Origin of the sequence: Parapontixanthobacter aurantiacus, from assembly GCF_009827635.1 — a bacterium.
Lineage (GTDB): Bacteria > Pseudomonadota > Alphaproteobacteria > Sphingomonadales > Sphingomonadaceae > Parapontixanthobacter > Parapontixanthobacter aurantiacus.
This window is the reverse complement of record NZ_WTYW01000002.1, coordinates 283,905-469,897: the sequence shown is the minus strand read 5'-3', so window position 1 is coordinate 469,897 and position 185,993 is coordinate 283,905. Positions and strand designations below refer to the sequence as shown.

Genomic DNA, 185,993 nt, shown 5'->3' with positions numbered 1-185,993 from the left:
GACGGATTCGTCGAGATCGGCGAAGGCGCGGTATCCTACGGTGCGATCATCCTGCCTCTGACCGGTATTGGGGAAGTAGGAGCCGACGGCATCCTTGATTACTCACAAACCTTCGATCTGAGCCAGATGGGTATCTTCGCCGACGGGTTCGAGGCTGCCGATCTGTTCCCCCTCGTATTTCGTGAAATTGTGCTTCATGGCGGACCTGTCCCCCTTGGCGCTGGCGCGGGAACAGGCGGCATCATCAATGGAATGCAAGGCTCCTACGTTGTCGGCCTTCCGGTTGCTGCAGGAACGATTTCCGCGCCTGTTCCCGAGCCGGCAACCTGGGCGTTGATGCTTCTCGGCTTTTTCGGGATCGGCGGAATGATGCGGCGAAGTGCTGCCGTTCGGTCGACGCGGGTGACTTTCGCTTAAAGACACAACGTTACTAAAGGACAGGCGCTACCGGCGATAACCGGCAGCGCCTTTCTCTTGTCATCCATCTACGTCGCTGGTCCGCCTTGACTTGGCTCCGCGTCCTGCCACAACCTTCGGGAAAGGGGCCGAAATGTCAGAACGTCGCGAGTTGCTTCTCAAGGCCATAAGTGAGACAGCCGAAGGCGATCGTTCTTCCCTTAAAACCGTCTACGAGATGACGTCCGGCAAAGTATTTGCCACGATTGTGCGGATTGTCCGGGATCGCGAGCGCTCCGAAGATATCCTGCAAGAAGTGTTCGTCAAAGTCTGGAGCCGGGCGGGCCGGTTCGATCCTGCAAAGGGCAGTCCGATAACCTGGCTCTGCACGATCGCGCGCAATACGGCCTTGAACGACATTCGACGCAGCGATCACGTGGTCAGAACGCCCGACGGAGCCTTGCCTGAAATCACGGACGATGAGGCACGGCCTGCAGACGAATGGCTCTGCGCGATGGAAGACAGCGAAGCGCTGGCACGATGTCTTGAAGAATTGCAGGACGATCATCGCAGATCGATCAAACTGGCTTTCTTCGATGGCCTCACGCATAGCCAACTTGCAGATCGCGTGAATGTCCCGTTGGGAACGATGAAAAGCTGGATTAGGCGCGGGCTCGCCGGGCTGAGGAGTTGCCTCGGTGGCTGACGACGCGCTTCCCTTGGACGATGAATCCTTCATGCTCGCTGGCGAACTCGCCTTGGGCGTGCTCGAAGGCGACGAATATGCGATCGCGCAACGGCGCCTTCTCGAAGAACGCGATTTTGCGAGCGCCGTGGAATGGTGGCAGCTTCACCTTGCTTCGATGGCCGAGGCGTCGGGAGAGTTGCAGCCGTCCGACGATGTCTGGCGCGGGATCGAGGCACGCATTTCATCGGAGACAAAGGGCGTCGCCGGCATTCCTCGAACGACTGACCAACGATCTTACTCGAGACTGAGTCTGGCGACCTTTGCCACCGGGCTCGGTCTAGCCGCTGCAGCGCTCGCCTTGTTCATAGCGACTCCGCGCACGGTCGAAGTCGTGCCGACGGACATCACGACTTCACCATCGCCTCAACTTGTCGCGCAGTTGCAAGACCAGGAAACGGGTCGCAGGCTCGCCAGTATAGTCGATGTTCCTAACCAGCGTCTCGCATTGAACATTACCGGTCTGGAGGCCGAACCGGGTCAGACGCCGGAATTATGGGTCATTCCAGAAGGGGGCGCACCATATTCATTGGGAGCAATCCCCGGAAGCGGTCAATTCGAGCGCCAGTTGTCGAACGAGGAAGAGGACCTGTTGAGAGCCGGTGTGACCTTGGCCGTTACCTTCGAGGATGACACCGGCGTGCGGCATGAGGCACCAACCCTTCCGATCCTGCTTTCAGGACCGCTCGATCCGGTCTGAAACTTGTGAAATCGCCATAACAGGCAAATCCGAAAAAGAATTTCTGCCGAGGTGCATCCGAAATGCGCCCCCCTGTGTAGCTGCGCCCGCTCCTTCACTTGAGGGAGTGCCAAGCTTCTGTCGCGGTTGCTCTGTGCAGCCGCCATCGCGTGACACTCACGGCGGAAACTTGGCTTTCTGGTCCGAAAAAGAAGGAAAGCTACATGAACTTCGCAAGCAACAGAAAGCTCATCTCTGTCCTGTTCGCAGGCAGCGCATTCGTAGGTCTCGCGACCGCAGCGCACGCTGACGGAACGCCCGAGTGCAACGATGCGGCAGCAGAAGCCACCGAATGCGGGACCGATGCAACGACCGGAACCGCCGAAGGAGCCACCGCCGTTGGTAATGGCGCTAGTGCGACGGGCACGGATGCCGTGGCAATTGGCGGAGACGACGCGGGCACCGATCCTGCAACGGCCTCTGCCCCTTCGACAGTAGCCGTTGGCGGCGAAAGCGATGCCACAACGCCGGGCGCCACCGCGATCGGCTGGCAGGCTCAAGCTACAGGTGCGATGGGCACAGCCGTTGGACATCAGACGACCGCATCCGGCGATCAGAGCTTCGCCAGCGGCGAAGACGCCGTCGCTTCGGGATCGAATGCGATTGCGATCGGCAACAAGGCGGTCGCCAATGGGGGCGATGCTATCGCGATCGGCGGCGTGCGCGATTTCATCGACGCTAACGGAAATGGCATCGCAGACGTCAATGAAGACGATGATGACACCAATGACATTACAGTAACGACTGCGACAGGTCCCTCGACGACCGTGGTGGGTGGACAGGCTTTCGCCAGTGGGCCGGGCGCGACGGCCTATGGATGGCGCTCGGCTGCTGACGGAGAACGCGCGACGGCGATCGGGCATCTTGCGACGGCTCAAGGTATCAGGTCCTTGGCGGTTGGCGAGAATGCCGATGCGCAAACCGATATGGCGACAGCGATCGGAAACGAGTCGACTGCAAACGGGATCGATGCCTTAGCGATCGGCGATGCTGCAATGGCCATGGGTAACTCGACCACGGCAGTCGGTGGCGAAAGCGTTGCCTCGACGCCGGGAGCAACTGCCCTTGGCTGGCAAGCACGAGCTACCGGAGCAATGGGAACAGCCGTGGGCCATCAGTCGACGGCCAGCGGCGATCAGAGCTTCGCTGGAGGTGAGGATTCTGTCGCGTCCGGCGACAACGCTATTGCCATCGGTAACACGGCCCAGGCGACCGGTGGAGACTCCATCGCGATCGGCGGTAACCGGGATGGCGACAGCGGCGCTTCGACAATCGCGAGCGGACCTTCCACGACGGTCGTCGGTGGTCAGGCATCGGCCATGGGGCCTGGAGCGACCGCGTATGGCTGGCGTTCCAATGCGACAGCTGAACGCGCCACTGCGATCGGTCATCTCGCAACCGCCTCTGGCGTGCGCTCAGTATCACTCGGCGAAGCTGCCACCGCGACAGGTAATGGATCGATCGCGATGGGTAACGAAGCTGTCGCATCGGGAACGAACTCTGTTGCCATCGGCAACGGCGCTGTAGCCGAGAACGATGGACAGGTAGTTGTTGCAGGCCTCGGCACGAGTGTCGCATCGCAAACCGGTCCGCTGGCTTTCGTAACAGCCGACGCGAACGGAACCCTGGGTATGAGCGCAACCGCCGGAACGAGCAACCTTGCCAGCTTCGATGATGTGGCAGCGAACACGGCTGCGATTGGTGCGAACTCCGCGCTCATTGCCGATAATTCGATGGCGATCCTCGATCTGCAGGACCGGCAATCGATGATGTTCGATCTCGCGCAGGAGAATTCCACGCAGATCCGGCGTGCAAACGAGGGTGTCGCTTTGGCGCTCGCGATGGAATCACCGATTATCATGCCGGGCAAGACCATCGGCGTTGCTGGCGGGTTCGGCTATTACAATGATCGCGTCGCAGGCTCGGCGTCGGTCGGATATCGGATCAGCGACAGCACCGTCTTGACCGGCGGCGTGGGCCTCGGGTTCGATTCCGGCGAAGTTGGCGCTCGCGCCGGCTTCCAGGCTTCCTGGTAAGCAGGCCAGTTCGTCTGCAGCAAGATTCCTGCGGACCAGGAAGGGGGCGGAGCGCTTTGGCGCTTCGCCCTTTGCCCTTTGCCCTTTGCCCTTTCGTGGACCGGTGCCTCATAAACCTTAATGGGGCAGGCGATTATATAATTCTGCGTTTTTAGGGTTGGTTCGATTGACCTGCGCAAAAGTCCTGCACTGATATTCAGTAGGAGAATAAACCGTCGATCGCGCCGAAAAAGGCGAACGGCGTGCCACTGTCGGATAGTTACTATTCATCCCATCCCTTTCGGCACAAGATAAAGGCCTGTAGCTGGCGAGGTGATCCGATGAAGATCGTGACGACCGACGAAACAAAGGCATACCAACGCTATTTTCTTCTCGCACCGCCAATTCTGGCGAATGTTCCGGTCGCGCTGTTGGCCAGCTATTTCGCGATATACGCGACCGACGTATTGCTGGTTGCCCCTGCCGCCGTCGGCACGATCCTGCTTGTTGCCCGACTTTTCGACGGAATTACCGATCCAATAATCGGGGTATGGAGCGATCGGCGATCTGCTCCCCGCCGGGTACCCGTGATGATGGCCGGAGTTCTCATCAGTCCTTCGTTGGCGTTTCTGTGGCTGCCGCCGCAAAGCCTTTCCGGAACCCTGCTTTTTGTCTGGATCACCGCCTTTTATTTGCTGTTCGAGCTAGGTCAGACCCTGCGCGCAGTGCCGCTAAGCGCCCTAGGTCTTGAGGTCGCGCGCGATCCACGACAGCGCGTGTTCGTACAGGTCATATTCCGGATTTTCGGTTTCGCGAACTATCTGGTGTCGCTCTGGCTTATGCAATATCTCACGGAACACGAAGCCCCGCGCGCCGCGATTACTCCCTTCATAATCGCATTTACCGCAGCGTATTTGGTCGTTTTCATGACAGCATTAATCTACGTGAAGGAGTTGCCGCAGCCGCAACGAACCGAAGAACGACCGATACTGCGGATGATGAAGGAAGTTCTCGGCAACCGATACCATCGACAATTCCTAGGTATCCAAACAGCCGAGGTCGTGGCCTTCGCGTGCATCGGCTTTGCGGTCCCTTATGTGACACGCTACGTCCTCGACCGCCCGGACATGACCATGTTCGTATTTCTCACGAACGCCGTGACGGCATTGATCGCGTCGTTTGGCTGGTGGCGAATCGTCCCGCGTCTTGGTGTGCGAATATCCTGGTTGATAGGACAGTATTTCTGGGCGGCGGTTCTGGCCGGTTGGATCTTGGTACCAACTCTCGGCATCTGGTTCTTCATGTTCCTCGCCTTTCTTTCAGGCATTGGGGGCGCGGCGGGGAACTGTGTCAGCTACGCCATGCTGGGAGACATCGCCGATTACGATGCACGGGAAAGCGGTCGGCAGAGGCAGGGCATTTACGTGACCATCTACGGCCTGGTCTCGAAACTTGCGCTCGCAATGACTGCCTTCGTGCTCGGTTGGATTCTTCAGCTTTCGGGATACCAACCCAATACAGAGCAGGGTCAGGGATTTTTACTCGGCATTACGCTAATCGTTTCGATCATCCCTCTCCTCGGCATCGGTTGGAGCATAAGTCTTCTACACCGCTATCGTCTTTACGAGGACGAAAGCATCGAAGACGGACGCGCGACCCCTCCAAACCTGGCGCATGATACTGCTTGACGCGACTTGGCGCACGATATTGAGCACACCGCGTAGCGGTGCCATAAATCGCGTGGATGTTTCATGCGCTGTTGCCTGACCCTGCCCTCGCGCAAGATGTACCGATGTATATCGTCAGTGAGGACGCCTACCCGGCAGGTCGGTTTTTGCGTCCAAACGTGTTGTGCTTCTGCCTTGATCCCGACGCGGTCAAGATAGAAGGCAGGCCGGTTCCGGGACTGATCCTTGGCAATTCCTTTAACACGCTTCCGCAGCGTTACGAAAAGCGCTCGGGAACGATCGTGATCGTTCAGATGCTCAGCGGCGCGTGGTTCAGGCTTTTCGACATCGATCCTGCCCGCTTCACCACGATCACAGCCTTGGACGATGACTACTGCAAGGGACTCGAAACGCTGTTTCGACAGCTAAGTTCGGCCCGGCGGGATTTCGTCCGTATTTCCCGCCTGCTCGATAGTTTTCTGTTGGAACGATTGGCTCTTTCTCACCCGCGCGGCCTTGCGGAGAGGTTCCGCGCAGAAGTGATCGAGGATCTCGATCAGACGATAGCTGACATAGCATCGAAGATCGGAGTTACCGAGCGGACGCTTCAAAGGGCGGTGCGGAAGGTTTTCGGGGTCAGTCCAGCGCGGCTGCGCCGAATTATCAGGCTGTATCGATCGGTCGATCAGGGGCGTGGGCTCGAAATCGAATGGCTTCATGTTCCTGCCGACCTCCAGTTTGCGGATCAATCGCACTGGATCAAGGAGTTCAGGAAACTTCAGGGAATGACGCCCGGCGAATATCGGCAGCAACCGTTAGGAAGCTGGCGATATTACAAGCGCGGCATAGCGGATCCGAACGATCCGGCAAGTTTCGGGGCGGAGCCCTCGCAGGAATGGGAAGAACATTTTGCCTCAGGCGCCCCGGCGCTAGATCTTCGGTTTCAACCTTCTTCAAGCAATATTCGCCGTTGAGCTTGATGGCAGCACGCCGGTTTTCCCAACTATCAATGCCGGACCCTATCAGGTCTTGCCCGCCCGACGAGCGGCCTCGCAGCCTATCGGAAAGGCGGTTTATGCGACGCACTAGGCGAACGACTCACGCAATACGGCTCGAGGACGAACCTGCCAAAGTGTTACCGCCGGGCGTTAAGCCAGGCCCGGCGGTATGTAGGTCATCTGCGCGGTATGCTTGGCGTAACCGAGATTGCTGCAATCCCTATCGGCCCGTCTTTGCTTCGTGCCTTCAGAATGGCCGCGTCTCTTAACGGAATGACGCTTGCGAGAGTTTCCTTCTTGCAATGGACGTTCCACCTCCATTCGTAGAAGCCACCCCTCGGAACCCCGCCGCAGACCCTTCGAACGGCTTTCTTGATCCGCGCGTCGAGGGACTTAACTCCAGTGTCCGATCGCAGATCGAGATCCACGAAATAGACGTCTTCGCTGGCTGCCTCTTGTGCTGAAACCGATGCGGATGATGTGCCGATGACGGTTGCAAGGCAGATGGCGAGAAATTGCCGCTTATGCATTTGAGTGTCCTTTCCGGCTGTCTTGTCGATTGCGCGAAGATGACAGGTGGCAACGACCGGCACATCGGACAGATGACCGATGCGAGTTCATTTTTTCGTGGTATTTAGAAAGCTACATTGCCGGGATGTTCTGCCATGCAGCAAAGAGAACGGGATGACTTGATTAGGAGCATCTACGATGCAGCCCTAAACCCTGATGAGTGGCCTGCGATGTTGACCCGCGTTGCGCGCGTCATGCGTTGCGAGCAGTGCAACTTCGTCATGGTTGACCCATCTTGCGGCGACACGCGGGTGATCACCCCGATGTGGCGCGAAGATGATCGCGCTTCCTTCTTTTCGCACTGGCAGAAGGAATTCACTATTGCTCACAAGCTCCGGTCCTACTCTGTCGGGCAAGTGATCGGTTACGACGAACTGTTCGACGTCTCGTGGCTCCAAAAGACCGCGTTTTATAATGAGTGGTGGCTTCCTCAAGGCGTCGGAGGTGGCTCGTTGGCTGCCAACGTGGTTGCAGATAGCGGAGCAACTGCCTCGATAACCGTACACGCCCCCACTACCAAATTGGGGTTTGAACGCGCCGAGAAGGAACGGTTCTCCGAAATAGTCGGGCATCTAGCCCGTTCCGTGACGATCCTGCGTCGTCTGAAGATGGCGCAATTGGTGACCTGCAAGACCGAAGGAGGATTGGCGTCGGGCTTCCTCGTGGTCGACAGGAACGGCTTGGTCCTGCATTCGGACGCAGAGACACTGTCTTGGCTCGAAGCCTTGGATCTCGTTCAAAAACAGACAAGAACGGTCAAGATTGCTCAGGGTAAGGTCAAAGCTTTGCTGCTTCAGGCCATCGAAAAGGCGCACGGTGCTTCGCTCGATCTTCTCGACCGGAACGGCGCGCGTTTCAGGCTGATGGTCATCCCTTGTTCGCCGGGAGAGCATCTCAACCCAGTCATTATCGACCGGCCCGCAGCTCTGATTTGGCTGATATCGACTGAACAACTGAAGAAGGAGCGAATGAAGCGGTTAAGCGACGCTTTCTCCCTGACCCCCGCCGAAGTGAAAATTGCTATCGAAGCATGCGCAGGGGGTGGCAGGGCAGAAATTGCCGAAAGATGCGGACTTTCGCCCAGCACAATCAGGTCACATCTTGAATCGATTTACTCGAAGACTGGCGTCCACAGGCAATCGGAACTGGTACACCTCGTGGAAACGATCTGAACGAGTAACGCCGCAAAATAGTGGATGCCCCGCGAGGATTCGAACCTCGATTGACGGAGTCAGAGTCCGTAGTCTTGCCATTAGACGACGGGGCATCACGCCCCCTCGATCATGCCGCTACGAATGGGCCGATCGACGGAACGGGGAAGCGCGCACTTAATTTGCGCCGGTTCCTGCGTCAAGGTCGCGCATACCTTCTCTTAGCACAACCAGATGCGCCGGCTGTCGCCCGGATGCCTCCCTACCGCCGCCCATCTTGTCTCTTGCGGCAAGTTTGGCTATCCTCGGCCTCAGGTCCCCGCGCTCACTCGCGCGGGAGGATAGAAAGACGATTGTATCATGGCGGATTATTCTCCGCCGGACGAACATAAAGGGACTCGCGCAAGAAGGGGCAACAAGTCCGGCAAGGTAGCCGATTTTCGCTACAAGAAACCCTCGCGAGCACCGACCGAGCGCAGCAGGCCCCCTGTCGGGCCGCTTCACGGCGTTGGCCCGTCCGCGAATGGCCGATCCGATCCTGCCCGGACGGGAACGACACGTCCGCAAGCACGATCCCGCCAGGCATATGCCGCTCTCGACCTCGGCACCAACAACTGCCGCCTCCTGATCGCCAAGCCGGAAGGCGAGAACTTCACCGTCATCGACGCATTCAGCCGTGTCGTCCGCCTCGGCGAAGGCCTTGCCCATACCGGGCGGCTGTCCGACAAGGCGATGGATCGCGCGCTGGCGGCTCTCAAGGTGTGCGCGGACAAGCTGCGCCGCCGCAACGTCTATCTTGCGCGTTCGGTCGCGACGGAGGCCTGCCGCCGGGCGGAGAACGGCGCGGACTTCATCGATCGCGTCCAGCGCGAGACGGGAATTCTGCTCGACATCATTTCCGCTCAGGAGGAAGCACGGCTCGCCGTGCTGGGCTGTCATATCCTGCTGGAACAAGGGCCGGGCCCGGCGGTCATTTTCGACATCGGTGGCGGCTCGACCGAGCTCGTGCTGATCGAGCCCGGCGGACCGGTGCCGCGCATCCTCGACTGGCAGAGCGTGCCGTTCGGCGTCGTCTCGCTGACCGATACGGTCGGTTCGGAAGAGGGCGAGCGGGACGACCGGCTCGCGCGCTATGCCAGGATGCGCAGCCTCGTCTTCGAAAGTTTCGCTCCCTTCGCCGAGCGCATTGCGAGCTATATCGAAAGCCATGACAGTATCCGCCTGCTCGGCACCAGCGGCACGGTCACGACGCTCGCCAGCCTGCATCTCGAACTGCCGCATTACGATCGCAACGCGGTCGACGGCCTGATCCTGAAATCCGAAGCGATGCGCGACGTCAATCTGCGCCTGTCGGGCATGTCGATGGCGGAGCGGGCCGCCCTGCCCTGCATCGGGGAAGACCGCGCTGCGATGGTCGTCGCCGGCTGCGCAATTCTCGATTCCATTCTCGACATTTGGCCTGCGGAGCGTCTGGGCGTGGCGGATCGCGGTATTCGCGAAGGCATCCTGCGCAGCCTGATGGCCGCCGACGTAAAGGGGCAGAATTCAGGCGCACGGCAGAACCCTGCCAGCGGCGCTTGAGAGTGCGCGAACCTAGAGCATGACCCGTTCCCGGAAAGATCCCGATCGCCGCGTTCGCAGCAAGAAAAAGCGCAGCGAATCCTCACGTCAATGGCTCGAGCGGCAGTTGAGCGATCCTTACGTCAAGCGTGCGAAGGACGACGGCTATCGCAGCCGCGCGGCATACAAGCTGATCGAGCTCGACGAGCGGTTCGACATTCTGAAGCACGCCAAGCGCGTGGTCGATCTCGGCATCGCACCGGGCGGCTGGGCGCAGGTGGTCCGGCAGAGGCGACCCAAGGCCGGGATCGTCGGCATCGACCTTCTGGAAACGGAGCCGCTCGACGGCGTCACCATCCTGCAGATGGATTTCATGGACGATGCTGCACCCGAAGCCTTGATTGAAGCGCTCGACGGGTCACCCGACCTCGTCATGTCCGACATGGCGGCTAATACTGTGGGCCACAAGCAGACCGATCACCTGCGCACGATGGGTCTCGTCGAAGCGGCTGCCTGGTTCGCCATCGAAGTGCTCGAAGATGGGGGCACGTTCTTGGCAAAGGTTCTCGCGGGCGGCACAGATGCCGAATTGCTGGCGTTGCTGAAGAAGCATTTCTCCAGCGTCAAACATGCTAAACCCCCGGCAAGCCGTAAGGGCTCGTCGGAGTGGTACGTCGTTGCGCAGGGGTTCAAGGGGCGGAACTGAAACCGCCCCTCTAAACCAAGCAACAAATCAATTTTCCGCTGCGGAGCCCTGGCTCGGGACGGGCTGTTCGTCCCCCATCGCGCCCGCCGCCTCGATGTCGCCGACAGGCTCGCCCTCGGTCACACCCGGACCTTCGCCAGCGCCATCGGTTTCGCCTTCCACGGCGCCTTCCTCGACGATCTCGACGGGTTCGGGGAGCGGCGGGCCGCCGCCATTCTCAACCAGGTAAAGCATGAGGTTGGCACGGTCTTCCGGATTGCCGAGACCGGCGAAGCTCATCTTCGTTCCAGGCGCATAGGCCTTAGGATTCTCAAGCCATGCGTTCATTTCGTCATAGGTCCAGCTGCCGCCCTTTTCCTGAAGCGCGGAGCTATAGGCGAAACCGGGAGCATGACCGCCGATGGCGGCGCCCATCACGCCGTAGAGATTGGGGCCGATACCGTTCGGTCCACCCTGATTGATCGTGTGGCACGCCTGGCACTTCGCAAAGACCTTGGCACCCGCAGCCGCGTCGCCTTCGGCGAGGAAATTCGCGATCGGGATGACCGGACCGTCCCCGCCTTCTGCGGCGACTTCGACCGAATAGGCCATCGTCTCTGGCCGCTCCGGGTCGTCTGCGTGAAAATACATGCCGGACACGATCGACAGGCCGAGGGCGACGATGCCCGCGAACAGGAGCCAGCCGAAAATGGTATTCATGCGATCGGTCATATTGATTCGAACTTTCCGCGAGGAGATCGGTTTCTGTGTCAGGTTCGTCGACCGGAACCGGTCGCGCTTGCGCGCCGCTCTAATGTTTGCTCGTCCGTTTCGCAAGAGCCGCCAGCGATGTCGAACTTGCGAAGATTGCAAGCAAGCATCCCGGTCGGGGCAATTTGCGCTTTGCTTTGGCGGGTGTCAGCGATAACGCCCCGGCGCATGGACAGCTTTCCCGGCCCGGCCCGCAAACTCGTCGAACAGATGCGCCAGAGCGCGGAAAGCGCGCCTGATCGGGCGATCGCCTTTCAGGGTTCGCCGGGTGCCAACTCTCATGCAGCGGCGACACAGTTCGCCCCCGAAGCGCTGCCGCTGCCCTGCTTCAGTTTTTCCGATGCGCTCGATGCGGTGAAGAACGGAAGAGCAGGCTGTGCGATCATCCCGATCGAAAACTCCCAGAACGGCCGCGTCGCCGACATCCATTTCCTGTTGCCGGAAAGCGGACTGTCGATCGTCGCCGAGCATTTTATGCCGATCCGGCACGCTCTGATGGGATTGTCCGAAGGGCCGTTCGAAGTCGCCTACAGCCACCCGCAGGCGCTCGGCCAGTCGCGACGGTTCCTGCGCGAGCGCGGCATCGTGCCTTTGAGCCATGCGGATACGGCGGGGGCGGCGGCGTTCGTCGCGGAATCGAACAATCCGACGCTCTGCGCCATCGCTCCGGCAGTGGCTGCCGACCTCTACGGCCTGAAGATCGTCGAGGAGAATGTGGAGGACGCGGCGGACAACACCACACGCTTCGTCGTGCTGGCGAAGGACGCGCGCGATCCGAGCGAATTGTCGAACACGCAGGCGATGACGACATTTATCTTCGAGGTGAAGAACATCCCCGCCGCCCTCTACAAGGCTATGGGCGGGTTCGCCACCAACGGCGTCAACATGACGAAACTCGAAAGCTATCAGAAGGGCGCGAGTTTCGAAGCGACGATGTTCTACGCCGATATCGTCGGCGCACCGGGCGAACCGGCCGTCGACCGTGCGCTTGAGGAACTGGCTTTCCATTCCAAGGAATTGCGCCTGCTCGGCTCTTACGAACAGGCGATGCGGCGCGGCATGGGCGAAGGCTAGTCGTCCGAACCTTCGAAGATTGCGACTTCGCGCATGCCTGTGCTGGTCGCGCGCCCGCGATACATCCCCGGCGTGTTGAAGCTGAAAAGCGCCTCGCCTTCCGGCGTCACGAGAATGACGCCCCCGTCGCCGCCCAGCTCCTTCACTTCCGCTAGTACAGCGTCAGGTACAAGCTGCTTCATGGCGCGTATTTCTTCCTCCGCCGCCAGCGGTCGTGCTTTATCGAATTTAAGGTAATTAGACGCTTCCAGCATCCTTAAGCGCGAACAGATTTCATGCGCCACTCCGACACGGATGAAATACTCGCCCGCTCCCGTCGCGGACACGGCGCAGGCACGATTGTCGGCATAGGTCCCCGCGCCGATGATCGGCGCATCGCCGATGCGGCCCCACCTCTTGCCGGTCAGCCCGCCTGTCGAGGTGGCAGCGGCCAGATTGCCCTGCTGGTCGAGCGCGACCGCGCCGACCGTGCCGTATTTGTGATCGACGTCCAGCGCGGACAGTTCTCGCTCCTTCAGTCGCTTGAGCGCTTCGAGCCTTTTCTCCGTGCGGAAGTAGGACGGATCGACCGCTTCGATGCCGCGTTCGTTCGCGAAGGTCTCAGCCCCTTCGCCACTCAGGAAGACGTGCCGCCCATCCATCATCACCGCCCTCGCAAGCAGGATGGGGTTCTTGATCGAGGTGACGCCGGTGACGGCTCCAGCCTCCCGGGTCCGGCCGTCCATGATCGCGGCGTCGAGTTCGTTCGCCTCGTCCCAGGTAAAGACCGCGCCCCGCCCGGCATTGAATTTCGGATCGTCTTCCAGCCGGGTCACGACCGCTTCGACAGCATCCAGCGCCGAACCGCCATCGGCCAGGATCGAAGAGCCCGCGTCGAGCGCCGCCGCCAGCGCGGCCTCGTATTCCGCCTCCTGATCGCTCGTCATGTTCTCGCGCAGGATCGTGCCCGCCCCGCCGTGAATGGCGAGCGACCAGCGGCCCTCTCCGCTATCCGGTTGGGCGAGCCCAGCAGTGGCAAAGACCATGGCGAGAAGGCCGGCGACAGCTTTCGAAAAGTGATGAAGCAACACGAATTCCCCTCTGGCGCGCATGATCTCAGGCGGCCAATTTTGCATTGGAACGTATCCTTATGATAAACATAGGGTTCATATAAGCAAAAACGGGGCACGAAACATCATGAGAATAGGAAACTATCGTTTCGACGAAAATCTCTTCGTCGAAATTCTCGAGAAAGTGGCGCTGGCCGCGATCGTTCTACTCATTACCTGGGCGCTGGCGCGCGCGGCGAAATGGGCCTTCGCCAAGCTCGTCGACAACGTCTCTTTCTTTCGCCACCACACTGGCGACGGATCGACACTCGGCGCATCGCTCGGGAAAATCGTCTCCCTTCTCATCTGGCTGTTCGGCCTCATCATCCTCTTGCAGGTTCTCGGCCTCGGCGAAGTCGCCGGTCCGATCGACAATCTCCTCGACAACGTCGTTCGCTACATCCCGAATCTCGTCGGTGCGGGCCTCATCTTCTTCATCGGCCTGATGGTCGCGAAGATCGTGCGCGAACTGACCGTGACTGCCCTTCAGACCGTCGATTTCGATAAGTGGGTCAATCGCGGCGGCGTCTCGGAAGCGACCGGAAACCACGCACTTTCGCGGACGATCGGCACGATCCTCTATGCCATCATCGTCATCTTCGTCGCCATCGCAGCGCTCGAAGTGCTCAACATCCAGTCGATCAGCGAACCTGCCAGCGACATGCTGCAGATCATCTTCGCCGCGATCCCGAATATCATCGCTGCCGCAATCCTGCTGGGCATTGGATATCTCATCAGCCGCTTCGTCGTGCAGATTCTGAAGGAAGTCCTGCCCGGCCTCGGCGTCGATCGCGCCCTGTCGGATAGCGGTATCGTCGGCACGAACACGAAAGCGTCTTCGGTCATCGCCCGGGTCGCGCAGATCGGCATCGTGCTGTTCTTCGCCATCGCGGCGACGCGCATCCTCAATTTCCCCGAACTCACCGCCATCCTCAATGAGGTGCTGGAACTCGGCGGACAGGTCGTCTTCGGAGCAGTCGTGATTGGTATCGGTTTCTTCATCGCCGGTCTTCTCGCCAATCTCATCGGCGGTGCAGGCGAGCAGACGACAGCCGGAACGATCGTCAAATGGGCGACCATCCTGCTCTTCACCTTCATGGGCCTGTTGTTCATGGGCGTCGGCGAAGCCATCGTGCAGACCGCCTTCAGCGCCATCGTGATCGGCGGTGCCGTCGCGGCGGCCCTAGCCTTCGGCCTCGGCGGGCGCGAATGGGCTGGGCGAAAGCTCGAGGAAATGGATAGCGCTGCCAAGAACGGCGCACTGCGCAAGTCCACGACCCCGACGTCCTCGACGACTTCCGCAACCACGACCCGACCGGGTGCGCCGGAAAGCGACAAGCCGCTGCCTCCGGGCGCCTGAGGCTTCAAAACCAGTCGCAAGAACGATAGGGGCGCGGGATGACAATCCTGCGCCCCGCTTCGTTGGAGGATGCCGCGCCGCTTGCCGCACTCGGTCGCGACAGTTTCGTCGCGGCATTCGGCCATGTCTACGATCCCGCGGATCTCGAGGCGTTCCTGAAGGCGGTCTATTCCGTCGAGGCCGTCGGCGAAGAGATTGCCGGGACAAGCTGCACCCATCGCCTCGCATGGGGTGAGGACGGCAGGCTCCTCGGCTATGTGAAACTCATTCAGCCGAGCCCTTACACCGAATATTCCGACGCCATCCGCCCCATCGCTCTCGGCCAGCTCTACACGGACCCGGCGCGCACCGGCGAAGGCATCGGGGCCGCGCTCATGGAGTGGGCGCTGGCCGCCGCTCGCGCTGACGGCCATGATGCCGTCCAATTGTCCGTCTGGAGCGAAAATCCGGGTGCGCAGCGCTTCTATCGCCGCTACGGTTTCGAAAAGATCGCGGATATCGACTTCTATGTCGGCTCGCACCGCGACGACGAATATCTCTACGAATTGCGACTGGAAGAGGACAAAGGCACATGAGCGAATTCGGATTTTCGAGCACCGCGGACGACGTTCTCGAAGGACGTGACCTTTCCGGCAAGCGGGTCTTCGTGACCGGCGGCTATTCCGGTCTGGGCAAGGAAACCGCCCGCGCCATGGCATCGAAAGGCGCAGAGGTCGTGATAGCAGGACGCGACGAGGAGAAGCTCGCGGAGGTCAGGGCAGAACTCGAACGGGAAACGGGCGGCAGGATCGAAACCATTCTCTGCGACCTCGCCTCACTGCAATCGGTGAGGGACTGCGCCGCCGAAGCACGCGAACGGTTCGACCTGATCGACCTTCTCATCAACAATGCCGGGGTCATGGCCTGCCCGAAGGATCGCACCGCCGACGGGTTTGAACGGCAATTCGGCACCAATCACGTCGGCCACTTCCTGCTTACCAATCTCCTCGTCCCGCTGCTGGAGAAAGGCGACAGGCCGCGCATCGTGAACCTGTCGAGCCGCGGCCATCATATCGATGAGGTTCACTTCGACGATCCGCATTTCGAGGACCGGGACTACGACCCCTGGCTGTCCTACGGCCAGTCGAAGACTGCCAATGTCCTGTTCACGGTCGGCCTCGAAGAGCGCCTCAAGGATCGCGGCATCCATGCCTACGCCGTCCATCCGGGCGGCATTCACACCAATCTCGGGCGTCACATGACCGAAGAGGACATGGCGCGGCTATCGAAGCGTATCGCCGCCTCCGCTGCGGAAGACGGCAAGAAGCCCGAAGGGTTCAAGACCATCCCGCAGGGCGCAGCCACGACCTGCTACGCCGCAACCGCCAGCGAGCTCGAAGGACGCGGCGGGCTCTATCTCGAAAACTCGCATGTTGCCGAAGTCGACGACGAAAGCCGCACCGAAGGCGTGCGGTCCTATGCCGTGGACCGCGACAAGGCCAATCGGCTTTGGGCAATGTCGGAAGAGATGACCGGAGAGCGTTTCAGCTACTGATCCGGGCTAGTCAAAGCCATTTCAGCTTTTTGAAGACCAGCAGCAGGATCACGAGAATTCCGGTGCAGAGCGCCGCAACCTCCCAGAAGGCGGAGGGATCGTCGACCCCCGGCATCCCGCCGACATTGATGCCGAGCAGGCCGGTCAGGAACGACAGCGGCAGGAAGATGCCGGCGACGATGGTCAGCATGTAAGTCGCGTGTTCGCTCGATGCGAGACTACGTGCGCGCAAGTCGTCCTGTAATACGACGGCGCTTTCCTTACTGATGTCGATGTCGTCGAGATAGCGGCGGAGGCGATCGATCGTTTCCGCGATCTCGCGGCGGTCGTGCTCCTCGAACCAGGCGGGTGCGTCGCGGCTGATCCGTTCCAAGGCCTCGTGCTGCGGAGACATATGGCGTTGAAGGCCGAGGCAGTTGCGCCTGATGGCGGAGATGCGGCTGACCATCGCTTCGGGATCATCCTCCGGGTCTTCTGCCTCGAGCTCGTCGATGACCTCGTTCATGTCGACGATCGACTGGTTCATGCGGGCCACCATGTATTCCGCGAGCAGCGTAATCGTCGCTCCGGCATCGGGCGGACCCTGTCCGCGATCGACCAGCGCGAGGATGTCGCGCGGCGTCTGCAGCGGGTGGCGACGCAGCGTGACGAGACGCCTTCCGTCGCACCATAATTGCATGGAGATCATGTCCTCGGGCTCTGCCCCGGGATTGAAGTTGATGCCCCGCAATGTGGCGACCAGCGTGCTGCCTTCGCGAAATGCACGTGGCCGGGTCGCGTCGGATACGAGGAGTTCGGCGGTCGGCTCGGGAACGCCGAGCTGTTCCTCCAGCCATTCCTGAACCCCCGGCTTGTTCCGGCACAGATGCACCCACATCACCTCGTGCGGGGCCTGCGGCTGCCAGGTCCGTGCCTCCTCCCAGCCGATCGGTCGTCCGCCGCCCTGCCCGTCTAGGATCCGTCCGAACAGGAGCGGCCCGTCGGGCGCATCGCGTTCCGCATCCTTGATATCCTGGCTTGCCATGGCGATGTTCCCTACCGACCCGAAGACTGCTATTGCCGACGCTATGCCCCGAACCTTCGCCAAATCGCAACATTGCATCCGCACTGGGAAGGCAATCCGGGCAACGGCCAAGCAGAGAGTTTTTGAATGCCAGGACAGTGTTCCATGTGTTCCATCGGTTCAGGAATGACCATTTGAGTATGAACGACATCCGTCCCTGGCGCACGATCGAGCGCCGCCAATCCCGTCAGATCATGGTCGGCAGCGTGCCTGTCGGCGGAGATGCGCCGATCACGGTGCAGACGATGACGAACACGCCCACCTCCGACGCGGCGGCGACGATCGACCAAATCCGCCGCTGCGAGGAAGCAGGCGCCGACATCATCCGCGTCTCCTGCCCCGACACGGACAGCACCGCGGCGTTCAAGCAGATCGCGCGTGCCGCTCAAGTCCCGCTCGTCGCGGACATCCATTTCCACTACAAGCGCGCGCTGGAAGCGGCTGACGCGGGTGCCGCTTGCCTGCGGATTAATCCCGGAAATATCGGCTCCAACGAGCGCGTTGCCGAAGTCGTCCGCGCCGCCAAGGCCAATGGCTGCGCGATCCGCATCGGCGTCAATGCCGGCAGTCTCGAAAAGGACCTGCTGGAGAAATATGGCGAGCCTTGTCCCGAAGCGCTGATCGAAAGCGCGCTCGACCACATCAAGCTGCTGCAGGATCACGACTTTCACGAATACAAGGTGGCGGTCAAAGCCTCCGACGTGTTCCTTGCCGTCGCCGCCTACCACGGGCTGGCGGAAGCAGTCGATTGCCCACTTCACCTCGGCATCACCGAGGCGGGCGGCCTGATCGGCGGAACGGTCAAGTCCTCGATCGGTCTCGGCTCGCTATTGTGGGCGGGGATAGGCGATACTATCCGCGTCAGCCTGTCGGCCGAACCCGAGCAGGAAGTCCGCGTTGGCTTCGAGATATTGAAGGCGCTGGGCCTTCGGACGCGCGGCGTGCGTGTCGTTTCATGCCCTTCTTGCGCGCGGCAGGGCTTCGACGTGATCCGCACCGTCCAGACGCTCGAGGAACGCCTGCAGCACATCAAGACGCCGCTGTCGCTTTCGGTATTGGGCTGCGTCGTCAACGGTCCGGGAGAGGCGCGGGAAACCGACATCGGTCTGACCGGCGGCGGCAACGGCAAGCACATGGTCTATCTTTCCGGGATGAAGGACCATCACATCGAGGATGGCGACATGCTCGACCACATCGTGAAGCTGGTCGAGGAGAAGGCCGCCGCGATCGAGGCCGAAAAGGACGATGCGGGCGAAACTGCCGCGGTCGCAGCGGAATAGCTCGGGCGCGGCGGAGCAGTATCCTTGATCGACGCGGAACATCTTGCCCGGCTGCCGGCGCGCGACGAGAACGGCCTGCTCCACGCCTTCATCGAATGTCCGAAGGGCAATACGCACAAGATCGACCTCGACAAGAATCTCGGGATCTTTCGCTGGGCTATCGAACTACCCGAAGGGCTCGCCTTTCCGGCCAATTTCGGCTTCATTCCGGCGACGCTCGCCGCGGACGGGGATGCGCTGGACGTGATGGTGCTGACCGGCGGGCCGCTGCCGTCGGGTACGGTGGTGGGAATACGTCCCGTCGCGATCCTGCGCATGGAGCAGGAAGAGGGCGGTACAATGGTTCGCAACGACCGTCTGGTCGGCGTACCGCCGCTCAGCCAGACATTCGGCCATATCGAACGCCTCGACGATCTGCGCGAGACCATGATGTGGGAACTTGGCGTGTTCTTCCGAACATATAACGAGCTCATCGACCGGAAGATTTCGATACTGGAACCCGGCGACGAACGGGAAGCTGCGGCGCTCGCGGAAAAAGCGATCGCAGCCAGGGACGATAAGAACGGCTGAGGTCCGGGTGCTCCACGTCGTCCACCACGTCGACTACATGGCGCCGCCGCCGACACGCGGAACGTTCAAGTTCGACAAATATCAGCTCGTGATGATCGTGCTGCGCGAAAGCGGGTATCCGCTGACCGAACACGCGCCCGATCCGATGCCGCGCGAATGGCTCGAGGCGGTGCATGATCCAGAATACGTGGCTCAGGTTTTCGCCGCCGACGTGCCGCGCGAGAAGGAACGGCGCATCGGTTTTCCCGTGACACAGCGGATTGCGAGCCGGGTGCGGCATACGAATGGCGGCACCTATCTCGCCGCGCTTCTCGCCAAGCAGCATGGTTACGCGGCGAACAGCGCGGCGGGCAGTCATCATGCGCTGCACGATACCGGAGCCGGATATTGCGTGTTCAACGATCTCGCGGTCGCCTCCAATCGCCTGATCGCGGAAGGCCATGCGCGCCGCATCCTGATCGTCGATTGCGACGTGCATCAGGGGGACGGGACTGCGAGCCTTACCGCGGGGCGGGAGGATATTTTCACCCTCTCGCTGCACGCGGAGAAGAACTTTCCGGTGCGAAAGGCTCGCTCCAGCGTCGATGTCGCACTGCCCGACGGGACCGGCGATGCGGAATATGTGGCAACGCTGAAGCTGCATCTTCGCCACGTGCTCGACGAGTTCGAGCCCGATCTCGTCCTTTATCAGGCGGGTGTCGATCCGCATAAGCGCGACAGGTTGGGTCGGCTTTCTCTCTCGGACGAAGGCCTTGCGGCGCGCGACCGCTTCGTCGTCGGAGAAGTGCGGCGGCGGGGATTGCCGATCGCCAGCGCCCTTGGCGGAGGCTACGGATCGGACCAGCGCGAAGTCGCGACGCGGCACGCCCGTTCGATGCTCGCGATGGCGCGAGAAAACGCAGGCTGTGCGGAGGAGAACTTTACGAGCATTTAAGGAGCATCGGCTAGAACCTGTCGGGTCATGAAGGCCCAGTCGCTCTCCTTCGCCGCAATCGTCATCGGCTCCGTGTGGTTCTGCACGCCGCAAGCGGTGGACGGACCGCGCAGCAGGTCTGCCGAAAAGGTCGCCCTCGCCAGTGAGACGGGGGAAAGCGCTGCATCCGATCGCGTGACATGGGGCGCCGGGCTGACGATCCTGGAGCGGCAGGCGGACGGGCACTTCTACGCGAATGTGGTGGTGTCGGGCGTCGAGACGCAGATGCTGGTGGATACCGGGGCAAGTTTCATCGCTCTGACCGCCGCAGATGCCGAGGCGATCGGCTTGGACTGGAACGAAAGCGACATGACCGTCGTCGCGCACGGGGCGAGCGGCCCGGTTCGCGGGGTTCCCGTATCGCTCGACGAGGTGGAACTGAACGGCCTTCATGTGCGCGACGTGCGCGGCGCGATCATTCCCGAAGGCCTCGGCATCTCGCTGCTCGGACAGACCTTCCTGTCCCAGATCGACCGCGTCAGCATCGAGGACGGGCAGATGGTCCTCGGCGAGTAGGGGCGAACTGGTAGCGGTTCACCTTGGCGTTAACAGACGCTATGTAAGAGGGCGTCATGGCTTCGAGACGCAAATTTCTTGCCGCAGGGCTGCTCGCCGCGGGCGTCGCTTCCGCCTCGCCCCCGCGTGTGTTTGCCGCGGCGAGGGCGGCGAGCGGGCGGGACGAGAAACTGCACGCGATAGCCAGGCGGCAACTCGAGCGCCTCGGCGACGAAATCTGGCTGAAGGACATGGTCGCCATCGTCGATTTCGGCCTGCACAGCCGGGAAAAGCGTATACATTTCATAGATATGGAAGCCGGCAACGTCCGTTCGTTCCACGTCACGCACGGCCAGGGCAGCGATCCCGACAATACCGGCTGGCTGGAGGGATGGTCCAATGTTCCCAATAGCTTAGCGAGCAGCAGGGGCGCTTATCGCACCCGCAACTGGTATGTCGGCAAATACGGCAAGTCGATGCGCCTCGACGGTCTCGATCCGAGCAACGACAACGCATTGTCCCGCGCCATCGTCATGCACCAGGCTGACTATGCGAGCAGCCAAGTGGTTGACAAATATGGAAAACTCGGACGATCCAACGGCTGCTTCGCGATGGCTCCGGGCGAGTTCGACTATGCGCTCGAGCGACTTCATAACGGTCGCCTGTTGTTCGCCGAAAGCCTTGGAATCGACGCGAAGGGCGAGATTGTTGAAACCCCGCCGCAATACGATCTGATGCCCCTTCAACCCGAAAATCCCGATACGTTTCAACGGACTAACCCCGGCGTTTACTGATCGCAGGACCTCGCGACAGGGCGATGCACAATGGCACCAAGAAGGGGTCTAAGCGCACCTAAAGCGCGTGACGCGCCCCTCCCCGTCGTCTAGCAATTCCATCTGCGCTATGAACCGCGACCATCACCTTTTGCCCGTTCTGATGGCGCTTGCGGGGGTCGCATTCCTCTCGCTCATGGACGCTTTCATGAAAGGCGCCGCCCTCGCCATCGGGGCCTATAGCGCGAGCCTGCTGCGGGTGGTTCTGGCTGCTCTCATCGCGGCGCCCGTCTGGCTTGTGCGTGGCGGACGCAGGCCGACCCGGCGAGCGATGCGCTGGCATCTCGCCCGCGGCTTCGTATCCGGCTATATGGCACTCACCTTCTTCTATGCGCTGACGAAGCTCCCCATTGCAGAGGCCATCGCGATTTCGTTCGTCGCGCCGATCCTCGCGCTGTATCTGGCTGCCCTGTTCTTGAAGGAGCGTATCGGGCGAGGCGCGATCGTGGCTGCCCTGCTCGGCTTTGCCGGAACACTCGTCATCGTCGGCGGCAAGATCGGTCGCGGGCGGATGGACGAGGATATCGCGCTGGGCCTTGCCGCGCTGCTTTTCTCTGCCCTGCTCTACGCCCTAAACTTCGTCATAATCAGGCAGCAGAGCCAAGCCGCCCGGCCATTGGAAATCGCCGTCTTCCATAGCGCGATCCAGGTTCTCGCTCTCGTCGTCCTCGCGCCCTTCCTGCTCGAATTTCCCGCCGCGCCGATCTGGTTCGATCTGGGCATTGCCGCGGTCCTGACGATTGCCGGGGCTCTTGCCATCGCTTTCGCCTATGCCCGCGCCGAGGCGCAAAAGCTCATCCCGCTCGAATATACCGGCTTCCTGTGGGCGGCGCTGTTCGGCTGGCTGATGTTTTCCGAACCCGTCACCTGGACGACACTGGCCGGGGCGGCGCTGATCGTCGTGGGATGCTGGATCGCCGCGCGCCGTCCGGCGGAGTTCGCCCATATCTGACGGCGGCGGGCGCTTCGTGCTCGCGATCGGCCCGCCCGCTCGGAACGCCGCCGAAATCCGCGCGTTCGAACCATAGACAAGGCCTGCCGCCCCCTTGACCGGAGCGGTGTTTTTGCGCAGGGCGCAGGCTTGACAAAGGACATGCAAAAGCCGGGCAATCTGCGGCCCGTCGGCACTGCGCATGGCCTCCGGCATTTTGAGAAGGACCGTTTCCCGCAATGACCCAAGTTGGACAAGATACTCTCGGCACCCGTGACACGCTGACCGTCAACGGGAAGGAATACGCTTATTATTCCTTCAAGAAAGCGGCCGAGAAACTGGGCGACGTGTCGCGCCTGCCGTTTTCGTTGAAAGTCCTGCTGGAGAACATGCTGCGCTTCGAGGATGGCGGCTTCACCGTGGGCCGGGAACACGCGCAAGCCATCGTCGACTGGCAGAACAATCCGACGACCGGCAATGAGATCCAGTATCGCCCCGCCCGCGTCCTGTTGCAGGATTTCACGGGCGTTCCCTGCGTCGTCGATCTTGCCGCCATGCGCGACGGGATCGCAGCACTCGGCGGCGACACCGCGAAGATCAATCCGCAGGTTCCCGTCAACCTCGTCATCGACCACTCCGTCATGGTCGACGAGTTCGGCCACCCCAAGGCGATGGAAGCGAACATGGACCTCGAGTACCGCCGCAATGCCGAGCGGTACGACTTCTTGAAATGGGGCAGCAAGAGCTTCGAGAATTTCAGCGCCGTCCCGCCGGGAACGGGTATCTGTCACCAGGTCAATCTCGAACACATCGCCAAGGGCGTTTGGGCAAGCGAAGGCCCGGACGGGCAGCTTGTAGCCTATCCCGATACCTGTGTCGGCACGGACAGCCACACGACGATGATCAACGGCCTCGGCGTCCTTGGCTGGGGCGTTGGCGGCATCGAGGCGGAGGCCGCCATGCTCGGCCAGCCCATTTCCATGCTCATCCCGCAGGTCTGCGGCTTCAAGCTGACCGGCAAGCTCGCGGAGGGCGTAACCGCGACCGACCTCGTCCTGACCTGCGTGCAGATGCTGCGCGAAGTGGGTGTCGTCGGCAACTTCGTCGAATTCTACGGACCTGGCGTTTCGCATCTCAGCCTCGCCGACCGCGCTACGATCGCCAACATGGCGCCGGAATATGGCGCGACCTGCGGCTTCTTCGGGATCGATGACAAGACCATCGACTACATGCGCATGACGGGGCGCGAAGAAGATACGATTGCGCTCGTCGAAGCCTATTCGAAAGAACAGGGCATGTGGTTCACGGGCGAGAACGAGCCGGTCTTCTCGAAGACGCTCGAACTCGACATGAGCTCTGTCGTGCCATCGCTCGCCGGTCCCAAGCGGCCGCAGGACAAGGTCGCGCTGCCGATGGTGGACGAGTTGTTCAACAACGACCTGAAATCGGTTTACAAGAAAGACGCACCGCACCGCGTCGCGGTGGAGGGCACGGATCACGACATCGGGGACGGCGACGTCGTCATCGCCGCGATTACGAGCTGCACCAATACGTCCAACCCGGACGTGCTGATCGCCGCCGGCCTTGTTGCCAAGAAAGCGCGCGAAAAGGGTCTGAAGCCCAAGCCCTGGGTCAAGACCTCGCTCGCACCGGGCAGCCAGGTGGTGACCGATTATCTCATCAAGGCGGGACTGCAGGACGATCTCGACGCGATCGGTTTTGACCTTGTCGGCTATGGCTGCACGACCTGCATCGGCAATTCCGGCCCGCTCGCGCCGCCGATCAGCAATGCGATCAATTCGAACGACCTCGTCGCGGCATCCGTCCTGTCGGGCAACCGCAATTTCGAAGGCCGCGTCTCGCCCGACGTGCGCGCCAACTTCCTCGCATCGCCGCCGCTCGTCGTCGCCTATGCGTTGAAGGGAACGGTGACCGAGGACATCACGGAAACTCCGCTGGGACAGGATCAGGACGGCAACGACGTGATGCTCGCGGATCTGTGGCCGAGCAGCCAGGAAATCGCCGACTTGCGTGCCAGCAGCATCGATCGCTCGATGTTCGAGGCGCGTTATGCCGATGTCTACAAGGGTGACGAGCACTGGCAGGCGATCACGGTCGAGGCGTCCGACACCTATCGCTGGAAGCCGGGCTCGACCTACGTCGCCAACCCGCCCTATTTCGAGGGGATGGGCATGACGCCCGATCCGGTGACCGACATCACCGATGCGAAGCCGCTCGCCATTCTGGGCGATTCGGTGACGACCGATCACATCTCGCCAGCAGGCTCGATCAAGGAAGATTCGCCCGCCGGTCGCTATCTGATGGAGAACCAGGTCGCGAAAGCCGACTTCAATTCCTACGGCTCGCGGCGCGGCAACCACGAAGTCATGATGCGCGGCACTTTCGCCAATATCCGCATCAAGAACGAGATGGTTCCGGGTGTCGAGGGTGGCTACACGACCTATGGCGGCGAGCAGATGGCGATCTACGACGCTGCTATGAAGCACAAGGAAGATGGTACGCCGCTCGTCGTGATCGGCGGCAAGGAATACGGCACCGGCTCGTCACGCGACTGGGCGGCGAAGGGAACCATCCTGCTCGGCGTTCGTGCGACCATCGTGGAAAGCTACGAGCGTATCCATCGCTCGAACCTCATCGGGATGGGCGTTCTGCCCTTGCAGTTCAAGGACGGCGAAAGCCGCGACACCTTCGGCCTCAAGGGCGACGACACCTTCACCATTCGCGGACTGGCCGACCTGACGCCGGGGCAGGACGTGACGGTCGAGGTGACGCGCGCCAACGGCGAGACGCTGAGCTTCACTGCCAAGTGCCGCATCGATACCGCCAACGAGATGGAATATTACAAGCATGGCGGCATCCTGCATTACGTTCTCAGGAACCTTGCAGCCTGATGCGGATCGCGGGCGCTCTTTCCCTTCTGTTGCTGGCCGGGGCCTGTGGTTCCGGCACGCCAGAGGAAGAGCGCCCGACGCAGGAAATGATGGCGGCGGCGAAGCCCGACGTCCACCAGATCGGGGCGCTGGAACTTGCCCGTATGATGGACAATGGCGATGTCGCTGTGATCGACGTGCGTACGGCGGAAGAATTTGCCGAGGGGCATATCAAGGGTGCACTCAATATGCCGCTCGACAGCTTCGATCCCGACGAAGTCATGGCGCTGGAAGCAGACGATGTCGTGCTCTACTGCCGCTCGGACCGGCGCTCCAACATGGCCGCCGCGCAGCTTAGCGATGCGACGGGCGAACCGGTGACCCACCTCGATGGCGGCATCGTCGCCTGGCAGGAAGCGGGCCAGAGCGTCGCGCTCGGGGCATCCTGAGCTTTCAGTCGATAGTGCGCTGCTAAAAAGCGGCGCGCCGCATTACGAGAACTTCGGCACCAAACGAAAAATGCCGCCGGACTTTTGGGTCCAGCGGCACTTTTTCCGTCCACGCGGTAGAGCGCAGGATCAGCTGTAGCGGACGCGCACTTCCTGACGCTGGCGTGGTCGACGCATTGCAGCACCGACGAAGCCGAAGCCAAGCAGCAGCAGCGCCCAAGTGCCGGGTTCCGGAACGGCCGGAACTTCGCGACCGATCGCCGAACCCGTGCCGACGCCATTGAGGCTCTGATAGCGAACGTAGAAGTCGCCAAGCGTCAGCGAATCGAGGCTCTCGTCGAACCCGAGAGTAAAGGTGCCGGTGGCCGCGCTGCCCAACAGTGCTCCGCCCTGTCCCGAACAGCCATTGCCGTTATTGTTGGACAGACACGCATCGACGCCGATCCCGCCAACCGGATAGGTTCCGACGAGGTTGAGGTTGTCGTAAGCACCCATGGCCGAGCCGGAGGTGGCTTGCGGATCCATGTCGAACGCGAAACCAGATACTCGCGAGTCCGGGCCGCCGGACGTCGAGGTGTTGGTCACCGTATATTCGAAGGTGAAAGTGTCCGATCCGACGCCGCTCAGCAGCGTGATGATCAGATTGGCCGAAAGCCCCGGGATCACCGCTTCGGGATCGCCGCCGAAGCCGTCGAAATCGATTTCGAAGCTGTCGCCGTCATCGTCGAAGATGTACTCCGCGGCCGAAGCCGGAGCCGCCATCATGCTTGCCGAAGCAAGCAGACCTGCAATCAGTAATTTACGCATTTTCATTCTCCAAGAAATGACCGATCTGAAAGTGCGACTCGACTATGATTTATCGTCACCTCGATAGCAGGTTAATAAAGAGTAAAAAATGTCGGAGTTCGTGTGTCTCATATCGAGACAGCGGCGCTTGGCTGGCAACCTTTTGAAGCGAAAGGACTCTTCGGGTTGATCTTATTATTTGTTGAAAAGACCACCCTGCGCGTCAGGTGATTTTTTTGGAGCGTCGAGCCCCAGATGACGCCACCCATCCTCGTTCAGCACCCGACCGCGCGCTGTCCGTGCCACCAGTCCGAGCTGGATGAGATAGGGCTCGATCACTTCCTCGACCGTGTCGCGCGGCTCCGACAAGCCAGCCGCCAGCGTCTCGACCCCGACCGGCCCGCCCCTGTAGGTCGTGGCGATCATGGTGAGATAGCGGCGATCCATCGCATCGAGGCCGAGCCTGTCCACTTCGAGCCGGGTGAGGGCATCGTCCGCGACGCTCCGGCTCACCTGCTTGGCGCCGGCCACGCTGGCGAAGTCCCGCACGCGCCGAAGCAGGCGACCCGCAACGCGGGGCGTTCCGCGCGACCGGCGGGCAATCTCGCGCGCACCGCCCTCGTCGATACTCATGTCGAGCAGGCGCGCGCCCCGCATCACGACCTGAAGTAGTTCGTCCTCGGTATAGAAGTTGAGCCGCACCGGAATTCCGAACCGGTCGCGCAGCGGCGTCGTCAGCAGGCCCTGCCGCGTGGTCGCGCCGACGAGCGTGAAGGGCGGCAGGTCGATCCGCACGCTGCGCGCGGACGGCCCCTCTCCGATGATGAGATCCAGCGCGCGGTCCTCCATCGCGGGATAAAGCACTTCCTCCACCACCGGATTGAGGCGGTGGATCTCGTCGATGAAGAGGACGTCGTTCGCCTCGAGATTGGTGAGCAGTGCGGCAAGGTCGCCGGCCTTGGCGATGACCGGCCCGCTGGTGGCGCGAAAACCGACGCCGAGTTCCTTCGCGACGATCTGCGCCAGCGTGGTCTTGCCGAGGCCAGGCGGACCGAAGAACAAGACGTGGTCCATCGCCTCGCCTCTCCCCCTGGCGGCTTCGATGAAGACGCGCAGGTTCTCGCGCGCAGCCTGCTGACCGACGAATTCGGCCAGCGATTTCGGGCGCAGCGCCGCATCCGGATCTTCGGGCTGCCGGTCGGGAGAATGAAGGGGAACGGGATCGGTCATTAATTGCAAGCGCGCCTAGAACGGGTTCAACGTATAGCCGCGTTGTTGCAGCAGCGCGTGAGCCGTCATCGCCGACAGCGCCATCTCGACGCCCGGGATCAGGTCTTCCTGAGCGATGCCCTGCCCGACGGCGCTTTGCCCGCAAACGATGAAGCGGACGCCTGCATCGAGCATTTCGCGCACCATCGCGGCGGAGGCATTGTCCTCGCCATCGAGCAAATCCTTCACCGCGCTGCCATGCACGACGACGGCGAGCCGCATGTTCTCGGGATCGACCCCGTGCGCGGCATGCATATTCATGAATCGCGCCGCGCTTTCGAAGCCGCTATTGCGCTGTCCGTCCGGCGCTTTGCGCGCCACGTCGAAGCTGTGCGCGAACTCCGTATCGGCAGGAACGTCGCCGATACCCTCGACGCTCAGATGCGGGCCGAAATCCTCGAATACCGGGCCATAACGCACGCCCGTATCCTGCGCGCTCAAAGGCGCGGCAATCAGCGCCGCCCCGCCAATCATTATCATCAATTTCATGCCTTACGCTCCTTGAAAAATCGCGACCAGATCCAGACCCCCACAAGCCATATCGCCGAAAATGCAAGTTGATAGAACGGCACGAAGACGAAGATGAGCAGATTGAAGGCATCGGGCTGAGTCAGGAATGTTAGCATGATGTAGAAGCCCGCCCCGGCCAAAGCCGAAAGCACGAGTCCGAGGAGCTTTAGCGGGAGGTTTGGCGTGCCCAAACAGAAAGGAACGAGCGGCGCGAGCGCCCATAATAGAAAAAGACCTCCAACGGTGAAGAAACCTGTTTGGTTCGGTTCGCCCATCCAGAAAAGGCAAATTAGCACCAGAGCCGCGTAGCCCGCGACAATCCACCAAAGCAGTTTCGGCTCCAGCTTCACCCGGCTGCCTTCTTGAGCGCGACGCGGATAAGATCGCTTTCGCTTGCTTCCTCGCCCAGTTCGCCCTGCGCCCGTGCGACCGCCTGCGCGGCGATTGCGGGCTTGAAACCCAAATTCTGCAAGGCCGACACCGCAGCAGAACTCGCGCCGCCTGTTGCCGTCCCAACACTCTGCGATGCGCCGATCTCGCCAGCGGGCAGCGCGCCCGCCTTGTCCTTCAATTCGTTGACGATGCGTCCGGCGAGTTTCGGCCCGACCCCCTGCGCCCGCGCGACGCTGGCCGCATCGCCCGCCGCACAGGCATCGCGCAATTCATTAGCCGACAGAGCGGACAGGATCGCGAGCGCGACCTTGCTGCCCACGCCCTGCACCTGCGTCAGCAGTCGGAACCAGTCGCGCTCCGACGCGGCAGCGAAGCCGAGCAGGCGCATGTCGTTCTCGCTCACCTGCAGGTCGGTGTAGAGCGTGCAGGCCTCCCCCTTTTCGCCCAGTGCCGCGAGCGTCTTGGTCGAACAATGGACGAGATAGCCCACGCCCGACACGTCGATGACGGCCCAGTCCGGCCCGGCATCGTCGAGCACACCTTTCAATTTTGCGATCATTCGAACGTCCCGGCCATGCTTTGTTCTTGCCGCTAAAGAACCTCTTGGTCCAGTCGTTATGGACAGCGAACCACAGTTGCGCAAAAGTGCGCCGCATGAGCATCAATACGTTCGGGCGGGTGTTCCGCTTCACGACATGGGGCGAAAGCCACGGTCCGGCGCTGGGGGCGGTGGTGGACGGATGCCCTCCGGGGCTCGAACTCGACGAAAGCGATATTCAGCCTTTTCTCGATGCGCGGCGTCCCGGGCAGTCGAAATACACGACGCAGCGGCAGGAGGCCGACGCCGTTCGCATCATGTCCGGCGTGTTCGCTGACGGTGGCGGGAAACAGCGTACGACCGGCACACCGATCGCGCTCATGATCGAGAATACCGATCAGCGGTCGAAAGATTATTCGGAGATTGCGCAGACCTATCGCCCGGGCCATGCCGACTATGCCTATGACGCGAAATACGGCTTTCGCGATTACCGCGGCGGCGGACGTTCGAGTGCGCGGGAAACCGCCGCAAGAGTGGCGGCGGGCGCCATCGCGCGGCTCATCATTCCAGAGGTGACGCTTGCTGCCTATGTCTGCGAACTGGGCGGTGATGCGATCGACCGCGAGGCGATGGATCTCTCCACGATCGGCGACAATCCGTTCTTCTGTCCGGACCCCGCCGCCGCCAGCCGGTGGGAGGGTCTCGTGGACAAGGCGCGCAAGGACGGCTCATCGCTGGGCGCGGTCGTGGAGTGCGTCGCAAGCGGCGTTCCCGCAGGCTGGGGCGCGCCGGTCTATGCGAAGCTCGACGCGGAACTTGCCGCCGCGATGATGGGCATCAACGCGGTGAAAGGCGTCGAGATCGGAGACGGCTTCGCCGCAGCGCGCCTGTCGGGCGAAGAGAATGCCGATCCCATGCAACCCGGTACGCAGGATGCAGGTCCGGCTTTCGCGGCCAACCATGCAGGCGGTATCGCGGGCGGTATTTCCACCGGACAGCCGATCGTCTGCCGGGTCGCCTTCAAGCCAACCAGTTCGATCCTCACGCCGGTCGACAGCATCACGCGCGACGGTGCGGCGACCAAGGTGCGCACGAAGGGGCGGCACGATCCATGCGTCGGCATCCGCGGAACGCCGGTCGTCGAAGCCATGATGGCGCTGGTCCTGGCGGATCACAAACTGCTGCACCGGGCGCAATGCGGCTAGGCATTGCCGATCGGGAACAGGTGGGCGTCGTCACTCCTTGATCCATCATCGAGGCCGCTCATATATTTGAGCGAGCCGGCGAGTCTTGCAAAAAGCACGAGCGATGGAACCTCCCAAAGACGCGATCTATTACGAGCAACTCGCGAAAATTGCGCGAAAGAAGGCGAGCCTCAGCGACGATCGCGCCGTTTCGATCCGCTTGCGCGAGGCGGCCATTCGCCATGAACGGCAGGCGCGAAAACTGCGCCGCGAGGAAAGCAAGGCTTACTGAGGCACTAGTCCGTGTCGGGCTATTGGACGTAAAGATCGGTCACTTGCGCGAAATGCATGAAACTGCCGAGTTCGTTGCGCTTTCCGAAAGTTCCAAATTCCTGATTGAAAATATCGATGTAAGCAATCGCAACAATCGGCTTTTGTGCAATGCAACAGCCCTTATCTGGGTCGGTGAGTTCAAACCCAATCTATTCAGGAGCATTCCATGGGAATCATCGGCAAGACCATCCAGCCGTTCAAGGCAACCGCATTTCAGGCAGGCAAGGACTTCTTCGAAGTTACCGACGAAGATGTGAAGGGCAAGTGGGCGGTATTCTTCTTCTATCCCGCCGACTTCACGTTCGTCTGCCCGACCGAACTGGAAGACCTCGGCGAACATTACGATCACCTTCAGAAGCTCGGCGTAGCAGTTTATGGCGTCTCCACCGACACGCATTTCAGCCACAAGGCATGGCACGACACGTCGGAGCGGATCGGCAAGCTGAAGTTCCCGTTCCTCGGCGACCAGCTGCACACGCTGTCGAAGAATTTCGACGTGCTGCGCGAAGACATGGGTCTCGCCGATCGTGCGACCTTCGTGGTCGACCCGGACGGCGTCATCCAGATCATGGAGCAGACCTGCGAAGGCGTCGGTCGCAATGCGAACGAACTGGTCCGCAAGATCCGCGCCGCTCAATATGTTCGCGAGAACCCCGGTCAGGTATGTCCGGCGGCCTGGGAAGAAGGCAGCGAAACGCTTGCCCCCTCGCTCGATCTCGTCGGCAAGATCTAAGCGAAACTGATCGCATCGGTCGGCGCCTTTGAGGTGCCGGCCGATCCCCGAACGCGCTTCCTTAACAGGAGCCTTCGGGTCGCGAGAGGTCCGGGGGCAACCCTCCCCCTCCCCCCAAGCCCCCGGGCCTTTTCGCTTTTTTTCTAGTTACTCTCCCCCGCCCCCTCCCGCAAAGGACCGCCATGCTCGATGCAACCATGACAGCCCAGCTGTCCCAATATCTCGAAAACCTGCGCGAACCGGTCGATCTGATCGCCTCGCTGGATGACAGCGACAAGTCGCGCCAGACGCGCGAGTTGCTGGAAGAGATTTCCGCCCTGCACGACATGGTTTCCGCGCGGTTCGACGGCGACGACGCTCGCCGTCCGAGCTTCGCCATTCGTCGCGCGAACGATCCGCTGCGCGAAGTGCGCTTCGCCGGTCTGCCCATGGGGCACGAATTTACCTCTCTGGTGCTTGCCTTGCTTTGGGCAGGCGGTCACCCGCCGAAGGTTGATGCCGACCAGCTTGAGCAGGTCCGCAGCCTCGATGGGGACTTCCATTTCGAGATGTACTTCTCGCTGTCCTGCCACAACTGCCCCGACGTCGTACAGGCGCTGACCCTCATGGCGCTCGAAAACCCGCGCGTATCCGCGACTTTGATCGAGGGCGGAACCTTCCAGCAGGAAGTCGAAGACCGCGACGTCATGGCCGTTCCTGCTACCTTCCTCGACGGCAAGCCATTCTACAACGGCAAGATGGAACTCGCCGAAATCCTCTCGCGCCTCGATAGCGGTGCCGATGCCAAGGCGGCCGAGAAACTGTCGGCGAAGGAGCCTTTCGAAGTGCTCGTCGTAGGTGGGGGCCCGGCCGGTGTCGCCGCATCCGTCTATACCGCGCGCAAGGGCTTTCGCACTGGCATCGCTGCAGAGCGGTTCGGCGGACAGCTGAACGACACGCTCGGCATCGAGAACCTGCCGGGAACCGTCTATACCGAGGGACCGAAACTCACTTCCACACTCGGCGAACAGGTCAGGGAAAACGAAGTCGATCTGATGAACCTCGCCAAGGGATCGAAGTTGCTTCCTGCCAAGGAAGCAGGCGGCCTTCACCGGATCGAACTGGAAAACGGAGCGACCCTGTCGGCCCGTTCGCTTATCTTGTCTACCGGTGCGCGCTGGCGTCCGCTCGGCGTTCCGGGCGAGGACGAATATCGCAACAAGGGCGTCGCCTATTGTCCGCATTGTGACGGTCCGCTGTTCAAAGGCAAGCGCATCGCGGTCGTGGGCGGCGGTAATTCCGGCGTCGAAGCCGCAATCGACCTCGCCAATATCGTCGGGCACGTGACGCTCATCGAATTCGAGGACAAGCTGCGCGCGGACGAGGTTCTTCAAGCCAAGCTGCAATCGCTCGGCAATGTCGAGATTCTGAAGTCGGCCCAGACCACTGCCGTCACCGGCGACGGCTCGCGCGTGACCGGTTTGGATTACGAGGACCGGAAGAGCGGCGAACAGCGTCACCTCGATCTCGAAGGCGTGTTCGTACAGATTGGGCTCGTGCCCAATACGGAATGGCTGAAGGATAGCGGTCTCGAATTGTCGCAATATGGCGAGATCATCATCGACGATCATGCAGCGACCAATCTGCCTGGCATTTTCGCGGCAGGCGATGCGACGACTGTCCCGTACAAGCAGATCGTGACGGCGATGGGCGAGGGTTCGAAGGCGGCGCTATCGGCTTTCGATTACCTCATTCGGACGGAAGCGGCTGAGGACATTGCTCAGGCCGCCTGATTGCCTTTTCTCAAACGCTGATCGAACGCCGTCGAACCGAGATGACCCGGTTCGGCGGCGTTTTTCGTATGCCCGCCGCGTTCCGCCGTGCAATCGCCACAGCCTATCAATCCAACGCAATTAATCGATTGGACGAATTAGTCGCCTTGGTTCACCTTGTCTTCCATCAAAGGACCGTTCCCGAGTCCCCCCGAACAGGAGAACACGATAATGGATGCGAAAACTGGCGATATCAGCGGTTGCCCCTTCAGCCCCGATGGGGGCGTTCGCGCTCTGCTGGGCCGGACCAACAAGGACTGGTGGCCCGATGCTCTCGATTTGCACATTCTCACGCAAGGCGGAACCACGCCCGATCCGATGGGTGAGGACTACGATTACTGCGAGGCCTTCAACCTCCTCGATTACAACGCGTTGAAGGAAGACTTGAAGGCGCTCATGACCGACAGCCAGGAATGGTGGCCGGCGGATTACGGCCATTACGGCCCCTTCTTCATTCGCATGGCCTGGCATGCTGCAGGAACCTATCGCACGGGCGACGGACGCGGCGGTGCGTCCAGCGGCCAGCAGCGGTTCGCCCCGCTCAACTCCTGGCCGGATAACGGCAATCTCGACAAGGCGCGCCGCCTTCTCTGGCCAATCAAGCAGAAATACGGCAAGCATATCAGCTGGGCCGACCTGTTCGTCCTGACCGGCAACGTCGCCATCGAATCGATGGGCGGACCGGTCTTCGGCTTCGGCGGCGGTCGCAAGGACGTCTTCGAACCTGAAACGGATGTCTATTGGGGTTCGGAAGAACTCTGGGTCGATCAGGGTGTCGATACCCGCATCATCCCCGACGAAGGCAAGGCGCTCGAAAACCCCCTCGCCGCAATTCAGATGGGCCTCATCTACGTCAATCCGGAAGGACCGGGCGGCAACCCGCACGATGCGGAAGGCATGGCCCGCGATATGCGCGAGACATTCGCTCGCATGGCCATGAACGACGAGGAGACCGTCGCACTGACCGCCGGCGGTCATGCGTTCGGCAAATGCCACGGTGCGGCTCCGGTCGACACGCTGTCGGGCGCGCCGGAAAGCGAAGCCATGCAGCACATGGGCTTCGGCTGGGCAACCGATGCCGATCAGATCGACAAGGGTCACATCACCACCTCGGGCATTGAGGGTCCGTGGACGCCCAACCCGACGCAGTGGGGCAACGACTATTTCCGCCTACTGTTCAAATACGAATACGAACTGACGGAAAGCCCTGCCGGTGCGAAGCAGTGGACGCCGATCGATCCGGAAGAAGCCGACATGGCACCAGATGCGCGTGATCCGTCGAAGAAGGTGCCGACGATCATGACGACGGCTGACATGGCGCTGAAGCGCGACCCGGAATATCGCAAGATTTCGGAGCGTTTCCGCGACGATCAGGCAGCGCTGGACGATGCCTTCGCACGCGCATGGTTCAAGCTGACCCATCGCGACATGGGACCCAAGGTTCGTTATCTCGGACCTGAAGTGCCGAGCGAGGACCTGATCTGGCAGGATCCGATCCCCGCCGGAAAGGAAGCATCGGACAGCACGGTTTCCGACTTCAAGGCCAAGGTCCTCGATAGCGGCCTGTCGGTTTCGCAGCTGGTCAAGGCGGCATGGGCTTCGGCATCGACCTATCGCAAGTCCGATCACCGCGGCGGCGCGAACGGCGCGCATATCCGCTTCGACGAACTGAAGAACTGGGCGGTCAACGACAGCGAGGAATTGTCGCAGGTGCTCGACAAGCTGGACAGCTTGCGCGACGATCTGTCGATGGCCGATGCGATCGTGCTTGCCGGTGCGGCGGCGGTGGAGAAAGCGGCGAAGGACGGGGGCTTCGACATCGAAGTTCCGGTTTCGACTGGCCGCGGCGACGCGAAGCGCGAGGATTTCGACGCGGAAAGCTGGGAACCGCTCGAGCCGTTTGCCGATGGTTTCCGCAACTTCCTGAAGACCAAGGCATCTGTGAAGACCGAAGACCTGCTGGTCGATCGCTCGCACCTGCTCGGTCTGTCGATCCCGGAAATGACGGTTCTCGTCGGCGGGATGCGTGTTCTCGGCGCGAATAGCGGCAATTCCAAGCACGGCATCTTCACCGATCGTCCGGGTGTCCTGTCCAACGACTTCTTCACCAACCTGCTCGACATGAACACCTTCTGGGAAGTGGTCGACGAAAGCGGGGACGAGGAATTCGTCGGTCGCAATCGCAAGGACAAGTCGGAACGTTGGACGGCGACCCGCACGGATCTGGTCTTCGGCTCCAACTCGCAGCTTCGCTCGGTGGCGGAAATTTATGGCGAGAACGGCAACGAGGAAAAGTTCGTGAAGGACTTCGTCGCCGCCTGGACCAAGGTCATGGAAGCCGACAGGTTCGATCTGAAATACGCGAAATATCATTCCTGATCCGGGTTTAGCTTCGGGCGCAGGGAAGGCCCTCGGCAGCAATGCCGGGGGCCTTTCTCATGGCATGTGCCTGAATGGATCGGGTCTGTCTGTTGCCGCGCGGAGTTCGAAATGCCTCAAAATGACGAAAGCTAATGCCACCAGCGGAACTTCTGCGGGCCTCCCCGCAAGATAATTACGACAACAAGAGCATTGCCATCAGATTTGGGATTTTCGGCTGCCTCGCCTCGGTGTATTGGAGCGGCGAACATACCGGACGGGTAGGTCCCGTAGCGGGGTTCGCTGGAGCTACCCGCCTTGATCACGGACCGCATCAAATCGCTCGACGCGATACTTGCCACTGCCGAAAACAAATCGCTGAAACGGACCCTGAGCGGCTTTCAACTGATGCTGTTCGGGATCGGCTGCATCATTGGAACCGGCATTTTCGTCCTGACGGCGGCGGGCGCGCAAAAAGCGGGCCCGGGCCTCATGCTTGCCTTTGCGATCGCCGGAGTCATCTGCATCTTCGCCGCGCTCTGCTATGCCGAGATCGCCGCGACCATTCCTGTTTCCGGCTCGGCCTACACCTATACCTATGCGACGATGGGTGAATTTCTCGCCTGGACGGTCGGCTGGGCACTCGTCCTCGAATATGCGATCGCCGCCAGTGCCGTGTCGGTGGGCTGGTCCGGCTATTTCGTCGGTTCGATCCTGAACGAGACACTCGGCATCTACCTTCCCCCGTGGCTGTCCGCCGGCCCGCTGGCCCTCGGCGGAGCGGCGGGTGGTTTCATCAACCTTCCCGCGCTGGTCATCGCGTTGCTCGTCACTTTCCTGCTTGTTATCGGAACGAGCGAGAGCGCCAAGGTCAACGCAGTTCTCGTTGTCATCAAGGTGAGCGCGCTCTCGATCTTCATCGTGTTGACCTTGCCCGAGGCCGATGTCGCCAACTTCAACCCGTTTCTGCCTGCCGGGGTGTTCGGCGGCTGGGGCAGCGGCGTTGGCGCAATGGGTGCGGCGGCAACGATCTTCTTCGCTTATGTCGGGTTCGACGCGGTTTCGACCGCAGCGGAGGAAACCAAGAACCCTCAGCGCAACGTACCGTTCGGGCTGGTCGGCTCGCTGCTCTTCTGCACGGTGTTCTACATCCTCGTCGCAGCAGGCGCGATCGGCACGATCGGCGGGCAGCCGATCATGGGCCCGGGCGGCATACCCTTCCCGGCGGGCTCGGAGCAACTGGCCGAGCAATGCGCGATGCCGCAATATGCGGCGGCCCTGGTCTGTTCGGACGAGGCACTGGCCCATGTCCTGCGGCAGATCGGCTGGTCGGGAGTCGGCAATTTCCTCGGCTTCGCAGCCTTCGTCGCGCTCCCCTCCGTCATCCTCGTGCTGCTTTTCGCGCAGACCCGCATCTTCTTCGTGATGAGCCGCGACGGATTGCTGCCTGAAGTCTTGAGCCGCGTTCACCCGCGCTGGCAGACCCCCTATGTCGTAACCATCTTTACCGGCGTCGTCGTCGCGCTCGGCGCAGCGTTCTTCCCGGTCGGCCGGCTTGCTGACATTGCCAATGCGGGGACATTGTACGCCTTCGCCATGGTCGCGATCGCCGTGATGGTCCTGCGCCGTCGCCGACCCGATGTCGAACGCCACTTCCGGGTCCGAGGACTATGGGTGATCGGCCCGCTCGCCATCGCAGGCTGCATCTTTCTTTTCCTGAACCTGCCGAGCGACGCGATGATCGTCCTGCCCGTCTGGACCGTGATCGGCTTCCTCATTTACTTCGGCTATGGTCGCAGCCGGAGCCATCTGGGCCAGGGTATCACGGAAGTCGTCGACGATATCGAGGGCGACGAGACCCTGATTCCGATCGATCCTCCCAAGGACTGAACCGGACGGCGCTAGGCCGCTAGCGCTCTCGCTTCAACACGAGGTATAGCGCGCCCTCGCCACCATGTCGGCGGTGCGCCTTGCGTATGGCAGCGATGGAACTTCCGTGTCGTCCGGCAGCAAGCCAGTCGAGCACCTTGGCCCTTATTGCTCCGCGAGAGACGCCGCGGTCGGCGGCCTCGACCGGACGATGCTTTCCGGCAATGAGAAGGATGACCCGAGCGTTCATTGCGCGCGCCTGCGCGATCCCATCGTCGAGGCGGTGATAGGCTGCATCGAGGCCATGGCCGTGCAGATCGAGCGTGAAGTCCGGTTCCAACCCGCCCGCCTTGATGCGCCTCTCCCAATGCGAGTCCAAACCCGGCGCACCGGATGTTGAAGAGTGCGATGATGAGGGTGTCGGTTTGCCTTCCGGTCTCTGGCGTGGCCGAGGGCGCTTCGCGGTAGGCTGCGGCTTGGGCGCATTCTCGCTTCGCTGCTGCGCGCCGCTTTGACCAGCTTTCGGTTCGGCCTTCCGTCCGGGCAGCGGCGTGACCGTTGCGGCCAGCCGGTTCCAGCTTTCCGCCTCCTGCGGCGTCAATCCGCGCGGAGCCTTGCCCGATTGGCTCATTGCTTCTGCAGGGCAGCCAGGCTTCCCTTGGGTAACAGGATCAGCGCACGACCGCGAGCGCTCATCCCGCCAGCAATCACTCGCGCATCCTCGCCCGCGCCCCAGAAGGTATCGAAGCGATTGGCTCCCTTGATCGCGCCCCCGGTATCCTGCGCGATCCACAACCCGTTAGCGATGGGCCGGTCGAGTTCGAGCCACACCGGCGCGCCATAGGGCACGAAGCGCGGATCGACCGCGACGCTGCTTTCCCGGCGCACCGGCACTCCGATGGAGCCGAGCGGTCCGTCACCGGTCAGTTCGCGGAAGAACACCCAGCTCTTGTTGAGTCGCATCAGTTCGCGCCCTTCCTCTGGGTAGTCGCGGAGATATTGCTGGATGCCCTGCAGGCTTCCCGGATATTGTCCGGGACCGTCGCCGATGAGGCCGCGTTCGCGCATGATCGCGCCGATCGCGACATATTCGCGTCCGTTCTGCCCGGCATAGCCAATCCGCATAACGTCACCGTCTGGCAGGATCAGGCGACCCGAACCCTGTATCTGGAGAAAGAAGACTTCGATGGGGTCGGCTGCCCATGCAATTTCGAGACCGCGTCCGGAAAGCGCGCCGCTCTCAATTTCCGCGCGGTCGTAATAGGCGACGAAGCGGCCGTCTTCGTCATATCGGCCGAGCGGTTCGCGTCCCGTTCGCTCGCTTTGCGGAAGATCGTCGTACCACGCACGCTTCAGGTCCGAGGGCTGCGCATAGATGGGCACCTCGTAACCCGGGCGGCGTGTTCGGCTACCGCGAATTTCCGGCTCGAAATAGCCCGTGGCGAAGGCCGTCCCGCCCGATACGCGCACCGTTTCGAAATATTGTGCGAAGAAGCGTGGTGCGTCGTTCGTCGGCCAGCTACGCGCCGCATTGCAGGCTGGCTGCCATGCAGCCGCGCTTGTCAGACCGCTCGCGTCCGTGCGGCGGGAGAATGTCGGACAGCTCTCGTTGAAAGAGCGCAAGGCAGCAGCCGCATCGGCCTGCGTCATGCCAAGGTCCTCGACGGGAGGACCATATTCCAGCCGCGCCTCTCGTGCTGTTGCAACGGGCGCGGGTGCGGGCGCGGGAGTGAGTACCGGTGCCGGGGCGGGCGTTGGCGCAGGTGCTGCAACGGGCGGTGTCGGTTGCGGAGCGGGCGCGCCGGTCTCGGGCACGAGCCGGACGCAGCCAGCCAGCATGAACGATGTCGCCAGCACGGCGATCGTCGGTTTGGTGAATTTCATCGGATCAATTGCGACTCTTGAAGTTCTGCAAGCCGCTATAATCGCAGGTCCTGGTCTTCCCAAGCGCAAATAAGCGCCGCGAAGCGGATCGGCTCAGTCCTCGTCCGTCTCGTCCAGCTTCCAGTTGGGATCGGACGAATCGATGCGCCGCATGAACGTCCACAGATCGCGGCTTTCGATGGCATCGTCGAGCGAACCCGCGATCACATTACCTTCCTTGTCGCGCGTGAGAGCAGCGATATCGGCTACGAACAACACGGTTACGCGAGCGGTCCGTCCATCCAGTTCCGCGCTTTTGATCGTCGCTTCCTCGATCCGGATCAGCTTGTTCGACAGCGTCTCGCCGGCTTCGCTGCGCGCGTCGATGGCGGAAGCAAACCCTTCGTAAACATCCTCGTCGCACAATTCCTTCAGGGTCGCCTTGTCACCTTCCCAGAACGCCTCGAGGATCATGCCGTATGCGCTCTTCGCGCCCTCGACGAAGCCGATAATGTCGAAGGATTGGTCGGCGGCAGCGATTTCGCGTACGCCGCGTTCGACCGCCGGGGGTGCGCCGCGAACCTGCGGCGGAATGCTTGTAGCGGTCACCGCAGGACGCATCTGCGCCGGGGTCTGTTCCGGCGTGTCCTTGCGCTCCTCGAACCGGCGCGGCACGATCTCTTCCTCGTGATCAGCACGCCGTCCGAGCACCGAATAAAGGCGCATTCCGAGAAAAGCGGCGATCATGGCAAGAATGACGATTTCGAAAATCACGTGATAGCACCCGTGGGTTGTTCATTGAGGCGGCATCGCAGCCGCCAGTTATATGCCCTTCGTGCCTTAAATAGGACTGAATTACAATTCGGCAATGTCCCCGCTTGTTCCGATGCTGGTCTAGTTCTCGCCTGCGGATGTATCGCTATGAAACGGGAAGTTGAGCTATGTTACGGCTGGCCGCAGCGAGGAAAAGGCGGATTGCGATGCCCCCTCGCCAATGCTAGGCGCGCAGCCAATCACAACATTTGCGAAAATTCGCGACAGGAAAGCAGGATTCGATGGCCGACGAAAACGACGTATTGACCGACCTCAATCAGGGCGAGGCCGCTCCAAATGGCGCCGATCGGCAGCCGAGTGCCGGCATCATCTCGCAATACGTCAAGGACCTTTCGGTCGAGAATCCCAACGCGCCGTCATGCTATCAGTGGCAGGACAATCCGCAGGTCGACGTTCAGTTCAACATTGCCGCCAACCAGGTGAACGAGGAAGTTCACGAGGTCGAACTGAAGGTCAACGTGACCGCCAAGGGCGAGAAGGGCCAGTTCTATCTGGTCGAGCTGGCCTATGCCGGGCTCATCGGACTGCGCAACATTCCGGAAGAACAGGCGCACGCGTTCCTGTTTGCCGAGGCCCCGCGCCTTCTGTTTCCGTTCCTGCGCCGCATCGTCGCCGAAGCCGTGCAGGACGCGGGCTTCCCCGCGTTGCAGCTTGATCCCGTCGACTTCAACGGTCTGTATGTTCAGCAGCTTCAGGCCAAGCGCCAGCAGGAAGCAGCCGCCGGCGGCGGCGACACACCGCCGACCGGACAAGCCTGACCCCTTTTCCGACAAGGCCCGGCATCATGTTCGCGATGCGTCCTGACGCCAGGAGGCGTCGCTTGTGAGCCTGCTCAAGAATGTCGGCACGATTGGCGGGCTGACGATGGTCAGCCGCGTCGCCGGCATGGCGCGCGAGATGATATTCAGTCGCGTGCTTGGCGCCAATGCGGTGACCGACGCGTGGTTTCAGGCGTTCATCATTCCCAATGTCTTTCGCCGGCTGTTCGCGGAGGGAGCGTTCTCCGCTGCCTTCGTGCCCATGTTCTCCAAGCGGCTGCATGGCGAAGGCGGGCTCGACGATGCGCGAAGCTTCTCGAACGATGTGCTGAGCGTGTTCCTGCCGGTCCTCATCGTTTTGTGCGCGATCATGATGATTTTCATGCCGTGGGTCATCTTCGCTCTGGGCGATGAAGGAAGTGACCCGGCGACCTTCGCGATGGAAGTCGATTTCGCCCGGATCATGTTTCCCTATATCGTGCTGGTCAGTCTCGTCACGCTGTTCACCGGGATGCTCAATTCGGTCAGCCGGTTCGCGCCTGGGGCAAGCTTTCCCATCATCCTCAATTTCGTGCTGATCGCAGCCCTTCTCTTCGGAGAATACGCCATGAGCGAAATGGGCTGGTCAGTCATGCAGGTAGGCTACAGTCAGGCCTGGGCGGTGACGATCGGCGGCGTGGTTCAGCTCGCATGGGTCTATTACTGGACGCGCGTCGAGGGTTTCCGCCCAAAGCTGCTCTGGCCGCGCATCACGCCCGAAGTGAAGCGCCTGTCGATCATTGCCCTTCCGGCAGCGATCGGCGGTGGAGCCTACCAGATCAATACGCTCGTGCAGCTTTATTTTCTCAACCAGCTCGACAGCGGATCGATCAGCTACATGAACTATGCCGACCGGCTGAACCAGCTGCCCCTCGGCATTATCGGGATTGCCCTGTCGACCGCGATCCTGCCCACCTTGTCGCGTTTCGTCGGCGCGAAGAACAAGGAAGGTACGGACCGCGTCCAGTCCGACGCCATCGAACTGTCCATGCTGCTGACGATTCCGGCGGCCGTAGCGCTTGCAGTATGCGCGGTTCCCTTCGTCACCATGCTGTTCCAGGGCGGGCGTTTCAGCGTCGAACAGGCGGCACTAACCGGCAACGTCCTTGCCGCCCTTGTGCTCGGCCTGCCGGCCTATGTTCTGGTAAAAGTGCTCGTTCCCAATTTCTATGCCCGCTCGGATACCCGCACCCCGGTCTATGCGGCCTTCATCTCGCTCGTCGTATTCGTCGTCATGAACTTCATCCTGATCGACAGGTTCGGCGTCGTCGGCGTGGCGTTCGCCAGCGTCGTCGGGGCCTGGATCAACGTCGCGTACCTCTATGTCGTTCTCGTCAAACGCGGCTACTACGCCATTCCGCTGGTCCTCGTAGGAAGGATCGCGCGGCAACTCGTGGCCGCCGCCGCCATGGGCGTCGCCTTGTGGTTCGCCCGCGATTTGCTAACGGGCTATTTCTCTGCCGGCCTGTTCGCCCGGCTCTTTGCGTTGATCGTCCTCGTGATCTGCGCAGCCGTCGTCTATTTCGGCGTTGCCTTCGCGGTCGGAGCCATCGACAAGGAGCGCATAGCCGCGCTAACCAGAAAGAAAGCTGCCTAAGTCGTCATGACCACCGAAATGAGAGTCGTCTCGGGTATCCAGCCTACCGGCAAGCCGCATCTCGGCAATTATCTCGGCGCTATCCGCAACTACGTTAAGATGCAGGACGAGGCTGCGGCGCAGGGCGGGCAATGCCTTTATTTCCTCGCCGATCTGCATGCCATCTCGATGCCGCACGATCCTGTCGAACTGCGCGCTTCGACATTGGAGATGGCTGCCTCGTTGCTTGCGTGCGGGGTCGATCCCGAGCGCGCGATACTGTTCAACCAGACGCAGGTGCCCGCCCACGCAGAACTGCAATGGCTGCTCAACGGCACGGCCCGAATGGGCTGGCTGAACCGGATGACGCAGTGGAAGGACAAGGCCGGAAAGAACCGCGAAGGGGCGAGTGTCGCCCTCTTCGCATATCCCGTTCTGCAGGCTGCCGATGTGCTCCTTTATCAGGCGACGCACGTTCCGGTAGGCGACGATCAGAAGCAGCATCTGGAACTGGCGCGCGATATCGCGCAGAAGTTCAACTCGGATTTCGCAAGCGAAGAAGCACCGGTCTTTACCCTGCCAGAACCCTTCATCCCGCCGCAGGCTGCCCGCCTCATGAGCTTGCGGGACGGCACGGCCAAGATGAGCAAGTCGGACGTTTCCGACATGAGCCGCATCAATCTCTCCGACAACGCGGACACGGTCATGAAAAAGGTCAGAAAGGCCAAGACCGACCCCGAACCGCTGCCTTCGGAATTAAGTGGGCTCGACGACCGGCCGGAGGCGCGGAACCTCGTCGCGATATATGCTGCCGTCGCGGAGATGACCGGAGAAGCGGTCCTCCAAGAATATGCCGGACAAGGTTTCGGCACGTTCAAGCCCGCATTGGGCGAGTTGCTGGTCGAGAAGCTGCGTCCGATTTCGGAGCGGTTCAATCGCCTGATGCAGGACGAGACCGCCATCGAAGCCGTTCTGGCCGAAGGTGCGGCGAAGGCGCGCTCCTTGGCTCGGCCCACGCTGGACCGCGCATACGAGGCTCTCGGCTTGCTGCGCTAACCCCCTCTTTCGGCAACGAAATCCCGTGTCGGGCGTTCGATCTCGCGTCAGGCACATTCAAACCGCGTTCATCGCCTGCCGTATATAACACACGGGTTAACTGGCAGTCTTCGCGTCCCGGCAACAGGGGACAAGCGATCCGGGTGCCAAAAGAGGACTTGAGAACATGAACACCCTATCGAACAATCGGGGGCGCATCTTAAAACTGGCAAGCGCGCCCATACTCCTTGCGAGCATCGCGGCCTGTGCGACACCGTTCAAGGCCGACGTCTCCCGCTTCCAGGCGCAATTGCCGGCCCCGCAGGGCGAGACCTTCGCCGTAATCGCAGACGATCCGGAACTGGCCGGAGGTCTGGAATTCGCGCGATATGCCGACTTTGTGGAAGCGGAGATGGAACGTCTCGGCTATACGCAAGCTTCGCCGGAAAACGCGTCGCTGCTGGTGCGCTTCGACTATGGCGTCGATAACGGGCGCGAGCAGATCCGCAGCACCGGCTTTAACAGCCCGTTCTACGATCCCTGGTACGGTTACGGTCGGTACAGCCGCTTCTATCGCAGCCGGTTCTACGGACCGTCGGCCTACGCCTTCGGGTTCTATGATCCGTTCTTCGATACCGGTCCCGAGATCCGCAGCGTGACGGTCTATTCGAGCGGTATCGATCTCAAGATCGACCGTGCTTCGGATGGCGAACGGCTGTTCGAGGGCAAGGCGCAGGCGCTGTCGCGTTCCAACCGCTTGCAGGCGCTGGTGCCGAACCTCGTCGAGGCGATGTTCACCGATTTCCCCGGCAATTCGGGCGAAACCGTCCGCATCTCGGTTCGCGACGATGCACCCAACAAGGTGCGCCCGATTGACTGAGCAATCTCGTCAAAATGCAAAATATAGAGGCGGGGCGGCGATGCTCCGCCTCTTTTGCATTCAAGGGCTTATCGCAAAAAAAGGCAGCAAGCTGCCAATCCTTGCCGCCGCGTAAACCTCGAATTTACCGAATAGCTTAGCATTCGGTGCGCAAACTCGGTGCGTTACACAATGGCACCGAGGACCGGCTTATGTGCACCGAACCGCTGCTCAAGGACATCGCGCGATGACCGGGGGCACCATGATGCACAGCGCATCGTCGGCTGTGGTGGAAACCACCGAGCCGGGCCAGCACCCTTCCCAGGAACTGGTCCGGACCGCCCCCTCCGCCAAGCCACCGTTCGACAAATCGGCAGCGGCGAGCCTGCTCGCCCTGTCGGTCGCCGCCTGCGGCGGTTCCTCCGACAGCACTTCGGGATCGGGCGGTTCCGATACGCTCGCGGTCAGGAAGCCGCAATCGGACGGCGAAGCGGCCCGCTTCCTCATGCGCGCTTCTTTTGCCGTAGGCAGCGGCGCCATCGAAGCGCTGAAGGACGAAGGTTACGAGCGCTGGCTCGACACGCAGATGCGCGCCGCCAACGATACGAGCGCCCGCCAGTATTTCGCGGCGCACGGCTTCGACAAGGTGGATGCGGATAAGCATTACAACAGCCCGCGAACGGGTGACTGGATGATCTGGTCGCAGCTGCTCGTGGGCGGCAATTCGGTCCGCAAGCGGATCGCCCTCGCCTTGTCCGAATTCTTCGTGGTTTCGTTGAGTTCCGTCGAGATGACATGGCGCTCGCCCGCGATCGGCGAGTATTGGGATATCCTCAATCGTCACGCCTTCGGCAGCTTCCGCGACCTCATCGAGGACATCACGCTCAACCCTGCGATGGGCGTCTTCCTCAACACCAGAGGCAATCGGAAGGCCGATCCCCGCACGGGCCGGGTGCCGGACGAGAATTACGGCCGCGAAATCATGCAGCTTTTCTCCATCGGCCTCTACGAGCTCAATCAGGACGGCAGCCGCAAGCTGGCGAACGGCGCACCGATCGAGACTTACGGCAATGACGATGTCACCGGCATCGCAAAGGTCTTCACCGGGTTCGATTTCGATTACCATGGGATCGGCTACACCACGGAAGTAGGCGGAACGCGGCAGATACCGGACGCCGATTATACGCGACGGGCGATGACCGCCGATCCTTCGCGCTGGCAGCGGCCCCGCAGCGACGGGTTTCACGCCGACCAGGAAAAGCAGTTTCTAGGCCTGACCATTCCCGCGGGTACCGGGCCACAGGACAGTCTCAGGATGGCGCTCGACCACCTCGTTTCCCATCCCAATGTCGCGCCCTTCTTCGCAAGCCAGATGATTCAGCGGCTCGTGACCAGCAACCCCTCGCCCGCCTATGTCGAGCGGGTTGCGGATGTCTTCACGGACAATGGCAAGGGCGTTCGCGGCGATCTCGCCGCGGTATCCAAGGCGATCCTGCTGGACGAGGAAGCGCTCGACCCGGCCAATGCGACGAATGCGAGCTTCGGCAGGTTGCGCGAGCCGATGCTGCGCTTCGTTCAACTCGCCCGTACTTTCGGCGCGCGATCGAACAGCCGCGAATGGCGGATCGGCGACCTGTCGGATGCGGGTCGCCTGCTTGGCCAGTCGCCGCTGCGCTCGCCATCGGTCTTCAACTTCTTCCGGCCCGGCTATTTTCCGACCAATACCCAGCTCGCCCAGCAAGGCTTGCTCGCCCCGGAATTCCAGCTCGTCAACGAAACCTCCGTTGCGGGCTACGTCAACTTTCTCGAGCGGGTCGTCGAGGGAGAGCGTTATCCGATCGAGGACATCACCCTCGACTACTCGGCGGAAGCGCAGATCGCGCACGACGCTGCGGCGCTTGTCGCCCGCCTCGACCTCCTGCTGACCGGCAACCAGCTCTCGCAGGAGACGCGCGCGACGATCGCCGGAGCCGTCGACAGCGTGACGATCGCGACAGCCAGCGAAGGCGACGACCGCCTGCGCCGCGTACGGATCGCGGTTCTGCTGACCTTCGCTTCTTCCGACTATCTCATCCAGAAATAGGACGCGCCACAATGTTCATCGGTAATGCTCACGAACTCAGCCGCCGCGCCTTCCTTCGCCGGTCGGGCCAGCTTGCCGCAATGGGTGCGGCATCGACCTATGCAATGGGGCTTGCAGGTATCGGGGAAGCCGCCGCCTTCACGACGGACAATGATTACAAGGCGCTGGTTTGCGTGTTCCTGTATGGTGGCAACGATCACGGCAACACGCTCATCCCCTACGATACGGCGAACTATGCACGCTATGCCGCCATCAGGGGCGGGGTTGCCCTGCCGCGAGAGAGCCTTGCGGCGACCGCTCTCGCAACGCCCGACGGCCAGACACTGACGGACGACATCGCATACGCGCTCGCGCCGACCATGCCCCGCCTGAAGGCGCGGTTCGACGAAGAAGCTCTGGCACCGCTGCTCAATGTCGGTCCGCTGGTCGCACCGCTTACCCGTGCCGAGTTCGACAGCAACAGCGCGCCGCGACCGGCGAAGCTGTTCTCGCATAACGACCAGCAATCGACGTGGCAGAGTTCCGAACCGGAAGGCTCGCCCAGCGGCTGGGGCGGCAGGATGGGCGACCTTGCCCTCTCGTCCAACGACAATGCCATGTTCACGGCCATCAACGCGACCGGCAACGCTGTTTTCCTGAGTGGGCAGCGCGCCGTCCCCTATCAGGTATCCTCGCGCGGAGCGACCTTGTTCGAGCCGCTACGCAGGGGCAATCTCTACCGCTCGACGACTGCGGCCAGCGCTCTCGATACGATCCTGCGCGCGGGTGGCAGCAGCTACATGGCGAACGACTATGCGCATATGAATGCGCGGTCGATCGAATACGGCCAGTTCGTGAACGACGCTCTCGCCAAGGCTTCTTTCGCAACCGATTTCGGTTCGGGCAACAGGCTGGCGGAGCAGCTTCAAACCGTTGCGTCGCTGATTGCCGCGCGGCAGTCGCTCGGCGTCAAGCGACAGGTCTTCATGGTCTCCATGGGCGGTTTCGACAGCCATGACGGATTGATCGGAAAGCACGAAGCGCTGCTTGGGCAACTCGATTTCGCGCTGGACGCTTTCTATCGCGCGACGTTGGAACTGGACGTAGCACCAAGCGTGACGACCTTCACCGCATCCGATTTCGGGCGCACGCTGGCCTCGAACGGCGACGGGTCGGATCACGGCTGGGGCAGTTTTCACTTCGTCCTGGGCGGCGCGGTCCGTGGAGGACGCTTCTATGGCCGCGCGCCGCACGTCTCGGTCGATGCGGACGATCAGGTCGGGCGCGGACGGCTTTTGCCCACGACGTCCGTTGACGAGTATTCGGCGACCTTCGCCCGATGGTTCGGCGTTTCTTCCTCAGAATTGCCTTCCGTCGTGCCGAATATCGGGCGCTTCGCGACGAGCGATCTCGGCTTCATGGGATAGGCTGCCACGGCGAAGCCGCTGGCAATTGCCGGAGATGCAACCTCAAACGAGGCGGGCGTGCCCTCCGGTCGAGCCGAAACCTCGCGCGCCGCGCTCCGTCTCGCTCAATTCCGCTACCTCGTGCCATTCCGCCTGCACGACAGGCGCCAGGACGAGCTGCGCGATCCGGTCGCCGCGCTCGATGCGGAAGGGTTCGTCGCCCAGATTGACGAGGATGATCTTCAATTCGCCGCGATAATCGGAATCGATCGTGCCCGGAGTGTTGGGAACGGTGATGCCGTGCTTCAGCGCCAGGCCGGAGCGGGGCCGCACCTGTATCTCGTAGCCTTCGGGGATTGCCAGCGCGAAGCCGGTCGCGACTGCGTGCCGCCCTCCGGGGCGCAAACTTAATCCCTCTGCCGAAACCACGTCCATGCCTGCTGCACCGTCTGTCGCATAGGCCGGCATGGCAAGCCCGCCTCCATGCGGCAGGCGCTTGATCTCGACCGGAACGCCGCCCTTAATCATCGTCGTCGAGGGCCGCCGCGAGTGCTTCCGCCGCACGCCCGACGAGTTCGCGGGCGACGTCCTCCTTGGGCATCCGGTCGAAACTTTCGACTTCACCCGAGGTGACGATGTGGATCTGGTTGTCGTTGCCGCCCATTACGTCGCCCGACACGTCGTTCGCCACGATCCAGTCCGCGCCCTTGCGCTTGCGCTTCGCGGTGGCGTTCTCGACGACCTTCTCCGTCTCGGCGGCGAAGCCTATGAGGAGCTTGGGCCGCTGGCGCGATGCCGCGACCTGCGTCAGGATGTCGGGGTTCTCGGTAAGGATGAGGGCGGGCGGCGCGCTGCCCCGCTTCTTCATCTTCTGGTCGGAGCGGTCCTTCGTTCGCCAGTCGGCAACTGCGGCAACCATGAACGCAATGTCGGCCGGGAGCATCTGCTTGACCTTCGCGGCCATTTCCTCGGCAGATTCGACGTCGATCCGATCGACGCCGAGCGGGGTCGGCAGGGACACCGGACCCGAAATCAGCGTAACGCGGGCACCGGCGGCCGCGGCCATCGCCGCGATGGCGAAGCCCTGCCGTCCGGACGATCGGTTGGCGAGGTAGCGGACCGGGTCGATCGGCTCCCATGTCGGCCCAGCCGTGACGAGCACGTGGCGCCCGAACAGCGGGCGATGTTCCGGATCCTCGTCGAAGATCGGTTGTCCGGCCAGCGGATCGGCGGCGAGTTCGCCCGTCGGATCGAGTGCGACCTTGGCGCTCATCGTGTCGCGACCGCCACCGCTGAAGGCCATCGGCTGCGGTGCTGCCTGTCCGGTCCCCGTGATGACCGTATGATTGATCGCTTCGGGATCGGTCGGCGGGGCAGAGGACGCCGCCCCCTTCTTGGCAAGGATAGGTCCGCCCAGATCGGGTTCGGAAGCGACTTCGACGCTCTCGTCAGCCTCACCTGCGTCGCCATCCTCGTCGCCCGCCTCTTCGGCGAACTCGATTGCTTCGTCATCGGCGGGCGGCAGGGCAAAGTCGCGTTCGAACTCTGCCGGGTCGCGCTTGGGCGTGCTGCGCGGGATGATCGCCGACAGAAGCGAGCCGAGCCCGCCTCGCGGCTTGGGTTCCTCGTATTCTTCTTCGGGTTCGAGCGCTTCCGCTGCGAGGTCGTCGATGGTCGTAGCTGCCTCTTCGGCAATATCCTCGTCCTCATCGAACTCCGCTTCGTCGAACTCGTCTTCCTCGACGTCCTCTTCGACGATTGGCGCGGCACGCTGCGCGGCTTTGCGTGCGGGCGCAGGCTCGGGCAGACCCGGATCGACGCCGAGCTTCTCGGCAATCGCAGCCCAGATCGCTTCGGGATCGGGCAGCCGGCCCGGTCCGAACTCGCCGCACGCCATCGTACCCTCATCGGGGTCAAGGACGCTGACGCCGGCCTGCCTCAGCCATTCGACGTTACGCTGCGTCGCCTCGTGTTCCCACATCCGCACGTTCATGGCGGGCACGGCCAGGACGGGCTTGTCGGTCGCAAGGATCATGGTCGTCGCCAGATCGTCGGCGATCCCCGCGCTCATCTTCGCAAGCAGGTTCGCCGTCGCCGGGCACACGACCACCAGATCGGCTTCGCGGCTGAGCTGGATGTGACCCATCTCGGATTCGTTTTTAAGGTCCCAGAGCGAAGTGAAGACCTGGTTCTCGCTCAATGCGGCTAGCGCCATGGGCGTCACGAATTGCTGCCCGCCATCGGTCACGACGCAGGTAACGTCGCCACCGCCCTTGCGGATAAGGCGCACCAGTTCGCAGGACTTGTAGGCTGCGATCCCGCCGCCCACGACGAGAAGCACACGCGGCTCGCGCGTCTTCATGCTGCCGCCCTTGAGCGGCTTGGCATCGGCGAAATCGCTGAGCGACGAATGTGAACCCATAGTGCCATCAAGCGCCGATCTAGCGCCCCCCGATCGCTTATGCCAGCGCCCGGACCGCATTTACCCTGCATTTTCAGGATGAAATCAGCCCAAGGAGAAGGCGAAAAGATAGAAATGCGCTATGCTTCATTATCCTTGTTGGCGGGATAATGATCATGGTTAACAGCGCCTTAGCTATTGCGCGCCGCCATGCTTTGATTGCTGTAACGGCCTAAATATCAGGCGAAGATTCCCGCGATCCCGGCTGCCCAGCCGGCCAAGGCGCCCGCCAGGGCGACTGCGACGTAGCCCCAGGGGGCGTGCCTCTCGCGCGCCCTGCGATCCCACATCAGTTCGATTTCGGGAAGCGGCGGCGGTTCGGGCGCCCCGCCCTTTGGCGGAAACTTCTCTTCCAGACGGCGGACGAGACCCGGCAGTCGCAGAAGCGTCTCGGTATCCTCGCGTATCCGGTCGGCAAGCGCAGCTTCCGGCCCGAGTTCGCCCCTGATCCATTCCCGAACGAACGGGGCGGAAACGTCCCACATGTTTATGTCGGGATCGAGCTGGGTCGCTATCCCCTCGACCATCACCATGGTCTTTTGCAGCAGAAGCAAATGCGGCTGGGTCTGCATATCGAAGTCGCGCGTGATCGCAAACAAGCCGTCCAGCATCTGACCGACGCTCAGTTCCGAAACCGGCTTGCCGCGCATCGGTTCTCCGACTGCCCGCAAAGCCGTCGCGAATTCCTCGACCGAGTGATGAGCGGGGACGTATTGCGCCTCGAAATGTATTTCCGCAACGCGCCGATAATCGCCCGTCGTCAGGCCATAGAGGATCTCAGCCAGCCAGGCCCGCGCGCGCCGGTCTATCCGGCCCATGATACCGAAATCGATCGCGACAATCGTCCCGTCATCCTTCACGAATAAATTGCCTTGGTGCATGTCTGCGTGGAAGAAACCCGCGCTGATCGCCTGCGTCAGAAAGGCGAGCACCAACCGCCGCGCCAGGGCGGGCAGATCGTGGCCCTTCTCCCGCAAACCCTCAAGATTGCTGATCTTGACGCCATCGACCCATGCGACGGTCAGGACGCGGCCATTGGTGCGGTCCCAGTCAATCTCGGGAATGTCGTAGCCTTCGATCGCGACCATTGCCTCGGCAAGTTCGCTGGCGCTCGCCGCCTCGCGTCGCAGATCGAGTTCGCGGTTCGTCCAGCGCTTGAAGTTCGCGATGGTCAGCCGCGGGCGAAGGCGCTGTGCCTCGCCGCTCATCGCCTCCAGATGAGCCGCTGCCCATTCGTAGGTCGCGACATCCTTGACGAAGCGCTCCTTTATACCGGGCCGCAGCACCTTGACCGCGACTTCGCGCCCGTCGGTCGTCACCCCGCGATGCACCTGCGCGATAGAAGCGGCACCTACGGGAACAGGGTCGAGTTCGGCGAACAATGTGTCTAGCGGACGGTCGAAACTCGTTTCGATCGCTTGCCTTATGCCGTCAAAGGGCACGGGCGGCAGATTGTCCTGCAGGCTGAGGAGATTGTGCGCCGCCTCGTCGCCGACGAGGTCCGGGCGGGTCGCGAGCGACTGACCCAGCTTGATGGCCGCGGGCCCAATCGCGCGAAAGGCGCTGGCATAGTCGGGGTTCTTCGGCTGGAAGGTTCCGATCCGGGCAATGCGCGCAAGGCGCTTCACTGGCACGGGCGTATTCGGATCGCGCTCGATCCCGCGCAATGCACCGTGCCGAGCAAGCGTCCTGCCCCATTTCAGGAGCCGCCAGATATGCGTCGCAGGCCGGGTCACGCCGCTAGATCTTCCACCCCGAATGGATGGCAACAGCACCGCCGACGATCGCCTCGACTTTCGTGTTCGCAAAACCCGCCGCGCCGATCATTCGCTCGAATTGCGGCATCGTCGGAAAGCGGCGAATACTTTCTGCAAGATAGCGATAGCTTGCTTCGTCCTGTGCGATGAGTTGGCCCATCTTGGGCATTACCCTGTGCGAATACGCATCGTAGATCTGCTTGAAGCCGGGCCACGTCGTGGTCGAAAATTCGAGGCAGAAGAAACGGCCACCGGGCTTCAGGACGCGATGCGCCTCTGCCAGCGCCCGGTCGATATGCGTGACATTCCGGATGCCGAATGCGATCGTATAGGCATCGAAAGTATTGGCCGGAAAATTCAGATCTTCTGCATTCTGCCGCGACCAGACGAGATCGTCGATCCCCTGCTCCATGGCGCGTTCGATCCCAACATCGAGCATGTCCTGATTGATGTCCGCGACCGTCACCCGTGCGCCGCGCGCTGCCAGCCGGAAAGCGATGTCGCCCGTGCCGCCGGCCATGTCGAGAATATCCTCGCCCGACTGGGGTTTGACGCGTCGCACGAAGCGATCTTTCCAGAGCCGGTGCATTCCGCCCGACATCACGTCGTTCATGAGATCGTATTTCGCCGCCACCCGGCCGAACACTTCGCCCACCCGCTCGGTCTTTTCCTCGACCGGGATCTCCTCGTAGCCGAAGGACGTGGTGGGTCGGGCGTTGCTGCGGGTGGTATCGTTCATCTCGCGAGAAGCCTTAGGGACAATTGCAACCCGCGCAAAGAGGCTTACTTGGACGCCTATGCCCGAATTGCCGGAAGTCGAAACAACGGTGCGCGGACTGGCGCGGTTCCTCGAAGGGTCGCGGATCGACCGAGTGTCGGTCAATCGCCCCGATATGCGTCGGCCTTTCCCGCCGGAACTTTCGCAGATGCTAACGGGGGCGCGAGTGACCCACCTATCCCGGCGCGCCAAATACGGTCTCATCCATACCGATCGCGATCATGCGCTGGTGTTTCACCTCGGCATGAGCGGGCGCTGGCGGATCGATCCTGTAGAAGAGGACCGTCACGACCACCTCGTCCTGACCAGCGGCGGCCACGTCTTTGCATTGAACGATCCACGCCGCTTCGGCTCGGTCGATCTCGTCGCCGAACAGGCGCTCGGTAGCTGGCGCGGTTTTGCCAGCATGGGACCGGAGCCGCTCGGGGACGCGCTGACATGGGAGCACCTTCATGCATCCCTCAAAGGCAGGGCGCAGGCGATCAAGTTGCTCCTGCTCGATCAGCGGATCGTCGCGGGTCTCGGTAATATCTACGTGTGCGAAGCCCTGTTCCGGGCGGGCATCCATCCGCGCAAGGCCGGCGGCAAGGTGTCGCGCCCGGCCCTGCGGCGGCTCGTACCGGCCATTCGGGCGGTCCTCGAGCAATCGATCCGCGACGGCGGCTCGACCTTGCGCGATTTTGCGCAGCCCGACGGACAACTCGGCTATTTCGCGACGCGTTTCGAAGTGTACGGGCGCGAGGGTGAGCCCTGTCGTCGCTGCGACGGGGGTATCGTCCGGCGGATCGTTCAGGGCGGGCGCAGCACCTGGTTCTGTCCAAAGTGCCAGCGTTAGGCGAAGGTTGAAATCGACCCTGTCGCAGCTTATCATTGACGTTCGCGAGCGCGCTGGGTAAGGCGCGCGCTTTCCCGGCGAGTCATCGCCGCTAGAATCGCATCTATCATTTGACACACCGACGGGTTGCGCGACGAGCGCCCCTCGCAGAAGGACGAACATGGCCAATACGCCCCAGGCACGCAAGCGCATCCGCAGGAACGAAAAGCGTTCCGACATCAACACCGCACGCGTCAGCCGCATTCGCGGTTACGTGAAGAAGGTCGAAGCAGCGATCGAAGGTGGCGACAAGAAAGCTGCCGAGGAAGCGCTTAAGGTCGCCCAGCCCGAACTGGCTCGCGGCGTATCGCGCGGCGTGCTTCATAAGAACACCGCCTCGCGCAAGATGTCGCGCCTGTCGAAGCGGGTCGCTGCACTCTGATTCGGTGCTAGAGGCATCGCGCGGCGACGATTGCTCGCCGCGACTGTCTCGTTTCAGGTCAAATTTTGATGCTCAAGAGCCGGTGTGAAAGCGCCGGCTTTTTTGCGTTTACGATATGTACTCACCGCACCTGCGAGGGTCCGTCGAGGTCTGCATTTATGACGGTTGCGCGACTCCGCAGAACCTCGCGATTCGCATTTGTGAATCTCGTTAGATCGAGGGATTCCAAGGGCTTAGATGCATCTCTGCGGCTCTTCACGAGTCAACAACTATATTTCGGATTTTTGACAATTATCCCCTTGCCGTTGGCGCGCGCGGACACCTAGAAAGTGGCCGACGCCAAGTTCTGGGACGGCTGGCGTTAAACATTGATAAGGGCATTTCACGATGCCCTCGCAAATCGGTTTTCGGACCGTTTTTCGAGGAGTGCCGCGCTGTGTCCGAAATCAAGGGCGGGAGGAGGAATCGGTGGGGGCCGAACTCTTCTTGGGTCGGAATGGCAACAGCAAAGGGCCGGACAGGCACATGAAGAAACTGAGGGAAGATTATTCGATGGAAGATCTCGAGGCGGTAAACCTTGCGGCGGACTGGTCCGATATCAGTCAGGGTTTGCGAAAGGACCTCGGGCACCAGCTTCACAGCCAGTGGATCAAGCCGATCCAGGTCGGCGGTTTCTGCGAGGATACCGGAACGCTCGACCTTTACCTTCCGACCGAATTCAGCGCCAACTGGGTGCAGGATCGTTTCGCCGACCGACTTTCGCTCGCGTGGAAGATCGCTCGCAGCAATGTGCGCAACGTGCGCATCGGAGTTCATCCGGGACGCCGCCAGGTTGCCGATCTCAACCTCGCCGACAATGCGCTCGGCGGACGCCGCGCGGCCAATGACAGCGGCCATGGCGGCGTGATCGCCATCGCGAACGATGCGATGGGCAATGCCGGCTTCGTTTCCTCGGTCGGCCTCGACCCTTCGCTCACTTTCGGCGCCTTCGTCACCGGCGAAGCGAACATTCTGGCCTGCAACGCAGCGCAGCGCATGGCCGCGAGCGAGCAGCCGCAATTCTCGCCGCTTTACCTGAAGGCGGCAACGGGTCAGGGCAAGACGCACCTGCTCCACGCGATCGGTCATGCCTATCTTTCGAGCCACCCGCGCGCGCGCATTTTCTACTGCTCGGCAGAGCGTTTCATGGTCGAATTCGTCCAGGCGCTGAAGCAGAACCAGATGATCGAATTCAAGGCCCGGCTGAGAAGCTTCGATCTCCTGCTGGTGGACGACATCCAGTTCATCATCGGCAAGGCGTCCGCGCAGGAAGAGCTGTTGTACACGATCGATGCGCTGCTGGCCGAGGGCAAGCGCCTCGTCTTCGCCGCCGACCGCGCCCCGCAGGCACTCGACGGCGTCGAACCTCGCCTTTTGTCGCGCCTGTCCATGGGCCTTGTCGCCGACATGCAGGCAGCCGACATCGAACTGCGCCGCTCGATCCTTGAATCCAAGCTGACCCGCTTCGCGCCGCTCGAAGTGCCGGACGACGTGATCGACTTCCTCGCCCGCACGATCACGCGCAATGTGCGCGAACTCGTCGGCGGCCTGAACAAGCTCATCGCCTATGCGCAGCTGACGGGGCAGGAAGTCTCGTTGCAGCTGGCCGAGGAACAGCTGACGGATATTCTCTCGGCAAATCGTCGGCGCATCACGATCGACGAAATTCAGCGTACCGTCTGCCAGTTCTTCCGCATCGACCGCAGCGAAATGAGTTCGAAGCGGCGCGCCCGCGCAGTCGTCCGCCCCCGGCAGATCGCGATGTATCTGTCCAAGGTGCTGACGCCCCGCAGCTATCCGGAAATTGGACGCAAGTTCGGCGGGCGCGATCATTCGACCGTTATCCATGCTGTGCGGCTCATCGAGGATTTGCGCACGCGCGACGCGGACATGGACGGCGACGTTCGCAGCCTGCTGCGCCAGCTCGAAAACTGATCACCGCTCTGGCGGGAAGCCCGTTTTCCCGCTAGCCGGCTCAATCGATGAAGGAAGCCCGCCTCGAACGCTTCGCGCGTCACATCGTGCTGCCGGAAATTGGCGGAGCTGGCCAGGCGGCGCTCGCCAAGGCGTCGGTCGCATTGATCGGCGTGGGTGGGATCGGCAATCCGGCGCTGCAATATCTGGCGGCGGCGGGCATCGGTCGGTTGCTGCTGATCGATGACGACGAGGTCGATCTCAGCAATCTCCAGCGGCAGACCCTCTTCACCACCCGCGATGTCGGGCATGGCAAGGCGGTTATCGCGCGGCAATGGCTTGCGAATTTCGACAGCGAGATCGAGGCGGTGATCAGCGATCGCAGGATCGACTCGGCCAATGCGGCTTCGCTCATCGAGGGAGCCGATCTCGTTCTTGATGGAAGCGACAATTTCGCAACCCGCCTCGCTGTCTCCGACGCTTGCGTGACAAGCGAGATCCCGCTGGTTTCGGCCGCGGTCGGTCGCTTCCAGGGTCAGGTCGCAAGCTTCGTTGGACATCGTAGCGACCAGCCCTGCTACCGTTGCTTTGTCGGCGACGCATTCGATGCCGAGAATTGCGATACCTGCGCCGAAGACGGGATGCTCGGTGCCATGTCAGGCTGGGTCGGGACGTTCGCGACGATGGAGGCGATCCGCGTCCTGCTCGACGGAAAAAGCGCTTTCGGGCGGCCTCAATACGGCAAATTGCACCTGATGGACGGAATGAAGCCGGGTATGCGAACCCTCGCCATCGCGAAGGACCCGGCTTGCCGCGCTTGCGGGGGTAAGTCCTAAGACCCTCTTCAGCCCCGCAGCACCTCATCGACCCATTGGGGTACGAGTTCGCTGGCAGGCCCCAATCGCGTCTCGTCGAACAGATGTGAGCCCTGGCTCGGTTCGAGATTGAGTTCCAGCGTCCTTGCGCCTTGCGCGCGAGCCTCTTGCACGAAGCCTGCAGCGGGATATACCGCCCCGCTCGTCCCGATCGAAACGAACAGGTCGCTCTGCGAGAGCGCATCGTAGATTTCGTCCATCCGGTACGGCATCTCCCCGAACCAGACGATGTCCGGACGAAGGGCCTTGCTGCCACATTCGGGACAGGGCGGGTCGCCCGACAGGTGCTCGCTCCACCGTGCGCGCATGTCGCATGCCGAACACCATGCGCTCAGGAGCTCACCATGCATGTGCACGACGTTCGTAACGCCCGCGCGTTCGTGCAGGTCGTCGACATTCTGGGTGACGAGCAACAGCGAACGCCCGCTCGCCCCCGTCCACTCGTGCTCCAGCCGCGCGAGGGAGTGATGAGCCGGATTGGGTTCTTTCGTCTGCACGGCAGCGCGCCGCATGTCGTAGAACTTCTGAACGAGAACGGGGTCGCGGCGAAAGGCGTCAGGCGTTGCAACATCCTCGATGCGATGCTTTTCCCACAGGCCGTCTTCGGCTCGAAAGGTCTCTATCCCGCTTTCGGCAGAAATTCCCGCGCCGGTCAGGATCACGATGTTGCGGATATCGTCCATTCCCGCCAAATAGCGTGGCGACGGGGCGCTGGCAAAGGTCCGTCGATTTGAGGGGCTAGGCAGAAAGACATCATGGCACGGATCGGAGTAATCGGCAGCAACGGCCGCATGGGCCACGCGCTCGCACAGGCTATCGGCGACAGCGAGCATGACGATGCGGGGGGCATCGACAAGGATGGCGATGCTGGCCAACTCGCTGCGAATAGCGACGTGCTGGTCGATTTCTCCGCCCCCTCCGCGATCGCGGCCAATCTCGACGCAGCGCGATCCGCCGGTATTCCCATGCTGGTCGGTACGACGGGTCTCGGACCCGAAGAACAGCGCAAGATCGACGCGGCTGCTAAGGACATTCCCGTCCTGCAAACCGGCAATACCTCGCTCGGCGTCACCGTGCTCGCCCATCTGGTACGGGAAGCGGCCAGCAAGCTTGGCCCGGAATGGGATATCGAAATCGTCGAGATGCACCACCGCATGAAAGTGGATGCACCATCGGGCACGGCCTTGCTGCTGGGCGAAGCAGCGGCGGCGGGGCGCGGCATTGCACTCGACGGCAACCGCGAGAGCGGCCGCGACGGCCATACCGGAATACGTGAGAGCGGAGCCATCGGCTTCGCGGCGCTGAGAGGCGGAACGGTCGCGGGCGATCACTCGGTCATCATTGCCGGCGAACAGGAACGGCTGACCCTTTCCCACCAGGCCGAGGACCGCATGATCTTCGCGCGCGGAGCGATCCGTGCGGCGGGGTGGCTCATCGGTCGCGAGCCGGGCCGCTATTCGATGAACGACGTGCTCGGCCTGTCCTGAAGGCATGACGAAGGACCAGATTTTCGAATTCTTCCGGCGGCTTGCGGAGGATAATCCCGAACCGCATACCGAACTTGAATATGGCAATGCCTATCAACTGGTCGTGGCCGTTGCCTTGAGCGCGCAAGCAACGGATGTTGGGGTCAACAAGGCTACGCGCTCCCTTTTCGCGAAGGTCGAGACGCCAGCCCACATGCTCGACTTAGGTGAGGAGGGGCTGAAGAAACACATCAAGACGATCGGGCTCTTCAACTCCAAGGCGAAAAACGTCATTGCCCTGTCGCAGCTATTGGTGGACGAATATGGCGGCGAAGTTCCGGACACGCGGGACGACCTCGTCCGGCTGCCTGGCGTGGGTCGCAAAACCGCAAACGTCGTACTCAATTGCTGGTTCGGTCAGGAGACCTTCGCGGTCGACACACATATCCTGCGGGTCGGCAACCGCACCGGCCTCGCCAAGGGCAAAACGCCCGAGCAGGTCGAGGCCAAGCTCGAAAAACGCGTGCCGCAACCCTTCCGCCTGGGCGCGCATCACTGGCTGATCCTGCATGGCCGCTATGTCTGCAAGGCGAGGACGCCGGAATGCTGGCGATGCCCGGTTGTCGATTTGTGCAGCTACCGGAAGAAGGTGCTGGAGAAGCCGAAGGGGCGCGCGAAAGTCACAGGGTGACCGGTTCGCGCACGTAGCCGAATTCGCCCGCTCCCGTCCACGAAGCGCCATCGGGATAGCGTAGTTCGATACCGCGAAGATCGCCGCCATCGGCAAGCCGCATATTCACTCCCATCATCGTGTTTCCGTGTTCGGCGACGACGGCTTCGGTCAGGACGAAATGAGTCGTCGCGCCGCAGGTCCGACAGGAATGCAGCTCGGCAGCCGGGACCTCCTTGTCCCCGCGACGATACGATATCGTCTCGCCCTCGACGCTGACGCCGGACGGCTCGAGGTAGCTCCATTGCGCCCCCGACTTGCGGCATAACGAACAGTTGCACTCGTGGATGAATGATGGCCGCTCGGCGAGACGTACTCGCACCTCCCCGCAAAGGCATTTCAGTTCCATGACGTCCTCCTCAGACATCGTCCGCCGAAATCATCTCGCCGCGGTCGATCTCGTTCGTCATGCTCGCGACCACGGTCGCCACCGCCGCATCGCCGCTGACATTGGTGGTGGTGCGCATCATATCCATGATGCGGTCGACCCCGGCGACGAAAGCGATCGTTTCGAGAGGAACGCCGACTGCGCCGAAGACCAGCGCCATCATGATGAGGCCCGCCCCCGGAATACCCGCCGCACCGATCGCGCCAAGCGTTCCCAGGATCGAGATCAGGAAATATTGCCCCCAGCTGAGATCGACGCCGAAAATCTGCGCTCCGAACAGGGTCGCAAGACCCAGATACATCGCCGTGCCGTTCATGTTGATCGTCGCGCCCAGCGCGATGACGAAGCTGGCGACCGAGTTCGAGATGCCGAGGTTGCGCTCCGCGCAGCGCAAGGTGACCGGCAGCGTCGCATTGGAGCTTGCGGTGGAATAGCTGACCGCCATGGCGTCGACGATGCCGCGAAAGAAGTCGCGCACGGGCAGTCGCGCGAGAAACTTTATCATCGCGGAATACATAACGAAGATAATGAGCAGGCATCCGAGGTAGTTCAGCCCCACCAGTTTCGCGAGCGCGGCGACCGCGTCGAGACCGAGCGTTCCGACGACCCAGGCCATCAGCGCGAAGACACCGAACGGGGTCAGCTCCATGACGACCATGGTCACCTTCTGCATGACGACCGACCCGCTGTCGAAGATGCGCTGAACGGGCGCCCCTTCTTCCTTCGCCATAAGAATGCCGATGCCGAGCAGCAGCGAGAAAACGATCAGCGGCAGTACGTTGACATCCGCCATGACCTGAACCGGGCTCGCAGGCACGATCTCAAGGATCATCTCCTGAAATGTCTTTACGTCGGGGCTTGGGGTCTCGCCCATCTCGATCGCGCTGGTATCGACTCCCAGTCCCGGTTCGATGACCGTTCCAAGAAACAGGCCGAGCCATACTGCGATCTGTCCGCTGACGATGAACAGAAGCAGGGCGCGCCAGCCGACACTTCCGAGCTTGCGCAAATCCCCGATGGCGGCAACGCCTGACACGAGGCTGAAGAAGATCAGCGGAACGACCAGCATCTTGATGAAGGCGATGAAGATGTCGCCGATAATCTTGATGCTTTCGGCTTCGGGCCCCCACAGCCAGCCGAGCAACCCGCCAAGCAGCAACGCCGCGATAACCCTTTGCCATAGCGGGATGGCGAACCATTTTCTCAGCAAACCGTCATACTCCCCGTCGCTTCACGCAGTCTTGTGCTGCGTCAGCGCCGCCAATGCAATGCGCGTATAGATCCTGGACAGCGTCGCGAGGTCGGCGATGGCCACGGCCTCGTCGGTCTTGTGCATCGTCGCATTCACCAGACCGAATTCGATGACGGGACAGACGGCGCGCAGGAAACGCGCATCCGATGTCCCGCCACTGGTCGAGGCCTCCGGCGTAATGCCCGTTTCCGCCTCTACCGCCTGCGCAACGATCTCGGAGAATTCCCCCGGCGGGGTGAGAAAGGGTTCGCCCGATATGACGGGTTTCGCTCGTCCGCCGTGCTTTTCCGCGACGTCCGCAACCAACTCTGCCAGCGACGCGCCGCTGTGCCGGTCGTTGAAGCGAATGGAGATGCGCGCTTCGGCATGGGCGGGAATGACGTTATGCGCCCGGTTCCCGACCGAGAGATCGGTGATTTCCAGATTACTCGGCTGAAACCAGTCGGTGCCTTCGTCGAGGGCGATGGCGGCAAGTTCGGCGAGAATGGCCACGAGGCGCGTTATCGGATTGTCGGCGAGATGGGGGTAGGCGACGTGTCCCTGAACTCCCTCGACCTCGATCCAGATATTGACCGAACCACGCCGGCCTATCTTCATCATGTCGCCGAGGCGGTTGACCGAGGTGGGTTCCCCGACGAGGCAGAGGTCGGGTCGCACACCCGCCCGCCCCATGTAATCGATAAGGGCGCGCGTGCCATGCAGCGCCGGCCCTTCTTCGTCGCCGGTAATGATGAAGCTCACGGTTCCGGCATCCTGCGGAACGGAAGCTGCGGCTGCGACCATGCAGGCGATCGCACCTTTCATGTCGACCGCTCCGCGCCCGTAAAGCAGGTCGCCTCTTACTTCCGGTTCGAACGCATCGCTCGCCCAGCCCCCGCCCGGCGGCACGACGTCGAGATGGCCGGCAAAGGCGAAATGACGCGAGCCGGCCGGCCCTTCGCGAAGGGCAAAAAGGTTCTCCACCGGCGCCTCGTCGCCGCCCTCTGCGCCTTCCCCGCGGACGAAACGGTGTACGTCGAAGCCGAGCGGGGCGAGCATCGACTCCATCACGTCGAACACCGCACCGCGTGCGGGAGTGACGCTTTCGGCGGCTATCAGCCGCCTGGCAAGATCGAGAACATCGTCCGCTTGAGCCATCGAAGTCCTACCGTGCCCATTCCGGTCGCGGGAGCGGACCGGGCACGAAGGCCTCTTCCAGCAGCCGCGCCATGCGCAGCCCTGCCTGTGCGACGCGTTGCTGGGCGACGGGGATAGCGGCCTCGATATCCTCTTGCGTCAAGGCTGCCTCGGTTGGCAGATCGGCGCCTTCGCACGGCTCTTCATCGAATGCGTTCGGGTAAACGAAATCGCGCGACAGCTGCCAGCTTTCGCGCGCCCAGTCGTCGGGCGAACCGAAATTCATCTGCTCGCGCTCGTCCTGAGTATAGCGGCGTACCAGCGGCAGCGGCGTGTCCGTGATCGCCCGCTCGGCGAGCGCCCCGTCCCAGATCCAGTGCAAATTCATGCCGGGCACGATGCCATAGGCGGCATCGCGGTCATTGCCGCCGCGGTCGTCCTTGTCGCCCGAATGGAGCGGCATGTGCACGTCGCCGACGAAGTGAACGAGAAAGGCTAGCGCTTCGAGGCGGACCGGATCGGGCAGTCGCTCGTCGGCGAGGATGTGCAAATTGCGCGTTATCTGCCCGGTGACGCAGGCTCCGCCGGGGCAGTTCGCGCGCGGATCGAACGCCTCGCAGATGGGCGTCGTGCGGTAATGCCAGGCTGCCGTGAAGCCCCAGCGAAGTCCGTCGCGTCGAATGCAGTCCGGCCAGACCGTCGCGTCTTCCAGCGTTTCGAGCGGGCAGTCGGGCGTTCCGAGCGCCGCTTCGCTATCCAGCAGCCGCTCGATCTTCGCCCGCGTTTCCTCAGAGACGTTTGCGAGGGCGATCGCGCCGCTCGACCGGTGGCCGAACTCGCCCCAGGCTTTGGCCGGTTGTGTCCAGGCCAGCGCTGTCATCGCGATAAGGCAGGTGAGCCACAGGCGTATCATGCGGCAGGCGCCTTCTCGTATTGTTCGAGCACCCATGTCTCGTCCTCGGCAGCGTTGATCCAGCTTTGCAGCCAGTCATGCTCCCAGATTGCTTCCATGTAGCTTTGCGCGAAGCCCGGAACGCCGACGCCATAGGTTAGGAAGCGAGTGACGACGGGGGCGTAGAAGATGTCCGCCGCGCCGAACGTGCCGAACAGGAACGGTCCACCCTGCCCGAACCGCGCGCGCGCCTCTGCCCAGAGCTGCAGGATGCGCACGATGTCCGCCTTGACCTCGTCCGGCAGCTGAACACCGCCATAGCGTTTGCGGATGTTCATTGGGCAAGTCTTGCGCAGGGCGGCATAGGAGCTGTGCATCTCGCACACCATCGAACGGGCCATGCCGCGCGCCGCGTCATCCTTGGGCCAGAAGCGTTCGCGACCGACCTTGTCGCCCAGATATTCGAGGATGGCGAGGCTGTCCCAGATGACGGTCTCGTCATCCCACAGGATCGGAACCTTGCCCGAGGGCATGATTTCGCTCGACTGCGACTTCGCCGCTTCCCAGTCCTCTCCGAACAGCGGGACGATCAGTTCCTCGAAGGACAGCCCCGACTGCTTCGCGGCGAGCCATGCGCGAAGGCTCCAGCTGGAGTAGTTCTTGTTGCCGATTATCAACTTCATCGCTTCCACCTTCGTCGCCCTGTCAGCGCGCAGTAGGCGTTCATCCCCATACTGTCGAGACTGAACGGATGGAACACATGGAACACGGTCCTTGGGCGATAAAAAGCAACTCGGTAATCGGCCTGAGACCGAAGTCGCAGAGGTTTCGCAAAAAAGCAGCGAGCAACCTTTTTCGTGCGGATGTTATGCCCGAAGAACCCGAAGTAGGAAATTTACAGGACAGACGACCAGCCCCGAAACTCCTAACTCACGGTTAAGTAACCCCTTTCACGACCACATCCCCGTATTTGACCCGTTTTCATTGTCTCATATTGGGAATAACTGGCTATAAATTAACCATTTTGCGTGCTCGCATCGAGGGTCATCTTTCAGTAATGGAACGTCCAACAGCCGATCGGATGGTTCGATTGGAAGGCGGAGCGAGCCAGACGTCGCTCGGAGAAGTGTCATGAACGTTTTGAAGTTCAGCTCGATCGCGATTGCCGCCACCGCGGCAGCCTTCGCAACGCAGGCATCGGCAGGCCACATCATCGGCGGCTGCTCGGTAAACGACATCAACCCGACGGCAGAAGCCTGTTCGGGTTTCTACGCTGGCAACATCCTCAGCAACAATGCGACCGACATCACCTATCAGATCGAAGGTCTGGCAGCGATCGGCTACACTTTCGACGGCAACTGGAGCGCAGTCGAGGGAACGAAGATCCAGCCTCTGAGCGGCGGCATTTACGACTTCGCATCGCTCCTGAACGGCATCACCTATGTGGGCATTCACAAGGGCAAGGGCGGCCAGGGTGGCATCAATGGCACGGCCTTCTATCGCCTCGATGCCGACAATCTCGACAGTTTCAAGCTGAACCTGAACGGCGGATCGAGCGCAGTCCTCTACAGCACGGGCACGCCGGCCGTTCCCGAACCCGGCACATGGGCGTTGCTGATGTTCGGCTTCGCTGCGGTCGGCTTTGCCATGCGGCGCAACCGCGAGACCTCGCGCGAGGTTCGCGTCCGCTACGCCTGAGTTTTATCACCGTCTAACCACCGAGAACCGCCGGCAGCAATGTCGGCGGTTTTTGTTTGTCTGCGGCTCTCTGGAACAGAAGGGCGGGCACCCGGTCAGGCCGGCGGCAATTCCGCAAGGCCCGCATCGACCATGATCGCGGCGCGCAATTCGGCGATGCCCATCCCCTTCTCGGCACTGGTAAGGTGCATTTCGGGATAAGCGGCAGGATGACGCCGTATCTCTTCGGCAACGCGCTCCGCCGTCCGGTCGAGATCGCTCACCTTCACCTTGTCCGTCTTCGTGAGGACGACGCGGAAACCGACCGCGCTTTCGTCCAGCATCCGCATCATCTCGCGATCCGCATCCTTCAGGCCGTGGCGGCTGTCGACGAGGACGAGCGTGCGGTTGAGGACGGGGCGCCCGCGCAGATAGGTCTTCATGAGCTGCTTCCACTTCTCGACCACCTTGACCGGCGCTTTTGCAAAGCCATAGCCCGGCATGTCCACCAGGCGAAATTGCGTGGGCTGGCCGACCTCGAAAATGTTGAGCTCCTGCGTCCGGCCCGGAGTGACGGAGGCGCGGGCAATCGCTCGCCGCCCCGTCACCGCGTTCAGAAGCGAGGACTTCCCGACATTGGAGCGACCGCAAAAGGCGATTTCCGGAACGCTTGGATCGGGCAGGAACTTGAGCTGCGGAGCCGACAGGAGGAACTCGACCCGACCGGAAAACAAGCGCGTCGCTTCCTCGGCCAGCCGGTCGCGGGCCTTCTCACGCTCGCGCGCTTCATCGTTCTGTCCTGCTTCACTTGTCATTGGCAGCAGCCACCCGCGCCTTCTCGGCCTTTTCCTTCTCCGCCGCGGCCCGCAATTGCGGGTTCTTGGAATAGAGGTAGCTTTGCTGTGCCAGCGTCAGGATGTTGTTGGTGACCCAGTAAAGCAGCAGGCCGGCGGCGAACGGCGCCATCACGAACATCAATACCCATGGCATGATGTTGAAGATCTGCTGCTGAACGGGGTCCATGGCCGAAGGGTTCAGCTTGAAGGTCAGCCACATCGTGATGCCGAGCAGGACCGCGAGCACGCCGATGGCGAGGAAGCTCGGCGGATCGAACGGCAACAGGCCGAACAGGTTGAGAATGGTCGCCGGATCGGGCGCGCTCAGATCCCTGATCCAGAAGACGAACGGCTCGTGCCGCATCTCGATCGCGAGGATCAGCACCTTGTACAAAGCGAAGAAGATCGGGATCTGGATGAGGATCGGCAGACAGCCTGCCAGCGGATTGACCTTCTCCTTCTTGTAGAGGGCCATGATCTCCTGCTGCTGCTTCTGCTTGTCGTCCTTGTAGCGTTCCTGGACCGCCTTCATCTTGGGCTGGATCGCCTTCATCGCCGCCATGCTGGCGAACTGCTTCTGCGCGATGGGGAAGAGGATCAGGCGGATCAGGACGGTGAGCAGGATGATCGCCACGCCGAAATTGCCGGTCAGACCGTTGAAGAATTTGAGCAGCCACAGAATCGGCTTCTCGAACCAGCGGAACCAGCCCCAGTCGATGGCGAGACCAAGATTTGTGACGCCTGCATCCTCGTAAGCGTCGAGGATCGCACTGTCCTTCGCGCCCGCGAACAGGCGGGTGGTCCGAGTGACCTGCTGACCGGGAGCGAGCGTGACAGGATCGTAGATCAGATCGGCGCGATAGACGTTGCCGCCGAGGTCGCGGAAACTCGATCCGGTCGTGGCGCCCGCTTCGGGAATGAGTGCGGACAGCCAATAGATGTCGGTGAAACCGATCCAGTCCGTTGCCCCGACGGGATCGAACGTTCCTGTTTCGGCCAGCTCGTCATAGTCGGGTTCGTATTCGACCGCCTGCGCGAAACTGCCGATCGGGCCGGAATGAGCGTTCCAGATGTCGGCGCTCGCCGTATCGCTGGTGCGCGCGATGAATGCGAAGGGCTGCGCGACGACGGCATCCGATCCGCGGTTGACGATCGTCTGGCGCGCCGTGATCATGTAATCGTCGTCGACCGACAATTCGATGCGATAGGTGCGACCGTTCTCGCCCGAACGCGTCAGGGTCACGGGATTTTCAGGCGTCAGCTGCCCGCCGGACGGCTGCCAGACCGCGTCCGGTCCGGTCGCCAGCTGCCCGTTCTCGAGGAAGCCGAAGCGGGCATATTGCTGCAACTCCGTGTTTTCGGGGGCAAACAGGCGAACCGGTCCGCTATCGCGCTCGATGTCCTGCCGGTGGTCGAGCAGCGTTACGTCGTCGATCTGTGCGCCGACCGGATTGACCGAACCCACGATGCGTTCCGCCCGGATGGGTACACGGCCCGCTTGCCGAAGGCTCGTTTCCAGATTGACCGGCCCCGCCGTCCGTCCGGAAGCTCCGATGTCGCCGACGCTTGCCGTACCATCGGCGGTCTCCGCAGCGCGCTCGGCCGGCGTATCGTCACGCTGCGCGGCGGTAACGCCCTCCGTATCGGGATAGAAGTAACGCATCGCGGCATCCCATCCGAACAGGAGAAGGCCCGACAAAAGGACCGCGATGAGAAGGTTGCGCTGATTGTTCAAGGTCGTGAAATCCCGTAAGCGTCAGTCTGTCGCACTAGAAGAGACAAGGTGTATTAGCAAGGTAAGTCGGTGGTCAGGGAACCGGATCGTGCCCATGCCCGCCCCACGGATGGCAGCGCATTATACGCTTCGCCGCCAGCCATCCACCCTTCAATGCGCCATATTTCTCGACAGCTTCGATGGCATAGGCCGAACAGGTCGGCGCATAGCGGCAGGTCGGCGGCAGAACGCGGCTCGGACCCCATTGCCAGGCGCGGGCGATCGCAACGAGAACGCGCTTCACTTGCGCCTCTGCCGTGGTTTGCTGGCGTTTCGACGACGGGGCGGGTCGGCTTCTCCGCGATGCAGCTTTTCGAGGGCTCGGCGCAATTCCTGCTGCAAACGCGCGAAATCGCGTTCGATACCGGTTTCCCTGCCGATCAGCACGTGATCGTGATCGGGCAAGCCCAATTCCGGAAGGTTCGCCCACAGCAATTCGCGAAAGCGGCGCTTCATCCGGTTGCGCACGACCGCATTGCCGATCCGCTTCGTCACGGTGATCCCGTAACGGATGCCCTGTTCGTGGTTCGGGTGAGCGAGCAGGATGAAGCCGGGCCGCGCCACGCGCATACCGTTATTCGCCCGCAGAAAATCGGCGCGCTTCAACATGACGGGCGGATTTTTCACGGGTTCGCAGGATCGCGCGAGGGACCGACAACACAAAAACGGAGCCGATCGGCTCCGTCGCTCCGGCTGTCGTTCCGCCGGACTGCGGCACGCAGTCGCGCGCCGCGCAGGATCGCACGCTCCGCAGAGCGCGCAACCGTCACATCAAGCGCAAAGCTTCTTGCGACCGCGGGCACGGCGCTTGCGCAGGACCTTGCGGCCACCCGGCGTTGCCTTGCGAGCGAAGAATCCGTGGCGGCGGGCACGCACGAGATTGCTGGGTTGAAATGTACGCTTCATCGTCTTGTCCTAAGTTCGTCCGGCCAGATCATCCGCTCAACTGTGCGAGATCCGGCCTCACGTCCAATAAAAACGGCCGCCCAAAGCGAACGGCCCTTTGTCAATTCGTTGTCGCGCGCAACTAGATGCAGGGGCATTGCGAGTCAAGCGGGAAGGTCGATCCGGCGCCCCCCTTCCGGTCTCGTGCGCAAGGTCGGAACGTCCTTAACCCGGTCGTATGCTTTTCGTCTTAGAGGCTCGGGCGGGCATTGGGGCCCTTCAGGGAAAACATCGTGGTCGCATTGGTCAAAACGGTCGCCTATCTCGGGCTGGAGGCGCGCACGGTCGAAGTGCAGTGCCAACTCGCCCCGGGCTTGCCGAAGTTCAGCGTCGTCGGCTTGCCGGACAAGGCCGTCGGCGAAAGCCGCGAGCGGGTGCAGGCGGCGCTGTCCGCAATGGGTCTCGCCCTGCCACCCAAGCGCATCACCATCAATCTCTCGCCCGCCGATCTGCCCAAGGAAGGCTCGCATTACGACCTGCCGATCGCGCTGGCCCTGCTTACCGCCATGGGCATCGTCGATGTCGAGCAGATGGGCGACTGGCTGGTCGTCGGGGAATTGTCACTCGACGGGCGGATTGCACCTTCACCGGGCGTCCTGCTGGCCGCGATGCACGCGGCTGCGCTCGATATCGGGCTCATCTGTCCGGCGGCACAGGGCGGCGAAGCCAGATGGGCCGAGGGTGTGCCGATTGCCGCCGCGCCCGATCTCGCAAGCCTGCTCGAGCATTTGAAGGGGCACGCGCCGCTTGCCGAACCCCGCGCCGGGCTGGTGGCAGAGAATGATCCGGCGCCGGACCTTGCGCGCGTGAAGGGACAGGAAAGCGCCAAGCGGGCGCTGGAGATCGCGGCGGCTGGAGGCCACAACCTCGTCATGATCGGCCCGCCTGGAGCGGGCAAGAGCCTGCTCGCATCGTGTCTTCCCGGCATACTGCCGCCCCTCGGCAGCGCAGAAGCTCTCGAAATCTCGATGATCCATTCGGTGAGCGGGATGTTGCAGGAAGGTCGGATCAGTCGCGCCCGCCCCTTTCGCGCTCCGCATCACAGCGCCAGCATGGCGGCGCTCACAGGTGGAGGGCTGCGCGTCAAACCGGGCGAAGTCAGCCTTGCGCATCTCGGCGTCCTCTTCCTCGACGAATTGCCGGAGTTTCAGCGAACAGTCCTCGATTCGCTGCGGCAACCGCTCGAATCGGGCAAGGTCGATATTGCCCGCGCCAACGCTCACGTCACCTATCCGGCGCAGGTCCAGCTCATCGCCGCGATGAACCCGTGCCGCTGCGGTCACCTGGGCGATCCGGCCCTCGCCTGCAGCCGCGCGCCCAAATGCGCGGGCGATTATCAGAGCCGTGTGTCAGGCCCGTTGCTCGACCGTATCGACCTGCATGTGGAGGTCGAGCCGGTCAGCCCCGCCGACCTTGCCGTGCCGAGCCGCGCCGAACCATCGAGCGCGGTCGCGGCGCGCGTCGCTGCCGCCCGGACCATCCAGTCGGCGCGGGCGGAGGATGCCGATGCACGGACCAATGCCCAGCTTCAGGGCGAGGCCTTGGAACGGCATGCAACGCCGGACGAAGCAGGACAGCAATTGCTGTTGCAGGCGGCGACCGCCATGCGGCTTTCGGCGCGCGGCTATACGCGGATGCTGAGAGTGGCGCGCACCATCGCCGATCTTGGGGGACAGGAGCGGGTCGGACGCATCCATATAGCGGAAGCCCTCAGCTACCGGCGACAGGCTCCGCGCTGCTGACCGAGCGAAGCAGAAGGTTCCTTTCTGGCGCTTGGACGACACCGTTCGTCGAAAAGCCCGGTTCACCCTAACATATATCAGTACCGCCCCCTTAAAATGAGCCGATGCGTTTCTTCAGGGGAACGGAGAGATACTGATGGATAACAAGCGTTTAATGACGTCTGACGCAATCACCGTCGGCCCGCTTACCACGCTCGAACAGGCGGCGCGGACCATGCGCGAGCGGGACGTAGGCTCCCTTCCGGTCGTGCGCGACGGAAAGCTCGTCGGAATCGTCACGGATCGCGACATCGTCGTCCGGGGCGTTGCCGAAGGGCGGGACGGCATGTTCTCCCGCGTTTCGGACGTGATGACCGACAACCCGCTATGCTGCCTCGCGACCAGCGATGTCGAAGAGGCGGCAAAGACCATGGGAGAGGCGAAGGTGCGCCGCCTGCCGGTGGTTGATGAAGACGGAACGCTCGTCGGCATGATTTCTCTCGCCGATCTCGTTCGCCACAAGGACGGGTCGGTCGGCTACGTCTTGGGCGAGGTGACGGAGCCCAACGCCATCAAGCCGAAGATGGATCTCGTCAGCTAACCACGCACTATCTGGCGCAATGATGGGGCCGCTATCAATTTGAGAGGATATATTTGCGACAACTCACAATCGTCATCGATCCCCGATCCGCGCAAAAGGTGCGTGAGGAAAGCCGCCGCCACGATCTGACGATCCTCGCGGAAATGGACGCGCGGCGGGAGGGCGAGGATCGCCTGCTGATGTTGTGCAACGCACCGAATCGCAAGATCGAAGGCTTCCTCGGCGCGCTCGAAAGCGTTCCCGACCTGCACGTGACCTTCCTTCCACAGGGTGTCCTTGCCCTCAGCCCCCCGGCCAACGAGGCGGAGGAGCAGGTCCTCGACATTCTTCCCCGCAGTCCGATCGAGATTTTCCTGTCAGGCTTGCAGAGCATCGGCAGCTGGAAAGGTTTTTTGAGCTACGCGGCTGTCGGCGGCATTATCGTCTGGATCGCGCTTTTCACCGAAAGCGTGTTCCTGCTTGTCGCCTCGATGCTGATTGCCCCCTTTGCCGGTCCCGCCATGACGACCGCGATGGCGACTGCGCGGGGCGACCTGTTCCTCCTGAAGCGGGCGTTGCTGCGCTATGTCGCGGCCATCGGTACGGCGGTCGCGGTCGCGTTCGCCCTCAGCGTGATTTTCGACCAGCAGATTTCGACCGGCCTGATGAACTCCGTCAGCATGCGCTCGAACGTCTCCATCCTTCTTCCGCTGGCCGCCGGGGTGGCGGGTGCGCTCAATCTCGCGCAGTCCGAGCGGAGCAGCCTCGTCAGCGGTGCGGCGACGGGGATGCTGGTTGCGGCGGCGCTGGCTCCGCCGGCTGGCCTCGTGGGGATGGGCCTCGCGATCGGGCAGATGGACCTCGTCCTGCCGAGCCTATGGGCGCTGGCTACGCAGATCGTGGGCATAAACCTCGCCGGTTTCGTGGTCTTTCGCCTTTACGGCGTGTCGCCGACCGGTGCCCGCTATCCGCGCGGGAAGCCGTGGCTGACGAAGTCTGCCGTCGCGGCGACCCTTCTCATGGTTGCCGGGTTGCTGGCGCTTCAGTTCGGCACCGGGCGGGAATACCAGCAATCCTCCATCGCCCAGCGCATCACGGCCACCGTGCAGGAGGCGGTCGAGGACTACGAAGACGTCCAACTCGTCGGCGTGCAGTCGAGCTTCACGCGCAGTCGGCCTCAAGGCGAAAACCCCGTCTGGATTACCGTTCGCGTCGAGGCCGACCTGACGGATGCTCAGCAAAGCGCGATAGCGCAGAATATCGGACAAATGGTCGAACGCCAGCACGACGTCGAGGCCCTCGTCGATTTGACGAGCGCGTCGTGATGGCGACAGCCGCCTTGCAATGAACATCTTCCTCGTCCTTGCGGCGGGCACGATCCTCGCCCTGACGCTGACCAGCGGCTGGATCAAGGCGAAGGCGTGGGGATCGGAAGCGATGATCTGCCTCTTCGTCGGCATCGCCGTCGGCCCGCTGGGGTTCGATCTCGTCGCCTTCGACCCGGTCCGCTCCGAGGAAGAACGGCACATTCTCGAACAGTTTACCCGGCTGACGATCGCGCTGTCGGTCATGAGCGCGGCGCTCTCCCTGCCGCGCGGGTATCTGTCTAGGAACTGGCGCGCGCTCGCACTTGTCCTGGGACCGGGGATGCTCGCCATGTGGGCGGTATCGAGCGGGGTTGTCTATGTCGCGCTGGGTCTCGCCTTGCCGATGGCGCTGCTCGTCGGGGCAAGTCTGACCCCGACCGATCCCGTGCTCGCGCGCAGCATCGTGACCGGACGGATCGCGGAGAAATGCGTACCTGCGGCCTTGCGCCGGAACCTCACCGCGGAAAGCGGCATCAATGACGGCCTCGCCTTTCCCCTCGTCGTGCTGAGCGCGGCGTTTCTCGATACCGCGTCCGATACGCCGCGAGACGCGGTTCTCATCGTCATCTGGGAAGTCGTCGGAGCGGTGTTGCTCGGCTGGATACTGGGCAAAGCGACGGGTTATGTCTTCCGCCTCGGCCATGAAAGGGGGTTCATGGAAACGAAGTCCCTGACTGCGACGACACTCACGCTTGCCCTGCTGGTCCTGGGCTGCGTCGCCTTGCTGAAAGCGGACGGCATCCTGGCGGTGTTCGTTGCAGGAATTGTCCTCAACCGGGCGATGAAGAAAGAGCATCAGACTGCGCACGAGCATTTTCAGGATGCGGTCGACCGCTCCTTCACCCTGCCCATCTTCATCCTCCTCGGCGCGAGCCTGCCCTACCGCGAATGGCTGCAAATCGGCTGGCCGATCGTCCTCGCGGCCGCTGCAATCATCCTCTTTCGCCGGCTCCCCTTCTGGATGCTGCTACAAAAGGTCGGCAAACCCTACGAGAACCGCTCGCGCACTCTCTTCGCAGGCTGGTTCGGGCCGGTCGGCGTCGCGGCCTTGTTCTACGCCTCGCTCGGCCTCGACAAGGGCGGCGACCCAATCCTGTGGCACATGACCAGCCTCGTCGTCGCGATCGCGGTCGTCGCTTTCGGTATCAGTGGAACGCCGCTGACAAAGGCTTTGGGCAGGAAGGACGGCGACGGCTAGCGAAAGCTCCGCCGCCCTCCATCGCGACCTACTCCCACCAGTAAGGCTGGCGCGTGCTGTCGCCCGTCGCGACCTCGTTCATCGTCGCCGCATCGTATGCACGCCCGCCCAGAACGACCGTATCGACCCGTTCGGTATTGCGGATATTCGCGAGCGGGTCGCCATCGAGAATGACGAGGTCCGCCAGCTTGCCGGGTTCGAGACTGCCGATCTCCCGCTCCATGCCGAGCGAGCGCGCCGGCACGATCGTCGCTGCCTGCAATGCTTCGAGCGGGCTCATTCCCCCGCGGACGAAGGACCAGATTTCCCAATGCGTGCCGATGCCTGCCTGCTGTCCGTGCGCGCCGATCGAGACCTTTACCCCGCGATCGGCCAGCTTCTTCGCCTCGCGCGCGACATCGTCGTCGATGAAGTCGCCCTCGGGCGCCGTGATCCGCCTTGCATTGCCCGCGCGCAGGATAGCGGGCGGCGTATGCGCCATCAGGAGGGGCTGCGCGAAGACGTCGGTCGCCTGCCGCCAGTAAGGATCTCCGGCGAGCCCGCCATACCCCACTACCAGAGTCGGCGTGTAGTTCGTGTCCGACTGGGCGAAGAATTGCAGCACGTCGTCATACATCGCCATGACCGGCACGTTGTGCTCCAGCGTCGAATTGCCGTCGGCGACGAGGTTCATGTCCATCCCGAACAGCGAGCCGCCTTCCGCCACGACGAGCATGTTCTCGCGCCGTGCCGCCTCGACCACCATCTGCCGCTGGTCGCGGCGCGGCTGGTTGTAGTTCTTGACGCTCGGCGCGCCTTCCGCCTTCAGCCGCCTCACATGGTCGAGCGCGTCCTCCAGCGTGTCGATCTGTGCGTAGGCATAGGGATTGCGAGCGCCGTAAATGATCCGCCCGGTGCTGAACATCCGCGGTCCGACGAGCATCCCGGTGCGCTGCATGTCCTCTGCGACGAAGAAGCTCGTATTGCTCGAGGGGTCGTGGATCGTCGTCGCGCCGAGCGCAAGGTTCTGAAGCAGGCTCCAGTTCTGCTGCGGCACGAGATCGCCATCCGAATAGCCCCCATGCGCGTGCGCATCGATGAAGCCGGGAAGGACGGTCTTGCCGGCCGCGTCGATCGTCGCTGCTCCTGCGGGAACGGCGACTTCGCCAGCCGGGCCGACCGCCGCGATCTTTCCGTCACGGATGAGGATCGTGCCGTTCTCGATGATGCCGCCATCCTCGTTCGCCATCGTCACGATCTTTGCTCCGGTTATCGCGAGATCGCGGGCGGGCGCCGGGGCTGCCGGGACCGTCCGCAGCATCGAGACACCGTCTTGCGGCGGCGTGTAGCCTGCGCGGTCCTCGCCCTCGGCAGGAGGCGCGGAGGGGAACAGCTGTGCCAGTTGCGCGGTATAGAGCGTCGGCCCGAGCGACCAGTGAACGCGCTCGCCGTTCCCCGACCAGTGGACGAAATCGCCGCCCGAACCGGACAATTCGACGACCGGCAGGTTCTTCGCACCGGACGAAATGGTCACCGCCTGCCCGCCGGGGATGAGCGGCATGGCATAGGCATCGTAATTCTCGGTGAAGGCGAAGAACCGGCCCGACGGGGACACGGTGTAGGACGTGACGAGGTCGCCTTTTGCATGGACGCGCCGGTCCTGCCCGTTCGTGTCGGTGGAGACGAGTTGCTGCGCGCCGCTTTCCGACCCGGTGAAATAGATGCGCTCGTTCGAAGCGCCATAGTGCGGGCGCGACAGGTCGCGGGACAGCAGCACCGGCGTTCCGCCCGAAGCCGCAACGCGATAGGCGCCGGGGTCTTCGCTATATTCCGGCGCGGTCAGGTATCCGCCCTCGCCCTTCTCGAAGACAATGGTTTCGCCGTCGGGCGAGAAATGGGGGTTGGCGTAATGGCCCGGCTGCCGCGTAACGGTTCGCGCTCCGCGCCCGTTTGCGCCGATCGTGCGAATTTCGCCGAGGCCCGCATCGGTCCAGCGAACATAGACGATCCGCTCCCCATCGCGCGACCAGCTCGGATAGAGTTCCATCGCCTCGTCCTCGCTCGTCAGCCGACGCGGCGTCCCGCCACTGGCGGGCATGGTGTAGAGCTTGCCGAGACTTTCGAAAACGACGGTGCGACCGTTCGGCGACACTTCGGGGAAGCGGGCCATCGTCACCGCGACCTCGTCCACCGCGACCGGAATCACGGGATGCGGCGCGTCTGCGACGCCGCGCGTATCGTCGATCGCGAAGGGGATCGTCTGGGCATTGCCGCCATCGGCATCGACGCGGCGTATCTTCCCACCCGCCCAGAACACGATTGAGCGGCTGTCGGGCGTCCAGTCCATGTTCGGATAGACGCCGGTGACGGCCCATGTCTCCTGCACGTCCTGGTCGAGATCGTCGTAGATCTTCCGCTCTTCCCCGGTCGACAGGTCCTTCAGATAGAGTTTTGAGCGCGTATTCTCGCGCCGGACGAAAGCGAGATATTTCCCGTCGGGCGACGGCGCGGGACGCACCGCCCCGCCCAATCCGCCGACCGCCGTGGTCACTTCGCCGCTTTCGATGTCATAGCGTTCGATGTCGAACAGGCGGGTGTTGGAATCCTGCGCATATTCGAAGATCGGGCCGGGCGTGACGTTGCGCGTGTAATAGATCGCGCTGCCGTCAGGGGCGTAGATCGGCTCGCCCAGTTCCTTCTGATGCTGCTCGTTGGGGCGTTCGACGAGGGCAACGCCGGACCCGCCCGAGATATGATAGAGCCAGATTTCGCCCGTGCCGAGCGAGCGACCGGTCGTGAAATGCTTCTTCGCCGCGATGTATTGCCCGTCGGGCGACCAGGTCGGCTGGTTGAGAAGCCGAAAATCCTCGTTCGTCAGCTGCCGCTTATCGGACCCGTTCGCATTCATGATCCAGATGTTGTCGCCTCCGCCCCGGTCGGAGGTGAAGGCGATGCGGCTGCCATCGGGAGAGAAACGCGGATGCACCTCCCAGGCCAGCCCCTCTGAAATGCGTGTCGGCGTCCCTCCGGCGATCGGCATGGTGTAGATGTCGCCCAGAAGCGAGAATGCGATCGTGCGCCCGTCAGGTGCGACGTCGAGGTCCATCCATGTCCCTTCGTCCGTGCGGATCGGAACCTGCTTGATCGTCGCACCGGTCGGGGCGTTGACGTCCCAATCCTCGTTCTCGTCCGCAGCGATCGATTCCCCGGTCGCATCGTCCTCTACCGATTGCGGAGGCGACGCCGCTGGCGGAACGACGGGTCGCAGGTTCTCGTCCTCGGGAGCCTCGCTCGCCTCGACCGGGTTCGGCTCGTTCTGCTCCTCCACTGGTTGCGCGATGGCGGTGGAGGATAGCAGGCTGGCGACCAGGGCAAGGCGGGCGAATTTCATGGGCGAGGAGTTCCCTTCGATGGATGACGTTGCGCCCAGCCTTAACAAGCCCCTTGCGGCAGCGCCATCGCCTTGTGAAGCAAGCCCGCGCGCGATGATGTGGCGCTAGAGGTCGGGGAGTTCCTGCTCAGCAAAACCCCAGCCCTTCAGGGCCTTGCCGGTCGCGCGCTTCTTCAGATCGTCCGCATCGTCGATAGAGTAGCGATTGGCGCCCTCCACCTCATCGAGCTCGTTCCAAGCAATCGGCGCCGCAACCGGTGCGCCTTTGCGCGAGCGCGCGCTGTAGGGCAGGACAGCCGTGCTGCCGCGCTGGTTACGCAGCCAGTCGATGAAGATCTTCCCCTTGCGCTTCGCCTTGCTCATGGTGGCGGTGAAGCGGTCGGGCTCGTCCATCGCCAGCGCCTCTGCAAAGCGCTTCGCGAAGTCCTTATGCGCCTCCCAGCTATGGCCGAGCGTCAGCGGCACGACCACGTGGATGCCCTTGCCGCCTGACAGCATGGGAAAGCTGGCGAGGCCGATTTCGGACAGGCGTTCGCGAATGTCGCTGGCGGCCTGCCTGATATCGGCAAAGTCCAGCCCCTCGTCGGGGTCGAGATCGAAGATCATCCGGTCGGGTTTTTCGACGTCGTCGGTCCGGGCGGCCCAGCCGTGAAACTCGATCGTTCCCATCTGCACACAGGAGAGGATGCCGGCCGCGTCCTCGACATAGAGATAGTCCTCGGTGCCGCCGTCCTTTTCCTTGATCGGCACATGCTTCACCGCATCGCCGAAGCCGCCGCTATCGTGTTTCTGGAAGAAGCACTTCTTTGCCCGGCCCTGCGGACAGCGCACGAGGCTGACCGGGCGGCGGGCGGCAAAGGGCAGCATGAGGGCGGCAATCTCGCCGTAGTAGTCCGCCAGTTCTCCCTTCGTCTGGCCGCTTTCGGGAAAGACGACGCGGTCGCGGCTCGAAATCTTTACGCCGGACACCGCTTGGGGGGGCTTGGCCGGCTTTTCCGGTGTGACCTCGGCGGCATCCTTGTCGCCTCGCAAGCCGAGATAGCTGCCGTGGCGGACATTGCCGTCGGCCGTGAACTCGGCGAAGGCGATTTCGGCGACGAGGTTCGGCGTCAGCCAGGTCACTCCGCGGGCATCGGACCTGGAAACTTGGACCGGCGGCGTCTTGCGCTCCAGCCGCTTCATTTTGGCGGCAAGGCTCTGCATCTCGTCGAGCGTGAATCCCGTTCCGATCCTGCCCTTGTAGACGAGTTCGTCGCCCTCGTGCTGCGCGACGACCAGGCTGGCGAAGGGGCGCCCCTTGGCGCTCGACCTTTTCCAGCCGACAATGACGAATTCCTGTCGGCGGGTGCATTTGACCTTGACCCAGGCCTTCGTGCGCGAGTGACGATAGGGGGCATCGACCCTTTTCGAGATAATGCCTTCCTGACCCGCATCGCACATCGCATCGAACAGCTTCTCGCCTGCGCCGATTATGTGCTCGGCGACACTGAGGGGCGTCTCGGCATCCTTGAAGAGCGCTTCCAATCGCTCCTTGCGTTCGATATTTGGCAGTTTTTCGAGGTTTTCGCCATCGACGTGCAACAGGTCGAAGGCGTGAAACTCCAGCGCATCGCCCTCTTTCTGTTCGCCATGTCCGCGCTTCAAGACATTCTGCAACGTCGAAAAGTCAGGATTTCCGCCATTGTCGAGCGCGACGATCTCTCCATCGATAAGGCAGGCGGGCAAGTCCAGCGCGCCTATCGCTTCGGCAAGGGGAGCGAACTTGTCAGTCCAGTCCTTGCCGCTTCGCGTATAGACGTGGACATCGGGCCCGGAGGCGGAGACGAGCGCGCGGTACCCGTCGAACTTTATTTCGTGCATCCAGTCGTTCCCGGAAGGAACGCTATCGACGAGGGTCGCCAATTGCGGCTTGGCGAATTGCGGCGGCTTGCTATTCTTTCCGCCGCTTTTCTTCTTGGGTTTTTCCTTCGCCTTGCCGGCGGCTATTTCCGCCATGCTTCGCCCGGTATCGACGCTCGTCAGTTCCTGCTCGACGAGCCGATCGCCGTCTTCTGCGAATTCGTCTTCGATCTTGCGCAGCAGCCAGTTCTCGCGCTTCTCGTTTTTCCGCGGTTTCATGCGGACGAGCAGCCATTCGCCCTTCATCCGCTCGCCTTCCAGAACGAAGTGGAGGTGGCCCTTCTCGATGTCTTTCCAGCTCTTACCCTCGACCGGTTCCCACGTGCCGCGATCCCACAGCATCACCGTTCCGCCGCCATATTCCTCGCCGGGGATGGTCCCCTCGAACGTCGCGTAGGACAGCGGGTGGTCTTCAGTCCGGACTGCGAGCCGCTTGATGTCGGGGTCGGCGCTCGGCCCCTTGGTCACCGCCCAGCTCTTGAGGACACCGTCCGCTTCCAGCCGCAAGTCCCAGTGCAAACGCGTCGCATCGTGCTTTTGCACCATGAAGATGTTGCCGCCCTCACTCGTCTCGCGCTTGCCCGAGGGTTCGGCGGTTTTGCGGAAATCCCGCTTTTTGTTGTATTCGTCGAGGAGGTCGCTTTCCGCCATCAGGCGCTCTTGCGTTTGCGCGACGACGAAGCCGCCTTCTTGGTCGAGGACTTCTTGCCCCCTTCGTCGACCGATTGCTTGAGCGCCGCCATCAGGTCGATCACGTTGGACTTTGCCTTGCCGTCAGGTTCGTCGACATCCTCGAGGATCTTCTTACCGCCCTTCGCCTTCGCTTTCTTCTCAATCAGCTTCATCAGCGCGTCGGCATAGCGATCCTCGAACTCCGAGGCGTCGAAGGGGGCGGTCTTCTTGTCGATCAGCGTCGTCGCTAGTTCCAGCAGTTCCTTGTCCGGCTTGCTTTCCTCGATGTCCTCGAAGAAGGACTGGCCCTGCCTTACCTCGTCGGCATAGCGCAGCGTTTCCATGAGCAATCCCTTTCCGCAGGGCTTGATCGCAACCAGCTTTTCGGACCCGCGCACGGAAAGCTGACCGAGCCCGACTTTCTTCGCCTTCCGCAATGCCTCGCGCAAGACGACGAAGGCTTCCTCCGCGAGGTCGTCTGCCGGGGCGATGTAGTAAGGGCGTTCGAAATAGAGCGGGTCGATCTCGTGCGCCTCCACGAATTGCACGAGTTCGAGCGTCTTCTTGCTCTCGATCTTGACCGCCTCGATCTCTTCCTCGTCCAGCAGGACGTAGTTGCCCTTGGACATCTCATAGCCCTTGACGATGTCGTCGCGATCGACCGGGCCGACGCCATCGGCAACCTTTTCGTAGCGAATGCGCTTGCCGCTCGGTTCGTGGATCTGGTTGAAGCTGATCTTCGCGCCGCTCTTCACGGCGGAATAGGCCTCGACCGGGATCGAGACGAGTGCGAGCCTGATCTGTCCTTGCCAATATGCGCGTGCCGCCATGCCTCTCTTCCTCCGTAGTCGACAGAGTCAGCGAATAAGGCAGCGAGTCGGTTCCGCCATGCCCGGCACGGCGGAACGCGACAGTCCAAGTGGCGAGGTCAGAAGTCGATCGACAACGACGTTCGGAAGCTGCGCGGCGAGCCCTGCAACAGGGCCGGATTGAAGGCATCGAATGCCGAAGCCCAATACGCTTCGTTCAGCAGGTTATCGACGCCTGCGCGCAAGGTCAGCGGACGATCGGCCAGGGTGAAAACATAGCGCGCACCCAGATCGATCACCGTCCAGTCATCGAGTTCGAGCGTATTGGCAGCATTCGCGACCTGCTCGCCGGTATGCGTGATCCGCCCGGTGAGGGTCAGGCCCGTCGCGAAGGGAACGTCCCATTCCAGATTGGCGTTGGCCGCGAATTCCGGCACACCGACTGCATCGAGCCCGCTATCGAACTCCGCATCGGCAAAGGCGAGGCCGGTAATTGCACGGAGGCCCGGCGCGATTTCTCCGATGACCGTCAGTTCGATGCCGCGATTGGTCTGATCCCCGACATAAGCGAGAGTCCGGCTCCCGTCAGCATTGTCGATCGTTCCTTCGCCCGGCCGCTCGATCTGGTAGAGCGCCAGCGTCGCGAAGACACCGCGCGCAAGGTCGAGCTTGCCGCCGATCTCGTATTGCGTCGACATGCGCGGCGCGAGCACGGCGAGCGGATTGGTCAGGCCCGGCTCGTTCGGTGCGACCGGCCCTTCCTGCAGGCCCTCGATCCGGTTGGCATAGAGCGAGAGACCGCTAACCGGCTTCACGACAATGCCGACAACCGGGGTTACCGCGTCCTCGTCATAAACGGTATCGAGGCCACCGCCGAAATAGCTGAACCGCTCGATATCGATCCCCTGCCAGCGCAATCCGCCGGTCAGCAGGATGCGTTCGTCCCACAGTCCTACCGTGTCGGACACGAACACGCTTGAAAGCCTGCGTTTGGTAATCGGAAAGGGATCGTCGAGGTCTCCGCCGACAAAGGCGGTGTTCTGCGGCGCGACCTGCACGGGGTCGTAAAGGTTCGTGGCGAACGGATTGAAGAAGTCATAGGCCGTCCGGTCCTCCTGCCAGATGAGGTTTCCGCCGACATTGAACTCGTGCGTGGTCGGTCCGAGCGCGAAGCCTGCACGGATGCCCGCCTCGACGGCCTGATTGTCCTGTTCGTAGGGAATGAAGGAGTGGAAGCCGCTGGTCGCCTCGCCGGTTGCCGCGTCGGTGACCTGAAGGCCGCCATAGATGCCCTCTTCGTCACCACTTCGCGCGCCCGCCTTCGCATAGGCAAGGACGTCTTCGCCAATGTCGTATTTCAAGCTAAGCGTGCCGAAGATGTCGGTCAAATCGGTATAGGTGTAATCCTGCGCGTAGTTGAAGTCCGCTGCCGGAACTTCGGGGATCGCATCGCTGAGCAGGGTGACCTTCGGGCGCAGATTTTCGACGCGCACGTCCTGATAGGCGAGATCGAGTGCCGCGCGGAACGCCCCGCCGTCATAGTCTATCGCTCCGCCGAGGACCTTCGTCTCGCGAATTTCATTGTCGATCGCGACTTCGCCGTCTCTCAGGGCTCCATTGACGCGGACGCCGATCGTGCCCCCCGCGAGCCGGCGCGAAACGTCGAAACTTCCGCCGACATGACCTTGGGAGACATAGCTGACCGTCGCGCGGTTGAGGTCGGCGCGGTCGGCGCGCTTCAGCACGAGGTTGACGCTTCCGCCGACGCCCGACCCACCGGGCGCCGCACCGTTGAGGAAGGCCGTCGAACCGTTCAGCACCTGCACGCTGTCGTAAAGCTCGGGCGCGATCAGCTGGCGCGGTGCGATACCGTAGAGGCCGTTCAGTCCGACATCGTCTCCGAACAGGGAGAAACCGCGCACGACGAACTGTTCGGCAACATTGCCGAAACCATAGGTCGTGCGAATGGTCGGATCGTTCTCCAGCACCTCGCCCAGCGTCAGCGGCTGCTGGTTCAGGATCAGCGTCTCGTCGATACTGCGAATGGAGAAAGGCAGGTCCTCGGCAGGCTTGTCGCCGAGGACGCCGGCATCACCGCCGCTGCGCACTTCGGTCGCGTTCTCGCGCTGCGCGGTCACGATGATGGTTTCCTCGTCGACCTGCTCCTGAGCGAAAGAGGGCGAAGCTATCGCACCGCCAAGAGCCAGGGCGGAAACGGAGCGGAACGTCAATTTCATTGCAGGATTTCTTTCGTTTTCATTGGATTACGGCGATGACGACGCGTCCACGCGACGAGCGGCACCGAAAGGGGAATTGCCAGCAGGATCCATGCGAGAAGATCGGGAACGCCGTCGCCGATCAGTCCCGCGACGAGACCCGCCAGAGTCAGGATCGCGAGCAGGATCGGCATCCGCAGCACGCGAAGAACGGACCGACGCGCAGTGCGCCTCGCTTCGAAACGGTGCGTAATCATGCGCTGGCTGCCGAAAATCCGCCGCGCCTGATTTCTTCGATCCGTCGCTCGATCCGGCCGGGCCGCCGGCGGAACCACAACAGGATTCCCGTCCACAGGACGTAGATCGTCGCGATGTCCAGCACCGCCCAGATGAGCTTGAGCGGCAATCCACCATAGTCCCCGAAATGGAGGGGCTTCGACATCATGAGCGCCTGATTGATGACCGGCATCTCGGCGGACGCGACCAGTTCGCTCGTTTCGGCATCGATGAGGGCCGGGGTCAGCAAGTCGCGGGTCAGAGGCCGATCGCCCTGGAAGAAGACGGCGTAGTGATGACCGGTGCTCCATGCTCCGCCCGGAAAGGCAATGAATTGCGGCGAGCGGTTCGGGAGACCCACTTTCGCCGAAGCCATTGCCGCATCGAGCGATCCATAGGCTTCCGGCGGGACGGGCGCTGCATCACCATAGCGCTCGGTCATGCGGGCGAGTTCGCCGTCGCGCCAGCTTTCGGTCAGGGGATCGGCATAGGCGTTGATGACCCCGGTCAGGCCGACGACCAGTGCCCAGGCGAGGATGAGGACGCCGAAGAAATTATGCGTATCGAGCCGCCCAACGCGCTCGTTCCGGTCGAGCCGCAGCGTTCCGAACGCCAGCCGTCGCATGAAGGGCACGTAAAGGACGAGACCCGAGACGAGCGCGACGACGAACAGCACCCCCATCGCTCCGAGGAACCACATGCCCCATTGCCCCATCAGCAGGTCAATATGCAGATCGAGTATCAGATCCATGATGCCGCCGGATGGCGCAGGGCCGAGCGGCTCGCCCGTCGCCCTGTCGAAGAAAAGCAGCGTCATCTCGCTCTCGGCCGCGTCGGGTGCGGGGCCCGTCGTTATCGTGAGAAGCGGGCTGTCCTGGCTGAATGCCATGAATAACGGGACTTCGCCCGGGCGCTGCTCCGCTGCCAGCGAAAGCATCGTGTCGAGCGGGACGCCATCCTGCGCGGAGGCAGGACCGGTAAGCGTCGCCTCGTAATCCTCGCCAAAGGCCGCATCGATCTCGTCATGGAAGATGAGCGGAAGGCCGGTGACGCACAGCAGGAACAGGAAAAGTGTGCAGACGAGGCTGCTCCACTTGTGAATCAGAAACCACGCTTTGATCGTGCTGCGACGCATGGCGGCCCCCTAGCGAAGTGAGGCGTCAATCGTCAATGATAATCATTCGCAATAAGAGCACGGCAGTTTGCCGAGTTCTTTTTGAAGGCGCGCAAACAGGACGCAGCCTGACCGGCCAAATTAAACGATTTCAAGATGTTGACTTCAGGCCAGACCGATTTCGCGCAGGCGCTGAGCGAGGAAATCATGAGCCGTAATCGGTGCGGGATGATCGTCCGGATGCGCGGGATCGATGCAGGACGGCAGCGTCTCGATGCAGAAATCGGGCCGGAAGTGCAGGAAGAACGGCATCGAATAACGCGCCCGCCGCGCCGCTTCTCCCGTCGGATTGACGACTCTATGCGTCGTGGAACGCAGTTTTCCGTTGGTCAGCCGTTCCAGCATGTCGCCTATGTTGACCACAAGTGCACCTACCGGGGGGTCGATGGCGAGCCACTCCCCCTTTCGGGTCAACAATTCGAGCCCGGCTTCCTCTGCGCCGAGCAGCAGGGTGATGGTATTGATGTCGCCATGCGCCGCCGCCCTGATCGCGCCCTCTGCCGCCTCGGCATCGAGCGGCGGGTAATGCAGGAGGCGCATGACCGAATTGCCGTCCTCCACCGTCGCCTCGAAGTAATCGCGCGGCAGTTCGAGGTGCAACGCGATCGCTTCCAGGACGCGCCGCCCCGCCGCATCGAAAGCGTCGTACAGGGTTTCGAAGGTTGCCCTGAAGCCGTCGACCTCGTCGGGCCAGATGTTGGGCGCCATGTATTGCGACAATTCGTGCCCGTCGGACAGCTCGCGACCGACGTGCCAGAATTCCTTGAGGTCGTGGACCTTCGCGTCCTTGGCGATCTCCTTGCCGAAAGGCGTGTAACCGCGCGCGCCGCCACCGCCCGGCACATGATAGGACCGCTTAACATCCTCCGGCAGGGCAAAGAACTCTTTCGCCTTTTCCTCGGCGCGCTCGATCAGCTCTTCGGAAATGCCGTGATCGCGCACGATCGCAAAGCCGTATTCGGCGAAGCTGCGGCCCAGTTCGTCGGAAACCTCGGAAAGCGGGCGGCGGAGGGAAACGGATGCAATTTGTGACATGACGGATCTCAATAGGGCAGGAACAGGCCGGCAAGCGCCGCACTCATCAGGTTCGCCAGCGAACCGGCCGCGAGCGCCCGCAGGCCCAGCTTCGCTATCACCGGGCGCTGGTTGGGAGCAAGCCCGCCGGTCACCGCCATCTGGATCGCGATCGAACTGAAATTGGCAAAGCCGCACAAAGCGAAGGTGACGATCGCACGGCTGCGCTCGGACAGCACGTCTGGCCCCAGCCGCCCGAGGTCGATGAAGGCGACGAACTCGTTCAGCACGATCTTCGTCCCGAACAGACCGCCCGCGATCTGTGCCTGCTCCCACGGGATGCCGAGCAGCAGCATGATCGGCGCGAACAGCCAGCCCAACACCATCTGGAAGGACAGCTCGGGCATGTCGAACCATCCCCCGACCGCGCCGAGCAAACCATTGGCAAGAGCGACGAGCGCGACGAAAGCGAGCACCATTGCGCCGACGGCAACCGCCAGCTTCACGCCGGTCTGCGCCCCCTGTGCCGCGGCCTCGATGACGTTGGCGGGCTTCTCTCCGTCTTCGAAGGTTTCAGCGACCTGGACTTCGTGCGGCTTGCCGCCCTCCGTTAGTGCCGCCGGCCCCTCGGCGCTTATCCGGTTGGCAGGCAGCGCAATTTCACCCTGCTCGATCGCCGGTTCCGATTGCGGCCGCTCGTCGGGCATGATGATCTTGGCCATGAGGATGCCGCCGGGCGCCGACATGAAGGCCGCAGCAAGAAGGAAGGGCAGATATTCGTTACCGAGCAGCCCGGCATAAGCGGCGAGGATCGTGCCTGCGACGCCCGCCATGCCGACGCTCATCAGGGTGAAGAGATGTGCCGGGGAAAGGGCGGCGAGATAAGGCCGCACGACCAGCGGGCTTTCGGACTGGCCGACGAAAATGTTCGCCGCCGAGCCCAGCGCCTCGACCTTGCTGATGCCCGTGATCCAGCCGATTGCCCCGCCCACCCAGCGAACCACGCGTTGCATGATGCGCAGATGGTAGAGGATGGAAACGAGCGCCGCGAAGAAGATAATGACCGGCAGGGCGGCAAGGGCAAAGGTGTTGGACAGCGGATTGCCTTCGGGCGGACCGAACAGGAATGCCGTTCCCTGATCGGCATAGGACAGGAGCGCGGCGACGCCGTCCGCCATCCACTGGATCGCGTTCCTGCCCCAAGGCGTTCTCAGGACGAGAAATGCGAGCAGCGCCTGAAGCGCGAAAGCGGCGCCGACGACGCGCAACCTGATCCGGCTCTTCCCCGTCGAAAGGACGAAGGCGATGGCGAGGATCACGGCGATCCCCGCCAGATTGACAGCTATTCCGTTCACGCGCGCATTTCCCCTCAGGACAGGTCGCTCGAATCCCGCCGAGCCACCTCATCTGGCGATTTAACGCGAATCCCGAAAACCGCCAGCAATTACCCCTTTATCGCGCACGCCGTCCCCGATCCGTCCACCGATCTGTCGACAGGTTTGTCGACAACGCAGCGTCTTTCCTTTTCCTGCCCGAAGCAATAGGACGCCAGCGATGGAACATCCGTCCGCAGCCCGCCCCGTCGGCGGCTTCAACACCGCGCCATCGCTCTTCGTCTTCTCGCTGATCTATGGCGGAATGACCGTCATTGCGGGCGTCCTCGCGTTCAAGCAGATCGCATTGGGACCGCTGGCCGTTGAATCGGGCATATTCGCCTTCCTGCTGCTGGTCGTCCTGTCGAGCACCATCGCGCAGTTGCACGGACGCAAGGCTGCCGACCGGCTGGTCCTGTGGGGGTTCGTGCCGCTCGCCCTGTCGATCGCGCTTATCTGGCTCGTGCGCGCCCTGCCCGTATCGCCGGACATGCCGGCGGAAAATCTGGCAGCGTTCGAAACCGTCCTGTCGAGCACGCCGCGCATCATGGCGGCCGGTCCGGTAGCCTATGGCGTATCGCTGCTTCTCAATGTCTGGATTTTCGACAAGCTGCGCGGGTCGGGCGATGCTGGTGGCGGAGCGTGGCTGATGATGCGCGGCGCGATCGCCAGCGCAATCAGCCAGGCAATCGATTCCGTCATCTTCATCAGCCTCGCCTTCTATGGCGAGTTCCCCATCGGCGATCTCATTCTGGGACAAGCGCTCGCGAAGATCGCGCTCTCCTTCCTGCTCGTGCCTTTCCTCATCGTCGCCGGGCTGAAAGTGGGACGCTGGCTCGATCGTCGCGCAGCGCCGGAGGGAACCCTTTAGCCGCCTCCCTCCGCCGCCTGCCACCAATCGGCATAGGGCGTGTTCTTCGCGAGGTAGCGATTGTAATCGGGTTCGCCGTCGTCCCACCAGACCGCGCCACGTTCGCCGAGCGCGATCTTCGCTGCGTGAACTTCGGCATGGGCAAGGCGCTCGCCCGCTTCGTCATTGGCTCGCTTCGCCGCTCCCACGGCGCGCCGCGCATCCATCAGCTTGTTCACGAGTTGCTGGCGCTCGTCCTCGGCAAGGTTCGGATTGCTCGTGCGCCACAGCCGACCCCTGACGACGATGTAGCGACCGTCGGGCGTTCTCGGCGGTTCACTCCGCCCGCCCTTGCGCGCCTTATTCAGCCGCTTGCCGTTCTGTGTCGGGATCGCGCACCGCACGCCCGACATCGGCAGGCTTCACCAGTTCGAGATCGCGCGGTTCGAGGATGCGGCCGTCCTGCGAAACGATGGCGACCGGGCCGAGCGGCAGGCGGTCGCGCTTGTCCACCAGCACGGGGTCTTCCTCGCTGTCGGCGGCATATTTCTGGCCCCACTGCCGCAACGCCACAAGGGCCGGCAAAAGGTCGATGCCCTTGTCGCTCAGGCGGTATTCGACACGCCGGCGATCGTCAGGACAGGGCTGCCGGATGAAGATGCCATGCTCGACCAGCTTCGCCAGCCGACTGGCAAGGATGTTTCGCGCGATACCGAGTTCGGTCAGGAATTCCTCGAAATGCTGGATGCCGTTGAAACTCGCGCGCAAGATCATGAACGACCAGCGTTCGCCCATGACGTCGAGCGCTTCGGCGAGGCCGAAGGCGGTCAAATCCCGAAGAGGTTCGCGCAGATAAGGCATGTTCATGGTTCGCGGCAGAAGCTTTAACGCGAAATTTCGACGCGGCAAATCCTAATGCTCGAAATGCGGTGGAGGAGGAGAACGCGCCGCTTCCCCGCAATGTCGGCTCTTCAGATAAGCCGGCGGTCTAGCAAATCGCGCTCGAGGGCGTCGGCATCGGCAAAATGGTGCGTCTGCCAGCCGAGCGCACGCGCCGCCGCGATGTTGTCGGCATTGTCGTCGATGAACAGCATTGTCTCTGGTCGCCGCGCGAACCGCGCCGCCGCCAGATCAAAGATTGCCGGATCGGGCTTCGCGAGCTTCTCGTCACCCGATACGACGATGTCGCGAAACCTGTCGAACACCGGCATCGTCGGGCGGAAACGGCCCCAGAACTCGCTGCCGAAATTGGTGATAGCGAACAGGGGGCGCCCCGCATCGTCGAGCCGTTCGATCAATTCGACCGTGCCGGGGACGGGACCTGGAATGCTTTCGAGGAACCGCTCGCCATAAGCGGCGATCAATTCGGCGTGATCGGGATATTTTTGCTGGTGCAGCGCGATCATGTGGTCGAGCGGAACGCCCGCATCGACCTGTCCGTGCCATTCCTCGGTCACGACATTGGCAAGGAACCAGTCGAGTTCGGCCTCGTCCTCGATCAGCTTCTCGAACAGTCGGCGCAGCTGCCACTGGATGATGACGCGCCCGACATCGAAGACAACCGCCTCGACCGGTTGGGATGCCTGTTCCATGTCGTTTTACGCAGCCTCAGACAAGCGAACGGCCCGCACCCCGTTTGCATGGGGGCCGGGCCGGTCGATCGTTTCCATGCGCGAAAGGGAAGCCTGAACGGCGCTCCCTTCCGACCGCAGGATCAGCCCTGGCGGGCCTTGAAGCGACGATTCGTCTTGTTGATCACGTAGGTCCGTCCGCGGCGACGGATCACGCGGCAGTCGCGATGACGGTTCTTCAGCGACTTGAGGCTGTTGCGGATCTTCATGGTCTGTCTGCTTCTTTTGGAAAAGGTTTGTGGCTCGGCAGGTGGTGCCGACGAGCCGGAATTGCAAGGCCGCGGCGTTACGGTCGCGCGTAACGGGTGTCAAGCGCGATCGGGCAGCCAGCGGTCACGCGCCGCGAATTTCGCTCAGCCGGCGCTCCCACTGAAGGGCATGAGAGATGATCGTGTCGAGCTCGTCATATTGCGGCTTCCACGGCAGGGTCTCGCGAATGCGCGACGGATCGGACACGAGTTCGCCCGAATCGCCCGCACGTCGCGGCTCCATCCGCCGCTCGATGGTCCGGTTGGTGACGCGATCGACCGCATCCAGCACTTCGAGCACCGAGAACCCGCGACCGTAGCCGCAGTTCATCGTCAGCGAGGCGTCGGGCCGCGCGATCAGTTCCTCCAGCGCGAGAAGGTGCGCTGCGGCGAGATCGCTCACATGAATGTAGTCGCGCACCCCCGTCCCGTCGGCCGTGGCGTAGTCCGTTCCGTAGACCGAGACGTGGTCGCGCTGACCGAGCGCCGCCTCGCACGCGACCTTGATAAGATGGGTCGCCCCGGCCGTTGATTGGCCCGTGCGCGCCTGCGGATCGGCCCCCGCCACGTTGAAATAGCGCAGGACGCAGTAATTGAGATCGTGTGCCGCCGCGGTATCGGCAAGCATCTGCTCGGTCATCAGCTTCGACCAGCCATAGGGGTTGATCGGGCGCGTCGGCGTTTCTTCGGTGACGCGCGCGACGTCCGGCATTCCGTAGGTCGCTGCCGTGGAACTGAAGATGAAATGCGACACCCCGCCCTCGACCGCCGCCTCGAGCAGCGCGCGGCTCTTCACCGTGTTGTTCTCGTAATAGGCGAGCGGCTTCTCGACCGATTCGGGAACGACGATCGACCCTGCAAAATGCATAATGGCGCCGATCTTGCGCTCCGCGATGATGCGCAGCAGCAGTTCCTTGTCGGCGATGTCCCCGCGATAGAGCGTCACGCCGTCGGGAATGGCGAACTCGAAACCGGTCGACAAATTGTCGATCACGGAAACGTCCCAGCCGGCATCCTTCAGCGCGAGAACCGCGTGGCTGCCGATATAGCCCGCCCCTCCCGTCACGAGCACGGGGACTTTGGCTGCGCTTTGCGATTCGGTCGTCATGGCGCCAGCGGTTACCAGCGATCGGCTAAGAATCCGATAAACATGTCATGCGCACTCGTCCCTTTTTGCGGCACGGTTTGACAGCTGCGGCGTTTGATATGCGACAGCTCCGCGACGGGGCGAAACAGGTCTCTGGCGGACCGGGATGGATGCGATGAGGAAATTTGTAAAACTGGCAGCGACGGCAGTGCTCTCGGCAAGTCTGATAGCTTGCGCCGCGAAGCCCGGACCCGTTCAGGTCACGCGCTTTCACGACAATCTGACGAGCGCCCCGGTCCAGTCGGGAACGGTATTCGTCGAAAGCGCCGACGATGCCGGTCTGTCCGCATCCCCCTACAAAACGGCGGTCGCTGCAGAGCTGGCTGCCCTCGGTTATCGTGAGACGACCCGCGCCAATGCCGACTACGTCGCGCGGGTCGATGTCGAGCGCTTCGCCTATCGCGAAGGGGAACGCCGCGGCCCCGTCAGCGTGGGTGTCGGCGGCGGAACCGGCACTTACGGTTCGGGCCTTGGCCTCGGTATCGGCATCAATCTCGGCGGCAATTCGGGCGAGCGGATCGGTACGGAACTCTCGGTCGCACTCGCTCCGAGCGCTGGTGGGCAGAACATCTGGGAAGGGCGTGCGCAATTCCTCGTTCCACCCAAGTCGCCGCTCGCCGAACCGCAAGCCAATGCGGAAACGATCGCCAACGCCTTGTTCGAGAATTTCCCCGGAATGAGCGGCGAAACAGTCGAAGTCGCGGTAGAATAGCGCGCTTGCAAGGTCCGGTCCGCGTCCATAGAGGGCGGGGCCTTCACTTTACGACGATACGCAAAAACACGCAGAGGTAATCAGGTTTGACCGACATTCGCATCGATTCCGAATTCGACAGCGGCAATATCGAAGTTCTTTCGATCGACGGCGCACAGGCAACGCTTGCGATCCGCAAGGATACGCAATCGGATTTCAAGCAGTGGTACCATTTCCGCGTTTCCGGGGCTGAAGGACGCGAACTCGTCCTGAAAATTACGGGACTTTCGTCCTCAGCCTACGTGAATGGCTGGCCCAACTACAATTCGGTGGTGAGCGAGGATCGCGAAATATGGACGCGCGCCGCCTCCCGCTATGACGAGAAGGAAGAGGATGGCTGCCTTACCATCCGGTACACTCCCGCAGGAAGCATCGCCTGGTTTGCCTATTTCGCGCCCTATTCAATGGAGCGGCATCACGATCTCGTTTCCGAAGCGGCTTTGAGCGAAGGCGTTTCGCACGAGACGATCGGGACGACGCTCGACGGCCAGCCGCTCGATTACCTGTCCTGCGGCACGGGAACGAAGCAGGTCTGGCTCTACGGGCGTCAGCATCCGGGTGAAAGCATGGCGGAATGGTGGATGGAAGGCGCGCTGGAAATGCTGACCGACCCGACCGACAGCATCGCCCGGGCGCTGCGCGAACGCTGCACGTTCCACATCGTGCCGAACTGCAATCCGGACGGCTCGCGCCGCGGACATCTCCGGACGAATGCCTGCGGTGCTAACCTCAATCGCGAATGGCATGAGCCGACTGCCGAACGCTCGCCCGAAGTCCTCGCCATTCGCAACAAGATGGACGAGACCGGCGTCGACTTCGCGATGGACGTTCATGGGGACGAGGCGATCTCCGCCGTATTCCTTGCCGGATACGAGGGTATTCCCGACCTGAAAGACGCGCATCATCGAGGCTTTGAGCGCTACAAGTCGATCCTCGCGCGCCGCACGCCGGACTTCCAGACGGCAAAGGGTTATCCGGTATCGAAGCCAGGCGAAGCGAACCTTTCGATGAGCACGACGCAGGTTGCGCACCGCTTCGGCGCGACGGCCATGACGCTGGAAATGCCGTTCAAGGACAATGACGATCAGCCCGAGCCGGAGCAGGAATGGTCGCCCGAACGCTGCAAGGCGCTGGGCCGCGAATGCCTCGCTGCGCTGCTCGAATGGCTCGACGCGGACGAGGAAGGCTAGTCGAGGCTGGCTGGCCCGAAGGCGAGCGGCAACAGTTTCGACAGCGTCACGCGGTGGGTTTCATGCTCTCCGACGCAGAGGACAAGCGGATCGGTAGCGCCGAGCCCTGCCAGTTCGTTAAGGACCTGACGGCAACGCCCGCATGGGGTGATGGGAGCTGCTGCCGGTCCGGTGACCGCAACAGCCTCCAGACCACCTCGCCTCCCCGCTTCCATCGCTTTCGCCACGGCGACCGTTTCGGCGCAAAGGGCCAGCCCGTAGCTGGCGTTCTCGATATTCGTGCCGGTTACGATCGTACCGTCGGCGAACAATAGCGCCGCTCCGACGGCAAAGTTGGAATAGGGCGAGTAGGACGCCTTCGCGGCTTCGCGCGCCGCCTCGATCAATTTTTGCTCGTCCACTATGCGTTCCCCGCTCAAGGTTGCACCACGACCCATGCGATCGGCTCCTCCGCCGCTTCCGTATGCAGCGCATCGTTCGCCGTCCATAACAGCCATGGCCGACCGGCATAGGACGGTTCGTACCAGTTGCTGGCCAGCCATAGATTGCGCTCGATCCGCGAAGAAATTTCATATTCCCGCTCGAAGGCTCGCGACGGTTTCAGGATTACCGGCTTCCCCGCGTGAATCTCGATCTGGTTGACCAGCGTCATTAATTCACTCTCCACCGCTGCCTCGCTCACGCGTTGCGGACATTGCGAGGCCAGTTTCTCGAGCGCAATGGCGGGCGGCAGCAGGTTCGGATCGCGCGGGACGACCGTTACGAACTTGGCCGACTGGAGATCGGCGGGGACACAGGGATCGAACGCATGGACCACGCCCACCTTCATTCCCGACGCCCGGACCTGGTCGATATTCGCAGCGAATGTCCCGTCGAGCCCGTCTGCTCCAAGGCTGCCCTGCAGATAGGCAAATTGCGCTCCCAAAGCGCGCGCGGTGCGAAAATTGACTTCGCCCGACGCCTCCGAGACGTAAATGCCGGCACGCGGGTAGGTAGCTGCATCGGGCTTCCAAGACAGGCCCCGCCACCACGCGAGACCGGCCGCAATCAGCCCGGCAAGCACGGCAATCAGGATGAGACGCACCAGCCATTGGCGCGATCGCCTTGACGCAGCGGCACTCGAACCGGTTCTTACCATCGCCTTGCCGCTCAACCCTTGATGTGCAGGACGCAGATCAGCGTGAAGAGGCGGCGCGCCGTCGCGAAATCGGTCTCGATCTTGCCTTCCAGCCGCTCCAGCAGCAATTCGGAAGCGCTGTTGTGAACCCCGCGCCGCGCCATGTCGATCGTCTCGATCTCCGCTGGCGTAGCGTTGCGGATCGCCTGGTAATAGCTGTCGCAGATCGCAAAATATTCGCGGATCGGGCGGCGGAAGCGGGCAAGGCCGATGAGAAACGTTTCGAGCGGTTCGCGCTCCTCGTTCTGGATGGCCATTTGCAGCCGCCCGTCGCGTACCGAAAGTTCCAGCCGGTAAGGACCGTCATGGCCCGCCTCGCTGCTGCGAATGGGACGGAACGTGTTCTCCTCGATGAGGTCGTAGATCGCGACCCGGCGTTCCTGTTCGATATCGGGATTGCGCCAGAGGATCGTTTCCTCGTCCAGCGAAATATGCGCGATGCGATGCGTGTCGCTGTCTGTCGAAGAAGAATCTGTCATAATCGCTTGGGGACGCTTTCGCAGATGCGATAGGCTTCCTGCAAGGGGTATGCGCGTCTTCCCCGCTATCCACAAGCAGCGCAGCCAAACCCAGCTTGTCAGCGACCCGTGTTCTGGCACAAGGCGTCGCCATGGCCGAGACCGACCTTCTCTCCCGCTTTACCGATTCGTCCGACACGGAAAATGTCGAGGGGCGCAAGCTGCCGTCGAACATCGAGGCGGAAGCGGCATTTCTCGGCGCGATCCTGATCGACAACCGGGTTCTGGAAGACCTGCAGACGCCGCTTCGGCCACACCACTTTTTCGAACCCCTGCACCAGCGCATCTTCGAACGCATCGTCAAGCTGCTCGATCGCAATGCGGTGGCAACCCCGGTCACGCTGAAGCCCTATTTCGAGACGGACGATGCGCTGAAACAGCTTGGCGGGATAACCTATCTCGCTCAATTGACCGCAGACGGGCAAGGCTTGCTCGCACCGCGCGAACTCGCCAACCAGATCTACGACCTCGCCCTTCTTCGCGAACTGGTTTCGGTCGGACGCAACCTCGTCGAGGGTGCGCTCGATACGTCCGACGAAGTCGCGCCGATGGAGAAGATCGAGCAGGCCGAAGCGGACCTATTCCGCGTCGCAGAAGGCGCGGCGAGCGGGAAGGAAGCCGAAAGTTTCGGCCAGGCGACGCATAAGGCGCTTGGCCTTATCGAAAAGGCGATAAATTCCGGTGGCCACGTATCGGGCAAGACGACCGGCCTGACGACAGTAAACGAGAAGATCGGCGGCCTGCACGACAGCGACCTCGTCATACTTGCCGGGCGGCCCGGCATGGGCAAGACCTCCCTCGCCACCAACATCGCGTTCAACTGCGCCGACAGGATGCTGCGCGATCAGGCGGACGGGATCGAGAACACCGTTGGCGCGGGCGTCGCCTTCTTCAGCCTCGAAATGAGCGCCGACCAGCTCGCAACGCGTATTCTCGCCGAACAGGCGAAGATTTCGTCCGAGGCGCTGCGCATGGGCAAGATCAGCCGCGACGAATTCCAGCAACTGTCCTTCGCCAGTCAACGCCTCGCCGAACTGCCGCTCTATATCGACGATACCCCGGCCCTCACGATTGCTGCCCTGCGGACGCGCGCTCGCCGTTTGAAACGCCGGCACGACATCGGCCTCATCGTGGTCGACTATCTCCAGCTGCTGCAAGGTTCGGGCCGAGCCAACGACAACCGCGTCAACGAGATTTCCGAGATCAGCCGTGGTTTGAAGACGCTAGCGAAGGAACTCGAACTGCCGGTCATTGCGCTTTCGCAGTTGAGCCGCGCCGTCGAACAGCGCGACGACAAGCGGCCCATGCTGTCCGACCTGCGCGAATCGGGGTCCATCGAGCAGGATGCCGATATGGTCTGGTTCGTCTATCGCGAGGATTATTACGTGGCCTCGCGCGAACCCAAGCAGCCGCAGCCAGACGACGATACCAAGGTGCACGAGGTCCACGCGGCTTGGGCAGCGGAAATGGAGCGGGTCCACGGCCTTGCCGAACTGATCGTCGCCAAGCAACGTCACGGTGCCACCGGCAAGGTTCATCTCCGCTTCGAACCCAAGATCACGCGCTTTTCCGACCTTGCCGAGGAAGATCGCCGTTCGGGATACGATTAAGCGAGCGGTTCTAGATGTTGAGGCGCCGACTGACCGTGTAGTCGATGACCGATACGAGCAGCCAACCGAGGTTCCACCGAATGCGGTTCAGCAGCGTCGCCTGACGCGCATGGTACTGCGGGGTGATCTCTTTCGACGCGGCGATGTGGCGCTCCATATATTCGCGCATCCTGTCGGCAAGTGCCGCGTCCTCGACACGGAGCATCAGCTCCAGATTGACGTAAAGGCTGCGCATGTCGAAATTCGCGCTACCCAGATAGACGATGTCGTCCACGACGAGCAATTTCGTGTGTAATTTGCAGGGCTCGAATTCCCAGATCTTCGCGCCTTTGTGCAACAGGTAGCTGTAAAGCGATCGCGTCGCGCCGAGTGTCGCTGCGTTGTCGGACTTGCCCGCCATCAACAGGCGCGCTTCGCCTTCCTTCGCGATCCTGCCGATCCGCTTCAGGATTTTCTTCGGCGGACTGAAATATGCCATGAACATGTCGAGCCGCTCGGCAGAAGCTACGTCCTTGCTCACCTTCGCGGCCCAGCTGCTGAGGCCGCGCGTCGGACCGCCCACCAGCCAGCACCATCCCTCGCCGTCCCACTCCCAGTCGCGTACCGTGCGGCGAATGGCGCGAAAATTGCCGGTCGGTTTTGCAGTCCAGCGATCGAGCTTGTCGAACCAGTCGACGAGGCCTTCCACAGCGTCGCCCCGCATCGCGATGGCGAGATCGTTCCAGCCATTCTCCTGCGGCGGCGCGAAGTAGTCGTCCTCGATGTTGAATCCGCCGAACATCCCGCTTTCGTCGTCCGCGACAAGCAGTTTTTGATGGTTCCGCACGAGATAGCGGTGGGTCCACTTCTCGCTGAAATAGCAGCAATCTGCGCCGGCTTCGCGCAGCGGTCTCAGGAACTCCTCGCTCGTCTCGGCACCGAACCGGTCGAGAATTACCTTGATCGAGACGCCGCGTCGCGCCGCATCGATCAGAGCGTCGCGAAGGCTCGTTCCGACATCGTCTTCCATGAAGATGTAGAAACACAGCTTGAGCGATCGCCGCGCGTTTCCGACCATTTCCAGCAAGGCGCGGCGCCGATCCTCGCCCGCCGGATAGAATGTCAGATCAAGCCCGTTCGACGTAACGCGAAATGGCGCCTCTTCCTCGAACGACGTCGTGCCGCCAGATCGGTTCGGTTCGTCCTCGTTAGCCATCCTCCTGACCTGCTAGGCGCGACCGGCACCCTTTGCAAATCCTTGACGAAACCGGGCAAAGCGCCTATCTGACCGGCTTTCCTATCAATTCAAGATTGCCCGGAGTGCTGAATGGCGCGCGTTACCGTTGAAGATTGCGTGGACAAGGTCCCGAACCGTTTCGATCTCGTTCTGCTGGCTGCGGAGCGGGCTCGCGAGATCAGCGGCGGCGCGGAACTGACGGTCGATCGCGATCGCGACAAGAACCCGGTCGTCGCCCTGCGCGAAATTGCCGACCAGACGATCAAGCCGAAGGATCTGCAGGAAAGCCTGGTCACGAGCTTGCAGAAAATCCTTCCCGATGACGAGGACGAGGCCGATGACATCGGTTCGCTCAGCCAGTCGGCGGAAGCATTGCGGATCACGGCTTCGGCCCCCGCGCGATCGACATCCATCGGCGCCGACTACGACGGTTGAGCTACGGGTCGAGAGCGACGCGCTCACCGTATGATGTTTCAGATTGGGCCGTCCTTTGGGGCGGCCTTTTCTTTTGCTGTCAGAATGGCGAATGGATGTCCCGCACTTTTCCGGTACTTCGCGCCGGAGGTTTCGCCATGCGCAGGGGGATAGTTCGCGATGGCCGTAGTGGCTCTCTACAGCGTCAAGGGCGGCGTCGGGAAGACGACGCTGGCCGCCAACCTCGCATGGTGCTCCGCCACGATCTCCTGTCGCCGCACCCTGCTGTGGGACCTCGATGCCGGGGGCGGGTCGGCCTTCCTCCTCGGGGTCGAACCGAACCGTCGGGACCGGGCCAGCGACGTATTCGACGGACAGCGCGAGCCCGCTGAACTGATATCGGCGACCGGCTTCGAAGATCTGCACGTCCTGCCCGCCGATGAAAGCATTCGGGCACTCGATGCGCAATTTGCAGGTATCGGCAAGCGCAAGCGACTTGCCAAGCTGACCGGCAAGCTCGCGCGCGATTACGAACGTATCGTGCTCGACTGCCCGCCGGTCCTCAACGAAATCAGCGCCCAGGTCATGCGGGCCGCCGACGTCATCATCGTACCGCTGCCCCCATCCCCGCTTTCCTCGCGGGCGTTCGACACCGTCGTCACCGCAGTGCGCAGCATTGGAAAGGGACATCCCCCGATATTGCCGGTGCTTTCCATGGTCGATCTGCGTCGCAATCTTCACCGCGAAACCTGCGCCGCCAATCGTGGCTGGCCGGTCATCCCGATGGCGAGCGTCGTCGAACAATGCGCCATTCGCCGCGAGCCCGTCGGAGCTTTCGCCCCGAAGTCACCCGCGGCTGGTGCGTTCGCGCGGCTATGGACTGCGATCGAACGCAAGCTGGCGAAGCGCTAGATTACGAGTTGCCGCCCTGCCCGCGCCCGGTCTTTGCCTGCATCTCGTCGATCTTCATCGACGCCTCGGCCTTGGTGAGGTTTTCGTCATAGGCGTCGAGCTGTCCCGCTTCCTCGCATAAGGTCTTCAGGTAACTCGCCTGCGCGCCGGTCATCGTCTCATCGCCGGTCGTCCAGTTTTCCGGGTCCTTTTCCGCATTGGAAACCGGATCGGACTTGGGATGGTCGGTAGGGGTCGTGGCATTCATGATATTGCTCCTTTTGGACCTTCAACCGCTTTCGTTCCATGTTTGTTCCCATCGCTCCGACCGTCCGATTGCAGTCGGTGTCCGCTTCATGATAACGCATCGCGGCGAACGCAGGACCGGGGGGAAATAGGATGAGCGAGCACTCGGCGGCGCAGGCTTCGGTCGCAGCAGGTCCACCTGCTCGCGTGGAAACTGATCGCAGCGGTCACTTCGCAGAAAGCGAATGCCTCAATTGCGGCGCGGACCTCAGCGGCCCGCATTGCGAGGCATGTGGGCAACACAGTCACCTGCCGCGCTCGGCAAAGGCGATCATGCATGATTTCATCCACGGGGTCCTGCATCTCGATGGCAAGTTCTGGACCACGCTCCCGCTACTTTTCTTCAAGCCCGGCCAGCTGACCCGGCGCTATATCGACGGCGAAAGGCGCAAGTTCGTCTCGCCCTTCTCGATGTTCCTGTTCTCCGTCTTCGCGATCTTCCTCGTCTTGCAGGTGCTGGGGATCAAGTTCGGGTCGATCGGAGAAATCGACAAGGTAACGCCCTCGCTCAGAACGGCGGAGATCGCGCTGCAGGACGTTGCGGCAGGCAACGAAGGACCACTCGGCGGCGGTATCGTAGTCATAGAAAGCGGCGCAGGCAGCCGCGCCGAAGCGATCCGCAATGCGACAGAAGGCAATAGCGAACGCTCGCAGCGTGCGGCAGAGACGTTGCCTTTCGTGCGGCAGGCGCTCGAGGAATGGCGCGGACCCGAGGCGGAAGAACAGATTGAAGAGCCCGCCGACGCGGGGGCGACGAACGCGCTCGGTTCGCTAATCGACCGCAAGATCGCACTCGAACCTGCGGTGTTTGCGACGAAACTGCAAGCGAACCTCTACAAGTTCAGCTGGCTGCTTATCCCGCTATCGATCCCGTTCGTATGGCTGCTGTTCTGCTGGCGAAAGGAATACAATCTCTACGACCACGCAGTGTTCGTCACTTATTCGATAGCCTTCGCGACAATCCTTCTGGCAACTCTGGTCGTTTTGGGGTCCGCCGGGTTGCCGCAGAACTGGGCGTTGGGCGCATTCACGGTCGGCGTGATCGCCCATCATGCGGTCCACATGAAATATACCTACCGCCTTTCGAAGCGCGGTACGTTATGGCGATTGCTGCTGCTCGAAGTCTTCGTGCAGATCGTTCTCGGGACTTTCCTGCTGATCCTCCTCGGCTTGGGCGTCCTCTAAAGGACCGTAGGGGTCAGGCGCAAGGATATTCGCGAATAAGTGCCGCGCGCCATGCTCTGGTAAGGGTCAGCCGCTTGCGCTGCGCTTCGGGAACGCGGCCCAGCATCTGCACGATTTTCTTGGCATCGAGACCTTTCTTCCGCTCGGCATCGCTGACGCAATAGAGCGGAACGCCGCGCTTCGTAGCGGCCTCGTTCTCTGCGCGGACATCGGCCGCCGCCGCCTCGAGCTGAGCCATCCGCGGTTTGGTCCGCTTGTCGAACATGGCCCGCATTCCCTTGTCCATCAGTTCCTTCGCGTCGCGATAGAAGGCGTCGGCATTCACGTCACCGGGTGAGGCTGACGCAGAAACGGAGAGGGCCGACAGGGCCAGAGCGACAGAAAGGCGGAAGGAAACCGGCATCGAACATCCCCTGCGGTTCGGAGCAACAAAAAGGGCGCCCTTCTGATCGGAAGGACGCCCCGAATTGTCGTTGCCGGTTTGAATGGCGGATGAACTACCGCGCTCCTTAAAACCCTTAGGCGGGGGCAGCGTCGCCGGTTCCGCCGAACTTCTTGCCGGCCTTCGGCACGGTTGCTCCCTGCACCGGCTTCACCGCAATGGGTCCACGCGGCTCGTCGGGACGGTCGATCTTGCCGTTGGCGAGCAGATCCTTGATCTCGTCGCCCGTCAGCGTCTCGTATTCGAGCAAGGCCTGGGCGAGCAGTTGCAGCTGGTCCTCGTGATCGGTCAGCAACTGGGTGGCACGTTTATGCGCTCCTTCGACCAGTTCACGGATCTCTGCGTCGATCAGCTTGTTCGTCTCCGCTCCGCCCATGGTGCGCTGCGTCTGACCCATGCCGAGATAGCCTTCCTGGCTGGCTTCATATTGCAGCGGCCCGAGCTTGTCAGACATGCCCCACTTGGTCACCATGTTCCGGGCGAGATCGGTCGCGTACTGAATGTCGGACGAAGCGCCGGATGACACCTTGTCGTAACCGAAGATGATCTCTTCCGCCACGCGGCCACCCATGGACACTGCAAGGTTCGCGTGCATCTTGTCGCGGTGATACGAGTAGTTGTCACGCTCCGGCAGGCGCATGACCATACCGAGCGCACGACCGCGCGGAATGATCGTCGCCTTGTGGATCGGATCGGATGCTTCTTCGTGGACGGCGACGATCGCATGGCCAGCTTCGTGATAGGCGGTCATCTTCTTCTCGTCGTCGGTCATGACCATCGAGCGACGCTCCGCCCCCATCATGACCTTGTCCTTGGCGTCCTCGAACTCCTGCATCGCGACGAGACGCTTCTTGCGGCGCGCCGCCAGCAAAGCTGCCTCGTTGACGAGGTTTGCGAGGTCCGCGCCGGAGAAGCCGGGAGTACCACGTGCGATGGTGCGCGCGTTGACGTCCGGCGCAAGCGGGACCTTCTTCATGTGGACGGCAAGGATCTTCTCGCGACCGTCGATATCCGGAACGGGAACGACGACCTGCCGGTCGAAACGACCGGGGCGCAGCAACGCCGGATCGAGCACGTCGGGACGGTTCGTGGCGGCGATGATGATGATGCCCTCATTCGCCTCGAACCCGTCCATTTCGACGAGAAGCTGGTTCAACGTCTGTTCGCGCTCGTCATTGGAATTGCCGAGCCCGTGACCGCGCGAACGGCCGACAGCATCGATTTCGTCGATGAAGAGGATGCAGGGTGCATTCTTCTTCGCTTGTTCGAACATGTCGCGCACGCGGCTCGCACCGACACCGACGAACATCTCGACGAAGTCGGAGCCGGAAATGGTGAAGAACGGCACACCCGCCTCGCCAGCGATAGCGCGAGCCAGAAGCGTCTTGCCGGTACCGGGCGAACCGACCAGCAATGCGCCCTTGGGAATCTGACCACCGAGCTTGCTGAAACGCTGCGGGTCCTTCAGAAACTCAACGATTTCTTCCAGTTCCTCGCGCGCTTCGTCGATGCCGGCCACGTCTTCGAACGTGACCTTACCGTGACGTTCGGTAAGCAGCTTTGCCTTAGACTTGCCAAAGCCCATCGCACCGCCGGCACCGCCGCCCTTCTGCATCTGGCGCAAGGCGAAGAATGCGATGCCGAGAATGAGTATGAACGGCAGCGAGTTGAGCAGGATGTAGAGAAGGACGTTGGGCTCCTCGGGCGCCTGACCCGAATATTCGACGCCGTTCTCGTCCAGCAAGGTGGTCAGATCGGTGTCGGTCGCGACCGGCACGGTCGAGAAGGATTCGTTGTTCTTGAGCGTTCCGGTTATGCGGTCGGGCGCGATCTGGACGCTCTGCACCGAACCTTCTGCGACGCGATCGCGGAAGTCGGAATAACCGATCTGCTCGCCGGCAGGCTGCGAATTGTTGCCGAAAACCGTTACGACGATCAGCAGGCCGAGAAATATCCCGCCCCAGATCATCAGGCTCTTCACCCACGGGTTAGGGCCTTCGTTGCCCGGCTCGTTCGGATCCCGTTCGTCGCTCATCTTCGTCTGATTCCTTGTCGTCTGCGCTATATGTAAGCGAGGCTAGGTGAATGACAAGTTTCCAACCGATCGGTTAACTACGTCGGTTTGCCGGGGCGTAAGCCTTCAGAAAGACGTCGACCGCTGCTTCGATCCGCCTGCGGTCCGTCGCCCCGTCGGTCGTGACCCCGAACCGCCGTTCGAGATCACCGAAACCCTTGCACATGGCCGCGAACTGTTCGGCCGCCAGCATCGGATCCGCAATCGACAGGTCTCCGCTCGCATCGATGGCTTCGAGAAGTCGCGCAAGGGCAGCCATCATCGTCCGCGGACCGGAATTGAGAAATGCCTGCCCGATCTCGGGATCGCGCTCCGTTTCGGCGGCAATGCGGCGCTCGAACTGGATCATCTTGGGTCGCGCAAGGAAAGCGACCATCGCCTCTCCAATGGTGAAAAGCCGCTCCGCGATCGTCCCGCAACCGGTCGGTTCGAGTTCGAAGTGACCGCGCATCCGGTCACATTCGCGTTCGACCGCAGCGGAAAGCAACGCGCTCTTGTCGCCGAAATGCTTGTAGACGGTGACCTTCGAAACACCGGCGTCGGCGGAAATCTGCTCGATCGATGAGGCAGCATAACCATGCTCGAAAAAGCTGCGGCTCGCCGCGTCCACGATCAGGTCCCGCTTGGTCGCCTTCGTTCTCGTGTTTCGGTCACTTGACAAATTGAACGGCCCCGTTCAGTTGAACGCTTCCGTTCATCAATGGTCCTCGTTCGCATGATTCGCAAGTCCAGCCTGCCGAGGTACCGATGATCTGGATCGCAATCCGGATGCTGACCGGGGACAACCAGAAATTCTACGGCCTGCTGTTCGGCATAGCGTTTTCGACGCTGCTGATCACGCAGCAACTCGTCATCTTCGTCAATCTGATCGAGCGCGGTGCGAGCAGCGTCTACAACGTGCCGAGCGCCGATGTCTGGGTAATGGACCCGGTCAGCCGCACGACCGACGTGAACTTCCCGATGCCCTCGACGGCACTCGACAAGGTTCGCGGCGTGGCCGGGGTGGAATGGGCCGTGCCCCATCTGCGAGCCAGCGCATCCGTCCGCACGAAAAGCGGCGATCTCGAAGGCGTCAGCGTCATCGGCGTCGACGATGCGACCCTTATCGGCCTGCCCAAGAACATGGTCGTCGGTACGACCGATGTCCTGTCACGGCCCGATACCGTTATTATCGACGATGTCGGCACGACCCGCATGTTCGGAGAGGCAAGCCCGATCGGCGAGCGGCTCGAACTCAACGACCAGCGCGCCGTCGTGCGCGGCATTGCGGACTCCATTCCAAGCTTCACGAGCCAGGTAACGCTGTATACGAAATACAGCCAGGCGCTGCGTTACGTGCCCGGAACGCGCAATCGCCTAAGCTTCGTCCTCGTCGGCGCAAGCGATGAAATCTCTCCAGAGGAGCTGACCGCACGCATTACCGAAGAGACCGGATTGCGAGCGCGAACCCGCGACGAATTTGCGCAGGACGGCATCAATTTCATCATCGAGAATACCGGCATTCCGCTGAACTTCGGCATTACCGTCGCGCTCGGTTTCATCGTCGGTATCGCCATTGTCGGCCTGACCTTCAGCCTGTTCATTCGCGACAACATCAAGCAGTTCGGAGCCTTGAAGGCGATCGGCCTGACGAACGGCAAAATCGCTCAGATGGTCGCCGCACAGGCGCTGATGGTCGGACTGGTCGGCTACGGCTTGGGCGTTCTCGGCACGGTCGGCTTCATCTATGCTTTCTCCGCCAATCCGACGTTCAAGGGCTTCTACATTCCCTGGCAGATTCCGCTCGTCTCCTTTGCCTCCATCCTCGTCATCATCACGCTCACGGGTTGGCTCGCACTGCGCAGCGTGATGAAGACCGAACCGGCAGCGGTATTCAGATGAGCGGACAGCCGAGCCTCGACCAAGCCGGCGGAAACGGTCCGGCAATCGCCGTGCGGGACATTGCGCGGGATTTCGTGGCGGGCCAGCAGACCATCCGGGTGCTGCACGGCATCGACCTTGACGTCGAACCGGGCAACCTCACCTACCTCGTCGGGGAATCGGGTTCCGGCAAGACGACGCTGATCTCGATCATGTGCGGCATCCTTTTTCCGACCGAGGGACAGGTAAAGGTGTTCGGGACCGACATCTACGACCTGCCCGATCGCGAACTCGTTCGCTTCCGCCTGCAGAACATCGGCTTCATCTTCCAGCAGTACAATCTGATCCCGGCGATCGATGCCGCTCACAACGCCGCCGTCCCGCTGATCGCGCAGGGCATGGATCGCAAGGAAGCGCGCGACCGCGCGGCAGAGATGCTCGACAAGCTCAATATCGGAGACCAGGCGAACAAGTTGCCGAACCAGCTTTCCGGCGGTCAGCAGCAGCGCGTCGCCATCGCTCGCGCACTCGTCCACGAACCGCGCCTCGTTGTCTGCGACGAGCCGACGGCCGCGCTCGATGCGAAATCCGGACGCAGGGTGATGGACTTGCTGCGCGAGGTAGCGCTGGCCGAGGATCGCTCCGTCATCATCGTGACGCACGACAACCGCGTCTTCGATCTCGCCGACCGCATACTTGTCCTCGAAGACGGCCGCATAACCCACGACGGCACAAAAATGCCGAAAGATCACTAGGTATCGGACAGACCAATGGCTTTATCCTTGAAGAATGTCAGCTTTTCGCGGCAAGTCCTGCCGGTCGTCGCGCTGGTCGGACTCGTCATCGCCGTCCTCTACATCGTGACGGGCCTGCCCGACCGCGAACTCGAGGAGCCGAGCCGCGAACCGCCCCGCGCCACCGGTGAACTCGCTGGTCAGAACCGCGTGGCAGGCGCCGGGATCGTCGAACCGTCGAGCGAGATCGTCTCGGTCGGCACTGCGCTCTCTGGCCTTTTGACCGCCATCCGCGTCGAGCCCGGCGATATCGTGCAGCAGGGTCAGCCCCTCTTCACCGTCGATGATCGTGCGGCACGGGCGAGCCTTACCGAAGCGAACGCGCAGATCGCCGAAGCCCGGGCCGCGATCGCCGAAGCATCCTCCGCTCGCGAAACGGCGGACCGCCAGCTGGCGCTGTTCCGCAATGTCGAGGATCCGGCCGCCGTCAGCCGCTCCGAAGTCATTCGCGCCGAAGGCGAAGCGGCAGCCGCAAGGCAGCGGCTCGAACTTGCGCGGTCCCGCCTTTCTGCCGCCGAAGCAAGGGCGAACTCGGTTCGGACCGAAATCGGACGGCTGACTGTGCGCGCACCGATTACCGGGGAAATCCTGTCCGTCGACAAGCGCGTCGGGGAGTTCGTCTCCGCCGGAGGTCCGCAGGGCGCGGGCAGCGAGCCGATCCTCCAGATGGGAGAGACCCGACCCCTGCACATCCGGATCGACATCGACGAGGAGCAGGCGACGCGCATCAAGGAAGGTGCGCCCGCCATCGTATCGCCGCGCGGCGATGCCAGCAGGCAGGTCGAAGCACAATTCGTTCGCATCGAACCCCTCGTGGTCCCGAAGCGATCGCTGACGAACAGCGCCGCGGAACGGGTCGATGTGCGAGTCGTGCAGGCCATCTACGCCCTGCCCATGAGCGAGGAAGGCTTTCGGGTCGGACAGCAGGTCGATGCCTATATTCCTGCGCGGGAAAGCGCCCGGTGAAGCTGGCTCGATCAATCCACACAGCGGCATTGACGGCCTGCCTCGGCGCGTGCGTCGCCGGTCCCGCGCCCGAAATCGCGACGCCCGTCCCCGATCTGCCGCCGTCCTTCTTTTATGCGCCCGACGTTGCGACCGATACGAGCGTCGCGGCCTTGCTTCCGCAGGGCGACCCGGCCTTTCGCGAGCTGAGCGAGCGCGTCATCGCGGACGCGCCAAGGCTCGCGGAAGCTGCCGCGCGGATTGAGGAAGCCCGCGCCACAGCCCGGCGAGCGGGGGCCGAACGCCTCCCCCTGATCGGAGCCGACGCGTCCGTCACCGGAACCCGCACCAACCCCTCGCAATTCGGCGGGACCCTGCCGCCCAACGTCGTTTTCGATACCGAGCGCGTCGCCTATGGCGCCAATCTGACAGCGAGCTGGGACCCCGACCTGTTCGGGCAGCTGCGCGCCCGAGAGCGAACCGCGGTCGCCCGGATCGACGCCGCCGACGCCGCCGCGAGCGCGGTCCGGATAGCCCTGCTGTCGGAGCTTGCCGCTGCCATCGTCGACTGGCGCAGCCTGACGGCGCGCGAAGGTGCATTGCAGGAAGACCTCGATGCGGCGCTCGAACTGGCTCGGCTCGCCGGAGTCCGCGAGCGTTCGGGTCTGGCCCCCGGTTTCGACCGCGTCCGCGCCGAAGCGACCGCCAACGCCTCTCGAAGTCGCCTTGCGGCGTTGGCGAACGAGCGGGCGCGTCTCGTCGGGCGCGTGGTTACGCTGACCGCCCTGCCCGCTGGAGAGGTGCACGCCGTACTCGCCTTGTCGCAAGTACAAACTGACCTTGTCCCGGCCCCTCGCCTGCTTCCGTCGCTCTTGCTCGCGAACCGTCCGGACATCCTGCGCGCAGCAGCGCTGCTGACGGCAGAGGATGCGGAGCTTGCCGCCACCGCCCGCTCGCGCTTTCCGCAATTCGACCTCGGCGCGATCGTGGGTCTGCTGGCATTCTCTCCAGGTGACCTGTTCGACGAGGACAGCATCGTCGGAACGCTTGCCGCCAGCGTTGCCGCACCGCTCGTCGATTTCGGCAGGACGGAAGCGGAAATCGACCGGGCCGCGGCTCGCAAGCGCGCGGCCTTCGCCAGCTATCGCAATGCAGTCTATCAGGGGCTAGGCGATGTCGAGACGGCTTACGGCCTCATCGATGCGGCAGATGCCGAATATGCGACGCTCATCGCCGAACGCGACAGCGCCCAGCGCGCAGCGCGGCTGGCCGACACGCGCTATCGCGCAGGACTGGCCGATTTCCTCACCGTTCTGGAGGCGCGACGCGCGGCGGACGACAGCGCAGCCCGTGCCGCGACAGCGTTCGGCGCTGCAAGGCGTGCGCGTATCCTTTTATGGCAGGCAATCGGCGGAGAGCCGCAGCCTCCCCGTTCGGACGTTCAGAACGGCAGTCCGCTGCCATCGGAACTGTAATACAGGTAAGTCCCGCCGATGAGTGCCGCGACCGACATCAGCGTTGCGATAAGCATCAACAGCCCGTCCTTGACTGTCAGCGCGAGGGCGAATGCCGCGATCGTGATCATCGGGGCCGAACTTGCGAACGGAATGAACTCAAGCGGCGGGACGGTGAGGCACAACAGGATGATCGCGACGGCCGCGATCTTCTGCCACGTCGGGCCGGTGAATTGCTGGAGCCGCCCCTTGAACCAGTGATCGAGCTTGTCGGCGATCCCTTCCAGCTTCTCCGCGCCGTTCATCAGCTTGTCGGACTTGACCGAACGGTTCTGAACGAAATGCGGCATCCAGACGTGATCCGCACCGAACAACAATTGCAACGCCACGAGTGCGATCAATGTTGCCAGGACGGTCGGCACGCCGGGGATGCCGCCGACCGGTGTGATTTCGAGGATTGCCGGAATGAACATGACCGGCCCGAAACTGCGCTTGCCGAACTTGTCGAGCACATCTGCGACACGCACCTTCTCTTCGGAGTCGGCCAGTTCCTCCAGCCCCTCGACCGTATCGGTTGCGCTTTGCGGTTCCTTTGCCATCCGTGCCTCCTTGCGCCTTCCAACGAACAAAGGCTGCAAATGGGACCGTCGGCAATGCGAACGTCCTTGGCCTTGCCCCGGACTAGGACGTCGCTTTCCTGAGGAGCGCCGACCGTTCGCAGCGGCAGACGACCTCGTCGCGCTGGTTCAATGCTTCATGCAGGAAGGTGACGATGCCGGCATTCGGACGCGACTTGCTTTCCCGCAACTCAGTGACTTCGCTCGTCGCGCGCAGCGTATCGCCGATGAAGACGGGCTTCGGCATGACCAGCTTGTCATAGCCCAGATTGGCGACCAGCGTGCCGAGCGTCGTGTCCCCAACCGTCAGTCCCACCATCAGCGCGAAGGTGAAGGTGCCGTTCACCAAAATCTGCCCGAACTCGCTCGCCTCCGCAGCCTCCCGGTCAAGATGAAGCGGTTGCGGATTGTGGGTCATCGTCGTGAACAGGAGATTGTCCGTTTCGGTCACCGTCCGCCGGATTTCGTGCGAAATCTTCTGGCCGATACTCCATTCGTCGAAGTGACGTCCTGCCATGCTCAGTCCCCTTTTTCGGTCCAGCTTTGGGCCACTTTGTGCCCGTCTTCGGCGCTGTCCCTTATCGTCGAGGGCGTTCGTGAAAAGCGTGGAGCCGGGGCCGTGTGCCAGACGCCATCGCGCTCGACATAATTCCCCCGCGCCTTGAGATGCGGGTGATCGCGCGCATCCTCGACTTCGACAACAGGCGCGAAACAGGCATCGCTGCCTTCCAGAAGTTCGCTCCATTCGGCTGCCGTGCGCTTCTTGAACAGCTGCGCCAGACGTTCGGCATATTCGTCCCAATTTGCAGGGTTCATCTGCCCCTCGGCAAGAGCATCGGTTTCTCCAATCTTTGCAAGGAGTTCGACGTAGAATTGCGGTTCGATTGCGCCGACCGAGACATATGCGCCATCGGCACATTCGTATGTGCGATAGAAATGCGCCGCCCCGCCGAGAATGCCTTTGCCGCGCGTGGTCGAGAGGTGCGGCAGGTGCCGCGCTCCGAAGAAGAAGCTCATCAGGCTCGTCGTTCCGTCGACGATCGCCGCATCGACGACCTGCCCCTTGCCCGACCGCTCCCTTTCATACAGCGCCGCGAGAATTCCGAGCGCGCAATAGAGTGATCCGCCCCCGAAATCCCCTACGAGATTTTGCGGCGGAACCGGCGGTTCTCCGGGCTTTCCGATAGCTGCCAAGGCGCCCGTAATGGCGATGTAGTTGATGTCGTGACCGGCTGACTTTGCCAGTGGGCCGTCCTGACCCCACCCGGTCATCCGGGCGTAGATCAACCGCTCGTTCGCGGTGCATAGGTCATCGGGTCCGAGCCCGAGCCGCTCCATCACGCCGGGGCGGAAACCTTCGAGCACGACATCCGCGTTTTCTGCAGCTTTCCGGCAGAAATCGCGCCCTTCCTCGCTGCGAATGTCGACCGCGACCCGGTGGCGGGCGCGCTCCACGACCGGGTTCAGCGTCGTCGCTCCTTCCCGCTCGATCCGCAGCACTTCCGCGCCCATATCGGCGAGCAGCATCGCGCAATGCGGTCCGGGTCCGATGCCGACGAACTCCATCACACGCAAACCCGTCAAAGGACCGTTCGCACCGCTATCGCTCATCCCAAACCCTTCTTTTCGTTGCCTTTATTCCGCCCGATTGCACTATTTGCAAGATCACCCACAATGGCACCTGAAGTGCCCTAATTGATGTCGAGCCGCGTGTTCGGGTCGTCGATCGGAGGTCTGTGAGCGAACGTTCAGGCGTTCACCGCAGCACGCTTCTGGAAGCCTACCAACCGCTCCGAGATAATGGCATCGGCTTCGGCCATGATGCGGTCGATCAGTTCCTTGCAGGTCGGCACGTCGTCGATCAGCCCTGCCACCATGCCGCAGCTCCAGGCGCCTGCATCCATGTCCCCTTCCGTCATGATGCGAGGATAGACGCCCGCGACCTCGTCCACGATGTCCTCGAACTTGAGATCGGAGCCGAGCTCGCGCTCCTTCTCCAGCAGCTTTTCCACCGCCGCATTCGTCATCACCCGTTCCGTATTGCGCAAGGGCCGCATGACCAGCCGCGTGTCGAGTTCGCTCGCCGCGACGATCGCCGCCTTCACGTTCTCGTGGACCGGCGCTTCCTTGGTGGCGATGAAGCGCGTGCCCATGTTCATGCCGTCCGCCCCCATCGCCAGCGCCGCGACGAGGCTGCGCCCGTCCGCCATCCCGCCGCTCGCGACGAAGGGAATGTCGAGCTCGTCCGCCGCCCGCGGCAACAGGATCATGTTGGGAATGTCGTCCTCGCCCGGATGACCGCCGCATTCGAAGCCATCCACGCTGACCGCGTCGCAGCCGATTTCCTGCGCCTTCAGCGAGTGCCGGACGCTCGTGCATTTGTGGATCACCTTGATCCCCGCATCCTTGAGATGCGGCAGCACGGCGGCCGGGTTGTTGCCCGCGGTTTCCACCACCTTTACCCCGCCTTCGATAATCGCGCGGATGATCGCGGGATAGTCGGGCGCGTTGACCGTGGGCAGGAACGTCACGTTAACGCCGAACGGCTTGTCGGTCATGTCACGACACTTCGCGATTTCGTTGGCGAGATCCTGCGGCGTTTTCTGCGTCAGACCCGTGATGATCCCCAGCCCGCCCGCATTGGACACCGCCGCCGCCATTTCCGCAAAGCCGACATAGTGCATCCCGCCCTGGATGATCGGATGCTCGATACCGAACATTTCGGTGATGGCGGTCTTCATCCTCTTCTCTCCCTTGTGTATTGCGACGGCAGGACGCGCGCCTCCTTCGCGCTCCGCCCAAGCCCGACCCCTGCCGTCAGATCGTCGGGCTGCTCTTGTCGGCGAACCGACCATGCTTGCGATAGCGGATCATCCACTTGTCGAGGTAAAGCGACAGCGGCTTCGGATCGATGCCGAACGCGTCGATCCCCGGATGCTCTCCGCTCGCGACGTCGCCATCCTTCAGCATGGCCCACTGGTCGCTCGACATCGGCGTTCCCGGAAGCATGGCGAACGCGCCCGACACCGCATCGGGCATCGGCAGGAAAGTCCGCTTGCGCAATTGCGCGTCGGCAATCATCCGGTTGATCTGCATCATCGTGAGCCGCTCCGGCCCCGCCAGTTCGTAGGTCTTGCCGCCATGCGTCGCAGGGTTCTCCAGCGCCAGCGCGACGGCCTCGGCCGCATCGTCGACATAAAGCAGTTGAAGCGGCGCATCGGGCGCGAAGACCGGCAGGACCGGGAAAGTCGAAATGAGCTGGGCGAACATGTTGATGAAGTCGTCGTCGCGCCCGAACAGGATCGAGGGGCGCAGGATCGTAGCACCGGGAAATTCCGCGCGCGCCCGCTCTTCGCCGAGCGCCTTGGCGCGGGCATACTCCGCTTCACCCTCGGGATCGGCAGCCAGCGCGCTGATCTGGACATAGGCGCCCGCCCCCGCCTCGCGCGCAGCGCGTGCCATCGTGCCCGGTGCCTCGCCCATCAGCTTTTTCATGTTGCCGCCGAACGTCCCCACGAGATTGACGACCGCGTGCGAGCCTTCCGTGTATTGCATGACGCTGCGTTCGTCGAGCACGTTGCAGCGCATGAACTGCAGTTGCCCCAGATTGGCGAGCGGTCTGAGCGAGAAGGCCTTTTCGGGATTGCGGCTGGCGATGCGCAGCCGCGCGCCGCGTTCGAGCAGCGATTGCGCCACGTAATTGCCGACGAAGCCGCTGCCGCCGAAGATCGTGACGAGCCTGTTTTCGAGAGGTCCGCTTTGCGCCATGTCTGGCCTTTCCAGTCGTTTCCGCCGGGCGTGCAACGTGCATCCGGCCTGTGCCACCGGCGACGTCCAATGCCGCAATGTGCCTGCGCTCGCAAGGGGCGGCGCGCGGCAGGGAGGCGGCCTGTGCGTCTGCCCGGCGCGTCGGCTCCGCGCGATGAAATGAAGCATTGACTTGCGCGGGCCGAGGCGGCAATGCGCAGCCCGCCCGTCGGCGCACATCGCGCGCTCTTATCGGGCCGATGCCCAGATGGCGGAATTGGTAGACGCGCTAGCTTCAGGTGCTAGTACTCGCAAGGGTGTGGAGGTTCGAGTCCTCTTCTGGGCACCATTTCAGCGTTCAGCGATGTCCAAACATGTTGCGTAAATGGCGGAATTCTGCCATTTTTTCTCCGGTCTTGATGATTGGAGTCCCGCTTTGTTCCACTATGTTTTGCATCGACTGGGGGCCTCAATGGGGGCTTATTTTGGCGAAGGTGCGTTCGCGAATCTGAGTGAGGCCCCCAGATGGCTCTGACGACTCAGCAGGTTCGGGGGTTCAAGCCGAAGGACAAGCCTTACAAGAAGGGCGATGAGAGAGGCCTGTACCTCCTCGTAAAACCGAATGGCTCGAAGCTCTGGCATCTCAAGTACCGCTTCGGCGGCAGGGAAAAGAAGATGCCGATTGGCCCTTTCCCGGAAGTCGGCCTGGCGCAGGCGCGTCACGAAAGGGATCGCGCGCGTCTCGCGATTGCCGATGGCATCGACCCCATGCGCGAGCGCAAGCGGGAAAAGGCGCAAATCAAGCTTGGCGCAGAGAACACGTTTGCATCTGTGGCGCAGACCTACATCGAGGAGAAGATGGTCCGGGAGGGGCGGGCCGAGGCCACACTTCGCAAGGCACGCTGGTTTCTCGATCTGCTCAAGCCTGCTGTAGGTAACATGCCGCTCAATGATGTCGATCCGCAACTCATGCTTGCGGCGCTCAAGAAGCTGGAAGCGAAGGGCAATCTGGAAACGGCGAAAAAGTGTCGTTCGTTCGCAAGCCGCGTGTTCCGGTTCGGAGCGGCCATGGGACTTTGCGAGACTGATCCGACCTCAATCCTGAAAGGTGCGCTGGTTTCGCCCAAGGCGCGGCACTACGCAGCAATCCTTGAACCCGAAAAACTGGGTCAACTGCTGCGCGCAATCGATTGTTACGAATGCTACCCGGTCACGAAATTCGCATTGCAGATCGCGCCTCACATTTTCGTGCGCCCTGGCGAACTCCGTCATGGAGAGTGGGAAGAGATCGACTGGGATAAGGCTACCTGGACAATCCCAGAAGGCAGGATGAAGGCGCGGAGGACCCACGTGGTGCCGTTGTCGCGACAGGTCCTCGACTTGTTCCGCGAGCTAAAGTCGATTTCCGGTGGGAAGGGCTACATCTTCCCGGCATTCCACACCCGGCAACGGCCCATGAGTGAGAATACGATCAACGCGGCTTTCCGCCGCATGGGTTTCACCAAGGACGAAGTGACGGCGCACGGCCTGCGCTCGACCGCATCGACCATGCTTAACGAAAGCGGACTGTGGCACCCGGATGCAATCGAGCGGGCACTCGCGCATGGTGACAGCAATGCGATCCGAGGAGTCTACAATCGCGGGAACTACTGGGATGAGCGTGTGAAAATGGCTCAGTGGTGGAGTGACAATCTGGACAATCTTCGAAAAGGCGAGACAAGCAGTTGATGCTTGTTTGCAAAGTGGGCGATTGTATTACGCCTCACTTTGAGCGCTGTTGCGTGAACGCAAATTCTCGGGAAGCGGACCTTGGCTTCAAGGCATCGCAATTTCGCTCAATGCGGCTCACTCGTAGGGTTCAAGATGACAGCCAAGCTGTCTAGCGGAAGCATATATGAATCGCCCGGATATGCCCGGGAGAGTTCCTCTGCTTCATTACTCAAGATTTTGGCGAGTTCGCTAATCGAGGCCCGTGGATTTTCGACACGAACTCTCATGAAATGGTTCCAGTCGGACCAGACAGCGCGGGTGTCGCGTTCGGAGAAACCAGTAAAGTATGCATTGTAGCGACCTACCACGAATAGCTTCACATCAACGTCTGGCTTGACGGTTATCCCGGCACGTTTCGCAAGTTCGAAGATGTCGTATTTGCCAAGCCAACCCAAAACTCTCTCGACCCAATCGTTGCCTTGATCGAGCAGGTTTTTACCAGCGCTGCGACGCGCGCGATTGTCCATCCCGACCGGGTGTTGCCATTTCAGCTGAAATAGAGCCAACTCATTATGTTCCTTGTCGTAGGCGATGAAGTCTAGGTCTGTGACCGTCTTCTTGCCCTCACGTAACTTGAGGTTCCGGTCATTTAGTGACCATCTGTCTCCCGGAAAAATGAGCTTGAGATCGTTCAACCACCGCTTCTCGCGATTATTTGCAAGACGAAACCAATCCTGCGGGAATCTCGCTCTCAGGTCGGCGAGTAGGAACAGGAACGGATTGGTGTCCAACCCATACATGGGGAGGATGTAGTAGTCTTGGCTCGAACGGACAATCGGGGTCCATGCGATGTCCGCTGATGAGGTGTGGTCATGTAGATTGCCGCAGCTGAGCGTCAATGGTTCCAGCAGTTTGCGAATCTGGTCGGTCTCGGCATCGAGGTGAACCGCGAGACCAGTTATGAACTCCTCGCGGTGCGCGAACGTCGTTAGCAAGTTGCGGAGATCGAGTTCTGGACGCCGCCGCGCGAGAATGGAGCAAAAACAAAGATGCTTCTCCGCGCGGCCAGCAATGGCCGCCAGGACACCAAGATAATGATTGAATGGCTCGCCACCGATGATGTCCTCCCGCCCAAGCAAGTCTTGGCTCCACATACGACGCAGATATATCTGACCGCACTCCAAAAAATGATCATCGATTTCTCGGGTCGTTGTGTAGGACATGCCCCAACCGCCGAAGCAGCCAACTGATTTCTCCAGCTCCGCTTCGAGGGCTGCATGTCGGTCTTGAAGATCACGTTCCCGAGGGGTGTCCTGCTCGATCGTAAAATCGCTGACCCATCGCTTGTTCCGCTGAGAAACTACTTCTCCGAACATTGAAGGATGGTCCGATTTGAGAACAAGGATCGTTTGAATGCCCGACGGCATTGCGGTGGATGGCTTGTCGATCCTGGCGGTCAGAAGTCCCTCTTGAAGCCAGCCGTAGAGCATTTCCGCGCGTTGAAGAATCCCGCACCGGAGCAGCAACTCGCTAGCCTGTCGCTGGGTCTGGCCCGTGCTGGGAAAAAGGCGAAAAGGTCCACCTTCGAGCTGCGGCGGCACCATAAGGGAGAGGGCCTTATTCACCCCCCATGACGAGAGGCCAACTTGTGCTTTCTTCGTTTGCTTCCAAGTTTCGGATGGCACGAACAGTTCTTCGCAAAAAACGTGATCGATCGCGCGGAGTGTTTCAAATAATAGGGGTTCGATCGGCTGCCGCCATTGCTCAAGATACGATTTCGATCTTTCTATCTGATCTTCCAAAATCGCGAGGGCGACATCACGCATTTTCGGAGGGCGTCCAGCCCAAGCAGTTGATAGACAATATGTGCTTCCTTAAGCGGCTTGGAGCGTATCGAGATGGCCGAATTCCGGCGATCGGATCGACAGATTTAATGGCCTGCTTCCAAGGGGTGCCCGCCAATAAGCTACATACTTCCGAGTCATTCAGAGATAGAATCTTGGCAGGATCATTCGCTTTCTCAGCCTGTTGAGCTTGGAAGAACATTTCGGAGTTGGGAGACGACATGCTTGGCGAGAGCGACTGGCACGGCATTCCCAATCTGTATGCCGGAAGCCATTAGTCCTCCTTCAAATTGGAAGTCATCTGGAAAAGTCTGCAGCCGAGCGGCTTGACGCGCGGTAATTCCGTGATGTTCGGTAGGGTGGACAAACCGGCCTTTCGACGGATTTATGCATGCCGTGGTCATGGTAGGCGATGGCTTGGAAGGATCTATCCGTCCGTAGACATCTTTGTGTCCGTTATGCTGCATATGGCAGGGAAGAGTTCTCAACGACTGGCTTCGAGACCCGCCATTCGGGGGCGTGCTGCGGAAAACCTCGATCAATTCAGCCCGATGCTGCATATGGTGGTCATTGGGGTCGTTCGGTGGCGCTGGAACGGCAAAGACTTCTGCCGAAGTTCGCCACTCCATCAGCGGACCTCTCTCCGACAGCTTTCCTGGTTCGCCATGCGTCGGGTGCGGAGGCCAAGGAATGGCGAATTCAACGGCCTTGGGATCGTATCCGACGATAAACACGCGCTTTCGATTTTGGGGTACGCCAAAATCCTTCGCATTTAGAATGATCGGTTCCCGGACCGCATATCCGTTGTCCTCCGCCAATCCGAGAAATGTCGAGAGGTATTCTGCATGCTTAGGTTGCAGCAGACCGGGTACGTTCTCGAGCAGGAACATCCGTGGTCGGATTGCATCGAGAAAACGGAAATATCGATAAAGCAACGCGTTACGCGGATCGTTCACTCCGGATTTCCCGAGCCGATGCGAGGAGAAGCCTTGGCATGGCGGGCCGCCAAGAAAAAGATCGCAGTCGCCCGGCGCAAGGCCACCCTCGTCCATCACTTTGTGCGGCGATAAGTTCAGTATATCTTCTTCAAAAAATTCGACTCTGCGCCCCGTAAAATTCCTAATCTGCTTTCGGTAGGTGGCCGCTGCATGTCCAAAGTTTTCGACGGCGGCACGAACTTCGAAACCCGCTTGGATTGCACCAAGGGAAAAGCCGCCAGCCCCCGAGAAGACGTCGATCGCCAGCGGAACGTGATTCCTCACGGCTGCCACAGGAAGGTGCGAGAGGTCATCATATGCCGTCGCATCTTCGCCTAAGTCGTATGTCGAAGTGGATGAAGAGACTCGTTCCATGCGCCGACGCCTAGTCCGATTTCTCTTCAGCCGCCTGCGGCTCATGCGCCTCGAATTCTAGGCCGATGCGAGCCTGAGAGGCAACGTATCGCGACTGAATTTCCAGTGCATACTCGTACCGCAACATTCCGCAGACAAGCGCGGTTTGTTCGACGAGCGCCGGGGCCATTGTGCCATCAGGTTTCGTCTCGGCGCCGACATGCACCACGCGGCAAGAAGGCGGCAAACCTTCTGAAAGATAGCCGTTGTTTTCGACATACATAGTCATTGAGGTTGGAGAACTGCCAAGTGACTCGGCGACTCTGAAAGCCTTTCGCTCTGTTCCCTCCCCGTTGCGGAGGTTTACGAATACCTGACCGCCGCGATTGGCATCGCGTAGAGCTTTGTTCTCGCCATGCTCAATCAACTTGAGCGCGGTAAATCGTTTGAGCTCAGGAAGTTTGTCCGGGGGTGATCCGCGGTCTTGCCCTGGAACCATGTCGCACGCAGGTGTCGCACAGAACCAATATGTTCCGCTGATGAGCAGGATGTGTCCTAGATCGACATGGGCGCTTTTGGAAGGCTTGCTGCCGATGAAGGCGTTGTGGCCAGCCTTTGCTGTGAGAAGTACGGCTTCGTTGGAAAGATCGAGGCCAAACCTGCGTTTCACAACATCATATGCGTCTTTCTCTGCGTCGATCTTCCGTAGCCGCGCCGCAAAATCGTTGACCTGTGGAAGTAGTTGATCAAGCAGTTGTTCCGAATGATGCCTTACAGTTCGATCGATCAGCGCTTGCAAACCCGGTTCGTCTTTCTCGAGAAGGCGGAGGTACCAAACAGCACCGACTTCCGGATTGCCTATGGCATCGTCCTGAACTTCGATCCCGCGCTCATTCATTTCAGCGCGCAGCTTTGTAAGCAACAGGCGTGATGGCAGGGGACGCCAAGCAGCTAGTGCTTCATGCACCGTTTTAAGCAGATCCAACTCATCTTGCTTTTTGCTAAAGCAAACAAAGCCGCGTGAAGCTCGGATATATTTGACGGTCTCGTTTCGCCAATCAAGGACACCGTGGTTCTCTGTCGAAAAACGTTCCGCGTTGCTCCCCTCGAAAGCCTCCAATGCGTATTGAAGTGCTCGAAGCCACTCACGCCGATCCAGCCCCCCAGTTTCCAAGGCGTTCTTTACGGCACCGAGCGGACCTTCTCCGCGCATAAGTGCCGATTTCAGTTGCACCATTGTTTTGCGGGCCAAAATTCCTCTGGCAAACAAATACTGCTCCGCAGCAACGGCGGTAACGAGCGGCGTCTCGTGTTCGTCGAGAAAATCGACTAGGGATTCATATGGATCGTCATTTCCGTCTTGCTCAAAACACGGTTGCAGCAGCCCGAGCGCGAATTCGGTAAAAACGTCGTCCAAGTCTTCTTTCGTGTGGACGAGAATAAGATTGAAATGCTTGTTGTCCAAAGCTTCGCGCGCAATGCGGAGGGAAGCCGTCCCGTCATCCTCCTTGGCTTTGTCAAGAATATAGTCGAGGATGAGCAAGTCAGTCTGTTGGAGCGTGCCAACCTTCTTCTCATCAGTTTCTTCGCTCGGTGAACGGCCGTCGTGGATGTCTAGCATGTAAGGAGCACCAGGCCCCCGAAATTGCTCGATAACACGCCTAACTCTCGCACGGCTGTGCGATGAGCGGTTCCAGTCTTTATCGCCATACTGGCGCTTCCGTTCGCTGTCCGAGAGCAGGATTTCGTGCAGCGTTGGATAGTCATCATCGACGATCAACACCGAGCGGATCGGACTCAAAAAAGCCTCGGCCACCAAATCCTTATATGTCGCTTCAGCCATCGCCCCCAATTTCCTCGGCCATCCGTATATTATTGAATCCCAAATAAAACGTAGCACCCTCTAGAGGCGGCTCATCGTCCTCCCCCACATAACGCAGCGAATGCCCTCCGGCCGCGAGATTCGCGCGGGCGAGATAGAGCCCTACGCCTCGCCCAGACCGCTTCTTCCTGGTAAAGAACAGGTTGAAGATATGCTCGCGGTCTTCTTCCTCAACGCCTGGGCCACTATCGGAAACCAGCAGTTCATCTCCTGCTACGTCGAGCAAAATGCGCCTGGTCGAGCGTGGGGCGGTGCTCACCCAGTAAATCGCGTTGTTCACAAGATTCAGGAACACGGGGAACACTCGGGCGGGCCGTTCATAGAGCTGCACTACCTCAAATGCTGGCGTAGCGCTGAAATCGATTCCCGCCCGCGCCAACGTTGGCGCGAAGAAACGTCGCACGAAGTCCTCGATTTCACGTCCTTCGATCCATCGCTGGACCTTGTCGCCCGACAGTCTGAGAGGAGAAAGAAAGCGGAGCTGGTCGGTGAGCCCTTCAATGCCAAGGCGGATGTCTCGGACGGCTTCCGAGTTGCGTATGCTTTCTGGCAGTGCGGCGATCCCGGACGTTGCCATTTCGTCAAAGTCTGCAAGATCGTGCGCTGCGATTTCTACGGCAATGCCGAGCTGAGCGAGCGCCGTAAGGCGATCGAGCTCGCTCGCTGCTTCGCGAAGCTCCTCCGACTGCACGCTCGCGAGCGTCTCGAGGTCAATTTCATCCTTCACCGCACCTAGGGCTGAAAGGTAAGTACCAAACAGTCTGCGGTTCTCTACAGTCCAACGATCACGCAGCAGGCGTACGGCTTCCACCGATTTCGCCAAATCGAAATTTCCAGTCTGCAGGTTTGCGGCGATAGCCGCCGTCTCACGTCGGAACTCACCAAGGCGCATCAACGCGAGCTCCCGGACGCCTCCGTATTGCTCGCGCTGCATCGCTTCGATGTCAGACTGGAATGCCTGAACTTGCTTGCGCACGGCGCTGACAGCAGCTTCGGTCTGTCGTTCGAGCACTGCCGCCGGGTCTGCTGCTTCGAATTCTTCGATCCGATCTCGAAAGACGTTGTCAAATTCAGCAATCGACAAGGCAATGGACTTGGCTGACGATCGCGCAGCTTGGTATCGCTTGTTGAGCCGCGCTGTGCCTGAAGGTTGGGGCCGCAACTCGGCTTCGGCCAACCTTTCCCGCCAGTCGGACAGACGCTCGGCCGCCTTTGCAATGTCTGCGTCGTCTTGGATGGCAAGTGTTTCTGAGGCTTGCGCAACCTCTTCCCTAAGTCCGGGGAGTAGTGCCTCAGCGGCGTCCAGCTCGGCTTGGAACAGCTTCCGTTCCCGTTCGCGAAGTTTCTTCGCCTCCTCCTTCGCGCGACCAGCACGATTGCTTTCACGAATTTCTTCGAGGCGCGGCGTCCGGATGTCCGAAGCCGAACCGAAATAGCGCCGCGCGGATTGTTCGAGAATATTCTCTACGACGGCGCGGAAGGTTTTCGCCGCCACGTTGTCGATGAATCCTTCGCGACCCGCCTTGTCCCGTAGGTTGGGGTTGCTTCTTCGCGTTAGGGCGATGCGACCGAACATCTGCCGATGGTTCCAGAAATACCGTCCCGCGTTCTTGCTGCGCTTGGACTCAATTTCGAAGAAATCATTGTCTTCTCTACCATACGGAAGTACTCGAAGTCCGTCGCGATAGATCATCAGACCTGCGTATTCTGATGCCAATTCTACATAACGATCATGTTCCGAGGAAGAGTGTGTTGAGTTTTTTTGTCGAATTCCATCGACGCGATGAAGAGTTCGAAGGCTCCGACTTTAGTGTCGGCTCGTTCGGGAATCGCGATGCCCTTGGGCAGCGCAAAATCCACCTTTTCTTCTATCCATGTTCCGAAGGCCTTCACCCGGCCTCGAAAGACGCCGTCTTCTCCGACCACCCCTTCAAGCTGATGCTCCAGCTCTTGGATCTGGGTCCTGTCGATCGCCTTCTCCGCTCCGACGATCGTCTTGCGGCGCCCAGCCACCTCGTTTGCCGAAACAATGTCGGCCCTATACTCGAAGTCGGGGCGATCTTTTTCGCTGCCGTAAGGATCAACGAAATTGGAGAGTGTACGCTCAAAACGAGTTCGACTTTCTTCAGCGACTGGATCAGTGTCGCCGCTATTTGGAAGTGCGCGAAGCGTATCGTCGAGCTCATAGACCAACATCGCTGTTCCAGGCGCCGCCCAGTGCGCAAGATGGCCAGCCTCAAACGGGAGCCGCTTTAAACTCTGCAGGATTCTCTGCGAAGGTGGAAGACCGGCGCGTTCCTCATCCTCGTCGAAACGCCGCCATCGCTCGCGGACCTTTGGCTTACCATTCCGCCAGCCGCGATCATCGTCTACCACGCTCGCGGCGATCGCATCGCAGAACGCCGGGAGTTCATCGAATATCTCGTCCAGCTTTTCGAATTCCCCTGTCGGAACGGTGATATCGGCCAGATTGATAAAAGGATTTTCGAACAATCGCCAATCGATAAGCGCTGCCACGAAATTGGCACTTCGATGCTTCGTCACGAGAAGCATAACCGATCCCAGCTTGGCGCTGGACAAGCGTCCGATGCCCTTCTGTCCTTGTCGAGGGCGTATGGGCAAACCATTGCGATCCTGCGGCGGGACCGGCTTTACATCCGAGAGCTTGCTTTCGGTTCCGATGACAAGCCAGCGCTCGAAGAAGTCCTCTGGGCGCATGCCATGCCCATTATCGGTGAGCGCTGCCACCGGCTCTTCACTGGAAAAAATGCGCAGTCCGACATCTCTGGCATACGCGTCCCACGCGTTCTTCCACAATTCGGATATGGCCGTAGGACAATCGGCGATCTGCTCACGCCCGAGATGATCTACCGTACGCGCACGTGTAGCGAAGCTAGAAGCCGAAACTCCTTTTTTGCTTCGCTTATCCTCCATTTGGCCCCCGCGCGCATGAATGCCCGAACGGTCGAGCCATATTAGCGGTCGGACATAGAGGGCTGCATCCCAAAATTCCAGTATAAGAAGCTTCAAGTATTGAAAGTGGACCGAATTTTTTGCTCCGTCGCCCGAAGGCCGGGCGCTAAGCGCCCGGTTCCTTCTTCTCGTCGTCCAGCGGTGTGCGCAGGACGATCCGGCCATTGATCGGCATCACTTCCAATTGAAGCGATAGTCCCTTGCGGTCTCGGTGGGACCACGCGGCTCCGATGCGGGTCCAGAAACCCTTGTCGCCCTTGTTGGCGACATGCCAGGCGAGGAAGTCCGGCGGATTGGTCTCCTGCGCGGGTGCGGTACTACTGCGTGCCATGATGATTTCCTTTCGTGTCTGGTGGCTCGTTGCACCAAACAGGAAGGCCGCACGGCCAAGGCCAGGATTCATGTCCAACACGGGTGAGCGGAGTGAACCGGCGCGGGCAGGGCATTGAAGGCTGACCGCGTGCGGCCAGTTGGGTGCTCAAAACGAAGCCGACAACACGAAGCGAATTCTCACACGTGCTGCACCGCGCGGGACCAGACCGGATTTCCGGTCGAATCCGGTTTGCAGTTCAAACAAGCGCAAAGTGGTGGATGAGAAGCGCACCGCATACTGCGGCAGCGCTTCTCTCGTTTCAGTATTCCGATGCCAGCATGATCGTCAGTACACGCCGGGTCGCTGCGGGATTGGCCGGGTCCTCGCTGCCGAACAGCAAGTCGCAGTCGTAGGCATCGATCTTCCAGAACACGGTTTCGGCAGGACGCGCCGGTCGCTTGGTCGTCCAGCGGCCATCGCCAACCTGATAGATCGCCCCGAAATCGCGTTCTCCGTAAGGATCGTTGTCCGGCGTGAAGGCGTCGAAGGTTTCGATCAGCTCGCGCACCAGCGACTGGTCCTGCTCGGGCAAGGCCCGGAAGCCTTCAGTTGCAACGGCAACGCAGGCCAAGAGTCACGACAAGGGGCGCACCTTCGATGTCATCCTGCGAACGCTGACCGAGGAACTGGGATATAAGGTCTGGCATCAGGTGATCGATGCGCAGCACTTCGTGCCGCAGCATCGCGAACGGATCGTGATAGTCGGCTTCCGCGAAGCCGTTCCGTTCAGCTGGCACGACCTGAAACTCCCGCCAAAAGGAAGCGTCCGGCTTAACAGCATCCTCCATCCGGAAGACGGCTCGGAGAAGGCCGAGGCTCCGTACACTCTCGGCCCGAATGCTGCCGTGAACGGCAAGTACACGCTGACCGACAAGCTCTGGCAATATCTCCAGGGCTATGCCGAAAAGCACAAAGCGGCGGGCAATGGTTTCGGCTTCGGGCTGGTGACGCCCGATGATGTCGCGCGCACTCTGTCAGCCCGATACTACAAGGACGGCTCGGAAATCCTCGTAAGTCAGGGCCCGAGAAGCAATCCCCGACGCCTGACGCCGCGCGAATGTGCGCGGCTTATGGGCTATGGCGATGATTTCCGCATCCCCGTGTCTGACACGCAGGCCTATAAGCAGTTCGGCAACTCAGTTGCAGTGCCGGTGTTTGAAGCCGTAGCCCGCGTTATGCAGCCCCATATTCAGGCTCTGGTCGAGCCTGTCAGGGGAAGCAAAGTGGCCTGACGCATGGCCGACGTTCACGACGTTGCCACGCGCAGCCGCAATATGGCGGCGATCAGAGGTGCCAACACGAAGCCGGAACTCCAGGTCCGGCGAGCTCTGCATGCGCTCGGTCTGAGGTTCCGTCTTCACGCGAAGGAATTGCCCGGCAAGCCTGACCTCGTGTTCCCGCGCCACAAGGCGGTAGTCTTCGTCCATGGCTGCTTCTGGCACGGACATGATTGTCACCTCTTCAAAATGCCCGCGACGCGACAGGAATTCTGGGCGGACAAGATCGGCCGGAATGTAGCCAATGATAACAAGGCTGCCGCGTTTCTTCGGGTCGATGGATGGCGCATCGGAGTGGTCTGGGAATGCGCGCTCAAAGGCCGCACGAAGCCAGATTTTGGTGAAACTATGCAGGCACTTGCCACGTGGGTAAGATCGACTGAACCATCGATCACGCTCAGGGGTAAATAGTTGGCCGGATCACTCGCGCAATTGCTGGATCTCCTGCGTCATCACGGCGCGACCCGTATCTATGCAAAGCGCCTCGCACCGAACGACAATTCAAAAAACCAGGTCTATCTCGGCGGCGACTTTTCAGCTCTGAACATCATTCCGCATGGCGAGATCTACAGCGATGATACCGAAGTCGCCGGGGCCGTGCGCGACCGCGCCAAGGCATCTGTCGACTTCTACTGGGTGGACGGGGACAGCCTTCACCATGCCCCCAACACGGGCCTGATCCTCTATCCCAAATATCCCGAAGTTCGCATGTCGGGCTTGCCTCGCGCGCATAAGTAGCGAGCACGGTGGTGGTCTTGGCCGTCCCGGCGTAGCCTTGGACGGCAGTGACGCGGTTCCGCGAGATGAGCAGTTCGGCAGTCGCTCGCTTCTGGTCTTGGGTCCAGGCATAGCCGGATCGGGACGACTGCCGCGCCGCGCGCTCGATGGTTCGCGCTGCGGTCACCGGACTTGCGAGTGATTGGATCGTGCCGCGCCTGGCTTCCTCCAGGCGAAGTATGGTCCGCTCTGTTGCGATGGCCAGAGGGGTGGTGAACCCGAAAAACTCCGCCCCGCGCCGGTCGAGGAAAGTTCGCGGGACAAGCTCGCCGCTCTTCTTCGCCTCTGCAATCGCCGCACTGATTGCACCGTGTTCGGCCTTGCCGAAGGCGAAGTCTCCGGCCTCGCGCGCCAGCGTGCTGGCCGAGAACACAGCCTCTCGCTCGGACAGCTTTGCAGCGGCGCAGGCTACCGCCTGCCGCGCCAGCAATTCCGGGCTGGCGGTTGCTTCGCTGTTCTTGGACCGCTCTCTCGCTTCGCCGATCAGCTTTGCCCGCGCTGCCTTGTCGAACCCGTTGGCATCCGCAGTCGCCCGCCAGTCGGCGCGCAAGGAACGGTGATCCGCACTGGTCTTGGCCTCGCGGGTATCGAGCGCGGCGATCTGCTTTTCGGCGGCGCTCGCGTGCTCCCGGTTCGTGCCGCGCTCGGCAAGCCGGGCATCAATTGCTGCGGTGCGCTGGCTCAGTGCATCGATGGCCTTCTCCGGAACGCCTGCGATCTCGAAGAGCGAGTCTTTCCCTGCCTCGATCTTGTATCCCAACGCAGCAACGCCGTGAGCCAGTTCCTGCCGGTAGATCGCGCCGATTTCCTTTTGCAGCTGGTAGAAGGCGCGGGGTTCCAAGCTGCGCCAGTTGCCATCCTTGTCCTGCGTGGCGTTGAGGATCACACCGTGGGTGTGCAGCTGCGGGTCCTGCGCCCGGCTTGTCTCATGGCGGAAGGTGGCGATGGCAAGGTTGCCGGTCGCTTCGCGCCGCACCTCGCCGCCCTGCCTGATCCGCGTTGCCGCCATATGCTTTTCGACATGGGCGAGCGCCACTTTCACTGCCGCGCCATGTGCCTTGATCAGCCGCTTGTCTCCGGCAACCTCGGCCATGATCGAGACCGACTTGGGCGCGGACAGGGTGATGTCCCAGCCTGGGCGATGTTCGACCTTGCCATCGCGGGTGGTGCCCAGTTGCTGTCCGGCAATGCGACCTTCGAGCAATTCGGCAAATTTCTCGCGATCGACCTCGCCCGACAGGCCCAGCTTCTCCGCTGCCTCGCCAAACCATTCGGACGGAGCCATGCCGCCTTCGGCATAGTAGTCGTCGGCTTCGTAGTAGCTCGCGGCCTGACCGGCACTCGACAGGGCCGAAACCGATGCGACCATCAGACGGGTCCGGGCTTCGCGTCGGGCTCAGCACCTTTGGCGATCTCGCTGACCCGGCTCCACAGCGTGCCCGCCGGATCGCCATGCACGTAACCGGGCTGACGCGGCTCGCCACGCCGGGTGATATGATCGGCGGTGAGGCGCATGACCTCATGGCAGGTGAGTAATTCGATATTCGACATGACAGATTCCTTTGCTTCAAGGTTCTGTCACCGTTGCCGCTTGTCCCCTCGCGACGTTGGGTTGGTTCTCAAATGCCGTTGCGGACCGTGCGATCAGATATTCAACTCAGCGCCACCGTAGGCTTGGGTGACGCGAGCAAGGCTATGCGAATCGCAAGGGTGTAGGAAAGAACAAAAAGAGATCAAACACCGTAGCATGTCGAGCGGCGGACGCTAGCGGATCGCAATGGACGCTCTGGGACGAAAAGAATCTTTCCCGCCAGTGCGCGCGCCGGTGCAATGAGGGTCCAATTCTACGGTTCGGGTGCAGCGGAAGATCGGTTTTCGCGCGAATCGCAGTTTGAGCCGATATGACAGGCAAACGCGCTTTCGCTTTGCATGTTGATGCGGACGTGCAAAGAAAATGCGATAATCTTTACACGTTGCTCGGATTCAAACGCATTTATCCCGCGTTTATTGAAAATTGCATATTTGTGGGATAAATCGCAGCGATGGCTGTGATCCAACCTTTCTCTGCCGAGCAGGAGCGCGCGCTAATCAACATGCGCCAGCGCTATGGCGCGTGGATCGAGGCCGAGCGCGAACTCTATACGATGCCATACGACCTGAGGCGCAAGAAGGTCGGCGATTACGAGTATCTCTATGAGATCTTCGATCGGAGCGGGAACGGCAAAAGTCTCGGTGCCTGGGACGACGAAAAGCAATCACAGCTTGAGGAATACAAGGCGGCAAAGAGCGCTTTGAAGGAACGCCGGGACGGTGCGCGGAATGCCCTTGGCGAGAGCAGCCGGATTGCCCGCGCGTTACGCTTGCCGCTCCTTTCGGCGGACGCAGGTCCAATCCTTCGGGAGGCAGACAAGCGCTCTCTTCTCGGCAGCCATCTGCTTGTGGTCGGGACAAACGCAATGGCCGCTTACGCGCTCGAAGCGGCGGGAACTTTCCGTGATGTGCCGGACGAAACAGAGGACTTCGATCTCGCGTGGACGGCTGACGAACCTGAAGACGGAACGCAGCTTTGGGACATGCTCAAAGCGGTCGATCCGACTTTCACGATCAATAGTGAACGGGAATTTCAGGCGCGCAATGCAAAGGCCTATGAAGTCGAATTGCTGGTCGCACCATCGCGTGCCGAAACGCTCGCCGGAAAGGATCGGCCACGCCCCGTTCCTCTACCCGAACAGGAATGGCTCTTGCCCGGTCGCCGGGTGGACCAAGTCGTTCCTTGCCGCGACGGCACCCCGGCCCGTATCGTCGCGCCTGACCCTCGGTGGTTTGCCCTTCACAAGCTATGGCTTGGTGCGCAGGCAAAACGGAACCCGCTCAAACGCCGCAAGGATTTAGTCCAAGGCGCTGCGTTGCTCGACGCGATATCTGAGGCAATGCCGCACTACCCACTGGATGGAGCGTTTGTGGATGACCTGCCGAGCGAGCTGATGCCGTTCTGGGATGAATGGCTGAGGCACCGGGAATAGTCCTAGGTACGGATTTAAAGCCCATCCAATATCTATTCTGCTGTCCTGCACTGACGGCCCAATGCACACTCTTCGCATAAACGACGTTGACAAGCGATGTGAACATCGTACACAGTTTCTGTGATCAGCGTTCACAGGAACTGTTAATTTGATTCGAAGGGATGAGCCGGAGCTTGTCGGACTAAATGAGATCGCCGCGATGGCTGGCGTCTCCCGACAGGCTGTTGCCAATTGGCGAACTCGTTACCGAGACTTTCCCCAACCGCTGGTTGAACTCAAAGCTGGCCCTGTTTTCAAGGTCGGTCCTGTCAGAGCTTGGCTACGCAAAAGGAAGATTCCCATGGCCCGTATTGTCTCTTTGATTAATCTGAAGGGCGGGGTCGCAAAGACCACGACAACGGTCGCCCTGGCCGAGACGCTCTCCTCCCAGCACGGGAAGAAGGTATTGGTGATCGATCTCGACCCCCAGACGAACGCTACCACCATGCTGATCGGGGAGAACAAATGGAAGTCTCTGAATAAGAAGGGCTACACGCTCGCCACATTGTTCAAGGACGCACTTGACCCGACGAACCGTACGTTCGATCTCGACAAGACGCTCCAGAAGGGGGTATCCGATGTTAAGGGCGCGAACACGATTGACCTCCTCCCTTCGAGCTTGGATTTGATTGACGTCCAGGACCGGCTTGCAGGCGCGCCTTCTGGCCAGTTCTATGCCCAGACCCCAATCGACCTGCTCCGGCTCGCGGTAAAGCCGATTCTAGACGACTACGATATTGTCCTGATCGACTGCCCACCGAACCTCGGCATCATTACGCTCAATGGCCTTCGTATCTCAGAGGGCTATATCATCCCTACCGTGCCAGACGTTCTATCGACATATGGCATCCCACAGATTGTGAAGCGCGTCGGCAACTTCTCCAAGGACGTCGGCGAGGACATCGAACCCCTTGGTATCGTGATCACCAAGTACCAAGAAAACAGTACGATCCACTACAACGTCTCCCGCGACCTCCGTGGTCGTGGAGATCCACCGGTTTTCGACACCGTGATCCGACAGGCGAACCAGATCGCGGCAGCCGCCGAGAACCAGCCAAGCGAAAGAACGCTCAAGCAGAAGTACGGCTACGGAGATCTGGCTGAGAGATATATTGATCTCGCTGCGGAACTCATCGAGACGCTGGAGGACCTATGAAGCTCAAGACACGATTGACGCGACTAGCGACACTCATCGCGAGCGAGGCCGACAGCAATCCCGAATTTGCCGCCCAGATCGAAGAGCTCTTGGGCGACATAAAAAAGGTTCCCTTGAAGAGCTCCGTGCGCAAGTCAAAGGACAAGGGGGCGTCCGCCACCGGTGCAGTGTCAAGCCATCGAGGGAGACGTACTCCAGCAGTCTTGGATCCTGTGGCGCTCGCGCGGGAAAGCGAGGCTTCGCTCAGGTCAGGTCTCGCCGAACTCGATCATGATCGCCTGCTCGATGTAGTCGCCGAATACGGCATGGACCCTGGGAAGCTCGTCATGAAATGGAAGGACGACGAAAGGATCATCGAGCGCATCGTCGAACTTGCTATCGCGCGGGCAACGAAAGGTGATGCATTCCGCGCCGACTGATCGGATATCCAGCAATTGCTGAGGCGGGCCGTCGCCTGAAGTAGCGTCCGCTCGCACAAACTCGTGAGGGCTGCATCGATGACAGGCCTTATGACGCAACGCAGACCGAAATGTGAAGGTACCGCATCGGCACTTCGGTAACCGGAGTCAATCTTTTCCCGGACGTCGTACAAAACGAGCACGATGAAAAGCAGCGCCCTCTGAACACAGATATGCTATGCAACACCTTCGCCGAGAGGTCGAAAACACCCGAATCCGGGAACCGAACCTTCTGAAGGGATGAAAAATTGGGGGCTCTAGTGGGGGCTCTTTTTGAGGCCCCCAAGGCTCTTTTGTCCCAGAATTCTGCCATTTTCGTTCTCTTTCGAGTCCTCTTCTGGGCACCATTTGTTCTTCTCACGTTCTCCCAAATAATCTATAAAACCCGCAGAAATCCTAGGGATTTGGCCCTTGGATCGTTCCGGATCGTCCCGCCTGTTCTCGGGGGTTCCAGACACTTTTGTGGGCCTTTTGAGGCCGTTTCGCAAAGGCCCAGATGAAAAGGCCCCCACATGCCGCTGACAGATACTCGTCTCCGCGCACTCAAGCCCAAGGATAACTGTAGGGGATATCGTCGCGAGGTTGCGCGCCGGCAGCCTAGGGGCAAGGGGAGGAAAGGCGGCCGAGGTGGCTGCGATGCATGCAAATCAGCTGGCCTCCTGCCTCCGTGATGATGGTCTGATCGATTGGCGGTCATACCGGACAGCCAACGCACTGAGCTGTCTGCCAGCCTCGCCAACGGTCAATGCCGCTGAGTTCGTCGCCACACTTCGTGACACCGTCTGTGACTTGCTATCTGTGTGCCGCGTTACGAAGCGGGCGTCCGAAATTTACCGTCTCAGGACGAGCCGCACTCTTGGGAGCCAGATGACACTGCAGGCTGTCGCCGACGCCCTCGATACCCATCTGCCCACGGTCAAACGCGAAGAAACGGTGTTTCTGAGTTTTCTGAATGGAGTGCTGATCGGTCACGATTTCAGCAAGCTGCCTGTATGGCTGGATGACCTCTGGCTGGAATACTGGGACGAAGCCCGGGCCAGCTACGAAAGTGCCCGGGACAACTACGGAGAATTCTCGGAGAATCTTGCCTGGAAATGGCGACTGACGGTGCGCGACATCGGCAAAGCAGCACCAACGATCTGGGCAGTGCTGAGCGGCTATCCGACCGACAGGCGCTCGAAAAGATCCATCAGCAAAGCTCCCGTCGTGAGCCCGATCATTTATCCGGACCCTCAGTTACCTGCCGGAAGGATCCGGCTCCGTGGCTTCCGGCGGGTGCATTGACGAGGCGCACATGGATTCTACATCCTAGCCTCTGATTTCGAGCGATAGCTCATCACCCCTGAGCCAAGATGTCAGCCGCGTCAGAAGTGCTGTCGGTTCAATCCTATTCTTTCCCTTGAGCGCGCATTCCCAGACGGTGGCAATGCGCCATCCTTCCGAAAGCAGCGCTGATCTGACAACCTTGTCCCGCTCTTGATTGGCGCCGATCTTCGCCGCCCAGAATTCGGTGCGTGTCTCTGGAAGCCGGAACAAATGGCAGTCATGACCATGCCAGAAGCAGCCGTGCACAAAGATAACCGCATGAAACCGGCTGAGTACGATGTCGGGCTTGCCGGGCAGATCCTTCCGGTTGACCCTGAAGCGATAACCTAGCCGGTGAAGGCCACTTCGAATCTGAAGTTCAGGCTTCGTGTCCCTTCCCCTTATAGCCGCCATGTTACGGCTTCTTGTCGTGGGATCATGGACGTCAGGCATACTCCCGGACAGCCACCTCATCGTTCGGGGCTGCTTCCCGGGTTATATGCGGACGCATGATCCTTGCGACCTCGCTAAACACCGGCACTGCCACCGAGTTACCGAACTGCTTATACGCCTGCGTATCGGAAACAGGGATCCGGAATGTGTCGGGAAAACCCATCAGCCTTGCGCATTCCCTCGGGGTAATGCTCGTGCACGAATCGGATGTTCGCAGAAGCAGGGCAAAGTGTGGTTGCGCTCGCCTGTTAGGTTAAGGCAACTCGACGGTTAGCCCATAAGCCTCGTTCCCTGTTTCGCGCAGCTGACGCTTGATAGCAGCAGGGGTGAGGTAAAAAGTGCCAAGCGCATCTTTCTCGACTTGCCGGAGCAAGACCTTGCCCCGATCACCCCAACACTGAAGGTAGAAGGTGGTTTCTCGACCGTCGCAGATAGGGAAAATCATCTCTGCTTTGCGCTGTCTAACGATGTCATACCAATTGCGTATATCGATGGATGAAGGCGAAAGAGAAAATCCGGGATGGCTGTGCCATTCGCCAATCCAGTCCATCTTTCCGCCGGATTTACGCCACCGCCTTAGTGCAGCTATTCTGTGTCCCTTAGGTGAGCGCTGGAAGCGCGTCGAACTTTGTCGATCCCATGGCAATGGTCGGGTGATCTCAGTCACATGAAGGTAAAGACCCTTGCGCAGCCCTAGTACCAGCCCCCCAGCTTCTAACGGGCGATGCTGCCGCGTACATTTTAGCATTTTCTCTGCCGCTGCATGATCGACAAGAATGCCCTCGATCATGACCGATCCCTCGACAGGCATGATGGGCACGTTTTGTGAGCTGAAGGAGACGTTGGTTTACGCTCGATGCCGCGCTCGTGGTCGAGTACGATCGTGCGAAGCCGCGCCCCCGGCTTATCGTTGGCCCAACCTATCGCCATGTCGCAAGCTAATCCGGCAGCGGTGGCAGGCGCAGCAACGGAGTAAGGAATATAGTTCCCATCTCCGCAGGTCGCAGGGGCCATATTGGCTTCGACCCCCGGTTTGAGAGCTGGGAAACGCGGCCCTGCGTCCATAGAGGGCCTCAGACAGCGAAAGCAGCATTCATCGCCGCGTACATTCAGAAAAGCCTGAACAGCTGCGCCGTTACCGCTTATCCAGCAATGCAGAATGGCATCAGCCGATATGCCGTCCTCATAAAAAAGTTCATTCAGCGCATATTGCGTGTTCCAATCACCTGTCGCGTCGACGAGTAGATTTGCGTCAGCCAGCACCGTCTTTTGAGCTAGCGCATCGCCAACCGTGGCTCGGATGTCGCATTGGGGGTGAAAAGACTTTAGCTCCTCAGCCAGTGCGCTCGCCTTCGTTTCTCCTATCCGCGAATGACCGAGATAATGTCGCCCTATATTGCCGGCAGAAAGCACCTGACCATCAATCAGCGTCAGGGGTGCACTCGCGCCCGCGCCACCCTGCATAAGGAATTTGGCAAGATGGCTTCCAAGCGTGCCGCAACCTACAAGAGCGATGGCCTTCCCGTCCAATGTTCTGATCCCGTGCAAATTGACGGACGAGATGAAGAGAACGAGGTTTTCAGAAGACCAGATCATCGGCGGACTGGAGGTGTCCGAGGCTCGACGCCTGCGAGCGCTCGAGAGCGAGAACGCGAAGCTCAAGCGGTTGCTGGCCGATTCGATGCTCGACCAGGCGGCGCTGAAGGATCTCCTGGCAAAAGGGTTCTGACGCCCGCCGCGAAGCGGGAAGCTGTGGCTCATCTCCAGACCTGTCACGGGATGAGCGAACGGCGGGCGTGCCGTGTCATAGATGCCGATCGCAAGAGCGTGCGTTACCGTTCCACGCAGGACGATGATGCCCAGCTCCGTGAGAAGCTGCGCGAGCTGGCCAACCAGCGTCGGCGGTTCGGTTATCGCCGCCTGCATATCCTGCTACGCCGGGAGGGCGTGATGATCAATCGCAAGAAGACCCAGCGGCTCTATCAGGAGGAAGGGCTGGCTGTCAGCCGACGACGCAGTCGTCGGCGGGCTGTCGGGACCAGAGCACCTGCTCCGGTGCTTGCCCTGCCGAACCAGCGCTGGAGCCTCGACTTCGTGCACGATCAGATGGCGTCAGGAAGACGGTTCCGCGTGCTCAACGTGGTCGTTGACGTGACCAGGGAGTGCCTGGCAGCGGTGCCGGACACGTCGATCTCTGGTCGCCGCGTCGTTCGCGAGCTGACCGCGCTGATCGAACGGCGTGGGAAGCCCGGCATGATCGTCAGCGACAACGGCACGGAGCTCACCAGCAATGCCGTGCTGGCATGGTGCGAGGAGATTGGCGTGGAGTGGCATTACATCGCTCCGGGCAGACCGATGCAGAACGGCTACGTGGAGAGCTTCAACGGCCGCATGCGCGACGAACTGCTGAACGAGACCCTGTTCATCAGCCTGGACCATGCCCGCGTCGAGATCGCCGTATGGGTGGAAGACTACAACCGAGAGAGACCGCCCTCATCCCTTGGCCACGCGACACCGGCGGCGTTCGCCGCCGAACTAGATAAGCAATGGCCTGCTTCGCCACGCCCTACGGGCTCCGCTGCGCAGCCCATTGCTTCAACCGCGCTCATACGCAACAACGCGGCTCGGCTCTAAACCCAGCGGGGGGAAAATCAGGGGGTCACGTCACTCATTGGAAGGCGGCTATCGCGACGCAATTCGCTCTGAAAGTCGTGGGACTATTTTGCAGGTCTTCGAGGAACAGACCTGCTAATTTTCGCCCTGCAGTTAATTCCATTAGGATAACGCTGTTAGCATACGTAGGCACCGCGGCCGCTAGCCAAAAGGTTGCCAGTAGGACCGTATACACGTGTTTCAGCGACCGAGATATTTTTACCGATCTTGATTATTTTGCCCGATGCTACGAGTGGTCCCGAGGTTGCCGGGCGGTGGTAGTCGACCCTCAGATCGGCGGTCGCCTTGGCCCCTGTACCTTGCGACAATAAGGTGTAGAGCCCGGTTAAATCGATCAGAGAGGCGAGCACGCCGCCATGCGCTGAACCGATTGCCGGGTTTGACACGATCTCGTCGCGCCAAGGCATCTCCAGTTCAAGCTGCTCGTTCGAACATGACCGTAAAGTGAGGCCAAGCCACCGGTGAAACGGGGCAATCTGCAGGATCTCTTCGAGGCGCTTAGGATCGATCCTTGTCGGATTATCGGTCATGTAACGGCTCCCTGCGCACTGTGATTACGCTTGAGAAAATCGAGTATCACTGCCGAAAAGGCATCGTTGGCATCGCCAACCACCATATGTGTTGCCTCTGCGATGTCGGTGTATTCAGCGTGTGGAGCAAGTTCGAGCAATTGCGCGACCGCGTCTTCGGAGACCAGATCGCTCGATCCGCCGCGAATAACATGCAATGGCAGCGAAAGCCTGCAGGCTGCATCGTTCAGCGCATCAAATTGGCGTTCCTGATGAGCCGGATCGCTTCGCTTGGCTAGCGTAATGTTGCGGATAAAGGCCGGATCCCAATGCCAGTAGTAGCGGCCGTCTTCCTTCTCTCGCAGATAGCGCCGTAAACCCTTGCCGGCTCCGCGCTTGCGGCGATGTGGCATGTAGCGCGCGATGACCTCTGCCGCTTCGTCCGGTGAAGAGAAACCGGTCTCCACGTGCTCCTCCATAAAGCCGACTACGCGCATAACGCCCCCCGTCTCCATACGCGGCGCGATGTCGACGAGAGTGAGCGACGCGAAGCGACCCGGCGCAAGGTGTCCTTCGGCGATCAGTCCGGCCAGCCCGCCAAGGGAGGCCCCGACGAGCGCTGGCTTGCGGTCCATTTTTGAAGCAATCGCAACGAGATCTGAAGCGAAGTCGCGGGTTTCGTAAGCGCCCTCGGCAGACCATTCGCTGTCGCCGTGACCGCGCATATCAATTGCGATCGCACGGAATCCCGCATTGGCGAGATCGGCTGTGACACGTTTCCATGCGTGACGGGTCTGGCCGCCCCCATGCGCGAGCAAGACCGGTAAAGCATCGGCATTTCCGGTCGCTTCGGCTGCTATGGAGATGCCACCATCTCCCCCGATATGGAAAGTTTGCGACTGCATACCGCAACCTCTATATTGTAAATCGGTTTACAGTAAACGGCTTTATTTCCTGATCGGCTATGGTAGGTAGCCCAGGATGGCTGCCACGACGGACTATGACCTGGATACAAAGGGGGCAAGTTTCCTCACCGATACCGATCGGCTGTTCTTTCTTATGGAGGAAGTGACCCGGCGTTTGCGCAGGACCGTCGATTCTTCGGTTGAACAATTCGGGCTTACGCGGACGCAATGGCGTACATTGGCTTATCTCTTTCGGAGCCCAGGCATGACCCAGACTGAGCTGGCTCGGGAACTGGAACTAGAGCGCGCTAGCATCGGCCGGACTATTGATCGCCTGGAAGAACTTGAGCTGGTAGAAAGACGCAGCGCGAAGAACGACAGGCGCGTTTGGCGGGTTCATTTACGCCCTGCCGCAATCGAGCTACTTCCCAAAATGCGAGTAGAAGCTGATGCAGTGTATGCACGCTTGCTCGGGGGGATCCGTTTGGGGGAGCTGGAGCGCTTACGCGGATCGCTGGCTAGGATGCATGACAATCTGGGCAGCGAGCCATAATCACTCGAAATCGAGCCCATGCCCCGCGTTCACGCCCGCGTTTGCCCTTCAGGGGGTCTGATGCTCAGATGAGGGACGCCGAGCGCATGCGATCATAACATCCCGGCATTCGTGGCAGGCGAGGTGGCCGGAGCCCTCGCACTCACCCAGCGCCGTTCGGTTCCTTATCAGCTTGAGCGACCATCGGATTCAGTTTCTGCTGTAGCGTGAAATCAGCGAGTGTTTGCATGGCGGCACTGCTAGCGAATATGGTTGACGCTGAGCTTGAACACGCCAGGCTTGCGCGAGCCTTCCAAGATAGCGCTATGGAAAAGCATATGCCGAAAGATGAGATACGTGATTACGCCCCCAACGAAAAGGATGACATCCTTTATTTGCTAGAAGAGGTGAACAGGACCGCTCGGCGGACCTTCGACGCTCTGATCGTGGGGCTCGACCTCAATCAAACACAATGGCGGATCATCGCGTCCTTGTTGCGAGAACCTACGCTAACACAGACCGAGATTTCTCGCCTGCTCGAGCTTGAATCGGCGACGATAGGACAGGCTGTCGCAGTTTTGGTTGAAAAAGGTTTGATCGAGCGAGTGCGGGCGGCGCACGATCGAAGAGTTTGGAACCTCCACCTCACCGAGCAAGTAAGAACCATCTGGCCGGAACTGCGCGAAGCGGCTGATCGACTCCACGAAATTCTCTGGAAGGGAATGTCTGCGCCTCAAATCGACTTCCTGCGTGCCATGCTTCGAAAAGTTGCGGAGAATCAGAAGCAGGCTGACACTTGCGAAGCAAGCCGATGAAGCGCGATCTGGAAAACAGTGTCGGTGAACTGACGCGGCTAGCAGAACTCGGTCAGATTTTCGCCCGGCACGGTCTGAAAAATCTCGGAAGCTTGCTTGGCATTATGCCGGTTTCGGAGAAGGAGCCAGATACCGAGGACTTGCGTCCTGCATCGGTGGTGGCGCTGTTGCGCGATGTCGGCCCTGTCGGGATAAAGCTTGGCCAGCTCCTCGCGACCAGAAGCGACCTGTTTACACAACCCTGGATTTCCGCGTTCGGCACTCTCCACGACCAGGTGGAACCGCTGCCGTTCGATAAGATTGAACCGGTGATTGTATCGGCTTGGGGCAGCGACTGGGAACGTGAATTCGCGGCTTTCGAGAGAAACCCGATCGCCTCCGCCTCTATCGCACAGACATATGTCGCAACCCTGCTGGACGGAAGCGAGACTATCGTGAAAGTCCGCCGACCCGGCATGGCGTCCAGGATCGAGGCGGACATGAGGCTGTTGACACGGCTCGCGGGCCTCGCCGAGCGTCGGTCAAGCGACATTGCCCGCTATCGACCCGTTGAATTCCTTCAGACTTTCGGAAAGAATTTAGCGCGGGAGATGGACCTGGCGGCAGAAGCACGCGCCTGTGAACGGATTGGCGGTTATCTGGAGATGCTTGGGGTGAAGACCCCCGAGATCCACTGGGAACTCACAGGCATGACGATCAATGTGCAGGAAGCCCTGGTCGGAAAACCCGCGTCGCGGCACCCGGCAACTGATCCGGCAGGGAATGCCCGGTTCGCGAAGCGCTATGCCGATGCAGTGTTGCGGATGATCCTTCTCAATGGAGAGTTTCATGGCGACCCGCATCCCGGCAATGTTTTCTGGATGGAAGGGAACCAGGTAGGCTTTATCGATTTCGGCTCGGTGGGCTTTCTCAGCGGCGCGCGGCGTCAGGAAATTGTCCGACTGATTTTCGCTATCGCGAACGAACAGATAGACAAGGTGGCCGATCTGCTGCTCGACTGGGCAGGCAATCCACTCGTGGATCGCGCGCAATTGGTGATGGACCTGGATGAGCTGATCGCGGAATTTAGCGGCACAGCTCTTGCCGGGATAGAATTCGCGGCAATTTTCGATCGGGTTTTCGGATTATTGCGCGATTATCGCCTCGTATTGCCGCCCGACCTCGCTATTTTGCTGCGCACCCTGCTGACCGCAGAGGGCTTCGTTCGCTCTTTGGCGCCGGACTACAATATCGCCGAAGAAACGAAGCCGATCGTGATGCAATTGTTTGCCGAGCGATTTTCGATCGGAGCCGCGCGGGATCATTTGGCCAAGGTCCGCAGTGGCCTGCTGGATTTCTCGGCATCGCTGCCCGAGCTAATCGAGAACGTTGCCTCGGTCGCTCGATCGGGTACGATTCAGGTTTCCATCGACCCAGCCAGTCTGAACCATCTGACGCGGGAAGGGCACCGCAGCACCCCCGTCAAGGGTCCCGTGGTCGGCGCGTTGATCGTCTCTGCCGCTTTGCTGGCCGACCAATCGTTGTTACTAGCAGGAATTGTTCTGGCTTTCGCGGGAATAGCACTCATCCCTAGATGGAACTGATAAGACCATACGCTGTGAACGCTTCGATCACGGCCGCCCGGCACCGATGTTGGCTACATCAAGGGAGAAGAGTGGAAATGACCGAACAGAAACCTGCCGAGGCGGTGCCTGCCGCCACCATGCTGCTGGTGCGGGATGAACCGGAGTTTCAGGTTCTCATGGTGAAGCGACATCATCAGATCGACTTCGCATCTGGAGCACTGGTCTTCCCTGGCGGGAAACCCCATTCAGATGATTCTTTGGAGGAATGGGCCGCTTACTCTGACGGGTGGGATCAGGTCGATACGACCCAAAGAATTTTAAAGATCGCTGCGATCCGCGAAGCTTACGAGGAGGCTGGCATTTTGCTGGCGGTCAACCGCGATGGCAGCCCTTTCGAAGGGGCCTGTGACCCGGACAGCCGCCGGGCAGTCGAACAGGGGGAAAGATCGTTCCTCGATGTCGTCCGGCAGTCCGATGTGATCTTGCGGCTCGACAGTCTCACCGATTTTGCCCGGTGGATTACCCCGGTCTTCATGAAGAAACGGTTTGACACCTGGTTCTACGTCGCTCGAGCCCCCGAACGCCAGATTGCCGCGTGCGATGGCTATGAGACGGTGGATGCAGAATGGCTATCACCCAATCGTGCTCTGGAGATGGGCAAATCGGGCGAGCGCACGGTCATTTTCCCGACCCGACTGAACCTGGAACTGTTGTCCGAGGCGAACAGTGCTGCGGACTGCGTAGATCGCGCGCTGGCGCGCACGATCGTGCCTGTCCTGCCGCGGGTCTTGCAGCGAGATGGCAAGAATATCCTGACCATCCCGGAGGATGCAGGTTACGGCCCGGCGAGCGAGGTAGTTGGGTAAACGGTGCATCAAGGCAGTCAGTCGAAAGAGATCAGCTAAATGCCTTGAGTGTCTTGCCCCGGACGGTTTGAAACCGAACGATCTGGCCCCGCTCCTAGATTGGCGACCGCTGTTTCATATCCGTCTGCTCGATCGCGATTGAGAACCTCACACAGCTCGGAACGGAGACTGTTCTTTTAATCCCGCGCGGCCGAACTTTGGTCAAAACGCTCGCTGCCCTGCGCAATAGATTGAGTGGCCAACACCAGACTGAATAGCCCCGAATTTTCTAGACGCCCTCGGTGCTCATCATCTGCTGCCTTTCGAACTCTACGGGTGACAGCATCCCGTTCCTTACATGCTTGCGTATCGGGTTGTAGAACATTTCGATGTAATCGAACACATCCTGCCTGGCCTCGTCGCGTGAGCGATAGGTCCTTCGCCGGATACACTCGCGCTTGAGCAGGTTGAAGAAGCTCTCGACCACGGCGTTGTCATGGCAGTTGCCACGGCGGCTCATCGAGTGTTCCGGATTGTGGGCCTTCAGGAACGAGGCCCAGTCCATGCTGGTGAACTGCGATCCCTGATCCGAGTGGATCAGAACCTTCCCCTTCGGCTTCCTGCGCCACACCGCCATCAGCAATGCCTGCAGGACCAGGTCGGTGGTCTGGCGGTTCTGCATCGACCAGCCCACCACGCGGCGGGAGTAAAGGTCGATCACTACCGCCAGATGGGCAAAGCCCTCCTGCGTCCTGATGTAGGTGATGTCGGTCACCCATGCCTTGTCGGGTGCAGCGACATCGAACTGGCGGACCAGCGTGTTGTCGACCACCCTGGACGGCTTGCCGCCATAGCTGCCCGGCCTGCATTTGTAGCCGATCCTCGCCTTGATCCCGGCCAGGCCGGCAAGACGAGCCACCCGGTTCGGGCAGCAGGTCTCGCCCTGATCGTGCAGGTCGTCGTGCAGCTTGCGGTAGCCATAGACCTTGCCGCTCTCTTCCCACGCCTGCCGGAGCAGCTCGGTCTGCCGAGCATCTTCCTTCGCCCGCCTGCTCAACGGGCTCTTCAACAAGGCGTTGAAGCCGCTGGGCTGGATGCGAAGACACCGGCACATCGCGCGCACCGAAAACAGCACGCGATTCTCGGCAACGAACGCGTATCTCACTTTGCATCCCTGGCAGAACGAAGTGGCCGTAGGTCAAATACGCATCGTCGCCGCCTGTCCTCAAAATTTGGAAAGAAAGCGTCCACAAATCTAAGGGCTATTCAAAATTTGCGATCCCAGGTGCTAGAGCGGTTTCCGCCCGGTCCGAATCGCGAGGGATTCCCAAGCCGGTGATTTTCTGATTCATCATGCTGGCAGGTGAAGGAGGCCAGTATGGAATGGGTCAGCCTCTCTCGATGGATTTACGTTCGCGGCTGCTGGGCGCGGTTGACGCGGGGATGAGTTGCCGTTCGGCGGCCGACCGGTTTGGTGTTGCCCCTTCGACAGCGATCCGGTGGCAGGCGCAGCGCCGCGCGACCGGGAACTTTGCACCCAAGCCGCAAGGCGGGGACACGCGCTCGCGCCGGGTCGAGGAGTATCGGGAGATGATCCTGGCTCTGTGGGAAGCGCGCAAGGACATCACGCTCGACGAGCTTCGGGCGGAACTGAGCGGCATCGGTCTGGTAGTGGCGAACTCGACGCTTCATCGCTTCTTCGTGCGTCACGGCATCACGCGCAAAAAAGACCGGCCACGCGATCGAGCAGGACCGGCCCGACGTCCTGAGCCAGCGCCGCGCCTGGTTCGAAGGGCAACTCGACCTCGATCCGGAGCGTCTGGTCTTCATCGACGAAACGTGGACCGCGACCAACATGACCCGCAGCCATGGCCGGTGCGCCAGGGGCGAGCGTCTGAGGATGGGCTTCCCGCATGGGCATCGCAAAACGACCACGCTGGTGGCCGGCCTGCGGATGAGTGGAATGATCGCTCCGATGGTGCTCGACGGGCCGATCAACGGCGACTGGTTCGAAGCCTATGTCGTCCAGGTTCTCGTACCCGAGCTGCGCTGTGGCGACATCGTCATCATGGATAACCTGTCGAGCCATAAGCGCGCGTCGGTGCGCGAGCTGATCGAGGCGGCAGGGGCAACACTGCTGTCCCTCCCGCCCTACAGTCCCGACTTCAATCCCATCGAGAAGGCCTTCGCCCGGCTCAAGGCGATGCTCCGCAAGGCAGCGGAGCGAACCGTATCCGGCCTGGGACCTGATCGGCAGGCTCGTCGACCTCTTCCAGCCCGACGAATGCGCCAACTACTTCAGCTCCTGCGGCTATGACCCAGAGTGAACGGAATCCGCTCTCAACCTTGTATATCTTGGGGCTGGCATGGCACCGAGCGGGAACCGGATCGAGGCATTCCTGGCTGATCGCGGTTATGATGCCGATGCCATCCGCGAGGAGATCGTCGCTGCCGGCGTCGAGGCTGTGATCCCCGCAAGGAGCAACCGCCGCAACCCCGCCCCACATGATCGGGAGAAATGCCGCTGACGTAACCTTATCGAGCGATTGTTCAACAGACTGAAGAACTGGCGCATGGTTGCCAACTCACTACGACAAAACCAAAGGGTGCTACCTTGGCTTCGTAGCTTTCGCCTCAGTCAAACTACGGATATCCTTTGTCCACGCGGCCTAGAGCACTGCTGGCCAACATCTTCGTCGTACGGAGGCACGCAATCTTCCTGTAACAGGTCGACGGCCCGCCAAGGCCGTATAAAATGTATTGGCGCTCCGTCAGGCTGCGGCTCGGTTATAGGTTTCTGTCTGGATAAGTCGGATAATCTATCTGCCGGGTGAACTACGGTAGAGAAACTTATAGCCCGTTTGGACCTTCGAAGGAGATGTTTGCGTTCTTGTTTTCCAGCACACCCGATCCCATAACGAAGAACTGGGTTCTGGCGCGTAATCGCTCAAGGCTGTTGTCCATACCCACCCTGTGACTGATCGCGTCTGCATGAACGTCGCTTACGAATAGCCCAAGAAACAATTCAGCAAGTATATGCGGTGGTGCGTTCAGTTCGATCCCTCTATCTTGCCAGTCCGCAAAGAGCTGTTGGAGCGAATCAAGGGTCCGCGTGGCCGTACGTTCGAAAAACCGTCGGGCGAAATCCTTGTCGCTTACGCTTCGTGCGATGACGATTCGAACCAAAGCGACTACTTCCGGATCTAGGAAGTGGGCCTGAAAACTTACTGCAAGGCGGTGAAGGATTTCGTGCGGCGTACCGCCTTTTTCAGCTGCCTCGCGGACCAGCGTCGCGCCGGAAGATGCCTTTTCGAAAACAACAACCTCGAGTATCCCTTCTTTGTTGCCGAACAGCTTGTAGACCGTAGCCAAAGAGCCGCCTGCACGATCGACTATGTCACCCAGCGTCGTGCGTTCGTAGCCCAGTCTAACGAACAATTCCCTGGCAGCTTCGATGAAGGCTCGCCTGCGGCGGTCAAGTCGGTCACATTCGGTTTGATCGGTCATTTTAGCGCAAACCTCGACGAAAACGGGTTGCCGGACAACAGCGTAATATCTATTACATCTTCGCACATGCACAAAAGCTGACTGAAAGCCGCCACCCGTGAAATCCAAAATTGTATTCTTAGCCGCAGCCCTCTTGCTCGTCGGCTGTGCCGAACCGAATGAAGAAATGGCGCCTCAGGCGATTCCGGTCCGCACGGTAACAGTAGCTGCGCAAACCGTTCCGAACATAATCGAACTACCTGGACGGGTCGAGCCGGTACGCGTGGCAGAGGTGCGCGCCCGGGTTACGGGGATAGTGCAAGAGCGGCTTTACGAAGAAGGAACCGACATAAGAAATGGACAACCACTTTTCCGCATCGATCCGCGCGAACTGCGCGCCAGTTTGAACCAGACGAGGGCTGCACTTGCCCGCGCACGGGCAACAGCAGCCAATGCCCGGGCCGTGGTCGAACGTTACCGCCCGTTGATCGAAGAAAACGCTATCAGCAGTCAGGAATACGACGCGGCGATTGCCGCTTCGCGCGAGGCGGAGGCAAATGTTGCCCAGATTCAGGCGCAGCTGGAGGCGGCCTCTCTGCAACTCGGTTATACCACCGTGCGCGCGCCGATCAGCGGCCGTGCGGGCCGTGCGCAGGTTACCGAAGGGGCCCTTGTCAGTCAGCCGGAAGGTACGCTGATGACCCGGATCGAACAGATTTCGTCAGTTTATGTAAGCTTCGCACAGGCAGCCAGCGAGGTTATCGACCTGCGCCGCGCCATCGCTTCGGGCGAAATCGATCTGAATGATGGCGAACAGATCGAGGTACGCCTCACCTTCGGTAACGGGACCGAATATCCTATCAGGGGTTATATCGATTTTCTTGATTTCTCGGTCGATGAACAGACCGGGACCGTTGAGCTGCGTGCCGAATTCGGTAATTCGTCACGCCTGCTGCTTCCGGGCGAGTTCGTGCGGGCGAAAATTTATGCCGGCAAGATCCCGAACGGGATCACCATCCCGCAACAGGCAGTGACTCTTACCGGTGAGGGCGGTTCCGTTTACCTGATCGACAAGGAGGGGCAGGCCCTGGTCCGGCCGATCAAGCTGGGAAATATGGTCGATGGCGAATGGATCGTCGAAAGCGGTCTGAAGCCAGGCGATACGGTTATTGTGAGCAATCTTCAGAAAATCCGACCGGGTGTTCCGGTCAAGATATCCAACACGCCCACCGGCCGTCGACCTGCCCCCGCTCCCTCTACCGCCGCTTCTGGCAAGGGTCGCTAGCGCATGGCACGCTTCTTCATCGTTCGCCCGATTTTCGCCTGGGTGGTTTCGCTGGCTATCCTTCTTGCGGGGTTGCTTGCCTTGCGCGCCTTGCCGGTCGAACAATATCCCGAAGTCGCGCCGCCGTCGCTGACGATCAATGTCGTTTATCCAGGCGCCGGGGCAGAGACACTCGAGCAGAATGTTACTCAGGTAATCGAGCAGCAACTCAATGGGGTCGATGGCTTTCTCTATATGTCCTCGACCAGCACCTCGGCGGGGCAGGCCAGCATTACTCTGACCTTCGAAGCGGGCACTGACATCGATATCGCCCAAACCGAGGTGCAGAACCGCCTCAGCACGGTGGAGGCCCGCCTGCCCGAGGAGGTGCGCCGCCAAGGCATTACAGTTCGGCAGGCGAGTGAGGGGTTCCTCATGATCGTAGCCTTGACGTCCGCCAGCGGAAGTCTTGATTCCACCGATCTTGGTAATATCGCATCCAACCAGGTGATCGACGAACTGCGCCGGGTAAACGGCGTGGGCGACGTTATGTTGTTCGGATCGCCTTATGCAATGCGCATCTGGCTCGATCCCGAAGCGCTGGCTTCCTACAATCTGTCTCCGTCAGCCGTGCTGGCAGCAGTCCGCGAAGAAAACGCTCAGACGGCAGGCGGTGCCATCGGCGCACAACCACTTGCCGAAGGGCAACTCATTACGGCCAACATCTCCACCGAGGGCCGCTTCTCTACCGTGGAGGAGTTCGAGAACATTATTTTGCGGGCCAACACAGGTGCAGCAGTGGTGCGGCTGGGTGAAGTCGCGAGGGTCGAGATCGGGGCTCAATCCTATGCGACCTCCGCCACCCTCAATGGCCAGCCGATGGCCGGGATGGCGATCCAACTCGCTACCGGTGCCAATGCCTTGACCACGGCCGAAGGTATCCGGGAACGCCTGGCCGAAATCGACGAAGGCTTGCCACCTGATGTGGCATGGGAGATCCCCTACGACACTACCCCATTCGTCGAAGCGTCGGTGGAAGAAGTCGTCATAACGCTGGTCGAGGCGATGGTCCTCGTCTTTCTCGTTATGTTTCTCTTCCTGCAGAATTGGCGCGCCACGCTCATCCCCACACTTGTGGTGCCGATCGCCTTGGCCGGGGCGTGTCTGGGATTGTGGCTGTTCGGTTTCTCCATCAACGTTCTGTCACTTTTTGGCATGGTCCTGGCTATCGGTATCCTTGTGGATGATGCCATCGTGGTCATTGAAAATGTCGAACGCATCATGCGCGAGGAAGGGTTGCCGCCGCTGGAGGCTACCCGCAAGGCAATGGGGCAAATCACCGGTGCGATCATCGGTATCACGCTGGTATTGATTGCCGTTTTCATCCCGATGGCGTTCTTCCCCGGCTCCACAGGCGGAATCTATCGGCAATTTTCGGTCACGCTGGCAATCGCGATCTTCTTTTCAGCTTTTCTGGCTCTTTCGCTTACCCCAGCCTTGTGCGCGACCTTTCTCAAGCCGATGGATCATGAACACGATGATGCCGGAGAAGTGGACGTTGATCCGGAGGTCGAGGCAGCGTCGGGTTGGCGAGGCATGCTGGCGCGTGCCGGCGGTTTCGGAGCGCGCTTTTTCTCGCGTTTTAACCGTTGGTTTGCGCGAATGCAGGAAAAATACGGTCGCACCAATGACCGTATCCTGTCGCGGCCATGGCGCGGCTTCGCGGTTTTCCTCACGCTCGTCCTGCTGACGGTGGTGCTGTTCGCCCGCCTTCCATCCGCGATGCTGCCGACCGAAGACCAGGGATTTCTTATCACTGCGGTCCAGACCCAACCAGGTGCGACCCAGGCTCGAACTGACGAGGCGTTGGAGCCGATCACCGGATATTGGATGAATCGTGAGGAGGTTGAGAACCTCGTACTTGTCCGCGGTTTCAGCTTCTTTGGACGCGGGCAGAACAACGCCTTGATGTTTACAACTTTCAAACCCTGGGAAGAACGGACTGGGCCCGACAGTAGCGCCGGCGAAATGCTGGCAGATGCAATGGACCGTTTTATGCAGCTCGACAATGCCAGTGCCTTTGTAATCCAGCCTCCTGCAATCCAGTCGCTGGGCAGGGCCAGCGGCTTCACCCTCAAGTTGCAGGATCGTGGCGGGGTGGGGCGCGAAACTCTGACCGCAGCGCGCGACCAAATGCTGGGCATTGCTTCTCAAAGTCCAGTTATTGCCAATCTGCGACCGGAAGACCAGGGTCCCAGCCCAGAGGTCGAGGTTGAAATTGACAGGGTTCAGGCTCGTGCACTCGGCCTTTCGCTGTCCGATGTGAACACCGCGCTATCGATCACTTTCGGCTCAGCTTATGTCAACGATTTCAACCGCGACGGACGTGTGCTGCAGGTGCAAATACAGGCTGACGCCCCTTATCGGATGACGCCCGAGGATATCATGGCCCTGCGCATTCCAAATGCAAGCGGAGAGTTAGTGCCATTCAGCGCCTTTGCGTCCGCCCGTTGGTCGGCAGCACCCGCCAGCCTGTCGCGATATAACGGATACCCCGCGATGACACTTTCGGGAACGGCCGCCCCCGGTGAGTCCTCTGGCTCCGCGCTTGCCGAGATGGAGCAACTTGCAGAGCAATTGCCGCAAGGCATCGGCTATGAATGGACTGGCCTTTCTTACGAAGAAAAACAGGCGGGTGGGCAGATCGGCTTTCTTCTTGGCTTGTCGATAATTGTCGTGTTCCTGGTGCTTGCTGCGCTCTACGAAAGCTGGGCGGTACCCCTAGCAGTTCTGCTGATTGTTCCCACCGGCGTGCTGGGCGCAGTCGTGTTTTCCATGCTACGCGGCCTTTCGGCGGATATCTATTTCAACGTCGGCTTGATCACGATTGTTGGCCTTGCCGCCAAGAACGCGATCCTCATTGTCGAATTCGCGATCGAGGAAGAAGAACGAGGGTTGCGACGGATAGATGCAATAAAGTCTGCAGCCCGCCTGCGCCTGCGGCCGATCATCATGACTTCGCTGGCGTTCACCATGGGTATGGTGCCTTTGGCGCTTGCTTCAGGCGCCGGTGCGGCGAGCCGCATCTCGGTAGGTACCGGAGTGATGGGCGGAATGATCGCAACTACGATTTTCGGCATTTTCCTTATCCCGATGCTCTATCTGCTGGTGCGCAGGAATGTCAGCCGCAAGCAGCCGGTCGCAGCCGGACATCTGGACGAGGCTGATCCCGGAAAAGCAAAGCCGGACGACACGGAACCGGGTCCGGATGAGGAGCCAGTCCGATGAAACATTTGATTGCCCTGGCCTTGGCTTCGACGATGCTGGCAGGTTGCGCCAGCATGGCGCCCGACCATGTCCGGCCCGCGCCGGCCACGACGCCCACATTCGACAGTGAATACTTGCCCGATGGCGAAGTCGTCGCTTCCCAGCTCTCCTACCGCGAATGGTTCGTGGATCCTCGCCTGCGGGGCCTCGTCGCCCTTGCGCTGGAGAATAATCGTGATTTGCTGGCAGCAACCGCGCGCATAGAACAGGCTCGCGCGCGTTATCGCATCCAGGACAGCCGCAGACTGCCTGATATCGTTGCTGATGCAGGTGCCGTTCGCACACGCCAGCCGCTTTCGGCTAATCCCGCGCTCGACACAGGTGATGTGGAGGGTGCTCCCGATGCGATTACGTTTAACCGCTTTGACGTAGGCGTTGGCGTCAGTGCCTTTGAATTGGACTTCTGGGGCCGGGTCGCGAGCCTAAGCGACGCCGCGCGCGCGGAATATCTCGCAACGGTTGCCGCGCAGCGTGCTTTCTATCTCTCGTTGATTGCGGATACGGCGGCGACCTATTACGAAATCGTCGAGACGGAAGAACAGATCGCCCTGGCCGAAGCCACCGCCGAAAGCAGGCGCGAAGGGCTGCGGATTGCAAAAGTGCGTCTCGATAATGGCGTGACCTCGGCACTGCCTTTCCGTCAGGCGGAAACACTGCTGACCCAGGCAGAACAGCGACTGGCAGCCGAGCAGCTAACATTGGCGCGTCTACACAATCAGCTGGCGGTATTGGTGGGTGGAACTATTCCCGAGCCGCTTCCCGACGGGCTCGCTCTGGCGCAGCAGGGTAATGAGCGGCGGCTGGCGGCGGGCCTGCCGTCTACCTTGCTTTTTGTACGGCCCGATATCGTCGCGGCCGAAGAACAGCTACGGGCAGCACGTGCCAATATCGGTGCCGCTCGCGCAGCATTCTTCCCCACTATCTCGCTGACCGGCAATACGGGATTTTCGTCAAGCAGCCTTGATGATCTGTTTTCGGGCAGCGGTTGGGGATGGAGCTTCGGTCCGGCCATTTCGCTGCCCATTTTCGACTGGGGTGCACGCGAAGCCAATCTGGCTCTCGCCCAGGCCCTGGAGGTCGAGCAGGTGGCGAATTACGATCGGACCGTCCAGGAGGCCTTCCGTGAAGTCTCGGATGCACTGGCCGGACGTCGCTGGTTGGCCGAGCAGGTTGCAACCCTGGAACGCGCCGTGATCGCACAGGAACGGATCGCCCATATCGCGCGCCTGCGCTATCGGGAGGGTGTAACCAATTATCTCGAGGTTCTCGATGCTGAACGAAACCTGTTCAACGCCCGCCAGGAGCTTCTCGCGACCGAACGGGCCTTGCTCCAGAACTGCGCTACGCTTTTCGTAGCTCTGGGCGGCGGTATTGGAGACGAAAAGCTCCTCTGGCAAGGGACTTAATAGAACTCTTGCAAATCCGGCAAAGGTCAACGCGGGCGGACGTCGCTCAGACGGTATCTCACCTCGCCAGCCTTCGGGCCAAGCGCCGCCGTTGTCCGGCAAGCTCCGATATTCCCGCAACGCAGCATGAGGGCCATGCGTCTTTGCCTCGCTACAGGAGCAAACGGGCCACCCGATTAGCAATCGAGACCGGGGTAGAAGGTTCCACACGTTCGGCGGCAGGACGAAGATCGTCTCGCCTCAGGCAAGCTCGATGCGAAACGAGCCAATGGCGCGGAGCCGTACCGTACCAGGCTCTTCCCGGGAGATGCCTCCCCTTACGTGCCTAGCCGATTCGATACGATATGGCCGGCGGTTTGCAATAGGCTATCCTCTGAAGATACAGTATGTCCCGCGTCTGCGCGATAAAGCTGAAGTTGCGAATTCGATACCTAGCAGGAGAGACGTTTAGGCGCACTTGCCTACCCCCTAAGTTAATGATACGAACCAGTCTACTTAAGGGTCAGAGACAGTGCGGCATGAGCTATTTGTTCAAAGCGGATCGGACTGCTTCCGGCGAATTTGGAGTGTATCCCGGATGCATTGCTCGACCAGCTCCGGTTTCTGTTGATGCACCTATGATTTCAGCTGTTCTCTTTGCTCGATGAAGCTGGGATCACGGCCAGAGATCTTCGTTCGAGAGGAACAGGAAAATGCCACGTTGGTCGTTTCAGGCGACTGGATTACGCAAAACCTCGCAGAACTCCCACCGACAGTTTCGTATGGTTCTTCGGATCATCCGGAAATCGACTGCAGCGAGCTAGGTCGGATCGACAGCGTCGGCGCGCTTGCAATCCTGACGCTTGTGCACCGAGCGGCAAAAATTGAGGGACTGCCTGAAAATCTGGCGCGCTTGTTCGAACTCGTGGACGCCGCCACCCAGGGAGAAGATGCCTCGGAGGCTGCCCGCCACCCGCTGCACGTACGCTTGGGGAAAGTGGTTTATCGGGCAGGACAGTCCATAAAAACAAGCGCGCGGTTTCTGGGGAAGCTAGAGGTTTCTCTGGTTCGTTCGATCGCAAACCCCAGCCGCATCAGGCCCGTTGCCCTGGCATCGTCAATCCAGAAAGCCGGACTCGAATCCTTGCCGCTGATTGCCATCATGACGTTCTTTATCGGGGCGGTGGTCGCCCTGATTGGAAGCGATCTGCTGGAACAATTGGGGGCAGCGGAACTGGTCGTGGAACTGGTCGGCATATCGGTCCTGCGAGAGTTTGGCGTGTTGATACCCGCAATCCTTCTTGCCGGGCGATCGACATCGACCTTTGCCGCCCAGATCGGTGCGATGCGCATGAACCAGGAAACCGAGGCGATGCAGGTTATGGGTATCGATCTGTTCGACGCTCTTGTCCTCCCCCGTTTCTTGTCCTTGCTCATCACCATGCCGTTACTTTCGGTCATCGCCATGATCGCTGGCCTGGCCGGGGGCCTGGTCGCCAGCTGGGGCATTATGGGCGTAAGCCCGATTCTGTTCATCGAGCGGTTGGAAAGCGCGGTGGAAATTCGCCATTTCTGGGTCGGGATAGCGAAGGTTCCGGTTCTTGCTGCCGCGATTGCCATTACTGGATGTCGGCACGGCCTTGCTGTCAAAGGCGATGTCGAGCAACTCGGCTCCCGAGTCACCGTGGCAGTTGTCCAGGCGCTGTTCGCCATCATCTTTCTAGATGCTGCCTTTGCCGTTCTTTTCAATGTGTTCGGCATATGAGCGAAGAGAATGACCAGATTATCAGTGTCCAGGGTCTGACCACCCGCTTTGGCGACCATGTCGTTCACGAAGATCTGGACCTGGAGGTGCGCCGGGGAGAGATTCTTGCAATCATTGGCGGATCGGGAAGCGGAAAGTCGGTTTTGGTGAATGCCATCCTCGGCCTTTTTGAACCGCATAGCGGAACTATCGAAATTTTTGGCAAGGAAATGTCGAATGCCTCTGATCGCCTTGCCGTCGATCGCCGCATTGGCGTGATGTTCCAGCATGGTGCGCTATTTTCATCGCTGACCGTTCGGCAGAATGTCGAAGCGCCTTTGATCGAGCATGCCGAATTGCGCGGCGAATGGCTAAAGCGTGTCGCCTTGATGAAGATTGGTCTGGTGGGCCTCGAAGCGGAAGTCGCGCGTCAACAGCCGACCGAACTTTCAGGGGGCATGAGCAAGCGCGTCAGTGTTGCCAGGGCCTTGGCCCTCGACCCTGAATTACTCTTTCTGGACGAGCCTACTTCAGGGCTTGATCCCATCGGTGCGGCAGAATTCGACCAACTTATCCGCACCTTGACCGACACGCTGGGCCTCACCGTAGTCATGATAACTCACGATCTCGACAGTCTCTACTCCATTTGCGACCGCGCCGCTGTGGTTGCTGACCGTAAAATTGTGGAAATTGCTTCAATTCCCGAGTTGGAACAGTCCGATCATCCATGGATCAAGGATTTCTTCGCGGGCCGGGCGAAACGCGCCAAGGAGAGGAATTGCTAATGGAGCGAGAAGCGAATTACGGTCTTATCGGCGGGTTGACGCTTGTCCTGCTGGGCGCGGCCTTCGCGTTCGTGCTGTGGTTGGGGCAATCGCAGTTCACCAGTGATTTCGACGAATACCGTGTCGTTTTCGACGGTCCTGTTCGCGGCTTGAACCAGGGTAGCGAAGTTCAATTCAACGGGATTCCCGTCGGGGAGGTCACGTCAATCCAACTCGATCCGGACAACCCGAATCTGGTTGTGACCGAAATCCGTGTTCGAGAGGATACGCCGGTACGATCAGATTCAACGGCAACGACCGAGTCCGAGGGAATTACCGGTGGCAAGCATATTCAGATCGGCGCCGGAACGCCAACAAAGCCTTTCCTAATGGAGAGCTCGAGCGATAAGCGACCGACCATCCAGGCGGAAGAAAGCTCGATGGAATCGCTGATGGATGGCGGCGGAGAGGTGCTTGCCGATGCTTCGGAGGTCCTGAGCCGCGTTAATCGGGCTCTATCCGATGAAAACATCGAGAACATTTCTTCCGCGATTGCCGATGTCAAGACAACCACCGAGCAACTGCGCGCCAGTCGTGGTATGTTTGAAACAGCGGAACAGACATTGGTCCGGCTGGACCGCGCTGCTGCAGATGTCGAAGGTGCTGCGCAATCCGCACGGACGGCGATTGAAGGCGATGGCAGGGAGGCCTTCGCGGACGTGTCGGCAGCCGCAAGAGATTTGAAGGCCGGGATCGCCGAGGCGCGCACCGTCATCCAGCAACTCGATACAGCCACAAGCGGATTGGCCGGGCCGGACGGATCAGGGATCGCCCAGACACTGGAATCGCTCGATAAAGCCGCGACTGAAGTAGAGCAGCTTTCTCGTCAACTGCGCCGTAATCCCCGTGAAAGGAAACTGTCAGAATGATCAGATTGCTATCGAAGAACCTTCCGATCATCGTGGTGCTGGTGGGTCTGACAGGGTGCGGCGGCGGTGTTTTGGGAATTGGCGACGAGACGTCCCTGTACCGGGTGGGCAACAATGCAGACACGGCACCGGCTGTCGCGCAAGGCCGTATACCTCTTTATATCGCTCGACCCCAGATGCCTTCAGGTGCTGATGCAGACCGGATCCCCACTGTCGAAATGCAGGAGATCACATATTTGGCCGAGGCCCGGTGGGCCAGCCCTGCCCCTGAGATGATAAGCGATCTGCTCAAGGAGAGCATAGAGCGCAACGTAAATCAGGCCTATGTGCCGATCCAGTCGGGATTACCCGATCATCATTTGCTCTCTACGAGATTCACCTCTTACGCGGCCTATTACGAAAATGGGTCCGAAAAGCCGCCGGTTATCCGTGTGGTCGCTCAAGCCGAACTCGCTCGCGCTGCGAACTCTGGCCCCCTGGCAGTTGGGAAATTTTCCCGACAAGTGCCGGCAGTAGAGAACACGGTTTCGTCAGTCATCGACGCTTTCAACACTGCAAGTGTGCAAATTGCTGACGAGATGGCTGTCTGGGTCGGAGAAAATATGGGCGAATAACTAGTCGTGCAGTTTGGATAACGGGTTCCACATACCCCCGCTTATCGTGAGGGACTATCGGCAACGGACGGTCGACAACCGTAAACGAAGAGGTTTACCGATCGATCCATTCGTTCGGCAATTTCAGGGGTGTAGCCAGCTTCAGTTATGCCCAGCGCCGCACGACGAAACGGTGAAAGGATCACCGCCGAAACGAATTGCTCAGCGGCAAAATCGGGATCTGACACGGCAATCTCGCCTTTTTCGTTCGCTCTCTGCAACACTCTGACCACCAGTTTTGTGGTGCGGATGAACCCGAACTCATAGACTTTATTTGCAAGTGCGGGGAACCGCGTGGCCTCCCCCAGCACGACGCGCTCCATAGCGACATGCACATCGGAAAGCATCCACGAAAGTAGCTTTTCGGCTAAGACCACAAGATCGAGAGTGATATTGCCAAGGTCCGGTATGTCCTGTTCGAGAGCGTTCAACCGATCGTGGATTTCCGTCAAGATCACAGTCTCGAACAGTGCCGATTTGCCCGTGTACCGAGAATACAGGGTTCGTTTTGATATCGCCGCTTTCTCGGCAATGTGATCGGTTGTTGTTCTGACGAATCCTTCATCCAGGAAGGCTTGACGAGCGGTCCGAAGTATCTTTCTCGACAGAACCCTCGAAGCTTGGCGGGTAGGCCTACCCATTCAACTTGATTCCATCACCTGGCACGCACTTCTCTCCGCCAACATGTTTCGCCCGTCTCGCCATTGCCGCCATCTTAAAGAAGACAGAGGCGTTAGCCAACAGTTTCGCAAGTGGTCTGAGCCCCTAAATTTCCTCCAATGATAGGTAGAGTCCGGCCCTGACAAGGAGACGGACTGACGTGCTCCCCTGAAATGTGACCGGCTTTTGGTAGAGTCCGACGCGAAGGAGTCGGACGAAAATGAAACGAAGCAGGTTCAGCGAAGAGCAGATCATCGCGGTATTGAAGGAGCAGGAGGCTGGGATGCCGACGGCGGAGGTGTGCCGCCGCCACGGGATCAGTTCAGCCACGTTCTACAAGTGGAAGTCGAAGTTCGGCGGGCTGGAGGTCTCCGATGCCCGGCGGCTGCGGACGCTCGAGCAGGAGAACAGCCGGCTGAAGAAGCTGCTGACCGAGGCGATGCTCGACAACGTGGTGCTGAAGGATCTGGCATCAAAAAAATGGTAACGCCCGGCGCGAAGCGGGAAGCCGTCGCCCATGCCCGTGAGCAGCACGGGCTGAGCGAGCGTCGGGCGTGCAGTCTGGTTGGTGTGAGCCGCAGGGTGATCCGTTACGAGCCGACAAGGCCGGATGACGGAGCACTGCGGCAACGGTTGCGCGAGCTGGCAGCGGAGCGTCGCCGGTTCGGCTACCGCCGTCTGGGCTACCTGCTGGCGCGGGAAGGCATGAGGCCCAACCACAAGAAGTTGCTGCGCATCTACCGCGAGGAAGGGCTACGGGTGCGCCGCCGTGGCGGCCGGAAACGGGCACTGGGCACGCGCAGGCCAATGGTGTTGCCAGATGGTCCGAACCAGCGGTGGTCGCTCGACTTTGTATCCGACAGCCTGATCTGTGGTCGCCGCTTCCGCATCCTGTGCGTGGTCGATGACTTCTCGCGAGAATGCCTGGCGCTGGTGGCCGACACGTCGCTGTCAGGCGCGCGGGTCGCCCGGGAACTGACCAGCCTGATCGGGATGCGCGGCAAGCCACACACGGTGGTCAGCGACAATGGCACCGAACTGACCTCATCGGCCATCCTGCGCTGGTCACAGGAGCGGCGGGTCGAGTGGCACTACATCGCGCCGGGCAAGCCGATGCAGAACGGCTTCGTGGAAAGCTTCAATGGCCGTCTGCGCGACGAATGCCTCAACGAGACGCTGTTCACCTCGCTGGCGCACGCCCGGTTCGTGCTCGCTGCATGGCGGCACGACTACAACACGGTCAGGCCACACTCGAAACTGGGCGGGAAGACCCCCGCCGAGATCGCCGGCGAACGTGTCTGGGGGCATGCCACCAGACACGTTGCCATCCCATCAAACATCAATCATGAAGGCGCGAGACTCTACCTCTGAATGGTAACAATCAGGGGAGCACGTCACTCAGACCAGTTACATTGGCTGAGAAGAGAGGGTCAAAAAAGAGGGTCCGACACAACGAAGCGCCGAACCCTCTTGCAATTAGCGAGTAAGTTTAAAACTTGCCGCGCACGGTGATGCCGTAAGTCCGCGGTTCCGCAAGAAAAGCGGAGAACGTTTGTTGCGGAGCCACGAAAGGCGTGTTGAAGGCCACCTGCGTATATCCAACGTCAAACAAGTTATTGACCCAGCCCTCGATCGCGAAGCGATCCGCAATATTGGTCAGACCCACACGCCCGTTCACTACGACGAAGCTGTCCTGTTCCTTGCCGAAGAGCAGGTCGGAGCCGGTGTTGTAATCACCAGCCATACGAGCGTTCACGAAGACCAGGCCTTCGAGCCCACTGTCGCCGATTGGCGGCGTCCACGTAAGCGACGATGTTGCCACGATCTCTGGTGCATTCGACAGGTTGTCGCCTGGCAGCAAGCGTAGTGCGGGGTCGAGCGGTGCCCCGGTATCGTCCCCGATAAGATTGTCTTCAAAGCTCGCATCAGAATAGGTGACGCCAAGGGTAATATCCAAATCACGAGCGGGCCGTAGATAGGTTTCGATCTCGACCCCTTGAGCGATCACACCTGGTGCAACTTCATCGGAAGAGCATGCACCGGTTGTCGCGCTTGCGTCTCTGTCGGCCCCGCCGAGATCGCTATCGCAACTATTGACCGTCTGTACGATGTAGAACGCCCCATTGAACGTGTTCAACTGGAAGTTACTGAACTCTTGCCGGAAGCCTGCAATGCTAACCCCGAACTCGCGTGTCGAGTATTTGAGGCCGATCTCATATGCATCGACTGTTTCTTCATCGAACTGCAGCGCGGCTGCCGAGATATTGGCCGGATCGAACGCAAGCGGATTTGACAGTGCAGACCTGTCGAGGTTGAAACCGCCCGCCTTGTAGCCGCGTGAATACGAACCGTAGACTAGCAGATCGGGAGTTGGCTTCCAGCTCAGGATAGCCGTGCCGGTAAACTCCTCTTCTTCGCGCGAGTCTTCGAGAGAAACTCCATCGAGCTCCGATGTCGAATTGCCTTGGCAGGAAAGGCTGATGATACCACCGGCCAGAGGTGCCAAAGTCGGAACACCCAGAAAGCCTCCGAGCAGATTGCGGTTTGTCGGACAAACCGTGTTGTCGTTGCGGAAAGTTGCGTCGAAGTCCTTGGTTTCGTTTGTATAACGAAGCCCCAGCGTCAAATCGAGCGTATCCGTGATCGCAAAGATATTATGCGTGAAGAACGCGAAGTTCTCACTCGTCTGATTGTAGACCTCGCTGACCGTTCCCAAATCGCTGATGCTTGCAAGGTTGTTGATACCTGCGAGGATCGCCGGGGTTGCAGCGCCGAATGCCGGGCTTCCGGTCAGCGTACCGTCCAATGCCGCCACGTTGGCACCCAGGCAATTGGAAGCCCCCGGATTGACCAAAGCCGGATTGATCGCGATCGCAATGCGGCACGCTACGAAATTGCCGTACTGGGTGCCGAACCGCAGATTATCACGCACCTGCAGTTCTTCATTGGCGTAATACGCGCCGATCAACCAATCCAGTTTGCCATCGAAGGCCTCACCGGTAAGGCGCAGTTCCTGAGTGAATGTTTCAAAGTCTCGAGCAAGAGCATTCTCGGTCGGAGCGCGGTAGAGAATATCGACAGTAGTGTAATCGGTGTCAGATCCCTGACTGTTGGCATATTCACGGTAGCCCGTGATAGACGTCAACGTGACGTTCCCGAAATCCCAATTGATCTCAGCCGAAATACCGTAGTCTTCGGTTTCGCCTTCATAGCTTCTGCCTGGCGTAGGGTACAGGTCGCGGTTGAATGTGTCTTGGGTGAGGGCACGCGGATCCTGCCCAAGCGCAAGCAAGACGGGAACGATCGGATTTGCGGTACTCGTCAGGGCGGCCCCATCCGATGGCCTCGTAAAGAGATCAAATCCAGCGCTGATCCGTGCAAGCGGAGCAAACTCGGGCTGGACGAACGTCGCGGCACAGCACGCTTCGTCCTTTTTGGAATAATCCCCGACAAGGCGAATGGACAGGTCGTCGTTAGGTTCGAACAGGAGCTGACCGCGGACCAGATAACGATCGCGATTGTTGATCGTCCTACCATTGGTAATATCGTTGTAGAAGCCGTCGCGCTCAAAATACACGCCGTCAACGCGCGCAGCTACTCTGTCGCCAAGCGGAGCGTTTATGCCGCCTTCGACGCGGATCGCATCATAGTTGCCATAAGTGAAGGCCCCGTATGCGCTGAAATCGAACTCGGGCGGTGCGGTATAGATATTGATCAGGCCTGCCGACGAGTTCCGCCCGCCCAAAGTACCTTGGGGACCGCGAAGTATCTCGACCCTGTCGATAGGGCCGAGCTCACTCAGGGCGCTTCCCGAACGAGAGCGATAGACTCCATCGACGAAAACCGCGACCGAACTTTCCAGGCCAGGGTTGTCGCCGACCGTGCCGATACCGCGAATACGCGCGGAACCGTTAGCTTCGTTGCCGGTGGAAGACACCAGCAGGGACGGTGCAACCTGGTTCAGCTCACGTATGTCGCTGGCGCCCGAATTCTGGAGGGTTTCTCCGGAAACAGCTGACACGGCGACTGGAACATCCGCCAAGACCTGTGATCGCCCTTGCGCGGTAACAATGATTACGTTTTGGTCTTCGACATCGGCCCCTTCAACCAGATCCGCATCGGGTTCGCCAACATCCTGGGCGAAGGCGGCTGTCGGTGTGAAGGCAAGTGCCGCTGCCAATGCACCAAGGGCGCAATGGTGGCGTGATGGAAATCTTTTCATGTGCCTCTCCTCTAAGAATGTGCCCCATCCTAGGCACTAGTCGATGCCGATAAGCGCGTTTAATTTCAAGACTTGATAGATGAATTGACGGATTATTTCACATTGTCGACAAGCATGTGGCAAAAATGCCATGCAGGTTTCTAGTAGCCAGAAAGCTTAGAAAAACGGTCCTTTAACCAGCTCGACGAACCGAAGCTCGCTTCGAGCACGCGGGCGCGCTTGAGGTAGAAGCCGACGTCGTATTCGTCGGTCATGCCGATACCGCCGTGGAGCTGGATCCCCTCGTTCGCCATGGTGTGCATCACGCGGTTGGCCTCCGCCTTGGCGATCGTCGCCGCACGCGCGACGCCGAAGCCGCCGTCGACGGCCTGGAGGCCCGCCTCGACCGCCGAACGCATCTGCGCGAGGTCGGCAAAGAGGTCCGCCATGCGGTGCTGCAGCGCCTGGAAGCTCGCCAGCACCTGGTTGAACTGCACGCGCTGCTTCAGATAGGCGAGCGTATCGTCGAACACCTGCTGCGCCATGCCGAGCATCTCGGCTGCCGTCAGCACGCGCGCCCGGTCGAGCACATCGTCGAGCAGGCTGTCGCCGCCGCTGGCAAGCTTGTCCGCGGCCGCACCGTCGAAAGTGACATCGGCATGGCTGCGCTGGTCGGTCAGCTTGCGGGTGGTGAGCGCGACGCCGTCGCCTTTCTCGACCAGGTAAAGCCCGTCCTTGGCCGCAACGACGAACAGGTCCGCGCCATGCGCTTCATGGACGAAGGCCTTGGTGCCGCTCAGCTTGCCGTCGGACACGCTGGTCTCGATCTTCGCAGGATCGTGGCTCGGCCCCTCGTCGACGGCGAGGGTGGCGATGGCCTCGCCGCTCGCCAGCCTGGGCAGCCACTTGGCCTTCTGCTCGTCGCTGCCGCCCAGAACGATCGCCGAGGCGGCGACGGTGTTCATCACCAGCGGGCTGGCGGTGAGCGTCTGGCCGAGTTCCTCGACGACGAGGCCCGCGGACAGGAAGCCGAAGTCCGACCCGCCGTGTTCTTCGGGGATGATGACCCCGGCCCAGCCCATCTGCGCCATCGTCGCATAGGCGTCGCGGTTGAAGGCTTCGGGCTCGCCGCTGGCGCGGACCTTGCGGAATTCGGTGACCGGGCTTTCGTTGACGGTCCATTCGCGCGCCATATCTCGCAGCATTTCCTGTTCTTCGTTGAGAACGGCCATTGTCCTTGCTCCCCTCTCTTACTGGTGGTCGAGCATGCCGAGCACGCGCTTGGCGATGATGTTGTTCTGGATTTCGGTCGAGCCGCCATAGATGGTGGTCGCCTTGCCGAAGAGCCACGCGCGCACGGCCTCGAGCTCGCCGTCCGAAAAGCCGTCGCCTTCCCAGCCGAGGCCCTGCAACCCGCGGATTTCGATCAGCAATTCGCTGCGTTCTTGGCTCAGCTTGGTGCCGAGCTTCTTGAGCACAGAGCTGATTTCGGAGACGCCGCCAGCTGCCTTGCTTTCCTCCATCGCGCGGCGCGCAGTGAGCAGGAAGCTGTTCCAGCGGATCTCGAAATCAGCGATCTTGTCGCGCAGCACCGCATCGGCGAGTTCGCCGTCGGCGCCCGTCGGCTGGTACTTCTTGGCGATATCGCCAAGGCTCTGGCCCATGAGACGGGCGAGGCTGCCGCCGCCCGAGATGTTGGTGCGCTCGTGCTGCAGAAGGCGCTTGCCGATGGTCCAGCCCTGGCCTTCCTCGCCGACGAGGTTTTCCTTCGGGACCTTCACGTCGGTGAAAAAGGTTTCGCAGAACGGGCTGGTCCCGCTGATCATGGTGATCGGGCGGACTTCGACGCCGGGCGTGTCCATGTCGATCAGCATGAAGCTGATGCCCTTGTGCTTGTCGCTCTTGTCGGTTCGTACAATTGCAAAGCACTTGTCCGCCCATTGCCCGCCGCTGGTCCAGGTCTTCTGGCCGTTGACAAGGTAGTGGTCCCCCTTGTCCTCGGCAAAGGTCTGGAGGTTCGCGAGGTCAGAGCCGGCATTGGGTTCCGAATAGCCCTGGCACCAGCGGATTTCGCCGCGGCAGATCGGCGGAATATGCTCCTGCTTCTGTGCCTCGTTGCCGTATTCGAGCAGCGTCGGGCCGAACATCATGACGCCCATGCCGCCGATCGGGTTGTAGGCACCCGCCTTGGCGAATTCCTGGTCGATGATCTTGGCCTGCGCCTTGGTGAGGCCGCCGCCGCCGTATTCCTTCGGCCAGGTCGGCGTGCCCCAACCGCGCGCGCCCATGGCTTCGCGCCATTTTTTCTGGGCGGGGGTTTCATTGGTCGGGCCGTCGACGCCGGACAAGGCATTGTTGGTGCCCTTGAGTTCATCGGGAAAATTGTCCGCCAGAAACTGCTGCACTTCCGCGCGGAAGGCGTCTTCGTCGGTCTGGGTTGCGGGCTCGATTTGTGTGGCCATGGGTGTTTTCTCGAAGAATCAAGGAAAGACAGATAAGAATGTAGGCTACGGGGACGAGGATCCCTCCGTCAGTATTGTTGTTCGGGTAGGTGAAGAACCAATCCATCCAGCATCGGCTTCATCGGAATCTGACAGGCAAGGCGACTGTATTCAGTGGTGCCTTCGGCGAACTGCAAGAGGTCGGCCTCCATTCCATCATGCATAAGCCGACCCACCTTGTCGATCCATTCGGGATCGACATGCACATGACAGGTCGCGCAAGCACATACCCCTCCGCAATCGCCATCGATACCCGGCACGTCATTGTATAGCGCCGCTTCCCTGGCTGTCTCGCCTTCTTCTATTTCGACCTCCCGTCGCTCACCATCGCTAGCCACGAACGTAATTTTGATCATCTTGAACTCCGCATTTCGATCTCGAGAGTCAGCGGGCGCGGAGCCGCACCGGCAGCCTGGTGATTCCGCGGACGAGGTTTGAAAAAAGACGCTCTGGTTCACCTGTAACCTCGACCCGGGAAAAGCGCTTGTGAATTTCTTCCCAGATGATCCGCAGCTGCAGTTCCGCGAGCCGGTTTCCCATGCAGCGGTGAATGCCATAGCCGAATGAGAGGTGATGGCGCGGATTTTTGCGGTCGATGATGAACTGGTCCGCGCGCTCGATAGCACTCTCGTCGCGGTTGCCTGACAGGTACCACATCACCACCTTGTCGCCCTTCTTGATCTGTTTGCCGCCGATCTCCCAATCTTCCAGCGCGGTGCGGCGCATATGAGTGAGGGGGGTCTGCCAACGGATGATTTCCGGAACCATTTTGCTAATGAGCGAAGGATCCGCGTCGAGTTTCGCGTACTCGTCCGGGCTTTGGTTCAAGGCGAGCACGCCGCCGCTGATGGAATTGCGTGTTGTGTCGTTTCCACCGACGATCAGCAGCATAAGATTGCCGAGAAACTCGAGGAACGGCATGTCGCGCGTGGCGGGAGAATGAGCCATCATCGAGATGAGGTCGTTCTTCGGCTCCTCGTTTATCCGTTCGTCCCACAGAGTCTTGAAATACATCGCGCAACCGATGAGTTCTTCGCGCCGCGCCTCGTAGGATTCGACGATCCCGGTTTCAGGTGCCGCAGTTGCTACATCGGACCAGCGCGTCAGCTTGCGCCGCTCCTCCCAAGGGAAATCAAACAAGGTTGCCAGCGTCATCGTCGTCAACTCGATCGCAACCTTATCCACCCAGTCGAAATCTTCGCCAATCGGGAGTTCATCGAGAATCTCTCCCGCGCGCTTGCGGATGATCGGCTCGAGCAGTTGCAGGTTGGACGGAGCCACTGCCGGAGTCACCGCCTTGCGCTGCTGATCGTGCTTGGGCGGGTCCATCGCTATGAACATTTCAAGTTCGAGCGCGCCTTCCACCGAATGCATGTCCTGGATTGCAATTCCGCCTAGCTTCGCTTCCGAAGAGAAGACCTTATGATTGGTGTCCACCGCCATGATGTCGTCGAACTTGGTAATGGACCAGTAAGGGCCGACATAGCTCTCGCGGCAGTAGTGGACAGGTTCTTCGGCGCGCAACCTGTCAAAAAATAGACCGATGGTATCGTTCTGAAACAGGCTTGGCCGGGCCACGTCGATTTCCTCGATCGGAATTGACGCGATCCTCGCCGCGGCATCCGGCTCGGCGATCTGGCTGTCCATAAGAACTATTCCTTCTACATCTCAGGCCTGATCGGCCTTCAGTCATCCTTAAGGGAGACATCTCGTGCAGTCAATAAATCGTATACTCTTTTAGTCCCTTGCAGACACCAATCCCATCGGATAGTGTGCCGATCCAACGAAGGTTTGCTAATATCCTTATACTTTTTATTCGAGAGGTGCGGGTGTGCTGATGAGTGGCGGATGTCAGCGGTGAAGAAGGCCAAGCGTGCCCTTTCTCTTGCGCAAAGCATCGTGCGGGACATCGAGGCGGGTCGCCATAACCCGGGTGACAGGCTTCCGCGCGAGGATGAAATGCTCGCGCGTTACGAGGTTGCGCGCGCAACTTTGCGGGAGGCTTTGCGGTTCCTGGAATTGCAAGGGGTCATCCATCTCCAGCTCGGCCGTGGTGGAGGTCCCGTCGTAGCCCGTCCGCAGACCGGCGATTTTGCAAGCAGTTTGTCATTGATTCTGCATTTCATGGAAGCCGATTTGCGTGGTTTGCTTGAATTGCGCGAAGCAATTGCTCCCGATGTCGCAGGGTATGCAGCCCAGCGTGCAACTACCGCTGATCTCAGCGCGTTGGCAGGGTGTCTGGCGGAATTGAGGCATCATGAAGCCTCTGATCAATTCGAGGAACTTAATCGCAGATTTCACGACTTGTTGGGTTGGGCGAGCGGCAATCCGCTGTTCGGTTTGCTGACCTCTGCGATGCATCTGTTGACCCGCGAGTTTTCCCATTCGCTGGGATATTCGGCACAGGAACGGGCGGTGCAGATGAAGTTTCTGGTGCGGGTGCTCGAGGCAGTGCGGACTGGCGACAGCGCCGCGGCCCGTCAAGCAATGAGCCGGTTGGTGGCCGGCTCTGCCGTCTATCTTTCGGAGCGCAGTCCCGAGCTGGTCTCGCAGCGGGTGCGGTGGGGGCAGCTGTAGAATTTTCAATAGTTTGAGTGTGCGTTTAGGCAAGTGGCTGGAGAGGAAGAATGGCGTTGAAGAGCCGAATATGCGAAATGCTGGGGATCCGGTACCCGATCCTGCTTGCCGGGATGGGCGGAGCGAGCGTTCCGGCGCTGGCGGCTGCGGTTTCGAATGCCGGCGGGCTCGGGGTCCTGGGTGCCGCGGCGTGTTCGCCCGATCAGTTGCGTGACTGGATTCGCCAGACCCGGGAATTGACCGACAAACCTTTCGGTGTCGATACGCTGCTCCCCGCGTCGGTCAGGCGCGGCTCTGCCCCTCAAAGCGGTGCTGCACCCCAAAATCCCATGGATCTGATGGGTGAATATCAGCAGTTCGCGCGCGACTTCATGGATCGTGAAGAGCTTCCGGAGGTCGATGCTGCCGCCGCCATGCGGGCGGCGGGCGCGCCTGAAATGGGCAAGGGCGGCCCGCAGTTGTTCTCGAAGGAATTCTTTGAGGCGCAGATGGAAGTGGTGATCGAGGAAAAGGTGCCGGTTTATGCTGCCGGCCTTGGCAATCCTGAACCGTGGATGGATCGGCTCCATGCCAATGGCACCAAGGTCATGGCGGTGATCGGCAAGGTCAAGCACGCCGAACAGGTCGTCGGGTCGGGCATCGACATGATCGTCGCGCAAGGGCACGATGGCGGAGGTCACAACTCGCCGATCGGGACTATTTCCTTGATTCCCCAGGTGGTCGACGCCGTTGGCGATCGTGTTCCTGTCCTTGGGGCCGGCGGTATCTCGGATGGCCGGGGTGTTGCCGCTGCGATGATGCTGGGGGCAGAGGGCGCGTGGGTCGGCACGGCATTTCTCGCGACCGAGGAAGCGGGCATCGAGCGCTTCCAGAAAGAGGCGATCACCGAAAGCGGCGATGCCGATACGGTCGTTAGTCGATCGCTTACCGGCAAACCGGCGCGCATGATCCGTAACAAATGGGCCGACGCCTGGGTGCAGGCCGGAAAGGAGCCTCTGCCGATGCCCTATCAGTCGATGATCTCCGGCCCGGTCATGGCCTCCGGGATCAAGGCAGAGCGCAAGGATGTCATCCCCGGCTTCGCGGGGCAAGGCATCGGCCTGATCGATTCGATCCGGCCTGCCGCCGAAGTGATGCGCGACCTGGTCGATGGAGCCGAGAAGGCGTTGGCGTCCGCTGGTATCTACAAGTGAAGCGCAGGAGGCAAGAAGATGGCTTACGCCAAAGGTCATGAATTGCGCCGCCCCGTAGAGCCTCTCAGAGCGCTGGGGCAATGAGGCAGTTGATTGCCGACAAGGAGGATACGGCGCAGGTGTTCCGTATCGTCAAGGCATTGTCGGGCAATTCCTATTATCGGAATTTCAATCGCTTCATGAAGTCGAGCGATGGGCGGCGTATCGCTTCCGACCGGGCCGACCTACTTGAAACCTTGTGCGATCGCAAACGCCTTGCGACCTGTGCGTCTGGCACGCTTGGCCGAGCCTACCTCGATTTTGTTTACGGGGAGGGTCTGACAGCAGAAGGTCTGGCGGAAGCCAGCGAGGCCGGAGGTCTGGAGGACCTCGGCGACCCCGATGTTTCCCTCTATCGTCGGCGCCTTCGCGATTCGCATGACCTGTTTCATGACGTCGCCGGATACGGCAGGGACGCACTGGGCGAATTGTGCGTGCTGTCCTTCGGAAACGCGCAATTCTATAATCACGGGATCGCTTTCATCTTGGGCGTCGGCATTCCCAAGATGAAACTGGAAGCTGCCCAGTTGCCAGTGGCGCGCGCTGCATTTGAAGCGTGGCGCCGGGGCCGGGCTGCAGCCGATCTGACCACCTTCTACTGGGAAGAAAATCTCGATCGTCCGTTGGAGGATGTCCGCCGCGAGTTGCGACTGCGTCCGCCGGAGACCTATCAGAGGGTGCGCGCTCTTTCCGAACAGCTCGAACGCGATTACCAGGCGGTCAGGCAGGCATGAGCTTAAGCGACAAATCGGCCATCACCGGAGTGGGCGAAACCGCTTTCGTGAAAGGCACCGAGAAAACCGCGGTCGACATGATGCTGGAAGCATCGCGCAAAGCCATAGCAGATGCAGGGCTGAAGCCGTCGGATATCGACGGCATGGTTCCTCCGCCGATCTACACCACCTCGGAAGAGATGGCGGCTAACCTCGGTATCGAAGTTCTGCGCTATGCCTCTACGGTCCACATGGGCGGGGCGAGCCCTACCACGGCACTCCAGAACGCCGCGATGGCAATTGCCAGCGGCTTATGCGACCATGTGCTGGTGACGCTCGGGTGGAACGGTTATTCCGCCTTGCGGCCCAAGCCTGGCGCACCGCCGACGCGGCCGATGAACATGAACACCCTGACGAATACGATCCAAGGCTATTACATTCCGTATGGCGTGTTCCTGCCGGTGCAGATGTATGCCTGGCTCGCCACCCGGCACTCCCGAATTTACGATATCGGCCCGGAAGCGATGGCGGCCGTTGCACTGGCGTGCCGTCGCCATGCGCAGATGAATCCGCAGGCCTTCACTTATGGCCGGGAACTGGATGCCGAAACCTACCATTCCGCGCGCTGGATATCCGAACCCTTTCGCCTCTACGATTGCTGTCTGGAGACTGACGGGGCATGCGCAGTCGTGGTTTCGCGAATAGACCGCGCCAGGGACATGCCGCATGTTCCCGTGAGCATCGCCGGTGCGGCTGAAGGGCATCCTTACCCCGCCGACGATATCCCTTCGCGTCCCGACCCCTTCAAGATCGGCCTGAGCTACGCCGCGCCGCGCGCGTTCGAAATGGCGGGGGTCGATCGCGAAGACATGGATTTTCTGCAGATCTACGACTGCTTCACCTACGTGGTTCTCCTTCAGCTGGAGGCCCTGGGCTATTGCGAACCAGGTGGACAGGCAGAGTTCGTCGCGAATCGCCAGATCGAGCTGGGCGGGCGCTATCCCGTCAACACCCATGGCGGCCTGCTGAGCGAGGCCCATGTTTGGGGACTGAACCATGTCGTCGAGGCGGTGCGTCAGTTGCGCCACGATTGTGGGGAGCGGCAGGTCGAAGGCGCCCAGACCGGCCTGGTGACCGGCTGGGGCGATCTGGGTGACGGCAGTATAGCGATTTTGAGGAGGTTTGCGTGAGCGACGAGAAAGATCTGCCGCCCAAGATGCGCCCCTCGGCGCAGGCCGCACCAGCCAAGCCAAAGCCGCGCCCGCAGGATCCGGTGGAGCAGGAATTCTGGAACCGGTGTCAGGACGGCAACCTTTACTTCCAGCAGTGCGAAGGATGCGGCAGTTTTCGGCATTTGCCGCGCTATATGTGCGCCCGATGCGGTTCTCCTGAATGGTCGTGGGAGCATAGCACCGGCAATGGCACGCTGTTTTCCTGGACGGTGACCCATCAGGCACTGCATCCCGCCTTCGCCGGCGAGATTCCCTTCATCGCTGCGGTGGTGGAACTGGAGGAGGGAGTGCGCATGGCAACCCGGCTGGTCGATTGCGCGCTCGACGAGCTTGAGCTCGATCTGCCGGTCACGCTGGATTTCGAGCCGATCTCCGAAGATTTTCGCCTGCCAGTATTCCGACCCGTCGCGATCGCGCGCGCAGAAGGATAGACCAAGATGGATCTCGACTACGGACCCCAGTATGACGCGTTTCGCGAGGAAGTGCGCCAGTTCCTGCAAACCCACGGTCACCGCGCACCCGATGGCCAAGGCCGTGCCGCGCGCCCTTCCCCCGAAGCCGTCGAATGGCAAAAGCTGTTGATCCTGCATGGTTACACGGCGCGTACGATTCCCAAGGAATACGGCGGATACGGAGCCGAGCCGGACATCCTGAAATCGCGGATCATTGCCGAGGAATTTTCGCGCGCTGGCATCCCCGCAGGCCTTGCGAACCAGGGCATTTCCATGCTCGTTCCCACGCTGCTGGAACTCGGAACCGAAGCCCAGAAACGGCAATGGATCGAGCCGACCCTAAATGGCGAGATAGTCTGGTGTCAGGGATATTCGGAACCTGGAGCGGGATCGGACCTCGCCGCGCTCAAGACCAGCGCCCGCGTCGAAAATGGCGACTTTGTCATCAACGGACAGAAGATCTGGACCAGCACGGCCAAGCAGGCGGACATGATCTTTTGCCTTGTTCGGACCGAACCGGACGCGCCCAAGCACGGCGGCATCTCCTACTTGATCTTCTCGATGGACACACCAGGGATCGAGGTCCGACCACTCAAGACCATGACCGGTCATGCCGAGTTCAATGAAACGTTCTTTACCGACGTGCGGGTTCCCCTGGATCAGATCGTCGGGCAGCGCGGGCAGGGGTGGTACGTGGCCAATGCCACACTGGGCCATGAACGTGGCATGCTGGGCGACCCCGATGCACTGGAAAACCGGCTCCAGGCGCTGGTCAGGCTGATGCAAAAAGAACGCATCGGCCAGGGTTGCGCAATGGACAACGCCGTTCTGCGTGACCGGCTGGTTGCATTGCAAGCCGAAGTCGCGGCGATGAAATTCAACGGCATGCGCATCCTGTCGAACAGCCTTAGGGGGGATGCCGGCGGCATGGCGAAACTTGTCGTGAAGCTGCAGAGCTGTGAGCTCGCCCATCAGATTTCCGCGCTCGCGATCGACGCAATGGGCGAGATGGGCATACTCTATCACGGAAGCGAGCGCGAGCGCGAAGACGGTGCCTGGCAGTGGAACTACATGTTCCAGCTTGGTCTGATCATCGGTGGAGGCACCGCCCAGATCCAGAAGAACATCATCGCCGAACGCGGGCTGGAAATGCCGCGCGAACCCAAGTTCGCAACGCCTCCCGCCGTCGAACAGGCGACGGCCGTTGCAAGCGGGCAGAATAAGGGAGCCGCCTGATGGATTTCGGACTTTCGCAAGACCAAGAGATGCTCTGCGACGCGATCAGCCGCACTCTTGCTGATACTTGTCCGCTCGATCATGTGCGCGAATGCGCGGAGGGCTCGGTTCCCTTCAGCGACAACGTGCGTTCGGCGCTGGGCGAAATCGGCATTTGGGGAATGATGGTTCCCGAGCAACATGACGGGCTCGGGATGACAATGCTCGATGCCGCCGCTGTGGCCGAGCAGCTCGGCTATGCCGTCGCGCCGGTGCCTTTTATCGGTGCCCATGTACTGGCACCCCTTGCGCTGGCACAGGGCGGTAGCGAGGAGTTGAAGGCGCACTGGCTGCCGAGGATAGCGAAGGGCGAGGCGCAAATCGCCGTCGCGATCGCGGAAACGGTGGAGATCCGGGACCGGGCAGGCGTGGACTTCGACGGCGCAAAGCTCGACGGAACGGCTTTGTTCGCGCTCGACTTCCTGGAAGCCGACGCGTTTCTGGTAGCCGATACCGCCGGTCGTATGCACTTCGTAGCTGGCGATGCTGCGGGTCTGGAGAAGGTTGCTCTCAAAACGATCGACCGCACCCGGAGCGTAGGGGAGCTGCGGTTTTCTGGCGTAGCGGGCGAGGCTCTCGCGGACGATGGTGGGGCCACAGTCAGGCGCCTGCGGGACGCCGGCCGGGTGCTCCTGGCCGCCGATAGCCTCGGTGCGGGCCAGGCTATGATCGAAAAAGCGGTCGACTATGCCGGGCAGCGCGAACAGTTCGGACGAGTGATCGGCAGCTTCCAGGCGGTCAAGCATATGTGCGCGGAAATGGCTGCCCGCCATGAACCATGCCGTTCGCTGGTCTGGTATGCCGCCCATGCGTTCGATGCGACGCCCGACGAGGCTTCGCTGGTGGCATGCCATGCCAAATCACATACGGGCGAAGTCCACCGTTTTGTCGCCCGAACCTCAACCGAGGTGCATGGGGGGATGGGTTTTACCGATCTCCTAGGTCTGCATTTCTGGTTCAAGCGAATCGGTTTCGACCGCCAGGTTCTGGGAAGTCCCGAAGCGGTCCGGGCCGAAGCAGCGGCCTTGCAGGGGTGGACGCAGGTCGCATGAGACGATGAATTAGGCGCACGCTACCGACAAAATCGTGGCCACCAAGGAGAGAGGAATTAATACGTGATCGACTGGAACCTTGGCGACATCCTTGATGCAATCGAACCTGCGGTCCCGGAAGATGCTCCGGCGCTGATTCACGGCGACCGGATCATTAGCTGGCCCGAAATGTCGAAGCGTTCGAACAATTTGGCGCGCAATCTGCGCGCGCAAGGTGCAGGCGACGGGGCGAAGATAGCCTTCTACATGCGCAACCGTTCCGAATACGGGGAATTGATGGCCGCGTGCTTCAAGGGCCGCCTCACGCACGTGAACATCAATTATCGTTACCGTCCCGAGGAGGTTTTCTACATCTTCGACGATTCCGATAGCGAGGTAATTGTTTACAGTTCCGAGTTCCGCGACTGCATTCTTGAACTGAAGGAACGGTTGACCAAGGTTCATACATTTGTAGAAATCGGCGATGCTTCGCAGATCGCTTCCTTCGCGCTTCCTTACGAAAAACTTGTAGAAGGTAACGGCGCGCCTCTCGATATCGAGCGTTCTCCCGATGACCTGCTGTTCATATATACAGGCGGTACCACCGGCATGCCCAAGGGCGTGATGTGGCGACACGATGATATGCGCAAGGCTCAGCTCGACGCGCAAAAGCTGCTGGGTCCGGTTCCCCAGACCATGGAGGAAATGGTGGCCCTGGTGAAGCAGGGCGAGCTTGCGCGCATCACTTTGCCGGCGTGCCCGCTGATGCATGGAACCGGGTTCATTACTGCTATTGGCACGCTCATGTCGGGCGGGGCCATCGTCACGCTGTCCGATCCATCCTTCGACGCGGAAGAATTGTGGGATGCGGTGGACCAGCACAAGGTGCAGAGCATCGCCATTGTCGGTGACGCTTTTGCCAAACCCATGCTGCAGGCGCTGGACGCCCACCCGAAGCGCTGGGACACGAGCAGCCTGATTTCGATCATCTCGTCCGGCGTCATGTGGAGTAAACAGGTAAAGGCGGGCCTGTGCAAACATATCCCCCAGGTCATCCTCATGGACAGTTTTGGCGCTTCGGAAGGGCTGGGCTACGGCTTGTCGGTGACGACCGCACAGGGCGGCACCAACACCGCGAAATTCGGGATCGGGGAATTTTGCGACGTATTCGACGAGAACGACCGGAAGGTCGAGGCGGGGAGCGGCGTGCCCGGCTTTATTGCCCGCAAGGGCGCAATCCCCACAGGATACTACAAGGACCCGGAAAAGTCGGCCAAGACTTTCAGGACGATCGATGGCGTGCGTTACTCCATCCCGGGCGACTGGTGCCGGGTGGAATCCGATGGAAGCCTGACCTTGCTGGGCCGCGGCAGCGTCTGCATCAACACCGCAGGTGAAAAGGTTTACCCCGAGGAGGTGGAGGAAGTGCTCAAAACCCATCCCGCCATTGCCGACGCGCTTGTCGTCGGGGTGCCTGACGAAAAATGGGGCGAAGCGGTGACCGCTGTGGTGCATTTGACCCAGGATGCGGACTTCGACGCGCAAGCGATCAAGGATCACGTGCGCCAGCAACTGGCAGGTTACAAAACGCCCAAGGCGATTTGCCCAACGCAAACCGCCTTGCGCGCGTCAAACGGCAAGGCGGATTATACTACGGCTAAAGACATCGCGAAAGCGGGTGCCGGGGCCTCGTGAGCCATTCGCCCCCTCCTGACTATGATGTCGTAATCGTCGGGGCCGGGTTCAGCGGAATATACCTGCTTTACAAGCTGCGTCAGGCGGGGTTCGATGTTCTGCTGGTAGACGCAGCGGAGCAGCCGGGCGGAATCTGGTACTGGAACCGCTATCCGGGAGCACGGGTCGATTCCCAGGTTCCACTTTACGAATTTTCCATTGCGGAAGTATGGAAAAGCTGGACGTGGAGCGAACGATTTCCAGGCTGGGAAGAACTGCGCGCCTATTTCCTCCACGTCTGCGATACGCTCGACCTCTGGCCGGCAATGCGAATGAAAACACGGGTCGAAAGCGCGCCGTTCGATGAAGACACCGCCTGCTGGCGATTGAAGCTCGACGATGGCGGAAAAGTAAGCGCGCGTTTCCTCTTGCCGGCCCTGGGGTTCGCCTCGAAACCCTACATTCCCGATATCCCGGGCCTTAGCGATTTCGAAGGCGAATGGTGCCATACCGCCCGCTGGCCGCAGGAAGGCATCGACCTTTCCGGCCGCCGGATCGCCCTGATCGGCACGGGTGCCAGCGGCGTACAGGTGGCGCAGGAGGCGGCAAGCTGCGCGGAGCAGCTGACGCTTTTTCAGCGAACCCCGATTCTCGCCCTTCCCATGCGGCAGGAAAAACTGGACGCTGATCGTCAGCTTCGCGAAAAATCCGAATATCCCGCTGTCTTCCAGAAAAGGCTTACGACAAGTGGCGGTTTCGAATGCCAATCGCTGGACATTTCGGCCCTGGCTGTGACCGAGGAAGAGCGGACTACGCATTTCGAGGATTTGTGGCAGCGAGGAGGGTTGCGCTTCTGGTATCATAATTTCGCTGACATACTGACGAACGAGGACGCCAATCGCCACGCCTACGAGTTCTGGCGTGACAAGGTGCGCGAGCGGATCTGCGACCCGACCATTGCCGAGAAGCTCGCTCCCGATGAGCCGCCACATCCCTTCGGGACCAAGCGACCATCGCTCGAACAGAATTATTACGAGATCTTCGCACAAGACAATGTGACGCTGGTCGATCTGAACGACACCGCGATCACTCGCGTCACCGAGGCCGGGATAGAAACAGCCACTGGCATGATCCCGTGCGATCTCATTGTCTTCGCGACCGGCTTCGATGCCGGTCGTGGCGGGCTCATCGACATGAACATCACCGGCCGCGGAAGGCTGGCGCTGGCAGAAGCATGGAAGAGTGAGATCAAAGCCTATCTGGGCATGGCCGTCGCCCAATTTCCGAACATGCTGTTCGCCTACGGCCCGCTCAGCCCTTCAGGCTTTTCCAACGGTCCGACAAGCGCCGAAATCCAGGGTGACTGGATCTGCGATTTCCTGATCTGGCTGCGCGATAACAGGATCGGCCTTTTCGAAGCCGATGCGCTGGCCGAGCGAAGCTGGACCGATATGGTCGCCCAAGTAGGGTCGATGACGCTCTTCCCCAAGGCTGAATCGTGGTACATGGGCGCCAATATTCCCGGCAAACCCCGACAACTGATCAATTTCCCCAGCGTATCTGGTTACGCCGATCTATGCCACGATGTCGCACGGCACGATTATCGTGGTTTTATCAGGAATACACTATCCGGTATGGAGACTGCGCCGAAATGAATGAAATGAAACCAATCCACGACGGGTCAACAGATATTGATCCCGTATGGGCCGGCGACGGGGCGGATATACCCGAATGGTTCGCCTGGGCGCTGAGCGTGCCCCGTGAGGAAGGCTTCGTAGAGGTTGGTGGCGCGCGGGTGCATTATCTTCGCTGGGGCAGGCGTGACCGGCCCAAATTGCTCATGACTCACGGTTTTCTCGCCCATGCCCGCTGCTTTGCCTTCATCGCACCGTACCTTGCCGAAGACTACGACGTGGTGGCGTTCGATCTGGCCGGTATGGGCGATAGCGAGATGCGCGGCGTGGCCGATATAGCTGCGCGGGGAAAGGAATTTGTCGAGATCAGCGAAGCGCTCGATTTGTTTGCAGATGGAAGCAGACCGACGATCATCGCCCATAGTTTCGGCTCGGGTGCAGCGCTGACCGCCGTTTCCCAATCGCCGGATGCCTTCGCCGGCGTTATTGTCTGCGATCTCATGGTGATGCGGCCCGAAAAGCTGGAGAAATACTGGACCATGGGCAGATCGAGCCCCGGGTCGGGTAATCCTGACAAACCGGTGCGACGCTACCCCACCTACGAAGCGGCGCGCGAGAGGTATATCCTGTCGCCGCCGCAGGCAGTTGGTGAGCCGTTCCTGATGGATTACATGGCCTATCACTCTCTCCGCCGCGATGGCGAGGAGTGGACATGGAAGTTTTCTCCCGAAGTGTTCCGGCGCAGCAACAAGCCCGACGAATGGCTGACAGTAGGCCAGAGGCTGGTCGATGCGCCCGGGCGCAAAGCGATTGTGTACGGCGAGAAAAGTCAGCTCTTTGATCGCGATTCCGCCCGCTATATCCGGGAACTGGGAGGGGGAAAGATACCAATTGTTGCAGTGCCCGATGCACGCCATCATCTCATGCTGGATCAGCCGCTCGCGTTCGTCGCTGCGCTACGGGCGGTACTGGCCTTTTGGAGCCTCTGAGATCCCCCATACTAAGAGGCTGGTTCCTGGTCAGAGGCCAGCGAGATGGGGGCAAAGGGCGTCCATATTCATCTTGTACTATATCCGAACTATTGTCGCCGTCGGCACGGCGAACGCTTCGTTGGTCTCGATGCCAGCTGGGGCAAAAGCTTTATCGGGAGCAACTCGCTTAGCGCGCCAACCATTGCTGATCTTTAGCAAACGTTCACTCCGCGTGCGGTCTGGATCGTGGCCCATGGGGTCAAAAGATAAGGCGCTTTACTAATATCACGCGGATTTATATGCCCATGGACGGGGATTGGGCTAATTCTCTCCCTCTCCTCTCCTTAGACTAAGGGGCGACCCTCGAGGTCGCCCCATTTTGCAGTAAGCGGCGGAGCCAATTATCGTTGCACTGAAGAGATGGGAAGGGATGCTATATGACACTGAGAGCGATGGTGCTCGCCACTTCGGCCATCTTGGCTTGGCCGCAGATGGCTTTAGCGCAGGATTCCACAACTGATGAGGCGGAACCCCAAGGATCCGTAATCATCGTGACGGCCCAACGCCAATCTCAGAGTCTGCAAGAGGTGCCGATCGCGGTCAGTGCCTTCGATGCTACGGCTCTCGAAAGCCAGCAGATCGAAAACGCTGCTGACCTTCAATTGACGCTCCCGAACGTCTCATTTTCGAAGGGCAACTTCACCGGGTCGTCCTTCACCATCCGTGGTATCGGCGATCTTTGTGTTGGTGTGACGTGTGACGCAGCGACGGCTATCCATATCAATGGTTCCCCTCTTTTTGGTACCCGGCTGTTCGAAACAGAATATTTTGACCTTGAGAGAATTGAGGTCCTACGGGGGCCGCAGGGCACCCTCTTCGGCCGCAACGCTACCTCGGGTGTTGTCAACCTTGTGACAGCCAAGCCTGACCTCGGTTCTTTCGGCGCGGCCGGAGAGTTCGAGTATGGGAATTACAACAGCATCAAGGCCGAAGGGATGGTCAATGTCCCGATCGGCGATTCTATCGGCGTTCGGGTAGCCGGATTCTTTCTGAATCGCGACGGTTACACCACAAACCTTTTCGACAATTCGGATGTCGACGACCGAGACATGTACGCTGTTCGTGGTTCTCTTCGTTTTGAACCCGGTGCCGATACCACTCTCGACTTCATGGCATATTATTTCAGGGAAGATGACACCCGTTTACGTAATCAAAAGCAGGCCTGCCAGCGTGACCCGCTCGGCGTGCTGGGTTGTCTGAACAATCGCCGCGACTTTGACATCACCAATGCCAATTCCACAGTCGGCGCAACGCTCAGTTCGCAAGAGTTCTTCGCTATTCAGGGAATTCCCTCAGTACTGGGATTGGGAAGCCTGTACGGCCCCGATGCATTTGCAGGATTCGATAAGCCCGACGATGTGCGCACGGTAAACACGGCGTATACTCCATTCTATTTTGCCGATGAAGTGCAGCTACAGGCCCGTCTCGAGCAGCGCATCGGAGCTATGACACTGACTGCAACCGGTCTTTATCAGGACACCGAAGTCGATTCCCGGCAGGACTACTTTCTGGGCATTCAGGATCGTACCGGCTTTGCTACGGCCTTGAACGTGTTGTCCGGCTTCGCGGCCAACGGTTTGCCTACCGGCCTCCCCGCACCTGCACCGGCGTTCGTGCCAGGTTCGTCGGCGTATTTTACCCCGATTGTGGAGGCTCTCATCCCCAATGGCCCAGGGGGCGTATTGTGCACCTCCGATAACGATGATGGGAACAGGGGCGCGTTCGAAGGTAATGTATTGTGCGGCGAAACGCCGCTATCCTTCGACAGGTCTTCAGAGCAACGCGAATCCTGGAGCGGCGAAATCCTCCTTTCCAGTGATTTCGACGGAGCATTCAATTTCCTGCTCGGAGGGATCTATGCAAAGTCCAAGACTACCGACAACAGTTACTATGTAAACTCATTCGCGCTTGACTACGCCAGTGCCATTCTGGGATCGTTTGGTACTTTGGCAGGCGGTGCACCGCCATCCTACTTCGCAACATCCATGTACCGCAACAATTCTCTCGAGGCTAATCTTGAGAGCTTCGGTGTGTTCGGGGAGATCTACGTCGACCTGACCGAGCGTCTGACCTTCACCGGAGGTTTGCGGTATAACGACGACAAGAAAGACGTGACTGCGCGCACGACCTTGATTAGCTTCCTCAATCCTTACGCGAATGACGGGGAGCCGTTCGACAGCCCGATCACTCCCTTAACCGGTCCCTCTGGTCTTTTTGATGCCGATCCTGGTACGCCAGGTGAGCAGCTAACGCAATTTAGAGAAGTAGGTTTCGATGAAATAACCGGGCGTGCGGTGCTCGACTACGAAGTTACGCCTGACAATTCGATTTACGCATCTTATGCCAGGGGCTATAAATCCGGGGGTATCAACCCGCCCCTTTCGCCCGTTTTCGATGTGGCTGAAAGCTTCGGATCAGAAACCATCGACGCATTTGAAATCGGATCGAAAAATACCTTTGCGAATGGCGCACTGCAATTAAACGCTACTGCATTCTACTATAAGTATAGCGGGTTGCAGCTTAGCCGCATCGTCGCCCGTACCTCAGTTAATGATACTATCGATGCCGATATCTGGGGTGTGGAACTAGAGTCCGTTATCCGGCCCGATCCCGATTGGCTTGTCAACTTGACGTTCAGTTATCTCAACGCGGAAGTTGCCGGCGACCAGTTCTTCTCCAATCCGCGCGACCCGGGTGGCGGCGATCCTGATGCCGTCATCATCAAGGATATTAGCAACGGTGCTAATTGTGCCGTAACCGGGCCAGCCCCCGGCGCGGCCGACGCATTCGTGGCCGGAGTGAACGCAGCTCTGGGTCTTCGTGGTCCCGAAGAATTTCCTAATGACGGCAATCTTGCGTCAAGCGGCGCATTCAGCATTTGCGATGTCTTGGCCGGAGCCGTTCCGGCGGGCAGCGGCCTTGCGGTATTAAGCCCTGGCGTAGAGGTCAACATTAAAGGGAACAAGTTGCCGCAGGCCCCCGAAATGAAGGTTTCGATGGGTGTGCAGTACACCGCCACTTTCGACAATGGCATGACTCTGGTTCCTCGCGTGGACGTAGCGCTGACTGGTGAGCAATACGGCAATATCTTTAACGGCAGGGTCAACCGGATCGAGCCATTCGTGCAAGCCAACGCGATCGTGCAGTTGAACAGTGCGGATGAGCGTTGGTTCGTGCGCGGATTTGTTCAGAACATTTTCGACAGCAGCTCGGTGACAGGATTGTACTTGACCGACGCATCCTCGGGGAATTTTACCAATATCTACACTTTGGATCCTCGTAGATATGGTGTTGCTTTGGGGTTCAGTTTCTAACAGGTCCAGATCGTGTTGGCGGGGAGATCGGTGGTCCTCCCAACGACCCGAACGGACAGTGCCAGCTAGTTCGTATTTCGACCCATGACTTTATAGCTTTTCCAGAGCGGCGTAATGCTCGATGACCGCCTCGTAAGCCTACCGACGAGGCGGTCATCGAACCGGCCAAATGCGAGCTGCACTCGAAATGCCTGTACGATCGCTCGTTGATGTCGCTACGAGATGCTCGCGGAAAGCTTAAGGCCTTACATAGAAACGACAATGAAGAGTCACCGAATAGTGCAATCGGGATATCCGATGGTGATACTGGCAAACGCACTCTGCGAAAGGCGGAAACATGCTGACCCCTATGATCCAAGATTGGGTCGTAGTGCACGAGGTGCTGACGCGTTAGGAAAAGTTGGAAGGGGCTGCGGGGCAGACTTCTGAGAAAACTTATCCTAACTCTGTTCAGGTTTCATAACTGATTTTCGATCGACCGGAGCTGGCTCAACCGACGTGCGATTGTCGCGAGACAATTCGACCCATCCCAACCCAAGCGACTTCTGGATCGCGATCCAGCCATTTGTCATGGCGGCGATCGCCCGATCGAGATTTGCTCTGGCCTGTTCGCGCTTGCGGATCGAAGTGTTGAGTTCGCCTTGCGAGATTACCCCCGCGGCGCGGCGTTGCTCGTTAAGCTCCGCAGCCGTGTCGGCCTGCCGACTGATCTGCGCCAGCGCGGCTACGTTGGCTCTTTGTTGCCCGAACCGAGCAAGCGATTGTTCGGCGTCGCGTAGTGCGCCCAGGACCACTTCAAGATAGCGCGCTTCGGCCTCGTCGCGCGCACTCTCGGCCTGATCGATCGATGCTGCCGTGCGGCCGAAATCAAGCAGGTTCCACTGCAGCCGCGGCAAAGCGATTGCCGATAAGTTGCCCGGGTCCAGGATGTCGTCGGGCTCCGATCCGCCCAAACCGAGAATCCCCATGAAGGAAATCTTGGGGAAGCGAGCAGCCTCTGCCACGCCAATGCGCGCATTCGCCGCGGCCAGCATGCGTTCGGCGGCTCGAACATCCGGCCGCCGCGCTATTAGCGCTGCGGGATCGCCCACCGCGACCCGTTCGGGGGGAAGCGGAATTTCGGCCTGAGCCGCCAGGAGCCCGTCGAGTGCGCCGGGCGCTTCGCCCGTCAGCACCGCGAGCGTGTCTTTGAATACATCGATGTCCGCTTGAGCTTCCGCGATCTGCGACTTGAGCAGTTCGAGCTCGGCGTTCGCGTTACCGACCGGGAACAGCGCGAGAGCGCCCTGTGTATAGCGCTGATAGGTCAGTTCGAGAATTTGCTGCTGCAAGTCGCGCTCTCGCTGGACAAGCTCGAGCCGCCCTTGCGCTTCTCGCAGGCTCACATACGCCCGCGCGATTTCGGCGGCGAGCTGGACTTTCGCATCCTCGGCGTTCGCCACCGAGGCCGCAGCCTGAGCGTTAATGGCCTCGACACGCCGTGCCTGCCCCCCAGCGAAATCGATCTCCCAGTTTGCATTGAGCCCGACGTTGTAGACGCTGAGGCTGTCCTGCTCTTCGGTGTCTGCAGGAGCGCCGGGCGATCCCGGGGGCGGGCCACTGCCGATATCTAGCCCTGGGATATTCGCCTGGACCGCAGTCGCCTGCGCAGCCACGGCGGGTAGCCGGTTGGCGCGCTCCTGGCGGACAGAAGCCCTTGCCTGTTCGATGCGAGCGCGCGCCGCGGCCACGCCCGGATTGCCGACCAGCGCGCGCGCCTCCAGTTCATTGAGAACCGGATCGCCGAGCAGCGTCCACCAGTCGCCGGCAATCGGCGCAAACGGATCGATTTCGGGGCCGGCGCGTACGAACGCATTGCCTGCGGCGGTCGCAAGTTGCGGGGGACCGGCATAGTCGGGACCGGACATGCAACCCGCGAGGAGCGCCATGGGAGCGAGGAGGGTTAGGGTCTTGCGCATAGAGTTCTCAGTGCATCGAAAGGGATAAGTTCTTCGGGAGAGGCTTGAGGAACAGTACCAGCGGCACCGTGACCAGGGTAATCGCGCCCATGGCGAAAAAGACATCGTTGTAGGTCATCACGAACGCATCGCGCTGAATGATGCCGGAAAGCATCTCCAGCGCGGCCTGTGGGCTGCCCAGCGACGCCGTCATGCCGTCCAGGTATTCCTGTAGCCGGGGGCTGTTAGCGTTGAGGGTTTCTTCCATGCGTCGACTATGATGCCACTGGCGCTGATCCTGGAACGAGGCAAGCCCCGCGAGCGCGAACGAGCCCCCGAGGTTTCGCGCCGCGTTGAAGATGCCCGAAGCATCGCCGGCATCCTCCTTGGCAACCGAAGCTACCGTCGCCTGGTTGAGGAACATCATCGTGAGGATCATGCCGATGCCACGCAGGAACTGGCTTTCGGTGAACACTCCACCTCCCGATTCCGCTGTCAGATTTATGCTGACGAAACAGCTTAGCGCCATGATGAACATGCCCGCGCCGACCGCAATGCGGATGTGAATCCTGCGGATCATGAACGGGAGAACGGGCATCAACAGGAAAGCCGGAACGCCCATCCAGAAGATCACAAGTCCGGTCTGCAAGGCATTATAATCGGAAATTATCGCGAGAAATTGCGGGATCACGTAGGTCGAGCCATACATGACCATGCCAAGCGCCAGTGCCATCACCACGACGCTGGCAAACTGCCTGCTGAGCATCAGGCGCAATTTGAGCACGGGTTTGCGCGCGTAAAGCTGTCCGTAGGTCAGAAGTGCAAAACCCACGACCGTCATCAGTGTGAGCTGGACGATCAGCGTGGAATCGAACCACTCCTCACGGTGGCCTTCTTCCAGAACGATGGTCAGCCCACCCAACCCAAGGATCATACCAGCTATTCCCGCCCAATCAGCCTCGCGCAGGTAAACCCAGTCGGGCTTTTCATGGGGTAGCCCGATGAATAGTAAAGCAAGGAGCAACGCGCAGACGGGCACGTTGACGAAGAAGGCGTAGTGCCAGCTCAGGTTCTCGGTAAGCCAGCCCCCCACCAACGGGCCCATTACCGGCCCAAGAACCACGGTCATTCCGAAGAGCGCCATGCCAATCGGCTGTTGCGATGGAGGCAGTCGCTTTGCGACGATGGTCATGGCGGTTGGAATAAGCGCGCCGCCCATGAACCCTTGACCGGTGCGACCGATGATCATCGTCGTCAGATCGGTGGCAATGCCGCACAACACCGAAAAGGCCGTGAAGGCAGAAACCGCGACGATGAGCAGCGTGCGAAGGCCGAGCAGTCTTTCCAGCCACGCGCTCAGAGGGATGATGATGATCTCGGCAACAAGGAAGGCTGTCGCGATCCAGGTGCCTTCGGTTCCGGTCGCGCCGATTTCCCCCTGGATCGTCGGCAGCGCCGAATTGACGATCGAGATGTCAAGCGTTGCCAGCATCGCCCCCAGCGCACCGGCGGCTACGGCGATCCAGGCCGTAGCATCGGCCTTTTCGACCGGCGGCGAAACCGCTGCAGCGGCGCCTGCCATCGGTCAGTCTCCGGCCGCGTTGCGGATCGAATCGAGTTGGTCTCTAGCGGCGCGCGTATCGACACTCGCGACAACAGACATGCCCGGCACCAGCAGACGCAGGATCTCGGGCGAAGCCTGAATGGATATGCGCACCGGGACGCGCTGAACGATCTTGGTGAAATTACCCGTCGCGTTTTGCGGAGGTAGGATCGAGAATTCTGCCCCGGTCCCGGGGGCGATGCTTTCCACTCTTCCTAATAGCTCGAGGTCCGGCAGCGCGTCGATTTCCAAGGTGACGGGTTGCCCCGGGCGGACAAGTCCGAGCTGCGTTTCCTTGAAATTTGCTGTCACGTAGAGGCGGTCGGTCGGTACGAGGCTCATAAGGCGTTGGCCAGGCTGGACAAATTGTCCAGGTCGGACCGTGAGGTCACCCACCCGCCCGGAAATACTGGCCTGGAGCGTGGTCGATGACAGGTTCAGACGGGCGGCCTCGAGTTGCGCACGAGCGGCGTTGGCTTGCGAATTGGCCTGGTCTATCTGCTCGCTAAGCGTGTTCTGTCGGCGCTGTGCCGCCGTGAGCGCGGCGCGCGCTGCCGCGACTTGAGCCTGCGCTTCTCTGGCCTGGGCCTCCAGCTGATCGAGCCTCTCGCGCGGCTCCGCTCCCGAAGCGGCAAGGGGGCGGTACCGGACAACCTGCTCAGCAGCGAGACCAGCCTGTGCAGATGCTGCTGCGAGCTGTGCACGGGCCTGGGCAATTGCCGCGTCCTGCTCTTGTTGCTGGGCGCGTACCGTATCTGCTCCGGCGAGCGACGCGGCGATCTGGGCTTCGACCTGGTTCGTTTGGGCACGATAATCTCGCACGTCCAGCTGGACAAGTGCATCGCCCGACGCGACCGTTTGATTCTCCGTCACTAATACGCGCTCGACGTAGCCCGCAATTTTGGGGGAGATGATGACGCTGTCGGCGGCAATATAAGCGTTGTCGGTGGACTGCTGGAATCTGCCGTACGTCTGATGATTGTAATACCAGTAGCTCCCGGCGAGCAGGACCAGAATGCCGGCGATCAGCAGACCCAGCCGGACCCGCGGACTGGACAACCCCGTCGGACGTGCGCCTTCATCGCTAGCCCCTGCTGTCTCGTCCGCCATGATTATTTCGCTCCTCGCCATCGTTTGAGCCGCTGCGCGAGCGATATAGCGGCCAAAACAAAATGCGAAAGTCCTTTACTATTTTTCTCCGATCGATAGGAATGTCTCATGCCAGAAGATGAGGGCACTCTCGCACTCGACAATGTCATCACCCACGATGATCGAGCGATCTTCATGATGGACCAGATCAGCCGCGCCGCGCGCAAGGCATTCGATGACCGAGCACAGCCGCTGAGCCTCAATCGTACGCAGTGGCGTGTGTTGGCGCAGCTCATCAGAGCTCCTGCCCTGAACCAGACGGACATCGCCAGGAGACTTGAAATCACATCCTCCAGCAGCGGCCTGGAAGACATGACGCCTTCGCGCTTGAGTGACCGGACGCGGCTTGCGCAAGTCATAGCAATATTCGGTCGCCACGGGCGGGGCGGCATCACGCCCGTGTTGGGACTAGGCCGATCTCAAACCAAAACACATTCGACGCGCCCGGATGCCCCGCTCGTGGCGATTGCGCCAGGGGACGAACCTCGGTCATGTTCTATAGCGGACAACCGAATGGAGCATGCGGGACGCGAACTTTCATTGCACCGGCCCTCTGCCGGACGAACAAACCGCTGGCGGCGTGCTAGATGGAAACTAACGCAAACTTCTCCCTAGTGGCGTGGATCGTTGGCATTCTGATGCTTACGACCATCGCTTTCGCGATGTGGCTAATCGATCCCAGACCAAATCAGGAAACATATCAGATCAAGTTTGATCGCTCCGTGGAAGGCCTTCAGTCGGGATCGACTGTAACACTATCGGGAGTCCCTGTGGGACAGGTAACATCGGTCCGTCTGGCGGAAAATGAACCGGAAAACGTGGTCGTTGTTCTGACTCTCGATCCTTCTGCGGCGAAAGTCCACGGCCTTGAAGCGACAATCAGCACGGATCTGATAACTGGAGAGGCTGCGCTCGTGCTCGAGGGCCGACGGGGTCGTCAGGGCATTTACACCGACAAGTCAGGAAAAAAGATCATTCCCGCCGCGGACGAAACCGGACTATTGGGGAGGGATGCGACCGCCACTGTAGAGACCGTGGCAAATAGCATTCGCGCTCTGAACGAAGGACTGGAGCCAGAAAAGCAACGGGTGATCACCTCCGATCTTGTCCGGCTTCGAGTCACGACGGCCGCACTCGCATCGGACGCCGAAGGTTGGGACGAACGATTGGCCTCAACAAAAGGAAGATTGTTAGACTTAGGGCAAAGGGTTGGTGGATGGGGAAATAATCTTCGAGATGCAGATCGGCGGATCTCAGGGCGGAGCGCTTCTGCTATCGCGCAACGACGCCTTCGCCAATTCAGGGAGGGGGTGCAGAACGCTGAAAACAAACTTTCCCAGATAAGGAGTGGCATTCCGGCGGTCGAAGATTCTTTGGTTGAAGGTGAAACGGACCTTCGCGAGCTTAGTCGCGAACTTGCTCCTCTCAGTGAAAAAATCGAAGATATTCAGGTTGAGGGAATTACATCAAATCCTCCCCTCCCAGACTATCGGCCAAAAAGAAGAGAAGCTGGAACGAATATCGATGATTTAAAGTAAACCGAACGGATGACTGCTTCCGGGCAGAGCGCGCAGCCCGTAGAATAGCGGAGATTGGAGCGCAAAGCGGATAACGACCTACTCCGCGGTCAAGTTTGAAATTGAAATTCCGAGTCCTAAAAAAGGCATCGAACCAATACATTAGAGGGATTTTGCGGGCCTTTTGCGGGCTTTTCAGCTTGACCGAAATATCTAAACATCAGAAATTAAACGGAAAAGAAGTTCGAATGTGATGCCTCTTCTGGGCACCATTTGTTCTTCTCACGTTCTCCCAAATAATCTATAGGACCCAGAGAAATCCTAGGGATTGGGCCCTTGGATCGTTTCGGGTCGTCCTGTCTGATCTGGCAATTCGTCGACCTGAAGGAAGGATCGCCGCGATTTTAGCCATAGCGGCGGAGATAAAGTTCGGCTTTGTCGCGCGCCGGACAGCCAGCAACTCTCTTCTCGTCAGATCGCCGTCCGGGCCAAAAAATTACGAATGTCTTCGAGGTCTCTCGGCTTGTCGACGTCCACCGCCGCCAATCCGTCCGTCACCCTTACCAGGCTCGCCTTGATCCCCAGACGACGGCCCAGACGACCGATCCCGTCCCCTAAACCGAGTCGCCCAAGGCTGTAGGACACGAGTACCGCAAGACCCAGCCTGCTGACGAGGCGCCAGGGACGCTTGCGATCCTTTTCCACAAGGCGCCAAGCCTTGAGGGCGGCAGCAGCACGAAAAGTCTGCAGATAGAAGAGATTGCAGCCCGACCACGCCCCATCGGCAAACCGCAGATAGGTCCGCTGGCTGCCGGGCATGGCGGTCTCGATATCCTCGCGCTTTGCCAGCGCAACACTCAGATCGGAATCGGCAGGCGTGCCCTCGATAAGCTCGCGAACCCATTCGGGGCGCAAGAGCGCATGATCGACGGTCGTCACGAGAAGCGGCGCTCCGAATGCGTTAAAGGCGATGCTGGCGCTATCGCTTGGCCCGTTTCCGGTCGGCATGACTTCACACCGCAATGCGCGGGCGAGTTCGGCAACGGGCCCCTCGTCGCACGATACGCCGATCCGGTCCATTCCGGCTGCGCGCAGTGCCCTCACAACGCGTTCGAGAAGGGGCGTATCCTGTATTTCGATGAGGGCCTTGTGTGGCTTGCCTTCCGTCCCTGCCAGCGGATCGTCGCCCGGCCGGGTCCCAGCCAATATGAGCGCCGAGATCACTTGGCATTCTCCGGACCGAACAAACCAACGAGCAGATCGAGCAAGTCGCTGACCTCGGATTTGTTGCATTTTTCCGGTTCGATCACCGCAGATTTCATTGTCAATCCCAATGCGTCGCTCACACCGGGACGCGTTGGCGCGATAGCTGCTGCCATCGGCATAGGCAAACGCTACGGGCGGGCTAATCGCCTTGCATCGGCAAGCCGTTGCTTTAATCGCGCGAACCATGCCCCGCGCCCTTTTCCTGTTCAACCACGACGCGGCGCATCAGGTGGCGCATCTCGCCCCGGTCGCAGGTGCGATGGCCCGGCTTCACCCGGACATCGAGACGAAAGTAGCTTATGCCAGCGACGTCATTCGGGCACAGATCGAAAGCCTGATCAGGCCGGAGGATGCAGCGCGCATATCCTGGCACGAACTCGCACTCCCTCGCCTCGTCGCGGCTGCTGCCAAGGGGCTGGACAGGCTCGCTCCCGTTACGAGGCTGGCTCGCCTGAGAAGCCATGAGTGCATCTTCGCCGCCAGCGACGCGGTAATCTCAACCGAGAGAACCTGCCTGCGCGTGAAGCAGCGCCTCGATCCCCAGATCGCGCCGATATTCGTCCGAGTCCCACACGGAACGGGCGACCGCAGCGTGACCTTTCATCCCGACCATCGGCGCTTCGATCTCAGCCTCGTCGCGGGGCCGAAGATAAAAGAGCAGCTCGTTGCCAATGGCGTCGACGCGACAAAGATCGAGGTCACGGGCTATCCGAAATTCGAGAACATCGATCTCGAGGCGCGGCCCAAATTCTTCGACAACACTCGCCCGACCTTCGTCTATAATCCGCATTTCGATCCGCACCTGTCGAGCTGGTACGACGAGGGTCCCGAGCTTCTCCACTGGTTCGCAAGCGATGCGGGGCAGGCTTACAATCTCATCTTCGCGCCGCACGTCATGCTGTTCCGCAAGACCATCCATGTATCGCCGGAATACAAGGTCGGACGGTTGCGCCCGGAAATACCGGAGGAAGCACTCGCGGCTTCGAACATCCTCGTCGATATCGACGGACCGCGCCTGTTCGACATGTCGTACATGTTGGCTGCGGACGCATATATCGGCGATGCCTCGAGCCAGCTTTATGAGTTCATCGTACGCCCGCGACCCGTATTTCTGCTCGATCCTAATGGTGCGTTGCAATCGCAGGGTGAAGCAGCCCTACCCTTCCTGCAAGTCGGGGAGCGGGTTGCCACTACGTCAGAGCTCATTACAGCGCTCGGCGACTGGAAAACGATCGGCAAACGGGATCGCGAACGACAGATGCAGCTGGTCGCCCATACTTTCGCACTGTCCGATACGCCGGCGTCCGAGCGTGCTGCCAATGCGATCGCCAAGGCTATCGCTCAAGCAAACGAACGCCGCAAGAGCGGACCAGAATGCGCATAGCCTATGCCATTAATTCGATGGAGGGCGGCGGTGCGCAAACGCCGCTTCCCAAAATCGTCCAGGCTCTGGAGAAAGCAGGTGCGCAGGTGCGCGTCCTGGCGCTGACCCGGCGTGACGGACTGGCCGTGGAACGCTTGCGGAACGAGGGCGTGGAACCCGTCGTTCGCGAAGGCGGCGAAGGCGAACACTTGGCCGCCTATCGCTGGCTTCTGGGACAGACGCGAGAATGGGGCGCGGATGCGATCTGGACCTCTCTGACGCGCGCGACCCTCCTCGGGCAGGTGGTTGGCAGAAGGCTCGGAATCCCGGTCGTGAGTTGGCAGCACAATGCCTTTCTGAAACCCTGGAACGAGCGGTTGTTGCGTTGGCGGGCAGATGCATCCGACATCTGGGTCGCAGATAGCGAACAGGTCGCCATGCTGACTGCCAAGCGGTTAGGTCTTGCCCCGCAGCGTGTCGTCACCTGGCCGATCTTTGCTGCCAGACGGGATGCACCCCAGGCACAGCCTTGGCACAGTGGAGAAACCTTGCGGATCGGAAGTCTCGGTAGGCTTCATCCCAACAAGGGCTACGACATATTGATCGACGCGCTCGCGATCATGCACGCTGAGCCCTCCTGCCCGAAAACGCCCTACCGCATCACGATCGCCGGAACAGGAGCGGAGGAGCAAGCCTTGCGCGAACGCGCGAGAGCCGAGAGGGTGGACACGATCGACTTTGTCGGATTCGCTAAGGACACCTCGGAATATCTGAAGAAACTTCACCTCTACGTGCAGCCCTCCCGCCGCGAAGGTTTCTGCATCGCCGCGCACGAAGCGATGGAGGCAGGCCTCCCCGTCATCGTCTCACGAACAGGCGAGATGCCGTTCACAGTCGACACACCTGCCATCGGGCGCGTGGTGGAAACTGGCGACGCTCATTCGCTGGCTGCGGCGCTCCGCAATCTGCTGAACAATCCTGAAGACCTTTCTGAGATGGGGATTGCAGCCCGCAAGCGAGTGCTGGAGAAATTCTCGCAGGAAAGGTTCGACGCGACAGGAGCGCTCATCGTCCGCCGTTTGAATAGTCTCCTCAATCAGCGCTGATAACGCGCCAGCCGCGCGCTTTCGCCCGCGCCCGTTTGCTCGCGCTCGAACTGACGAAGATCGGCTCGTCCGCCAGTTCGAGAAGCGGCGCATCGGCAAAACTGTCGCTCACGAACCGGATCGTAGCGGAATCCAGCGACAGCCCTTCCGCCTTCGCCCAACTTTGGACGCGGCGAAGCTTCGTTTCGCCGTAGCAATTGCCTCCGCTGATTACGCGCCCGTCCCAGCGCGATCCGATCACCGTTTCGATGAGCAGAAGATCGGCAAAGGCGAGTGCGTAAAAATCGAAAGCGGCGGTGGCGATGACGACGTGCGCCCCGTTCCTTCGGTCTTCATCGAGCAGGGCGAGCACGGCAGGCATGAAAAAGTCGTTATTCGCGCGTGTGCTTGCAAATTCGTGGCCCACTCGCTGGAGCATTTCGACGCTGGCCTTCCCCAGCATCAAGCGCATTCCATAGGTCTTGAGCGTCGTCCGATCGAACAGCCCGGCGCGATAGCCCAACATCATCAGGACCCAGATGGGCAGCAGTATGAGCCTCCAGGGGGCAATCCGCCGCGCGGCAAAGGCAAGAAAAGGCGTGAAGGTTGCTCGACGCGTGAGGGTATTGTCGAGATCATAGATCGCGATCCGCATGCCGAGACCGTTACAGCGAGACGAAGCGCAATCAAAGCCGCCATCCTTCGGCGCGGGGATTATCGTCCGCTAGTTCAGGTCCGCTGCCGCGAGCAGGTTTCGCGCTCGCGCAAGATGGGGCCGATCCAGCATCTTGCCATTGTGACCGATCGTCCCGGCACCCGGATTGGCTTCGAACAGAGCGACGATCTCGCGCGCCTCTGCGAGTTCTTCCTCGCCGGGTGTGAAAGCCTCGTTGATGACGTCAATCTGCGCCGGGTGGATCGCCAGCATCCCTTGAAACCCCGCGCGACGTACCTTGTCCGCTCGCACACGTAGCGCATCGAGATCGCGGAAATCCGCCTGGATCGTTTCGATCGCCGTAACGCCCGCCGTAGCGGCACCGAGCAAGCACATGCTGCGCGCCAGTTCGTAGGTGAAGCCGAAGCTGCCATCGGGTTCCGTATTGGCGCTCGCACCGAGCGAATCTGCAAGGTCCTCGGCGCCCCATGTCATTGCGACGAGGCGGGGCGCGTTCTTGAAATCCCCGCAATGAAACATGCTCTCGGCAGTTTCCGTGACCAGGACGATCACCTGCGTCGAACCGCGCTCCATGTCGTTGGCGACCTCGAAAGCTTCGAGATATTTGTCGAGCGTCTCGACGTCCTGCCGACCATACACCTTCGGCAGCATGATGCCGCCGGGCCGGGCCGGCATGACAGCGGCAAGGTCGGCAAGCGTGTGGGGTCCGTCGAGCGGATTGACGCGGACGAAGACGCGGCTTTTGTCTCCATCGTAGGTAGACAGGAAATCGCGGAGGATTTGTCGCGCTTCGTTCTTGCTGTCCGGGGCAACGGCGTCCTCGAGATCGAGGATGGCAATATCGGCCGCGCTTTCGGCGCATTTGCTCATTTTCTTTTCGCTGTCACCCGGGGCGAACAGCCAAGAGCGCATCGCGCGCCGTGTCCT

General features: G+C 60.8%; 173 protein-coding genes, 2 tRNA genes and 2 pseudogenes (1 of these 177 only partly in view). 93 read left to right on the top strand and 84 right to left on the bottom strand.

Features of this window, described 5'->3' with window-relative positions:
* The 6 genes from GRI38_RS10455 to GRI38_RS10430 form a co-directional block, all read left to right on the top strand.
* The coding region (locus tag GRI38_RS10455; protein WP_160683279.1) for a PEPxxWA-CTERM sorting domain-containing protein at window positions 1-417 on the top strand (417 nt) is incomplete at its 5' end.
* A 133-nt stretch (window positions 418-550) separates the two neighbouring features.
* Window positions 551-1,102: a sigma-70 family RNA polymerase sigma factor gene (locus GRI38_RS10450; RefSeq protein WP_160683276.1), complete on the top strand. Its 552-nt coding sequence runs from the start codon at window positions 551-553 to the stop codon at window positions 1,100-1,102.
* On the top strand, window positions 1,095-1,841 hold the full coding sequence (locus tag GRI38_RS10445; RefSeq protein WP_160683273.1) for an anti-sigma factor domain-containing protein: 747 nt from the start codon (window positions 1,095-1,097) through the stop codon (window positions 1,839-1,841). Before GRI38_RS10450 ends, GRI38_RS10445 begins: the two co-directional genes overlap by 8 nt.
* A 203-nt stretch (window positions 1,842-2,044) precedes the next feature.
* Complete coding sequence (locus GRI38_RS10440; protein WP_160683270.1) at window positions 2,045-3,916, top strand: YadA-like family protein; 1,872 nt, start codon at window positions 2,045-2,047, stop codon at window positions 3,914-3,916.
* 320 nt (window positions 3,917-4,236) lie between these two features.
* The gene (locus tag GRI38_RS10435; protein WP_160683267.1) at window positions 4,237-5,583 is read left to right on the top strand and encodes an MFS transporter; all 1,347 of its coding nucleotides are present in this window, start codon (window positions 4,237-4,239) and stop codon (window positions 5,581-5,583) included.
* Window positions 5,584-5,687: 104 nt separating this feature from the next.
* Window positions 5,688-6,536, top strand: coding sequence for a helix-turn-helix domain-containing protein (locus tag GRI38_RS10430; RefSeq protein WP_160683264.1), 849 nt, complete (start codon window positions 5,688-5,690; stop codon window positions 6,534-6,536).
* Window positions 6,537-6,736: 200 nt separating this feature from the next.
* On the opposite strand, the gene GRI38_RS14355 is transcribed toward GRI38_RS10430, so the two are convergent.
* Window positions 6,737-7,090, bottom strand: coding sequence for a UrcA family protein (locus tag GRI38_RS14355; protein ID WP_160683261.1), 354 nt, complete (start codon window positions 7,088-7,090; stop codon window positions 6,737-6,739).
* A 159-nt stretch (window positions 7,091-7,249) separates the two neighbouring features.
* Here GRI38_RS14355 and GRI38_RS10420 point away from each other — a divergent pair, with 159 nt between their 5' ends.
* Window positions 7,250-8,302 (top strand): helix-turn-helix transcriptional regulator, encoded by a 1,053-nt coding sequence (locus tag GRI38_RS10420; RefSeq protein WP_160683258.1) that lies wholly within the window; start codon window positions 7,250-7,252, stop codon window positions 8,300-8,302.
* Between the two features lie 21 nt (window positions 8,303-8,323).
* Here the strand turns inward: GRI38_RS10420 and GRI38_RS10415 are convergent.
* Window positions 8,324-8,397: transfer RNA gene (locus GRI38_RS10415), tRNA-Gln, on the bottom strand.
* A 244-nt stretch (window positions 8,398-8,641) separates the two neighbouring features.
* On the opposite strand from GRI38_RS10415, the gene GRI38_RS10410 reads away from it, so the two are divergent.
* Complete coding sequence (locus GRI38_RS10410) at window positions 8,642-9,862, top strand: Ppx/GppA phosphatase family protein (RefSeq protein WP_160683255.1); 1,221 nt, start codon at window positions 8,642-8,644, stop codon at window positions 9,860-9,862.
* 19 nt (window positions 9,863-9,881) lie between these two features.
* A complete protein-coding gene (locus GRI38_RS10405) occupies window positions 9,882-10,547 on the top strand; it encodes an RlmE family RNA methyltransferase (protein WP_160683252.1) in 666 nt (221 codons plus the stop codon).
* Between the two features lie 27 nt (window positions 10,548-10,574).
* Here the strand turns inward: GRI38_RS10405 and GRI38_RS10400 are convergent, their stop codons facing one another.
* Window positions 10,575-11,246: a c-type cytochrome gene (locus GRI38_RS10400; RefSeq protein WP_419880270.1), complete on the bottom strand. Its 672-nt coding sequence runs from the start codon at window positions 11,244-11,246 to the stop codon at window positions 10,575-10,577.
* Window positions 11,247-11,465: 219 nt separating this feature from the next.
* On the opposite strand from GRI38_RS10400, the gene GRI38_RS10395 reads away from it, so the two are divergent.
* Window positions 11,466-12,371: a prephenate dehydratase gene (locus GRI38_RS10395; RefSeq protein ID WP_160683246.1), complete on the top strand. Its 906-nt coding sequence runs from the start codon at window positions 11,466-11,468 to the stop codon at window positions 12,369-12,371.
* Here the strand turns inward: GRI38_RS10395 and GRI38_RS10390 are convergent.
* On the bottom strand, window positions 12,368-13,396 hold the full coding sequence (locus GRI38_RS10390; protein WP_160683416.1) for an isoaspartyl peptidase/L-asparaginase family protein: 1,029 nt from the start codon (window positions 13,394-13,396) through the stop codon (window positions 12,368-12,370). The two genes, GRI38_RS10395 and GRI38_RS10390, sit on opposite strands and share 4 nt — an antisense overlap.
* Before the next feature lie 151 nt (window positions 13,397-13,547).
* Between GRI38_RS10390 and GRI38_RS10385 the strand changes: the two genes are divergently transcribed.
* From GRI38_RS10385 to GRI38_RS10375, 3 genes are read left to right on the top strand one after another with little or no spacing between them, the layout of a single operon-like run.
* Complete coding sequence (locus tag GRI38_RS10385; protein ID WP_160683242.1) at window positions 13,548-14,819, top strand: mechanosensitive ion channel; 1,272 nt, start codon at window positions 13,548-13,550, stop codon at window positions 14,817-14,819.
* 38 nt (window positions 14,820-14,857) lie between these two features.
* Window positions 14,858-15,394: a GNAT family N-acetyltransferase gene (locus GRI38_RS10380; protein ID WP_160683239.1), complete on the top strand. Its 537-nt coding sequence runs from the start codon at window positions 14,858-14,860 to the stop codon at window positions 15,392-15,394.
* Window positions 15,391-16,353, top strand: a complete 963-nt coding sequence (locus tag GRI38_RS10375) for an SDR family NAD(P)-dependent oxidoreductase (RefSeq protein ID WP_160683236.1) — start codon at window positions 15,391-15,393, stop codon at window positions 16,351-16,353. The genes GRI38_RS10380 and GRI38_RS10375 overlap by 4 nt, the downstream gene beginning before the upstream one ends.
* Window positions 16,354-16,363: 10 nt before the next feature.
* Here GRI38_RS10375 and GRI38_RS10370 read toward each other — a convergent pair whose 3' ends face one another.
* Window positions 16,364-17,377: a zinc transporter ZntB gene (locus GRI38_RS10370; protein WP_160683233.1), complete on the bottom strand. Its 1,014-nt coding sequence runs from the start codon at window positions 17,375-17,377 to the stop codon at window positions 16,364-16,366.
* A gap of 179 nt (window positions 17,378-17,556) precedes the next feature.
* Between GRI38_RS10370 and ispG the strand changes: the two genes are divergently transcribed.
* From ispG to GRI38_RS10330, 8 genes are all read left to right on the top strand, one after another.
* The gene (gene ispG, locus GRI38_RS10365; protein WP_160683230.1) at window positions 17,557-18,696 is read left to right on the top strand and encodes a flavodoxin-dependent (E)-4-hydroxy-3-methylbut-2-enyl-diphosphate synthase; all 1,140 of its coding nucleotides are present in this window, start codon (window positions 17,557-17,559) and stop codon (window positions 18,694-18,696) included.
* Window positions 18,697-18,720: 24 nt separating this feature from the next.
* Window positions 18,721-19,266 carry an inorganic diphosphatase gene (locus GRI38_RS10360; RefSeq protein ID WP_160683227.1) on the top strand — a complete coding sequence of 182 codons (546 nt, stop codon included), beginning with the start codon at window positions 18,721-18,723 and terminating at the stop codon, window positions 19,264-19,266.
* A gap of 7 nt (window positions 19,267-19,273) precedes the next feature.
* Window positions 19,274-20,200 (top strand): histone deacetylase family protein, encoded by a 927-nt coding sequence (locus GRI38_RS10355; RefSeq protein WP_160683224.1) that lies wholly within the window; start codon window positions 19,274-19,276, stop codon window positions 20,198-20,200.
* A gap of 27 nt (window positions 20,201-20,227) precedes the next feature.
* The gene (locus GRI38_RS10350) at window positions 20,228-20,755 is read left to right on the top strand and encodes a retropepsin-like aspartic protease family protein (protein ID WP_160683221.1); all 528 of its coding nucleotides are present in this window, start codon (window positions 20,228-20,230) and stop codon (window positions 20,753-20,755) included.
* 56 nt (window positions 20,756-20,811) lie between these two features.
* Window positions 20,812-21,528, top strand: coding sequence for a murein L,D-transpeptidase catalytic domain family protein (locus tag GRI38_RS10345; RefSeq protein WP_160683218.1), 717 nt, complete (start codon window positions 20,812-20,814; stop codon window positions 21,526-21,528).
* A 109-nt stretch (window positions 21,529-21,637) separates the two neighbouring features.
* Entirely contained in the window at window positions 21,638-22,519 is an 882-nt protein-coding gene (locus GRI38_RS10340) for a DMT family transporter (RefSeq protein ID WP_160683215.1), read from the top strand.
* Window positions 22,520-22,737: 218 nt separating this feature from the next.
* Window positions 22,738-25,410, top strand: a complete 2,673-nt coding sequence (gene acnA, locus GRI38_RS10335) for an aconitate hydratase AcnA (protein ID WP_160683212.1) — start codon at window positions 22,738-22,740, stop codon at window positions 25,408-25,410.
* The gene (locus tag GRI38_RS10330) at window positions 25,410-25,838 is read left to right on the top strand and encodes a rhodanese-like domain-containing protein (protein ID WP_160683209.1); all 429 of its coding nucleotides are present in this window, start codon (window positions 25,410-25,412) and stop codon (window positions 25,836-25,838) included. Before acnA ends, GRI38_RS10330 begins: the two co-directional genes overlap by 1 nt.
* A 129-nt stretch (window positions 25,839-25,967) precedes the next feature.
* On the opposite strand, the gene GRI38_RS10325 is transcribed toward GRI38_RS10330, so the two are convergent.
* The 5 genes from GRI38_RS10325 to ruvA all read right to left on the bottom strand — a co-directional run bounded on the left by GRI38_RS10325 (window position 25,968) and on the right by ruvA (window position 29,355).
* Window positions 25,968-26,645, bottom strand: a complete 678-nt coding sequence (locus tag GRI38_RS10325) for a cistern family PEP-CTERM protein (protein ID WP_160683206.1) — start codon at window positions 26,643-26,645, stop codon at window positions 25,968-25,970.
* Window positions 26,646-26,819: 174 nt separating this feature from the next.
* A complete protein-coding gene (gene ruvB / locus GRI38_RS10320; protein ID WP_160683203.1) occupies window positions 26,820-27,854 on the bottom strand; it encodes a Holliday junction branch migration DNA helicase RuvB in 1,035 nt (344 codons plus the stop codon).
* A gap of 15 nt (window positions 27,855-27,869) precedes the next feature.
* The gene (locus GRI38_RS10315) at window positions 27,870-28,382 is read right to left on the bottom strand and encodes a DsrE family protein (RefSeq protein ID WP_160683200.1); all 513 of its coding nucleotides are present in this window, start codon (window positions 28,380-28,382) and stop codon (window positions 27,870-27,872) included.
* Window positions 28,379-28,753: a hypothetical protein gene (locus tag GRI38_RS10310; protein ID WP_160683197.1), complete on the bottom strand. Its 375-nt coding sequence runs from the start codon at window positions 28,751-28,753 to the stop codon at window positions 28,379-28,381. Before GRI38_RS10310 ends, GRI38_RS10315 begins: the two co-directional genes overlap by 4 nt.
* Window positions 28,750-29,355 carry a Holliday junction branch migration protein RuvA gene (gene ruvA, locus GRI38_RS10305; RefSeq protein WP_160683194.1) on the bottom strand — a complete coding sequence of 202 codons (606 nt, stop codon included), beginning with the start codon at window positions 29,353-29,355 and terminating at the stop codon, window positions 28,750-28,752. Before ruvA ends, GRI38_RS10310 begins: the two co-directional genes overlap by 4 nt.
* A gap of 95 nt (window positions 29,356-29,450) precedes the next feature.
* Here ruvA and aroC point away from each other — a divergent pair, with 95 nt between their 5' ends.
* From aroC to GRI38_RS10280, 6 genes are all read left to right on the top strand, one after another.
* Window positions 29,451-30,539, top strand: a complete 1,089-nt coding sequence (aroC, locus tag GRI38_RS10300) for a chorismate synthase (protein WP_160683191.1) — start codon at window positions 29,451-29,453, stop codon at window positions 30,537-30,539.
* Window positions 30,540-30,642: 103 nt separating this feature from the next.
* Window positions 30,643-30,810: a hypothetical protein gene (locus GRI38_RS13965; RefSeq protein WP_202389942.1), complete on the top strand. Its 168-nt coding sequence runs from the start codon at window positions 30,643-30,645 to the stop codon at window positions 30,808-30,810.
* 207 nt (window positions 30,811-31,017) lie between these two features.
* The gene (gene ahpC / locus GRI38_RS10295; RefSeq protein WP_160683188.1) at window positions 31,018-31,584 is read left to right on the top strand and encodes an alkyl hydroperoxide reductase subunit C; all 567 of its coding nucleotides are present in this window, start codon (window positions 31,018-31,020) and stop codon (window positions 31,582-31,584) included.
* A 182-nt stretch (window positions 31,585-31,766) separates the two neighbouring features.
* Window positions 31,767-33,356 (top strand): alkyl hydroperoxide reductase subunit F, encoded by a 1,590-nt coding sequence (gene ahpF, locus GRI38_RS10290; protein ID WP_160683185.1) that lies wholly within the window; start codon window positions 31,767-31,769, stop codon window positions 33,354-33,356.
* 210 nt (window positions 33,357-33,566) lie between these two features.
* Window positions 33,567-35,774 carry a catalase/peroxidase HPI gene (gene katG, locus GRI38_RS10285; protein ID WP_160683182.1) on the top strand — a complete coding sequence of 736 codons (2,208 nt, stop codon included), beginning with the start codon at window positions 33,567-33,569 and terminating at the stop codon, window positions 35,772-35,774.
* Between the two features lie 297 nt (window positions 35,775-36,071).
* Complete coding sequence (locus tag GRI38_RS10280; RefSeq protein ID WP_160683179.1) at window positions 36,072-37,643, top strand: amino acid permease; 1,572 nt, start codon at window positions 36,072-36,074, stop codon at window positions 37,641-37,643.
* 19 nt (window positions 37,644-37,662) lie between these two features.
* On the opposite strand, the gene GRI38_RS10275 is transcribed toward GRI38_RS10280, so the two are convergent.
* From GRI38_RS10275 to GRI38_RS10265, 3 genes are all read right to left on the bottom strand, one after another.
* Window positions 37,663-38,253 (bottom strand): Smr/MutS family protein, encoded by a 591-nt coding sequence (locus GRI38_RS10275; protein WP_160683176.1) that lies wholly within the window; start codon window positions 38,251-38,253, stop codon window positions 37,663-37,665.
* Window positions 38,250-39,506, bottom strand: coding sequence for a murein transglycosylase A (gene mltA / locus GRI38_RS10270; RefSeq protein ID WP_160683173.1), 1,257 nt, complete (start codon window positions 39,504-39,506; stop codon window positions 38,250-38,252). Before mltA ends, GRI38_RS10275 begins: the two co-directional genes overlap by 4 nt.
* 93 nt (window positions 39,507-39,599) lie before the next feature.
* On the bottom strand, window positions 39,600-40,259 hold the full coding sequence (locus tag GRI38_RS10265; RefSeq protein ID WP_160683170.1) for a Tim44/TimA family putative adaptor protein: 660 nt from the start codon (window positions 40,257-40,259) through the stop codon (window positions 39,600-39,602).
* Between the two features lie 281 nt (window positions 40,260-40,540).
* Here GRI38_RS10265 and secB point away from each other — a divergent pair, with 281 nt between their 5' ends.
* The 6 genes from secB (at window position 40,541) to GRI38_RS10235 (ending at window position 48,075) form a co-directional block, all read left to right on the top strand.
* Window positions 40,541-41,077, top strand: coding sequence for a protein-export chaperone SecB (gene secB, locus GRI38_RS10260; RefSeq protein WP_160683167.1), 537 nt, complete (start codon window positions 40,541-40,543; stop codon window positions 41,075-41,077).
* Between the two features lie 64 nt (window positions 41,078-41,141).
* A complete protein-coding gene (gene murJ, locus GRI38_RS10255) occupies window positions 41,142-42,713 on the top strand; it encodes a murein biosynthesis integral membrane protein MurJ (RefSeq protein WP_160683165.1) in 1,572 nt (523 codons plus the stop codon).
* 18 nt (window positions 42,714-42,731) lie between these two features.
* Window positions 42,732-43,748, top strand: coding sequence for a tryptophan--tRNA ligase (gene trpS / locus GRI38_RS10250; protein WP_160683412.1), 1,017 nt, complete (start codon window positions 42,732-42,734; stop codon window positions 43,746-43,748).
* A gap of 166 nt (window positions 43,749-43,914) precedes the next feature.
* Complete coding sequence (locus GRI38_RS10245; RefSeq protein WP_160683162.1) at window positions 43,915-44,607, top strand: DUF4136 domain-containing protein; 693 nt, start codon at window positions 43,915-43,917, stop codon at window positions 44,605-44,607.
* A gap of 226 nt (window positions 44,608-44,833) precedes the next feature.
* Window positions 44,834-46,669, top strand: a complete 1,836-nt coding sequence (locus GRI38_RS10240) for a DUF1800 domain-containing protein (RefSeq protein ID WP_160683160.1) — start codon at window positions 44,834-44,836, stop codon at window positions 46,667-46,669.
* A gap of 11 nt (window positions 46,670-46,680) precedes the next feature.
* Complete coding sequence (locus tag GRI38_RS10235) at window positions 46,681-48,075, top strand: DUF1501 domain-containing protein (protein WP_160683158.1); 1,395 nt, start codon at window positions 46,681-46,683, stop codon at window positions 48,073-48,075.
* A 42-nt stretch (window positions 48,076-48,117) separates the two neighbouring features.
* Here the strand turns inward: GRI38_RS10235 and dut are convergent, their stop codons facing one another.
* The 4 genes from dut to ubiE form a co-directional block, all read right to left on the bottom strand.
* The gene (dut, locus tag GRI38_RS10230; protein WP_160683156.1) at window positions 48,118-48,582 is read right to left on the bottom strand and encodes a dUTP diphosphatase; all 465 of its coding nucleotides are present in this window, start codon (window positions 48,580-48,582) and stop codon (window positions 48,118-48,120) included.
* On the bottom strand, window positions 48,575-50,476 hold the full coding sequence (locus GRI38_RS10225) for a bifunctional phosphopantothenoylcysteine decarboxylase/phosphopantothenate synthase (RefSeq protein WP_419880269.1): 1,902 nt from the start codon (window positions 50,474-50,476) through the stop codon (window positions 48,575-48,577). Before GRI38_RS10225 ends, dut begins: the two co-directional genes overlap by 8 nt.
* Before the next feature lie 218 nt (window positions 50,477-50,694).
* On the bottom strand, window positions 50,695-52,251 hold the full coding sequence (gene ubiB / locus GRI38_RS10220) for a 2-polyprenylphenol 6-hydroxylase (protein ID WP_160683154.1): 1,557 nt from the start codon (window positions 52,249-52,251) through the stop codon (window positions 50,695-50,697).
* A 4-nt stretch (window positions 52,252-52,255) separates the two neighbouring features.
* Window positions 52,256-53,011, bottom strand: coding sequence for a bifunctional demethylmenaquinone methyltransferase/2-methoxy-6-polyprenyl-1,4-benzoquinol methylase UbiE (ubiE, locus tag GRI38_RS10215; protein WP_160683152.1), 756 nt, complete (start codon window positions 53,009-53,011; stop codon window positions 52,256-52,258).
* A 58-nt stretch (window positions 53,012-53,069) separates the two neighbouring features.
* Between ubiE and mutM the strand changes: the two genes are divergently transcribed.
* The 4 genes from mutM to GRI38_RS10195 all read left to right on the top strand — a co-directional run bounded on the left by mutM (window position 53,070) and on the right by GRI38_RS10195 (window position 57,095).
* A complete protein-coding gene (mutM, locus tag GRI38_RS10210; RefSeq protein WP_160683150.1) occupies window positions 53,070-53,885 on the top strand; it encodes a bifunctional DNA-formamidopyrimidine glycosylase/DNA-(apurinic or apyrimidinic site) lyase in 816 nt (271 codons plus the stop codon).
* 160 nt (window positions 53,886-54,045) lie between these two features.
* Window positions 54,046-54,306, top strand: a complete 261-nt coding sequence (rpsT, locus tag GRI38_RS10205; protein WP_160683148.1) for a 30S ribosomal protein S20 — start codon at window positions 54,046-54,048, stop codon at window positions 54,304-54,306.
* Window positions 54,307-54,831: 525 nt separating this feature from the next.
* Window positions 54,832-56,280, top strand: coding sequence for a chromosomal replication initiator protein DnaA (dnaA, locus tag GRI38_RS10200; RefSeq protein ID WP_160683146.1), 1,449 nt, complete (start codon window positions 54,832-54,834; stop codon window positions 56,278-56,280).
* Between the two features lie 47 nt (window positions 56,281-56,327).
* A complete protein-coding gene (locus GRI38_RS10195) occupies window positions 56,328-57,095 on the top strand; it encodes a HesA/MoeB/ThiF family protein (RefSeq protein WP_160683144.1) in 768 nt (255 codons plus the stop codon).
* An 8-nt stretch (window positions 57,096-57,103) separates the two neighbouring features.
* Here the strand turns inward: GRI38_RS10195 and GRI38_RS10190 are convergent, their stop codons facing one another.
* Window positions 57,104-57,817, bottom strand: a complete 714-nt coding sequence (locus GRI38_RS10190) for an NAD-dependent deacylase (RefSeq protein ID WP_160683142.1) — start codon at window positions 57,815-57,817, stop codon at window positions 57,104-57,106.
* 72 nt (window positions 57,818-57,889) lie between these two features.
* Between GRI38_RS10190 and dapB the strand changes: the two genes are divergently transcribed.
* Window positions 57,890-58,621 carry a 4-hydroxy-tetrahydrodipicolinate reductase gene (dapB, locus tag GRI38_RS10185; protein WP_160683140.1) on the top strand — a complete coding sequence of 244 codons (732 nt, stop codon included), beginning with the start codon at window positions 57,890-57,892 and terminating at the stop codon, window positions 58,619-58,621.
* A gap of 4 nt (window positions 58,622-58,625) precedes the next feature.
* Entirely contained in the window at window positions 58,626-59,291 is a 666-nt protein-coding gene (gene nth / locus GRI38_RS10180; protein ID WP_160683138.1) for an endonuclease III, read from the top strand.
* Here the strand turns inward: nth and GRI38_RS10175 are convergent.
* Genes GRI38_RS10175 through GRI38_RS10155 form a run of 5 tightly spaced genes read right to left on the bottom strand, consistent with a single transcriptional unit; the run spans window position 59,281 to window position 63,661 of the window.
* Window positions 59,281-59,697, bottom strand: a complete 417-nt coding sequence (locus GRI38_RS10175) for a GFA family protein (RefSeq protein WP_160683136.1) — start codon at window positions 59,695-59,697, stop codon at window positions 59,281-59,283. The two genes, nth and GRI38_RS10175, sit on opposite strands and share 11 nt — an antisense overlap.
* The gene (locus GRI38_RS10170) at window positions 59,690-60,928 is read right to left on the bottom strand and encodes a dicarboxylate/amino acid:cation symporter (RefSeq protein ID WP_160683134.1); all 1,239 of its coding nucleotides are present in this window, start codon (window positions 60,926-60,928) and stop codon (window positions 59,690-59,692) included. The genes GRI38_RS10175 and GRI38_RS10170 overlap by 8 nt, the downstream gene beginning before the upstream one ends.
* A gap of 21 nt (window positions 60,929-60,949) precedes the next feature.
* Complete coding sequence (gene dapE, locus GRI38_RS10165) at window positions 60,950-62,107, bottom strand: succinyl-diaminopimelate desuccinylase (RefSeq protein ID WP_160683132.1); 1,158 nt, start codon at window positions 62,105-62,107, stop codon at window positions 60,950-60,952.
* A gap of 7 nt (window positions 62,108-62,114) precedes the next feature.
* Window positions 62,115-62,999, bottom strand: coding sequence for a S1/P1 nuclease (locus GRI38_RS10160; RefSeq protein WP_237487480.1), 885 nt, complete (start codon window positions 62,997-62,999; stop codon window positions 62,115-62,117).
* Window positions 62,996-63,661, bottom strand: coding sequence for a glutathione S-transferase family protein (locus GRI38_RS10155; RefSeq protein ID WP_160683128.1), 666 nt, complete (start codon window positions 63,659-63,661; stop codon window positions 62,996-62,998). Before GRI38_RS10155 ends, GRI38_RS10160 begins: the two co-directional genes overlap by 4 nt.
* Window positions 63,662-64,109: 448 nt before the next feature.
* On the opposite strand from GRI38_RS10155, the gene GRI38_RS10150 reads away from it, so the two are divergent.
* A complete protein-coding gene (locus tag GRI38_RS10150; protein ID WP_160683126.1) occupies window positions 64,110-64,676 on the top strand; it encodes a PEPxxWA-CTERM sorting domain-containing protein in 567 nt (188 codons plus the stop codon).
* 95 nt (window positions 64,677-64,771) lie between these two features.
* Here GRI38_RS10150 and yihA read toward each other — a convergent pair whose 3' ends face one another.
* From yihA to rpmH, 5 genes are all read right to left on the bottom strand, one after another.
* Complete coding sequence (gene yihA / locus GRI38_RS10145; protein WP_160683124.1) at window positions 64,772-65,470, bottom strand: ribosome biogenesis GTP-binding protein YihA/YsxC; 699 nt, start codon at window positions 65,468-65,470, stop codon at window positions 64,772-64,774.
* Window positions 65,460-67,226, bottom strand: coding sequence for a membrane protein insertase YidC (yidC, locus tag GRI38_RS10140; RefSeq protein ID WP_160683121.1), 1,767 nt, complete (start codon window positions 67,224-67,226; stop codon window positions 65,460-65,462). The genes yihA and yidC overlap by 11 nt, the downstream gene beginning before the upstream one ends.
* A gap of 73 nt (window positions 67,227-67,299) precedes the next feature.
* Window positions 67,300-67,509, bottom strand: a complete 210-nt coding sequence (yidD, locus tag GRI38_RS10135; protein WP_337191282.1) for a membrane protein insertion efficiency factor YidD — start codon at window positions 67,507-67,509, stop codon at window positions 67,300-67,302.
* Window positions 67,506-67,874, bottom strand: a complete 369-nt coding sequence (rnpA, locus tag GRI38_RS10130; RefSeq protein WP_160683119.1) for a ribonuclease P protein component — start codon at window positions 67,872-67,874, stop codon at window positions 67,506-67,508. The genes yidD and rnpA overlap by 4 nt, the downstream gene beginning before the upstream one ends.
* A 162-nt stretch (window positions 67,875-68,036) precedes the next feature.
* A complete protein-coding gene (rpmH, locus tag GRI38_RS10125; protein WP_160683117.1) occupies window positions 68,037-68,171 on the bottom strand; it encodes a 50S ribosomal protein L34 in 135 nt (44 codons plus the stop codon).
* Window positions 68,172-68,443: 272 nt separating this feature from the next.
* Between rpmH and GRI38_RS10120 the strand changes: the two genes are divergently transcribed.
* The 4 genes from GRI38_RS10120 (at window position 68,444) to GRI38_RS10105 (ending at window position 73,076) form a co-directional block, all read left to right on the top strand.
* Window positions 68,444-69,952: a YifB family Mg chelatase-like AAA ATPase gene (locus GRI38_RS10120; protein ID WP_160683115.1), complete on the top strand. Its 1,509-nt coding sequence runs from the start codon at window positions 68,444-68,446 to the stop codon at window positions 69,950-69,952.
* A 154-nt stretch (window positions 69,953-70,106) separates the two neighbouring features.
* A complete protein-coding gene (locus GRI38_RS10115) occupies window positions 70,107-70,532 on the top strand; it encodes a CBS domain-containing protein (protein ID WP_160683113.1) in 426 nt (141 codons plus the stop codon).
* 53 nt (window positions 70,533-70,585) lie between these two features.
* A complete protein-coding gene (locus GRI38_RS10110; protein WP_160683111.1) occupies window positions 70,586-71,836 on the top strand; it encodes a DUF389 domain-containing protein in 1,251 nt (416 codons plus the stop codon).
* A 19-nt stretch (window positions 71,837-71,855) separates the two neighbouring features.
* A complete protein-coding gene (locus GRI38_RS10105; protein ID WP_160683109.1) occupies window positions 71,856-73,076 on the top strand; it encodes a cation:proton antiporter in 1,221 nt (406 codons plus the stop codon).
* Between the two features lie 28 nt (window positions 73,077-73,104).
* Here the strand turns inward: GRI38_RS10105 and GRI38_RS10100 are convergent, their stop codons facing one another.
* The 8 genes from GRI38_RS10100 to GRI38_RS10065 all read right to left on the bottom strand — a co-directional run bounded on the left by GRI38_RS10100 (window position 73,105) and on the right by GRI38_RS10065 (window position 85,861).
* Window positions 73,105-76,446: an amidohydrolase family protein gene (locus tag GRI38_RS10100; RefSeq protein WP_160683107.1), complete on the bottom strand. Its 3,342-nt coding sequence runs from the start codon at window positions 76,444-76,446 to the stop codon at window positions 73,105-73,107.
* A gap of 105 nt (window positions 76,447-76,551) precedes the next feature.
* The gene (gene ligD, locus GRI38_RS10095) at window positions 76,552-78,996 is read right to left on the bottom strand and encodes a DNA ligase D (protein ID WP_160683105.1); all 2,445 of its coding nucleotides are present in this window, start codon (window positions 78,994-78,996) and stop codon (window positions 76,552-76,554) included.
* The gene (gene ku, locus GRI38_RS10090; RefSeq protein WP_160683103.1) at window positions 78,996-79,847 is read right to left on the bottom strand and encodes a non-homologous end joining protein Ku; all 852 of its coding nucleotides are present in this window, start codon (window positions 79,845-79,847) and stop codon (window positions 78,996-78,998) included. Before ku ends, ligD begins: the two co-directional genes overlap by 1 nt.
* 98 nt (window positions 79,848-79,945) lie before the next feature.
* On the bottom strand, window positions 79,946-82,063 hold the full coding sequence (locus GRI38_RS10085) for a TonB-dependent receptor (protein WP_160683101.1): 2,118 nt from the start codon (window positions 82,061-82,063) through the stop codon (window positions 79,946-79,948).
* Window positions 82,060-82,299, bottom strand: coding sequence for a hypothetical protein (locus tag GRI38_RS10080; RefSeq protein ID WP_160683099.1), 240 nt, complete (start codon window positions 82,297-82,299; stop codon window positions 82,060-82,062). The genes GRI38_RS10085 and GRI38_RS10080 overlap by 4 nt, the downstream gene beginning before the upstream one ends.
* On the bottom strand, window positions 82,296-83,453 hold the full coding sequence (locus GRI38_RS10075) for a PepSY-associated TM helix domain-containing protein (RefSeq protein ID WP_160683097.1): 1,158 nt from the start codon (window positions 83,451-83,453) through the stop codon (window positions 82,296-82,298). Before GRI38_RS10075 ends, GRI38_RS10080 begins: the two co-directional genes overlap by 4 nt.
* Before the next feature lie 144 nt (window positions 83,454-83,597).
* Window positions 83,598-84,527, bottom strand: a complete 930-nt coding sequence (locus tag GRI38_RS10070) for an isopenicillin N synthase family dioxygenase (RefSeq protein WP_160683095.1) — start codon at window positions 84,525-84,527, stop codon at window positions 83,598-83,600.
* Between the two features lie 8 nt (window positions 84,528-84,535).
* The gene (locus GRI38_RS10065; protein ID WP_419880268.1) at window positions 84,536-85,861 is read right to left on the bottom strand and encodes a NupC/NupG family nucleoside CNT transporter; all 1,326 of its coding nucleotides are present in this window, start codon (window positions 85,859-85,861) and stop codon (window positions 84,536-84,538) included.
* A gap of 199 nt (window positions 85,862-86,060) precedes the next feature.
* On the opposite strand from GRI38_RS10065, the gene GRI38_RS10060 reads away from it, so the two are divergent.
* Entirely contained in the window at window positions 86,061-86,750 is a 690-nt protein-coding gene (locus GRI38_RS10060) for a queuosine precursor transporter (RefSeq protein WP_160683093.1), read from the top strand.
* Here GRI38_RS10060 and GRI38_RS10055 read toward each other — a convergent pair.
* The 5 genes from GRI38_RS10055 to galE form a co-directional block, all read right to left on the bottom strand.
* A complete protein-coding gene (locus GRI38_RS10055; RefSeq protein WP_337191281.1) occupies window positions 86,747-87,142 on the bottom strand; it encodes a hypothetical protein in 396 nt (131 codons plus the stop codon). The genes GRI38_RS10060 and GRI38_RS10055 overlap by 4 nt on opposite strands.
* Window positions 87,090-87,590, bottom strand: coding sequence for a winged helix-turn-helix transcriptional regulator (locus tag GRI38_RS10050; RefSeq protein ID WP_160683397.1), 501 nt, complete (start codon window positions 87,588-87,590; stop codon window positions 87,090-87,092). Before GRI38_RS10050 ends, GRI38_RS10055 begins: the two co-directional genes overlap by 53 nt.
* 110 nt (window positions 87,591-87,700) lie before the next feature.
* A complete protein-coding gene (locus GRI38_RS10045) occupies window positions 87,701-88,321 on the bottom strand; it encodes an HAD family hydrolase (protein WP_160683091.1) in 621 nt (206 codons plus the stop codon).
* 122 nt (window positions 88,322-88,443) lie between these two features.
* Window positions 88,444-88,569 (bottom strand): type B 50S ribosomal protein L36, encoded by a 126-nt coding sequence (gene ykgO / locus GRI38_RS10040; RefSeq protein ID WP_007165381.1) that lies wholly within the window; start codon window positions 88,567-88,569, stop codon window positions 88,444-88,446.
* Between the two features lie 124 nt (window positions 88,570-88,693).
* A complete protein-coding gene (gene galE / locus GRI38_RS10035; protein WP_160683089.1) occupies window positions 88,694-89,716 on the bottom strand; it encodes a UDP-glucose 4-epimerase GalE in 1,023 nt (340 codons plus the stop codon).
* 154 nt (window positions 89,717-89,870) lie between these two features.
* On the opposite strand from galE, the gene GRI38_RS10030 reads away from it, so the two are divergent.
* Together GRI38_RS10030 and GRI38_RS10025 are read left to right on the top strand one after the other, a co-directional pair.
* Window positions 89,871-90,467, top strand: a complete 597-nt coding sequence (locus tag GRI38_RS10030; RefSeq protein ID WP_160683087.1) for a DUF4136 domain-containing protein — start codon at window positions 89,871-89,873, stop codon at window positions 90,465-90,467.
* Window positions 90,468-90,553: 86 nt separating this feature from the next.
* Entirely contained in the window at window positions 90,554-91,696 is a 1,143-nt protein-coding gene (locus tag GRI38_RS10025; RefSeq protein WP_160683085.1) for a M14 family metallopeptidase, read from the top strand.
* On the opposite strand, the gene GRI38_RS10020 is transcribed toward GRI38_RS10025, so the two are convergent.
* Genes GRI38_RS10020 through GRI38_RS10010 form a run of 3 tightly spaced genes read right to left on the bottom strand, consistent with a single transcriptional unit; the run spans window position 91,693 to window position 93,352 of the window.
* Entirely contained in the window at window positions 91,693-92,097 is a 405-nt protein-coding gene (locus tag GRI38_RS10020; RefSeq protein WP_337191280.1) for a cytidine deaminase, read from the bottom strand. The two genes, GRI38_RS10025 and GRI38_RS10020, sit on opposite strands and share 4 nt — an antisense overlap.
* Before the next feature lie 14 nt (window positions 92,098-92,111).
* Window positions 92,112-92,834 carry a glycoside hydrolase family 25 protein gene (locus GRI38_RS10015; RefSeq protein WP_160683081.1) on the bottom strand — a complete coding sequence of 241 codons (723 nt, stop codon included), beginning with the start codon at window positions 92,832-92,834 and terminating at the stop codon, window positions 92,112-92,114.
* Between the two features lie 11 nt (window positions 92,835-92,845).
* Window positions 92,846-93,352, bottom strand: coding sequence for a UPF0262 family protein (locus GRI38_RS10010; protein ID WP_160683079.1), 507 nt, complete (start codon window positions 93,350-93,352; stop codon window positions 92,846-92,848).
* A 131-nt stretch (window positions 93,353-93,483) separates the two neighbouring features.
* Here GRI38_RS10010 and GRI38_RS10005 point away from each other — a divergent pair, with 131 nt between their 5' ends.
* Window positions 93,484-95,001, top strand: a complete 1,518-nt coding sequence (locus GRI38_RS10005) for a replicative DNA helicase (protein WP_160683077.1) — start codon at window positions 93,484-93,486, stop codon at window positions 94,999-95,001.
* Between the two features lie 10 nt (window positions 95,002-95,011).
* Here the strand turns inward: GRI38_RS10005 and GRI38_RS10000 are convergent, their stop codons facing one another.
* A complete protein-coding gene (locus tag GRI38_RS10000) occupies window positions 95,012-96,196 on the bottom strand; it encodes a phospholipase D-like domain-containing protein (protein ID WP_160683075.1) in 1,185 nt (394 codons plus the stop codon).
* 111 nt (window positions 96,197-96,307) lie between these two features.
* On the opposite strand from GRI38_RS10000, the gene rpoZ reads away from it, so the two are divergent.
* Window positions 96,308-96,652, top strand: coding sequence for a DNA-directed RNA polymerase subunit omega (gene rpoZ, locus GRI38_RS09995; protein WP_160683073.1), 345 nt, complete (start codon window positions 96,308-96,310; stop codon window positions 96,650-96,652).
* 159 nt (window positions 96,653-96,811) lie between these two features.
* Complete coding sequence (locus tag GRI38_RS09990) at window positions 96,812-97,543, top strand: ParA family protein (RefSeq protein ID WP_160683071.1); 732 nt, start codon at window positions 96,812-96,814, stop codon at window positions 97,541-97,543.
* Between the two features lies 1 nt (window position 97,544).
* Here the strand turns inward: GRI38_RS09990 and GRI38_RS09985 are convergent, their stop codons facing one another.
* A complete protein-coding gene (locus GRI38_RS09985; protein WP_160683069.1) occupies window positions 97,545-97,790 on the bottom strand; it encodes a DUF3072 domain-containing protein in 246 nt (81 codons plus the stop codon).
* Window positions 97,791-97,921: 131 nt separating this feature from the next.
* On the opposite strand from GRI38_RS09985, the gene GRI38_RS09980 reads away from it, so the two are divergent.
* On the top strand, window positions 97,922-99,013 hold the full coding sequence (locus GRI38_RS09980) for a DUF3667 domain-containing protein (RefSeq protein ID WP_160683067.1): 1,092 nt from the start codon (window positions 97,922-97,924) through the stop codon (window positions 99,011-99,013).
* A 13-nt stretch (window positions 99,014-99,026) separates the two neighbouring features.
* Here the strand turns inward: GRI38_RS09980 and GRI38_RS09975 are convergent, their stop codons facing one another.
* From GRI38_RS09975 to GRI38_RS09965, 3 genes are all read right to left on the bottom strand, one after another.
* A complete protein-coding gene (locus GRI38_RS09975) occupies window positions 99,027-99,416 on the bottom strand; it encodes a hypothetical protein (protein WP_160683065.1) in 390 nt (129 codons plus the stop codon).
* A 115-nt stretch (window positions 99,417-99,531) separates the two neighbouring features.
* Window positions 99,532-101,490 carry an ATP-dependent zinc metalloprotease FtsH gene (ftsH, locus tag GRI38_RS09970; RefSeq protein WP_160683063.1) on the bottom strand — a complete coding sequence of 653 codons (1,959 nt, stop codon included), beginning with the start codon at window positions 101,488-101,490 and terminating at the stop codon, window positions 99,532-99,534.
* Between the two features lie 73 nt (window positions 101,491-101,563).
* Window positions 101,564-102,139, bottom strand: a complete 576-nt coding sequence (locus GRI38_RS09965) for a TetR/AcrR family transcriptional regulator (protein WP_337191279.1) — start codon at window positions 102,137-102,139, stop codon at window positions 101,564-101,566.
* Between the two features lie 137 nt (window positions 102,140-102,276).
* Between GRI38_RS09965 and GRI38_RS09960 the strand changes: the two genes are divergently transcribed.
* The 4 genes from GRI38_RS09960 to GRI38_RS09945 are packed head-to-tail and all read left to right on the top strand — an operon-like array spanning window position 102,277 to window position 106,603.
* Window positions 102,277-103,410: an ABC transporter permease gene (locus GRI38_RS09960; protein WP_160683059.1), complete on the top strand. Its 1,134-nt coding sequence runs from the start codon at window positions 102,277-102,279 to the stop codon at window positions 103,408-103,410.
* Window positions 103,407-104,144 carry an ABC transporter ATP-binding protein gene (locus GRI38_RS09955; RefSeq protein WP_160683057.1) on the top strand — a complete coding sequence of 246 codons (738 nt, stop codon included), beginning with the start codon at window positions 103,407-103,409 and terminating at the stop codon, window positions 104,142-104,144. The genes GRI38_RS09960 and GRI38_RS09955 overlap by 4 nt, the downstream gene beginning before the upstream one ends.
* Before the next feature lie 15 nt (window positions 104,145-104,159).
* On the top strand, window positions 104,160-105,149 hold the full coding sequence (locus tag GRI38_RS09950; RefSeq protein ID WP_160683055.1) for an efflux RND transporter periplasmic adaptor subunit: 990 nt from the start codon (window positions 104,160-104,162) through the stop codon (window positions 105,147-105,149).
* Entirely contained in the window at window positions 105,146-106,603 is a 1,458-nt protein-coding gene (locus GRI38_RS09945; RefSeq protein WP_337191278.1) for an efflux transporter outer membrane subunit, read from the top strand. The genes GRI38_RS09950 and GRI38_RS09945 overlap by 4 nt, the downstream gene beginning before the upstream one ends.
* Here GRI38_RS09945 and GRI38_RS09940 read toward each other — a convergent pair.
* The 5 genes from GRI38_RS09940 to GRI38_RS09920 form a co-directional block, all read right to left on the bottom strand.
* Window positions 106,570-107,181, bottom strand: a complete 612-nt coding sequence (locus GRI38_RS09940) for an exopolysaccharide biosynthesis protein (protein ID WP_160683053.1) — start codon at window positions 107,179-107,181, stop codon at window positions 106,570-106,572. The genes GRI38_RS09945 and GRI38_RS09940 overlap by 34 nt on opposite strands.
* Before the next feature lie 82 nt (window positions 107,182-107,263).
* Window positions 107,264-107,716 (bottom strand): MaoC family dehydratase, encoded by a 453-nt coding sequence (locus GRI38_RS09935; protein ID WP_160683051.1) that lies wholly within the window; start codon window positions 107,714-107,716, stop codon window positions 107,264-107,266.
* Between the two features lie 2 nt (window positions 107,717-107,718).
* Window positions 107,719-108,810, bottom strand: coding sequence for a CaiB/BaiF CoA transferase family protein (locus tag GRI38_RS09930; RefSeq protein WP_160683049.1), 1,092 nt, complete (start codon window positions 108,808-108,810; stop codon window positions 107,719-107,721).
* A gap of 137 nt (window positions 108,811-108,947) precedes the next feature.
* Window positions 108,948-109,940 (bottom strand): NAD(P)H-dependent flavin oxidoreductase, encoded by a 993-nt coding sequence (locus GRI38_RS09925; RefSeq protein ID WP_160683047.1) that lies wholly within the window; start codon window positions 109,938-109,940, stop codon window positions 108,948-108,950.
* A 76-nt stretch (window positions 109,941-110,016) separates the two neighbouring features.
* Entirely contained in the window at window positions 110,017-110,967 is a 951-nt protein-coding gene (locus tag GRI38_RS09920; RefSeq protein WP_160683045.1) for a complex I NDUFA9 subunit family protein, read from the bottom strand.
* Window positions 110,968-111,208: 241 nt separating this feature from the next.
* On the opposite strand from GRI38_RS09920, the gene GRI38_RS09915 reads away from it, so the two are divergent.
* Window positions 111,209-111,295, top strand: a tRNA-Leu gene (locus GRI38_RS09915).
* Between the two features lie 176 nt (window positions 111,296-111,471).
* Window positions 111,472-112,674 carry a tyrosine-type recombinase/integrase gene (locus GRI38_RS09910; protein WP_160683043.1) on the top strand — a complete coding sequence of 401 codons (1,203 nt, stop codon included), beginning with the start codon at window positions 111,472-111,474 and terminating at the stop codon, window positions 112,672-112,674.
* Between the two features lie 107 nt (window positions 112,675-112,781).
* Here GRI38_RS09910 and GRI38_RS09905 read toward each other — a convergent pair whose 3' ends face one another.
* The 7 genes from GRI38_RS09905 to GRI38_RS09875 form a co-directional block, all read right to left on the bottom strand.
* On the bottom strand, window positions 112,782-114,482 hold the full coding sequence (locus GRI38_RS09905; RefSeq protein WP_160683041.1) for a hypothetical protein: 1,701 nt from the start codon (window positions 114,480-114,482) through the stop codon (window positions 112,782-112,784).
* 194 nt (window positions 114,483-114,676) lie between these two features.
* Complete coding sequence (locus GRI38_RS09900; RefSeq protein WP_160683039.1) at window positions 114,677-115,852, bottom strand: DNA cytosine methyltransferase; 1,176 nt, start codon at window positions 115,850-115,852, stop codon at window positions 114,677-114,679.
* A 10-nt stretch (window positions 115,853-115,862) separates the two neighbouring features.
* Entirely contained in the window at window positions 115,863-117,674 is a 1,812-nt protein-coding gene (locus tag GRI38_RS09895; RefSeq protein ID WP_160683037.1) for a response regulator receiver domain, read from the bottom strand.
* The gene (locus GRI38_RS09890) at window positions 117,667-119,406 is read right to left on the bottom strand and encodes an ATP-binding protein (protein WP_160683035.1); all 1,740 of its coding nucleotides are present in this window, start codon (window positions 119,404-119,406) and stop codon (window positions 117,667-117,669) included. The genes GRI38_RS09895 and GRI38_RS09890 overlap by 8 nt, the downstream gene beginning before the upstream one ends.
* 26 nt (window positions 119,407-119,432) lie before the next feature.
* On the bottom strand, window positions 119,433-120,647 hold the full coding sequence (locus GRI38_RS09885) for an ATP-binding protein (RefSeq protein WP_160683033.1): 1,215 nt from the start codon (window positions 120,645-120,647) through the stop codon (window positions 119,433-119,435).
* Window positions 120,648-120,792: 145 nt separating this feature from the next.
* Window positions 120,793-121,017: a hypothetical protein gene (locus GRI38_RS09880; RefSeq protein WP_160683031.1), complete on the bottom strand. Its 225-nt coding sequence runs from the start codon at window positions 121,015-121,017 to the stop codon at window positions 120,793-120,795.
* Between the two features lie 301 nt (window positions 121,018-121,318).
* The gene (locus tag GRI38_RS09875) at window positions 121,319-121,567 is read right to left on the bottom strand and encodes a DUF3768 domain-containing protein (protein WP_337191277.1); all 249 of its coding nucleotides are present in this window, start codon (window positions 121,565-121,567) and stop codon (window positions 121,319-121,321) included.
* Between GRI38_RS09875 and dcm the strand changes: the two genes are divergently transcribed.
* Together dcm and GRI38_RS09865 are read left to right on the top strand one after the other, a co-directional pair.
* Window positions 121,533-122,291, top strand: coding sequence for a DNA (cytosine-5-)-methyltransferase (dcm, locus tag GRI38_RS09870; protein ID WP_337191276.1), 759 nt, complete (start codon window positions 121,533-121,535; stop codon window positions 122,289-122,291). The genes GRI38_RS09875 and dcm overlap by 35 nt on opposite strands.
* 3 nt (window positions 122,292-122,294) lie before the next feature.
* Window positions 122,295-122,747: a very short patch repair endonuclease gene (locus GRI38_RS09865; protein WP_160683027.1), complete on the top strand. Its 453-nt coding sequence runs from the start codon at window positions 122,295-122,297 to the stop codon at window positions 122,745-122,747.
* Between the two features lie 136 nt (window positions 122,748-122,883).
* On the opposite strand, the gene mobF is transcribed toward GRI38_RS09865, so the two are convergent.
* Both mobF and GRI38_RS13960 read right to left on the bottom strand, forming a co-directional pair.
* Complete coding sequence (mobF, locus tag GRI38_RS09860; protein WP_237487478.1) at window positions 122,884-124,482, bottom strand: MobF family relaxase; 1,599 nt, start codon at window positions 124,480-124,482, stop codon at window positions 122,884-122,886.
* Window positions 124,482-124,664, bottom strand: a complete 183-nt coding sequence (locus tag GRI38_RS13960) for a hypothetical protein (protein WP_202389940.1) — start codon at window positions 124,662-124,664, stop codon at window positions 124,482-124,484. Before GRI38_RS13960 ends, mobF begins: the two co-directional genes overlap by 1 nt.
* Window positions 124,665-125,155: 491 nt before the next feature.
* Here GRI38_RS13960 and GRI38_RS09855 point away from each other — a divergent pair, with 491 nt between their 5' ends.
* The 4 genes from GRI38_RS09855 (at window position 125,156) to GRI38_RS09840 (ending at window position 129,073) form a co-directional block, all read left to right on the top strand.
* Window positions 125,156-126,136, top strand: a complete 981-nt coding sequence (locus GRI38_RS09855) for a GSU2403 family nucleotidyltransferase fold protein (RefSeq protein ID WP_160683025.1) — start codon at window positions 125,156-125,158, stop codon at window positions 126,134-126,136.
* Between the two features lie 340 nt (window positions 126,137-126,476).
* Window positions 126,477-127,331: a ParA family protein gene (locus GRI38_RS09850; protein ID WP_202389939.1), complete on the top strand. Its 855-nt coding sequence runs from the start codon at window positions 126,477-126,479 to the stop codon at window positions 127,329-127,331.
* Window positions 127,328-127,750 (top strand): hypothetical protein, encoded by a 423-nt coding sequence (locus GRI38_RS09845; protein ID WP_160683023.1) that lies wholly within the window; start codon window positions 127,328-127,330, stop codon window positions 127,748-127,750. The genes GRI38_RS09850 and GRI38_RS09845 overlap by 4 nt, the downstream gene beginning before the upstream one ends.
* A gap of 906 nt (window positions 127,751-128,656) precedes the next feature.
* Window positions 128,657-129,073, top strand: coding sequence for a hypothetical protein (locus tag GRI38_RS09840; RefSeq protein WP_160683021.1), 417 nt, complete (start codon window positions 128,657-128,659; stop codon window positions 129,071-129,073).
* A 24-nt stretch (window positions 129,074-129,097) separates the two neighbouring features.
* On the opposite strand, the gene GRI38_RS09835 is transcribed toward GRI38_RS09840, so the two are convergent.
* From GRI38_RS09835 to GRI38_RS09820, 4 genes are all read right to left on the bottom strand, one after another.
* A complete protein-coding gene (locus GRI38_RS09835) occupies window positions 129,098-129,508 on the bottom strand; it encodes a very short patch repair endonuclease (protein ID WP_237487477.1) in 411 nt (136 codons plus the stop codon).
* A 31-nt stretch (window positions 129,509-129,539) separates the two neighbouring features.
* On the bottom strand, window positions 129,540-129,737 hold the full coding sequence (locus GRI38_RS09830) for a DNA cytosine methyltransferase (RefSeq protein ID WP_474100213.1): 198 nt from the start codon (window positions 129,735-129,737) through the stop codon (window positions 129,540-129,542).
* Window positions 129,738-129,800: 63 nt separating this feature from the next.
* The gene (locus tag GRI38_RS09825) at window positions 129,801-130,337 is read right to left on the bottom strand and encodes a M67 family metallopeptidase (RefSeq protein ID WP_160683017.1); all 537 of its coding nucleotides are present in this window, start codon (window positions 130,335-130,337) and stop codon (window positions 129,801-129,803) included.
* Window positions 130,334-131,143 carry a ThiF family adenylyltransferase gene (locus GRI38_RS09820; protein ID WP_234000745.1) on the bottom strand — a complete coding sequence of 270 codons (810 nt, stop codon included), beginning with the start codon at window positions 131,141-131,143 and terminating at the stop codon, window positions 130,334-130,336. Before GRI38_RS09820 ends, GRI38_RS09825 begins: the two co-directional genes overlap by 4 nt.
* Here GRI38_RS09820 and GRI38_RS09815 point away from each other — a divergent pair.
* Window positions 131,109-132,181 (top strand): IS3 family transposase gene (locus GRI38_RS09815; RefSeq protein WP_160683015.1). Its coding sequence is split into 2 segments (ribosomal slippage): window positions 131,109-131,268 and window positions 131,268-132,181, totalling 1,074 coding nucleotides; the frame shifts between segments, so codons are not numbered across the junction. The genes GRI38_RS09820 and GRI38_RS09815 overlap by 35 nt on opposite strands.
* A gap of 155 nt (window positions 132,182-132,336) precedes the next feature.
* On the opposite strand, the gene GRI38_RS09810 is transcribed toward GRI38_RS09815, so the two are convergent.
* Together GRI38_RS09810 and GRI38_RS09805 are read right to left on the bottom strand one after the other, a co-directional pair.
* A complete protein-coding gene (locus GRI38_RS09810; protein WP_063510882.1) occupies window positions 132,337-132,750 on the bottom strand; it encodes a hotdog fold thioesterase in 414 nt (137 codons plus the stop codon).
* On the bottom strand, window positions 132,747-133,634 hold the full coding sequence (locus GRI38_RS09805) for an alpha/beta fold hydrolase (RefSeq protein WP_063510883.1): 888 nt from the start codon (window positions 133,632-133,634) through the stop codon (window positions 132,747-132,749). The genes GRI38_RS09810 and GRI38_RS09805 overlap by 4 nt, the downstream gene beginning before the upstream one ends.
* Before the next feature lie 76 nt (window positions 133,635-133,710).
* Here GRI38_RS09805 and GRI38_RS09800 point away from each other — a divergent pair, with 76 nt between their 5' ends.
* The 4 genes from GRI38_RS09800 to GRI38_RS09785 all read left to right on the top strand — a co-directional run bounded on the left by GRI38_RS09800 (window position 133,711) and on the right by GRI38_RS09785 (window position 137,412).
* Window positions 133,711-134,187 carry a MarR family winged helix-turn-helix transcriptional regulator gene (locus tag GRI38_RS09800; protein ID WP_063510884.1) on the top strand — a complete coding sequence of 159 codons (477 nt, stop codon included), beginning with the start codon at window positions 133,711-133,713 and terminating at the stop codon, window positions 134,185-134,187.
* Between the two features lie 227 nt (window positions 134,188-134,414).
* Window positions 134,415-134,981, top strand: a complete 567-nt coding sequence (locus GRI38_RS09795; protein ID WP_063510885.1) for a MarR family winged helix-turn-helix transcriptional regulator — start codon at window positions 134,415-134,417, stop codon at window positions 134,979-134,981.
* A complete protein-coding gene (locus GRI38_RS09790; protein ID WP_063510886.1) occupies window positions 134,978-136,564 on the top strand; it encodes an ABC1 kinase family protein in 1,587 nt (528 codons plus the stop codon). The genes GRI38_RS09795 and GRI38_RS09790 overlap by 4 nt, the downstream gene beginning before the upstream one ends.
* Before the next feature lie 77 nt (window positions 136,565-136,641).
* Window positions 136,642-137,412 carry an NUDIX hydrolase gene (locus tag GRI38_RS09785; RefSeq protein ID WP_160683013.1) on the top strand — a complete coding sequence of 257 codons (771 nt, stop codon included), beginning with the start codon at window positions 136,642-136,644 and terminating at the stop codon, window positions 137,410-137,412.
* A 268-nt stretch (window positions 137,413-137,680) separates the two neighbouring features.
* Here the strand turns inward: GRI38_RS09785 and GRI38_RS09780 are convergent.
* Window positions 137,681-138,568, bottom strand: a pseudogene (locus GRI38_RS09780) (IS3 family transposase); the annotation flags it as partial.
* Window positions 138,569-138,774: 206 nt separating this feature from the next.
* On the opposite strand from GRI38_RS09780, the pseudogene GRI38_RS09775 reads away from it, so the two are divergent.
* Both GRI38_RS09775 and GRI38_RS09770 read left to right on the top strand, forming a co-directional pair.
* Window positions 138,775-139,718, top strand: a pseudogene (locus GRI38_RS09775) (IS630 family transposase).
* Between the two features lie 39 nt (window positions 139,719-139,757).
* On the top strand, window positions 139,758-139,919 hold the full coding sequence (locus GRI38_RS09770; protein ID WP_156494069.1) for a hypothetical protein: 162 nt from the start codon (window positions 139,758-139,760) through the stop codon (window positions 139,917-139,919).
* A 322-nt stretch (window positions 139,920-140,241) separates the two neighbouring features.
* On the opposite strand, the gene GRI38_RS09765 is transcribed toward GRI38_RS09770, so the two are convergent.
* The gene (locus tag GRI38_RS09765) at window positions 140,242-140,898 is read right to left on the bottom strand and encodes a TetR/AcrR family transcriptional regulator (RefSeq protein WP_160683011.1); all 657 of its coding nucleotides are present in this window, start codon (window positions 140,896-140,898) and stop codon (window positions 140,242-140,244) included.
* 166 nt (window positions 140,899-141,064) lie between these two features.
* Between GRI38_RS09765 and GRI38_RS09760 the strand changes: the two genes are divergently transcribed.
* The 7 genes from GRI38_RS09760 to GRI38_RS09730 all read left to right on the top strand — a co-directional run bounded on the left by GRI38_RS09760 (window position 141,065) and on the right by GRI38_RS09730 (window position 150,904).
* Complete coding sequence (locus tag GRI38_RS09760) at window positions 141,065-142,162, top strand: efflux RND transporter periplasmic adaptor subunit (RefSeq protein ID WP_160683009.1); 1,098 nt, start codon at window positions 141,065-141,067, stop codon at window positions 142,160-142,162.
* A gap of 3 nt (window positions 142,163-142,165) precedes the next feature.
* A complete protein-coding gene (locus tag GRI38_RS09755; protein ID WP_160683007.1) occupies window positions 142,166-145,429 on the top strand; it encodes a multidrug efflux RND transporter permease subunit in 3,264 nt (1,087 codons plus the stop codon).
* Window positions 145,426-146,874, top strand: coding sequence for an efflux transporter outer membrane subunit (locus GRI38_RS09750; RefSeq protein WP_160683005.1), 1,449 nt, complete (start codon window positions 145,426-145,428; stop codon window positions 146,872-146,874). The genes GRI38_RS09755 and GRI38_RS09750 overlap by 4 nt, the downstream gene beginning before the upstream one ends.
* 643 nt (window positions 146,875-147,517) lie before the next feature.
* Window positions 147,518-148,618, top strand: a complete 1,101-nt coding sequence (locus GRI38_RS09745; RefSeq protein ID WP_063510889.1) for an ABC transporter permease — start codon at window positions 147,518-147,520, stop codon at window positions 148,616-148,618.
* The gene (locus tag GRI38_RS09740; RefSeq protein WP_063512601.1) at window positions 148,615-149,382 is read left to right on the top strand and encodes an ABC transporter ATP-binding protein; all 768 of its coding nucleotides are present in this window, start codon (window positions 148,615-148,617) and stop codon (window positions 149,380-149,382) included. Before GRI38_RS09745 ends, GRI38_RS09740 begins: the two co-directional genes overlap by 4 nt.
* Window positions 149,382-150,290 carry an MlaD family protein gene (locus GRI38_RS09735; protein ID WP_063512600.1) on the top strand — a complete coding sequence of 303 codons (909 nt, stop codon included), beginning with the start codon at window positions 149,382-149,384 and terminating at the stop codon, window positions 150,288-150,290. Before GRI38_RS09740 ends, GRI38_RS09735 begins: the two co-directional genes overlap by 1 nt.
* Window positions 150,287-150,904, top strand: coding sequence for an ABC-type transport auxiliary lipoprotein family protein (locus GRI38_RS09730; protein WP_063512599.1), 618 nt, complete (start codon window positions 150,287-150,289; stop codon window positions 150,902-150,904). Before GRI38_RS09735 ends, GRI38_RS09730 begins: the two co-directional genes overlap by 4 nt.
* Window positions 150,905-150,945: 41 nt before the next feature.
* Here the strand turns inward: GRI38_RS09730 and GRI38_RS09725 are convergent, their stop codons facing one another.
* Complete coding sequence (locus GRI38_RS09725; protein WP_063512598.1) at window positions 150,946-151,584, bottom strand: TetR/AcrR family transcriptional regulator; 639 nt, start codon at window positions 151,582-151,584, stop codon at window positions 150,946-150,948.
* A 239-nt stretch (window positions 151,585-151,823) separates the two neighbouring features.
* Here GRI38_RS09725 and GRI38_RS09720 point away from each other — a divergent pair.
* A protein-coding gene (locus GRI38_RS09720; protein ID WP_160683003.1) for an IS3 family transposase occupies window positions 151,824-152,974 on the top strand; the annotation gives its coding sequence in 2 pieces (ribosomal slippage) (window positions 151,824-152,076 and window positions 152,076-152,974; 1,152 coding nt in all).
* 118 nt (window positions 152,975-153,092) lie between these two features.
* On the opposite strand, the gene GRI38_RS09715 is transcribed toward GRI38_RS09720, so the two are convergent.
* The 5 genes from GRI38_RS09715 to GRI38_RS09695 form a co-directional block, all read right to left on the bottom strand.
* Complete coding sequence (locus GRI38_RS09715) at window positions 153,093-155,825, bottom strand: TonB-dependent receptor (protein ID WP_063511639.1); 2,733 nt, start codon at window positions 155,823-155,825, stop codon at window positions 153,093-153,095.
* Between the two features lie 140 nt (window positions 155,826-155,965).
* Complete coding sequence (locus GRI38_RS09710; RefSeq protein WP_160683001.1) at window positions 155,966-157,036, bottom strand: acyl-CoA dehydrogenase family protein; 1,071 nt, start codon at window positions 157,034-157,036, stop codon at window positions 155,966-155,968.
* Between the two features lie 18 nt (window positions 157,037-157,054).
* Window positions 157,055-158,266, bottom strand: coding sequence for an acyl-CoA dehydrogenase family protein (locus GRI38_RS09705; RefSeq protein ID WP_160682999.1), 1,212 nt, complete (start codon window positions 158,264-158,266; stop codon window positions 157,055-157,057).
* Between the two features lie 68 nt (window positions 158,267-158,334).
* Window positions 158,335-158,661: a 2Fe-2S iron-sulfur cluster-binding protein gene (locus tag GRI38_RS09700; protein ID WP_006834191.1), complete on the bottom strand. Its 327-nt coding sequence runs from the start codon at window positions 158,659-158,661 to the stop codon at window positions 158,335-158,337.
* 28 nt (window positions 158,662-158,689) lie between these two features.
* Window positions 158,690-159,952, bottom strand: coding sequence for a cytochrome P450 (locus tag GRI38_RS09695; RefSeq protein WP_006834190.1), 1,263 nt, complete (start codon window positions 159,950-159,952; stop codon window positions 158,690-158,692).
* 201 nt (window positions 159,953-160,153) lie between these two features.
* Between GRI38_RS09695 and GRI38_RS09690 the strand changes: the two genes are divergently transcribed.
* The 11 genes from GRI38_RS09690 to GRI38_RS09640 all read left to right on the top strand — a co-directional run bounded on the left by GRI38_RS09690 (window position 160,154) and on the right by GRI38_RS09640 (window position 174,470).
* A complete protein-coding gene (locus tag GRI38_RS09690) occupies window positions 160,154-160,882 on the top strand; it encodes a FadR/GntR family transcriptional regulator (RefSeq protein ID WP_006834189.1) in 729 nt (242 codons plus the stop codon).
* Between the two features lie 50 nt (window positions 160,883-160,932).
* Complete coding sequence (locus GRI38_RS09685; RefSeq protein WP_006834188.1) at window positions 160,933-162,075, top strand: NAD(P)H-dependent flavin oxidoreductase; 1,143 nt, start codon at window positions 160,933-160,935, stop codon at window positions 162,073-162,075.
* Between the two features lie 80 nt (window positions 162,076-162,155).
* Window positions 162,156-162,848, top strand: a complete 693-nt coding sequence (locus GRI38_RS09680; protein WP_006834187.1) for a Coq4 family protein — start codon at window positions 162,156-162,158, stop codon at window positions 162,846-162,848.
* Window positions 162,845-164,017 carry a thiolase C-terminal domain-containing protein gene (locus GRI38_RS09675; protein ID WP_160682997.1) on the top strand — a complete coding sequence of 391 codons (1,173 nt, stop codon included), beginning with the start codon at window positions 162,845-162,847 and terminating at the stop codon, window positions 164,015-164,017. Before GRI38_RS09680 ends, GRI38_RS09675 begins: the two co-directional genes overlap by 4 nt.
* Window positions 164,014-164,490 carry an OB-fold domain-containing protein gene (locus tag GRI38_RS09670; RefSeq protein ID WP_160682995.1) on the top strand — a complete coding sequence of 159 codons (477 nt, stop codon included), beginning with the start codon at window positions 164,014-164,016 and terminating at the stop codon, window positions 164,488-164,490. The genes GRI38_RS09675 and GRI38_RS09670 overlap by 4 nt, the downstream gene beginning before the upstream one ends.
* Window positions 164,491-164,496: 6 nt before the next feature.
* Window positions 164,497-165,747 carry an acyl-CoA dehydrogenase family protein gene (locus tag GRI38_RS09665; RefSeq protein ID WP_063506922.1) on the top strand — a complete coding sequence of 417 codons (1,251 nt, stop codon included), beginning with the start codon at window positions 164,497-164,499 and terminating at the stop codon, window positions 165,745-165,747.
* On the top strand, window positions 165,747-166,838 hold the full coding sequence (locus tag GRI38_RS09660) for an acyl-CoA dehydrogenase family protein (protein WP_050599567.1): 1,092 nt from the start codon (window positions 165,747-165,749) through the stop codon (window positions 166,836-166,838). The genes GRI38_RS09665 and GRI38_RS09660 overlap by 1 nt, the downstream gene beginning before the upstream one ends.
* Window positions 166,839-166,901: 63 nt before the next feature.
* On the top strand, window positions 166,902-168,512 hold the full coding sequence (locus GRI38_RS09655; RefSeq protein WP_006834182.1) for an acyl-CoA synthetase: 1,611 nt from the start codon (window positions 166,902-166,904) through the stop codon (window positions 168,510-168,512).
* On the top strand, window positions 168,509-170,146 hold the full coding sequence (locus GRI38_RS09650) for a flavin-containing monooxygenase (protein ID WP_160682993.1): 1,638 nt from the start codon (window positions 168,509-168,511) through the stop codon (window positions 170,144-170,146). The genes GRI38_RS09655 and GRI38_RS09650 overlap by 4 nt, the downstream gene beginning before the upstream one ends.
* The gene (locus GRI38_RS09645) at window positions 170,143-171,114 is read left to right on the top strand and encodes an alpha/beta fold hydrolase (protein ID WP_050599570.1); all 972 of its coding nucleotides are present in this window, start codon (window positions 170,143-170,145) and stop codon (window positions 171,112-171,114) included. The genes GRI38_RS09650 and GRI38_RS09645 overlap by 4 nt, the downstream gene beginning before the upstream one ends.
* Before the next feature lie 419 nt (window positions 171,115-171,533).
* Entirely contained in the window at window positions 171,534-174,470 is a 2,937-nt protein-coding gene (locus GRI38_RS09640; protein WP_160682991.1) for a TonB-dependent receptor, read from the top strand.
* Between the two features lie 440 nt (window positions 174,471-174,910).
* On the opposite strand, the gene GRI38_RS09635 is transcribed toward GRI38_RS09640, so the two are convergent.
* The 3 genes from GRI38_RS09635 to GRI38_RS09625 are packed head-to-tail and all read right to left on the bottom strand — an operon-like array spanning window position 174,911 to window position 179,120.
* Window positions 174,911-176,398 carry an efflux transporter outer membrane subunit gene (locus tag GRI38_RS09635; protein ID WP_006834178.1) on the bottom strand — a complete coding sequence of 496 codons (1,488 nt, stop codon included), beginning with the start codon at window positions 176,396-176,398 and terminating at the stop codon, window positions 174,911-174,913.
* Between the two features lie 37 nt (window positions 176,399-176,435).
* Window positions 176,436-177,989: a DHA2 family efflux MFS transporter permease subunit gene (locus tag GRI38_RS09630; protein ID WP_006834177.1), complete on the bottom strand. Its 1,554-nt coding sequence runs from the start codon at window positions 177,987-177,989 to the stop codon at window positions 176,436-176,438.
* A gap of 3 nt (window positions 177,990-177,992) precedes the next feature.
* Complete coding sequence (locus GRI38_RS09625; RefSeq protein WP_063511170.1) at window positions 177,993-179,120, bottom strand: HlyD family secretion protein; 1,128 nt, start codon at window positions 179,118-179,120, stop codon at window positions 177,993-177,995.
* A gap of 108 nt (window positions 179,121-179,228) precedes the next feature.
* Here GRI38_RS09625 and GRI38_RS14350 point away from each other — a divergent pair, with 108 nt between their 5' ends.
* Together GRI38_RS14350 and GRI38_RS09615 are read left to right on the top strand one after the other, a co-directional pair.
* Window positions 179,229-179,774 (top strand): MarR family winged helix-turn-helix transcriptional regulator, encoded by a 546-nt coding sequence (locus GRI38_RS14350; RefSeq protein ID WP_119511589.1) that lies wholly within the window; start codon window positions 179,229-179,231, stop codon window positions 179,772-179,774.
* Window positions 179,747-180,697, top strand: coding sequence for an MlaD family protein (locus GRI38_RS09615; protein WP_006834175.1), 951 nt, complete (start codon window positions 179,747-179,749; stop codon window positions 180,695-180,697). The genes GRI38_RS14350 and GRI38_RS09615 overlap by 28 nt, the downstream gene beginning before the upstream one ends.
* A 450-nt stretch (window positions 180,698-181,147) precedes the next feature.
* On the opposite strand, the gene GRI38_RS09610 is transcribed toward GRI38_RS09615, so the two are convergent.
* A complete protein-coding gene (locus GRI38_RS09610; RefSeq protein ID WP_337191275.1) occupies window positions 181,148-181,900 on the bottom strand; it encodes a nucleotidyltransferase family protein in 753 nt (250 codons plus the stop codon).
* The gene (locus GRI38_RS13955) at window positions 181,897-182,061 is read right to left on the bottom strand and encodes a hypothetical protein (RefSeq protein ID WP_202389962.1); all 165 of its coding nucleotides are present in this window, start codon (window positions 182,059-182,061) and stop codon (window positions 181,897-181,899) included. Before GRI38_RS13955 ends, GRI38_RS09610 begins: the two co-directional genes overlap by 4 nt.
* A 65-nt stretch (window positions 182,062-182,126) precedes the next feature.
* On the opposite strand from GRI38_RS13955, the gene GRI38_RS09605 reads away from it, so the two are divergent.
* Window positions 182,127-183,326 (top strand): hypothetical protein, encoded by a 1,200-nt coding sequence (locus GRI38_RS09605; protein WP_160682987.1) that lies wholly within the window; start codon window positions 182,127-182,129, stop codon window positions 183,324-183,326.
* Window positions 183,317-184,411, top strand: coding sequence for a glycosyltransferase family 4 protein (locus GRI38_RS09600; RefSeq protein WP_160682985.1), 1,095 nt, complete (start codon window positions 183,317-183,319; stop codon window positions 184,409-184,411). Before GRI38_RS09605 ends, GRI38_RS09600 begins: the two co-directional genes overlap by 10 nt.
* On the opposite strand, the gene GRI38_RS09595 is transcribed toward GRI38_RS09600, so the two are convergent.
* Window positions 184,398-185,045: an HAD family hydrolase gene (locus GRI38_RS09595; protein WP_160682983.1), complete on the bottom strand. Its 648-nt coding sequence runs from the start codon at window positions 185,043-185,045 to the stop codon at window positions 184,398-184,400. The genes GRI38_RS09600 and GRI38_RS09595 overlap by 14 nt on opposite strands.
* A gap of 69 nt (window positions 185,046-185,114) precedes the next feature.
* Window positions 185,115-185,993 carry the 3' portion of an HpcH/HpaI aldolase/citrate lyase family protein gene (locus tag GRI38_RS09590; RefSeq protein WP_202389938.1) on the bottom strand. The gene runs 9 nt beyond the window's last position, so 879 of the gene's 888 nt are visible here — the last part of the coding sequence; the start codon falls outside the window, past its right edge; it ends in the stop codon at window positions 185,115-185,117.

Coding starts and splice junctions, on each gene's coding strand:
- dut (WP_160683156.1), bottom strand. CDS start 48,582: ATGATTAAGGGCGGCGTTCCGGTCGAGATCAAGCGCCTGCCGCATGGA.
- GRI38_RS10010 (WP_160683079.1), bottom strand. CDS start 93,352: ATGACAGATTCTTCTTCGACAGACAGCGACACGCATCGCATCGCGCAT.
- GRI38_RS10000 (WP_160683075.1), bottom strand. CDS start 96,196: ATGGCTAACGAGGACGAACCGAACCGATCTGGCGGCACGACGTCGTTC.
- GRI38_RS10240 (WP_160683160.1), top strand. CDS start 44,834: ATGACCGGGGGCACCATGATGCACAGCGCATCGTCGGCTGTGGTGGAA.
- ruvB (WP_160683203.1), bottom strand. CDS start 27,854: ATGACCGATCCCGTTCCCCTTCATTCTCCCGACCGGCAGCCCGAAGAT.
- GRI38_RS09925 (WP_160683047.1), bottom strand. CDS start 109,940: ATGAAGACCGCCATCACCGAAATGTTCGGTATCGAGCATCCGATCATC.
- GRI38_RS10325 (WP_160683206.1), bottom strand. CDS start 26,645: ATGCGTAAATTACTGATTGCAGGTCTGCTTGCTTCGGCAAGCATGATG.
- GRI38_RS09810 (WP_063510882.1), bottom strand. CDS start 132,750: ATGACCGATAATCCGACAAGGATCGATCCTAAGCGCCTCGAAGAGATC.
- GRI38_RS10430 (WP_160683264.1), top strand. CDS start 5,688: ATGTATATCGTCAGTGAGGACGCCTACCCGGCAGGTCGGTTTTTGCGT.
- GRI38_RS09890 (WP_160683035.1), bottom strand. CDS start 119,406: ATGATCTATCGCGACGGACTTCGAGTACTTCCGTATGGTAGAGAAGAC.
- GRI38_RS09795 (WP_063510885.1), top strand. CDS start 134,415: ATGGCGGCACTGCTAGCGAATATGGTTGACGCTGAGCTTGAACACGCC.
- GRI38_RS09740 (WP_063512601.1), top strand. CDS start 148,615: ATGAGCGAAGAGAATGACCAGATTATCAGTGTCCAGGGTCTGACCACC.
- GRI38_RS10245 (WP_160683162.1), top strand. CDS start 43,915: ATGAACACCCTATCGAACAATCGGGGGCGCATCTTAAAACTGGCAAGC.
- GRI38_RS09800 (WP_063510884.1), top strand. CDS start 133,711: ATGGCTGCCACGACGGACTATGACCTGGATACAAAGGGGGCAAGTTTC.
- GRI38_RS09920 (WP_160683045.1), bottom strand. CDS start 110,967: ATGGCGCAAAGCGGACCTCTCGAAAACAGGCTCGTCACGATCTTCGGC.
- mobF (WP_237487478.1), bottom strand. CDS start 124,482: ATGGTCGCATCGGTTTCGGCCCTGTCGAGTGCCGGTCAGGCCGCGAGC.
- ispG (WP_160683230.1), top strand. CDS start 17,557: ATGAACGACATCCGTCCCTGGCGCACGATCGAGCGCCGCCAATCCCGT.
- ykgO (WP_007165381.1), bottom strand. CDS start 88,569: ATGAAGATCCGCAACAGCCTCAAGTCGCTGAAGAACCGTCATCGCGAC.
- GRI38_RS09705 (WP_160682999.1), bottom strand. CDS start 158,266: ATGGCCACACAAATCGAGCCCGCAACCCAGACCGACGAAGACGCCTTC.
- GRI38_RS09635 (WP_006834178.1), bottom strand. CDS start 176,398: ATGGCGCTCCTCGCGGGTTGCATGTCCGGTCCCGACTATGCCGGTCCC.
- GRI38_RS10195 (WP_160683144.1), top strand. CDS start 56,328: ATGAAGGAAGCCCGCCTCGAACGCTTCGCGCGTCACATCGTGCTGCCG.
- GRI38_RS10150 (WP_160683126.1), top strand. CDS start 64,110: ATGAACGTTTTGAAGTTCAGCTCGATCGCGATTGCCGCCACCGCGGCA.
- GRI38_RS09675 (WP_160682997.1), top strand. CDS start 162,845: ATGAGCTTAAGCGACAAATCGGCCATCACCGGAGTGGGCGAAACCGCT.
- GRI38_RS13955 (WP_202389962.1), bottom strand. CDS start 182,061: ATGCCGATGGCAGCAGCTATCGCGCCAACGCGTCCCGGTGTGAGCGAC.
- GRI38_RS13960 (WP_202389940.1), bottom strand. CDS start 124,664: ATGTCGAATATCGAATTACTCACCTGCCATGAGGTCATGCGCCTCACC.
- GRI38_RS10160 (WP_237487480.1), bottom strand. CDS start 62,999: ATGATACGCCTGTGGCTCACCTGCCTTATCGCGATGACAGCGCTGGCC.
- GRI38_RS09985 (WP_160683069.1), bottom strand. CDS start 97,790: ATGAATGCCACGACCCCTACCGACCATCCCAAGTCCGATCCGGTTTCC.
- GRI38_RS09805 (WP_063510883.1), bottom strand. CDS start 133,634: ATGCAGTCGCAAACTTTCCATATCGGGGGAGATGGTGGCATCTCCATA.
- GRI38_RS09710 (WP_160683001.1), bottom strand. CDS start 157,036: ATGGCCGTTCTCAACGAAGAACAGGAAATGCTGCGAGATATGGCGCGC.
- GRI38_RS09850 (WP_202389939.1), top strand. CDS start 126,477: ATGGCCCGTATTGTCTCTTTGATTAATCTGAAGGGCGGGGTCGCAAAG.
- ku (WP_160683103.1), bottom strand. CDS start 79,847: ATGGCGGCACGCGCATATTGGCAAGGACAGATCAGGCTCGCACTCGTC.
- katG (WP_160683182.1), top strand. CDS start 33,567: ATGGATGCGAAAACTGGCGATATCAGCGGTTGCCCCTTCAGCCCCGAT.
- GRI38_RS10385 (WP_160683242.1), top strand. CDS start 13,548: ATGAGAATAGGAAACTATCGTTTCGACGAAAATCTCTTCGTCGAAATT.
- GRI38_RS09785 (WP_160683013.1), top strand. CDS start 136,642: ATGACCGAACAGAAACCTGCCGAGGCGGTGCCTGCCGCCACCATGCTG.
- GRI38_RS10190 (WP_160683142.1), bottom strand. CDS start 57,817: ATGGACGATATCCGCAACATCGTGATCCTGACCGGCGCGGGAATTTCT.
- ftsH (WP_160683063.1), bottom strand. CDS start 101,490: ATGAGCGACGAACGGGATCCGAACGAGCCGGGCAACGAAGGCCCTAAC.
- ruvA (WP_160683194.1), bottom strand. CDS start 29,355: ATGATCGCAAAATTGAAAGGTGTGCTCGACGATGCCGGGCCGGACTGG.
- GRI38_RS10050 (WP_160683397.1), bottom strand. CDS start 87,590: ATGCCTTATCTGCGCGAACCTCTTCGGGATTTGACCGCCTTCGGCCTC.
- dapB (WP_160683140.1), top strand. CDS start 57,890: ATGGCACGGATCGGAGTAATCGGCAGCAACGGCCGCATGGGCCACGCG.
- GRI38_RS09855 (WP_160683025.1), top strand. CDS start 125,156: ATGGCTGTGATCCAACCTTTCTCTGCCGAGCAGGAGCGCGCGCTAATC.
- GRI38_RS09930 (WP_160683049.1), bottom strand. CDS start 108,810: ATGAGCGATAGCGGTGCGAACGGTCCTTTGACGGGTTTGCGTGTGATG.
- GRI38_RS10405 (WP_160683252.1), top strand. CDS start 9,882: ATGACCCGTTCCCGGAAAGATCCCGATCGCCGCGTTCGCAGCAAGAAA.
- GRI38_RS10080 (WP_160683099.1), bottom strand. CDS start 82,299: ATGATTACGCACCGTTTCGAAGCGAGGCGCACTGCGCGTCGGTCCGTT.
- GRI38_RS09760 (WP_160683009.1), top strand. CDS start 141,065: ATGGCGCCTCAGGCGATTCCGGTCCGCACGGTAACAGTAGCTGCGCAA.
- GRI38_RS10400 (WP_419880270.1), bottom strand. CDS start 11,246: ATGAATACCATTTTCGGCTGGCTCCTGTTCGCGGGCATCGTCGCCCTC.
- rpmH (WP_160683117.1), bottom strand. CDS start 68,171: ATGAAGCGTACATTTCAACCCAGCAATCTCGTGCGTGCCCGCCGCCAC.
- GRI38_RS09825 (WP_160683017.1), bottom strand. CDS start 130,337: ATGATCGAGGGCATTCTTGTCGATCATGCAGCGGCAGAGAAAATGCTA.
- rnpA (WP_160683119.1), bottom strand. CDS start 67,874: ATGTTGAAGCGCGCCGATTTTCTGCGGGCGAATAACGGTATGCGCGTG.
- ahpC (WP_160683188.1), top strand. CDS start 31,018: ATGGGAATCATCGGCAAGACCATCCAGCCGTTCAAGGCAACCGCATTT.
- GRI38_RS09790 (WP_063510886.1), top strand. CDS start 134,978: ATGAAGCGCGATCTGGAAAACAGTGTCGGTGAACTGACGCGGCTAGCA.
- GRI38_RS10380 (WP_160683239.1), top strand. CDS start 14,858: ATGACAATCCTGCGCCCCGCTTCGTTGGAGGATGCCGCGCCGCTTGCC.
- mutM (WP_160683150.1), top strand. CDS start 53,070: ATGCCCGAATTGCCGGAAGTCGAAACAACGGTGCGCGGACTGGCGCGG.
- GRI38_RS10105 (WP_160683109.1), top strand. CDS start 71,856: ATGAACATCTTCCTCGTCCTTGCGGCGGGCACGATCCTCGCCCTGACG.
- GRI38_RS09900 (WP_160683039.1), bottom strand. CDS start 115,852: ATGGAACGAGTCTCTTCATCCACTTCGACATACGACTTAGGCGAAGAT.
- nth (WP_160683138.1), top strand. CDS start 58,626: ATGACGAAGGACCAGATTTTCGAATTCTTCCGGCGGCTTGCGGAGGAT.
- GRI38_RS10390 (WP_160683416.1), bottom strand. CDS start 13,396: ATGGTCTTTGCCACTGCTGGGCTCGCCCAACCGGATAGCGGAGAGGGC.
- GRI38_RS09885 (WP_160683033.1), bottom strand. CDS start 120,647: ATGGAGGATAAGCGAAGCAAAAAAGGAGTTTCGGCTTCTAGCTTCGCT.
- GRI38_RS10340 (WP_160683215.1), top strand. CDS start 21,638: ATGAACCGCGACCATCACCTTTTGCCCGTTCTGATGGCGCTTGCGGGG.
- GRI38_RS09695 (WP_006834190.1), bottom strand. CDS start 159,952: ATGGACAGCCAGATCGCCGAGCCGGATGCCGCGGCGAGGATCGCGTCA.
- GRI38_RS09895 (WP_160683037.1), bottom strand. CDS start 117,674: ATGGCTGAAGCGACATATAAGGATTTGGTGGCCGAGGCTTTTTTGAGT.
- GRI38_RS09595 (WP_160682983.1), bottom strand. CDS start 185,045: ATGCGGATCGCGATCTATGATCTCGACAATACCCTCACGCGTCGAGCA.
- secB (WP_160683167.1), top strand. CDS start 40,541: ATGGCCGACGAAAACGACGTATTGACCGACCTCAATCAGGGCGAGGCC.
- GRI38_RS09640 (WP_160682991.1), top strand. CDS start 171,534: ATGACACTGAGAGCGATGGTGCTCGCCACTTCGGCCATCTTGGCTTGG.
- GRI38_RS09880 (WP_160683031.1), bottom strand. CDS start 121,017: ATGGCACGCAGTAGTACCGCACCCGCGCAGGAGACCAATCCGCCGGAC.
- GRI38_RS10155 (WP_160683128.1), bottom strand. CDS start 63,661: ATGAAGTTGATAATCGGCAACAAGAACTACTCCAGCTGGAGCCTTCGC.
- GRI38_RS10370 (WP_160683233.1), bottom strand. CDS start 17,377: ATGGCAAGCCAGGATATCAAGGATGCGGAACGCGATGCGCCCGACGGG.
- ubiE (WP_160683152.1), bottom strand. CDS start 53,011: ATGAACGATACCACCCGCAGCAACGCCCGACCCACCACGTCCTTCGGC.
- GRI38_RS09605 (WP_160682987.1), top strand. CDS start 182,127: ATGCCCCGCGCCCTTTTCCTGTTCAACCACGACGCGGCGCATCAGGTG.
- GRI38_RS09645 (WP_050599570.1), top strand. CDS start 170,143: ATGAATGAAATGAAACCAATCCACGACGGGTCAACAGATATTGATCCC.
- dapE (WP_160683132.1), bottom strand. CDS start 62,107: ATGGCTCAAGCGGACGATGTTCTCGATCTTGCCAGGCGGCTGATAGCC.
- GRI38_RS10045 (WP_160683091.1), bottom strand. CDS start 88,321: ATGGAACAGGCATCCCAACCGGTCGAGGCGGTTGTCTTCGATGTCGGG.
- GRI38_RS10435 (WP_160683267.1), top strand. CDS start 4,237: ATGAAGATCGTGACGACCGACGAAACAAAGGCATACCAACGCTATTTT.
- GRI38_RS09630 (WP_006834177.1), bottom strand. CDS start 177,989: ATGGCAGGCGCCGCTGCAGCGGTTTCGCCGCCGGTCGAAAAGGCCGAT.
- GRI38_RS10345 (WP_160683218.1), top strand. CDS start 20,812: ATGGCTTCGAGACGCAAATTTCTTGCCGCAGGGCTGCTCGCCGCGGGC.
- GRI38_RS09715 (WP_063511639.1), bottom strand. CDS start 155,825: ATGAAAAGATTTCCATCACGCCACCATTGCGCCCTTGGTGCATTGGCA.
- dnaA (WP_160683146.1), top strand. CDS start 54,832: ATGAAGAAACTGAGGGAAGATTATTCGATGGAAGATCTCGAGGCGGTA.
- yihA (WP_160683124.1), bottom strand. CDS start 65,470: ATGACAAGTGAAGCAGGACAGAACGATGAAGCGCGCGAGCGTGAGAAG.
- GRI38_RS09955 (WP_160683057.1), top strand. CDS start 103,407: ATGAGCGGACAGCCGAGCCTCGACCAAGCCGGCGGAAACGGTCCGGCA.
- acnA (WP_160683212.1), top strand. CDS start 22,738: ATGACCCAAGTTGGACAAGATACTCTCGGCACCCGTGACACGCTGACC.
- GRI38_RS09975 (WP_160683065.1), bottom strand. CDS start 99,416: ATGCCGGTTTCCTTCCGCCTTTCTGTCGCTCTGGCCCTGTCGGCCCTC.
- GRI38_RS10060 (WP_160683093.1), top strand. CDS start 86,061: ATGGAACATCCGTCCGCAGCCCGCCCCGTCGGCGGCTTCAACACCGCG.
- GRI38_RS09910 (WP_160683043.1), top strand. CDS start 111,472: ATGGCTCTGACGACTCAGCAGGTTCGGGGGTTCAAGCCGAAGGACAAG.
- GRI38_RS10100 (WP_160683107.1), bottom strand. CDS start 76,446: ATGAAATTCGCCCGCCTTGCCCTGGTCGCCAGCCTGCTATCCTCCACC.
- GRI38_RS09750 (WP_160683005.1), top strand. CDS start 145,426: ATGAAACATTTGATTGCCCTGGCCTTGGCTTCGACGATGCTGGCAGGT.
- GRI38_RS09845 (WP_160683023.1), top strand. CDS start 127,328: ATGAAGCTCAAGACACGATTGACGCGACTAGCGACACTCATCGCGAGC.
- GRI38_RS10350 (WP_160683221.1), top strand. CDS start 20,228: ATGAAGGCCCAGTCGCTCTCCTTCGCCGCAATCGTCATCGGCTCCGTG.
- GRI38_RS14355 (WP_160683261.1), bottom strand. CDS start 7,090: ATGCATAAGCGGCAATTTCTCGCCATCTGCCTTGCAACCGTCATCGGC.
- GRI38_RS13965 (WP_202389942.1), top strand. CDS start 30,643: ATGGAACCTCCCAAAGACGCGATCTATTACGAGCAACTCGCGAAAATT.
- GRI38_RS09950 (WP_160683055.1), top strand. CDS start 104,160: ATGGCTTTATCCTTGAAGAATGTCAGCTTTTCGCGGCAAGTCCTGCCG.
- GRI38_RS10030 (WP_160683087.1), top strand. CDS start 89,871: ATGAGGAAATTTGTAAAACTGGCAGCGACGGCAGTGCTCTCGGCAAGT.
- GRI38_RS10410 (WP_160683255.1), top strand. CDS start 8,642: ATGGCGGATTATTCTCCGCCGGACGAACATAAAGGGACTCGCGCAAGA.
- GRI38_RS14350 (WP_119511589.1), top strand. CDS start 179,229: ATGCCAGAAGATGAGGGCACTCTCGCACTCGACAATGTCATCACCCAC.
- GRI38_RS09680 (WP_006834187.1), top strand. CDS start 162,156: ATGAGGCAGTTGATTGCCGACAAGGAGGATACGGCGCAGGTGTTCCGT.
- GRI38_RS09690 (WP_006834189.1), top strand. CDS start 160,154: ATGTCAGCGGTGAAGAAGGCCAAGCGTGCCCTTTCTCTTGCGCAAAGC.
- rpoZ (WP_160683073.1), top strand. CDS start 96,308: ATGGCGCGCGTTACCGTTGAAGATTGCGTGGACAAGGTCCCGAACCGT.
- GRI38_RS09770 (WP_156494069.1), top strand. CDS start 139,758: ATGGCACCGAGCGGGAACCGGATCGAGGCATTCCTGGCTGATCGCGGT.
- GRI38_RS09600 (WP_160682985.1), top strand. CDS start 183,317: ATGCGCATAGCCTATGCCATTAATTCGATGGAGGGCGGCGGTGCGCAA.
- GRI38_RS10175 (WP_160683136.1), bottom strand. CDS start 59,697: ATGTCTGAGGAGGACGTCATGGAACTGAAATGCCTTTGCGGGGAGGTG.
- GRI38_RS09730 (WP_063512599.1), top strand. CDS start 150,287: ATGATCAGATTGCTATCGAAGAACCTTCCGATCATCGTGGTGCTGGTG.
- GRI38_RS09960 (WP_160683059.1), top strand. CDS start 102,277: ATGATCTGGATCGCAATCCGGATGCTGACCGGGGACAACCAGAAATTC.
- GRI38_RS10450 (WP_160683276.1), top strand. CDS start 551: ATGTCAGAACGTCGCGAGTTGCTTCTCAAGGCCATAAGTGAGACAGCC.
- GRI38_RS09905 (WP_160683041.1), bottom strand. CDS start 114,482: ATGCGTGATGTCGCCCTCGCGATTTTGGAAGATCAGATAGAAAGATCG.
- GRI38_RS10085 (WP_160683101.1), bottom strand. CDS start 82,063: ATGAAATTGACGTTCCGCTCCGTTTCCGCCCTGGCTCTTGGCGGTGCG.
- ahpF (WP_160683185.1), top strand. CDS start 31,767: ATGCTCGATGCAACCATGACAGCCCAGCTGTCCCAATATCTCGAAAAC.
- GRI38_RS10070 (WP_160683095.1), bottom strand. CDS start 84,527: ATGTCACAAATTGCATCCGTTTCCCTCCGCCGCCCGCTTTCCGAGGTT.
- GRI38_RS10015 (WP_160683081.1), bottom strand. CDS start 92,834: ATGGTAAGAACCGGTTCGAGTGCCGCTGCGTCAAGGCGATCGCGCCAA.
- GRI38_RS10225 (WP_419880269.1), bottom strand. CDS start 50,476: ATGGGTTCACATTCGTCGCTCAGCGATTTCGCCGATGCCAAGCCGCTC.
- GRI38_RS10330 (WP_160683209.1), top strand. CDS start 25,410: ATGCGGATCGCGGGCGCTCTTTCCCTTCTGTTGCTGGCCGGGGCCTGT.
- GRI38_RS09700 (WP_006834191.1), bottom strand. CDS start 158,661: ATGATCAAAATTACGTTCGTGGCTAGCGATGGTGAGCGACGGGAGGTC.
- GRI38_RS09765 (WP_160683011.1), bottom strand. CDS start 140,898: ATGACCGATCAAACCGAATGTGACCGACTTGACCGCCGCAGGCGAGCC.
- GRI38_RS09725 (WP_063512598.1), bottom strand. CDS start 151,584: ATGGGTAGGCCTACCCGCCAAGCTTCGAGGGTTCTGTCGAGAAAGATA.
- GRI38_RS09935 (WP_160683051.1), bottom strand. CDS start 107,716: ATGGCAGGACGTCACTTCGACGAATGGAGTATCGGCCAGAAGATTTCG.
- rpsT (WP_160683148.1), top strand. CDS start 54,046: ATGGCCAATACGCCCCAGGCACGCAAGCGCATCCGCAGGAACGAAAAG.
- GRI38_RS10055 (WP_337191281.1), bottom strand. CDS start 87,142: ATGTCGGGCGTGCGGTGCGCGATCCCGACACAGAACGGCAAGCGGCTG.
- GRI38_RS10395 (WP_160683246.1), top strand. CDS start 11,466: ATGGACAGCTTTCCCGGCCCGGCCCGCAAACTCGTCGAACAGATGCGC.
- GRI38_RS10235 (WP_160683158.1), top strand. CDS start 46,681: ATGTTCATCGGTAATGCTCACGAACTCAGCCGCCGCGCCTTCCTTCGC.
- GRI38_RS09685 (WP_006834188.1), top strand. CDS start 160,933: ATGGCGTTGAAGAGCCGAATATGCGAAATGCTGGGGATCCGGTACCCG.
- GRI38_RS09840 (WP_160683021.1), top strand. CDS start 128,657: ATGACACTGCAGGCTGTCGCCGACGCCCTCGATACCCATCTGCCCACG.
- GRI38_RS09625 (WP_063511170.1), bottom strand. CDS start 179,120: ATGGCGGACGAGACAGCAGGGGCTAGCGATGAAGGCGCACGTCCGACG.
- GRI38_RS09940 (WP_160683053.1), bottom strand. CDS start 107,181: ATGGCAAAGGAACCGCAAAGCGCAACCGATACGGTCGAGGGGCTGGAG.
- galE (WP_160683089.1), bottom strand. CDS start 89,716: ATGACGACCGAATCGCAAAGCGCAGCCAAAGTCCCCGTGCTCGTGACG.
- GRI38_RS10375 (WP_160683236.1), top strand. CDS start 15,391: ATGAGCGAATTCGGATTTTCGAGCACCGCGGACGACGTTCTCGAAGGA.
- GRI38_RS10005 (WP_160683077.1), top strand. CDS start 93,484: ATGGCCGAGACCGACCTTCTCTCCCGCTTTACCGATTCGTCCGACACG.
- GRI38_RS09665 (WP_063506922.1), top strand. CDS start 164,497: ATGGATCTCGACTACGGACCCCAGTATGACGCGTTTCGCGAGGAAGTG.
- GRI38_RS10075 (WP_160683097.1), bottom strand. CDS start 83,453: ATGCGTCGCAGCACGATCAAAGCGTGGTTTCTGATTCACAAGTGGAGC.
- GRI38_RS10315 (WP_160683200.1), bottom strand. CDS start 28,382: ATGAAATTGATGATAATGATTGGCGGGGCGGCGCTGATTGCCGCGCCT.
- GRI38_RS09615 (WP_006834175.1), top strand. CDS start 179,747: ATGGAAACTAACGCAAACTTCTCCCTAGTGGCGTGGATCGTTGGCATT.
- trpS (WP_160683412.1), top strand. CDS start 42,732: ATGAGAGTCGTCTCGGGTATCCAGCCTACCGGCAAGCCGCATCTCGGC.
- GRI38_RS10115 (WP_160683113.1), top strand. CDS start 70,107: ATGACGTCTGACGCAATCACCGTCGGCCCGCTTACCACGCTCGAACAG.
- GRI38_RS09835 (WP_237487477.1), bottom strand. CDS start 129,508: ATGGCGGCTATAAGGGGAAGGGACACGAAGCCTGAACTTCAGATTCGA.
- ligD (WP_160683105.1), bottom strand. CDS start 78,996: ATGGCGGAAAGCGACCTCCTCGACGAATACAACAAAAAGCGGGATTTC.
- GRI38_RS09660 (WP_050599567.1), top strand. CDS start 165,747: ATGGATTTCGGACTTTCGCAAGACCAAGAGATGCTCTGCGACGCGATC.
- mltA (WP_160683173.1), bottom strand. CDS start 39,506: ATGAAATTCACCAAACCGACGATCGCCGTGCTGGCGACATCGTTCATG.
- GRI38_RS09980 (WP_160683067.1), top strand. CDS start 97,922: ATGAGCGAGCACTCGGCGGCGCAGGCTTCGGTCGCAGCAGGTCCACCT.
- GRI38_RS10440 (WP_160683270.1), top strand. CDS start 2,045: ATGAACTTCGCAAGCAACAGAAAGCTCATCTCTGTCCTGTTCGCAGGC.
- GRI38_RS09745 (WP_063510889.1), top strand. CDS start 147,518: ATGAAGCTGGGATCACGGCCAGAGATCTTCGTTCGAGAGGAACAGGAA.
- GRI38_RS09990 (WP_160683071.1), top strand. CDS start 96,812: ATGGCCGTAGTGGCTCTCTACAGCGTCAAGGGCGGCGTCGGGAAGACG.
- aroC (WP_160683191.1), top strand. CDS start 29,451: ATGAGCATCAATACGTTCGGGCGGGTGTTCCGCTTCACGACATGGGGC.
- GRI38_RS10275 (WP_160683176.1), bottom strand. CDS start 38,253: ATGAGCCAATCGGGCAAGGCTCCGCGCGGATTGACGCCGCAGGAGGCG.
- GRI38_RS09755 (WP_160683007.1), top strand. CDS start 142,166: ATGGCACGCTTCTTCATCGTTCGCCCGATTTTCGCCTGGGTGGTTTCG.
- GRI38_RS09820 (WP_234000745.1), bottom strand. CDS start 131,143: ATGATCTGGTCTTCTGAAAACCTCGTTCTCTTCATCTCGTCCGTCAAT.
- GRI38_RS09865 (WP_160683027.1), top strand. CDS start 122,295: ATGGCCGACGTTCACGACGTTGCCACGCGCAGCCGCAATATGGCGGCG.
- GRI38_RS09735 (WP_063512600.1), top strand. CDS start 149,382: ATGGAGCGAGAAGCGAATTACGGTCTTATCGGCGGGTTGACGCTTGTC.